This is a genomic window from Mycobacterium shinjukuense (assembly GCF_010730055.1).
GTDB lineage: Bacteria > Actinomycetota > Actinomycetes > Mycobacteriales > Mycobacteriaceae > Mycobacterium > Mycobacterium shinjukuense.
In genome coordinates this window covers 4197240-4427925 of sequence record NZ_AP022575.1, presented here as the reverse complement: position 1 = coordinate 4427925, position 230686 = coordinate 4197240, and the positions used below count along the sequence as shown (strand labels likewise).

The 230686-nt window shown below is 67.7% G+C and carries 209 protein-coding genes, 5 tRNA genes and 15 pseudogenes (1 of these 229 running past the window's edge); 103 read left to right on the top strand and 126 right to left on the bottom strand.

The genetic code is table 11. From position 1 onward, the window contains the following. Positions 1–390: 390 nt before the first annotated feature. Positions 391–687 (bottom strand): type II toxin-antitoxin system PemK/MazF family toxin, encoded by a 297-nt coding sequence (locus tag G6N20_RS20095; protein ID WP_372516274.1) that lies wholly within the window; start codon positions 685–687, stop codon positions 391–393. 10 nt (positions 688–697) lie between these two features. Further along, entirely contained in the window at positions 698–928 is a 231-nt protein-coding gene (locus G6N20_RS20090; RefSeq protein ID WP_083048061.1) for a hypothetical protein, read from the bottom strand. A 398-nt stretch (positions 929–1326) separates the two neighbouring features. Between G6N20_RS20090 and G6N20_RS20085 the strand changes: the two genes are divergently transcribed. The 4 genes and pseudogenes from G6N20_RS20085 to G6N20_RS20070 all read left to right on the top strand — a co-directional run. Then, positions 1327–2004, top strand: coding sequence for a hypothetical protein (locus G6N20_RS20085; protein ID WP_142272016.1), 678 nt, complete (start codon positions 1327–1329; stop codon positions 2002–2004). Positions 2005–2237: 233 nt separating this feature from the next. Next, complete coding sequence (locus G6N20_RS20080; protein ID WP_169715455.1) at positions 2238–2513, top strand: type II toxin-antitoxin system TacA family antitoxin; 276 nt, start codon at positions 2238–2240, stop codon at positions 2511–2513. Between the two features lie 3 nt (positions 2514–2516). Beyond that, positions 2517–3047, top strand: coding sequence for a GNAT family N-acetyltransferase (locus G6N20_RS20075; RefSeq protein ID WP_083048065.1), 531 nt, complete (start codon positions 2517–2519; stop codon positions 3045–3047). A 149-nt stretch (positions 3048–3196) separates the two neighbouring features. After that, positions 3197–3394 (top strand): annotated as a pseudogene (locus G6N20_RS20070) (site-specific integrase); the annotation flags it as partial. 35 nt (positions 3395–3429) lie between these two features. Here G6N20_RS20070 and G6N20_RS20065 read toward each other — a convergent pair. From G6N20_RS20065 to G6N20_RS20055, 3 genes are all read right to left on the bottom strand, one after another. Beyond that, positions 3430–3503: transfer RNA gene (locus G6N20_RS20065), tRNA-Phe, on the bottom strand. Positions 3504–3529: 26 nt separating this feature from the next. Beyond that, positions 3530–3606: transfer RNA gene (locus tag G6N20_RS20060), tRNA-Asp, on the bottom strand. 37 nt (positions 3607–3643) lie between these two features. After that, positions 3644–3717, bottom strand: a tRNA-Glu gene (locus G6N20_RS20055). 120 nt (positions 3718–3837) lie between these two features. Between G6N20_RS20055 and G6N20_RS20050 the strand changes: the two genes are divergently transcribed. Together G6N20_RS20050 and G6N20_RS20045 are read left to right on the top strand one after the other, a co-directional pair. Continuing rightward, positions 3838–3910, top strand: a tRNA-Lys gene (locus G6N20_RS20050). A gap of 103 nt (positions 3911–4013) precedes the next feature. Then, entirely contained in the window at positions 4014–4829 is an 816-nt protein-coding gene (locus G6N20_RS20045; protein WP_083048067.1) for a TIGR04255 family protein, read from the top strand. A 42-nt stretch (positions 4830–4871) separates the two neighbouring features. Here the strand turns inward: G6N20_RS20045 and G6N20_RS20040 are convergent, their stop codons facing one another. After that, positions 4872–5777, bottom strand: a complete 906-nt coding sequence (locus G6N20_RS20040; RefSeq protein ID WP_083048069.1) for a class I SAM-dependent methyltransferase — start codon at positions 5775–5777, stop codon at positions 4872–4874. 132 nt (positions 5778–5909) lie between these two features. Here G6N20_RS20040 and G6N20_RS20035 point away from each other — a divergent pair, with 132 nt between their 5' ends. After that, positions 5910–6281, top strand: coding sequence for an ArsR/SmtB family transcription factor (locus G6N20_RS20035; RefSeq protein WP_083048071.1), 372 nt, complete (start codon positions 5910–5912; stop codon positions 6279–6281). A 44-nt stretch (positions 6282–6325) separates the two neighbouring features. Further along, positions 6326–6529 carry a zinc transporter Slc39a7 gene (locus G6N20_RS20030; protein ID WP_083048150.1) on the top strand — a complete coding sequence of 68 codons (204 nt, stop codon included), beginning with the start codon at positions 6326–6328 and terminating at the stop codon, positions 6527–6529. Positions 6530–6560: 31 nt separating this feature from the next. Here the strand turns inward: G6N20_RS20030 and G6N20_RS21580 are convergent. Next, positions 6561–6793 (bottom strand): annotated as a pseudogene (locus tag G6N20_RS21580) (oxygenase MpaB family protein); the annotation flags it as partial. A 293-nt stretch (positions 6794–7086) separates the two neighbouring features. Here G6N20_RS21580 and G6N20_RS20020 point away from each other — a divergent pair. From G6N20_RS20020 to phoU, 5 genes are all read left to right on the top strand, one after another. Then, complete coding sequence (locus G6N20_RS20020; RefSeq protein ID WP_142272017.1) at positions 7087–7728, top strand: TetR/AcrR family transcriptional regulator; 642 nt, start codon at positions 7087–7089, stop codon at positions 7726–7728. Between the two features lie 146 nt (positions 7729–7874). Beyond that, positions 7875–8891, top strand: a complete 1017-nt coding sequence (locus G6N20_RS20015; RefSeq protein ID WP_083048073.1) for an acyl-ACP desaturase — start codon at positions 7875–7877, stop codon at positions 8889–8891. 54 nt (positions 8892–8945) lie between these two features. Next, a complete protein-coding gene (gene dusB / locus G6N20_RS20010; RefSeq protein WP_232065550.1) occupies positions 8946–10082 on the top strand; it encodes a tRNA dihydrouridine synthase DusB in 1137 nt (378 codons plus the stop codon). 164 nt (positions 10083–10246) lie between these two features. Continuing rightward, complete coding sequence (locus G6N20_RS20005) at positions 10247–12307, top strand: LCP family protein (protein WP_083048077.1); 2061 nt, start codon at positions 10247–10249, stop codon at positions 12305–12307. 56 nt (positions 12308–12363) lie between these two features. After that, positions 12364–13035 (top strand): phosphate signaling complex protein PhoU, encoded by a 672-nt coding sequence (phoU, locus tag G6N20_RS20000; protein WP_083048079.1) that lies wholly within the window; start codon positions 12364–12366, stop codon positions 13033–13035. Between the two features lie 12 nt (positions 13036–13047). Here the strand turns inward: phoU and pstB are convergent, their stop codons facing one another. From pstB to G6N20_RS19980, 4 genes and pseudogenes are all read right to left on the bottom strand, one after another. Continuing rightward, positions 13048–13824: a phosphate ABC transporter ATP-binding protein PstB gene (gene pstB / locus G6N20_RS19995; protein WP_083048081.1), complete on the bottom strand. Its 777-nt coding sequence runs from the start codon at positions 13822–13824 to the stop codon at positions 13048–13050. 13 nt (positions 13825–13837) lie between these two features. Then, a pseudogene (locus G6N20_RS19990) lies at positions 13838–14245 on the bottom strand (PstA family ABC transporter permease); the annotation flags it as partial. A gap of 325 nt (positions 14246–14570) precedes the next feature. Then, positions 14571–15527 (bottom strand): mycothiol synthase, encoded by a 957-nt coding sequence (gene mshD, locus G6N20_RS19985; protein WP_083048083.1) that lies wholly within the window; start codon positions 15525–15527, stop codon positions 14571–14573. Further along, positions 15524–16291 (bottom strand): winged helix-turn-helix transcriptional regulator, encoded by a 768-nt coding sequence (locus G6N20_RS19980; protein WP_142272021.1) that lies wholly within the window; start codon positions 16289–16291, stop codon positions 15524–15526. Before G6N20_RS19980 ends, mshD begins: the two co-directional genes overlap by 4 nt. Before the next feature lie 217 nt (positions 16292–16508). Between G6N20_RS19980 and lmeA the strand changes: the two genes are divergently transcribed. From lmeA to G6N20_RS19950, 7 genes are all read left to right on the top strand, one after another. Beyond that, a complete protein-coding gene (gene lmeA, locus G6N20_RS19975) occupies positions 16509–17321 on the top strand; it encodes a mannan chain length control protein LmeA (RefSeq protein ID WP_083048085.1) in 813 nt (270 codons plus the stop codon). A 34-nt stretch (positions 17322–17355) separates the two neighbouring features. Then, complete coding sequence (locus G6N20_RS22350) at positions 17356–17469, top strand: Ms5788A family Cys-rich leader peptide (RefSeq protein WP_372516277.1); 114 nt, start codon at positions 17356–17358, stop codon at positions 17467–17469. Between the two features lie 265 nt (positions 17470–17734). Continuing rightward, positions 17735–18568, top strand: coding sequence for a sulfurtransferase (locus tag G6N20_RS19970; RefSeq protein WP_083048087.1), 834 nt, complete (start codon positions 17735–17737; stop codon positions 18566–18568). Position 18569: 1 nt separating this feature from the next. Further along, positions 18570–18872: a DUF1416 domain-containing protein gene (locus G6N20_RS19965; protein WP_083048089.1), complete on the top strand. Its 303-nt coding sequence runs from the start codon at positions 18570–18572 to the stop codon at positions 18870–18872. 150 nt (positions 18873–19022) lie between these two features. Then, a complete protein-coding gene (locus tag G6N20_RS19960; RefSeq protein ID WP_083048091.1) occupies positions 19023–19691 on the top strand; it encodes an FABP family protein in 669 nt (222 codons plus the stop codon). Between the two features lie 127 nt (positions 19692–19818). Continuing rightward, positions 19819–22188, top strand: a complete 2370-nt coding sequence (locus G6N20_RS19955; RefSeq protein WP_083048093.1) for a hypothetical protein — start codon at positions 19819–19821, stop codon at positions 22186–22188. Between the two features lie 237 nt (positions 22189–22425). Then, positions 22426–23931: a sensor domain-containing protein gene (locus G6N20_RS19950; protein ID WP_083048095.1), complete on the top strand. Its 1506-nt coding sequence runs from the start codon at positions 22426–22428 to the stop codon at positions 23929–23931. Positions 23932–24190: 259 nt separating this feature from the next. Here the strand turns inward: G6N20_RS19950 and G6N20_RS19945 are convergent, their stop codons facing one another. Beyond that, a complete protein-coding gene (locus tag G6N20_RS19945) occupies positions 24191–25060 on the bottom strand; it encodes an aminodeoxychorismate lyase (protein ID WP_142272022.1) in 870 nt (289 codons plus the stop codon). Positions 25061–25273: 213 nt separating this feature from the next. On the opposite strand from G6N20_RS19945, the gene ygfZ reads away from it, so the two are divergent. Both ygfZ and G6N20_RS19935 read left to right on the top strand, forming a co-directional pair. Continuing rightward, entirely contained in the window at positions 25274–26377 is a 1104-nt protein-coding gene (gene ygfZ / locus G6N20_RS19940) for a CAF17-like 4Fe-4S cluster assembly/insertion protein YgfZ (RefSeq protein WP_083048102.1), read from the top strand. A 157-nt stretch (positions 26378–26534) separates the two neighbouring features. After that, positions 26535–26723, top strand: a complete 189-nt coding sequence (locus tag G6N20_RS19935; RefSeq protein WP_083048104.1) for a DUF3073 domain-containing protein — start codon at positions 26535–26537, stop codon at positions 26721–26723. Between the two features lie 48 nt (positions 26724–26771). Here the strand turns inward: G6N20_RS19935 and purM are convergent, their stop codons facing one another. From purM to G6N20_RS19920, 3 genes are all read right to left on the bottom strand, one after another. After that, a complete protein-coding gene (purM, locus tag G6N20_RS19930; protein WP_083048158.1) occupies positions 26772–27860 on the bottom strand; it encodes a phosphoribosylformylglycinamidine cyclo-ligase in 1089 nt (362 codons plus the stop codon). A gap of 96 nt (positions 27861–27956) precedes the next feature. Beyond that, complete coding sequence (purF, locus tag G6N20_RS19925) at positions 27957–29483, bottom strand: amidophosphoribosyltransferase (RefSeq protein WP_083048160.1); 1527 nt, start codon at positions 29481–29483, stop codon at positions 27957–27959. 149 nt (positions 29484–29632) lie between these two features. After that, on the bottom strand, positions 29633–30022 hold the full coding sequence (locus G6N20_RS19920; RefSeq protein ID WP_083048106.1) for a sterol carrier family protein: 390 nt from the start codon (positions 30020–30022) through the stop codon (positions 29633–29635). A gap of 19 nt (positions 30023–30041) precedes the next feature. On the opposite strand from G6N20_RS19920, the gene G6N20_RS19915 reads away from it, so the two are divergent. Both G6N20_RS19915 and G6N20_RS19910 read left to right on the top strand, forming a co-directional pair. After that, entirely contained in the window at positions 30042–31247 is a 1206-nt protein-coding gene (locus tag G6N20_RS19915) for an MCE family protein (protein ID WP_083048108.1), read from the top strand. A 263-nt stretch (positions 31248–31510) separates the two neighbouring features. Continuing rightward, positions 31511–33109 carry a stealth family protein gene (locus G6N20_RS19910; protein WP_083048110.1) on the top strand — a complete coding sequence of 533 codons (1599 nt, stop codon included), beginning with the start codon at positions 31511–31513 and terminating at the stop codon, positions 33107–33109. On the opposite strand, the gene G6N20_RS19905 is transcribed toward G6N20_RS19910, so the two are convergent. Genes G6N20_RS19905 through purL form a run of 3 tightly spaced genes read right to left on the bottom strand, consistent with a single transcriptional unit; the run spans position 33054 to position 36986 of the window. Then, positions 33054–34010: a phosphodiesterase gene (locus G6N20_RS19905; RefSeq protein ID WP_083048111.1), complete on the bottom strand. Its 957-nt coding sequence runs from the start codon at positions 34008–34010 to the stop codon at positions 33054–33056. The genes G6N20_RS19910 and G6N20_RS19905 overlap by 56 nt on opposite strands. Further along, the gene (locus tag G6N20_RS19900) at positions 33997–34713 is read right to left on the bottom strand and encodes an Rv0804 family intramembrane glutamic endopeptidase (RefSeq protein WP_163663162.1); all 717 of its coding nucleotides are present in this window, start codon (positions 34711–34713) and stop codon (positions 33997–33999) included. The genes G6N20_RS19905 and G6N20_RS19900 overlap by 14 nt, the downstream gene beginning before the upstream one ends. Beyond that, positions 34710–36986: a phosphoribosylformylglycinamidine synthase subunit PurL gene (purL, locus tag G6N20_RS19895; protein ID WP_142272023.1), complete on the bottom strand. Its 2277-nt coding sequence runs from the start codon at positions 36984–36986 to the stop codon at positions 34710–34712. The genes G6N20_RS19900 and purL overlap by 4 nt, the downstream gene beginning before the upstream one ends. Positions 36987–37076: 90 nt before the next feature. Here purL and G6N20_RS19890 point away from each other — a divergent pair, with 90 nt between their 5' ends. Then, complete coding sequence (locus G6N20_RS19890; RefSeq protein ID WP_083048117.1) at positions 37077–37721, top strand: acetyl-/succinyl-CoA transferase; 645 nt, start codon at positions 37077–37079, stop codon at positions 37719–37721. A gap of 73 nt (positions 37722–37794) precedes the next feature. Here G6N20_RS19890 and G6N20_RS19885 read toward each other — a convergent pair whose 3' ends face one another. Beyond that, positions 37795–38142, bottom strand: a complete 348-nt coding sequence (locus G6N20_RS19885; RefSeq protein WP_083048119.1) for a VOC family protein — start codon at positions 38140–38142, stop codon at positions 37795–37797. 11 nt (positions 38143–38153) lie between these two features. After that, complete coding sequence (locus G6N20_RS19880) at positions 38154–39425, bottom strand: M18 family aminopeptidase (protein WP_083048121.1); 1272 nt, start codon at positions 39423–39425, stop codon at positions 38154–38156. A gap of 42 nt (positions 39426–39467) precedes the next feature. On the opposite strand from G6N20_RS19880, the gene G6N20_RS19875 reads away from it, so the two are divergent. Together G6N20_RS19875 and G6N20_RS19870 are read left to right on the top strand one after the other, a co-directional pair. Continuing rightward, positions 39468–40490: a Dyp-type peroxidase gene (locus G6N20_RS19875; protein ID WP_142272019.1), complete on the top strand. Its 1023-nt coding sequence runs from the start codon at positions 39468–39470 to the stop codon at positions 40488–40490. Then, positions 40487–41284, top strand: a complete 798-nt coding sequence (locus G6N20_RS19870; RefSeq protein WP_083048125.1) for a family 1 encapsulin nanocompartment shell protein — start codon at positions 40487–40489, stop codon at positions 41282–41284. The genes G6N20_RS19875 and G6N20_RS19870 overlap by 4 nt, the downstream gene beginning before the upstream one ends. Before the next feature lie 29 nt (positions 41285–41313). On the opposite strand, the gene G6N20_RS19865 is transcribed toward G6N20_RS19870, so the two are convergent. Both G6N20_RS19865 and G6N20_RS22485 read right to left on the bottom strand, forming a co-directional pair. Then, a complete protein-coding gene (locus tag G6N20_RS19865) occupies positions 41314–42600 on the bottom strand; it encodes an autotransporter outer membrane beta-barrel domain-containing protein (RefSeq protein ID WP_456320134.1) in 1287 nt (428 codons plus the stop codon). A gap of 83 nt (positions 42601–42683) precedes the next feature. Beyond that, positions 42684–43194: pseudogene (locus G6N20_RS22485) on the bottom strand (PPE family protein); the annotation flags it as partial. Between the two features lie 192 nt (positions 43195–43386). On the opposite strand from G6N20_RS22485, the gene G6N20_RS19860 reads away from it, so the two are divergent. Together G6N20_RS19860 and G6N20_RS19855 are read left to right on the top strand one after the other, a co-directional pair. Further along, positions 43387–44850: a dihydrolipoyl dehydrogenase family protein gene (locus tag G6N20_RS19860; RefSeq protein WP_083048129.1), complete on the top strand. Its 1464-nt coding sequence runs from the start codon at positions 43387–43389 to the stop codon at positions 44848–44850. 168 nt (positions 44851–45018) lie between these two features. Beyond that, positions 45019–45459 carry a hypothetical protein gene (locus G6N20_RS19855; protein WP_083048132.1) on the top strand — a complete coding sequence of 147 codons (441 nt, stop codon included), beginning with the start codon at positions 45019–45021 and terminating at the stop codon, positions 45457–45459. Positions 45460–45549: 90 nt separating this feature from the next. On the opposite strand, the gene purQ is transcribed toward G6N20_RS19855, so the two are convergent. The 3 genes from purQ to G6N20_RS19840 form a co-directional block, all read right to left on the bottom strand. Next, positions 45550–46224, bottom strand: a complete 675-nt coding sequence (gene purQ, locus G6N20_RS19850; RefSeq protein WP_083048135.1) for a phosphoribosylformylglycinamidine synthase subunit PurQ — start codon at positions 46222–46224, stop codon at positions 45550–45552. Then, a complete protein-coding gene (purS, locus tag G6N20_RS19845; protein ID WP_083048138.1) occupies positions 46221–46460 on the bottom strand; it encodes a phosphoribosylformylglycinamidine synthase subunit PurS in 240 nt (79 codons plus the stop codon). Before purS ends, purQ begins: the two co-directional genes overlap by 4 nt. A gap of 211 nt (positions 46461–46671) precedes the next feature. Then, positions 46672–47400, bottom strand: a complete 729-nt coding sequence (locus G6N20_RS19840; RefSeq protein ID WP_179961495.1) for an ATPase — start codon at positions 47398–47400, stop codon at positions 46672–46674. On the opposite strand from G6N20_RS19840, the gene G6N20_RS19835 reads away from it, so the two are divergent. Beyond that, on the top strand, positions 47377–48015 hold the full coding sequence (locus G6N20_RS19835) for an MBL fold metallo-hydrolase (protein WP_083048140.1): 639 nt from the start codon (positions 47377–47379) through the stop codon (positions 48013–48015). The two genes, G6N20_RS19840 and G6N20_RS19835, sit on opposite strands and share 24 nt — an antisense overlap. 78 nt (positions 48016–48093) lie before the next feature. On the opposite strand, the gene G6N20_RS19830 is transcribed toward G6N20_RS19835, so the two are convergent. From G6N20_RS19830 to purB, 5 genes are all read right to left on the bottom strand, one after another. Further along, the gene (locus G6N20_RS19830) at positions 48094–48798 is read right to left on the bottom strand and encodes a DUF2334 domain-containing protein (protein WP_083050766.1); all 705 of its coding nucleotides are present in this window, start codon (positions 48796–48798) and stop codon (positions 48094–48096) included. Positions 48799–48950: 152 nt separating this feature from the next. Beyond that, a complete protein-coding gene (locus G6N20_RS19825) occupies positions 48951–51134 on the bottom strand; it encodes a S9 family peptidase (RefSeq protein ID WP_083050769.1) in 2184 nt (727 codons plus the stop codon). Beyond that, a complete protein-coding gene (locus G6N20_RS19820) occupies positions 51131–52024 on the bottom strand; it encodes a phosphoribosylaminoimidazolesuccinocarboxamide synthase (RefSeq protein ID WP_083050823.1) in 894 nt (297 codons plus the stop codon). The genes G6N20_RS19825 and G6N20_RS19820 overlap by 4 nt, the downstream gene beginning before the upstream one ends. Positions 52025–52058: 34 nt before the next feature. Further along, positions 52059–53309, bottom strand: a complete 1251-nt coding sequence (locus G6N20_RS19815) for a cytochrome P450 (protein WP_083050771.1) — start codon at positions 53307–53309, stop codon at positions 52059–52061. Between the two features lie 3 nt (positions 53310–53312). Then, a complete protein-coding gene (purB, locus tag G6N20_RS19810; RefSeq protein ID WP_083050774.1) occupies positions 53313–54731 on the bottom strand; it encodes an adenylosuccinate lyase in 1419 nt (472 codons plus the stop codon). A 223-nt stretch (positions 54732–54954) separates the two neighbouring features. Here purB and G6N20_RS19805 point away from each other — a divergent pair. Next, a pseudogene (locus G6N20_RS19805) lies at positions 54955–55731 on the top strand (DUF429 domain-containing protein); the annotation flags it as partial. Here the strand turns inward: G6N20_RS19805 and G6N20_RS19800 are convergent. Beyond that, entirely contained in the window at positions 55717–56340 is a 624-nt protein-coding gene (locus G6N20_RS19800) for a TetR/AcrR family transcriptional regulator (protein ID WP_142272146.1), read from the bottom strand. The pseudogene G6N20_RS19805 and the gene G6N20_RS19800 overlap by 15 nt on opposite strands. Before the next feature lie 55 nt (positions 56341–56395). Here G6N20_RS19800 and G6N20_RS19795 point away from each other — a divergent pair, with 55 nt between their 5' ends. From G6N20_RS19795 to G6N20_RS19785, 3 genes are all read left to right on the top strand, one after another. Continuing rightward, positions 56396–57307, top strand: a complete 912-nt coding sequence (locus G6N20_RS19795) for an alpha/beta hydrolase (RefSeq protein ID WP_083050777.1) — start codon at positions 56396–56398, stop codon at positions 57305–57307. A gap of 88 nt (positions 57308–57395) precedes the next feature. Next, positions 57396–58943 carry a gamma-glutamyltransferase family protein gene (locus tag G6N20_RS19790; protein WP_083050779.1) on the top strand — a complete coding sequence of 516 codons (1548 nt, stop codon included), beginning with the start codon at positions 57396–57398 and terminating at the stop codon, positions 58941–58943. Positions 58944–59210: 267 nt separating this feature from the next. Continuing rightward, positions 59211–60812, top strand: coding sequence for a serine/threonine-protein kinase (locus G6N20_RS19785; RefSeq protein ID WP_083050829.1), 1602 nt, complete (start codon positions 59211–59213; stop codon positions 60810–60812). Positions 60813–60849: 37 nt separating this feature from the next. Here the strand turns inward: G6N20_RS19785 and purD are convergent, their stop codons facing one another. Genes purD through G6N20_RS19760 form a run of 5 tightly spaced genes read right to left on the bottom strand, consistent with a single transcriptional unit; the run spans position 60850 to position 65693 of the window. Beyond that, on the bottom strand, positions 60850–62118 hold the full coding sequence (gene purD / locus G6N20_RS19780; RefSeq protein ID WP_083050832.1) for a phosphoribosylamine--glycine ligase: 1269 nt from the start codon (positions 62116–62118) through the stop codon (positions 60850–60852). An 11-nt stretch (positions 62119–62129) separates the two neighbouring features. After that, positions 62130–62561, bottom strand: a complete 432-nt coding sequence (locus tag G6N20_RS19775; protein WP_083050782.1) for a carboxymuconolactone decarboxylase family protein — start codon at positions 62559–62561, stop codon at positions 62130–62132. A 17-nt stretch (positions 62562–62578) separates the two neighbouring features. After that, the gene (locus G6N20_RS19770; protein WP_083050785.1) at positions 62579–63457 is read right to left on the bottom strand and encodes an NAD(P)-dependent oxidoreductase; all 879 of its coding nucleotides are present in this window, start codon (positions 63455–63457) and stop codon (positions 62579–62581) included. Then, positions 63454–64200 (bottom strand): SDR family oxidoreductase, encoded by a 747-nt coding sequence (locus tag G6N20_RS19765; RefSeq protein WP_083050787.1) that lies wholly within the window; start codon positions 64198–64200, stop codon positions 63454–63456. Before G6N20_RS19765 ends, G6N20_RS19770 begins: the two co-directional genes overlap by 4 nt. 23 nt (positions 64201–64223) lie before the next feature. Continuing rightward, positions 64224–65693: an aldehyde dehydrogenase gene (locus tag G6N20_RS19760; protein WP_083050790.1), complete on the bottom strand. Its 1470-nt coding sequence runs from the start codon at positions 65691–65693 to the stop codon at positions 64224–64226. 209 nt (positions 65694–65902) lie between these two features. Between G6N20_RS19760 and G6N20_RS19755 the strand changes: the two genes are divergently transcribed. From G6N20_RS19755 to G6N20_RS19710, 10 genes and pseudogenes are all read left to right on the top strand, one after another. Then, entirely contained in the window at positions 65903–66481 is a 579-nt protein-coding gene (locus G6N20_RS19755) for a TetR/AcrR family transcriptional regulator (protein ID WP_083050793.1), read from the top strand. After that, entirely contained in the window at positions 66478–67695 is a 1218-nt protein-coding gene (locus tag G6N20_RS19750) for a cytochrome P450 (RefSeq protein ID WP_083050795.1), read from the top strand. The genes G6N20_RS19755 and G6N20_RS19750 overlap by 4 nt, the downstream gene beginning before the upstream one ends. After that, positions 67696–68517: pseudogene (locus G6N20_RS19745) on the top strand (SDR family oxidoreductase); the annotation flags it as partial. Between the two features lie 62 nt (positions 68518–68579). Further along, complete coding sequence (locus G6N20_RS19740; protein WP_083050801.1) at positions 68580–69941, top strand: cytochrome P450; 1362 nt, start codon at positions 68580–68582, stop codon at positions 69939–69941. 2 nt (positions 69942–69943) lie between these two features. Continuing rightward, positions 69944–70150, top strand: a complete 207-nt coding sequence (locus G6N20_RS19735) for a ferredoxin (RefSeq protein WP_083050803.1) — start codon at positions 69944–69946, stop codon at positions 70148–70150. A gap of 1 nt (position 70151) precedes the next feature. After that, positions 70152–70709, top strand: coding sequence for a Cif family virulence factor (locus tag G6N20_RS19730; RefSeq protein ID WP_083050806.1), 558 nt, complete (start codon positions 70152–70154; stop codon positions 70707–70709). Positions 70710–70858: 149 nt separating this feature from the next. After that, positions 70859–71986, top strand: coding sequence for an NDMA-dependent alcohol dehydrogenase (locus G6N20_RS19725; protein ID WP_083050808.1), 1128 nt, complete (start codon positions 70859–70861; stop codon positions 71984–71986). A gap of 19 nt (positions 71987–72005) precedes the next feature. Next, positions 72006–74060 carry an oxidoreductase gene (locus G6N20_RS19720; protein WP_142272147.1) on the top strand — a complete coding sequence of 685 codons (2055 nt, stop codon included), beginning with the start codon at positions 72006–72008 and terminating at the stop codon, positions 74058–74060. A 17-nt stretch (positions 74061–74077) separates the two neighbouring features. After that, positions 74078–74497 carry a nuclear transport factor 2 family protein gene (locus G6N20_RS19715; protein ID WP_083050811.1) on the top strand — a complete coding sequence of 140 codons (420 nt, stop codon included), beginning with the start codon at positions 74078–74080 and terminating at the stop codon, positions 74495–74497. 69 nt (positions 74498–74566) lie between these two features. After that, entirely contained in the window at positions 74567–74971 is a 405-nt protein-coding gene (locus tag G6N20_RS19710) for an HIT family protein (RefSeq protein ID WP_083050813.1), read from the top strand. A 7-nt stretch (positions 74972–74978) separates the two neighbouring features. Here the strand turns inward: G6N20_RS19710 and G6N20_RS19705 are convergent, their stop codons facing one another. After that, complete coding sequence (locus tag G6N20_RS19705; protein WP_083050816.1) at positions 74979–76409, bottom strand: sensor histidine kinase; 1431 nt, start codon at positions 76407–76409, stop codon at positions 74979–74981. 26 nt (positions 76410–76435) lie between these two features. Beyond that, entirely contained in the window at positions 76436–77158 is a 723-nt protein-coding gene (phoP, locus tag G6N20_RS19700; protein ID WP_083050818.1) for a two-component system response regulator PhoP, read from the bottom strand. Between the two features lie 161 nt (positions 77159–77319). Between phoP and G6N20_RS19695 the strand changes: the two genes are divergently transcribed. After that, positions 77320–78057: a hypothetical protein gene (locus tag G6N20_RS19695; RefSeq protein ID WP_083050837.1), complete on the top strand. Its 738-nt coding sequence runs from the start codon at positions 77320–77322 to the stop codon at positions 78055–78057. Between the two features lie 80 nt (positions 78058–78137). Then, positions 78138–78212: transfer RNA gene (locus G6N20_RS19690), tRNA-Thr, on the top strand. Here the strand turns inward: G6N20_RS19690 and G6N20_RS21575 are convergent. From G6N20_RS21575 to G6N20_RS19680, 4 genes are all read right to left on the bottom strand, one after another. Then, positions 78186–78479 (bottom strand): tyrosine-type recombinase/integrase, encoded by a 294-nt coding sequence (locus G6N20_RS21575; protein WP_232065549.1) that lies wholly within the window; start codon positions 78477–78479, stop codon positions 78186–78188. The two genes, G6N20_RS19690 and G6N20_RS21575, sit on opposite strands and share 27 nt — an antisense overlap. Positions 78480–78630: 151 nt before the next feature. Next, positions 78631–78987 (bottom strand): site-specific integrase, encoded by a 357-nt coding sequence (locus G6N20_RS21570; protein ID WP_170300382.1) that lies wholly within the window; start codon positions 78985–78987, stop codon positions 78631–78633. A 156-nt stretch (positions 78988–79143) separates the two neighbouring features. Next, positions 79144–79377, bottom strand: a complete 234-nt coding sequence (locus tag G6N20_RS21565; RefSeq protein WP_232065384.1) for an Arm DNA-binding domain-containing protein — start codon at positions 79375–79377, stop codon at positions 79144–79146. Continuing rightward, on the bottom strand, positions 79349–79807 hold the full coding sequence (locus G6N20_RS19680; RefSeq protein ID WP_083050820.1) for a helix-turn-helix domain-containing protein: 459 nt from the start codon (positions 79805–79807) through the stop codon (positions 79349–79351). Before G6N20_RS19680 ends, G6N20_RS21565 begins: the two co-directional genes overlap by 29 nt. Before the next feature lie 343 nt (positions 79808–80150). Between G6N20_RS19680 and G6N20_RS19675 the strand changes: the two genes are divergently transcribed. Beyond that, entirely contained in the window at positions 80151–80711 is a 561-nt protein-coding gene (locus G6N20_RS19675) for a Fic/DOC family N-terminal domain-containing protein (RefSeq protein ID WP_232065383.1), read from the top strand. Here G6N20_RS19675 and G6N20_RS19670 read toward each other — a convergent pair. Continuing rightward, a protein-coding gene (locus G6N20_RS19670; RefSeq protein ID WP_408632552.1) for an IS3 family transposase occupies positions 80698–82136 on the bottom strand; the annotation gives its coding sequence in 2 pieces (ribosomal slippage) (positions 80698–81842 and positions 81842–82136; 1440 coding nt in all). The two genes, G6N20_RS19675 and G6N20_RS19670, sit on opposite strands and share 14 nt — an antisense overlap. 152 nt (positions 82137–82288) lie before the next feature. Here G6N20_RS19670 and G6N20_RS19665 point away from each other — a divergent pair. Continuing rightward, on the top strand, positions 82289–82888 hold the full coding sequence (locus G6N20_RS19665) for a Fic family protein (RefSeq protein ID WP_232065382.1): 600 nt from the start codon (positions 82289–82291) through the stop codon (positions 82886–82888). A gap of 293 nt (positions 82889–83181) precedes the next feature. Continuing rightward, positions 83182–83937: a hypothetical protein gene (locus tag G6N20_RS19660; protein ID WP_142272044.1), complete on the top strand. Its 756-nt coding sequence runs from the start codon at positions 83182–83184 to the stop codon at positions 83935–83937. Between the two features lie 127 nt (positions 83938–84064). On the opposite strand, the gene G6N20_RS19655 is transcribed toward G6N20_RS19660, so the two are convergent. The 5 genes and pseudogenes from G6N20_RS19655 to G6N20_RS19640 all read right to left on the bottom strand — a co-directional run bounded on the left by G6N20_RS19655 (position 84065) and on the right by G6N20_RS19640 (position 88519). Beyond that, positions 84065–84679 carry a thiaminase II/PqqC family protein gene (locus tag G6N20_RS19655; protein ID WP_083048592.1) on the bottom strand — a complete coding sequence of 205 codons (615 nt, stop codon included), beginning with the start codon at positions 84677–84679 and terminating at the stop codon, positions 84065–84067. Continuing rightward, positions 84676–85305, bottom strand: coding sequence for a TenA family protein (locus G6N20_RS19650; RefSeq protein ID WP_083048510.1), 630 nt, complete (start codon positions 85303–85305; stop codon positions 84676–84678). The genes G6N20_RS19655 and G6N20_RS19650 overlap by 4 nt, the downstream gene beginning before the upstream one ends. Before the next feature lie 181 nt (positions 85306–85486). Beyond that, a pseudogene (locus G6N20_RS21560) lies at positions 85487–85937 on the bottom strand (IS1380 family transposase); the annotation flags it as partial. Between the two features lie 297 nt (positions 85938–86234). Further along, the gene (locus G6N20_RS19645; RefSeq protein WP_083048514.1) at positions 86235–87599 is read right to left on the bottom strand and encodes an HNH endonuclease signature motif containing protein; all 1365 of its coding nucleotides are present in this window, start codon (positions 87597–87599) and stop codon (positions 86235–86237) included. Between the two features lie 653 nt (positions 87600–88252). Next, complete coding sequence (locus G6N20_RS19640; protein WP_083048516.1) at positions 88253–88519, bottom strand: hypothetical protein; 267 nt, start codon at positions 88517–88519, stop codon at positions 88253–88255. Between the two features lie 746 nt (positions 88520–89265). Between G6N20_RS19640 and G6N20_RS19635 the strand changes: the two genes are divergently transcribed. After that, the gene (locus G6N20_RS19635) at positions 89266–90111 is read left to right on the top strand and encodes an SPFH domain-containing protein (RefSeq protein ID WP_142272048.1); all 846 of its coding nucleotides are present in this window, start codon (positions 89266–89268) and stop codon (positions 90109–90111) included. A 97-nt stretch (positions 90112–90208) separates the two neighbouring features. Here the strand turns inward: G6N20_RS19635 and G6N20_RS19630 are convergent, their stop codons facing one another. Then, a complete protein-coding gene (locus tag G6N20_RS19630; RefSeq protein ID WP_083048523.1) occupies positions 90209–92035 on the bottom strand; it encodes a PE domain-containing protein in 1827 nt (608 codons plus the stop codon). 126 nt (positions 92036–92161) lie between these two features. Next, complete coding sequence (locus G6N20_RS19625; RefSeq protein WP_083048594.1) at positions 92162–92767, bottom strand: TetR/AcrR family transcriptional regulator; 606 nt, start codon at positions 92765–92767, stop codon at positions 92162–92164. Positions 92768–92889: 122 nt separating this feature from the next. Here G6N20_RS19625 and G6N20_RS19620 point away from each other — a divergent pair, with 122 nt between their 5' ends. Then, a complete protein-coding gene (locus G6N20_RS19620; protein ID WP_083048525.1) occupies positions 92890–93825 on the top strand; it encodes a metal-dependent hydrolase in 936 nt (311 codons plus the stop codon). Further along, positions 93818–94996, top strand: coding sequence for a hypothetical protein (locus G6N20_RS19615; protein WP_083048527.1), 1179 nt, complete (start codon positions 93818–93820; stop codon positions 94994–94996). The genes G6N20_RS19620 and G6N20_RS19615 overlap by 8 nt, the downstream gene beginning before the upstream one ends. A gap of 3 nt (positions 94997–94999) precedes the next feature. Here G6N20_RS19615 and G6N20_RS19610 read toward each other — a convergent pair whose 3' ends face one another. Beyond that, the gene (locus G6N20_RS19610; RefSeq protein ID WP_179961494.1) at positions 95000–95875 is read right to left on the bottom strand and encodes an alpha/beta fold hydrolase; all 876 of its coding nucleotides are present in this window, start codon (positions 95873–95875) and stop codon (positions 95000–95002) included. Between the two features lie 366 nt (positions 95876–96241). Here G6N20_RS19610 and G6N20_RS19605 point away from each other — a divergent pair, with 366 nt between their 5' ends. Together G6N20_RS19605 and G6N20_RS19600 are read left to right on the top strand one after the other, a co-directional pair. Beyond that, positions 96242–96526: a hypothetical protein gene (locus G6N20_RS19605; RefSeq protein ID WP_083048529.1), complete on the top strand. Its 285-nt coding sequence runs from the start codon at positions 96242–96244 to the stop codon at positions 96524–96526. Positions 96527–96567: 41 nt separating this feature from the next. Beyond that, complete coding sequence (locus tag G6N20_RS19600; RefSeq protein ID WP_142272045.1) at positions 96568–99696, top strand: patatin-like protein; 3129 nt, start codon at positions 96568–96570, stop codon at positions 99694–99696. Positions 99697–99708: 12 nt separating this feature from the next. On the opposite strand, the gene G6N20_RS19595 is transcribed toward G6N20_RS19600, so the two are convergent. Together G6N20_RS19595 and G6N20_RS19590 are read right to left on the bottom strand one after the other, a co-directional pair. Beyond that, positions 99709–100386: a GAP family protein gene (locus G6N20_RS19595; protein WP_276004486.1), complete on the bottom strand. Its 678-nt coding sequence runs from the start codon at positions 100384–100386 to the stop codon at positions 99709–99711. Between the two features lie 202 nt (positions 100387–100588). Further along, positions 100589–100999, bottom strand: a pseudogene (locus G6N20_RS19590) (FAD-dependent oxidoreductase); the annotation flags it as partial. Positions 101000–101369: 370 nt separating this feature from the next. Between G6N20_RS19590 and G6N20_RS19585 the strand changes: the two are divergent. Next, positions 101370–102102 (top strand): annotated as a pseudogene (locus G6N20_RS19585) (hemerythrin domain-containing protein). Positions 102103–102213: 111 nt separating this feature from the next. Here the strand turns inward: G6N20_RS19585 and G6N20_RS19580 are convergent. Both G6N20_RS19580 and G6N20_RS19575 read right to left on the bottom strand, forming a co-directional pair. After that, positions 102214–102957, bottom strand: a complete 744-nt coding sequence (locus G6N20_RS19580) for a DUF2510 domain-containing protein (protein WP_083048535.1) — start codon at positions 102955–102957, stop codon at positions 102214–102216. Positions 102958–103010: 53 nt separating this feature from the next. Beyond that, the gene (locus G6N20_RS19575; RefSeq protein WP_083048537.1) at positions 103011–103682 is read right to left on the bottom strand and encodes an LppP/LprE family lipoprotein; all 672 of its coding nucleotides are present in this window, start codon (positions 103680–103682) and stop codon (positions 103011–103013) included. 243 nt (positions 103683–103925) lie between these two features. On the opposite strand from G6N20_RS19575, the gene G6N20_RS19570 reads away from it, so the two are divergent. Next, positions 103926–105476: an LCP family protein gene (locus G6N20_RS19570; protein WP_083048539.1), complete on the top strand. Its 1551-nt coding sequence runs from the start codon at positions 103926–103928 to the stop codon at positions 105474–105476. A 45-nt stretch (positions 105477–105521) separates the two neighbouring features. On the opposite strand, the gene G6N20_RS19565 is transcribed toward G6N20_RS19570, so the two are convergent. The 5 genes from G6N20_RS19565 to G6N20_RS19545 form a co-directional block, all read right to left on the bottom strand. Next, entirely contained in the window at positions 105522–105926 is a 405-nt protein-coding gene (locus G6N20_RS19565) for a hypothetical protein (protein ID WP_083048541.1), read from the bottom strand. 101 nt (positions 105927–106027) lie between these two features. Further along, complete coding sequence (locus G6N20_RS19560) at positions 106028–106477, bottom strand: type II toxin-antitoxin system VapC family toxin (RefSeq protein ID WP_083048543.1); 450 nt, start codon at positions 106475–106477, stop codon at positions 106028–106030. Between the two features lie 4 nt (positions 106478–106481). Further along, positions 106482–106745 (bottom strand): type II toxin-antitoxin system Phd/YefM family antitoxin, encoded by a 264-nt coding sequence (locus G6N20_RS19555; RefSeq protein WP_232065381.1) that lies wholly within the window; start codon positions 106743–106745, stop codon positions 106482–106484. Between the two features lie 85 nt (positions 106746–106830). Further along, entirely contained in the window at positions 106831–107664 is an 834-nt protein-coding gene (locus G6N20_RS19550; protein WP_083048545.1) for an SDR family oxidoreductase, read from the bottom strand. A gap of 108 nt (positions 107665–107772) precedes the next feature. Then, positions 107773–108714 (bottom strand): enoyl-CoA hydratase, encoded by a 942-nt coding sequence (locus G6N20_RS19545; RefSeq protein WP_083048546.1) that lies wholly within the window; start codon positions 108712–108714, stop codon positions 107773–107775. A gap of 174 nt (positions 108715–108888) precedes the next feature. Between G6N20_RS19545 and G6N20_RS19540 the strand changes: the two genes are divergently transcribed. Further along, positions 108889–109332, top strand: a complete 444-nt coding sequence (locus G6N20_RS19540) for a DoxX family protein (protein ID WP_083048604.1) — start codon at positions 108889–108891, stop codon at positions 109330–109332. Here G6N20_RS19540 and G6N20_RS19535 read toward each other — a convergent pair. After that, on the bottom strand, positions 109304–110497 hold the full coding sequence (locus tag G6N20_RS19535) for an APC family permease (RefSeq protein ID WP_232065548.1): 1194 nt from the start codon (positions 110495–110497) through the stop codon (positions 109304–109306). The genes G6N20_RS19540 and G6N20_RS19535 overlap by 29 nt on opposite strands. Before the next feature lie 348 nt (positions 110498–110845). Here G6N20_RS19535 and G6N20_RS19530 point away from each other — a divergent pair, with 348 nt between their 5' ends. The 4 genes from G6N20_RS19530 (at position 110846) to G6N20_RS19515 (ending at position 113536) form a co-directional block, all read left to right on the top strand. Next, on the top strand, positions 110846–111148 hold the full coding sequence (locus tag G6N20_RS19530; RefSeq protein WP_083048550.1) for a PadR family transcriptional regulator: 303 nt from the start codon (positions 110846–110848) through the stop codon (positions 111146–111148). Positions 111149–111229: 81 nt separating this feature from the next. Further along, a complete protein-coding gene (locus tag G6N20_RS19525) occupies positions 111230–111391 on the top strand; it encodes a hypothetical protein (RefSeq protein ID WP_142272046.1) in 162 nt (53 codons plus the stop codon). Beyond that, the gene (locus G6N20_RS19520) at positions 111392–112870 is read left to right on the top strand and encodes an alpha,alpha-trehalose-phosphate synthase (UDP-forming) (RefSeq protein WP_083048552.1); all 1479 of its coding nucleotides are present in this window, start codon (positions 111392–111394) and stop codon (positions 112868–112870) included. An 87-nt stretch (positions 112871–112957) separates the two neighbouring features. After that, positions 112958–113536 carry a hypothetical protein gene (locus G6N20_RS19515; protein ID WP_083048554.1) on the top strand — a complete coding sequence of 193 codons (579 nt, stop codon included), beginning with the start codon at positions 112958–112960 and terminating at the stop codon, positions 113534–113536. On the opposite strand, the gene G6N20_RS19510 is transcribed toward G6N20_RS19515, so the two are convergent. From G6N20_RS19510 to G6N20_RS19455, 12 genes are all read right to left on the bottom strand, one after another. Beyond that, a complete protein-coding gene (locus tag G6N20_RS19510) occupies positions 113533–114024 on the bottom strand; it encodes a YfgM family protein (RefSeq protein ID WP_083048556.1) in 492 nt (163 codons plus the stop codon). The two genes, G6N20_RS19515 and G6N20_RS19510, sit on opposite strands and share 4 nt — an antisense overlap. Further along, complete coding sequence (locus G6N20_RS19505; RefSeq protein ID WP_083048559.1) at positions 114024–114755, bottom strand: mammalian cell entry protein; 732 nt, start codon at positions 114753–114755, stop codon at positions 114024–114026. Before G6N20_RS19505 ends, G6N20_RS19510 begins: the two co-directional genes overlap by 1 nt. After that, entirely contained in the window at positions 114752–116437 is a 1686-nt protein-coding gene (locus G6N20_RS19500) for a virulence factor Mce family protein (protein WP_083048561.1), read from the bottom strand. The genes G6N20_RS19505 and G6N20_RS19500 overlap by 4 nt, the downstream gene beginning before the upstream one ends. 10 nt (positions 116438–116447) lie before the next feature. Next, entirely contained in the window at positions 116448–117602 is a 1155-nt protein-coding gene (locus G6N20_RS19495) for a virulence factor Mce family protein (RefSeq protein WP_083048563.1), read from the bottom strand. After that, complete coding sequence (locus G6N20_RS19490) at positions 117599–119014, bottom strand: virulence factor Mce family protein (RefSeq protein ID WP_083048565.1); 1416 nt, start codon at positions 119012–119014, stop codon at positions 117599–117601. The genes G6N20_RS19495 and G6N20_RS19490 overlap by 4 nt, the downstream gene beginning before the upstream one ends. After that, complete coding sequence (locus tag G6N20_RS19485; RefSeq protein WP_083048567.1) at positions 119011–120072, bottom strand: virulence factor Mce family protein; 1062 nt, start codon at positions 120070–120072, stop codon at positions 119011–119013. The genes G6N20_RS19490 and G6N20_RS19485 overlap by 4 nt, the downstream gene beginning before the upstream one ends. Continuing rightward, positions 120062–121114 (bottom strand): virulence factor Mce family protein, encoded by a 1053-nt coding sequence (locus G6N20_RS19480; protein ID WP_083048569.1) that lies wholly within the window; start codon positions 121112–121114, stop codon positions 120062–120064. Before G6N20_RS19480 ends, G6N20_RS19485 begins: the two co-directional genes overlap by 11 nt. After that, a complete protein-coding gene (locus tag G6N20_RS19475) occupies positions 121114–122316 on the bottom strand; it encodes an MCE family protein (RefSeq protein ID WP_083048571.1) in 1203 nt (400 codons plus the stop codon). Before G6N20_RS19475 ends, G6N20_RS19480 begins: the two co-directional genes overlap by 1 nt. Positions 122317–122324: 8 nt before the next feature. Then, positions 122325–123167 carry an MlaE family ABC transporter permease gene (locus G6N20_RS19470; protein ID WP_083048573.1) on the bottom strand — a complete coding sequence of 281 codons (843 nt, stop codon included), beginning with the start codon at positions 123165–123167 and terminating at the stop codon, positions 122325–122327. 48 nt (positions 123168–123215) lie between these two features. Continuing rightward, complete coding sequence (locus G6N20_RS19465; RefSeq protein WP_083048575.1) at positions 123216–123980, bottom strand: MlaE family ABC transporter permease; 765 nt, start codon at positions 123978–123980, stop codon at positions 123216–123218. A gap of 237 nt (positions 123981–124217) precedes the next feature. After that, complete coding sequence (locus G6N20_RS19460; RefSeq protein ID WP_083048577.1) at positions 124218–125132, bottom strand: 3-oxoacyl-ACP reductase; 915 nt, start codon at positions 125130–125132, stop codon at positions 124218–124220. Positions 125133–125155: 23 nt separating this feature from the next. After that, positions 125156–125347 (bottom strand): ferredoxin, encoded by a 192-nt coding sequence (locus G6N20_RS19455; RefSeq protein ID WP_083048579.1) that lies wholly within the window; start codon positions 125345–125347, stop codon positions 125156–125158. Positions 125348–125498: 151 nt separating this feature from the next. On the opposite strand from G6N20_RS19455, the gene G6N20_RS19450 reads away from it, so the two are divergent. The 4 genes from G6N20_RS19450 (at position 125499) to G6N20_RS19435 (ending at position 133691) form a co-directional block, all read left to right on the top strand. Then, positions 125499–126680: an acyl-CoA dehydrogenase gene (locus tag G6N20_RS19450; RefSeq protein ID WP_083048581.1), complete on the top strand. Its 1182-nt coding sequence runs from the start codon at positions 125499–125501 to the stop codon at positions 126678–126680. A 23-nt stretch (positions 126681–126703) separates the two neighbouring features. Then, a complete protein-coding gene (locus tag G6N20_RS19445; RefSeq protein WP_083048583.1) occupies positions 126704–127801 on the top strand; it encodes an acyl-CoA dehydrogenase family protein in 1098 nt (365 codons plus the stop codon). A 13-nt stretch (positions 127802–127814) separates the two neighbouring features. After that, positions 127815–129323 carry a long-chain-fatty-acid--CoA ligase FadD17 gene (gene fadD17 / locus G6N20_RS19440; RefSeq protein WP_083048606.1) on the top strand — a complete coding sequence of 503 codons (1509 nt, stop codon included), beginning with the start codon at positions 127815–127817 and terminating at the stop codon, positions 129321–129323. 168 nt (positions 129324–129491) lie between these two features. Beyond that, positions 129492–133691, top strand: coding sequence for a PE family protein (locus tag G6N20_RS19435; RefSeq protein WP_163663143.1), 4200 nt, complete (start codon positions 129492–129494; stop codon positions 133689–133691). A gap of 118 nt (positions 133692–133809) precedes the next feature. Here G6N20_RS19435 and G6N20_RS19430 read toward each other — a convergent pair whose 3' ends face one another. Both G6N20_RS19430 and G6N20_RS19425 read right to left on the bottom strand, forming a co-directional pair. After that, positions 133810–135354, bottom strand: coding sequence for an acetolactate synthase large subunit (locus G6N20_RS19430; RefSeq protein WP_083048588.1), 1545 nt, complete (start codon positions 135352–135354; stop codon positions 133810–133812). Continuing rightward, positions 135351–136187 carry an amidohydrolase family protein gene (locus G6N20_RS19425; protein ID WP_083048590.1) on the bottom strand — a complete coding sequence of 279 codons (837 nt, stop codon included), beginning with the start codon at positions 136185–136187 and terminating at the stop codon, positions 135351–135353. Before G6N20_RS19425 ends, G6N20_RS19430 begins: the two co-directional genes overlap by 4 nt. Positions 136188–136678: 491 nt before the next feature. Between G6N20_RS19425 and G6N20_RS22480 the strand changes: the two are divergent. From G6N20_RS22480 to G6N20_RS22330, 5 genes and pseudogenes are all read left to right on the top strand, one after another. Next, positions 136679–138877 (top strand): annotated as a pseudogene (locus G6N20_RS22480) (PE family protein); the annotation flags it as partial. 442 nt (positions 138878–139319) lie between these two features. Further along, positions 139320–140403: pseudogene (locus G6N20_RS22475) on the top strand (PE family protein); the annotation flags it as partial. Between the two features lie 793 nt (positions 140404–141196). Beyond that, positions 141197–141541, top strand: a complete 345-nt coding sequence (locus G6N20_RS22340) for a hypothetical protein (RefSeq protein WP_163663141.1) — start codon at positions 141197–141199, stop codon at positions 141539–141541. Next, positions 141522–142106, top strand: coding sequence for a hypothetical protein (locus G6N20_RS22335; protein ID WP_163663138.1), 585 nt, complete (start codon positions 141522–141524; stop codon positions 142104–142106). The genes G6N20_RS22340 and G6N20_RS22335 overlap by 20 nt, the downstream gene beginning before the upstream one ends. 25 nt (positions 142107–142131) lie before the next feature. Then, a complete protein-coding gene (locus G6N20_RS22330) occupies positions 142132–144321 on the top strand; it encodes a hypothetical protein (RefSeq protein ID WP_179961491.1) in 2190 nt (729 codons plus the stop codon). A 41-nt stretch (positions 144322–144362) separates the two neighbouring features. Here G6N20_RS22330 and G6N20_RS19400 read toward each other — a convergent pair whose 3' ends face one another. Next, positions 144363–146003 carry an acyl-CoA synthetase gene (locus tag G6N20_RS19400; RefSeq protein WP_083047157.1) on the bottom strand — a complete coding sequence of 547 codons (1641 nt, stop codon included), beginning with the start codon at positions 146001–146003 and terminating at the stop codon, positions 144363–144365. A 142-nt stretch (positions 146004–146145) separates the two neighbouring features. On the opposite strand from G6N20_RS19400, the gene G6N20_RS19395 reads away from it, so the two are divergent. Together G6N20_RS19395 and G6N20_RS19390 are read left to right on the top strand one after the other, a co-directional pair. After that, positions 146146–146880, top strand: a complete 735-nt coding sequence (locus tag G6N20_RS19395; RefSeq protein ID WP_232065547.1) for a crotonase/enoyl-CoA hydratase family protein — start codon at positions 146146–146148, stop codon at positions 146878–146880. Positions 146881–146977: 97 nt separating this feature from the next. Then, entirely contained in the window at positions 146978–147817 is an 840-nt protein-coding gene (locus tag G6N20_RS19390) for a type IV toxin-antitoxin system AbiEi family antitoxin (protein WP_083047161.1), read from the top strand. A 38-nt stretch (positions 147818–147855) separates the two neighbouring features. Here G6N20_RS19390 and G6N20_RS19385 read toward each other — a convergent pair whose 3' ends face one another. After that, the gene (locus G6N20_RS19385; protein WP_142271970.1) at positions 147856–149058 is read right to left on the bottom strand and encodes a cytochrome P450; all 1203 of its coding nucleotides are present in this window, start codon (positions 149056–149058) and stop codon (positions 147856–147858) included. Between the two features lie 28 nt (positions 149059–149086). Here G6N20_RS19385 and G6N20_RS19380 point away from each other — a divergent pair, with 28 nt between their 5' ends. Beyond that, entirely contained in the window at positions 149087–149806 is a 720-nt protein-coding gene (locus G6N20_RS19380) for an acetoacetate decarboxylase family protein (protein WP_083047165.1), read from the top strand. 219 nt (positions 149807–150025) lie between these two features. On the opposite strand, the gene G6N20_RS19375 is transcribed toward G6N20_RS19380, so the two are convergent. Then, positions 150026–151057, bottom strand: a complete 1032-nt coding sequence (locus G6N20_RS19375) for an LLM class F420-dependent oxidoreductase (RefSeq protein ID WP_083047167.1) — start codon at positions 151055–151057, stop codon at positions 150026–150028. Between the two features lie 46 nt (positions 151058–151103). Between G6N20_RS19375 and G6N20_RS19370 the strand changes: the two genes are divergently transcribed. Genes G6N20_RS19370 through G6N20_RS19355 form a run of 4 tightly spaced genes read left to right on the top strand, consistent with a single transcriptional unit; the run spans position 151104 to position 155224 of the window. Beyond that, entirely contained in the window at positions 151104–152096 is a 993-nt protein-coding gene (locus G6N20_RS19370) for a Zn-ribbon domain-containing OB-fold protein (protein WP_083047169.1), read from the top strand. A gap of 13 nt (positions 152097–152109) precedes the next feature. After that, complete coding sequence (locus tag G6N20_RS19365) at positions 152110–153174, top strand: thiolase domain-containing protein (RefSeq protein ID WP_083047171.1); 1065 nt, start codon at positions 152110–152112, stop codon at positions 153172–153174. Then, the gene (locus G6N20_RS19360; protein WP_083047173.1) at positions 153174–154358 is read left to right on the top strand and encodes a thiolase domain-containing protein; all 1185 of its coding nucleotides are present in this window, start codon (positions 153174–153176) and stop codon (positions 154356–154358) included. Before G6N20_RS19365 ends, G6N20_RS19360 begins: the two co-directional genes overlap by 1 nt. Beyond that, on the top strand, positions 154355–155224 hold the full coding sequence (locus G6N20_RS19355) for a TIGR03619 family F420-dependent LLM class oxidoreductase (protein WP_083047175.1): 870 nt from the start codon (positions 154355–154357) through the stop codon (positions 155222–155224). The genes G6N20_RS19360 and G6N20_RS19355 overlap by 4 nt, the downstream gene beginning before the upstream one ends. An 82-nt stretch (positions 155225–155306) precedes the next feature. Here G6N20_RS19355 and G6N20_RS19350 read toward each other — a convergent pair whose 3' ends face one another. Continuing rightward, complete coding sequence (locus G6N20_RS19350) at positions 155307–155831, bottom strand: gamma carbonic anhydrase family protein (RefSeq protein WP_083047177.1); 525 nt, start codon at positions 155829–155831, stop codon at positions 155307–155309. 114 nt (positions 155832–155945) lie between these two features. Between G6N20_RS19350 and kshA the strand changes: the two genes are divergently transcribed. Together kshA and G6N20_RS19340 are read left to right on the top strand one after the other, a co-directional pair. Next, the gene (gene kshA, locus G6N20_RS19345) at positions 155946–157106 is read left to right on the top strand and encodes a 3-ketosteroid-9-alpha-hydroxylase subunit KshA (RefSeq protein ID WP_083047179.1); all 1161 of its coding nucleotides are present in this window, start codon (positions 155946–155948) and stop codon (positions 157104–157106) included. Positions 157107–157111: 5 nt separating this feature from the next. Further along, positions 157112–157561, top strand: coding sequence for a hypothetical protein (locus G6N20_RS19340; protein WP_083047181.1), 450 nt, complete (start codon positions 157112–157114; stop codon positions 157559–157561). Positions 157562–157572: 11 nt separating this feature from the next. On the opposite strand, the gene G6N20_RS19335 is transcribed toward G6N20_RS19340, so the two are convergent. From G6N20_RS19335 to G6N20_RS19300, 9 genes and pseudogenes are all read right to left on the bottom strand, one after another. Then, the gene (locus G6N20_RS19335; RefSeq protein ID WP_408632569.1) at positions 157573–158997 is read right to left on the bottom strand and encodes a beta strand repeat-containing protein; all 1425 of its coding nucleotides are present in this window, start codon (positions 158995–158997) and stop codon (positions 157573–157575) included. Beyond that, positions 158986–159519, bottom strand: a pseudogene (locus tag G6N20_RS22325) (PPE family protein); the annotation flags it as partial. The gene G6N20_RS19335 and the pseudogene G6N20_RS22325, both read right to left, overlap by 12 nt. A gap of 86 nt (positions 159520–159605) precedes the next feature. Beyond that, on the bottom strand, positions 159606–160760 hold the full coding sequence (locus G6N20_RS19330) for a sulfotransferase family protein (protein ID WP_083047185.1): 1155 nt from the start codon (positions 160758–160760) through the stop codon (positions 159606–159608). Continuing rightward, positions 160760–161542: an SDR family oxidoreductase gene (locus G6N20_RS19325; protein ID WP_083047187.1), complete on the bottom strand. Its 783-nt coding sequence runs from the start codon at positions 161540–161542 to the stop codon at positions 160760–160762. The genes G6N20_RS19330 and G6N20_RS19325 overlap by 1 nt, the downstream gene beginning before the upstream one ends. A gap of 2 nt (positions 161543–161544) precedes the next feature. Next, positions 161545–162684 (bottom strand): hypothetical protein, encoded by a 1140-nt coding sequence (locus G6N20_RS19320; RefSeq protein WP_083047190.1) that lies wholly within the window; start codon positions 162682–162684, stop codon positions 161545–161547. Between the two features lie 140 nt (positions 162685–162824). Further along, positions 162825–164573, bottom strand: a complete 1749-nt coding sequence (locus G6N20_RS19315; protein ID WP_083047192.1) for a PPE family protein — start codon at positions 164571–164573, stop codon at positions 162825–162827. Between the two features lie 98 nt (positions 164574–164671). Then, complete coding sequence (gene dmpG / locus G6N20_RS19310) at positions 164672–165712, bottom strand: 4-hydroxy-2-oxovalerate aldolase (RefSeq protein WP_083047194.1); 1041 nt, start codon at positions 165710–165712, stop codon at positions 164672–164674. Continuing rightward, the gene (locus tag G6N20_RS19305) at positions 165709–166620 is read right to left on the bottom strand and encodes an acetaldehyde dehydrogenase (acetylating) (protein WP_083047301.1); all 912 of its coding nucleotides are present in this window, start codon (positions 166618–166620) and stop codon (positions 165709–165711) included. Before G6N20_RS19305 ends, dmpG begins: the two co-directional genes overlap by 4 nt. Positions 166621–166654: 34 nt before the next feature. Continuing rightward, the gene (locus tag G6N20_RS19300; RefSeq protein WP_083047196.1) at positions 166655–167440 is read right to left on the bottom strand and encodes a 2-keto-4-pentenoate hydratase; all 786 of its coding nucleotides are present in this window, start codon (positions 167438–167440) and stop codon (positions 166655–166657) included. 82 nt (positions 167441–167522) lie between these two features. Between G6N20_RS19300 and kstD the strand changes: the two genes are divergently transcribed. Genes kstD through G6N20_RS19280 form a run of 4 tightly spaced genes read left to right on the top strand, consistent with a single transcriptional unit; the run spans position 167523 to position 170823 of the window. Next, complete coding sequence (gene kstD / locus G6N20_RS19295) at positions 167523–169214, top strand: 3-oxosteroid 1-dehydrogenase (protein ID WP_083047303.1); 1692 nt, start codon at positions 167523–167525, stop codon at positions 169212–169214. A 1-nt stretch (position 169215) separates the two neighbouring features. Further along, positions 169216–170079 carry a MaoC/PaaZ C-terminal domain-containing protein gene (locus G6N20_RS19290; protein ID WP_083047197.1) on the top strand — a complete coding sequence of 288 codons (864 nt, stop codon included), beginning with the start codon at positions 169216–169218 and terminating at the stop codon, positions 170077–170079. A gap of 13 nt (positions 170080–170092) precedes the next feature. Continuing rightward, entirely contained in the window at positions 170093–170395 is a 303-nt protein-coding gene (locus G6N20_RS19285; RefSeq protein ID WP_232065380.1) for a ribbon-helix-helix domain-containing protein, read from the top strand. Further along, positions 170392–170823 (top strand): type II toxin-antitoxin system VapC family toxin, encoded by a 432-nt coding sequence (locus G6N20_RS19280; protein WP_083047199.1) that lies wholly within the window; start codon positions 170392–170394, stop codon positions 170821–170823. Before G6N20_RS19285 ends, G6N20_RS19280 begins: the two co-directional genes overlap by 4 nt. A 15-nt stretch (positions 170824–170838) precedes the next feature. Here G6N20_RS19280 and G6N20_RS19275 read toward each other — a convergent pair whose 3' ends face one another. Genes G6N20_RS19275 through G6N20_RS19250 form a run of 6 tightly spaced genes read right to left on the bottom strand, consistent with a single transcriptional unit; the run spans position 170839 to position 176803 of the window. Then, entirely contained in the window at positions 170839–172008 is a 1170-nt protein-coding gene (locus G6N20_RS19275; RefSeq protein ID WP_083047201.1) for a lipid-transfer protein, read from the bottom strand. Further along, positions 172008–172409, bottom strand: coding sequence for a MaoC family dehydratase (locus G6N20_RS19270; RefSeq protein ID WP_083047307.1), 402 nt, complete (start codon positions 172407–172409; stop codon positions 172008–172010). Before G6N20_RS19270 ends, G6N20_RS19275 begins: the two co-directional genes overlap by 1 nt. Beyond that, entirely contained in the window at positions 172406–173350 is a 945-nt protein-coding gene (locus G6N20_RS19265; protein WP_083047203.1) for a bifunctional MaoC family dehydratase N-terminal/OB-fold nucleic acid binding domain-containing protein, read from the bottom strand. The genes G6N20_RS19270 and G6N20_RS19265 overlap by 4 nt, the downstream gene beginning before the upstream one ends. Continuing rightward, positions 173347–174510 carry an acyl-CoA dehydrogenase FadE29 gene (gene fadE29 / locus G6N20_RS19260; protein WP_083047205.1) on the bottom strand — a complete coding sequence of 388 codons (1164 nt, stop codon included), beginning with the start codon at positions 174508–174510 and terminating at the stop codon, positions 173347–173349. The genes G6N20_RS19265 and fadE29 overlap by 4 nt, the downstream gene beginning before the upstream one ends. Then, positions 174495–175526, bottom strand: coding sequence for an acyl-CoA dehydrogenase family protein (locus tag G6N20_RS19255; RefSeq protein WP_083047207.1), 1032 nt, complete (start codon positions 175524–175526; stop codon positions 174495–174497). Before G6N20_RS19255 ends, fadE29 begins: the two co-directional genes overlap by 16 nt. Further along, positions 175526–176803, bottom strand: a complete 1278-nt coding sequence (locus G6N20_RS19250) for a cytochrome P450 (protein ID WP_083047209.1) — start codon at positions 176801–176803, stop codon at positions 175526–175528. The genes G6N20_RS19255 and G6N20_RS19250 overlap by 1 nt, the downstream gene beginning before the upstream one ends. Before the next feature lie 160 nt (positions 176804–176963). On the opposite strand from G6N20_RS19250, the pseudogene G6N20_RS19245 reads away from it, so the two are divergent. Both G6N20_RS19245 and ddn read left to right on the top strand, forming a co-directional pair. Continuing rightward, positions 176964–178111: pseudogene (locus G6N20_RS19245) on the top strand (steroid 3-ketoacyl-CoA thiolase). A 456-nt stretch (positions 178112–178567) separates the two neighbouring features. Beyond that, positions 178568–179023 carry a deazaflavin-dependent nitroreductase Ddn gene (ddn, locus tag G6N20_RS19240; RefSeq protein ID WP_083047309.1) on the top strand — a complete coding sequence of 152 codons (456 nt, stop codon included), beginning with the start codon at positions 178568–178570 and terminating at the stop codon, positions 179021–179023. Positions 179024–179111: 88 nt separating this feature from the next. On the opposite strand, the gene G6N20_RS19235 is transcribed toward ddn, so the two are convergent. Both G6N20_RS19235 and G6N20_RS19230 read right to left on the bottom strand, forming a co-directional pair. After that, a complete protein-coding gene (locus tag G6N20_RS19235; protein WP_083047213.1) occupies positions 179112–180017 on the bottom strand; it encodes an SDR family oxidoreductase in 906 nt (301 codons plus the stop codon). A gap of 20 nt (positions 180018–180037) precedes the next feature. After that, positions 180038–180814 (bottom strand): SDR family oxidoreductase, encoded by a 777-nt coding sequence (locus tag G6N20_RS19230; RefSeq protein WP_232065379.1) that lies wholly within the window; start codon positions 180812–180814, stop codon positions 180038–180040. Between the two features lie 67 nt (positions 180815–180881). On the opposite strand from G6N20_RS19230, the gene echA20 reads away from it, so the two are divergent. From echA20 to G6N20_RS19205, 5 genes are all read left to right on the top strand, one after another. Further along, entirely contained in the window at positions 180882–181625 is a 744-nt protein-coding gene (gene echA20, locus G6N20_RS19225) for a (7aS)-7a-methyl-1,5-dioxo-2,3,5,6,7,7a-hexahydro-1H-indene-carboxyl-CoA hydrolase (RefSeq protein WP_083047217.1), read from the top strand. Continuing rightward, a complete protein-coding gene (gene ipdA, locus G6N20_RS19220) occupies positions 181622–182503 on the top strand; it encodes a cholesterol ring-cleaving hydrolase subunit IpdA (RefSeq protein ID WP_083047219.1) in 882 nt (293 codons plus the stop codon). The genes echA20 and ipdA overlap by 4 nt, the downstream gene beginning before the upstream one ends. A 2-nt stretch (positions 182504–182505) precedes the next feature. Beyond that, a complete protein-coding gene (gene ipdB / locus G6N20_RS19215) occupies positions 182506–183249 on the top strand; it encodes a cholesterol ring-cleaving hydrolase subunit IpdB (RefSeq protein ID WP_083047221.1) in 744 nt (247 codons plus the stop codon). A gap of 97 nt (positions 183250–183346) precedes the next feature. Continuing rightward, complete coding sequence (gene ipdC / locus G6N20_RS19210) at positions 183347–184414, top strand: (3aS,4S,5R,7aS)-5-hydroxy-7a-methyl-1-oxo-octahydro-1H-indene-4-carboxyl-CoA dehydrogenase (RefSeq protein ID WP_083047223.1); 1068 nt, start codon at positions 183347–183349, stop codon at positions 184412–184414. A gap of 30 nt (positions 184415–184444) precedes the next feature. Continuing rightward, complete coding sequence (locus G6N20_RS19205; protein WP_083047225.1) at positions 184445–186466, top strand: fatty acid desaturase; 2022 nt, start codon at positions 184445–184447, stop codon at positions 186464–186466. Positions 186467–186536: 70 nt separating this feature from the next. Here the strand turns inward: G6N20_RS19205 and G6N20_RS19200 are convergent, their stop codons facing one another. The 5 genes from G6N20_RS19200 to kstR2 form a co-directional block, all read right to left on the bottom strand. Next, entirely contained in the window at positions 186537–187406 is an 870-nt protein-coding gene (locus G6N20_RS19200; RefSeq protein WP_083047227.1) for a DUF559 domain-containing protein, read from the bottom strand. A gap of 111 nt (positions 187407–187517) precedes the next feature. Continuing rightward, positions 187518–187931 carry a PIN domain nuclease gene (locus G6N20_RS19195; RefSeq protein WP_083047229.1) on the bottom strand — a complete coding sequence of 138 codons (414 nt, stop codon included), beginning with the start codon at positions 187929–187931 and terminating at the stop codon, positions 187518–187520. Next, on the bottom strand, positions 187922–188116 hold the full coding sequence (locus G6N20_RS19190) for a hypothetical protein (RefSeq protein ID WP_083047231.1): 195 nt from the start codon (positions 188114–188116) through the stop codon (positions 187922–187924). The genes G6N20_RS19195 and G6N20_RS19190 overlap by 10 nt, the downstream gene beginning before the upstream one ends. Positions 188117–188171: 55 nt before the next feature. Then, a complete protein-coding gene (gene fadA6, locus G6N20_RS19185) occupies positions 188172–189332 on the bottom strand; it encodes a steroid 3-ketoacyl-CoA thiolase FadA6 (RefSeq protein ID WP_083047233.1) in 1161 nt (386 codons plus the stop codon). 80 nt (positions 189333–189412) lie between these two features. After that, positions 189413–190015, bottom strand: a complete 603-nt coding sequence (gene kstR2 / locus G6N20_RS19180) for a TetR family transcriptional regulator KstR2 (protein WP_083047235.1) — start codon at positions 190013–190015, stop codon at positions 189413–189415. A gap of 325 nt (positions 190016–190340) precedes the next feature. Between kstR2 and G6N20_RS19175 the strand changes: the two genes are divergently transcribed. Together G6N20_RS19175 and G6N20_RS19170 are read left to right on the top strand one after the other, a co-directional pair. After that, complete coding sequence (locus tag G6N20_RS19175) at positions 190341–191996, top strand: PPE family protein (RefSeq protein WP_083047237.1); 1656 nt, start codon at positions 190341–190343, stop codon at positions 191994–191996. Between the two features lie 220 nt (positions 191997–192216). Then, positions 192217–193862 (top strand): annotated as a pseudogene (locus tag G6N20_RS19170) (PPE domain-containing protein). A gap of 31 nt (positions 193863–193893) precedes the next feature. Here G6N20_RS19170 and ipdF read toward each other — a convergent pair. Both ipdF and ipdE1 read right to left on the bottom strand, forming a co-directional pair. Then, positions 193894–194682 (bottom strand): (5R,7aS)-5-hydroxy-7a-methyl-1-oxo-2,3,5,6,7,7a-hexahydro-1H-indene-carboxyl-CoA reductase, encoded by a 789-nt coding sequence (gene ipdF / locus G6N20_RS19165; protein WP_083047239.1) that lies wholly within the window; start codon positions 194680–194682, stop codon positions 193894–193896. After that, entirely contained in the window at positions 194679–195827 is a 1149-nt protein-coding gene (ipdE1, locus tag G6N20_RS19160; RefSeq protein ID WP_083047241.1) for an acyl-CoA dehydrogenase IpdE1, read from the bottom strand. Before ipdE1 ends, ipdF begins: the two co-directional genes overlap by 4 nt. Positions 195828–195874: 47 nt before the next feature. Between ipdE1 and fadD3 the strand changes: the two genes are divergently transcribed. The 5 genes from fadD3 to G6N20_RS19135 are packed head-to-tail and all read left to right on the top strand — an operon-like array spanning position 195875 to position 201610. Next, positions 195875–197404: a 3-((3aS,4S,7aS)-7a-methyl-1,5-dioxo-octahydro-1H-inden-4-yl)propanoate--CoA ligase FadD3 gene (fadD3, locus tag G6N20_RS19155; RefSeq protein WP_083047243.1), complete on the top strand. Its 1530-nt coding sequence runs from the start codon at positions 195875–195877 to the stop codon at positions 197402–197404. Continuing rightward, on the top strand, positions 197405–198538 hold the full coding sequence (locus G6N20_RS19150; RefSeq protein WP_083047245.1) for an acyl-CoA dehydrogenase family protein: 1134 nt from the start codon (positions 197405–197407) through the stop codon (positions 198536–198538). It begins immediately after the preceding gene. Continuing rightward, positions 198535–199497: an acyl-CoA dehydrogenase family protein gene (locus tag G6N20_RS19145; RefSeq protein WP_142271972.1), complete on the top strand. Its 963-nt coding sequence runs from the start codon at positions 198535–198537 to the stop codon at positions 199495–199497. The genes G6N20_RS19150 and G6N20_RS19145 overlap by 4 nt, the downstream gene beginning before the upstream one ends. Continuing rightward, a complete protein-coding gene (gene ipdE2 / locus G6N20_RS19140) occupies positions 199497–200447 on the top strand; it encodes an acyl-CoA dehydrogenase IpdE2 (RefSeq protein WP_083047249.1) in 951 nt (316 codons plus the stop codon). The genes G6N20_RS19145 and ipdE2 overlap by 1 nt, the downstream gene beginning before the upstream one ends. Continuing rightward, on the top strand, positions 200444–201610 hold the full coding sequence (locus tag G6N20_RS19135) for a pyridoxal phosphate-dependent aminotransferase (RefSeq protein ID WP_083047251.1): 1167 nt from the start codon (positions 200444–200446) through the stop codon (positions 201608–201610). Before ipdE2 ends, G6N20_RS19135 begins: the two co-directional genes overlap by 4 nt. Here G6N20_RS19135 and G6N20_RS19130 read toward each other — a convergent pair. The 11 genes and pseudogenes from G6N20_RS19130 to G6N20_RS19080 form a co-directional block, all read right to left on the bottom strand. Beyond that, complete coding sequence (locus tag G6N20_RS19130) at positions 201575–202426, bottom strand: arylamine N-acetyltransferase family protein (RefSeq protein ID WP_083047254.1); 852 nt, start codon at positions 202424–202426, stop codon at positions 201575–201577. The genes G6N20_RS19135 and G6N20_RS19130 overlap by 36 nt on opposite strands. Before the next feature lie 425 nt (positions 202427–202851). After that, a pseudogene (locus tag G6N20_RS21550) lies at positions 202852–203227 on the bottom strand (DUF222 domain-containing protein); the annotation flags it as partial. Between the two features lie 578 nt (positions 203228–203805). Further along, positions 203806–204462 carry a hypothetical protein gene (locus G6N20_RS19120; protein WP_083047257.1) on the bottom strand — a complete coding sequence of 219 codons (657 nt, stop codon included), beginning with the start codon at positions 204460–204462 and terminating at the stop codon, positions 203806–203808. 10 nt (positions 204463–204472) lie between these two features. Continuing rightward, entirely contained in the window at positions 204473–205444 is a 972-nt protein-coding gene (locus G6N20_RS19115; protein ID WP_083047259.1) for an MlaD family protein, read from the bottom strand. Continuing rightward, positions 205441–206493: an MlaD family protein gene (locus G6N20_RS19110; protein ID WP_142271973.1), complete on the bottom strand. Its 1053-nt coding sequence runs from the start codon at positions 206491–206493 to the stop codon at positions 205441–205443. The genes G6N20_RS19115 and G6N20_RS19110 overlap by 4 nt, the downstream gene beginning before the upstream one ends. Next, positions 206490–207626, bottom strand: coding sequence for an MlaD family protein (locus G6N20_RS19105; protein ID WP_083047263.1), 1137 nt, complete (start codon positions 207624–207626; stop codon positions 206490–206492). Before G6N20_RS19105 ends, G6N20_RS19110 begins: the two co-directional genes overlap by 4 nt. Position 207627: 1 nt before the next feature. Then, positions 207628–208641, bottom strand: coding sequence for an MlaD family protein (locus G6N20_RS19100; protein ID WP_232065378.1), 1014 nt, complete (start codon positions 208639–208641; stop codon positions 207628–207630). Then, complete coding sequence (locus G6N20_RS19095) at positions 208632–209642, bottom strand: MlaD family protein (RefSeq protein ID WP_083047267.1); 1011 nt, start codon at positions 209640–209642, stop codon at positions 208632–208634. The genes G6N20_RS19100 and G6N20_RS19095 overlap by 10 nt, the downstream gene beginning before the upstream one ends. Further along, complete coding sequence (locus G6N20_RS19090; RefSeq protein WP_083047269.1) at positions 209639–210604, bottom strand: MlaD family protein; 966 nt, start codon at positions 210602–210604, stop codon at positions 209639–209641. The genes G6N20_RS19095 and G6N20_RS19090 overlap by 4 nt, the downstream gene beginning before the upstream one ends. A 3-nt stretch (positions 210605–210607) precedes the next feature. Then, complete coding sequence (locus G6N20_RS19085) at positions 210608–211474, bottom strand: ABC transporter permease (RefSeq protein WP_083047272.1); 867 nt, start codon at positions 211472–211474, stop codon at positions 210608–210610. Beyond that, complete coding sequence (locus G6N20_RS19080) at positions 211474–212292, bottom strand: MlaE family ABC transporter permease (protein ID WP_232065546.1); 819 nt, start codon at positions 212290–212292, stop codon at positions 211474–211476. Before G6N20_RS19080 ends, G6N20_RS19085 begins: the two co-directional genes overlap by 1 nt. A 423-nt stretch (positions 212293–212715) precedes the next feature. On the opposite strand from G6N20_RS19080, the gene G6N20_RS19075 reads away from it, so the two are divergent. Continuing rightward, the gene (locus tag G6N20_RS19075; RefSeq protein ID WP_083047276.1) at positions 212716–214437 is read left to right on the top strand and encodes a GMC oxidoreductase; all 1722 of its coding nucleotides are present in this window, start codon (positions 212716–212718) and stop codon (positions 214435–214437) included. A 37-nt stretch (positions 214438–214474) separates the two neighbouring features. On the opposite strand, the gene G6N20_RS19070 is transcribed toward G6N20_RS19075, so the two are convergent. The 5 genes from G6N20_RS19070 to hsaA form a co-directional block, all read right to left on the bottom strand. Then, positions 214475–215083 carry a hypothetical protein gene (locus G6N20_RS19070; protein ID WP_083047278.1) on the bottom strand — a complete coding sequence of 203 codons (609 nt, stop codon included), beginning with the start codon at positions 215081–215083 and terminating at the stop codon, positions 214475–214477. 379 nt (positions 215084–215462) lie between these two features. Beyond that, positions 215463–216026 (bottom strand): 3-hydroxy-9,10-secoandrosta-1,3,5(10)-triene-9,17-dione monooxygenase reductase subunit, encoded by a 564-nt coding sequence (gene hsaB / locus G6N20_RS19065; RefSeq protein ID WP_083047280.1) that lies wholly within the window; start codon positions 216024–216026, stop codon positions 215463–215465. A 2-nt stretch (positions 216027–216028) separates the two neighbouring features. Further along, positions 216029–216931, bottom strand: coding sequence for an iron-dependent extradiol dioxygenase HsaC (gene hsaC, locus G6N20_RS19060; RefSeq protein ID WP_083047282.1), 903 nt, complete (start codon positions 216929–216931; stop codon positions 216029–216031). Continuing rightward, entirely contained in the window at positions 216928–217809 is an 882-nt protein-coding gene (gene hsaD / locus G6N20_RS19055; RefSeq protein WP_083047284.1) for a 4,5:9,10-diseco-3-hydroxy-5,9,17-trioxoandrosta-1(10),2-diene-4-oate hydrolase, read from the bottom strand. Before hsaD ends, hsaC begins: the two co-directional genes overlap by 4 nt. A 12-nt stretch (positions 217810–217821) precedes the next feature. Further along, positions 217822–219006, bottom strand: coding sequence for a 3-hydroxy-9,10-secoandrosta-1,3,5(10)-triene-9,17-dione monooxygenase oxygenase subunit (hsaA, locus tag G6N20_RS19050; protein ID WP_083047286.1), 1185 nt, complete (start codon positions 219004–219006; stop codon positions 217822–217824). Between the two features lie 161 nt (positions 219007–219167). Between hsaA and G6N20_RS19045 the strand changes: the two genes are divergently transcribed. Beyond that, the gene (locus G6N20_RS19045) at positions 219168–220244 is read left to right on the top strand and encodes a ferredoxin--NADP reductase (RefSeq protein ID WP_083047311.1); all 1077 of its coding nucleotides are present in this window, start codon (positions 219168–219170) and stop codon (positions 220242–220244) included. A gap of 45 nt (positions 220245–220289) precedes the next feature. Beyond that, a complete protein-coding gene (locus G6N20_RS19040; RefSeq protein WP_083047288.1) occupies positions 220290–220820 on the top strand; it encodes a hypothetical protein in 531 nt (176 codons plus the stop codon). A gap of 97 nt (positions 220821–220917) precedes the next feature. Here the strand turns inward: G6N20_RS19040 and G6N20_RS19035 are convergent, their stop codons facing one another. Further along, positions 220918–223050 (bottom strand): acyl-CoA dehydrogenase, encoded by a 2133-nt coding sequence (locus G6N20_RS19035; protein ID WP_083047290.1) that lies wholly within the window; start codon positions 223048–223050, stop codon positions 220918–220920. A gap of 281 nt (positions 223051–223331) precedes the next feature. Between G6N20_RS19035 and kstR the strand changes: the two genes are divergently transcribed. After that, complete coding sequence (kstR, locus tag G6N20_RS19030) at positions 223332–223934, top strand: cholesterol catabolism transcriptional regulator KstR (protein ID WP_142271974.1); 603 nt, start codon at positions 223332–223334, stop codon at positions 223932–223934. Positions 223935–224105: 171 nt separating this feature from the next. Here the strand turns inward: kstR and G6N20_RS19025 are convergent, their stop codons facing one another. Then, entirely contained in the window at positions 224106–225185 is a 1080-nt protein-coding gene (locus G6N20_RS19025; RefSeq protein WP_083047295.1) for a LacI family DNA-binding transcriptional regulator, read from the bottom strand. A 178-nt stretch (positions 225186–225363) separates the two neighbouring features. Here G6N20_RS19025 and G6N20_RS19020 point away from each other — a divergent pair, with 178 nt between their 5' ends. Together G6N20_RS19020 and G6N20_RS19015 are read left to right on the top strand one after the other, a co-directional pair. After that, entirely contained in the window at positions 225364–226077 is a 714-nt protein-coding gene (locus tag G6N20_RS19020; RefSeq protein WP_372516420.1) for a sensor domain-containing protein, read from the top strand. 25 nt (positions 226078–226102) lie between these two features. Then, a complete protein-coding gene (locus tag G6N20_RS19015; protein ID WP_083047299.1) occupies positions 226103–227023 on the top strand; it encodes an MBL fold metallo-hydrolase in 921 nt (306 codons plus the stop codon). 65 nt (positions 227024–227088) lie between these two features. Here the strand turns inward: G6N20_RS19015 and rlmB are convergent, their stop codons facing one another. The 5 genes in view from rlmB to carD are tightly spaced (at most 60 nt apart) and all read right to left on the bottom strand, a layout consistent with a single transcriptional unit that may run on beyond the window. Then, positions 227089–228021: a 23S rRNA (guanosine(2251)-2'-O)-methyltransferase RlmB gene (rlmB, locus tag G6N20_RS19010; RefSeq protein WP_083050586.1), complete on the bottom strand. Its 933-nt coding sequence runs from the start codon at positions 228019–228021 to the stop codon at positions 227089–227091. Further along, positions 228011–229438 (bottom strand): cysteine--tRNA ligase, encoded by a 1428-nt coding sequence (gene cysS / locus G6N20_RS19005; RefSeq protein WP_083050500.1) that lies wholly within the window; start codon positions 229436–229438, stop codon positions 228011–228013. The genes rlmB and cysS overlap by 11 nt, the downstream gene beginning before the upstream one ends. A gap of 60 nt (positions 229439–229498) precedes the next feature. Beyond that, positions 229499–229978, bottom strand: a complete 480-nt coding sequence (ispF, locus tag G6N20_RS19000) for a 2-C-methyl-D-erythritol 2,4-cyclodiphosphate synthase (RefSeq protein WP_083050503.1) — start codon at positions 229976–229978, stop codon at positions 229499–229501. Then, a complete protein-coding gene (gene ispD, locus G6N20_RS18995; RefSeq protein ID WP_083050506.1) occupies positions 229975–230658 on the bottom strand; it encodes a 2-C-methyl-D-erythritol 4-phosphate cytidylyltransferase in 684 nt (227 codons plus the stop codon). The genes ispF and ispD overlap by 4 nt, the downstream gene beginning before the upstream one ends. A 17-nt stretch (positions 230659–230675) precedes the next feature. Next, positions 230676–230686 carry the final stretch of an RNA polymerase-binding transcription factor CarD gene (gene carD, locus G6N20_RS18990; protein ID WP_003419482.1) on the bottom strand. It continues 478 nt past the right edge of the window, so only the last 11 of its 489 coding nucleotides appear in the window; the start codon falls outside the window, past its right edge; it ends in the stop codon at positions 230676–230678.

Here is a 230686-nt window from a genome sequence, read left to right as displayed (position 1 = left end):
CGCACCGGGTCTGCCAGCAGCCGCGCCACGCGGGGCGCCCTGGTTCCGGCCCCCGACGAACTGACCGGAAAAGGCCCAAGTGTTCGGGTGGACGCACGAGGGCGACACCGCGGTGCTGGTGTACTTCACCCTATCGGCGCACGAAGTCGTTGCCGCCGACCTGGCGACGAGCGGACAGCGCGATGGGTTGGCCAGATTTTGGCCCCATCAGAATCGGATACCGATTCGGCTGACATCCGCAACTGTCGGTCACCGCGCGCCGCACAGTTGAGCGGCGCAGCGGTCGGCGAGCATGCACTCGACCCGGTGCCGGTTCAACACTGCCACGGTGCCAATCGGCGACATCGTCGATCACTCGACATCGAGGCCAGCCACCCATTCAGGTAGATGTCAGTCGAGAGCAAGCACGGCTCGAAGGGCGGCGTCGACTGATTGCATTTCGACGCTGTTGAGTCGGCCTACGAACTCTCCGAGGCGACGCGTTGGATCAACGACGGTGAGCTGCTCCACAATCACGCGGGTCTTGACACCGTTGATTTCAATCTCCGGTCGAAACGAAGCTGCGCGTCGGCCGGTCGAGGTTGGCGCGATGATCCACGTCGATAGCGGCAGATCGTCGGACTGCACGACGACGGCGTAGCGGGACCCCGCCTGCTCATGACCACGGACGTCGTTGGGTGCCTTCAAGTGATACAGGTCACCACGCACGGATGGCGTCCATCTCGGCCGCCAGCTCACGGGAGGCCGCGACGTCGTCGGGGTCATTACGCAGTTCTTCCGCCTCGGCCCGCAGCCGTGCCCGGCGGTGAGCACGTTCGGCGTCCAGAATCGCCGCACGAGCAGCCTCCGAACGCGACTGGCCCTCGCTGGTCAGAGCTGCCAGCGCTCGTTCCACTTCAGGGTCAGTGCGAATCGTAAGCGTTCCCATAGCACAGATCGTAGTACATTACGCAGTAGCCTTGGGTGACGATTGGCCGGGCGTCGCTGTCACGACGGGCCGGCGCCGACCTCAAGCTGCTGGTCAGTTTTCACCTGCCGCCAGGGGGTCAAATTTCAGATTCCGTCGACACACGCCGCCGCCGGACACGGCGCCGAAACTGTCTTGACCCGCTCAGGGGAAAGCAACAACTCGATCTGCACCAACGCACGGCTCCAGATTTGCAGCGATCTGCTCCCTCCAGTATGACAAGCAGTCGTCCCCGACGGTGCGGAGAAGCGTTCGCGCGCAAGCGAGTTGTTGCTATTTGTCCCTCAATTAGATTGCCTAAAAGGGTAATCAAGGTTGTGCTAGTATGCCCCGGATACACTATTAGTTATGATTAGGCAATGGCTCCACTCGAACAATGCGCGCACGCCAGTCCGACGTGTAATGAAGCAATCAGACCGGCAGTATTCACGCCAGACAAGTGGCTCGGCATCAAGCCGCCGGCTGGTCATCTGTACGACGGCTTGACATACCTGCTACAGGCCGCGCAGGAGTGGCAAGTGCAGTGCCTCCTCGGTGTCGGCCTCGGTGGCTACCAGCCTCAGGTTTACGCGATGGACTCTGTATTCCTACGCGCCCGTTCGTTGTTCGAGTTCTTTCTCGGCCGCAGCAAGACCCATTGTCATGCGGGCTGCCTGTTCGGGCTTAAGCAGCCGCTGAGTTATCCGGCCTATAATGACCGGACCAGCTCAAGTCCCACATGGGAGTGCGTGCTGCACATCGGCTCCCTACACATCAAGGCCAGGGAGGATGCCCCGCGACTCATCGGTTTGGACGGTACTCCGAAAGATCTCAACGAAATGCCGGTTGACTTTGCTAAGGGCATCTTAAAAGTGTGGAGTGATTTTGAGGCAGCGCTCAAAGCCGTAGACGGGCTGCAGCACAACATGGCCGTGAAATGCCGAGAACAAGCGATCGCCGACTCACATGCCGTTGTCGATAGCGTCCAGCAGCGCGCGGATAAGTACGCCGAGTCGTACACGCCCAATCACATACTAACGAAGGTCTTTAGCGTCTAGCTGAGCGCGCCAGGCTGCACAAGACGTTGACAGCTCGCCGCGGAAGGCTTTGGCGAGGACGGCTTTGGAGCTGCGGTCGATTCGTGTCGAGGCAGCGTTAATCGCCGTCGCAAGCCGGCTGGCTTTACCGAGTAATTGCGTTGGAGCGTCGAACAATCTCATCCTGCTCAGCGATTGGTGGGAGCGGAAGCGATTGGTTGACATAGCTGGACGTGTACTGCCATTGTGAGTACATGACCATTCGTGACGATCGGCTGCAGGTGCGCATCGACGCTGCCGCGAAGCGGCGGTTGGAGGATGCTGCCGATGAGGTGCATTTGAGTGTGTCGGCGTTTGTGCTGCAAGCCGCTCAAGAGCGCGCAGAACAGGTGCTGGCGGAGCGCGAGCTGGTGCGGTTGTCACCGCGCGCGGCGGAAGTCTTCTCCGAAGCGTTGTCGAGGCCGGCGGAGGTGAACAAGCAGCTGCTGGACACGTTGCAGCGGCCGACGAAGTTCGGCTGGCTCGACTGACTGGTGGAGTTCCATCGGCCCTGTCTGCTCGACGTCCACCAACATCGCCGTGATGAGTTCGACTGTGGCGATGCGTCGCTCAATGACTGGTTGCAGCGGTATGCGGGGCAGAACCGTCGCCGAGATACTGCAGCGACGTGGGTAGTCGCAGATGATCAGAGCCGGGTAGCGGCCTATGCGTGTGTGTCGATGACGAGCATTGACCGCTCGGCCGCGCCCCAACGGCTCGCCAAAGGCGCTCCGGCGCGTGTTCCGGGGCTGCTAATCGGTCGACTCGGCGTTGATCAGCGGGCTGACGGCCACGGTCTGGGGACCGCGCTGGTGCACTGCATCCTGCGCAAGGCGGTAGAGATCAACGTGATGGCCGCCTGCCGTGCCGTGGTCGTCAATGCATTGAACCCTGGGGCGGTTCGATGGTGGCAGCGCTTTGGGTTCGTCCCGTTCGACCCCAACGATGAAAGCAATCTCGACCTATATCTGCTAACTGGCGTCATCGAACGGACGCTGGCAGAGGCTAGCGACCGACTCGGGTGACCTGCGCTGCGGTCATGGACACGCATGGCTGGCGGAATTTTCAATCACCACGGTGTGGGATAGAAGTTCACGTCGCTCCGTTGTCGCCGCCGGCGCGTTCGCAACGTTAGAGATACTCGCGATCGCCAATGTGGATATTGAAGGTGCGCATGGCCCGGGCCTCAGGCGCCGACCTCCGCTATGTCCAGAAAACGATGGGCCACTCCACACCGACCGTCACCGCGAACATCTACAGCGATCTCTACGCCGACGAACTCGACCACGTAGCCACCAACCTCGACCGGCTCCACGACGTCGCCAAAAGCAAGGCGAACGGACAGGAACCGGACAAGACCGACAATCCATAGAGTGCAGGAACCGTCTCCGCGCAGGTCAAACCGGGTGGCCAGGGGCGGGATCGAACCGCCGACCTTCCGCTTTTCAGGCGGACGCTCATGCCGACTGAGCTACCTGGCCGGAGGGCAGCGTGTGCCTGGCCGTACTGGCGACCCTGACGGGACTCGAACCCGCGACCTCCGCCGTGACAGGGCGGCGCGCTAACCGACTGCGCCACAGGGCCTGGCCATATTGTCTGCTCCGCACCACCGCGTCGCAGGTACCCCCTACGGGATTCGAACCCGCGTTACCGCCTTGAAAGGGCGGCGTCCTAGGCCGTCTAGACGAAGGGGGCCAGAACCGAATCTCTCCGGGGCACTCGCAACTCACCGTTGGGAGCCCCGCCAGCTTAGGTCACCCCAGGCCCAATCCTCAAACGAGCTCCCTCGTAAACGCAGTATCCTGAGTCTTCGCGGCCCCTATAGCTCAGTTGGTAGAGCTACGGACTTTTAATCCGCAGGTCCCAGGTTCGAGTCCTGGTGGGGGCACCCGGCGGGGCATCACCTGTCGGCGGTGCCACGCACGGCACCCGCACGGCGCCCGGTTGGGCGGCGTTTCGGCGACCGAACCGCTTGGCTATGCTCAGCGGCTATGCTGCCCGAGACAAATCAGAATGGGGTCCAACCCAACGCACCGGTCGCTCTGGTGACCATGGAAATCCGTCACCCGGCAACGGATTCTCTCACCGAGTCAGCGAGCCGGGAACTCAAACACCTGCTCATCGATCACTTGCCGATCGAACGCCAGGCGCAGGACGTCAGTTGGGGGATGACGGCCCCGGGCGCGGCGCCAACCCCGATCGCGGATCGCTTCGTCCGTTTCACCAACCGCGATAACACCGTTGCCGCGTCCCTGAAAAACCAGGCGATCGTCGTCGAAACCACCGCCTACAGCAGCTTTGAGACGTTCACCGACATCGTGTTGCGGGTGGTGGACGCGCGCGCACAGGTTTCGTCGATTGTCGGGTTGGAGCGCATCGGTCTGCGGTATGTCCTCGAAATCCGAGTGCCGGCCGGTGTCGATGGCCGTGTCGACTGGCGCAACTGGATCGACGAGCAGTTGCTCGGGCCCCAGCGCTTCGCCCCGGGTGGCCTGTTCCTGACCGAGTGGCAGGGGGCCGTGGTCTACCGCGAGGCCCAGCCCGGCAAATCGCTCGTCGTGCGCTATGGGCCGGGCGTTGGGCAGGCGCTCGATCCGAATTACCACCTGCGCCGGGTCACCCCGGCCCAGACCGGACCTTTCTTCCTGATGGATATCGACAGCTTCTGGACTCCGCCCAGCGGTTCCATTCCCGAATACAACAGGGACGCGCTGGTGTCGACCTTCCAGGATCTGTACGGTCCGGCTCGGGTGGTGTTCCAGGAGATGATCACCAACCGCCTCAAAGACGAGCTGCTTCGCCAATAGGCCGGCCGGCCCTCGGGCCGCCGGCGCCGAGCCGCTTGAGTGTTAGCCGGTGAGCACCGCGCTGCAATAGGTCAGATCGGCGAAGGCGGCCGCCAGGTCGTCGTCGGGATAGCCAAAGCCGTTCTCCTCGTGCAACTCCTTGACCGTGCGTGACGAGGTCCGCCAGCCGGCGCGGGCCAGGTAGTCGACGATGTGGCTGCGCTGTCCGTGGTAAACCAGATCGTTGAAATCGATGTCAAACCCGAGTTCCCGCATCCGGTCGTGATGCGAGCGCCACCGCTCATCCTGGAAAATCGCCGTGTCCGGCACGAATTCGAAGGCCAGCCGACTGCCGGGGGCGCTCAGCGCGGTGATGTTGTCGAACAGCGCGTCCTGGGCCACGTCGGGCAGGTAGACCAGCAAGCCCTCCGCGCTCCACACCGTGCGAGCCTTCGGGTCGAATCCGGCCGCCTGCAGCGCCACGGCCCAATCGTCGCGCAGGTCGACCGCGACGGTCCGCCGCTCGGCGGTCGGCTCGGCGCCAAGACCGCGCAACGTCGAGGTCTTGAACTCGATCACCTCCGGCATATCCGCCTCGTAGACGACGGTGCCCGCCGGCCAGGGCAGGCGGTAGGCCCGCGCGTCCAGGCCCGAGGCGAGGATGACCACTTGGCCGATGCCACTGCCCGTGGCATCGAGGAAGAACCGGTCGAAGAACCGGGTCCGGCAGGCCATTCCCCGAGCCATTCGCGCCGGATCGAACTCGGAGTCCTGCTCGACGGGAATCTGCCCGTCCAGCAGCCGGATATAGACCTCCATCCCGACCGCGCGCACCAGCGGCGCCGCGAACGGGTCGTCGATCAACGCATATTCCGGGCTGGCCGCCAGCGCCCGCTGCGCGGCGACCATGGTTGCCGTCGCCCCGACACTCGTCGCCAGGTCCCAGCGGTCACGATCGGTGCGCGCCATCCTGCTCCCCCATCTCCGAGAAAAGATATACAAACAATATAGATAGCCTAGTTACTGTTGCGCGCCCGGGCTTGACCGCCCCTTCGCGCCGGCCTTGACACCGCCCCGCCCCAGTTGTTCTATTATCTGCGTATGCATGCAGATAATAGATATTATCGGTTGCCCGACGATCAGGTCGGTCTAGTTGTCGAGGTGTTCCGCATGCTGGCCGACGCCACCCGGGTGCAGGTGTTGTGGTCGCTGGCAAATGGCGAGATGTCGGTCAGCGAGCTCGCCGGGCACGTCGGCAAGCCGGCGCCGTCGGTTTCCCAACACCTCGCCAAGCTGCGGATGGCGCGGCTGGTGCGCACCCGCCGAGACGGAACGACGATCTTCTACAGCCTGGAAAACGACCATGTGCGCCAACTGGTCATCGACGCCGTCTTCAACGCCGAGCACGCCGGCCCCGGGGTCCCCCGTCATCACCGTGCCGACGCCGGCTTGCAGTCAGTTTCCGAAGCGTGAACGAACCCGCAAGAACCGCAACATGTTTCAAGGAGATGATACCGATGATCGAGGACCACACTCACGATGGGCCGCATACCCACGAGCACCGGCACGGCGACCTGACGCACAGTCACGCACACACCACCCACGAGCACGAGCACGTCGAGCACGTGCACGCGCATTCCCACGACGACGGCACCGAGCACACCCATCCGCACGTGCATCAGGCCGGCCTGGAAGACGTTCACAGCCACGCCCACAACTGACCGTTCAACACCCCGCGGGCACACCCTCCGGTCAGATCGTCGGGCGGTAGTGCATCGGGTTGTCGCGCTCGTCCAGCGGTGGCAGATCGCGCCCGCACGATATCGCCGAAGCGCCGATGCTGCCACTCGGGCCAGCAGCTTCCGTTGCAGGGCTCACAGCCCGTCCGGAAGCCGTTGGGCGAATGGAGGTTTGGCCAGATCGGTCAGATCGAGCACGGCGCGCGCGGCAACGTTGTTTTCCAGTAGATGGCGACACATGTGGTCCACCGCCACGTCAGGGAATCCGGGCCAAGGGGCACCGGCGGCGCGTCGTATCCCAGCGGTGCCACCGGACAGCCGCCGGCCACCAGGTGGGATGCTTTCGGGTCGGCGGGACCTTCGGGTCCGGCGACGCAGGAGGCTACCTCGCCGGCGGTGACCGGGACGATCCGCACGCCGGTGCTGGTCAGCGAGCGGCAAGCAGACGTATCTTGAGTCACTGTGATTTCGTCCGATGCGTTCGGTGGAGTTTCCAATTTTGACTACGCGCGTTGTCAGACTGAAGCTTAGGAGCCTATGTGCAGACCGGTCAAAGACGGGCCCGCTGGGTCGGCCTCCCCATCGAGCATCGCAACGCCATGCGCCGCGACAACCTCATCGCCGCTGGTGTGGAGCTACTCGGCGGGGAAGGTGGGCCGGCCCTGACCGTGCGCGCGGTGTGTCGCCGTGCCGGCCTGACCGAACGCTACTTCTATGAAAGCTTCGCCGACCGGGAGCAGTTCGTTCGCGCGGTCTACGACGACGTCTGCACGCGAGCCATGGCGGCCCTGACGTCGGCCACAACTCCCCGAGAGGCCGTCGAACGATTCGTCGAACTGATGGTCGACGACCCGGTGCGCGGGCGCGTGTTGTTGCTCGCGCCGGCGGGGGAGCCGGTGCTGACCCGATCCGGGGCGGAATGGATGCCCAGCTTCATCGAGCTACTCCAACGCAAGCTGTCTCGGATTCCCGATCCGGTGCTGCAGAAACTGGTCGCGACCAGTTTGATCGGCGCGCTCACCGGTCTGTTCACCGCCTACCTGAATGGGCAGTTGGGCGCTACCCGCAATCAATTCATCGACTACTGCGTCGACATGCTGCTCAGCACGGCCGCCAGCTATGTGCCCCACCGTGAGCTGGTCGAGGCCGAGCCCGCGGTCCCAATCCGGCCGCGGGACTGACGCGGGCCGGTCCCGGCGCCGAGGTCGCGTGACGGCCGCTCGAAGGCCGGCCGAGCCGCGGCATGTCACATTCGGGCAATCTTGATGCTACTGTCAGGCACAGATATATTGAGTGCAACCCACAGACACAGATAACTGGAGGGGCCATGTCGGCCGAGCTGACCGATCTACAGCTGTTACACGAACTTGAACCGGTCGTTGAGGACAAACTCAATCGGCACCTTGGCATGCACAAGAACTGGAACCCGCACGACTACATCCCGTGGTCGGACGGCAAGAACTTCTACGCCCTGGGCGGCCAGGATTGGGACCCCGAGCAGAGCCGGCTCTCCGACGTCGCGCAGGTCGCGATGGTGCAGAACCTGGTCACCGAGGACAACCTGCCGTCATATCACCGCGAGATCGCGATGAACTTCGGCATGGACGGCGCTTGGGGCCAATGGGTCAACCGCTGGACCGCCGAGGAGAACCGGCACGGCATCGCGCTGCGTGACTACCTGGTCGTCACGCGTGCGGTCGACCCCGTCGAGCTGGAAAAGCTGCGCCTGGAGGTGGTCAACCGCGGCTTCAGCCCGGGACAGAACCACCAGGGGAACTATTTCGCCGAGCGCCTGACCGACTCGGTCATCTATGTCACCTTCCAGGAGCTGGCGACCCGGGTTTCGCACCGCAACACCGGTAAGGCCTGCGAGGAAACCGTCGCCGACCAACTGATGGCCAAGATTTCGGCCGACGAGAACCTGCACATGATCTTCTACCGCGACGTCAGCGAGGCCGCGTTTGACATCGCGCCCAACCAAGCGATGCACTCGCTGCACAAGGTGCTGCGCCACTTCAAGATGCCCGGCTTCCTGGTGCCCGAGTTCCGCCGCAAGGCGGTGATCATCGCCGTCGGCGGCGTGTACGACATCCGCATCCATCTCGACGAGGTGGTCAAGCCGGTGCTGAAGAAGTGGCGCATCTTCGAGCGCGAGGATTTCACCGGCGAGGCCGCCTGGATGCGCGATGACCTCGGCGTGCTGATGGAAGAGCTGGAAGCGGAATGCGACAAGTTCGAGGAGTCCAAGCGGCGCTACCTGGAGCGTCAGGCCCGCGTGGCTGAGAAGATGACCGCCCGCAAGGTGCTCACCACCAAGGGCACGTTGAGGATGAGCGGGCGGTAGTGGCCGTTGCGCATCGGTCCGATCGAGCTGGCCAGCCCGGTGGTGCTGGCTCCGATGGCCGGGGTGACCAACGTCGCGTTCCGCACGCTGTGTCGCGAGTTCGGTTCGATGCACGGCGACCCGCTGCGCCCGCCGCCCTTGCCATCGCAACCAGAGCAGTCCAGGGTCGGCACGGTCAGCGGGCTGTACGTCTGCGAGATGGTGACCGCCCGTGCGCTCGTCGAGCGCCACCCGGTCACCATGCATATGACGACGTTCGCTGCCGACGAGTCACCGCGTTCGCTGCAGCTCTACACCGTCGACCCGGACACCACCTACGCCGCGGTCCGCATGGTCGCCGACGAGGGTTTGGCCGATCACATCGACATGAACTTCGGCTGTCCGGTGCCCAAGGTGACCAAGCGTGGCGGCGGGGCGGCGCTGCCGTTCAAGCGGCGCCTGTTCGGCCAGATCGTGGCGGCCGCCGTGCGCGCCACCGAGGGCACCGACATACCGGTGACGGTCAAGTTCCGCATCGGCATCGACGATGCCCACCACACACACCTGGATGCCGGCCGCATCGCCGAAGCCGAAGGCGCCGCCGCCGTCGCGCTGCACGCCCGGACGGCGGCACAACGCTACTCGGGCACCGCCGATTGGCAGCAGATCGCCCTGCTCAAGCAGCATGTCCGGACGATTCCGGTGTTGGGCAACGGCGACATCTACGACGCCAGCGATGCGCTGGCCATGATGGCGACCACCGGATGCGACGGCGTCGTCATCGGCCGTGGCTGCTTGGGCAGGCCATGGCTGTTTGCCGAGTTGTCGGCCGCGTTCACCGGCCGCCCGGCGCCCACCCCGCCCACCCTGGGCGAGGTCGCCGACGTTGTCCGTCGTCACGGTGCCCTGCTGACCGCCCACTTCGGTGAAGACAAAGGCATGCGCGACATCCGCAAGCACGTCGCCTGGTATCTGCATGGCTTCCCGGCCGGATCCGATGTGCGACGGGCATTGGCCCTGGTCAAGACCGTCGACGAACTTGACCGCCTGCTGGACCGGCTGGACGGCAGTGTCCCGTTTCCCAGCGCCGCCAACGGTCCCCGGGGTCGGCAAGGTTCACCCGCCCGGGTGGCCCTGCCCGACGGCTGGCTAAGCGACCCGGATGACTGCCGGGTGCCCGACGGGGCGGACGTCATGCACTCGGGCGGGTGAGTGACGGTGGCTGAACCGAGACACACGTGAAATCGCGTCTGCGCCGACAAGTCAGTACCATGTGAGCCTTGCTGGAGTTGCGCGGCGCTCGTCACGGCAGCGCTGCGCTGGCGCGCGCACGGACACCGCTGACGTCCGCAGACACATTCGGAGGCCGGTAGGACATGAGTGACGGCGACCGGGGCGCCGCGCCTGACCACCGGCACATGCCCGGTGCCCGCGGTGATGATGAGTCGATCAGCCCACACCCGCGGCGAACGCCAGGCGCCGCGCCGGACACCGAAACGACGATGCACCAGGCATCCGAGAAACCCGCCACGCACGCCAACACCGGAGCTCACACCGATGGGGCGGTCAGCGTCGCCGAGCTGATCGCCAAACTCGGCGCCCACCTTCCTGACCGCCCATCCCATCACCACGCCGCGGCGGACCCCGAACCAGACCCCGAGGCTGCGCAGGATCCCGACGATCAGCTGGACACCCAAGTCATCGCCACCCCCGCCTACCCCATCGGGCTGCTCTCGGAGATTCCCGACCTCACGGCGGCCAACTACCCGTCTGGCCGATCGGCCTCCGAACACCCCGCCAACCGGCCGACCACTTCGCGGGCACGGCGAACGCGGGCCGGCAAGACCCGCAAGCCGAAACCGACATCCCGCCGACGGCCGGTGTTGCTGGCGGGGCGCTCGCTGGCGGCGCTGTTCGCCGTGCTGACGCTGGTGGTGACCGGCGGCGCTTGGCAGTGGAGCGCGTCGAAGAACAATCGGCTGAACACCGTGAGCGCGCTCGATCCGGAATCGGGCGACATCGTCGACCCGAACGCACAGTACGGCGACGAGAACTTCTTGATCGTCGGGATGGACTCACGCGCCGGGCCCAATGCCAACATCGGCGCGGGCGACACCGAGGACGCCGGCGGCGCCCGATCGGACACCGTGATGTTGGTCAACATTCCGGCGAGCCGCAAACGGGTGGTCGCGGTGTCGTTCCCCCGCGACCTGGCAATCAACCCCATCCAGTGCGAGGCCTGGAACCCCGAGACCGGCAAGTACGGACCCATCTACGACCAGAAGACCGGAAAAATGGGTGCCCGAATGGTCTACACGGAGACCAAGCTGAACTCCGCGTTCTCCTTCGGCGGTCCCAAGTGCCTGGTGAAGGTCATTCAGAAACTGTCGGGTTTGAGCATCAGCCGGTTCATCGCCATTGACTTCGTCGGTTTCGCGCGGATGGTCGAAGCCCTCGGCGGTGTCGAGGTGTGCAGCACCACACCGCTGCGGGACTACGAACTCGGCACGGTGTTGGATCACGCCGGACGTCAGGTCATCGACGGGCCGACCGCGCTGAACTATGTGCGAGCCCGCCAGATCACCACCGAAAGCAACGGTGACTACGGCCGGATCAAACGCCAGCAGCTGTTCCTGTCGTCGCTGCTTCGTTCGTTGATCTCGGACGACACGTTGTTGAACCCCAACAAGCTCAACAACGTGGTCAACATTTTCATCGGCAACAGCTACGTCGACAACGTCAAGACCAAAGACCTCGTCGAGCTGGGTCGATCGCTGCAGCACATCGCGGCCGGGCACGTCACGTTCGTCACGGTGCCGACCGGCGTGACCGATCAAAACGGCGACGAGCCCCCGCGCACATCCGACATGAAAGCGCTGTTCGCGGCCATCATCAACGACGACCCGCTGCCGCTGGAAAACGATAACAACGCCCAGCGTCTGGGGGGCTCGCCGACCTCGGGGCCGACCACCGCGCCCACCACGAAGACGCCCCAACCGAGCCCTGCCGGCGAGGCTCGGCGCGAGCAGATGACCACGACCTCACCCGAAGAGATCACCGTGCAGGTCTCCAACGGAACCACCACGCCCGGCCTGGCCAGCGCCGCCGCCAACCAGCTCAAGCGCAACGGCTTCAACGTCATGACGCCCGACGACTACCCGAGTTCGCTGAAGACCACCACGGTGTTCTTCTCACCAGGCAACGAGCAGGCCGCCGCCACCGTGGCCGCGGTGTTTGCCAATTCCAGGATCGAGCGGGTCGCCGGGATCGGCCAGGTGGTTCAAGTGGTGCTCGGCCCGGACTTCCGCTCGGTGGCCGCTCCCCCGCCGAGCGGCTCCTCGGTCAGCGTTCAGATCAGCCGCGGTTCCAGCACCCCGCCCACCAAGCTGCCGGAGGACCTGACGGTCACCAACGCCGCCGACACCACCTGCGAGTAGCGGCTTTGACGTCGCGCTTCGCGGCGTTTCCCCCGTCAAGAACGTACGCTTGATCCATGCGGACCGCTTACCATGAGCAGCTCGCGGAATTATCCGAGCGGCTCGGGGAAATGTGCGGGCTGGCGGGGATCGCCATGGAGCGGGCGACCCAAGCCTTGTTGCAGGCCGACCTGGTGCTGGCCGAACAGGTGATCTCCGACCATGAAAAGATCGCCGCGCTGAGCGCCCGGGCCGAGGAGAGCGCCTTCGTGCTGCTGGCTTTGCAGGCACCGGTGGCCGGCGACCTCCGGGCCATCGTCAGCGCCATCCAGATGGTGGCTGACATCGACCGGATGGGCGCGCTGGCCCTGCACGTCGCCAAGATCGCCCGCCGCCGCCATCCCCAGCATGCGTTGCCCGAAGAGGTCAAGGGATACTTCGCCGAAATGGGCAGGGTCGCAGTCGAATTGGGCAACAGTGCGCAAGAGGTGGTGTTGTCGCCGGACCCGGAGAAAGCCGCGCGGATCCGCGAAGAAGACGACGCCATGGACGATCTGCACCGGCACCTGTTCACCGTGCTGATGGACCGTGAGTGGAAGCACGGTGTGGCCGCGGCCGTCGACGTGACGTTGCTGGGCCGGTTCTACGAACGTTTCGCCGACCATGCCGTCGAGGTGGCCCGGCGCGTCATCTTCCAGGCGACCGGCAGGTTTCCCGAGGACGACGCGTCCTCGGCCAGCTCGCGTTAGCCGCGCCCGCGGTCAGCCAAAGCGGCCGGAAATGTAGTCCTCCGTGGCCTTCCGGCTCGGGTTGGAGAAGATCTTCTCGGTGTCGTCGATCTCCACCAGCCGGCCCGGCTTACCGACCGCCTCCAGGTTGAAGAACGCCGTCTGGTCGCTGACCCGGGCCGCCTGCTGCATGTTGTGGGTGACGATGACGATGGTGTAGTTCTGCTTCAATTCACTGATCAGGTCTTCGATAGCCATCGTGGAGATAGGATCCAGCGCCGAGCAGGGCTCGTCCATCAGCAGCACGTCGGGTTGCACCGCGATGGCCCGGGCGATACACAATCGCTGCTGCTGCCCGCCGGACAATCCACCGCCGGGCCTGTCCAGCCTGTCCTTGACCTCGTCCCAGAGGTTGGCGCCGCGCAGTGAGTATTCGGCGGTGTCGTCGAGCACCTTGCGGCTGCGGATACCTTGCAGCTTCAACCCGGCCACCACGTTGTCGCGGATCGACATCGCCGGGAACGGGTTGGGACGCTGGAACACCATCCCGATCGCCCGCCGCACCCCGACCGGGTCGACCCCGGGGCCGTAGATGTTTTCGTCGTCGAGCAGCACGGTGCCCTCGACCCGAGCGCCGGGAATCACCTCATGCATCCGGTTGAGGGTGCGCAGCACGGTCGTCTTGCCGCAGCCCGACGGGCCGATGAACGCGGTGACGCTGCGGGGCAGAACCGACAGCGACACATCGGCCACCGCGTGAAACGACCCGTAATACAGGTTGACGTCCTTGAGGTCCAACCGCTTGGCCACTTACCGCTCCTGCCTACGACGTCTTGGGGGCGACGATCTTTGCGACCGCCCTGGCCCCGATGTTGATGATCGCGATCACCAAGATCAGGGTCAGCGCGGCCCCCCACAGCCGATCTGTGGGAACCGGGTTGGTGCCCGCGCCCGCCGCCGTCTGGTCATACATCATGCCGGGAAGCGACTCCATGAACCGGTCGAACAAGTCGTAGTTCGTGGACCGCGAGTAACCAACCAGGATCAGCAGCGGGGCCGCCTCGCCCAGCACCCTGGCCGCGGCCAGCAAGCACCCGGTGGTGATGCCGGACAGCCCGGTGGGGATCACGATCCGGGCGATAGTCTTCCACTTCGGCGCCCCGAGCGCATAACTGGGCTCACGCAGGTTCGCCGGAACGACCCGCAGCATCTCCTCGGTCGATCGCACGATACCGGCAGCGTCAGCAACACCCGTCGCGTTGTAGGACACGTTCTTGCCCGGACACCATCGGCCCCACGCCTGGTCGAACAATGCGATCGCGTTCTGTTGGGCGGTCGAGCCCTCGGCCGTCAGCACGCTTTCGCCGCCACACACCCGGTCGCCCTGGGGCGCCCCGGTGAACGCTGTCGAGCCGCCGCGGTGCTCAACGCGCCCACAGGCCGACAAACCCCAGCGCGAGCGTCATCGCCGCCGCAGACGCCTTGACCGCCGTGTCGAGTCTCACCGCTGCCGCTTCCCGAACGGACGCTCGGAAAGTATGCTCCCCACCCACCCTTTAGGCATAGGACGCGGAACGATCGATTGCGACCGGTGCATAAGCCGTGTCGATGCTGTACGTCGTGAAACCCAGGCTCTGGTATGTCCGCACCGCGGCCAGGTTGTCCGACTCCACGTAGAGCAGCACGGTGGGTTCGGCGCAGGCCGCCAGCCGGCGCGCCAACCAGGCCAGACCGATCGACGTCAACGCCGTGCCCAGGCCGCGGCCCTGCGCCGACGGGTCGACACCCAAGACGTAGACCTCGCCCAGGCCCGGGTGGTCGGGGTGCACCTTGGTCCAGTGGAAGCCCAGCAGCCGGTCGGCCTCGTCGGTGGTCGACTCGGCTGAGGAGTCGGCAAAAGCCAGGAACAGGCCCGCGGGGTCGAACCACGGTTCGCGTTGCCGCTCAGCCAGCTGGATCACGCTCCACCCGCCCTGTTCTGGATGTTGGGCGAACGCGGCGTTGTTGACCCGCAGTAGCTCAGCGTCATCTGATGGGCCCGCGTAGCTGCGGATCCGCACCCCGTCCGGGATGGTTGCTTCGGGGATGTCGCGCAGCGGGCGTCGCATCTGGATCAACTCGCGGACGGGGACCAGACCCAACGCGGCGGCGGTCACTCGGGCGGGCTGCAGTGTGCCGTGCGCCCAGAACTGGTTATGTCCAGCGGTCCTGGCCAACGCCGCCCGGGCCAGCGCAGCGCCGATGCCGCGACGACGGGCCCGCGGGTGCACCACCAACTCCGCCATCGCGCCGCCGCCGTCGCGCGGTGGGCCGAGATGGAGATACCCGACGACGGCGTTGCCCGATCGCGAATCGAGCACCAGCAAATGCTCGCCGCGAGCGTGCCCCAATTCCCGCAGCACCTGTTCTCCGACGGGTGCCACGCCGTCGAATCCGGTTGCCGCCGTGACGAGTTCACGTACTCCGCGCTGCTCGTCAGCGGTCAGCGCGGAACGCCAGGCGGGCGAGGTCACTGGCTGCGTAACGGGTCGACCAGCGGCTCTTGGACACCGTCGCGATCGGTCTCGAGTTCTTCGTTGTCCGGGTCGGCGGCCGGCGCCCGGCCGCGCGCGGGGCGAACGGCCTTATAACCCACGTTGCGTACCGTTCCGATCAGCGCTTCGTGCTCCGGGCCAAGTTTGGCCCGCAGCCGCCGCACGTGCACATCGACGGTCCGGGTGCCACCGAAGAAGTCATAGCCCCAGACCTCGTGCAGCAACTGCGCGCGAGTGAACACCCGACCAGCGTGCTGGGCCAGATACTTCAGCAGCTCGAACTCCTTGTAGGTGAGGTCCAGCGGGCGGCCACGCAGTCGGGCGGTGTAGGTGCCTTCGTCGATCACCAGCTCGCCCAGGCTCACCTTGCCCACGCTTTCCTGGTCGGCCAGACCGCCACGCCGGCCAACCACCAGCCGCAATCGGGCGTCGATCTCGGCCGGGCCGGTAGTCGGCAGCAGGATCTCGTCCAATCCCCAGTCAGCGCTGACGGCTACCAGCCCGCCCTCGCTGACCACGGCCACTACCGGGGCGGACCGGCCCGCCGTGCTCAGCAGCCGGCACAAGCCGCGCGCGGACGACAGGTCGTTGCGCGCGTCGACCAGCACGGCATCCGCGTGTCCGGCCTCGAGCAGCGAGGACGCCTCCGGCGGCGCCGTCCGCACGGTATGAGGAAGCAGCGACAGCGACGGTAGGACCGGGTCGGGATACAGCTCCGAGGTCAACAGCAATAACTCCAACAAGCCCCTCCAGCGTCGTGGGAAAGGCATCTCCCAAGTTCATCGAGTCAGGTGACGTCAGTGGCCAGCTCAACTAACGATAACGTGCCACCTGGCCCCGCGCTGCTGCTCGGCTCAACGCCCAGCAGCAGCACAATCCCGCCCCACGCTGCGACGAGGCGTTTCGGGACGAAACGCCAAGGAGCAGCACAATCAGGCCAACGCTGCGATAAGCCACAATATGCGGATGCGTAAGGTGCTGGTCGGCGCGCTGGCGGCGGTGATCGTCGGCGCCGTCATTGTGGTCGCCGCCGTCGGCCTCGACTTCGGAGCCAGCATCTACGCCGAATACCGGCTGTCGACCAATGTGCGGAAGGCGGCCAATCTGGGATCGGATCCGTTCGTCGCCATCCTGGGTTTCCCGTTCATCCCGCAGGCGATGCGCGACCACTACGACGAACTGGAGATCAAGGCCTACGCCGTGGAGCACGCCACGGTCGGCAAGGCAACCCTCGAGGCCACCATGCACTCGATCGACCTGACCAACTCGTCCTGGCTGATCGGGCCCGACGCGAAGCTCCCGGTCGGCAAGCTGGAGAGCCGGATCATCATCGACTCCCTGCACCTGGGCCGCTACCTGGGGATTAGCGACCTGATGGTCGAGGCGCCGCCTCAGGAGAGCAATGACGCCACCGGCGGCACCACCGAGTCCGGGATATCCGGAAGCCATGGGCTGGTGTTCAGCGGCACCCCGAAAACCGCCAACTTCGAGCACCGGGTCAGCCTCGCGGTCGACCTGTCCATCGCCCCCGACGATCCAACGACCTTGCTGATCACCCCCACCGGCGTGCTGACCGGCCCGGAGACCGCCGACCAACCCGTTCCGGATGACAAGCGGGACGCGGTGCTGCGCGCCTTCACCGGCCGGCTGCCCAACCAGAAGCTGCCGTTCGCGGTGGCGCCCAACACCGTGGGCGCACGCGGCTCGGACGTCATCATCGAAGGCATCGCCTACGCGGTGACGATCTCGCTCGACGGGTTCAAGCAATCGTGACCGGCCCCCGGCCGCGACTGTTGGATTGATCACCATGTCATTGGGTAAGCTGGCCGACGTGCCACCCCGCAGGGAGCCACTGCTCACCCAGCGCCGCGCAGTCGATCTGTGCCGCGTCGCGGGCTGTTGCTGTCGCTGTAGCTGCTGAGTCGCCGCGCCCATCCGCGCAGCGCTCGGAGCGGCCCCGGAGCCCCTACCGTGGCGTGCCCCACCGATTACGCACACCAGGCGTCCCAAGGAGTGATCCGTGTCAAGCAGCAACACCGCCGCCGGTGATGACGTCCGGAACGCGGCGTGCGGCATCCGCGTCGGCTGTCGGCCCCACCCGCTGGTGGCTCACCTGAGACGCCGCCCCCCGCCCCGGACAACGCCGACCACCCGATGCATCACGAGAAATCGAAAGGATCCCCGCCATGGCACGCTCCGACGTCCTGGTCTCCGCCGACTGGGCTGAGCGCAATCTGGACGCCGCCCACGTCGTCTTCGTCGAAGTGGACGAGGACACCAGCGCATACGACCGCGGACACATCGCCGGCGCTGTCAAGCTGGACTGGCGCACCGACTTACAGGACCCCGTCAAACGCGACTTCGTCGACGCGGCGCAATTCTCCAAGCTGCTGAGCGACCGCGGCATCGGCAACGACGACACCGTGATCCTCTACGGCGGTAACAACAACTGGTTCGCCGCCTACGCCTACTGGTACTTCAAGCTGTACGGGCACGAGAAGGTCAAGCTGCTCGACAGCGGGCGCAAGAAGTGGGAACTCGACGGTCGCCCGCTTTCCACCGACACCGTCACGCGGCCCGCGAGCTCCTACACCGCGGCCCCGCCGGACAACTCGATCCGGGCGTTCCGGGACGAGGTGATCGCGGCCATCGGCGTCAAGAACCTGGTCGACGTGCGGTCCCCGGACGAGTTCTCCGGCAAGATCCTGGCCCCGGCCCACCTGCCACAGGAGCAAAGCCAGCGTCCCGGGCACATTCCCGGCGCCATCAACGTGCCGTGGAGCAAGGCCGCCAACGAGGACGGCACCTTCAAGTCCGACGAGGAGTTGGCCAAGCTGTACGCCGATGCCGGTCTGGATGGCACGAAGGAAACGATTGCCTACTGCCGAATCGGGGAGCGCTCGTCGCACACCTGGTTCGTGTTGCAGGAACTGCTTGGACACAAAAACGTCAAGAACTACGACGGCAGTTGGACAGAATACGGCTCCCTGGTGGGTGCCCCGATCGAGTTGGGAAGCTGACATGTGCTCTGGACCACAGCAAGGACTGACGTTGCCCGCCAGCGTCGACCTGGAGAAGGAAACGGTGATCACCGGGCGCGTGGTGGACCGTGACGGCCACGCGGTGGGCGGCGCGTTCGTGCGCCTGCTGGACTCGTCCGACGAGTTCACCGCGGAAGTCGTCGCGTCGGCAACCGGTAACTTCCGGTTCTTCGCGGCGCCGGGATCGTGGACGGTGCGCGCATTGTCGCCGGTCGGCAACGGCGACGCGGTGGTTTCTCCGTCGGGCGCGGGCATCCACGAGGTGGACGTCAAGATCGCCTGACGGACCGGCCAGCCAGGTTCCCCACAGCCCCGCGGTGACGAATAGACTCGTCACCGTGGTGCTGTTCTTCGAGATCATGCTGGTCTTGGCGACGGTGGTCATCTCCTGGTTCGCGCTGTATGCGCTGTATCGGCTGATCACCGACGAGTCGTGACCTCCGCCGACGGCCCGCACGGCCCGGGTGATGCCGCGGGCGCCGGCGATCGTGCCGTCGCCGCCGCGGCCGAACGGGCCAAGCTGACCGCGACGCGAAACATCCCCGCCTTCGACGATTTGCCGGTTCCCGCCGACACGGCCAACCTGCGGGAGGGCGCCAACCTCCACGACGCGCTGTTGGCGCTGCTGCCGCTGGTCGGTGTCTGGCGCGGGGAAGGCGAAGGCCGTGGACCCGATGGCGACTACCGTTTCGGCCAGCAGATCGTGGTCTCGCACGACGGCGGGGACTACCTGAATTGGGAAGCCCGCTCCTGGCGGCTCACCGACGCGGGGGACTACCAGGAGCCGGCCCTACGCGAAACCGGCTACTGGCGATTCGTCAGCGATCCCGACGACCCCAGCGAGTCGCAGGCGATCGAGCTGCTGTTGGCGCATTCGGCCGGTTACATCGAATTGTTTTACGGCCGGCCGCGGACCCAGTCGTCGTGGGAGCTGGTCACCGATGCGCTGGCCCGCAGCCGATCCGGTGTGCTGGTCGGCGGCGCCAAGCGGCTCTACGGCATCGTCGAGGGCGGCGACCTGGCCTATGTCGAGGAACGGGTGGACGCCGACGGGGGGTTGGTGCCGCATCTGTCGGCGCGACTGTCCCGGTTCGTCGGGTAACGGCCACCCGGGTTGGGCCGCGACGGGAAGCGTCGACGCCGCTCTCGTGTTGCGCTCGGCCGCCGGTTCCGCGTGTACTGGTCGACGTTGAAGCATCCCTGCGGGACGCCTAGCGGGAGGTCGGTGGATGCGCAGCGCGGGACCGCCCTGGCTCATGGCGCGGTGGGTCGTCTCCGCCGTCGGCCTGGTGTTGATCGGTTACCTGGCCGTGGTGGCGCTGCGGCCCGCCATCCTCGATGCGCTGCCGGCGTGGCTTGGGTGGTTCGGCCGGCCGGGATCGATGGCGACGATCGCGATCGTGGTGTCCGTGCTGGTTGCCGCGTGTGTACTGACGTTTCGGGCGGACGGCAGCCACCGGTTGGTGGGTGTTTCCTTCACCGTCATCGCCGTCCTTATCAGCATGAGCGCCGTGTTGGGCCTCAGTTCGTATTGGAGCTGTCACGACGCCGACCACCCGGCCGTCTTCACGCCGTTGATGTGGACGGCTCAGCTGGTCAAAGGCGGCATTGGCGATACCTCGCTGAGTGGGCGAAGCTGTCCCAACCCCACTCCGGTCGGTCTGGAGCTGGCGAGGCTGGCGACTTTGTCGGCGATCTTCACCGGTCTGGGCGGTGTCATTGTCGGCGTGTTCCGCTCTCAGGTGGACCGGCTGCGGGCCAACCTCGCCGACTCGGTCACCGCCATCGTGGGTGTCGACGATGACACCCAATCGATGATCAGCGGGGTCGCGCGCACATTGGACCGCCGCAGCACATTGGTAGTGATCACCAACGCCGGCGACGATCGTGTGCAACAGGTCCGTAGGCAAGGCGCCCGGGTTGTGTTGGTGGACTTCAACACTCCGTCGACCCTGGTGTCGCTACGGCTATGGCGTCATCTCAGTCGGCTCTATCTGATGTCGCCCGATCCGGCGACCAACCTGATGTGGCTGGACCTGATCAGTCGTCGGCTAGCCGAGGTCGGCACCCGGCAGCGGTTGCCCCTCATCGTGCGCATCGATGACCCGTGGCTGGCCGAGGCGTGGCGTGCCCAGCAATTCGGTGGATCCGATACCCGATGGGCGGCCGACGTGGTTGGCAAATACGAGGTGACCGCCGGGCGACTGCTCGACAGCATCATCGCGACCACCACGATAAGACGCGTATTCGTCTGCGGCACTTCGCAATTGACCCTGGCGCTGTGCGCCGACCTGACCCGTCGCACCTTGGAACGCGACTTCTACTCGGCGCCTGGAGAGCCCCCGCTGCCGACGCTCACCCTGGTCGAAAGAAACGCTGACGAGTACCTGAAGGATCACGAGTTTTATCGGCGGCAAGCCGGATTCGTCTCGGATGGGCCGACGATCGACGCAGTGACGGAGGCGCCCACGATACCGACCCTGCTGCGTCTGATCGGCGAGGACGACCCGGCAACCACCGCGGTGATTCTGGTCGACACCGACGCGTCGACGACGGGAACCAGGCTGGCCGCGCGCTTCCCGGCGATGCCGGTGTACGCCTGGGATCGCAACGCCCGAGGCGGCGAGGACTCAGCACAGGTGGTCGGCCTGCTGCAGACCTACAGCCTGGCGCTGGACACCCGCGAGGGCCAGGTCCAGGATGCGTGGGAGCGGGCCGCGCGACTGATCCACGAGCGTTATGTCGCGACGATCGACCCGAATTCACCGCGGGGCCCCGCGGCGGTGCCGTGGAGCGAGCTCGACGAGTTTTACCGCGGGTCTAATCGACGTCAGGTGCGCAATGCGTTGTGGATGGTTGAGCAGATCGCCGGGCATACCTGGAACACCTGGGGCAGCCCCCCGGCGCAGCTGTCTGGGTGCGACATGGTCGACTTGCCACCGCTGCAACAGCTCGCTCTCATGGGCTTCGATCAGTTCCCTGCGCTGCGGATGGCACGAGCGGAACACGAAGACTGGTGTCGCTATTACCGTCGCAACGGCTGGAGATATGGCACGCCTCGAGACGACTCGCGCCGGATCCACGACAAGCTGGTCGACTGGTCCGTGGTGGAAAGCAACCCGGATCTGCTCAATGCCGCGGTTCGCAGTTTGGCGGCCACGCTGTGGAGCCTGCGCCAACTCGGCTATCGGTCACGCCCGCTGTGGCGATCCTTCACCAGGGTGGGCACGGTCACCGCCGAACAGCGAAGCACTCCGTGGACGTGGAAGTCAGACTCCGGACACGCCATGCAGGCCAGCGCCGGTGACTGGGCGGTGCAGTCGGACGGCAAAACCTGGTCGGTGCGCGACGACATCTTCCGGGAAACCTACGAGCCGGCCGGCGACGGGCGTTGGCGCCGAAAGGGTTGGGTACAAGCCCGGCCGGCCCACCCCGGTGAGACGGTCAACACCCTCGAGGGCCCCACGATAGCCGCGGACGGCGACTGGGTCGTGCGCGGCGTCGACGGCGAACAATGGCCGGTCCCCGCTGACGAGTTCGCACGCCGCTACGTCGAATGTCATCCGGTGCGACAGGCGCACGTCGGCGACGGCGGTTAGCCCGCCCCGCGTCACCGCCACAAGGGGGCTTTGCTGTCGACCGAATCAGCGTGATTCGATGTCCACTCCGCACGCCCAACACTGGTACGGTATCGGCGCGTCGTCGGGTGTCGGTGTGGGCTCGGCCGCGGATAGGCCCCATCGCAGCTCGATTGCTGAGGGTCGCGCCGTAAGCTAGCGTCGCATCACGGATTCGCCGTGTGAGCCCCCCGTGCCTGGTGTTGAGGAGAGACCGCTATGGCCGTGTTCATCAGCTACTCGAGCCGGGACAGGTCGTCGCTCGACGCCCTGACGACCGCGCTCAAGCGCGCTCAACAGCAGGTCTGGTTCGACCAGGAACTCGGTGGCGGCGACGCCTGGTGGAACGCGATCCTGGAGCAGATCCGATCCTGTGAGGTTTTCGTCGTCGCACTGTCGAACAACTGGCTGCAGTCCAAGCCCAGTCAGGCCGAGTTGCGCTACGCGCAGGCGCTCAACCGGCCGATCCTGCCCGTCCGGGTGGGGCCGGTTGACAGCGTTCGGGTCAATCCCGTCGCCACCCTGCAGATCATCGACTACCAGAACCCGACCGTTGATGCCGGCATTCAATTGGTCACCGCGATCCACGCGTTGCGTGCGAAGACCCAGCCGTTGCCCTCGCCGCTACCCGACGAGCCACCGGTGCCGTTCGGTTACATCACCCGCCTGGGCAATACCCTCGCCGAAAAGGAATTAAGCCCCCAGCAGCAGCTTCAATTGCTGGTCGAGCTGCGAGCCGGACTCGATGAGGACGGCGACGATCCCAGCGCCCGAAGCGATATCGCCCAACTTCTGCGCATGCTGCGGCTGCGGCACGACGTCACCTACCGCACCCGAAGCGAAATCGACAACGTGCTGGCCGGGATCGAGGCCGAACCGGATTCGTCGGCGGGCCCATCGGCGACACCCGACGCCACGACGCAACCGCACCCGCCGGATGCAGGCACCGGGCCCGCAACCCCGCCGCAGCCGTCGGCGCGGCAACGCGCCGCTCAAGTCGACGCGGGCGGGCAATCGCGCAAGCGGTTGATGGTCATCGGCGGGCTCGCCGCGGCCGCCGTCGTCGCGATCGTGCTGGTCGTGGTGCTGGCTATGCAGGGGCCGAGTCGCAAGCCGACCGCCGCACCGGTGCCACCGGCGTCGCCGAAAGCGGTGCCGCAGACGCAAGCACGCGCCGAGTCCACTCTGGTCGGTGCCGCCGACGTCGGCACCATCTTGGGCGACCCCACCATGGTGTCCTCCGCGCACGCCGACCAGTTGCGCACCCAGCAGGGAACCTTGTCGAACCCGGACTGCCTGGGGACCTTCGAGCCGCTACAGGAGAGCGTGTACCAGCCCTTCGGCCCCACCGAGGTGCACAGCGAGGTGATCCACACCGCCGGCAATGACCCGGTTCACCGGGTGGTTGAAGCCACGGCGGCGTTCCCGTCGGCCGAAAAAGCTCGCGCATTCGTCGAGGCGTCCGCGGAAACGTGGCGGGCTTGCGCCAATCAGACCGTCACGTTCACCACCTCGAGCAAGTCAACCGACTGGACCGTCGGTGCCGTCACCGGGGACGCCCCGAAGATCATGCAGGTGCGCACGCTGGCCGGCGGCGGCAAGGCCTGCCAGCATGCGCTGACCGCGGCGTCGGATCTGGTGATCGACGTCCTAGCGTGCGGACCCGACATCACCGACGGTGCGGGCCGGATCGCCGAACAAATCGCCACCAGGGCCACGAAATAACGAGGGGACGACAGCCGCCCGTGGGTGTGTCCATGGAACGGCCCCCGAGCGCATTCTCGGTTGGACAGACCGAAGGCTCGGGGGCCGGGTGGCTGCGGGGAATTCGCCAGCGCGGTTGTCGCTGACTCTTCCGAGCCAACGCTGCTAGCGCGCAGCCACCTCACATGTCCATGACGCTATCAATTTCGCGGACCACCTCCTTTCCTGTGTACGCCGAAAACTACCGGTACTTACCGCTGCCCACAACAGATTTAGCGGTTCAGCGATCACTGACGATTGCGGCATCGATCAGTTGGGCGAACGCCGCGGCGATCGGGTGAGTTGGCAGGCGCCGACCGTTTAGGGTGTGCACACGCGCGGCCAGCGTCATGCTCGACACCAGCCAAATGCCTTGAGCGTCAAGGAGATCGGTAATCCGCAGCGCGCGATAGTCGCAGTCGTAGCCCTGATCACGGGCGACCTCGAAGAGCGCCTGCTGGGTGGTGCCCCGCAGGATCGGGTACCACGGCGGCGGGGTCAGCAAGCAGGGGTTACCGTCGGCGCGATCCTCGGCGGTGGCGATCACCACCGTCGAGCGTGGGCCTTCCAGGATGTAGCCGTCGGAGCTGACGAAGATGACGTCACCGGCGCCTTGGCGGGCGGCATGGCGCAGGACGGCCATGTTCACCGCATAGGACAGGGTCTTGGCGCCGGCCATCAGCCAGGGCATCGCCTCGGCCCCGGTGGCCGGCAATCCTCGATCCAGCGTGATCGCCGCTACGCCATCGCGGCGCGCCGCGGCCACCCGCTCGGGGAGCGGATTGATCATCACGTAGGCTGTCGGCGCCGAGCCGCCCTCCCGACCTCGGCTATAGATCAGCCGGAGCGCGCCCTCGTCATCGGTTCCCGTCGCCCACTGCCGCGTTGCCGCATCGATCGCGCGCCGCCAGCTGGCGAGGTCTGGTTCGGGAAGGTCCATCATTCTCGCCGACTGGGTCAGCCGCTGCAGGTGTGCCTCAACCAAACATGCCCTGCCGTCGCGTACCAGCAGCGTCTCGAAGACGCCGTCGCCGCGTACCGCCGCAAGGTCATCGGCGGTTAGCAGGGGCTTCCCCGGCTCCAGCATCTCGCCGTCGAGCGTGATCACCACACCCGTCTGCCCAGCCATGCCCCAGCAGCCTAAATGGCGATCGCAAGCGCGGCAGCGCCGGGCGCAGCGGGTCGCCATCATTGGGCCCCGACGATCGCAAGCGCGGCAGCGCCGGGCGCAGCGGGTCACCATCATTGGGCCCCGACGATCGCAAGCGCGGCAGCGCCGGGCGCAGCGGGTCGCCATCGCACGCCAGATCCGTAGAGTTGTTGTGTGCCCGCAGTTCCTGCCCCCGATCCCGGACCCGATGCGGGCTCGATCTGGCATTACGGCGATCCGCTGGGCGAGCAACGTGCTGCCGAGACCGACGCCGTGCTGGTGGACCGCTCTCACCGCGCCGTGCTCACGCTGACCGGCGGCGACCGGCAGACCTGGCTGCACAGCATCTCCACCCAGCACGTCAGCGACCTACCCGAGGGCGCCAGCACGCAAAACCTCAGCCTCGACAGCCAGGGCCGGGTGGAGGACCACTGGCTGCAGACCGAGCTGGGAGGCGCGACCTACCTCGATACCGAACCCTGGCGGGGCGCCCCGCTGCTGGACTACCTGCGCAAGATGGTGTTCTGGTCGGACGTGACCCCCAGCGCCGCGGACATGGCGGTGCTGTCGCTGCTGGGTCCGCGGTTGGCTGACCAGCCGTTGCTCGGTGCGCTGGGTCTGCAGGCACTGCCCGCCGAGACGTTCGCGGTGGCACTGGCCGGCGGCGGCTTTGTGCGCCGGATGCGCAGCGCTCGCGCTGACCACATCGAACTGGACCTGCTGGTGCCGCGCGCCGACTCGGCTGGCTGGCACCAGCGCCTGAGGCAGGCCGGTGTGCGGCCGGCCGGTGTGTGGACCTACGAAGCCCACCGGGTGGCGGCCCGGCGTCCGCGGCTCGGCGTTGACACCGACGAACGCACCATTCCTCATGAAGTCGGTTGGATCGGCGGTCCCGGTGACGGTGCCGTCCACCTGGACAAAGGCTGCTACCGCGGGCAAGAGACCGTCGCGCGAGTGCACAACCTGGGTAAACCGCCGCGGATGCTGGTGTTGTTACACCTCGACGGCTCCGCGGATCGACCGGGCACGGGTGATCCGGTGCTGGCCGGGGGTCGCACCGTGGGGCGACTCGGAACGGTGGTCGAGCACGTCGACCTGGGACCGGTCGCGCTGGCCTTGCTCAAGCGGGGACTGCCGCCCGACGCCGAATTGCTGACCGGGGCGGACGGCGACGTCGCGGCGGCGATCGACGTCGAATCGCTGCCGCCGCCCGACGAACTGGGCGCCGGACGGCTGGCCGTCCAACGGTTCCGAGGTCAGACCCGGGACTTCCGGTGACCGCCGCGGCGCTCTGCGCCCGGATGCACATGGCGGCAGGGCAGGGCCACGCCCACCCGCGCGGCACGGTAAACTGTCGGCAGGACAATAACGACACCAAGAGATCGGAGCCGCCTACTCGTTAGGCCGCTCCGTTATTTCGCGAGGGGGTTCCCCCATGGGCCGCGGCCGGGCTAAGGCAAAGCAGACCAAGGTTGCTCGAGAACTGAAATACAGCTCCCCGCAGACCGACTTTCAGCGGCTTCAGCGCGAGCTGTCAGGGACGCGCACTGATGAGGCCGACCGGTTAGACGACGACCGATTGGCCCACGACCCTTGGGACGACGAGGACGACTGGCGCCGCTAGAGCTCAGCGCTTTTCTTCCACCCGGCCCGTGCCGGGTGGCTCCGGCTCCTAGAACCGCGGGTGCTGCCCGACGAGTTTGGCGCGCGGGCCTTCCTTGCCGCCTTTGCAGACGGTCCCCAACACCCAACAGTTCAGATGTCGTGCGGTCAACACGGCCAGCGCGCGGTCGGTGTCTTCGGGAGCGACGACAGCGACCATCCCGACGCCCATGTTGAACGTCTTTTCCATCTCGGCCCGGGAGACCCGACCGCGCTGGGCGATCATGGCGAACACCGGGGCGGGCGTCCACGTGCCACGGTCCACCTCTGCGACCAGCCCATGCGGAATGACACGCGCCAAGTTGCCGGCCAGCCCGCCGCCGGTGACATGGCAAAACGTGCGAACATGGGTCTCGGCGGCCAGTGCCAGACAGTCCTTGGCGTAGATCCGGGTGGGCTCGAGCAGCTCTTCGCCCAGGGTACGGCCGAACTCCTCGACGTAACCGGCCAGGTTCATCCGGTCGATCTCGAGCAGCACGGTGCGAGCGAGGGAGTATCCGTTGGAGTGCAGACCGGATGACCCCAGCGCGATGATGACATCGCCGGGTTTAACGCGGTCGGGCCCCAGCACGTTGTCGGCGTCGACCACGCCGACCGCGGTGGCCGAGATGTCGTAGTGGTCGGGTTCCATCAAGCCGGGATGTTCGGCGGTCTCGCCACCCAGCAGCGCGCAGCCCGCTCGGACGCAGCCTTCGGCGATACCGCTGACGATCGCGCTCACCCGTTCCGGCACCGTCCTGCCGACCGCGATGTAGTCCTGCAGGAACAGCGGCTCTGCGCCGCACACCACCACGTCGTCGACCACCATCGCGACCAGGTCGAGGCCGACGGTGTCATGCTTGTCCATGGCCTGAGCGACCGCCAGCTTGGTGCCGACGCCGTCGGTGGAGGCCGCCAGCAGTGGTTCGCGGTAGCCGCCGCGCAGGCCGAACAACCCGGCGAAGCCGCCCAGCCCTCCGCGCACCTCGGGTCGACTGGCCTTGGTTGCCAGCGGCTTGAACAATTCGACGGCGCGGTCACCGGCTTCGATGTCCACCCCGGCCGATGCGTAGGTGATGCCTTGGTTGCCTCGTCCGAAACCTTGTGCGGGATCCGTCATCGCGATAAAGGCTACCGGGCCGCGCGCACCGCCGGTATCGGTAATGGGTGCGGTCATGCCGACCGCTTACGGGCGGTGGTGCCCGCGGCGGCGGCGTCAGCGCCCGACGGGGAGGTCATCGGTCGCCAGATCGCCCAGCCCGGCGCCGCGGGCCGCGCTGGCGAGCATGTGCTCGATGACGTTTTTGCCTAGCGCGGTCTCGCTGGGCAGCTCGATCGGGTATTTGCCGTCGAAGCACGCCGTGCACAGCCGCGACGCGGGCTGCTCGCTGGCGGCGATCAGACCCCGCAGCGAGAGGTACCCCAGCGTGTCGGCGTTGATGGCATGCCGAACCGCTTCCAGCATCTCCCCTTCGTCTTCGACGGCGTTGGCGATCAACTCGGCCGGCGACGGGAAGTCGATGCCGTAGAAACAGGGCCACTTGACCGGGGGTGAGGCGATGCGCACGTGCACTTCCACCGCGCCGGCCTCGCGCAGCATGCGCACCAGCGCGCGCTGGGTGTTGCCCCGCACGATCGAGTCGTCGACGACGATGAGCCGTTTGCCGCGGATCACCTCTTTGAGCGGGTTCAGCTTCAGCCGGATCCCGAGCTGACGGATGGTCTGTGACGGCTGAATAAAGGTGCGCCCGACGTAGGCGTTCTTCATCAGGCCCTGCCCGTACGGGATGCCGGACTCTTGCGCGTATCCCACCGCGGCCGGGGTGCCCGATTCCGGAACGCCGATCACCAGATCCGCGTCAACCGGGCATTCGCGGGCCAGTCGGCGTCCGATCTCCAGCCGGGTGGCGTGCACGGACCGGCCGGCGATCGTGCTGTCCGGTCGCGCCAAGTAGACGTATTCGAACACGCAGCCCTTCGGCGTGGGATTGGCGAACCGGGTGGACCGCACCCCGTCGGCGTCGATCGCAAGCAATTCACCGGGTTCGATGTCCCGGACGAACGAGGCGCCGACGATGTCCAGCGCCGCCGTTTCCGAGGCCACCACCCAGCCGCGATCCAGCCGTCCGAGCGACAGCGGCCGCACCCCATACGGATCGCGGCACGCATACAGCGTGTTCTCGTCCATAAACGTCAGGCAGAACGCTCCGCGCACGGTTGGCAGCAGGTCCAGCGCCGCCTGCTCCAGGCTGGCATCGGCCGCGCCGTGGGCCAGCAATGCGCCTAGGATGTCGGAGTCCGTCGTCGCCGGGGCCGGGCAGCGTCTGGCGATCAATCCGGCGTCCCGGGCACGCGCGGCAAGGGCAGCGGTGTTGACCAGGTTTCCGTTGTGCCCCAACGCGACCCCGGTGCCGGCGGCGGTGTTGCGGAACACCGGCTGGGCGTTCTCCCAGGTGGTGTCCCCGGTGGTGGAGTAGCGGCAGTGTCCGATGGCGACGTGGCCCGGCATGGCCGCCAAGGTCTGCTCGTCGAACACCTGGCTGACCAGGCCAAGGTCTTTGAAGACCAGCACCTGGGACCCATCGGCGACGGCGATCCCGGCTGCCTCTTGGCCGCGATGCTGCAACGCGTACAGGCCGTAGTAGGTGAGTTTGGCGACATCCTCACCCGGGGCCCAGACTCCGAATACACCACACTCTTCCCGGGGGGGGCTGGGGTCCTGCTCGGGCTGCTGGCGGGTCACGGTTTGGCGGCTCCCTGGGGCGCGGTTGGTGACGTATCCGAAGTCTACGGCGACCACCGGCCCGCCGCCGAATCAAGGCTCGCGTGTTGGCTGCCCCGGGGCCAACCACCGACGGCGTTGACCACCCACGTGGCTCGGCCCGCCAACTTTCAGCCGACGCTGACCAGCGGCAGCCAGCCTTCGATGTCACCGGCCCGGGAACCCGACAGGGTCAGCGCGCCGGTGGCTTTCGCGTCGGACACCGTCAGCATGCCGGTCGCCAACAACAACCAGGTTCGCGGGTCGGTCTGCACCACGTTGGGCGGGTTGCCGCGGGTATGCCTGGGCCCGGATACACACTGGACCGCGACGAACGGCGGGATCCGTACCTCGACGCTGGCGCCCGGAGCCACCGCGGCAAGGGTGCGCGCGGTGAGCCGAACGGCCCTGCCCAAGGTGTCCCGGTCGGGTGCCGGACGGGTGTCGTCTCGCAACCAATCCGCGAGCGCCAATACGGCGTGCCGAGTCTTTGCCGGGTTGGTGCTATCGCGGGCGACCATAGCTTAGGGTCTCAGAATCATGGATCCGCGGAGCCGGCCACCATTCAAAACCATCGGCCTGGTGGCATTGGTGGTGTTGGGGCTCACCGGTGCGATGTTGTACGGGCAATTCCGTGGGATGTTCATTCCGAAGACGACATTGACGATGATTGCTCCGCGGGCCGGCTTGGTGACCGATCTGGGCGCCAAGGTCACCATGAACGGGGTGCAGATCGGCCGGGTGTCCAGCATCTCCGAGGTTACTCGGGACGGCGTGCCGGCGGCCAAGCTGGTGCTGGATGTGGATCCGAAGTACATCAGCCAGATCCCGGCCAATGTGGCGGCCCAGATCAAGGCGACCACGGTCTTCGGAAACAAATACGTGGCGCTGGCTTCACCAAAAGATCCCGCTCCACAGCACATCACACCAGCCATGGTGATCGATGCGACGGCGGTAACCACAGAATTCAACACGCTGTTCCAGACGCTGACCGCGATCACCCAGAAGGTGGATCCGGTCAAGCTCAACCTGACGCTGAGCGCGGCCGCTGAGGCCCTCAGCGGGTGGGGTGACAAGATCGGCGCCGCGCTGATCGACGGCAACACCATCCTCGATGACCTGAACCCGCAGATGCCGCAGGTCCGCTCCGACATCGCGCGGTTGGCGGCCCTGGGCGATATCTACGCCGACGCCTCCTCGGACCTGTTCGCTGCCCTCGACCGGGCGGTGACCACGGCGCGGACGCTACACCAGCACCGGAGCGATCTGGATGCGGCGTTGCTGGCGGCGGCCGGCTTCGGCGTCACCGGGGCCGACGTGTTCGGGCGCGGCGGGCCGTACCTGGTGCGCGGGGCCGCCGATCTGGTTCCCACCGGCCAGCTCTTAGACGAGTACAGTCCCGAAATCGTCTGCGCCATCCGCAACTACAACGAAGCAGCGCCCAGGATCCGCACGGCACTGGGGTTCAACGGCTACGCGCTGGGGGCAAACTCGGCCGGCTCCATCTCGGGCGCACCAAATCCGTACATCTATCCGGAAAACCTGCCCCGGATCAACGCGCGGGGGGGACCCGGCGGGCGACCGGGATGCTGGGCAAAGATCACCCGCGACCTGTGGCCGGCGCCGTATCTGGTGATGGACGTCGGCGCCAGCCTGGCGCCATACAATCACTTCGAACTTGGTTCACCGCTGATCGTCGAACACGTGTGGGGCCGCCAGCTCGGTGACAACACGATCAACCCCTAGCATGGTGTCGGCCGGACACCGGATCGCAAGAGACAGCCCACGACACCACGGCTCCTGCGGGCCTTCGCCGCTGCGGCTGTGCTGACCGTCGCCAGGTGTGGCGGCATCTGGTGACCATGCACAGCGCCGCGGATGCCGGCGGACCGTTAAAGCTGCTGTCCTGCAAGAGGTGTCGCCGCAACCGCATGGTCCCCGCCATGCGCCCACGCCGGAAATGTGACATCCTCGGTGCCGTAGTCACTTCTCTCTAAGGCGGTGATCCGATGCCCAAGACCATTTCGCGTGACGGCGCTCGGCCCGTCCAGCGCGCCCTGGCTCCCATCATTGTCACCCGGCGAGGCAAGATTGCCCGCCTGGAGTCCAGCCTGACCCCACAGGAGGCGCAGATCGAGGATCTGGTCTTCGTGCGAAAGACGTTGAACCGGGCAGATATTCCCTTCCTGTTGATCCGCGACCACAAGAACCGGCCGGTGCTCGCTATTGACATCCAGCTGCGCCCCGCCGTCGAGCGCGCCCTGGCCGCCGCGTGTCTTACCGAACCGATGTACGCCAAGACGATGGACCAGAAGGGAATCTCTCCCGTCCTGATGGCCAACGGGCGGCTATCGTCGTCGGCCGACCCCCGTATCGTCCGGTTGTACCGGCGCCGGATTGCACCGGGCGGATTTCGGTATGGTCCGGCATTCGGCGTGGAACTCCAATTCTGGGTTTACGAAGAGACCGTGATCCGCTGTCCGGTGGAAAACTCGCTGACCCGTAAACTGCTGCCGAAGAATGAGGTAGTACCGACCACCGTCAAGTTGTACGGCTACAAATGGCCGACGCTGGAGGGGATGTTCACGCCGCACGCCAGCGACGTGACGTTCGACATTGATCTGGTGTTCTCCTGGGTCGACGGCAGCGACCCGGAGTTCCGGGCGCGGCGCGCGGCACAAATGTCCCACTACGTGGTGGGCGAGGGTGACGATGCGGACGCGCGAATCCGCCAGATCGACGAATTGAAATACGCGCTGCGGTCGGTGAACATGTTCGCCCCATGGATCCGGCGCATCTTCATCGCGACAGATTCAACCCCACCGCGGTGGCTGGCCGAGCATCCCAAAATCACCATCGTGCGCGCCGCGGAACACTTTTCGGATCGCGCCGCCTTGCCCACCTATAACTCGCATGCGGTGGAGAGCCAGCTGCACCATATTCCGGGGCTCAGCGAGCACTTTCTGTACTCCAATGACGACATGTTTTTCGGTCGGCCGGTCAAGCCCAGCATGTTCTTCTCCTCGGGTGGTGTGACCCGGTTCATCGAGGCCAAGACCCGAATCGGGCTCGGGGCAAACGATGCCACCCGCAGTGGTCACGAGAACGCGGCCCGGGTGAACCGGCAGCTCCTTTACGAGCGGTTCGGCCATCTGATTACCCGCCATCTGGAGCACACCGCCGTCCCGTTGCGCAAGAGCGTGCTGGTCGAGATGGAGCGGGAATTTCCTGAGGAATTCGCGCGGACCCAGGCCAGCGCATTTCGGTCCGGCACCGACATTTCGGTGACCAACTCGCTGTACCACTACTATGCGCTGATGACCGGCCGCGCCGTGCAGCAGGAGAAAGCCAGGGTCTTGTACGTGGACACCACCAGCTATGCGGGCCTGGACTTGCTGCCGGAATTGCGCAAGCGACGCAAGTACGACTTCTTCTGCCTCAATGACGGCAGTTTTCCCGAAGTCGGCGCCGCCGAGCGAGCGGAGCGGGTCGTCAGTTTCCTGGAGCGGTATTTCCCGATACCCGCGCCGTGGGAGAAGGTGGCGGCGGATATCAGCCAGCAGGACTTTGCCGAACCGATGGCGTCAGCACCATCGGAAGGTCGGTGAACAGCGAATCGCGCCGCGACGGTTCGATGAACATTCCGCTTTCGGCGATGCGACGTTTCGCCTGCGTGGGAGAGACAAAGGTGCCCACGGTTTGTCCGGTACCCAGCGGAATAACCGAGTGCACGACGGTGTCCTGGTAGACGTGCACCACATTGCAGCCCTGGGCACCGTCTCGGCCGCGGGTTCCGCCGACGGCGACGGTCAGGTCTTGGGTGTAGCAGGTGGCGGATGCCACCGACACCGGAATGCCGACGAATGTGGCGTTGGTCGAGTAATGCAGGTGCCCGGCCAGAATGGATCGGACGTCGCTGCCCTCGAGTACCCGGCCTAGCGCGGCTTGGTCGCGAAGTTCCACCGTCACGGCCAGGTCCAAGACGCTGGGAATGGGTGGATGGTGCACCGCCAAGATGGTGCCGTGCGGGGCCGGGATTGCCAATTCGTGGGCAAGCCATCTCAATTGAAGGGTGCTGAGTTCGCCGTGATGATGTCCCGGCACCGAGGTGTCCACGGTGATGATCCGCAGGCCGTCAATCATGTAGACCCGGTCCAGCGGTGCCATCGACGGCGCCTCGTCGAGCAGGAATCGGCGCAGGGCGGCCCGGTTGTCGTGGTTGCCCATCACCCAGATGAGTTCGGCGCCCAGCTCGGCGGCAAAGGGTTCGACCACGCCGCGCAGTTTGCGATACGCCGCCGGCTCACCGGCGTCGGCCAAGTCACCGGTGAAAACGATGGCATCCGGGCGCACCCCGGAATGTTTCAGCTGGTTGAGTAGATCACCCAGCCTGCCGTCGGCGTCCACCACGCCGTAGAGGGGGTCATCCCCCCCGTTGAGATGCGTGTCGCTGATGTGTAGCAGAACGTATTCCGGCCGCGGATGCTCCGCGGCCCTAAGTCTGTCCACCTGAGGTGTCAACCCTCTCGGTCGAGTGATCGCCGTGTGATGGCGCCGAGGTTCGAGTATAGCCGCTCCGCCGGGCACCGCTCGGATCGTGCGGCCGGTGTCGCTGGATGGTCAGCGCCGCGACCGCACCGGCCTCGTTGACGGCCAGGTGCGCCAGCAATGGCGCCGCCAGGCTTTCGGACCGGTCGGCCAGCCAGCCGAAAAGCCAGCCTGCAACGCCGGTCACCAGCACCGTTGCCGCCAGCGGCGCGCCGGTCTCGCGCGCGTCCGGAACGTGGGACAGGCCGAAGGCGCCGGCCTGTAGCAAACGTCCACCGGCCGGACCGAAGGCCCCGGAACCGGCGGTGGCCAGCGCCGCGCGGAACGCGGCCTCCTCCGCCCACACCGTGCCGACGGGTATGTGCAGCACCAGCCAGCCCGACACCGACGTCGGCCGGGCGTGCGCCGACATCGACAGCCGCACGGCTGGCAGCGAGGTGGCGGCCGCCACCGCCGTCGTCGCCACCACCGCGGCCGCCGAGCCCAGCCGCAACCCCGCCCACAGCCGCGGCGGACACAGACCCAACGGCGCACGGGTCACCAGCACCAGAGCGCCAGCCAGACCGGCCTGCAGCGGCACCCGCCACCGGGCACGCAGCCGAGCACCGACAAAGCTCCACCCGATCAGGGCGGCGGCCAACGACAGCGCCCGCAGCCGACTCATCCAAACAGCCGCGGCAGCACCGCCTCCGACGTCGCGCGCAGCTCGGCCAGCGACACCGTGAACAGGCCCTGCACCTCGACCGCGTCCGCAGCCTGGTCGACGACCCCGATGCGCACCGCCGGCAACCCACGCGCCTGGCACATCGCGCGGAACCGGCTCTCCTCGGTGCGCGGCACGGCGACCAGCACCCGGCCCGCGGACTCAGAAAACAGCATGACAAACGGGTCGGCGCCGTCGGGCAGCACGATGCGGCAACCGGTTTCACCCGCCAGCGCGGATTCGACGATGGTTTGGGCCAGCCCGCCTTCGGACAGGTCGTGTGCGGCGGAGACCAGCCCGTCGCGGGACGCCGAGCACAACACGTCGGCCAGCAGCTTCTCCCGGGCCAGGTCGACCGCGGGCGGCCACCCCCCCAGATGGTCGGCGGTCACCTGCGCCCAGACGGAGCCGTCGAACTCGTCGCGGGTGTCGCCCAGCAGCATCAGGGTTTCGCCGGGTTCACTGCCGAAAGCGGTGGGGATGCGCCGGGCGACGTCATCGATCACACCGAGCACCCCGACCACCGGGGTGGGCATGATCGCCGTCGACCCCGTTTGGTTGTAGAAGCTGACGTTGCCACCGGTGACCGGAATGCCCAGGGCGGCACAGCCATCGGCGAGACCTCGGACCGCCTGCGCGAACTGCCACATCACCCCGGGATCCTCGGGGGATCCGAAGTTGAGGCAATTGGTCACCGCGACCGGGGTGGCGCCGGTGACGGCGACGTTGCGGTAGGCCTCGGCCAGGGCGAGTTGGGCGCCGGTGTAGGGATCCAGCAGCGTGTATCGTCCCGACGCATCGGTCGACACGGCGATGCCGCGGCCGGTGGTCTCGTCGACGCGCAGCATGCCGCCGTCGGCGTGTTCGGCGAGCACCGTGTTGCCGCGCACGTACCGGTCGTATTGCTCGGTGATGAACTTGCGGCTGCACAGATGTGGGCTGCCCAGCAGCGCAAGCAAGGTCGCGCGCAGCTGGTCGCCGGTGGCCGGCCGGGGCAGCCGGGCCGAGGCGTCGGCGTTCAGGGAGTCCTGGGTTGCGGGGCGGGCGACCGGACGATGGTAGACCGGGCCTTCGTGGGCCACGGTGCGCGGCGGCACGTCGACGACGGTGTGGCCACACCAGGTGATCCGCAACCGGTCGCCGTCGGTGACCTCGCCGATCACGGTGGCCAGCACCTCCCACTTGCGGCACACCGCCATAAACGCGTCCACGTTCTCCGGCGCGACCACCGCGCACATCCGCTCCTGCGACTCGCTGCATAACACCTCGGCGGGCGTCATCTCTTTGGCCCGCAGCGGGACGGTGTCGAGCTGGATGGCCATTCCGCCGTCCCCGGCAGCTGCCAATTCCGATGTGGCGCACGCTAGTCCGGCCCCACCCAGATCCTGGATGCCGATCACCAATCCGCCCGCGTAGAGCTCCAGGCAGCATTCGATGAGCACCTTCTCCATGAACGGGTCGCCCACCTGCACCGAGGGCAGTTTCTTGCGGGCGGCACCCTCGGCATCGGCGGCGTCGAAGGTGTCCGACGCCAGCACCGACACCCCGCCGATGCCGTCGAGACCGGTGCGCGCGCCGAACAGGACGATCTTGTTCCCAACGCCCGAGGCGAACGCCAAATGGAGGTCCTCCTGGCGTAAGACGCCGACACACATCGCGTTGACCAACGGGTTGCCGGCATAGCAGGCGTCGAAGACGGTCTCGCCGCCAATGTTGGGTAAGCCCAGCGAGTTGCCGTAGCCGCCGATGCCCCGGACCACACCGTCGAGCAGCCGGCGGGTATCGGGGGCGTCGGCGGCGCCGAAGCGCAGCTGGTCCAGCACGGCCACCGGCCGCGCACCCATGGCCATGATGTCGCGGACGATGCCCCCGACGCCGGTGGCCGCACCTTGGTAGGGCTCGACGTAGGACGGGTGGTTGTGCGATTCCACCTTGAACGTGACGGCCCAGCCGTCGCCGATGTCGACCACGCCGGCGTTTTCGCCGATCCCGGCCAGCATGCCGGCGCGCATCTCGTCGGTGGTGGTCTCCCCGAAGTAGCGCAGGTGCACCTTGGACGATTTGTAGGAGCAGTGCTCGCTCCACATCACCGAATACATGGCCAGCTCGGTGTCGGTGGGCCGGCGCCCCAGGATGTCGCGGATCCGCTGGTACTCGTCATCTTTGAGGCCCAGCTCGTGAAAGGGTTGCGGGTGGTCGGGGGTGGCGGCGGCGTGTTCGACGGTGTCAATCACATGGGTGCGCCCGGACGTCATTGGAGACAGTGTAGGGTCCCCACGAAAAATCGAGCTGACTGGTCACAACGCGGTCCCGATAATGAGGCCATGTCTCGTCACTGGCCGCTGTTTGACCTGCGCATCACCACGCCGCGGACGCAGCTGCGGCTGCCCACCGAGGAGTTGTGCGACCAGCTGATCGACACCATTCTCGACGGAATCCACGACCCCGAGCGGATGCCGTTTGCGGTTCCGTGGACGCGAGCGCCGCGGGCCGATCTACCGTTTAACACCCTCTCGCACCTCTGGCAGGAACTGGCACGCTTCCAACAGGACGACTGGGCGCTGCCATTCGCAGTCGTCATCGGCGGCCGGGCCGTCGGCGTTCAGGCCTTATCCGCCAAAGACTTCCCCATCGCGCGTCAGGTTGCGTCCGGTTCATGGCTCGGATTGGGTTACCAACGCCGTGGCTATGGCACCGAGATGCGCGCGGCCGCACTGCATTTCGCGTTCACCGAGCTGGGAGCGGAAGTCGCCACCTCAGCGTCTTTTGTCGATAACCCGGCCTCGATCGCGGTTTCCCGCCGCAACGGTTACCGAGACAACGGCGTGGAGCAGGTGGCACGCGAGGGAGTCATGGTGGAGCAGTTGCGTTTCCGGCTGACCCGCGACGATTGGCAGCGGCATCGCAGCGTCGAGGTGCGGGTGGACGGGTTCGACCGCTGCCGAGGGCTTTTCGGCCTTGCCTGCTGATCCCTCGCCGAACGTGAACTCACGGCGCGATTTTCGCAATATTCTCGCCATGAGTTCACGTTCGGCGAAGTGGTTACTGACTCGCCACGCAGAAGACGTTGCCCTCGGGGTCGGCCAGCACCACCCAGCGGAAGGTGTCGCCCATCTGGTGCCGTTCCACCTCGTTGGCACCGGCAGCGGTCAGCCGCGACACCTCGGCATCCACATCCTCAGTAGTGAAATCGAGGTGCACGCGGTTCTTTCCGGGCGACGGGTCGGGCACCTTCTGGAATCCCAGCCGGGGCCCCGCGGGTCGGGTCACCGCGATGAATTCGCCGGGCAGCAGTTCGTGGGTCTTACCGCCGAACTGCTCGGCCCACCAGCCGGCCAGCTTCGCGGGGTCGGCGCAGTCGAAGGTGACCATCTCTACGGTGAGTGCCATAACGCTAGACCCTATGCCCGCGGCGCAAGGAACGCACCCAGCGCCGCCGCATAGGCGGCCACGTCGTGGGCGCCCATCAGTTCACGCGCGGAGTGCATGGCAAGCTGGGCGGCGCCGACGTCGACGGTGGGGATGCCGGTCCGGGCCGAGGCCAACGGTCCGATCGTCGATCCGCACGGCAGGTCGGCGCGGTGTTCGTAACGCTGCACCGGCACGCCGGCCTGCTGGCAGGCCAGCGCGAACGCCGCGGCGGTGCGCCCGTCGGTGGCGTAGCGCAGATTCGGGTGCACCTTGACCACCGGTCCGGCGTTGACCTCGATGAGGTGACCGGGCTCGTGACGCTCGGGGTAGTTGGGGTGGGTCGCGTGCGCCATGTCGGCCGAGGCCAGCAGCGAGGCCGGCAGCCGCCGCAGGAAGTCCTCCCGGCTGCCGCCGGCGGCCAGCACGATGCGTTCCAGGACGCCTGCCAGCAGGTTGGACTGGGCGCCGTGGTCGGAGGCCGAGCCGACCTCCTCGTGGTCGAAGATCACCAGCACCGGCACGACACCGCGCGGCGCCGAGTCCCCGTCCCAGGCCAGCAACGCCTCCATCCCCGCATAGCAGCTGGCTAGATTGTCCAGACGCGGGGCGCTCAGCAGGCTGGAGTCGGCGCCGATCACCGCCGACGGGGTCAGGTCATGGGTCATCAGGTCGGCGGCCAACACATCGGCTTCGGCTACCCCGGCGCGCTCGGCGACATACCTCAGAAAGGACCCCGGCTGATCGCCCACACCGAAGACCGCATTGACATGTCGTTGTGGATCCAACGTGACGGACTTGCGGTCCTCGGCCAGGTGGATGGCCAGCTGCGGCACCCGCAGAATCGGATCGTCTATCCGGACCAGCCGGTGGGCTAGCCCGGCGTGGTCTCGCACCGTTAAGCGCCCGCTGATGCCCAGATCACGGTCCAGCCAGGAGTTCAGCCACGCGCCCCCGTACGGCTGCAGCGCGACCACCTGCCAGCCGGCGACCAGCAGATCCGGATGCTGTTTGACCCGGAGATTGGGGCTGTCGGTGTGCGCGCCGACGATCCGGAACGGTCCCGCCGGCCCGTCGCAGTTCCAGGCCACCAGCGACGCGGCCCGCACGATGAAGTAGCGGCCGGGCTGGTCCGGCCAGCGGTCCGCCTCGCCGAGCTCGGTGTAGCCGGCAGCGCGCAGCCGTCGGGCCACCGTGGCGCAGACGTGAAACGGGGAGGGGGACGCGTCGATGAATTCGCACAGGCCAAGGGCGGTGGCCACCATGCACCCATGTTTAGCACCCGCGATCGTGGGGACGTTAGGGTCGTGCCTGTGTCCGCCGTTTCGCCGCAGCCGATCCTGGCGCCCTTGACGCCGGCCGCCATCTTCCTCGTCGCCACCATCAACGACGGTGGCGAGGCGATCGTGCACGACGCGTTGCCGGGTCTGTCGGGATTGGTGCGCGCGATCGGCTTTCGCGATCCGGCGAAACACCTGTCGGTGGTGGCCTCGATCGGATCGGGCGCCTGGGACCGCTTGTTCGCCGGACCACGGCCCGCCGAGCTGCATCCGTTCATCGAGCTGACGGGCCCGCGGCAGGTCGCCCCGGCCACGCCGGGCGACCTGTTGTTCCACATCCGCGCCGAGACGATGGACGTCTGCTTCGAGCTGGCCGGCCGCATCGTCAAGTCGATGGCCGGGGCGGTGACCGTGGTCGACGAGGTGCACGGCTTCCGGTTCTTCGACAACCGTGATCTGCTGGGCTTTGTCGACGGCACCGAGAACCCCGGCGGGCCGGCGGCCGCGCACGCCACCACGATCGGTGACGAGGATCCCGACTTTGCGGGCGCGTGCTACGTGCACGTGCAGAAGTACCTGCACGACATGGCGGCGTGGGAATCGCTGACGGTGACCGAACAGGAACGGGTGATCGGCCGCACCAAGCTGGACGACATCGAACTCGACGACGACGCCAAACCGTCCAACTCACACATCGCGCTCAACGTGATCACCGACGCTGAGGGCTCCGAGCTGAAAATCGTGCGGCACAACATGCCGTTCGGCGAGGTCGGCAAGGGCGAATACGGCACGTACTTCATCGGCTACTCGCGGACACCGCGGGTCACCGAACACATGCTGCGCAACATGTTTCTGGGCGACCCGCCGGGCAACACCGACCGGGTGCTGGATTTTTCCACCGCGGTCACCGGCGGGCTGTTCTTCACCCCCACAATCGACTTCCTCGACGATCCACCGCCGCTGCCCGGCCCACAGATGTCGCCTGCCGCTAGTCCTGCCTCCGGCGACGGATCACTGGGGATCGGCAGCCTGAAAGGAACATCTCGATGAACAACCTCTACCGCGAGCTGGCACCGGTCACCGAAGCCGCCTGGGCGGAAATCGAGGTGGAGGCGGCGCGGACGTTCAAGCGGCATATCGCCGGACGGCGGGTGGTCGACGTCAGCGACCCCGGCGGTCCGGTCACCGCGGCCGTCAGCACCGGCCGGCTGATCGACGTCGCGGCGCCCACCGAGGGCGTCATAGCCCACCTGCGGGCAAGCAAACCCCTTGTCCGACTGCGGGTTCCGTTCACCCTGTCGCGAGGCGAGATCGACGACGTCGAGCGCGGGTCACAGGACTCCGACTGGGACCCGGTCAAGGAGGCCGCCAAGAAGCTCGCCTTCGTCGAGGATCGCACCATCTTCGAGGGTTACGCTGCCGCGTCGATCGAGGGCATCCGCAGCGCCAGCTCGAACCCGCCGCTGACGTTGCCCGACGATCCGCGGGAAATCCCCGATGTCATCTCCCAGGCGCTGTCCGAGCTGAGGTTGGCCGGTGTCGACGGCCCGTACTCGGTGCTGTTGTCGGCCGACGTCTACACCAAGGTCAGCGAGACCTCCGATCACGGATATCCCATCCGCGAGCACTTGAACCGGCTGGTCGACGGGGACATCATCTGGGCGCCGGCCATCGACGGCGCTTTCGTGTTGACCACCCGGGGCGGCGACTTCGACCTGCGATTGGGCACCGACGTCTCGATCGGCTACCTCAGCCACGACGCCGACACGGTGCAGCTGTATCTGCAGGAGACGCTGACGTTCCTGTGCTACACCGCCGAGGCGTCGGTCGCGCTTGGCCCGTAACCACGCAGCGCGGCCTCCGGCCGGTGGGCTCACCGGTGGAAGAAGCCCGAGTGCCCGCTGACACTGGTCGCGAAGTCGCTGACGTTTCCGACGCCCGAGTTGCGGATGCCGGTGTTGAAGAAGCCCGAGTTCTGGAAGCCCACACCGTTGTTGAGGTTGTTGAAGAAACCAGAACCTCGCTCGCTGGTGTTCCAGACGCCCGAGCCGCCGAAGCCCGCGTTGTTGAAGCCCGAACTGTCCGGCCCCAGGTTGCGCGCGCCCGAGGTGTTGTCGCCGGCGTTGGTCAAGCCAGAGGCATTGTTGCCCTGGTTGAAGAATCCCGAGCTGCCGATGCCCAGGTTTCCGAAGCCCGAGCTGGGGCCCGGACCGTCAACCGTGCTGCCGATCGCGGTGTTCAGGTTGCCGGAGTTGAACAGGCCGGTGTTGACGTCGCCAGAGTTGCCGAAGCCGGTGTTGGTGGAGCCGGCGTTGAAGGAGCCGGTGTTGCCGTGACCCGAGTTGAAGAAGCCGGTGTTGCCGCGACCCGAGTTGCCCAGGCCGGAATTCAATTCGGCCGAGTTGAAGAAGCCCGTGGTATACCTGCCGGAGTTGAACGCACCCGTGGTTTCGCTGGACGTGTTGCCGAAGCCGGTGGCCTGTAGCCCGGTGTTCCAGAAGCCGGTGCTGGTGCCGCCCGTGCCCTGGAAGCCGGTGTTGTTCGTCCCGGAGAGCTCGAAGCCCGTGTTGGCAAAGCCGGAATTGAAGATGCCGACGTTGCCGGTACCGGAGTTGAAGAAGCCGACGTTGCCGGTGCCCGAATTGCCGAAGCCGATGTTGCCAGCACCGGTGTTGAGGCCGCCGATGCCGATCTGGTTGTTGCCCGCCAGCCCGATGCCGAAGTTTGCGTTGCCCGTGTTGCCGAAGCCGATATTGCCGTTGCCGGTGTTGCCGAAACCCCAGTTGGCGTCGCCGGTGTTCCCCGAACCCCGGTTGAAGCTGCCGGTGTTGCCGCCGCCGATGTTGAAGTTACCGTCCGTGTTGGTCGGGCCCACGTTTCCGAATCCGACGTTTCCGTGACCCTTGTTCCCGCCGCCGACATTCCCCGTCCCGTTGTTGCCGAAGCCCACGTTCTGGCTGCCGCTGTTGCCGCCGCCCACGTTGCCGGTGCCGGAGTTGCCGCCGCCCACGTTCATGTCGCCGTGATTACCGCTGCCCAGGTTGGAATTGCCGGTGTTGCCGCTGCCCAGATTGGAATTGCCGGTGTTGCCGCTGCCCACGTTGGAGCTGCCGAGATTGCCGTTGCCGACGTTGGCGTCGCCGTGATTTCCGTTGCCCAGGTTGTTGTCGCCGATGTTGCCGACGCCGGCGTTCTGCGGGCCCGAGATCCCGAGCAGGTTGTGCAGCGACTGCTGCCAGGGCGCCAGCTGCGCGGCCGCGGCCGAGGCGCCGGCGTGGTAGCCGGCCATCGCTGCCACGTCCTGGGCCCACATCTGTTCGTAGTGGCCCTCGGCGGCCGCGATCGCCGGGGCGTTTTGCCCGAACAGATTCGACATCACCAGCGCCACGAGCTGGGAACGGTTGGCCGCCACCGCTATCGGCTGGACCATCGCCGCTTGCGCCGCCTCGAACGCCCCGACGGCCGCCAGCGCCTGCCCGGCCGCCGCCGCGGCCCGGGCGGCCGCCGCGCGTAGCCAGCCGGCGTAGGGTGCGGCAGCGGCCAGCATCGCCGCCGAAGCCGGACCCTGCCAGGATTGGGTCGGCCCAACCGTTAGCCCCGATGTCACCGAACCGAACCAGGACGCCGCCGAACCCAGCTCCTCGGCCAACCCCTGCCAGGCCATCGCCGCCTGCAGTAACGGCCGCGGGCCCGCGCCGGTGAAGATCAGCGCCGAATTGACCTCCGGTGGCAGTACCGCGAAGTTTGCAGGCATCCCGACTCCTCGACGTGCCCCCACCACGGCAACCACTGGCGCGGTGGCTGCACCCAACCTAGCCCCACCGGGCACCGGACCGTGGGCAAATCGGCAATGGCCTTGTCCCCGCGATGATTTAGCGCACCCTGGGCCGCGGCGCCGACGGCAGGGTAGCGTCACCGTCAACTCCGACGAAAGGATCTCCCGACCATGGCAGCAGACCAACGGCAACGGCCCTACGACGTCGTGGTGCTCGGCGCCGGGCCGGTGGGCCAAAACGCCGCGGATCGCGTCCGCGCCGCGGGACTGTCGGTTGCGGTGGTGGAACGCGAACTCGTCGGCGGCGAGTGCGCGTATTGGGCGTGTGTGCCCAGCAAGGCGTTGCTGCGCCCGGTCATCGCCGTCTCGGATGCCCGTCGGGTCGACGGCGCGCGCGCAGCGGTCCGCGGGTCGATCGACGCCGCCGGCGTTTTCGGCCGCCGCAGCCGCTACGTGAGCGGCTGGGACGACGGCGGCCAGGCCGACTGGCTCGATGGCATCGGCGCGACGCTGATCCGCGGCCACGGACGGTTGGCCGGTCCGCGACGCGTCGCCGTGGCCGCACCCGACGGCCAACAGGTGGTGCTGACGGCTCGGCATGCCGTCGTCGTCTGCACCGGAAGCCGGCCGGCACTGCCGGACTTGCCTGGCATCGACGAAGCGCGGCCGTGGACCAATCGCCAAGCCACCGAGAGCGATTCGGTGCCGGCGCGACTGGCGATCGTCGGCGCCGGCGGGGTCGGCGTGGAAATGGCCACGGCCTGGCAAGGATTGGGCTCCTCGGTGACCCTGCTGGCCCGGGGGCCTCGGCTGCTGCCCCGAATGGAACCCTTCGTGGGCGACTACCTCGCCCGCGGGCTCGCCGACGCGGGCGTTGACGTGCGGTTGGGTGCATCGGTGCGCGCGCTCCGCCGGCCCCACCCGGACGCCCGGGTGGTCCTCGAGCTGGACGACGGCTCCGCGTTGTCCGTCGACGAGGTGTTGTTCGCCACCGGGAGAGCTCCCCGCACCGACGACATCGGCCTGCAGACAATAGGACTGACGCCGGGCAGCTGGCTCGACGTCGACGACACCTGCCGAGTGCGGGCCATCGACGAGGGTTGGCTTTATGCGGCCGGTGACGTCAACCACCGCGCGCTGCTGACCCATCAGGGCAAGTACCAGGCCCGCATCGCGGGTGCGGCCATCGGCGCGCGCGCGGCGGGACGGCCGCTGGACACTTCGCCGTGGGGCGCGCATGCGACCACCGCCGATCATCACGCGGTACCGCAGGCCTTCTTCACCGACCCCGAGGCCGCCGCGGTGGGGCTGACTGCCGAGCAGGCCGTCGCGTCCGGTCACCGGATCAAGGCCATCGACGTCGAAGTCGGCGATGTCGTCATGGGGGCCAGACTCTTTGCCGACGGGTACGCGGGTCGGGCACGGATGGTGGTCGATGTGGATCGAGGTCATCTGCTGGGCCTGACGATGGTCGGCCCGGGTGCCACCGAACTGCTGCACGCCGCCACCATCGCCGTCGCCGGCCAGGTCCCAGTGCATCGATTGTGGCACGCCGTGCCGTGCTTCCCGACAATCAGTGAGCTGTGGCTGAGACTTCTTGAGGCCTACCGGGATTCGTTTTTCACGGTGGTCTAGCTCTCTAGCGTCAGCGGTGGCGTGCAACCGGGTCCATCGCGTCGAGACGGTCGCCGGCATGCACAGTGCCCCCGCAGCCCGCTCACTCAGCGAAATCTCAACAGACTCTTGGACACCGCATCGCTGAGCGCAAAGCATCCGCATAGCCGCCGGGGTCATCATCGACCCATGACGATCGAGCCGCTGGGCACCGACCTGATCGAGCGCTACCTGCGCGCCCGTGGGCGCCGGTATTTCCGCGGCCACCAGGACAGCGAATTCTTCTTCGTCGCTGACACTCGCCCTCGTCGGCTGCACGTCCATCTAGAGATCAATCCCGCCCAAGTGTTAGCCATCCGGGCGACTCCCGCATGCTATTTCCCGGCCACCGCATGTGCCGCGTTGACCGGGCTGGTCGACGCCTGGAACGGACAGAACCGCGAAGTCATGGCGATCGTGCACGGTTCCGCCGATCCGCACCGCATCGGCGTGGCCGCGCACGCATACCGAAGGTTCGGAACGCATGTCTGTTTCGACGATTTCGCTGGTCGCGTCGACCGCGCCATCGGTGCCGCGATCGAGCTGTTCGCCGAGTTGACCGTCCAACCGGTGCTGCCAGACGCCGGATGAGTCACCACCGTGGCCGGTTTTCGACCAATTACGCAGGGCCGCTGACACTTCCGTGAGATCTGCGGTCACCAATGCGGCGTTCGGCTAACCTCAGACGGCCTGAACTGCGTCCAGCGCAGAATAGAACAGACCCAGCCCGTCATCGGAAGGACCTGTCAACGCTTCGATGGCATGTTCGGGGTGCGGCATCAGTCCGACGACACGACCGTCGGCTGAGCTGATGCCGGCGATGTCATGCAGCGAGCCGTTGACGTTGTCGTGGTAGCGGAACACCACCCGGCCGTCGCCTTCGAGTTCGTCGAGCACCTTTTGCGGTGCGACATAACGGCCCTCCCCGGACTTCAACGGCACCAGCAGGTCGGCGCCGGGCTCGAAACGCGATGTCCACACCGTCGACGTCGAAACCACGCGCAACCACACGTCGCGGCAGACAAAGTGCAACCCCACGTTGCGGGTCAGGGCGCCAGGCAGCAGCCCGGCCTCGCACAGCACCTGAAACCCGTTGCAAATCCCTAACACCGGCATGCCCCTGGCCGCGGCCGCGACCACCTCCCCCATCACCGGGGCGAATCTGGCGATCGCACCCGCCCGCAGGTAGTCGCCGTAGGAAAACCCGCCCGGCACCACCACGGCATCAACACCCTTGAGGTCGGCGTCGGCATGCCACAGGCTGACCGCCTCGGCGCCCACGCGCCGCACCGCGCGCGCGGCGTCCACGTCATCAAGCGTCCCGGGAAAGGTGATGACGCCGATCCGCGCCGTCACAGTGGCTCCCGGCTTATGGTCCAATCCTCGATCACCGTGTTCGCCAGCAGTGATTCCGCGATCTCGGCGAGCGTGGAATCATCGACCGTATCGTCGACCTCCAGCTCAAATCTCTTGCCCTGACGAACGTCTGAGACTCCGGGGTGTCCTAGTCGCGCCAGCGCACCGGCAATCGCCTGACCTTGCGGGTCGAGGATCTCCGCCTTGGGCATCACATGGACGACCACCCTGGCCACTGGCGCTCCTCTCCGATCGGCGTACTCCGCCCGGCGACGGCGAGCACCGGTAGGGCGCGACTAAGGAGCCGGGCAAAGGGTCCGCGCCAACTTTACCGGCGACGGCGGGCGCGCCGCGTTACCGGGACACCCAGCCGCCGACCCGGGCGGCGCCCGCTGCCGTCAGCTTCGGCTGTACCACCGTGTCTGGACGGGTTGACTTCCCCACCGTTTAGGGACACGAGCTGATGTAGGCCTCACACAACGGCGCGGTCATTGCGTCCAGCACCGCGGAGTCGGAAATCACCGGCCAGGGCACCTGTGGCGGCCCGGTGGACCACAGCGTCAGTTCGCTAATCGTGCTGCTCGACACGTGCGCGATCAGGTAGGTGTGCATGATGACCGGCCCGCTGATCACCGCGGCCATCCGGGTCGGTTCGTCGTCGGTGATCGACGGGGACTGCGCGGGGGACCCCAACTGGCAAGCGCGCACCGCGGCGACCGCGGCACCGAACACCGCCGCCGCGATCGCGCCACCGCGGGCCGTGTCCCCCCGCCAGTGCAGCACCTGAGCCTGCAACTGCCATTGGCCCTCGGGTTGGGCCACCGTCGCCCGACTGGCCACCGCAGCGTTGCGGGTGTCCCCCGGGAACGTCGGTGTGGCGCACACGTGCTCGAATCGGAACCGCGGTGTCGTCCCGGTGAGCGCTACCGCCGCGCCGGCCAGCGCCGGCCATCGGTACACCGAATCCAGCGGCACCGCTCGTCGATCGATCCACGCGGTGCCGGGGATCTGGTCACACACCGGCGGGCAGGTTTCCGGCTCGCCCGGCGCGGGTGTCGCCACCGTCACCGCGGCCACCAGATAGCCGGCGACCATCATGGTCGCCAGCATCATCCGCAGCTGTACGGCCCGCATCAGGGCACAATCGTAGACATGCAATTGACGCATTTCGGTCATTCCTGCCTACTCGCGCAGTTCGGCGAAACCAGCTTGCTCTTTGATCCCGGTAACTTTTCGCACGGATTCGAGGGCATTACCGGGTTGTCGGCGATTCTGATCACCCACCAGCACCCGGACCACGCCGACCCCACGCGGCTGCCGGCGCTCCGGGAAGCCAACCCCGATGCCCTGCTGTATGCCGACCCGCAAACCGCCGCCCAGTTGGGCGCGCCGTGGCGGGCGGTCCGGGTCGGCGATGAGTTGACGGTCGGCGAGCTGACCATCCGCGGTGTCGGCGGCAGGCATGCCGTGATACACCCGGAAATCCCTGTGATCGACAACATCTCGTATCTGGTGGGCGACAATGACCATCCGGCTCGACTGATGCATCCCGGCGACGCGTTGTTCGTTCCGGGAGAGCCGGTGGACGTGCTGGCCGCGCCGGCGGCCGCCCCATGGATGAAGATCGCCGAGGCCATCAACTATCTGCGTGCGGTGGCACCCAAGCGTGCGGTCCCCATCCACCAGGGGATCATCGCCGCGGACGCCAAAGGCATCTACTACAGCCGGCTCAGCGAGATGAGCACCACCGACTTCCAGGTCTTACCCGAGGAAAGCGCGGTCACCTTCTAGTGGCGAGCAGACGCAGAATCGCCCTTTTTGCTGGCAAAAAGGGCGATTCTGCGTCTGCTCGGCACACCGCGGCCGTCCCTACGCGGCGTCGAGGACTGCCCTATCCGGACTCCAGCGGTACACCATCGGCGTGCATCCGTGCAGCAATGCCAGGTCGACGGCATCCAGCATGGCCTGTAGCGGGCCGGGTTTGGGCAGGTGCCGGCCGGCCACCGCGACCCGCACCACACCGCCCCGCCGGGCGATGCGCTCGGCGGACATCACGACCATCCGGCACCACCACGGCTCCGCCAGAAATCCTTCCCCGATTCCCAGCACACGGGCCCGCACGGTGGTGTTTCGAACCAGGTCGGTAACCCCGTGGAAATCCGCTAGCAGCCGAAAGCCATTGCGCGGCAACGCTTTGACCACACCCGGTGACACCAGCCAGCCCGGTGCTGCGAACAGCCGAGTGCGCAGCCCGAGGTGCTCGAGCACCCGGTCAGCAGCCATGAGCCGTAGATTCGCCTCGTGTGCAGGCAGCGTGGCGAATTCGGAGCGCCGCCGCTTGGTGGCCGCCGCGTCGTAGCCGTGAAGTACCACGGCGTCACCGCCGGAACGCCGCGCGGTCAACCACTCGACGGTGCGCGGGTCACGGTCGAGCCGGTAGTCACCGCGCAGCCGCGGGGCCACCAACAGCGACACCGGCACCGAGCGGGCGTCCATTTGCCCGCAGAATGCGTCGACGTCGGCCAGGGAGTGCTCGCTTATCCCCGAGACCGAAACGACCAGTTTTCCAGACACGCTAGTAGTCTGCCGATCCCAGGTTTCGGGACGGTGAAGGACATGCAGAGCCCCGCTGAACAGCGCTGCCGGTCACCATCACCGGCGTGTGGCCGCTTCTTGGTGCCCCAGGCCAATTGCTTCCGGGCATCCGGGTGGCAGCGGCGGTGTGCCTATCGGGGCGATTGGTGCTGATGCTGGCGATGTTCCCGGGCAATATCTACCCCGCGCGAATGCCCTACCCGCCCAAGTCCGTTGTCGCCATTGGCGGTAGCGAGCACCCAGGCGTACTGGAATGCGGTTTCCTTCCAACGCTCGTAGCGGCCACTGATCCCACCATGACCGGCATGCATCTGGGTCTTCAACAGCACCGGCCTGCCGTCGGTCTTGGTGTGCCGCAATGCTGCGACCCACTTGGCCGGCTCCACGTAGTACACCCTGGTGTCGTTCAGCGAGGTCATCGCCAAGATGGCCGGGTAGCCCCTGGCCGCGATGTTCTCATACGGCGAATACGACTTCATGTAGGCGTAGACATCGCCATCGCTGCGCGGATTTCCCCACTCGTCCCACTCGGTGACGGTCAGCGGCAACGACGGGTCCAAGATAGTGGTCAGTGGGTCGACGAACGGCACCTGCGCAAGGATTCCGGCGAACAGGTCCGGTGCCATGTTGGCCACCGCACCCATCAGCAGACCACCCGCGCTGCCACCCAAAGCCACCAACTGCTGTGGCCGGGTCAGCCCCGTCGTCACCAGATGTCTTGCCACCGTGATGAAGTCGGTGAAGGTGTTCTTCTTGTCCAGCAGCTTGCCGCGCTCGTACCACAGCCGACCCAGCTCGCCGCCGCCACGAACGTGGGCAACGACGAACACCATCCCGCGATCCAGCAGTGACAGCCGAGCAATAGAAAACCGTGGGTCCTCGCAGTTCTCGTAAGCACCGTAGCCGTAAATGAGTGCTGGAGCGGGCAATTCGACACCGGCGCGGTGCACGATCGAGACCGGGATTCGGGTGCCGTCGTCCGCACATGCCCAATCGCGGCGTTCCACATAGTCCTCGCGGCGGTAGCCGCCCAGCACCGGCTGCTCTTTCAGCAACGTGCGCTCGCCGGTGACCAGATCGATGTCGTAGACCCGCATCGGGGTGACGAAAGACCCCGCGCCAACCCGCAGTTTGGGCGAATCCCAGTTGGGATTGGGCCCCAGGCCGGTCGCCATCAGCTCGGAGTCGAAGGTGATCTCCTCGGGCTCGCCGTAACCGCCGTCGGACCCGATCGGCCATAGCTGAACCCGGGGCAGCGCCTCGCGCCGGTAGCTGACCACCAGATGGCCGGCGAACGCATCGACACCGTCGAGCCGGACGAAGTCGCGGTGGCCGATCAGGGTGCGTTGCCGCGTCGGGTCTCCGACCGGGGCTTCCACCAAGGTGAAGTTCACCGCACCGTCGTTGTGCAGGATCAGGAACCGGTCCTGGCCCCCGATCACGGCGTGCTCCACCGAGTACTCGACACCCTCACGACGCGGCAGCACAACGGCGAACCGCGCATTCGGGTCGGCCGCGTCCGCGTAACGGACCTCCGAGGTGATGGACGAGCCCGCAGCGATCAGCACGAAGGCGTTGCTGCGGGTGCGACCCACCGCGAGCCAGAACCGCTCATCGGCTTCGTGGTAGACCTGTTCGGACGGTTCGCCAGAGCCCAGCCGGTACCGCCATACCGTGTCCGGCCGCCAGGCGTCATCCACGGTGACGTAGTAGACGGTGCGATTGTCTGCGGCCCAGGTTGCTCCCGCCCCAATGCCGGCAATCTCGTCGGGATATTGCTGCCCGCTACGTAAATCCTTGAACCGCAGCGTATAACGTTCATCACCGACGAGGTCAACGGAATACGCCAGCAGGTTGCCATCCAAGCTGACGCTGGCCGCGCCGAGCGCGAAGAAGTCGTGACCCTCGGCCTCGGCGTTCTCGTCGAGCAGGAGCTGCTCGCCGGGTATTTCGGTGTCCTCATCGAATGTCGGCGGGCTCCAGTCGTCGGGATCGGTTATCGGGCAACGGCAATGGACACCGTATTGTTTTCCCTCGAAGGTGCGGGCGTAATACCACCAGCCGCCACGCCGGGTCGGCACCGACAGGTCGGTTTCCTTGGTACGCGCCTTGATTTCGTCGAAGATCCGTTGCCGCAACGGCTGGAGGTGAGCGGTGATCCGGTCGGCGTAGTCGTTCTCGGCCTCCAGGTGGGCGATCACCTCGGGGTTTTCCTTGTCCCGCAACCATTCGTAGGGATCGACAAACACGTCGCCGTGGTACTCGCGCCGCGTCTCCACCCGCTTGGCCACCGGCGGCACTGGCTGGTCCGTCATGCGCCGGGGCCGATCCAGTCGGCGAAGCGCCGCCCCGAAATCCGTTCGTAGGCACTGATATAACGGTCACGGGTAGCCTCGATGACGTCGCCGGGGAGCGGCGGTGGAGGTTGGTCACCGTCGCGGTCCCAGCCCGACTCGGCGCTGAGAAGCCAGTTGCGGACGAATTGCTTGTCGAAGCTGGTCTGAGCCGCGCCCACCCGGTATTCATCGGCCGGCCAGTATCGCGACGAGTCCGGTGTGAAGATCTCGTCGGCCAGCACCAGGTTGCCGTCGCGGTCGGTGCCGAATTCGAACTTGGTGTCGGCGATGATGATTCCCCTCGCCAGCGCGTGATCGGCGGCCTGCAGGTAGATCTGCAGGGTACGCTCGCGCAGCTGGCTGGCCCGCGCCACACCCACCATCTCGATCACCCGGTCAAACGAGATGTTCTCATCGTGGTTGCCCAGTGCGGCCTTCGTCGCCGGGGTAAACAGTGGGGTGGCGAACTTGGACGCCTCGACCAGACCCGGCGGCAACGCGATTCCGCAGACCTTCCCGGTCGCCTGGTAGTCCAGCAGCCCCGAGCCGGTCAGGTAGCCGCGGGCCACACACTCCACCGGAAGCATCTGCAGCCGCCGCACCACCAGCGCGCGGCCCAACACCTCGTTGGGGATGCGTGGGTCGTCCGGCGGCCCTGCCAGGTGGTTGGCGGCGTCGACGAAGCCGAAGAAGAACACGCTCATCGCGGTCAGGATGCGGCCCTTGTCCGGGATCGTACTGTCCAGGACGTAGTCGTAGGCCGAGATCCGATCGGTGGCCACCAGCAGCAGGTGGTCGTCATCGACGCGATACAGCTCACGGACCTTGCCGCTGGCCAGATGCGGGTAGTCAGACAATGCGGGACGCACCATCCGGCCAGCCTAATGGGTAGCGCCGCGCAAGCTAGGCCTCGCGCAGGTCCACGACCAGGTGCCGGATGCCGGTATGGCGGTTGCTCCGCGTCCATTCGACCGGCTCCACCACCCGCACGCCGCCAAAGCGCGACAGCAGCTCCTCGTAGAGCACCCGCAGCTCCAGCCGGGCCAGGTTGGCGCCCAGGCAATAGTGCACTCCCTGACCAAAACCCAGGTGTGGGTTGGGTTTGCGGGCGATGTCGAACTCGTCGGCGTGGTCGAACACCAGGGCATCCCGGTTGGCCGAGCCCTCCCACACCAGCACCTTCTGGCCCGGTTCGATCCGCTGAGCGCCCAGGGTGACCGCTCGTGTGGCGGTGCGCCGCTTGGACGGTGACGGCGACGTCCACCGCACGATTTCTTCGATCGCCGTCGGCAATAATGCGGAATCGGCTCGCAGCCTGCGCAATTGGTCCGGATGTTGGGAAAGGGCCAGCAGCCCGCCGGCGATGGCGTTGCGGGTGGTCTCGGCGCCCGCGCTGAAGAGCAGATGGAAGAACAGGTACAACTCGGCGTCGGACAGGGCGGGCGCGTCGGGATCGTCGATGGTGGCGTTGGCGACAATGGACAGCATGTCGTCGCCCGGCTCAGCCCGTTTGCCGGCGATCAACGCCATCCCGTAGGTGTACAACCGCGATCCGGCGTCCTCGACATTCAGCTTCGGCATGGACGCGCTGCGCGAACCGCGGAAGTCGAATCCCGGTTCCACCGCTTCGACCAACCAATGCCGATCGTCCTCCGGAACGCCCAGCAGGATGCAGATCATCTGCATGGGCAGTTCCGCCGCAACCTCGACCACGAAATCGAAGGCCACACCGGGCCGGATAGCGTCGAGCAGCCGGCGGGCGCGGCCGCGCAGGTCGTCTTCGACCCGCCGGATCATCCGCGGGGTCAGGCCGGAGCTGACCAGGCGTCGAATGCGCGAATGCCGCGGATCATCCATCATGTTGAGCACCTGACCGGCGATCGGCAGATCCTGCAGCACGGTGCCGCCGAACGGCCGATCCCCGCCGGTGACCGACGAGTAGGTCACCGGGTCACGCAGCACCTCAAGGGTTTCGGCATGGGTGGCCACCGACCAGAAGCCCTCGCCGTCGGGGGTGTGTTCGGTGGGCTGATGCCAGAACACCGGCGCCACCCGGCGGTGGATGGCAAACAGCTCGTGCGGGAAACCGTTGGCAAAGTTGTCCAGATCGGTCAGATCGATTTCTGGAAGCGCAACCGACTCAGCGACGCCCATGACCTACAGAATCGCACCCGGGGTGTACTTGGCCGCATCCGGGTAGCGACCCACCAGCGTATCCACCATCGCGGCCACCTCGTCGACCTGGTCGCCGGCGGCCCCGGTGAAGGCCGTCTTATCGGCCAGCGCGGCGTCCAGCGCTTCCCGGCCCAACGGCAGCCGTGGATCGGCGGCCAGCCGGTCCAGCAGGTCGGGCTCGGCGCCGTGCTCCCGCATGGCCAGCGCCGTCGCCACCGCGTGCTCGGAGATCACGTGGTGCGCGGCCTCGCGGCCCATGCCGGCACGCACCGCCGCGATCAACACCTTGGTGGTCGCCAAGAACGGCAGGTAGCGATCCAGCTCACGCTGGATCACCGCCGGGTAGGCGCCGAACTCGTCAACCACCGTCAGCACCGTCTCGATCTGCCCGTCGACGGCAAAGAAGCTGTCCGGCAACGCAACCCGGCGCACCACCGAGCAGCACACGTCACCCTCGTTCCACTGCGCGCCCGCCAATTCGGCGACCATGGAGGCATAGCCGCGTAACACGATTTGCAGCCCGTTGATCCGCTCGCAGCTGCGGGTGTTCATCTTGTGCGGCATCGCCGACGAGCCAACCTGGCCGGGCGCGAAACCCTCGGTGACCAGCTCGTGGCCGGCCATCAGCCGGATCGTGTGGGCCAGCGATGACGGGCCCGCGCCCAGCTGCACCAAAGCGGAGACCACATCGTGGTCCAGCGAACGCGGATACACCTGCCCGACACTGGTCAAAATCGTTGTGAAACCAAGGAAGTCGGCTACCCGTCGCTCGAGTTCGGCCAGCTTGGCGGCATCGCCGCCGAGCAGGTCGAGCATGTCCTGCGCGGTGCCCATCGGGCCCTTGATGCCACGCAGTGGGTAGCGGTCGATCAGCGTCCGCACCCGGTGCAACGCGATCAGCGTTTCCTGTGCCGCCGAGGCGAACCGCTTGCCCAATGTGGTCGCCTGCGCGGCGACGTTGTGGCTGCGCCCGGCCATCACCAGGTCGCGATAGGTCACCGCACGCTCGGCCAGCCGCGCCACCACCGCCACCCCGTGGCCGAAAACCAGTTCCAGCGACCGCCGGATCTGCAGCTGCTCCACGTTCTCGGTCAGGTCGCGGCTGGTCATTCCCTTGTGCACGTGCTCATGACCGGCCAGGGCGTTGAATTCCTCGATGCGGGCCTTGACGTCGTGACGTAGCACCCGTTCGCGGGCCGCGATCGATGCCAAATCGACATCGTCGAGCACCCGCTCGTAATCGGCGATCGCCCCCGACGGCACCTCGACCCCCAACTCCGCCTGGGCCCGCAGCACAGCCAGCCACAGCCGCCGCTCCGCGACCACCTTGGCCTCCGGCGACCAGATCGAGACCATCCCCGCGCTCGCGTAGCGGGCGGCCAGCACGTTGGGAATGCTCACTTGGCCCTCACGAAGACACAGCTTACGGTCGCGGGCCCAGTGGTCGCAGTTGTCACACCAGTCCCTGCGCCGGAAGGCACCCCACGCGCCCGCCTCAGCGCGACAGCTCGGCAGCCGCCCGTGCAGTGTCGCGATGAGGGCACAACGATCATCCCCTCAAGCAGAGGCGCACGTGGCGGATGTGACACCACACCACGCCGCGGCCCCGCCATACGCTAGGCCGATGCACTTCGCCGGGGTGGACCTCGCCTGGGCCGGCCGCAATCCGACCGGTGTTGCGGCCGTCGACGCGGACGGGCGTCTGCTGCGGGCCGGTGCCGTTCGCGACGACGCCTCCGTGCTGGCGGCGCTGCGGCCGTATGTGAACGGCGATTGCCTGGTCGGCTTCGACGCGCCGCTCGTCGTCACCAACCCAACCGGCCAGCGGCCGGCCGAGGCCGCGCTCAATCGTGACTTTGCCAAGTTCGAGGCCGGCGCGCACCCGGCCAATACCGGGAAACCCGAATTCGCCGAGGGTCCGCGTGCCGCGCGGTTGGCTCGCGCGCTGGGGCTGGAGATGGACCCGTCCTCGGGGGCCGCGCGGCGGGCCATCGAGGTCTACCCGCACTCGGCGACGGTCGCGCTGTTTCGGCTGCCCCGCACGCTGAAGTACAAGGCCAAGCCCGGCCGCGACGTCGATCGGCTCAGGTCGGAGCTGCTGCGGCTGATGGACGGTGTCGAGGGGCTGGCGCACGCCGCGGTGCCGCTGCGGGTGGCCGGTCACCCCGATTGGTCGCAGCTGCGCCGGCAGGTCCGCACCGCGCGGCGCAAGAGCGAGCTGCGCCGCGCCGAGGACCCGGTGGACGCCGTCGTCTGCGCCTACGTGGCGTTGTACGCCACACGATGCCCCGGCGGCGTCACCATCTACGGGGACGTCGCCACCGGCTACATCGTGACGCCGGCGCTGCCCGCAGACCTTGCCCCGGCGTCTCGTGGCCGGCGCGCGTCAGATCCGCACCGGGCGCTGGTCGACGGGCGCCAGCACGTCGATGAGGTCGACCACGGTCGCCAGCGCGGCCGCACGCGGATCACGGCCTTCGACCAGCGCGGAGACCACCGAACCATCGACCGCGCAGATCAGGGTGCACACCAGTTCGATGGGCACCGACCGCCCTGACCTTTCAATGGCTTCGGCGACCGCTTCGGCGCGCTGGCGCAGGTTGCGGCGCATGCTCTCGCGCAACGCGGGCAGCCGGGTACCGGCGATATGACGCTCGTAACGCGATATCAGCTGCTCGGTCAGCCCGGGTCCGGATACGTCCCCCACGAGCAGGTCAACCAGCACATCGGCGGTGGTTTCGGGCCCTCGGCGCCGCCGGGACAGGGCGTTGACCCGGGCCTGTAGCTGCGCCATCTCGATCATCCCGATGTGATCGACCGCGCGGGCGATCAAATCGTCGAGCGACGAAAAGTAGTAGGTGGTAGACGCCAACGGCAGGCCGGCGCGCCGAGCAACCGCCCGGTGGCGCACCGCTTCGAACCCGCCCTCACCAAGCAGCTCGGCGGCCGCGCTCACCAACGCATACCGCCGACGTTCTCCTTTTGGAGTAACAGCTGCCGTCACGCCCACCCATGCTGCCAGTCAAAGTGGTACCGCATTGCCATTTTGCTCAAACGTTCATGGCATGATGGCCGCCATGCCAGACCTGAGCCGCCGCGCCGTGCTCGGCATCGGTGCCGGCGCCGCAGTGGGCGCGGTCGGCGCTTATGCCCTGGACATGCTGCTTCGGCCGCGCACCTGCCATGCCACCCCGGCACCGGCGATTGGCACAAACGTTCCATTGGCGCCGGCACGGCCGCTCGATCCGCCCCCGCCCGCTCAGGCGGCGCCGACGATGGTGACCGGCTCGTTCGTGTCGGCGGCGCGCGGGGGGATCGCGACCAACTGGGCGATCGCGCGCCCACCGGGCCAGACCAAGCCACTGCGACCGGTGATCGCGCTGCACGGAAAGGGCAGCGACGCGGCCAGCGTGATGGCCGGCGGCGTCGAACAGGGCCTCGCACAGGCCGTCAACGCCGGGTTGCCGCCGTTCGCGGTGGTCGCCGTCGACGGCGGCGGCAGCTATTGGCACCGGCGGGCCTCCGGCGAGGACAGCGGGGCCATGGTGTTGCGCGAGCTGATCCCCTTGCTCGACGGCGAGGGTCTGGACATCTCGCGGGTGGCGTTTTTGGGCTGGTCGATGGGCGGCTACGGCGCATTGCTGCTGGGTGGCCGGCTCGGACCGGCGCGCACCGCGGCGATCTGTGCGGTGAGCCCGGCGTTGTGGCTGTCCTCCGGAGCGGCCGCGCCGGGCGCATTCGACGGCGCCGACGACTTCGCGGCGAACTCGGTGTTCGGGATGCCCGCGCTGGCGTCCATCCCGATCCGGGTGGACTGCGGCGACAGCGACCCGTTCTCCGCCGCGACCAAACAGTTCATCGCGCAGTTGCCCAACCCGCCCGCGGGTGGCTTCTCGCCCGGCGGGCACAACGGCGCGTTCTGGAGCTCGCAACTGCCCGCCGAGCTGACCTGGATGGCGCCGCTGCTGACCACCTGAGCCGGCGCTGAGCCCGTCGCAACGGGCGTGCGACGATCCGACGGTGACCACAGCCTTCGATTGGAGCTTCCCCTACACGTGGCCGCGAATGCCCGTCCTGGCGGCGAACGCTGTCTGCACGTCACAACCACTGGCCGCCCAGGCGGGTCTTCGCATGATCACCGACGGCGGGAACGCGGTCGATGCGGCCATCGCCACGGCCATCACGCTGACGCTGGTGGAGCCGGTGTCCAACGGAATCGGCTCGGATGCCTTCGCCATCGTCTGGGACGGCAAGCGACTGCACGGCCTGAACGCATCGGGCCGTTCGCCGGCGGCGTGGACGCCGGAATACTTCGGCGGCCCAGGCGTTTCCGGCGTTCCGCCGCTCGGCTGGAACTCGGTGACCGTGCCCGGCGCGGTGTCGGCCTGGGCCGAGCTGCATGCCAGGTTTGGCAGGCTTTCGTTCGAACGGCTCTTCGCACCCGCTATCTCCTATGGCCGCAACGGCTTTCCGGTCTCACCGACGGTCGCCGAGCAATGGGCCGCGCAGGTGCCGGTATTCGCCGACCAGCCCGGGTTCGCCGAGGCGTTCATGCCCGGCGGGCGCGCGCCAAAGCCCGGTGAGTTGTTCCGATTTCCCGACCATGCGGCCACCCTCGAACAGATCGCCGCAACCAACGGCGAGGCGCTGTACCGGGGCGAGCTGGCGGCCACACTCGAGGCGCACGCGGTGGCCAACGCCGGCGCCATGCGGGTCAGCGACCTGGCCGCCCACCGGGCGGAGTGGGTCGGCACGATCAACACCACCTACCGGGGTCACACCGTCCACGAGATACCGCCCAACGGCCAGGGCATCGTCGCCCTGATCGCCCTGGGTATCCTCGACCAGTTTGACATGTCCTCGTGGCCAGTCGATTCCGCCGACAGCGTGCATCTGCAGATCGAAGCGCTCAAGCTGGCCTTCGCCGACGCGCAGGCCTTTGTAGGCGACATCGACCACATGCGGGTGGCGCCGGAGCACCTCCTTGACCGGGAGTACCTGAAGCAACGGGCCGGATTGATCGACCGCAAGCGGGCGCGACCCGCATCCGCCGGAACCCCGAAGGGGGACACCGTGTATCTGACCGCCGCGGACGCTTCCGGATTGATGGTGTCGATGATCCAGTCGAACTATATGGGGTTCGGTTCCGGCGTCGTGGTGCCGGGCACCGGAATCGCACTGCATAACCGCGGCTCGGATTTTACTGTGGCGCCGGGTCATCCGAATTGCGTCGGACCTGCCAAACGTCCCTATCACACCATCATTCCGGGCTTCGTGAGCAAAGACGGCGCGCCGGTGATGAGCTTCGGGGTGATGGGCGGCCCGATGCAACCCCAGGGGCACGTGCAGCTGGTCGTACGCATCGCCGACTACGGCCAGAACCCGCAGGCGGCCTGCGACGGCCCCCGATTCCGCTGGGTGCAAGGCCTGCAGGTCAGCTGCGAGAAGGGCTTTCCGCCGTCGACCCTCGACGACCTTCACCGGCGTGGACACCACCTGGTCACCGTGGACGACTACAGCCAGTTCGGCAGCTGCCAGGCGATCTGGTGTCTCGACGACGGGTACTTCGCAGCCAGCGACCCCCGCCGGGATGGTCAGGCCGCAGCTTTCTGAACCCGCGCTTCGTGGATGGCACGGCACCTCCCCCCATGGGTGGGCGCGGCCAGTCAGGGCCTGGCGGGGCGGCCGCGATCACAACCTACCCAACGACACCGTGATCTGGACCTGCCAGCAGACGTTGCCCTTCAGCCACCAGACAGATCAGAGGTTAAGCATAGGTTACGAATTAGTGAACTATGAGTAGTCCATTGGTTAATTTCGGGTGTACACTGATTGGCTGGCGTTGAGGCTCTGCTGGGCATCGCTGTATTGGACGGTGCGATGGTTGGGTTGGCTGATCGAGGCCCCGGCATCGGGTTGAACGCCGGCGAGGTGTTTGCCGGGTACACGATTGTCCGGTTGCTGGGATCCGGGGGAATGGGTGAGGTCTACCTCGCCCAGCATCCACGGTTGCCCCGCCGCGAAGCGCTCAAGATATTGAGCAATGACGTATCTGCTGACGATGACTATCGCCGGCGATTCATCAGAGAGGCGAACGTAGCGGCTGCGCTGTGGCATCCGAACATCGTGCGCGTCAATGACCGAGGCGAGTTCAACGGACAGCTATGGATCTCGATGGACTTCGTCGACGGGGCCGACGCAGCGAGCCTGCTGCGAGACCACTATCCAGTTGGTATGCCGGCAGATCGGGTGGCCACGATAATCACTGCGATCGCCAGCGCACTCGACTATGCGCATCAACACCATGGTCTATTGCACCGCGATGTCAGCCCCGCGAATATCCTGCTCACCGACCCGGGCGATGACGACCAGAGAATCCTATTGGGCGACTTCGGAATCGCCCGCACCGTCGGTGACACCGCTGGCCTGACCGCGACAAACATGACCATCGGCACGTTTCCCTACGCCGCACCTGAACAGCTAACGGATGAACCAATGGACGGACGCGCCGATCAGTACGCTCTAGCGGCCACCGCCTACCATCTGCTGACCGGGTCAACACTGTTCCCGCACACCAACCCAGCCGTGGTCATCAGCCGCCACCTGAGCGCGCCACCGCCAGCACTGGCGAAGACCCGCCCCATGCTCGCGACCTTTGATCCGGTGCTCGCGGTGGCTCTTGCGAAGGATCCCACCGATCGATTCGCCCGGTGCACTGATTTCGCCCATGCGTTCGCGAGGGCCGCCCATTCCAGCGGCCACCCGAAGCCTTCGGCTTCGACCATGCCTATTCCGTTGACGGCCAGGTCCCCGAAGAAGACGGTTGTGCCCTCGGTCATGGCTGACGCCGACAAACAGCAGCGACGCGGTCGATGGCGGATTTTCACGGCAGCATCAACGATGATCGCGCTCACCGCTGTCGGCGCCAGTGGCTACGCGATCAACAGTGGCAACACCGCCGCCGAGCAGCGCCCACCCGTTGCATCCCCGACTTTGGCGCAGCCTCGACGGGCGGTTGAGCACGCACCACCGCCCGCGCCGCCATCACAGCCAATGGCACCCGCCCCGAAGGACATCCCGCCACCGGCAGCCTCAGCTGTGGCGGAGCCGCCACGGGCGGCGGGGGATGCGCCACTACCCGCACCACCCTCGCGGCAATCGGCACCAGCCCCGAAGAGCCCGCCGCCACCGGCGTTCCCAACTCCCGCGTCCATTCAGGCCGCACCGGCCCCGCAGGGACCGACACCCAGCCCCGACCAGGTCTTCCTCGGTCTGGTGTCACAGATTCCCGGTGTCACCGTCACCGACCCCGCGACTGCTGCCGCCAGTGGCCGTGCCGTGTGCGCAGACCTTCAGAACGGGGGGAACCCCCATGATCACGCCGCCGCGACCGTAAACAACAACACCGGATTAACGCCCGCACAGGCAACCGCCAGCGTCAACGCGGCAATCACCGCCTTCTGCCCGCACCATCTGCGATAGAAATAGGCGCTTGCGCCACGCATGGTGGCCTCGGTAGCTAAACGCTGATTTTTCCCTCTGCGGCACGCAAGCCGATATCACTGCGGAAATGACTGCCCGCTAACCGAATTGAACTGAGGATGTGGTATGCGTGCGCCCGCGCCGCGGATAGGTCCGCGCCGGTGCCGACCACCGACAATACCCGGCCGCCCGAGGAAATGATCGCGCCGTCGTCACGCCGGGTGGTCCCGGCGTGCAGCACCCCCTGGGCTTCGGCGCCGACGACAACGTCTCCGACCCGCGGTCGCCCGGGATAGTTTTCGGCGGCCAACACCACCGTCACGGCGGTGCCAGCCCGCCAGCGCAGTTCGCCGAAGTCGGCCAACTTCCCGGTGCCGGCCGCGTGCAGTAGCTGACCAAGGGGTGAATCCAGCAGGGCCAGGACCGCCTGTGTCTCCGGATCTCCGAAGCGGCAGTTGAATTCGACCACGGCCGGTCCGTGCCCGGTGATCGCCAGGCCGGCATACAGCAGTCCGCAAAACGGGCTGCCCCGCCGAACCAGTTCGGCCGCAACGGGTTCGACGATCTGGCTGACCACCTCCCGGTAGACGCTATCGGGCAGCCACGGCAGCGGCGCATAGGCGCCCATGCCGCCGGTGTTGGGTCCGGTGTCACCCTCGCCGACCCGCTTGAAGTCCTGAGCGGGCAGCAGCGGCACCACGGTTCGACCGTCGACCACGCAGAACAGCGACACCTCGGGGCCGTCGAGAAAGGACTCCAACAGCACCGGATGCCCGGCCTCGAGCAGGCTGGCGGCATGTGCGCGCGCGGCTTCTCGGTCCGGTGTCACCACCACGCCCTTGCCGGCGGCCAGACGATCGTCTTTCACCACCCAGGCCGGGTCACCCGCGGGCGGCCCGAACCGATCCAGCGCGGCGTCCAAATGCGCTGGGTTGTCCACGATTTCACTCGCGGCGGTGCGCACCCCGGCCGCCGCCATCACCTCCTTGGCGAATGCCTTGGAACCCTCGATGCGAGCCGCATCCTTACTGGGCCCAAAACATGCGATGCCGGCCGCGCGCACGGCGTCGGCCACTCCGAGCACCAACGGCAGCTCGGGGCCGATGACCACCAGGTCGGCCCGCACCGCGCGGGCTAAGGCGACGACCTCGTCGCCGGAGGTGATGTCGACGTGGTGCTGTTCGGCCAGCCGGGCGGTGCCGGCGTTCCCGGGAGCGATGACGAGTCCGGTGACCTGCGGGTCTTTGGACAGCGCCAGCAGCAGCGCATGTTCACGGGCACCGGAACCGATCACCAGGACGCGCACGACACGACACACTATCCGGACTCGCCGGCCTCCTTCGCCAGCACCTCGGCGACGTTGGCTTTGGCGTCGGCCGCCAACCCGTTCTTGGCCGCTTGCTTGCGTTTGGCCGCTACCCGCTCGATCGCGCTGTTGAGCCGGGAGCCCAGCGGGAAGCCGACGTAGTGGGTGATGAACACGGCGAGTTCACGCAGTTCGTCCAGGGTGAGTTCGTCGTTGTGCAGCACGGCGTTGACCTGGACCTCCAGCAGGTCCGTCTGGCCCTGCGCGGTCAGCACCGCAATCACCGCCATCCGGCGATCGCGCATGGATAGCCCCTCCCGGGTCCAGATCCTGCCGAAGAGGTGATCGACGGTCAGGGCAAAGTACTCACCCGGCATGTCGGGCATGTCCCAGGCATAGACCTGGTTCATCTTGTCCAGCCCCTTGCGGCGCAATTCGTCCATCGGATATCTCCTCGTGTCTACCGGGACTCGTCAGTGTGCGGCACGCCCAGGCCGATCGCCAACCGCCGCAACGCCAGCCGGGCCAGCGGCAGGTCGACCGAGACCGCGTCGCCCAACGCCAGCGCCAGGCTCAGATCTTTCTCCCCCAGCTCACGGGTGTGCCGCAACACCGGATGCAACGGATCGTCGGGTTGTATCGGTGCCGTCGTCGTCCGGAACATGATCGCCCCCGGACCACCGGTGAGGGCGTCGGTGTGGCGCACCACCTTGGCCAGCGCCCGCAGGCTCAGGCCACTGGCCTCGGCCAATTTCTCCGCCTCGGCGGCGGCCGCGTAGGACACAAAGGTCAGCATGTTGCGCGCGAGCTTCATCCTGGTGCCCGCCCCCGGCTCGCCGGCGTGGATCACCAGGGACGCCCACCGCCGGAACGGCCCGGTGATCCGCTCGAACGTCTCCTCGTCCGCGCCGACCATGGTGGCCAACTCCCCCTGGGCGGCCGCCGCGGCGCCGCCGCTGACCGGCGCATCCGCGATGTGGATTCCCCGCGGCCGCAGCTCATTAGCCAATTCCACGGCGGTGGTGTCACTGATCGTGGAGTGGATCGCGATGACGGTGCCGGGCTTGGCGTGGGCCGCCAGCCCGTCGGGCCCGTTGATCACCTCGCGCACCTGCGCGTCGTCGAACACGGTGACGCTGATGATGTCGGCTGCGGCGACGTCGGCCAACGTCGCCGCGGCGGTGGCGCCGCCGTCGACAAACGGGGTCATCGCCTCGGCGCGCACGTCGAAGACCGTCAGCCCCCCGGGCCAGCCGAGCAGCCGTTTGGCCATCGGCGCGCCCTGGTTGCCCAGCCCGATGTAGCCCAGGCGCGGTGCGCGGGTGTCGGCGGCGGTCATGACCGGATGATCTGTCCGCCATCGACATTGAAGATCTGCCCAGTGATCCAGGAGGCCTGGTCGCTGAGCAGGAACAGGCACATGCCCACCAGGTCCTCGGGCGTGCCCATCCTGGCCAGCGGAATGGTTTGCACCATGTGCTTGACAATCTCACCGGGTGCGACGGTTCGGGTGGCTTCGGTGTCGATCGGCCCGGGCGCGATCGCGTTGATCCGGATCTTCATGCCGCCCAGTTCGCGGGCAAGCTGCTGCGTCAGACCGTTGATGCCGACCTTGGCCAGCCCGTAGAAGTTGGAATACAGCCACGCCGCCGTCGATGACTGGTTGACGATCGCGCCGCCTCCCCGGCTGGCCATGTGCCGGTACACCGCGCGGGTGCACACCAGTGCCCCGTCGTGATTGACGCTCATGAACCTCTTGTAGTAGTCCCACGGCACGGTCAGCAGCAGGTCGAGTTTCATGCCGCCGTAGATCGCGGCGTTGTTGACCAGGTAGTCGATGCCGCCGAATTCACCAACGGCCTTGTCGGCCATGGCCTTCGCCGACTCCTCGTCGGAAACGTCAACGGCCACTCCGATTGCCGCGCCACCGTCGGCGACGATTTGTTTGGCCACTTCCGCGGCACCGTCGGCGTCGATGTCGGCGACGACGACCGAGGCACCTTCGCGGGCCAGGGCGGCGGCGTAGGCCTGCCCGATGCCCCGGGCGGCTCCGGTGACGATGGCCACCTTGTTGTCGAACATGGCTTCCTTCCTGCGCTGCGCGGTCAGCCCGCTGCGGTCGCAATGAGCTTGGCTTCCAGGTACTCCTCGAATCCGAGCAGCCCCATCTCCCGGCCGATGCCGGACTGTTTGTAGCCGCCGAAGGGTGCGTCCGCGGAGTACCAGACACCACCGTTGACGTTGACCGTGCCCACCCGTAACCGCGCCGCCACCCCGGCGGCCCGCTCGGGATCGGCGCCAAACACGGTGCCCGACAAGCCGTATGGCGAGTCGTTGGCGATGCGCACCGCGTCGTCGTCGCCGTCGTGGGCGATCACCGTGAGCACTGGGCCGAAGATCTCCTCCCGGGCCGGCCGGGCGTCGTTGTCCAGGCCCGCGATCACGGTGGGCTCGATGAAAAAACCGACCGACCTATCCGCCGGCCGGCCGCCGCCGCACGCGAAGCTGCCGCCTTCGGCGATCGCCAGATCGAGGTAGCCCTGCACCCGGTCTCGCTGCCGCGCCGAAATCAGTGGTCCGCAAACGGTTCCGGGGTCGTTGGGATCGCCGGGCTTGATCGCGGACATGGTGGCCGCCGCGATCGCGACGGCCTCGTCATAGCGGGCCCGCGGCACCAGCAGCCGGGTGGTGATCGCGCACCCCTGCCCGGCGTGCATGCATGCCGAGAACGCCGAAATGCCGCCGGCCGCACCCAGGTCGGCGTCGTCGAGCACGACGAACGCCGACTTGCCGCCCAGCTCCAGGAAGACCTTCTTGATGGTGGTGGCGGCGTCGGCCATCACGCTGCGGCCGGTGGCCGTCGATCCGGTGAACGACATCATGTCCACCCGTGGATCTTTGGCCAATAGCGCTCCCAGGCCGTGGTCGCTGGAGGTGACGATGTTGACGACGCCGGGCGGAAAGTCGGTGTGCTCGGCGATGATTGGCCCGAGCACGGCCGCGCACCACGGCGTGTCGGGTGCCGGCTTGAGCACGACGGTGTTGCCCGCGGCCAGCGCGAGACCCAGCTTGGCGAGGTTGATCTGGTGCGGGAAGTTCCACGGGGTGATGGCGCCGACGACGCCGACGGCCTCGCGTGCCAGCGTGCGCCGGGTGGGGATGCCCAGCGGCGACGCCCGGCCGAGATCCTGGTTCCACACATAGGATTCGGCGGTGTCGGCCGCGAACGCCAGGTCGTTGACCGGGCCTTCCAGCTGGGCGCTGGCGGTGAGCATCCGCGGCGCGCCGACCTCGGCGATGGTGATCTCGCGGAGTTCCTCGAGGTGTTGTCGCAGCGCGTCACGCAGCTGGCGCACGCACCGCACCCGCAGCTCGGTGTTGCGCGACCAGTCGGTGTCGTCGAACGCGCGCCGCGCGGCGTCGATGGCGCGGCCCATGTCCTCGGCATCGGCGTCGGCGGCCACACCCAGCACTTCCTCGGTGGCCGGGTCGATCGTCGGGAAGGTGCCGGCACCACCTTCGGTCAGCTTGCCGTCGATGAACAGGGCGCTAACGCCGTCGGCCAACAGGGCCATCTCGTGCTCCCGCCTATCCGCCACATCAGATGGACACTTGTCCGATAGGACCTGCTCGCACGATAGCCGTCGGGCCGTTCGCCGTGCAAGGTCCGATCCCGGCCCGGCTCGATCGATTGCGACAATACGCCTCTGTACTGGGCATTTGGCGGCCGGGCTTGCCTCGCATCGCAACCCTCGGCTAACCTGGACATGTGTCCAGTCAAGTGATGGCGCCGGTCGCACGCAACCGGCGCCAGCAGGAGACCTTCGGCAAGCTGCTGGCGGCCGGCATGGAAACCCTGCGGACCCTGGGGGCAAGCTCCTATGCCGACCTGACCGTGCGGATGGTGGCGGCGCGCGCCCAGGTGGCGCCCGCCACCGCCTACACCTATTTCTCGTCGAAGAACCACCTGATCGCGGAGGTCTACCTCGACCTGGTCCGGCGGGTGCCGTACTTCACCGACGTCAACGACCCCATGTCCACCCGGGTGCACCAGGCGTTGCGGCATCTGGCGTTGGTGGTCGCCGACGAACCCGAGATCGGCGCCGCGTCGACGGCGGCGTTGCTCGGCGGCGGCGCCGACCCCGCGGTGTGCGCCGCGCGGGACCGGATCGGGGCGGAAATACATCGCCGCATCGTGTCGGCGATCGGGCCGGGCGCCAACCCCAACACGGTATCCGCCCTGGAGATGGCCTTCTTCGGTGCGCTGGTCCAGGCCGGCAGCGGCGCGTTCACCTACCACGAGATGGCTGACCGGCTCGCCGACGTGGTGAGCCTCATCCTGGCGGGAGTCGACACGACATGACCGTGCAGGTCCCCGTCCAGGGCGATCCGGAACTGGTCCTGGATCCCTACGACTACGACTTCCATGAAGATCCGTACCCGTACTACCGGCGGCTGCGCGACGAGGCCCCACTGTACCGCAACGAGCAGCTGAATTTCTGGGCGGTGTCGCGGCACTCCGACGTGTTGCAAGGTTTCCGCAACAGCACCTCGTTGTCGAATGTGTATGGGGTGTCGCTGGATCCGTCGTCGCGCACTTCCGAGGCCTATCGGGTGATGTCGATGCTGGCCATGGACGACCCCGAACACTTGCGGATGCGCACCTTGGTGTCCAAGGGGTTCACCCCACGACGGATCCGGGAACTCGAGCCGCAGGTAATGAAATTGGCCCGCACTCATCTGGATTCGGCCCTGCAGCATGACACGTTCGATTTCGTGGCCGAATTCGCCGGCAAGCTACCGATGGACGTGATCTCGGAGCTGATGGGCGTTCCCGCCGCTGACCGGGCCCGCCTGCGGGCGCTGGCCGACGGCGTGCTGCATCGCGAGGACGGCGTGGCCGACGTGCCCCGCTCGGCGATGCAGGCGTCGATCGAGCTGATGGCCTACTACGCGGAGCTCATCGGGCAGTTCCGTAAGCATCCCGCGGACAATCTGACGTCGGCGTTGCTGGCGGCCGATATTGACGGCGACCAGCTCACCGACGACGAGATCATGGCGTTTCTGTTCCTGATGGTGATCGCCGGCAACGAGACCACCACCAAGCTGCTGGCCAACGCCGTTTATTGGGGTGCCCGCAATCCCGACCAGCTCGCCGGGGTGTTCGCCGACCACTCTCGGATTCCGTTGTGGGTGGAGGAGACTCTGCGCTACGACACGTCCAGCCAGATTCTGGCCCGCACCGTCTCACACGATCTCACGCTGTACGACACCACCCTGTGCCCGGGTGAGGTGTTGTTGCTGCTGCCAGGATCGGCCAACCGCGACGACAGGGTGTTCGACGACCCCGACGACTACCGCATCGGCCGTGAAATCGGTTCGAAACTGGTCAGTTTCGGTAGTGGCGCACACTTCTGCCTGGGCGCGCATCTGGCCCGAATGGAAGCTCGCGTGGCGCTGGGCGAGCTGTTGGGCCGGATTCGCGGCTACCAGGTGGACGAAGACAACGCGGTGCGCGTCCATTCCAGCAATGTGCGCGGCTTTGCCCAGCTGCCGGTCACCGTAGAGGCCAGGTAGATGCCCCGCTTCGAGCCTCATCCGGCCCGGCGTCCCGCGATCGTCGCGGGTGCGTCGTCCGGCATCGGCGCGGCCACCGCCACCGAGCTGGCCGGCCGGGGATTCCCGGTTGCGCTGGGGGCCAGACGCGTGGACAAGTTGGCCGAAGTGGTGCACAAGATCCGCGCCGACGGTGGCGAGGCGGTGGCCTTCCCGCTCGATGTCACCGATGCGGTGTCGGTGAAAGCGTTTGTGGCACAATCCATCGACGCACTGGGCGAGATCGAGTTGCTGGTGTCCGGTGCGGGGGACATGCTCCCGGGACGGCTGCACGAGATCAGCACCGACGCCTTCCTCGAGCAGGTCCAGATACATCTGATCGGCGCCAACCGGCTGGCCACCGCGGTGCTGCCGGACATGGTGGCGCGCCGGCGCGGCGATGTCATCTTCGTCGGGTCGGATGTGGCCCTGCGCCAACGGCCACACATGGGCGCTTACGGCGCGGCCAAGGCCGGGCTGGTGGCCATGGTGACCAATCTGCAGATGGAGCTCGAGGGCACCGGTGTTCGCGCGTCGATCATCCATCCGGGGCCCACGCTGACCGGGATGGGCTGGCAGCTGTCCGCCGAACAAGTCGGCCCAATGCTGCAGGACTGGGCGAAGTGGGGTCAGGCCCGGCACAGCTACTTCCTGCGCCCCACAGACGTCGCCCGCGCCATCGCGTTTGTCGCCGAAACCCCGCGCGGCTCAATCGTGGTGAACATGGAAGTCCAGCCCGAGGCGCCGCTGGCGGACGCGCCCGAAATTCGTCAGAGGCTTTCACTGGGTGAGGCGACGATGCCGGACGAAACGCCTGGGGAAGGAGCCGAGCAATCCAGCCCACGCGATGAGGGGATGCCCGACCAATGAGTGTTGTTGCCGTTCCACGAGTTTCCGGTGGGCAAGGCAAACACGGCCACCTCGAGGAATTCCGCGCCGATCCGATCGGGCTGATGCGGCGCACCCGCGACGAATGCGGTGACGTCGGCACCTTCCAACTGGCCGGCAAGCACGTGGTGTTGCTCTCGGGCGCACAGGCCAACGAGTTCTTCTTCCGCGCCGGCGACGACGAGCTGGACCAGGCCGAGGCCTACCCGTTCATGACGCCGATCTTCGGCAAGGGCGTGGTGTTTGACGCCAGCCCGGAGCGGCGCAAGGAGATGCTGCACAACGCCGCGCTGCGCGGCGAGCATATGAAGGGCCACGCCGTCACCATCGAGGACCAGGTCCGGCGGATGATCGCCGACTGGGGCCAAGCCGGCGAGATCGACCTGCTGGATTTCTTCGCCGAGTTGACCATCTACACCTCCTCGGCGTGCCTGATCGGCAAGAAGTTCCGCGACCAACTCGACGGGCGATTCGCCAGGCTCTACCACGAGCTGGAGCGCGGCACCGACCCGCTGGCCTACGTCGACCCCTACCTGCCGATCGAGAGCTTCCGCCGCCGCGACCAGGCCCGCAAGGGATTGGTCGCGCTGGTCGGAGGCATCATGAACAACCGGATCGCCAACCCCCCGGCGGACAAGCACGAGCGGGACATGCTCGACGTGCTCATCACCGTCACCGATGACCACGGCAATCCTCGGTTCTCGGCCGACGAGATCACCGGCATGTTCATCTCGATGATGTTCGCCGGACACCACACCAGCTCGGGCACCGCGTCGTGGACCCTGATCGAGTTGCTGCGCCACCCCGCCGAATACGACGCGGTGATCAACGAGCTCGACGCGCTCTACGCCGACGGTCAGCCGGTGAGTTTCCACGCGCTGCGCCAGATTCCGCGGCTGGAGAACGTGCTGAAGGAGACGCTGCGGCTGCACCCGCCGCTGATCATCCTGATGCGGGTCGCCAAGCGTGAGTTCCAGCTGCAAGGCCATCCGATCCATGTGGGCGATTTGGTGGCGGCCTCACCGGCGATCTCCAACCGGATCCCCGAGGATTTCCCCGACCCCGACGAGTTCCTGCCGCAACGCTATGCGGAGCCCCGCCAAGAGGATCTGGTCAACCGCTGGACGTGGATTCCGTTCGGCGCCGGCCGGCATCGGTGCGTGGGCGCGGCGTTCGCCACCATGCAGATCAAGGCGATCTTCTCGGTGCTGTTGCGCGAGTACGCGTTTGCGATGGCGCAACCGCCGGACAGCTACCGCAACGATCATTCCAAGATGGTGGTGCAGCTGGCCCAGCCGGCCCGGGTGCGCTACCGCAAGAGGACCAAGACGGGACGGTAACGATGGGTTACCGGGTGCAGGTCGACCTGGATTTGTGCCAGGGACATGCGATGTGCGAGCTGGAGGCGCCCGACTATTTCCGGGTGCCCAAACGCGGCCAGGTGGACATCATCGATGCCGAGCCGCCCCCGCACGCCCGCCGGCAGATCGAGCAGGCCGTGCGGGCCTGCCCCACGCGAGCGTTGTCCATCCGAGAAACAGGAGATTGACGTGACCGCATTCCCCCGCTCGGAGCTGGAAGACGTGGTGCGGCGCTGGTTGCAAGCCAACCAGGACGCCGAGCGGAGCGGGGATTGGACGGTGCTCGCCGACTTCTATACCGACGATGCCACCTACGGCTGGAACATCGGGCCCACGCAGGACGTGATGTGCGTCGGGATCGACGAGATCCGTGACATCGCGCTCGGCCAGGAGATGGCGGGCCTGCAGGGCTGGCGTTACCCGTACCAGCGGGTCGTCATCGACGACAAGATCGGCGAGGTGGTCGGGTTCTGGAAGCAGGTCGCCACCGACGCCGACGGCACCCAGTGGGAGGTGTACGGCATCGGCGGCAGCTGGTTTCGCTACGCCGGCGGCGGGAAATGGAGCTGGCAGCGCGACTTCTTCGACTTCGGCCACGTGTCGGCGCTTTACCAGGAGTTGATCAAGGCCGGCAAGCTGTCGGCGGGCATGCGCAACCGCATCGAACGCGGCTTCGCAAGGGGCGCATCCGGCGAGGCGATACCGGGCTACTACCCGCTCGGCAAGGCCCCGGTCCCGCTCTGGTGAGGCGCCCGCAACCAGCCAACCAAGCATTTGTTTTGTTGGACGCGCTATGCTGACGCGACAGGGAGTGTCGGTGGCATTCGTCACCACCGCTGCCGGACGGAGTCGGGCAGCTCAGCTCAATTCAACGGTGAAATGGGGTCCGATCCAACGTGAAGACAAAAGGCGCTCTGATCTGGGAGTTCAACCAGCCGTGGTCGGTGGAGGAGATCGACATCGGTGACCCCGTCAAGGACGAGGTCAAGATTCAGATGGAAGCGGCGGGCATGTGCAACTCCGACCACAAGCTCGTGACCGGTGGGATTCCGATGGCGGGCTTTCCCGTCCTGGGCGGACACGAGGGTGCCGGCATCGTCACCGAGGTTGGACCCGGAGTGGAAGACATCGTTCCCGGCGACCACGTCGTGTTGTCGTTCATTCCATCCTGTGGGCGGTGTCCGTCATGTGAGGCCGGGATGCGCAACCTGTGCGACCTGGGGGCAGGGCTGCTGGCCGGCGCGGCGGTCAGCGACGGCACATTCCGCATCCAGGCCCGCGGCCAAAACGTCTACCCGATGACGTTGCTGGGCACCTTCTCGCCGTACATGGTGGTGCACAAGACCTCGGTGGTGAAGATCGATCCGTCGATCCCGTTCGAGGTCGCCTGCCTGGTCGGCTGCGGGGTGACCACCGGCTATGGTTCGGCCACCCGCTCCGCGGACATCCGGCCGGGTCAAGACGTCGCGATCATCGGCGTCGGCGGGGTCGGGATGGCGGCCCTGCAGGGCGCGGTCGCCGCCGGCGCCCGCTACATCTTCGTCATCGAGCCGGTCGAGTGGAAGCGAGACCAGGCGCTCAAGTTCGGCGCCACCCATGTCTACCCCGACATCGAAGCGGCAACGATGGGCATGGGGCAAGTCACCGAAGGCCGAATGGCCAAGAAGGTGATCGTCACGGTCGGCGATCTCAAGGGCAAAGATATCGACAGCTACCTGACGCTTACCGCCAAGAACGGAACCTGCGTCGTGACGGCGATTGGCAGCATGCTCGACACCCAAGTGACGCTGAACCTGTTCATGCTGTCCATGCTGCAGAAGAACCTGCAGGGAACCATCTTCGGCGGCGGCAACCCGCGTCATGACATTCCGCAGTTGTTGTCGATGTACAAGGCGGGCAAGCTCAACCTGGACGACATGATCACCCGTCAATACCGGCTGGAACAGATCAACGACGGCTACCAGGACATGCTGGACGGCAAGAACATTCGCGGCGTGATCCGCTACACGGACGCCGACCGGTAGCCTGGCGCGTGGTCCGTCGGTGGCCCGCTTTCCCCATCTGTTGGCGCCGGGACGAATCGGCGCCATGACGGTGCGCAACCGGGTGGTCATGTCTCCCATGGAGACGATGTATGGCACCAGAGACGGGCTGCCCTCGCAACGCACGCGGGACTACTTCGCCGCCCGAGCCGAGGGCGGCGTCGGGCTGATCACGTTGGGCGCCACCGGAGTCGACCATCATCACCCCGAAACACCCGGTGGCCTGCAGCTGGCCACCGACGCCGCGGTGGACGCGCACCGGGCGCTGGTGGACGTGGTGCACGCGCACGGTGCCAAGATCCAGCCCCAGCTGGTGCACGCCGGACCCGACGGCCTGGGACCGGAGATGTTCGGCGTGCCGTCGCTGGGGCCGTCGGTGATCCCGTCGTACCTGACCGGGCGTCCGTCGGCGGAGATCAGCACGCGGCAGCTGGCCGAGGTGTTCGACCTGTTCAGGGCCGCGGCGCGGCGGGCCGCCGAGGCCGGCTACGACGGCATCGAGCTCCATGCCGCACACGGCTACATGCTGCTGGGCTCTTTCCTTGCCCCGCAACGCAATCGACGTACCGACGACTACCGGGGCGACTCGGCGCGCGGCCGGATCCGAGCGGTGCTGCAGGCGCTGGCCGCGATTCGGTCCGAGATCGGTGACGCGCTGCCCATCACGCTGCGCATCTCCGGCTACGAACGCGTGGCCGGGGGCCGGCCCATCTACGAAACCGCCCGGGTGGCACCCGACCTCGTCGCCGCCGGGGTGGATGCATTCCACGTCAGCGGCGGCGTCATCGATCGGCTGGTGACCGCCATGGTCAACGGCGCCGACGACGGCGACGAGCTCAACGTCGGCGCCGCGGCGGCGGTCAAACAGGTGGTCGACGTGCCGGTGATCGCCGTGGGACGCATCCACGACCCCGCCAGGGCCGAACGGATCCTGGCCGACGGGCGCGCCGACTTCATCGCCATGGGCCGTCCGCTGCTGGCCGACCCGGATCTGCCGGACAAACTGGCCTCCGGCCAGTCGCACCGCATTCGCCGGTGCATCTCGTGTGAAAACTGCATCGACGCCATGGAACAACGCCTCTCGGTGGATTGCGCCGTCAATCCCCGCACCGGCAAGGAGCGTGAACTGGCGGCACCTCGCGCGGTGCGCGCCAAGCGCGTGGTGGTGGTCGGCGGCGGCCCGGCCGGGCTGGAGGCCGCCCGGGTGGCCGCCGAACGCGGCCACCGCGTCACGCTTTTCGAACGCGCCGGCCAACTGGGCGGCGCACTGCGCTGGGCGTGCCTGCTGCATCCCGAAAACCAGCCGTTCCTGCGGTACCTGCGCGACGAGATCCGACTCAGCCCGGTGAACGTCGAACTGGGCCACCCCGTTTCGTCCGGTGAGGTGATCGCAATGCGGCCCGACGCGGTGGTGGTGGCCACCGGCGGCCACGTCGCGGTGCCCACGATCCCGGGCGCAGACCTGCCACACGTGCATACCGGGCCGGGGTTGTGCGACTTGCTGGACGGGCACGCCGAATCCAGCGATCCGGCCTGGCAGCGACTGTGCGCTGGGCTGCTGGCCGGCTGGCGACAGCGGTTGGTGCGTCCCGCCGCGGTGCGGCTGGCCACCCGCGCCTGGATGCCGGTGGGCCGGCGCGTCGTCATCATCGGTGGTGACCTGGTGGCCATCGAACTCGCCGAGTTCCTGGCCGGCCGGGGCCGGCTGGTGTCCATCCTCGAGCCGGGCAAGGACATCGCCCCGGAGGTGGGCAACAAGCGCAAGACCGAGCACATGGACCGGCTCGACCGGTTGGGCGTCACCGTCCACGTCCGTGCGGCCGTAGACCGGATCAACAGGGAGGCTGTGGTTTTCACCCCGGCCGGCGGAAGCACCCGCGACCTGGCCTGCGACAGTGTGGTGATCGCCGGATCCGTCGAGCCCGACACCGCCCTGTTCGACTCCCTGGTTGCCGCCATGCCCGACGCCGAGGTGCATGCCGCCGGCGACTGCAGCGGCCTCGGCTTGATCCGCAGGGCCACCGAGGACGGCGCCCGCGCCGCGTGCGCCATTTGACAACAGGAGGAATAGCGATGACCCAAACCGCCCACACCCCGGCGCTGAGCGCGTCGCAGGCGTCCTGGCGATGCGTGCAAGCCCACGACCGCGACGGTTGGTTGGCGCTGATGGCCGACGACGTCGTCATCGAAGACCCGATCGGCAAGGCGGTCACCAACCCGGATGGTGCGGGCATCAGGGGCAAGGAGGCCGTCGGCGCCTTCTACGACGCCAACATCGCGCCCAATCAGCTGACCGTCACATGCCAGGAGAGCTTTCCGTCGAGTTCGCCCAACGAGATCGCCCACATCTTGGTGCTGGACAGCACGTTTGAGGGGGGTTTCACCAGTTCGGTCCGCGGGGTGTTCACCTACCGGGTCAACGACGACGGCCTGATCACCAACCTGCGCGGTTACTGGAACCTGGAGATGATGACGTTCGGCAAACAGCAGTGAACCAGGTCGGCCGAGGTGCCCGATTTCGGCCCACCCTGGCAGCGGTTTCGGCGACCATATGCTTGGCCCATGGCGTCGATCTTCACCAAGATCATCAACCGGGAACTGCCCGGCCGGTTCGTCTACGAGGACGACGACGTCGTTGCGTTCCTGACGATTGAACCCATGACCAAGGGGCACACGCTGGTGGTGCCGCGGGCCGAAATCGATCAGTGGCAGAACGTGGATCCCGAGGTGTTCGGCCGCGTCATGTCGGTGAGCCAGCTGATCGGCAAGGCGGTATGCAAGGCGTTCAGAACCGAGCGCGCCGGGGTGATCATCGCCGGGCTCGAGGTTCCCCACCTGCATGTCCACGTGTTCCCCACGCGCAGCCTGAGCGACTTCGGCTTCGCCAACGTCGACCGCAACCCGTCCCCGGAATCGTTGGACGATGCGCAGGCCAGGATCAAGGCGGCACTGGCCCAGCTGACGTAGCGCGCGGTCAACTGACCGGGGCGGCCACCTCACTGACACGCGGCATCCTGACCTGGAAGCAGCAACCCTTACCGAGCTCGGTCGTCACCGTGACGACGCCGCCGTGGGCTTTGACCAACGAGTCCACGATCGACAGCCCCAGCCCGGTTCCGCCGCTGGCACGTGCCCGTGACGAGTCGGTGCGATAGAACCGCTCGAACACCCGCTGCGCATCCTGCGGGCTCATGCCAGGACCCTTGTCGGCGACCTCGAGCACCGCGTCGTCGCCCACGGTGCCGACCCGGACGGTGATGTCCGCGCTGTCCGGGGTGTGCTGTAACGCGTTGGCGACGAGGTTGCTCAGCACCTGCCGCAACCGGGGTTCATCCCCGAACACCTCCGGGGTGCCGGGGCCGTCGAGAACTTCCAGGGCGATGGTGCGATTGCGGTCGATCGCCCGCGCGTCGTGCACCGCGTCAGTGGCCAGCGACAGCAAGTCCACCCGGGTCCTTTCCAGCGGACGGTGCGCGTCCAGCCGGGCCAGCATCAGCAGGTCGTCCACCAGCAGGCCCATCCGGCTGGCTTCGCTTTCGATGCGCGACAACAGCATCGCCACATCGCGCGCGGCGCCCTGGCGATACAGCTCGGCGAACCCGCGAATGGTGGTCAGCGGGGTGCGCAGTTCATGGCTGGCGTCGGTGATGAACCGTCGCATCCGCTCTTCGGAACCGCGGGCCGTCTCGGCCGACGCCTCCGAGGACGCCACAGCCTGTTGAATTTGGGCCAGCATTCCGTTGAGCGCCAACGAGAGTCGGCCCACCTCGGTGCGGGGATCGCGTTCGGTAACCCGGCGATCCAGCTGGCCGGCGGCGATCGCCGCCGCGGTCTCTTCCACCTCGGCCAGCGGCCGCAGACTTCGGTGCACCACCAGGTAGCCGGCGATGCCGACCACGACCAACACCGCGACCCCGATGCCGACCTGCAGCCAGACCAAGGACCGAACGGTGTGTTCGAGGTCGGTCAGATCGATGGCGACGGTGGTGATCCCGCCCTGCGCCGGCCGGACCGTCACGGCGCGCCACTCGATGTCGGCGCCGCGGACCGACGGCAGCGTCACCGGGTTGGGGCCCACGTCGTTGTCGGCGGGCAGCGCCGGCTCGGCATTGCGGTCGTTGATGGCGGTCACGGTCTGGCCGGCGGGGCTGATGCCGCGCACGTAGAACTTCGACGGTGGCCGGGCGGGGTCGGGGCCCTCCAGGTTGGGCGCATGCTTCCAGGGGGCCTGCGCCCAGGTGCGGGCGGCGTCCAGCAGGGTGGAGTCGATCCGGCTGATCAGGCTGTGCCGCAGGATCGAGGTGACCGCCACACCCGAAACCACCAGGCCGCCCAGCACCAACACCAGGGTCGCGGCGACCAGCCCTACCCGTAGCGGCACCCCGCGTGGACGGTGTTCGGCCATGCTTGGCTACCCGGTCGATCTCGGGCTCAACGCGGCTCCCGCAGCACGTAGCCCACCCCGCGCAGGGTGTGCAGCAACCGCTTCTCCCCGGTGTCGATCTTGCGCCGCAGGTACGACACGTAGGACTCGACGACGTTGACGTCGCCGCCGAAGTCATAGCGCCAGACGTGGTCGAGGATCTTCGGCTTGCTCAGCACCGTGCCCGCGTTGATCACGAAGTACCGCAACAACGTAAATTCGGTGGGCGACAGGGACACCGGCTGCCCGGCCTTCCACACCTCGTGGGTCTCCTCGTCAAGCTCGATGTCGGCGAATTTCAGGCGGACGTTGCGAGGCTGGGCGCTGCCCTTGCCCGCGCGCCGCAGAATGACCCGCAGCCGGGCGACCACCTCCTCCAGGCTGAACGGCTTGGTCACATAGTCGTCGCCACCCAAGGTCAGGCCCGCGATCTTGTCCTGCAGCGAGTCCCGGGCGGTCAGGAACAACGCCGGCGCGTCGATCCCGTCGGCACGCAGCCGTCGCAGCACCCCGAAGCCGTCCATGCCCGGCATCATCACATCGAGGATGATGGCGTCCGGCTTCGCTTCCCGGGCCTTGTCCAGCGCCTGGGTACCGTTGGTCGCGGTATGCACCTCGAATCCCTGGAATTTCAGGCTCACCGAGAGCAGTTCAACGATGTTGGCCTCGTCGTCGACGACGAGCACACGAGCCTCCGGCGTCGCGGCTTCGCCTGGGGTTACGGCTGTCATGAGGCCAATTTCCTCACACCGTGGTTGAACGCTTCCTTAACGGTCATTGAGTACTTCCTGAAAGCTCGTTGCCAGCAGTCTGCTAACAGTCTGCCAAAAATCCTCGGATCAGCTTGGACCTACGCGCGGTCAACACCCTGCGGCGTGAATACACTCGCATGATGAGTCTCGGCACAACACTCGTCGGCATCGCGACCTTGCCCGCACGCGTCGGGCTCTCCGCGGCCGAATCCGGCTTGAACATGGCCGGCGCGGCGGTGGGCATGGCCAAGCGAGCGCTGGGTGATACCGCCGGCGGCAGCGGGTCCACCACGATGGCCAACATGCTGGGGATCGACGACGCGATCGCGCGGGCCAACCGGCTGGCCCGGCTGTTGGACGAGGATATGCCGCTGGGCCGCGCCATCGCCCCCGATGGGCCGATGGACCGACTGCTGCGCCCCGGCGGGTTGGTCGACCTGCTGACCGCGCCCGGAGGCCTGCTGGATCGGCTGACCGCGGAGGGCGGCGGGCTGCAGCGTGCCCTGCAGCCGGGCGGGTTGGCCGATCAGTTGCTCGCCGAGGACGGCCTGATTGAACGGGTGCTGGCCGAGGATGGGCTGGCCGACCGCTTGCTCGCCGAGGATGGTTTGATCGACAAGCTGACATCGAAGGACGGCCCCCTGGAGCAGCTCGCCGACGTGGCCGACACGCTGGCCCGGCTGGCGCCGGGGATGGAGGCGCTCGAGCCCGCCATCGCTACCCTGCAAGACGCCGTCATCGCGCTCACCCTGGTGGTCAACCCGCTGAGCAACATCGCCGAGCGCATCCCGCTGCCCGGGCGCCGTCCCCCGCGCCGGTCGTCGTCGCGGTCGGTGCGCTCGCAGCGCGTGGTCGACAGCGAGCGCGAGCAGACATAAAATCGCCCATTTCTGCCGGGAAATGGGCGATTCCACGTCTGCTCGCCGCTACCGGTTAGGCTGGCATCCTGCTAGTTCCGGCCTCCTTAGCTCAGTGGTAGAGCACTCGCCTTGTAAGCGAGCGGTCGTCAGTTCAATCCTGACAGGAGGCTCCATTGCTGCACAGCGATATGCGCTGTTAAACGTCTTTTTTTATGTTTGCTAAATGGCCTCGCTCGGCTGCCGTGCCCACATTTTGCCCACAGTTTCATGCAATCTAATCTCTCGGCAACTGCAGTGAGGTCATCGTCGAAAAGATCCGCATACACGTCCAAGGTCATGGCCGCCGACGCATGCCCCAGCATCCGCTGAACCACCTTCACATTGGCGCCGGACGAGATCGCCAGGGACGCCGCGGTGTGCCGTAACGCGTGCGCGGTGATCCGCGGGAACGTCTTGTCTACCTTCCGGCAGCGGTCGACCGCCTCGGACAGCCACGAGTCATGCGACGACGGCGGGCCCAGGTAGCCGCTCGACCGCGCCGGCTACAGCAGCTCGTCACGCTCCTTGCCCGCACACGACTTGGCCAACTCATCAACCACGAACCAGGCCAGCGTGATCGTGCGGTGCTTCCCGGACTTCAGTGCTGCCCACGCTGACCGCGTTCTCGTGCAGCACAATCCTTCGTTTGAGGAAATCCACATCCCTGACCCGCAGCGCCGCGGCCTCACCCCATCGCAGGCTGGCAGTGCCAAGCAGCAGAACCAGCGACCGGTACCGGCCGGCCGCCACAGCCAGCGCGTGGAGCTGGCCGGCGGTCAGGTAGACATTCTTGCGCCTAGCACTCACCTGGAGTTTGACGCCGCGCGCCGGGTTCGCCGCCAGCCGCCGATCCCGGACCGCGTCATCCAAGATCCGCGCCAACACCGAGTACTCCGTCTGCACAATCACCGGGCCACGCTTGCCGGCCAGCTCCGAAACCCACGCCTGCACATCAGTGTGAGCAATGTCAGCAACTCGCACCCGCCCCCACCGGGGCTCCATGCACACGCCAAGCACTGTCGTAACTGCCGAATCCGGACGGCTTCATGTGACCCCGTTGACGTTTCAACCACCCAGGCCCGAGTTCCCTCGCAGTGATCTTGCCGAGTTCCGGTGCGACGTACTCCCCCCGGAGTTTGTCAACCTCGTTCTCCGCTGCCACGCCTCTGCGTCACGCTTCGTCTTGAAACCCCGCTTGTCCGTCTGCCGCCGGTCAGGCGTCCTGTACCGAACCCGATAACGGGTTGCACCAGAAGATGTTTCGTACTTCTCAATCGTCGCCACGAGATGAGCCCGCATCATCGGGGAGGCCACGAGAGCGCTCAAGAATCTTGTCGATGAACAGGCTCTCGCGCTGCTGAAGCCATGCGGGCCAGGCCCTGCTGATGAATTCGATGTCTGGCATGCCTGGCAAGGGGCGGTCGGCGCGCACCAGGTCCCAGACGTACACCACGTCTACCGGGCCAGAAAGCCCGGTCACCTCGACATACCGGCGTTGATCGTCAGCGACAGCCCCGTTCCAACCGGTATCGGGGATCATCAGCGTGACCGGCGAAACACCAAGTGCCACAGCGACAGCCATGAGGCCATCAGGTGTTACCCGGCGCTCACCAGACTCGATGCGTCGTATGCCAACCGTATTGATAGACCAGGCGGCTTTCTCTTGAAGCAGCCCCGACAGCTGCATGTAGTTCGTGGCCCCGCGTAGCCGCTTCACGTTCTCAGCCACCGCGCGCGCTGTTGCCGCGGCGGACCTTTTCAAGGATGGACTCGGTGGTGGCTGTCCGTTTGAAGGGCTTGGGGTTCTAAGTAGCCGGCGAAAACCGGGATGCACACGGGGCTGAGCGGCGCTCGAAAGCAGTTCATCGACCTTTGGCCGCGGGTAGGCCCGTAGCACCGGGCGAGTCGAGGGGGTTCCCAGGTAACCGAGGTCTAAAAGGGAGATGGCGAAAGCTATACCCGTCCCAGATTTGTTATAGTTTTTTATCTAAAGCTATAATTGATTCTGGCCGGGTGAGCGAGCCTTTAACAGATGCGAGCCTTATTAAACAAACTAGCCGAAAGGTATATTCATGCAGGTAGCGGACTTCGAACAGTCGCCGGTCGGCCACCTCGTTCCCATATCGGGCCATGATGCATACCTCAACCGCGACTACAGCCACTCCGCGTTCGTCCCAGCACCGCTACCGGCCCACATTGAACTCTCTATGAAGGCCCACAAGCTCGCCGACGAGGCGAGTATGTCGCTCGGCCGTCTCGATTTCGCCGTCAAGCGCCTCCCCGACCCAGGGCTCCTCGTTCGCCCGGCGCTCCGGCGAGAGGCCCAGAGCACCTCTGCGCTAGAAGGTACCTACGCGACGCTCGAGGAGGTGCTCGAAGCGGACTACGTCGATGAGGCCAACCGGAGCGCCGAAGTACGAGAGGTCATGAATTACGTGCGCGCTGCGGAACAGGCCCTCGAACTGATTCGAGTCAAACCCATCTGCCTGAATGTGATAGCAACTCTTCAGGCCACGCTGGTGGATGGCACCCGAGGCGACAGCTGGGACAAGGGCCGGCTGCGAGAGTCGCACGTCTACATTGGTGAGCGGAACATGTCAAGGCCGGTGAGACAGTTTCTTACGCGGATTTGATGAGTGCTTCGGGGGTTGGTTGGTTGATCCAGGCAACGGTAGGCAGTTTCGGTGGGGTGGGCCGCTGGTGCCGGAATCTGGCGGGGTTGGCGGCGTAGGCGGCGTCCAGCGTGGCGGCGCGTTGGGCCTGGATCTCGGTGGCGGTGCCGTAGTGCACCGACGCGGCCGTGTGCAGGCCGACCCCGGAATGGCGATGCACGTGGTTGTAGTAGTCGAAGAACACGGTACAGAAGGCGCGGGCGTCTTCGATGGAGCCGAACCGGCCGGGGAAAGCGGGGCAGTATTTGAGGGTCTTGAAGTTGGCCTCCGAGTAGGGGTTGTCGTTGGACACGTGCGGGCGGGAGTGGCTGCGGTCCACGCCCAGGTCAACCAGCAGCTGGGCGACCGGCTTGGAGGTCATCGAGGTGCCCCGGTCGGCGTGCAGGGTCAGCTGGCCGGGTTCGATGTCGTGGGTGGCCAGCGCGGCGTCGATGAACTCCTTGGCGAGTTCGCCGGTTTCGGTGGCGGTGACGGTCCAGCCGACCACAAAGCGGGAGTAGATGTCGATGATCACGTACAGCTGGTAGTAGATACCGCGTTGTGGCCCTTGCAGTTTGGTGATGTCCCAGGACCACACTTGGTTCGGTGCGGTGGCGATCAGCTCGGGTTTCTTCTTCGCCGGGTGGGTGCGTTGGCGGCGCCGCTCGCGGTTCTCCCCGGCGATCGCCAGCAGCCGGTACATCGTGCGGATCGAGCACAAGTAGATGCCGTCGTCGAGCAGCCGCGCCCATACCTGCGCCGGCGCCAGGTCGCAGTACTCGGGCGAGCGCAGCACCGACAGCACGTGTTGGCGTTCGGCCTCGGATAACTTGTTCGCCGGTTCCGGTCGCGGCGGCGCAGCTGGGCGGGGTGTGGGATTGCGGCGGCGGTACACGGTGGCCCGCGACGCGCCGAGCAGCGCACATGCCCGCTTCGTGCTGGTCGCCGCCGCCAGATTGGGCAGGTGCTCGTCGATCACGGCTTGGACTTCGGATCGGAGTCTGCGCTCTCGGAGAGCATCTCCAAGAGCGCGTGCGCTTTTCCCGTGATCTCCAAGGCCAACTTGGTGCGTTCCAGCTCGGCTTCGAGCAGCTCGTTGCGCCGCCGCAGCTTCTCCAACTCGATCTGTTCGGCCGTGCGTTTCGGTTTCTTCCCTCTGGGCGCCAGGCCTTTCCGGGCGCCGGCGTCGCGGGCCTTGCGCCATTCGGCGATGTGCGAGCTGTACAGGCCCTCTCGCCGCAGCAACGCGCCGCGCCGCTCCGAGCCAGCCGGTAACGCGTCGTACTCGTCGAGAATGCGGGCCTTGTACTCGGCGGTGAACGTGCGCCGCCGTGCCCGGGCGCCCGGATCCCGCGTGCCCTCCACCACGCCAGTATCGGCGCGACTGTCCAAAGATGCGATCGTCATAGTCACGTGGAATAGTGATCCTGTCTCGCCCCGTAGCGATGATCGGCTACTGCTGCTGTCTCACCTAACCCTGGCACACAGGGGAGCGCTCAAAGGGTATTGAGGCGTCAAGGTTCGTGCCTCCACCTCACGGAGATCTACTGATACAGGGCATGGCGGATTGGGAGAAGTGGATTCATGCCGACGACGACTACCCGCTGCTTGTCAAGATTGCAATGGCGCACTACCAGTTCGAAGCCTTGCACCCGTTCTCCGACGGGAACGGGAGATTGGGCCGACTCATCGTGACCCTCCAGCTAGTCACCGAGGGGGCGCTGACCTACCCGCTCCTGAATCTCTCGCCATGGCTGGAGCAGCGAAAGGACGAGTACAAGGATCTCTTGCTTGGCATCAGCTCGACGGGGGATTTCGACTCTTGGATCAGGTTTTTCTGTGAAGCTGTCCGTCACCAAGCTGAAGATGGGGTTTCCAGAATCGAGGAGCTGCTGGCGTTTCAATCGGGACTCCGACAGCAGCTAGCGAATGTGAAGGCTCGTGGCGTCGTCTATTCAGTTGCCGACAGCCTCCTGGGTTACCCCATCATCACCATTCCGCTGGTCGCAGAACGGCATGACGTCACGTATCCCCCTGCAAAGAAGGCGATCATGACCTTGGTCGAACTCGGGGCGTTGCGAGAGATGAGGACAGCGTTTGCCTATGGCGCGAAGGGGTTCATCTGTGACCCTGTAATGCGGGTCTTGAACCGGCCGTAGCCCTGGCTCGGCGACGCGCCCAACGTGATCGGGTTGCCGCGCTGGGTGATCACAATGTCGCGGGTCTTGAGCAACCGACCGCAAGCGAACCAGGCAATGAGCAATATCAGTTAGTGGGGCATCAGCGGTGTTGGCCGTAATTGCTTGATGGCGCATGATCTCGATGAACCCATCGGTGTTGCGGAGTTCCACACCCAACGCAACCCAACACGACCTGTGCCAGCAATCTAGGCCGTCGACTGATCCGCCTGTGTTGACTCATTTTGTCCTACATAGTGTGCCAGACTCGGTATGTGGAGACCGGCATTCAGCAACAGCACCTTTACGAAGCGTGCAAGCCAAGCGCCACGTTGTTAATGCGCATGAGTGATTGGGTCAACCGAAAGAGGGGGAGGCAGATGGTGCAATGGGGTGTCCATACACCCGAAATGGATCCCGCACAACTGAAGTCCTACCTGGAGGAGGACCTGGCCAACGAACTTCGTTGGGTATTGCGGGCCGCGACTGAATGGCACGCGCAGCATCACATGAATCTAGGTATTGACGGCTACAGTGTGCAGGTTTATGCGATGGATTCCGTATTTCTGCACTCACGCGCTCTTTTCGAGTTCTTCACGCGCAAGACTAACGACCACAATTACGGCTACGATGCTTACCGGCTTACCAGCAAAATCTCATCGCGCCTGTACGAAAGACATTGGTCGCCCAAATTACACGCGCGGCTAATGCACGCGCAGGATCGCTCAAAGTCGGCGGACGTGAACAGGTTTGATCGCAAAGAACGTAAAGAGCACATCAAGAACATGCCCGCGGACTTTGCAATGGAGATAGTCCGAATGTGGCATGATTTCGCATCGGAACTTCAGCGCCTCGGTGATGAAGACATGAAGGGCATGGGCGTTCGCGCGGGTGAACTTTTGGATGAAGCTATAGATGATGCCCAAAAGGTGCGCACGAATGAAGTCACTCAATGTCACATTGCGAAACGTAAAAAGGAGCAGAAGCTACCTGCGGGCTTCACGATTGATCCGATTCCATGGCCGGTGTAGAACGCTTCCCTGCTCGTACCGAATCGAACCGCCATTGCAGATAGACTCGAAAACCGTTCTGGCATATGGGGTTCCGTAACTGTCTGGCGGGTTGTTTTCCGCCACCTGAGCTGGACTCCGTTCGGATCTAACCCAACATCGCCATGTCCCAGAAGCCTTGCTCGTAGTGGGCCACCCACAAGAAGGCGTCCTCGGCCTCTCGCGCCTGCTCGCCGACGGCGGTCTCGAGCTGACGATCAACGGAAGTCTGGAGATCGCCCACGTAGGACCGGAAGCCCGCGGTGGTCCATCTGTTCACGAACTCCCGGTAGGGCTGAGCACCTGGGCGGGCGCCTTCCCAGCTCTGCAGGTACGTGCGTTCGAGCGCCCAGATCGCGGTGATCTGGGCCGGATAGCCGCAGTAGGTCAATGCCAACAGGAAGTCGCAGTAGGCCCGAGTCACCGGATGCATAGAGGAGTCCAGGACAACGCCGCGCCGCGCCGCCATCTCCTCAAACCAGCCGAGCTCCCCAACGGTGGCGACCACGCCCCCCGCGAGCAGGCCGACGTCGGCCAAGGGGGCAGCGGCCGCGATGCGGGCCTGGGCGCGCACCAGGACCTGTGCGAACAGGTAGTCCTGGGCCAGCCAACGGTCGAAGGCGTCCTCGGGCAGCGATCCGTCCCGCACGCCCACAAGGAACGGGTGAACCGTGGCCGCCTGCCACGCGGCCATGTGACGGCTCACCAACGCATCCGCAGTCATGGCCGCTCCCATCGGCTGGCAGCGTCGAAGAAGCGCAATTCAAGTTCCATCGCTTGGTGATACAGGACGGCCAGGCGGTCGTGATCCCCCCCGTAGCGGTCGAGTAGCACCTCGAGACGGCGTGCCAGGGCCTCGAACTGCGCGCTCGAGTACGTCATCACCCACTCGCGATATGCACTCTCGGGCTTGGTCTGAGCGGCCAGCTGCTGGCCAAGGTAGGCGTAAAGCCGCATGCACGGCGTCGTCGCCGCCGCAATGTGGCCAACCGGCTCGAGCGCAGCGACCGCCAACAAGAAGTTGGTGTACGCCGAGGTGGCCGGGTCTGCCGCTTGCTGAAGGTCGACGTCCCAGCGCGTCGCGTAACCCTGGTGCAAGCGGAGCTCGTCGGCGGCGGCGTTAAGCAGCTCCCAGAATGCGATCAGACCGTATTGGTCCGGGCTCTTCGCCAGAGCCAAGGCGTAGGCGCGGCAGAACGCGTCGAGGAAGGCGGCGTCCTGTCCCACGTAGTAGGCGAACGTGGCTCGGGCCAACTCTCCCGACGCGATGCCCTGGACGAACGGGTGCTCCAACGCGGCCTCAACCAGGACTCGGTTCCGGTGCCATAACGAGTCGGAAAGCGATGCCACGAGCCAAGCCTAAGGCTGAATCCGTGGACGGTGATTTCGTCTTGCCGTCGGCGCTAGTGCCCAGGCCTGAGGCCGGTTGTGGCGCGGCATGTGTGATCCGCTGGCCGGTACCAGCTTTCCTTTGGGGTTCCTCGGGTCGGGCCTGGGATGGCGGGGTGGACAGGGCTTGGCCGATGCGGTAAGGCGGCAGATAACTGATGACGTTGTGCCACAGGGCTTTCCACCCAGTTCGCTGGGGCCAGTGGATGAGCAGGTGCAGTATTGATGTGCGGGCCGAGGCCGCGAAGCGGGCCGGGATGTTGACCAGGTCGCGGCGCAGGGTGGACCAGCGGGCCACGGCGAGGTGGCCACCGACTCAGGGTCCCGGCGGCGCGCGGCAGGGTATGAGCGATCACCGTGCAGGCCAGCCAGGCGCAGTCGGCCGCGACCTGCCCGACGGGATAATGTGCCAGTGGGCCGTCGATCGAATCGGCGCAGGCGGTTTCGATGATGGCGTGGCGGCGGTGGGTGGGTGATATCGGACTGGTGACCGGCAGCTCGGAGTTGGTGACAAACGGGTGATAGCGCCACACCGCAAACAACCCATCCGGGTAGCGGGCGTCTTTGACCCGGCGCACCACCAGCCGCACGGTCAGGGTGCGGTGCCGGCCCAGCCGCAGGGTGTTGGGGGTTCGGCGACCTGGGAATCGCCACCCGAGCCGACGGCAGATCCCCGTGCTGGTCGATCGATTCCGAAAGACCGTTCTGCGCAGCCAGTTCCAGCACCGGCACCAACCCGGCCGCCGACAGCAGATTCCGCTCGTCAAACACCGCCGATCTGGTGGTCAACGTATTCCCTGGCCGCATCGCAAGCGCCTTCTCGGAGGCTGGACAACTGCGATCTCAGCACTCGTATTGTCGCAGGCCGCCGGCCCGGCCACGGATGGAGGCTACGGGCCGTCGTCGTCCTCGTCGTCCCCATCGCGCAGCAGCTTTTCGGGGTGGAAGTAGCGGTTGATGCGGGGTTGGCCGCGGTCCAGGTGGCGCGGCGGTAGCCACTCGGTCTCGCCGCGGGTGTTGGTGCGGGTGCTCCAACCCCCGGGTTGCAGCATGCGGTGGTGGGCGCCGCAGGCAAACGTCAACGCGTTGACGTCGGTGGTGCGGCACTGGGCATACGGGGTCACATGATGAACCTCGCAGTAATACCCGCCCACCGCGCAGCCCGGTGCGCTGCACCCACGCTCGTTGGCGTACAAGACTATTCGCTGCGCCGGGGAGGCCAGGCGCTTGCTGTGATAGAGCGCCAGCGCCTTGCCGTGATCGAAGATCGTCAGATAGTGCCGGGCGTGGCGGGCCAGCCGGATCACATCACTCATCGGCAGCAGGCTGCCCCCGCCGGTGAGCCCGGTGCCGGCGGCGGCCTCCAAGTCGGCCAGCGTGGTCGTGACGATGATGGAGGCCGGCAACCCGTTGTGTTGGCCCAGCTTGCCGGAGGCCAGCAGCGCGCGCAGCCCGGCGTTGAGCCCATCGTGGTGGCGTTGGGCCGTGCTGCGGGTGTCGGAGTCGATGGCCTGCTGGCTGGGTGTGCCGTCCACGCACGGGGTTTCGTCGGCGGGGTTGCACATGCCGGGGGCGGCCAGCTTGGCCAACACCGCCTCCACGGTGGCCCGGGCTTCCGGGGTGAGCCAGCCGCGCAGCGCCGACATGCCATCGGCCTGTTGTTTGCCCAGGGTGATGCCGCGCCGCCGGGCCCGGTCCTCGTCGCTGTAATTCCCGTCGGGGTTCAGACAATCGGCGAGTTTGTCGGCCAGCCCGGCCAGTTGTTCGGGGCGAAACTGGGTGCCTTCCTTGGCCAGCTTGGCCTCGGCGCAGTCGCGGGTGGGCGCATCGACCCAGCCGGGCAGCTGGTGGGAGAACCGGCGGATCACCCCGATCTGGCCGCCGCCCAGCCGCCCGGCGCGTTGGGCGGCCGCGCTGGCCGCCAACACCGGCGCCAGCGGCTCGCCGGTCAGTGCGCGCCGCGGCCCCAAATCGGCGGCCTCGGCGATGCGGCGGGTGGCCTCGGCGCGGCTGATCAGCGTCCACTCGGCGATCGCGTGGGAGAGTTTGCCGCCCAACTCCTCGGCGCTGGCCGAGCGGGCCAGTTGGTTGATCAGTGGATGCTCGACGGCGGGCAGCCGCCGGCGTACCCGCTCGACCCGCTCTAGCAACACCAGCCGCTCATGGGTGCTCAACGCCTCAAAATCCAACCCCAGCACGGCATCCACGCCGGCATCGAGGGTGTCGAACGCCGCGGTGATCGCCTCCCGATCCATACGCCCAAACTATCGGAGGGCACCGACAAGACACCCCGCCGACAAACCAGAGAAACCAGAGTGACACAAGAGATTTCACGCCGACCGGTGTGGAATTAACCAGCCGCGACACCGGCCGGCCGATCGTTGGGCGTGGCGCGGCGGGGCCCGGCGGCGCGCGCCGGTCGGTACCGACTTTCCGTGAGCTTCCTCGGCCCGGCCCGGGATGGTGGGCGGGACAGGGCCTGTCAGTGGGGTCAGGCGGCAGCGCGGGGTAGGCGGCTGCCGGCGACGTTGTCCACCGGGCTGTCCATCCGGTTCTGCGGGGCCAGTGGACCGGCAGGCGCAGCATCGGCGGCGGGCCGATACCGGCACCAGCTGGCGCCACCTGCCACGGCGCGGCGACCGCCGCCGAGGGTGCCGTGGCGCGCCGCCGGTCATGCGCGATCACCGCGGCGGCGGACAACTCGGAGTTTGCGACAAACCGGTGATCTCGCCATGCCGGAAGCAGCCCCTCGGGGTAGCGCGCATCGTCATCCCGGTGCACCACCAACCGCATTGTGGCGCGCGCGAGCCCGGCCGTTGGCGTTGACCAACGCCAATCTCTCACTGCTGCAATGCATTCCAATGAGCGGACGATCTATCCAGGAAATCGCGCAGGGATCGCGCCGGGATCACGCCGGCTTCGCGGTGCGCACAGGCCCGCGCTGCTCGTCGGTGGCGGGCAGCCTCGTCGCCGGATGCTCGACGAGTGCGATGACACGGCTGGACATAAATCGTGCGGTCCGCACCGGCACACCCGACCGGGTCACCTCACTGACCTCTACGACTCCACGGCGAGTCGCGATCTCGACCCGGCGCCCGGCGCGAGTCGCGGTCACCTCATATACCCGCGAATCGGTTCCGGCGTCGATGACGATCTCGACCCAATCACCCTTCACATCTCCACAATGCGCGCGTTTGACACCGATTGCGAATGTCCGTCGCGCAAGGCTGGCAAGCGTCACGTGGTTCCGGACGCGTCGACCACGGCCAGGCCCCGGAAGGTGTCGACGTCTTGTTCGGTTTGCCGCCGATATTCGCCGAGGCCAGCATCGTACGCCGGGAACTCGAGCGATTTCCGCGATCGCGCAGTGAAGGCCGCCGACAACCGCTTTGTCGCGGCGTTGAGGAGCTCCAGCGCCGCGATCGACTGCGCGGAAGGATCGTGACGCGGTCCGTGTGCGCGGTGACGATCGCGCACACCGTGGCGGTTGTATGCCGTCGAGCGCCCGGACGTGACGTGTAGGCCATGACCGGGCGCCGGCCGAGCTCAGCGTCGCCCCAAAGTATCCGGGCAACGCCGCTCGCGCGTTGCAAGGCCGAGTGGGATCCTCCTGCTGGACGCATCCGCCGCGATCGGCTGAGAGGCCAAGCGTCGCCTGGAAGCGCCAATCGGCGCCCGCCGGGGAGGCCGTTAGCCTCACATCGTCCGCTATCAGGCTGGGCCGCCTGCCGGGGTTCCGCCGAGCTCGTTGAGGCGCGTCATCGCCGGTGCCACAATCGAGGTATGGACCAGGCCTAATGGGCCCGAGGATGGTCGGGTATGGCGGGTCGGCCCTCGGATCACTGGCAAGGAGAGTCGGCGCACGCCAACGGGTTCCATGACGAGGCTCGGCGGAATGTGGAGACGACGATGGTCGAATTGATGGTGGCCGGGCTGGGTAGCGCGGCTGTGCTGCTGTTGTTGTTGGCGACAAACCTTCGCGTCATCAAGCAATTCGAACGAGGCGTCGTTTTCCGATTCGGACGGGTCCAGGCGGCCGCTCGGGGACCCGGGCTGACGATGCTGGTTCCGGTCGCCGATCGCCTTGAAAAAGTGAACATGCAGATCATCACGATGCCGGTGCCCGCCCAGGACGGGATCACCCGCGACAACGTCACCGTCCGCGTGGATGCCGTCATCTACTTCAAGGTGGCCGATCCGGTGCGCGCGGTGGTCGACGTCCAGGACTATAAGTCCGCGATCGGGCAGGTCGCTCAGACGTCGCTGCGTTCGATCATCGGCAAGAGCAATCTGGACGACTTGCTCTCCAACCGGGAGCATCTCAACCAGGGCCTGGAGTTGATGATCGACAGCCCGGCTCTGGGTTGGGGCATCCACATCGACCGCGTGGAGATCAAGGATGTGACGCTGCCGGACTCGATGAAGCGGTCGATCGCGCGCCAGGCGGAGGCGGAGCGGGAACGGCGGGCGCGGGTGATCACCGCCGACGGTGAACTGCAGGCGTCCCAGAAACTGGCCTCCGCGGCGCAAGTCATGAGCGAGCACCCGGCAGCGCTTCAGCTCCGGCTGCTGGAAACCGTCGTCGAGGTTGCCGCCGAGAAGAACTCGACACTGGTGCTGCCGTTCCCGGTGGAGCTGCTGCGGTTTTTGGAAAGCTCGTCCGCCCGCGAGCCGGGGGCCATGGAAAACGATGAGGCGGCGAAGCTCGCCCCGCCACCGATTCCCGACGACGCCCGGGGACTCGAAATCGACTCCCGCACCGCCTAGTTTCGCGCCGCTTCATCCGCGGCTCACGCGCACCGCGGTGGGGGAGATCGGCGGGGCCACCTTCGGGTTGGCCCGCTGGCTGACCCCCGGCGAGGTGTCAGCACGATCGGGGGAGCAGGTTGGGCAGGCCGCTCGGCAGGCCAGCCAGACCGGCGCCGCACACCGCGTCGACCACGTCCTCGGTCACCGCGACGGGAAAGTTGACCGCCGCCGCGCCGACCTCGTCGACACCGTCGCGCATCGCGGTCACGATCGTGGCCGGATCACCGGTGAGCAGCGCCTGCCAGATGTCGTAGGCCGCGAATTGCGGCGCCGTGATCAGGTCGCGCACGTCGACAAAGAGCGCCGTTGGCAACGACGCGGGTGCCACGGGTATGCCTTCCCAACTGACCAGCGTCCAACCACCCTGGGGATCGCCCTGCACCACGACGGTGCCGGTGTTGGACAGCGGATGGGTGAGCATGAGCAGAAGATCGGGGTTGTCGACGTTCATCATCGTCCCGACGGCGATCGTGAATGCGCTTGAGTACGCGACCGCGGTGATCTTGCCGTCCGCGGCCACCACCGGGTTCGCCAGGGCACCGTCGTACATCGTGTGAACCGCCCCGTCAAAGGCACGGTCGAAAACGATCCCGTTGATGTCGGTGGAGCCCGGGGCCAGCATGGGCACCAGGGGAAATCCGAGCGTCCACGCGATCGGGCCGACCAGATAAAGCAGTCCCGCGGGGCTGATCTGCGGCAGGCCATCGAAGACGCCGGCATTGATCTCGTTGAGCCCGGGCAATGCCTGCGTGTTCATCCCCAACAGGGCGGCCAACGGCGCGGCGGTCTGCTGCGTCCTGATCAGCTGCGACGTGAAAATCCCGGCGTAGGGGCCCTGCGGCGCAAGGACGTTGGCGATGGCCTGCGCCTGCTGCTGGCCCAGCGCGGTGAGCGGAACCCCGGGCACTGCCGTGTCGATCCAGCCCGCCGCGTTGGCCGCCGTCTGCCCGTGCCGCACGAAGTCGATGACGATCGTCTGCCCGCTGCCGCCGGTCGCGACCATGGCCGCGGCGCCGTCACCGACGAACCAGCCGCCACGACCGACCGCCCCGCCGACGCCGCTCGTGCCCAGCGGACTGGCCCCACCGGCCCCGCCCAAACCGCCGTTGCCGAACAGCAACGCTTGGCCGCCCGCCCCGCCGGGGCCGCCGACGAGGCCCACGCCGGTGACCGCACCGCCGGCGCCGCCCAGGCCGCCGTTGCCCATCAACCAGCCGCCGGTGCCGCCCATGCCGCCCGCCCCGCCGGCAAAACCGGCGCCACCGACGCCGCCGTCGCCGATCAACCCGGCGCCGCCGCCATGACCGCCGGCCACCGGTTCGGTGCCGCCGGTGGGGCTATAGCCGGCCCCGCCGTCACCGAACAGCAACCCGCCGGCACCGCCATGCGGGCTCGCCGCGGTTCCGGCGGCACCGTTGCCGATCAGATCGCGCCCGAACAGCATGTTGGTGGGCGCGTTGACGATCGGGTCGAGCGCCTCGCCCAACGGGCTGTGCATCCATGCTTGGCCGGCGGTGTGCACCGGGCCATAAACCAACGTCTGAAAACCGTTGGCACCGAACGAACCCGGATGTGCGGCCGCCGCCTGCAACGATGTGGCGACAGTCGCCTCGGTGGCCAGATACGATGCCGCCGACGCGCGCAAGGCGCGCACAAACCGCTGGTGATACGCCGCCGCCCGGGCCGCCGCCGCCTGATAGTCCCGAGCGTGCGCGCCGAACAGCGCCGCGATGGCCACCGACACCTCATCGGCGGCCGCCGCCGCCACCTCGGTCGTCGGTACGGCCGCGGCCAGGTTGCCCGCACTCACCGCCGAACCGATCTGGGCTACTTCGGCCGCGACCGTCTCCACCATGTCGGTCGCCACGAGCATAAATGACATCCGCTCCCCCGGTGATATCGCGTACTACACATCATGGGGGCCAGCGCGGGAAAAAGTCGCGAATCGATACAAATGGAGCGGGCAGCCAAGGCGTGCCCGGGCGGCCCCGCACATGGGCGCCTCTGGTCAGCGTGGTTGCGCAAGGATGGCGCCGCCCAGCCAGCGTTTGATGAAGCGGCGCAACTCTTCTCGCGTTCGGGTGGGCTCGTTGGGGGCGACGAAGAACGACAGCATCGTGCGCAGGGTGAACTCGACGAGTTCGCGCTGGGCCCCTTCGTCGTATCCGTAGTGTGCCCAGTCGACGTCGAAACGGCCGATCATCCTCATTCCGAAGGCCTGCGCTTCGTCGGATGTGATGTTGCCCGAGTGCGCAGCCGCGTGGGGCGCCGACAGCAGCAGGCCGAGATGCGGCGTGCGGGCGACGTCCTCCAACGTGAACAGCACGCCTTCGGTCATGGCCTCCGCCGGATCGGTGATGCCGCGGACGGCGTCGGTAAGCCGGTCGAGGAAGGCGTCCACCGAGGCGATCGCCGCCGCATGCATGAGCGCGTCGGCGGTCGGGAAGTAGCGGTACACCGTCTGCCTGATGACCCCCAGCGACGAGGCGACGTCGGCGATGCTGACATCCGATCCGGTCTCGGCGATCAGTTTCACCGCCGTCGCCACGATGCGCTGGGATGCTTCCTCATCGGTGCCGGGGGGACGCCCGTCCCATCCGCGCCTACGTGCCACGGTGCGCATCCTCGGCCGGCGACATGCCCGCAGGATATCGCCCTGGTGCATTGACGGCCCGCGAATGTAATCATACACTTAACAGCCAACATGTATGATCACAGACTGCGGGGGTGCGACCGATGACGGATCTTCAGGTGCGCAAGATGCGGTTCGCGTTCGCGGACTATGACGTTCCGTTCCTGTGGAACGAAAAGAACCCCGCGTTCTCGAGCATGGCCAACGCGGTGTCGTTCCTGGCGATCGCGTTCGAGAAGATGATCGGCGCCATGATCCCCGAGGCCATGCCGCTGATCACCGATCCGGCCGTGGCCGAGGAAGCTCAAGCGTTCGTGCGGCAGGAAGGCCAGCACTCCATGGCCCACCGCCAGCACGCGAAGGGACTGATCAAGAGCTATCCGGCGCTCAAGGACACCCTCGACGCGGTGATCGCCGCCTTCGACGAGCTGACCGCCAACGAGCCGCTGCGGTACCGGCTCGCCTACACCGCCGACCTCGAGGCGACCTTCACGCCGGTGTTCAAACTGATGCTCGACAACGATGACACGCTGTTCGCGCCGGGCGACGACCGGGTGGCCTCGCTGTTTTTGTGGCACTTCGTCGAGGAGGTCGAGCATCGCAGCTCGGCGTTGATCATCTACGACGAGGTCGTCGGCGACCCCTGGTATCGCATGCGGGTGGCACCGTCGGTGTTCAAACACGTCTGGTCGGTGCTGCGGATGGCCGCCGAAGGCTTCAACAAGCACGTTCCGCTGGCCGAACGCCAGGTCGACGCCATGTCGACCTTTGGCATGTACCGGCGGAAAACCGCTCTGCTGCAGCGTCTTCGGGTCAGCCGCGTCGCCAACCACGGACCGTTCGGGAACGCATTCGGCCACCTGCCGCTGCGCGAGAAGCTGATCGCGGTATCGGGGATCGTGCGCAGCCAACTGCCCAACCACGATCCCGCACGGGAGAACCTGCCCGCGCTGGCCGAGGAATGGTTTGCCCGCTACGACGACGGCTACGACGTCACCAATTGGTACACCGCGGCCACCAAGCAGAACGTCGATGCCTGAGCTGTGCTCACCGACATTCGCTGAACTCGCCGCACGGCTGGGGTTTTCGTGCGACACGGCCGGGGGCCTCGTCGAGTTCCGCAACCCGTTCGGCTTGCAGAACTGGACGCTGCCGGTGCTGGAGATCACCGTGGTCGCGGGCGCGGTGCTGACCCTGGCCTACGCGATCATCCGCTGGCGTCGGCACGACGACCCGACCAACCTCGTGCTGTGGTTCGGTGCCATCGCCTATCTGCTCATCATCGAACCTCCGCTGTACTTTCCGGCGGCGTTCGGCATCAGCGAGCACGTCGACACGATGTTCGCCCACAACGTATTCACCGTCGAATTCCTGTGGGGCCGGCTACCGCTCTACATCGTCGCGATCTACCCGACGATGGCGACGGTGGCGTTCGAGATCGTCCGCATTCTTGGGGTTTTCCGACGCCACGGTGTCCTGTCCGGGGCGATCTGCGTCGGGTTCGTCCACCACGCGTTCTACGAGATCTTCGACCACCTCGGGCCGCAACTGCGGTGGTGGGAGTGGACGCTAGACCATCCACTGAACAAGCCGTTCTTCGATTCGGTGCCGCTGCCCAGCGTCGTGGTGTTCGCCGCGTTGTGGCCCATATCCCTGGCGTTTTTCGTCCAGCTCGTCGTCGGCCGGCGGGTGGACGAGGGCGGGAGTTTCACGGGTGCGCAGGTGCTGTGGCGCACCCTCGCCGTCGGAGTGCTGGCCTCGATCGGCACCGTGGTGCTGCCGCTGCCCGCCACAGTTGGCGGCATCATCTCCGGCAGCACCACGGTGGCGGGCTTCCTCTACGCGGTCGAACTCGTCGTCGTCTCCGTCGTGGCGATAGCGCTGCTCGTCGGCCAGTGGCGCCGTCTTCGCCGCGCCAAAGCCGTTGCCGCCGTGGGCTATTCCAACCCACTTATCCTGGGCTACGCCGCGGTGTATCTCGCGGTCATGACGGTCCTCTGGTTGGCGGCATTACCCGCATACTTCAGCGCCGCCGGCGGCGTCACTCCCAGCGGCGACCCCACCGGCAGCCTGTGGTATACCATCGGCTGCCTCGTTATGGCGGGCTTGTGCATCGCCGCAGCCGGCACCGCCACGCCACGTCGGCCGCTGGAAACCGGCGTCCAGCCGCCTCACCAGCCCAACCCCGCTCGGGAGCCCCACCAGGTTTGACGGTCACGCGTTCGAGCTATGCCGGGCAAGGAAATCCAGCACGGCCCCGGCGAAGACATCGTTGCGATCGCCGGCGACCATGTGTCCGGCGCCGCGCACATCGGTGAACTCGACCTGCGGGAAGCGGGTAAGAAATTCGTCGGCGCGCTGCTGGCTGACCAGATCGCTCATCTGGCCGCGAATGAGCAGCATGGGCACGCCGTGTCGCAGGATCGCGGCGACGGCCGCATGCATGCGGTCGGGATCGGTGACCTCGACGGGGGGCAAGGCCGCCGCGCCGCTGATGAACTGCGGATCCCAGTGCCAGTACCAGCGATCACCGCGGCGGCGCAGGTTGGTGGTCAGGCCGTCCAGATCGGTGGGCCGGGGCCGATGCGGGTTGTACTCGGCGATCGCGTCGGCGACCTCCTCCAGTGAACCGAACCCGGATTCCACCCGGTCGACCATGAAGGCGTGGATCCGGTCCGCCCCGGCCTGCTCCATGTTCGGCACGATGTCGACCAACACCACCGCGCTGGCGATGCCCGGCGAAAGCTCCCCCGCCAGCAGCATCGCGGTGAACCCACCCAGGGAGGCTCCCACCAGCACCGGTCGCGGAGGCAGGCTGCGCAGCACCTCCTCGACGTCGGCGGCAAAGCTGACCACGCGATAGTCACCCTCGCTTGACCAGTCGGATTCTCCATGACCCCGCAGGTCGACCGTGACGGCCTGCCACCCGCGGGCGGCCACGGCGGCCGCCGCCCGGCCCCACGAGCGTCGGGTCTGCCCGCCGCCGTGCAGGAACACCACGGCACGCGCACCGGGATCGCCCAGGCGGTCAGCGACGATGCGCACACCGCCCGCCCCCCGGATCACGAACGGTTCGGGGTCGGTCGCCATTCACGCGATCCTATGACCGTTACTCGTGGGGAGTTGGCCGTTGTTGGCCATTACCGGGGTAACGGTTGCCCGACCCGGTAGTCGCGTTCTTGCCCGGTTGGGTGCGCGGGATTTGGTTCCCCGTGTCCCGGTCTGGGTGGCATATCCTTTCACCGCTTTGGCCTTTCGACGCGCCTTCCGTTCGTCGACAGTCAGGGTGTCTGTGGTGGGGGCGGCCAGCCGCCTGCGCCAAAGAGTCCGCGTCGGTGCGGGGCTTCCCGAGCCTCAACAATGCCGAGTTCCTGCGGGGTGCGCCGACGGGATGACCAGCCAGGTCAACGCCGGCATCGCGCACTGAGACCCGGCGGGAGCGCATACGATGCCTGGGTGGCCACCCTAGAAGATCTCGAAGGCGCCCTAGAAAACCTCCGAACCCGGGTCACGGCCGTGGAGACATCGCAGACCGACTACCCGGCGATGGCCTCAGCGATCAAGGCCGTCGGGGAAACTCAACAATTGCTCGCCGACGTGCTGCGAGGATTCGGCACCGGATTGAGAGACACCGCCGATGACTCCAACCAACGCATCCGCTCACTGGAAGCATCCGCCGCCCAGATCACAGCGTCCGTCGGCGAGATCAAGACCCTCCTCGCCCAAGCGCTCACCCGCTGACCGACGCGCGGGCCGCACCTCGCTACGGATGGGGAAACGCCATGGCATTCGACAGGCCGTCACCGGTGACGGAGTTGACGCAGGAACTCCGGTTCGCCGCGACCATGACCGGCGGCGTCAGTCTGGCGATCTGGATGGCCGGGGTTGCGCGAGAAATCAACCTGCTCGCGCAGGCGTCGCAGTGGCGCAGGGCGGGCGGACCGTTGCCCACCGACAACCGACTCACCAGGGAGGCCACGGCTTCCCTGCGCCGCTACGCCCAGCTCATCGACTTGCTCGACATGGTCGTCGACGTCGACATCCTGTCGGGAACGAGCGCGGGTGGCATCAACGCGGCCCTGCTTGCCAGGTCGCGAGTCTCCGGGTGTGACCTGGGCGGGCTACGAGACCTTTGGCTCGACCTGGGCGCGCTGACCGAGCTGCTGCGAGACCCGCGCGACGAGCACACCCCGTCCCTGTTGTACGGCGACGAGCGGATGTTCGCTAGGTTGGCCGAGCAGATCCCCAAACTCGAGACCGGGCCGTTTCCGCCCGCGGCGTTTCCGGAGGCTGCGCGCACGCCGTCCACCACGCTATACATCACCACGACCCTGCTCGCCGGCGAGACAGGCAGGTTCACCGACTCGTTCGGCACGCTCGTTCAAGACGTTGATCGGCGTGGCCTGTTCACCTTCACCGAGACCGACCTCGCCAACACCGACACGATCCCGGCCTTGGCGTTGGCGGCCCGCAGCTCCGCGTCGTTCCCCATCGCCTTCGAGCCGGCCTTCCTGCCCTTTAGGGAGGGCACCCCCGCCAAGGGTGGCGTGCCGGCTCGGCCGCCGATGGCGCCGTTCAGCAACATCACCCGCCCCCACTGGGTGGCCGATGGCGGCCTGCTGGACAACCGGCCGATCGACGTCGTGCTGCGGCGCATCTTCGACCGTCCCGCCCGACGACCGGTGCGCCGGGTGCTGCTCTTTGTCGTTCCCTCCTCCGGACCGACACCGGACCCGGTGGCCGAGCCGCCGGTGGCCACCGTCGACGAGCCGCTCGGGCTGGTCGACGGGCTGCTCAAGGACCTGGCTGCGGTCACCACCCAGTCCATCGCGGCCAGCCTGCGGGCGATCCGCGCCCATCAGGACCGCATGGCGGCTCGCACCGACACCAAACTGCGCCTGGCCGAGCTCGCCGCGGCGCTACCCGACGGCACGCGGCTGCTCACCCCGGCGCTGCTGGCCGACTACCGGACGCGTGAGGCCACCAACCATGCGAATACCCTCACCACCGCCCTGCTGCGCCAGCTCAGCACGTGGCCGCCGGAATCGGCCGGGTCAACAGACAGTGTGCCGAAGGGCTGGGAATCCGGCGTCGCCGTCGGGGGTGACGCCGAGCAGGTGTGCCGACGGCAGGTCATCGAGTCGATCCTGAGTCGCTGGTCGCAACCGGCCGAGCGTGCGCTGCCCGACGGTCCGGCCGACTTTGCGCGGTATGGCCAACCGGCCTACGACCTCGCCAAGGGTTGCGCGCTCGCCGTCGTCCAGGCGGCATACCAGCTGGCCAAGTCCGAAGCCGACCTCGGCGCCTTGGCCGAACTCACCCGAGGAATTCACGCGGCCTGCCCACCTCCGTCACCGGTCGATCTGGGTGAGCTGGTGCGCACGGTGTGCGGCAACGAGGCGATCCGGCGAGGGTCGCTCGCCAACGCCGCCCGCCTGCTCGCCGCGGACTATCTGCACCAGGCCAGGGTGCGGGAGCAATCGTGGATCGCGCTGGGCGAGGCCCTGGTCGACGGCTACCCACTATTGACTCGACTCGCCGGTGCGGCCGCCTCCGCCTTTGGCGCACAGCAGGATTCGCTGCTCGCGCACGATCACGTCGCGGCCGGCCAGCTCACCACCTACCTCGACTATCTGGGGTCACCAGCCGACTCGCGCGACCCGGCGACCATGGCCGCCAAGCTGTTCGATCTGGCCGTCACCCAGCGGGCGATGCTGCCGTCGGAGGCAGACGTCGAGCAGTCGGTGGAGCTCGTGCAGGTCAGCGCCGACACCCGCACCCTGCTTGCGCCCGACTGGCGAACCGCCCAGCAGAAGCTCACCGGCATGCAGTTGCACCATTTCGGCGCCTTCTACAAACGCTCATGGCGAGCCAACGACTGGATGTGGGGCCGGCTGGATGGATCCGGTTGGCTGGTGCACGTCCTGCTGGACCCGCGGCGGGTGCGGTGGATCGTTGCCGCCCGCGGCGGCGAACGCCAGGTCGTGGCCAACAAGCGGGAAAGCGGGGCGCAGTGGTTCCTGCGGCAACTCAAGGCACTTGGGGCACCGGACCTTCCGAGTTCCGGCCAACTTGTGACCGAACAGGTGCTGCTTCACGAGCTTGCGTTCTTGGACGACCCGGCCATGGCGATACCCCCCAGCATTCCCCAGACGTCGCTGTGGCTGGCGCAAGCGTGGCAGCGATGCGTCCTCGACGAGGAATTGGACGTGCTGGCCAACACCGTGATCGACCCACAGCCGGGACAACGGCCGGACTGGAGCCCGGCAAGTTCGCGAACCTGGGCCCAGAAGGTGTTGGCCGCCGGCGCAGGGGACGCCAAATATGCTCTGTTGAAAGAGAATCCGGTCGCCAGCGAAACATTCGCCACCGACAAGGGGTCGCCGCTGATGGCGCAGACGGTCGCCAAGGTTGCCGCGACCGCGACCGGGGCGGCCGGATCCGTCCGGCAGCTGCCCAGCGTCGTCAGGCCGGCCCTGGTCACGTTGCGAACACTGACGCTCGGCGGATATCAAGTGGTGTCGTGGACCAAAGGCATTGCCCGGTCGACCATCATCGCCGGCGCGGTGCTGTTGGTGCTCGGCGTCGCCGCCGCGATTCAGTCGGCAACCGTGGCGGGAGTGACCGGGCTGGTCATGGCCGCAACGGGTAGTTACCTCATCGTGCTGGGCACCTGGCAGCTATCCAGCCGGCTACTGTTCGCGCTGTTGTCGGTGACCCTTGTCGGCGCGGTGCTGTCGCTGGCCACGCCCGTCGTGCGGGACTGGCTGTTCGGCGACGAGCAGAATCCCGGCCTGGTCGGTGCCCATGCCTATTGGCTGGGCGCGCAGTGGTGGCACCCGCTGATCGTGGTGGGAGCGATCGCGCTGGGCGTCACCGTGATCGCGGCCGCCATGCCGGGGCGACGGTGACGGAGCACGCAGTCACAGTGCGGTAATTCCGTTGTAGAGCACCATCAAACCCAGCAGGACCAAGACGACCGCGACCATCGCCGCGTGATTCTTTTCCATCCAGTCTTTGAGCCGGTCCAGCGTGTCGCCGAGGCGATCCCCGCCGGCCACGTAGGCCACGATGGGCAGGGCCGCCGTTGACGCGGAGACGACGACGAAGCCGGCGGCGCACACCGACTTGCCCGCGATCGCGAGCCCGCTGGTGCCGATGGCCACCCCCGCCGCCAGGCAAATGATGAAGACCTCGGGTCGTACCACCGCCAGCGCCGTCCCGGTAATTCCCGCGCGCCGCGGGGTGATGGTGGCAAACGAGCGCATCCACTTCGGTGTCTCGCTGCGGCCGTGGCGGGTCAACCACCGGTAAACGCCGAACGCGACCAGCGCCGAGCCGAGCACCACGCGAAGCCAGGACGCCCAGGCCGGGGGCGCCTTGTGCAGCCCGCCAAACATGCCGGAGCCCCCGACGAAAACCGCGGTCAGCGCGGCCAGCCCCAGCAGCCAGCCGCCCAGGAAAGCAAGTCCGGTCGGCCGCGGGCGAGACGCGTGCAAGACCAGCACCGCCGGGATGATCGACAACGGCGAGACCGCGATGACCAGGGCGAGCGGAATCAGACCGGCCAGCACCGTGGCCCAATTTGCTGTCACGGGCAGCTATCTTCGCATTGCCATCGGCGCGCTGACCTGGCCGGGCCAGTCCGCTGGCAGGAGAACCGGGGCCTGTCCCCTCGGCGTATTCGTGGCGCCGATCGTCCGGGACGGCGAATCCGGCCGGCGAACTGCTCGGTGAATGTGAATCGCGCGACGCGACACGCCGACAGGGCGTCGCCAGATTCACAGTCGCGGTGTGGCGTTGTCATGCGGGCAACAACCGGTGCGGGTCGAACATGGCGATGGCGTGGTCGGTGGCCCGATCGATGGCCAGCTCGGCAAGGATTTCGCCGATCACCGGAACGAATTTGAAGCCATGCCCGGAGAACCCGCAGGCCACCAGGACGTTGGCGCACCGCGGGTGGCGCCCGATGACGAAGTGCCGGTCGGGTGAGTTGGCATACATGCACGTCGCCGCCCGCAGGCAAGCGCCCGCCAGCGCCGGCAGCAACGTGCCGACCCGCGCGGTCACGTCACCGACCTCCTGGGCATGCACCACCCGGTCGATGGTGTCCGGGGTGCAGCGGACTCCCGCGCAGACCTGACCGACTTTCACCCCACCGCCGGGCCCGTCGATCGCCGGAAACCCGTATATCTGTGTGCCCGAGGCGTTCTCGGGGCGGCCAGGTGGTAGGCCACGGCACTTCCCATCCCGCCCAAACCAACCACGACAACGTCGTAACCCGTTGCGGCGCTCTTCATCCCGACTTACTGCCAAGAAATGGTGATGCTAGCTCGCCGGGCAGCGACGATCGGGTACTGCCGCTGTCTCACCCAACCCTGACACACGGGAGACCTCGCGCGCTCCAGCGACCATGTCGTCATCGATCGCATCATCGCATCAGCCGATCGCTGCCACCAGGATCTCGCGGAGGACCACGCACATATCGAGATCAGATATCGGGCGGCGACATCCGGCGCCTAGGCTTTTCAGTGGGCGCCCCTGGCGATCCACCGATCCGGTCGAGGACACAGCGACGAAAGGCGTGAACCGTGACAGAGCAACTGCCAGCCGTGGGCCGGCGCACCCTTCTTGGGATCTCGGCATCCGCGGCCGGCGCGATCGTCCTAGCGGCGTGCGACAGGACGCGGCCGAAACCGAGCTCGGGCGGGCCCGGAACCCCCGCCGAAGAGGAAGTGCCGGTCACGGCACCCGAGGACCTGATGCGCGAGCATGGCGTACTCAAACGCGTCCTGCTGATCTATCAAGAAGGGATCCGTCGTCTGCAGGCCGGTGAGCCAAGTCCGGCGGAGGCGCTCAACGCGGCAGCGGAGGTTGTTCGCAGCTTCATCGAGGACTACCACGCACGCCTGGAAGAACGGTACGTCTTCGCCAAGCTGGAGCAGGCAGGCAAACTCACCGACCTTACGGGCGTTCTGCGCACCCAGCACCAGCGCGGCCGGGTGCTCACCGACCGGGTGCTTGCCGCCACCGCGGCGGCCGCCGCGTCGGCTCAGCCCGCGCGAGATGCCCTGGCGCAAGACATGTCGGCGTTCGTCCGGATGTATGAGCCCCACGAGGCGCGCGAAGACACCGTAGTCTTCCCGGCGCTGCGCGACGTGATGCCCGCCGCGGAGTTTCGCGACATGGCCGAGATCTTCGAAGACGAGGAGCACCGGAGGTTCGGCCAGGACGGCTTTCACGTGGTGGTCGACAAGGTCGCCGATATCGAAAAAAGCCTCGGCATCTACGACCTGAGCACGTTCACCGCCACCTGACTCGGCGGAGCAAGCCCCAGCGCCCGGCGGTAAGGGACCATCGCCTGGCTGACGTGGCGTCGGCGGTGTATGGCCGCCGATGTCTCGGACGCGCCGGCATTGCCCACAGGGCTAGCGGCAGACCTGCGTCGCGAACTGCACCGTGGTGATCGAGGGCGTGTTGAACCGGGACTCGACGGTGAGTTCGGGCACCACCTCTTGATTGTCGATCCCCAGCCGCTTCAGGTCGAGATAGACCTGGATGGTGTCCGGGGCGGTCCTGCGGGCATTGGTGTCGCGGTCGGGCCGCATCGATGCTTCACCGCCGCTCGCCCCCGGCGCGCTGGTGATGGAAAGGTCATCGGTGTCGTCTTCCGGCCCGAGTTCGACGAACTTCTTGCCGTTGTTGGCGACGCTGTAGGTCAGGACATAGCCGACGAACCCCGACGTGTGCGAACCCGTCGGCGACTGCGGCAACGGTTGGGCGAAACGAATCACCAGCTCCAGCACGCTGCTTCGAGGATGGTTGACCTCGACGGCGGCCACGGTGATGCCACCCGGCGGCCTTGGCCCGTCCTGGGTCCGGCAGCCGAGCTGCTTCGGCAACCGCGCCCAATCGTCGTGCGGCGACGGTGTCCAGGCAGCGAACCCCACCGCGGCCAGGGTCAACAGCACCGCGATGAGCAGCGTCAACCGCAGCCCCACCGGCATTGCCGACCAGCGCCGACGCGCGCCATCGGCGATGGCCGACCACGGCGATCGCGGCGCCGAACGGCCCGGCCGGCAATGCGTGGTCCAGCGCTCGCCATCCCAATAGCGTTGTCCCCCAGAACCGCCGGGATCGACATACCATCCCGCCGGCGGCGAAGTCGGCACCGTTACGCTCCATTCAGCATCGGGGACAAGGTCATACGGTTCGACAACCCAGGCTACGGCGGCGAATCCACAAGCTCCGGCGGCCGATCGAGCATCTGCACACGGTCGCCCTCCCACCGAAACCCGACGGTCGTCAGGATGCCGTCCTCGCAGGCGTCACAGCTCTGCCGCGTCCGGTAGGTCAACACCACAATGTTGTTGGTGGAGGCCGGCCCCTCCACATGGGTGAAGGGGTACGCCTTGGGCGTCGCGGTCCCCACGAACGTCCCGCGGTGAAACATCAGCGCCTGGTCGGGCGAACTGCGCGTGGCGTCCTGCACCGTCAGCACCACCGCGGACAACTCAGCGCACGGATTGTAGTTACTCGACTCCGGCGTGCTGTTCCACGGCTTACCGGTCTTGCTGTCGGGCGGGAGCTTGGCCAGGGCCGCCGCGATCGCGGTCGCTTCGTCGGGTCCGCACGGGCCCGGGCCGGTGGCGGTGGAAGCCGGGGCCGCCGAGGTCGGCGGGGACGACGCCGTCGTCACCGGCGCGTGGTTCGCACCCGGGCGCCGGTTGTTGCCGACGAACGTGACGATCGCCACGATGCACACCAGCGTCACCAGCACGGCCAGCAGCCAGAGGGTGCGGCCGGACGGGCTTTCGGCCGTCGGCGGGGTGGTGTCGACATCGTCGGACGGCTCACCGGCCGGCGGAGGCCAGCCGGGATCCACCTCGTGCGACACTGTGCCTCCCCATCCCGATAGCCCCCGCGAACGTGGCGAATTGTAGCCAGAACGTGCTGGTAGCCGAAACACGCCGACGCCGCCGCTGGGCCGACACCGACGGTGAGCCTGCCCACATCGGGCGTTCTGGGGTGTTGGGTCCACAGCAAGCTACCTCATACTAGACGTCATGCAGCAAGCGACATCACCGCAAACCGCTGGCCGGGTGCCGGCTGGTTCGGTGGTGCTGGGTCGGGGCTTGTGATGGCGCGCGCGGCGGGCACCCCTCGTCATCGTGCCGTCCGTCAGCCATCTCGGTTCCGCAGGCGGCTGGCGCGCAGCTTGATGTCACTGGTATCGGCGGTGGCGCTGCTGGGGACCGGAACGGGGTACTGGGTGGCCCACGGTGCCCTGGGCGGCCTCACCATTTCGCAGGCGCTGACCGCGCAGGATCCGCGATCCACCGGCAACACCATGAACATCCTGCTGATCGGGCTGGACTCGCGCAAAGACCAAGAAGGCAACGACCTGCCCCAGTCGATCCTGAACCAGCTGCATGCCGGCGATTCCGACCAGGGTGGGTACAACACCAACACCCTGATCCTGGTGCACGTCGGCGCCGACGGCAGAGTCGTCGCCTTCTCGATTCCTCGCGACGATTGGGTGCCCTTCAACGGCGTTCCCGGATACACCCACATCAAGATCAAAGAGGCGTACGGGCTCACCAAGCAGTACGTCGCGCAGCAGCTCGCCGATCAGGGTGTGAGCTCCCAAAGAGAACTGGAGACCCGGGGCCGCGAGGCCGGACGGGCCGCGACGCTGCGCGCGGTGCGCAGCCTCACCGGCCTTCCGATCGACTACTTCGCCGAGATCAACCTGGCCGGGTTCTACGACTTGGCCCAGACCCTGGGCGGCGTCGAGGTGTGCTTGAACCACGCCGTCTACGACTCCTACTCCGGTGCCGACTTCCCGGCCGGGCGCCAGCGGTTGAACGCGTCGCAAGCGCTGGCGTTCGTCCGGCAACGCCATGGCCTGGACAACGGGGACCTGGACCGAACTCACCGGCAGCAGGCGTTCCTGGCGTCGGTCATGCGGGAACTGCAGGCCTCGGGCACCTTCACCAATCTGGACCGACTGGACAGCCTGATGGCCGTGGCCCGCAAGGACGTCGTGTTGTCGGCCGGGTGGGACGAGGACCTGTTCCGCCGGATGGGCGGCTTGGCGGGCGGCCCGGCAGAAAACCGGGTCGAGTTTCGCACGCTGCCAGTGGTGCGCTACGACAACATCGACGGCCAGGACGTCAACATCATCGACGCGGCCGCGATCAAGGCCGAGATAGCCGCGGCCCTCGGCACGGCCCCGCCGGCGACCCCGACCAGCACCGCCACCAAGCCCAACCCCGCCACCGTCGTCGACGTGATCAACACCGGGAGCATCAGTGGTATGGCCACCCGGGTGTCCAACGCGCTGCGAAAGCAGGGCTACACCGCGGGTGAGGTCCGCGACCACGCATACGGCGATCCGACCGACACCACGATCGCCTACGGTGCCGGCGCGGAGACCGACGCCCGCAACGCGGCGACCCTGCTTGGCCTCGACGCCCCCGGCCGACCGGATCCGAGCATCGCGCCCGGGCACATCCGCGTCACCGTCGACACCAACTTCTCGCTGCCCACGCCCGACGAGACCCAACCGACCGCGACCACGACAACGTCCACCTATCCGCTGTACAACGGCGGCGGCACCAGCACGACCTACCCGACGCCTGATCAGGGCAAGCCCATCGACGGCGGCGGCGTTCCCTGCGTGAATTAGTACGTTGACCTAGCCGTTGGCCTGGCCGAGCGCCGGCGTCAGCGGTCATGGGTTGGCCCGCGGCAGCGTTTTCCGCCGGCGCTTGGCCCCCGGGTAATGGTCATACAGGATCGTCTCGAGCGCCTCTTCCCTGGACCGGTCGGGTTCCCCGGGGCCGGTGTCGGAATGCAGCACCCGCTCGTCTCGCACCAGTTCGCGGTCGACCAGGCTGTCATCGTCGAAAAACTCGACCGCATGGGGATGGTGAACCCCCGCCTGGCCAGTGACCGCCGGCCGGGCCGGCCCGTCCGGGCCGGGGCGCCGTCGGGCCCAGGCGTCGGCGACCATCAGCAGCAGCCCGACGACGCACGTTCCGATCGAGAGGTAGATCACGAACGCCCGGTCGGTGATGACACCGACCAGCAGCGCGGTGATGGCGATCACGGCTACGGCCGACGCCCCGATCAGCATCGCTCATTCCTTCCACGGGGTGCTACCAAGGTAGTGCGTTACGGCGACAACTTCTATGCCTTGCCGCCCATTGGTGCATCCGTTGGTGGGCCGCACGCGCATCACGGTGCGTCTGTTGGCTGACGTGGCCGCCTCGGCACCACTTCCACAGCGGCCTCTTGCGCTGCGGTGCGGAGCCGCTGGTCCCACACGGCGAACACGGTGCCGTCGACCCCGATTGCAAGGACGCTGGCAAGGTGGACCGCATCGGCGCCACCCAGCGCATGCGCTGTGGCTAAATGCCCGGCGCGGTGGGCGACATCCCGGGTCAGCTCTACCGCCCGGGTGGCTGCCCAGTACTCTTCCCACATGGCCAGGGCGAGGCGTTGCTCGTCAGCGCCCATGCGCCGGGCACGGCCGGCAGCCGCCAGCGCCGCACGCACCTCCGGGTACGCCAAGCGAGACGAGACCGCGGCGTCGCAGCCATCCCATAGCGCCGCGGCGATGTCGCTGTCATCCTCCTCGACCAGGAGTTTGACGAACGCGCTGCTGTCGAAGTAAACGATCGGCACAGGGTCAGCGGCGTTGTTCACTCACCAGCTCAGAGACCGACCCGCGAGCACGCACCCGTGGTGCCCCTCGAGCCGTGGGCCGAACCGCCGAGCGCGGTCGACTCACCACACCCTGCCGGGTCAGCTGCTCTAGCAGTGGCGCGCTGTCCACGGCCACCAACCGAACTACCGGTGTTCCCCGGTCGGTGACGATGACCTCATCGCCGGCACGGACCCGCTCGATCCAGGTCGCAAGCTCGGCCCGCAACACACTCACCGCCACCTCCATGAGAAAAATGTACAACAGAAGGACAATAATTTGTACGTCGGGACGGGAGGCCGTGTTCACGGTCGTTGCTGTCCGCGGGGAGGCTTCAGACCACGCCGCGCAGCCCGTCGGCTCCGAACGCCGGTTCCAGCATCGCGGAGAAGTCAGGGCCGCGCCGCAAGATGTGGCCACCGTCGACGTTGATGACCTGTCCGGTGATCCAACCGGCGGCGTCGCTGAGCAAGAACATAGCCAGGTTGGCGACGTCCTCGACCTCACCCACCCGCGGCAATGGCGTGCAGAGTCGGTAGTCCGCGCTCAGCTCCGGCGATTCGGTCACCGCAGCGACCAATTCGGTGCGGATCAGGCCCGGACGGATGCTGTTGACCCGCACCCACGACGGGCCGAGTTCGTCGGCGGCCAGCTTCATCAGGTGGTCAACGGCGGCCTTGGTGACCCCGTAGGCGCCGAACCAGCGATGGGTGTTGCTGGCCGCGATCGACGAGATCCCGACGAACGACCCACCGCCACCGCGCACCAACTCCCGGGCGGAGTGCTTGAGCACGTACATGGTGCCGTTGACGTTGAGGTCGACCGTGCGCCGCCAGGCCGCCGAGTTGAGCTGGGTGACGGGTCCGATGGTCTCCGAGCCGCCCGCGGAGTGCACCACCCCGTGTAGCCGGCCGTGCCACGCCGTGACGGCGTCCACCGCACGCAGGGTCTGGTCCTCATCGGTGATGTCGGCGGGCTGGTAGCGAATCGCGCCGCCGTGGCCCTTGACAGCTTCGAGTTCTTTGACCGCTGCCGCCAGTTTGTCGGCGTTGCGTCCGACGATCATGACCGCTGCCCCCGCTGCGACCAGGCCGGCCGCCACCCCCTTGCCGATCCCGCTGCCGCCGCCGGTGACCAGATACGTCCGCCCTTGGAAAGAAAGCTGCATGTGAGCCCCTCTTAACGTGCGCCGAACGCCGAACGTGAAATCACGGCGCGATTTCGGCCGATTTTCCGCCCTGAGTTCACGTTCGACGTTTGCTGTTGGCTGTTTGCGCTACGGCGTATCACGGCGGGCCACCTTCGCCGGTTTGGGGGTGCGCCAATCCTCGACATCGGGCGGCAGGCCGAGCGGATACCTGTTCTCGTTATGGGCGGCCCAATGCGCGTGTCCCAGCTCGTGAACGTGAAACGCGTGCCGCAGCGCCTCGGTGAATCCCATCGCGTCCGAGGCGGCGTTGACCGAGTCTTTGATCAGCAGTGCGGCCATCGTGGGCCGCTCGGCGATCCGGCGGGCAAACTCCAAGGTCTTGTCCGCCAGCTCGTCGAGCGGGAACACCTTGGACACCATGCCCAGCCGGTAAGCCTCGTCGGCGTCCAGCGAATCGCCGGTCAACAGCAACTCTTTGGCCTTACGCGGACCGAATTCCCAAGGGTGCGCGTAATATTCGACACCTGGCATACCCAGGCGTACCGCGACCACGTCGCTGAACCTGGCATTGTCGGCCGCGACGATCAGGTCGCACGCCCAGATCAGCATCAGCCCCGCGGAGATCGCATTGCCCTGCACCTGGGCGATGGTGATCTTGCGCAGATCGCGCCAGCGGCAGGTGCTTTGGAAGAAGAAGTGCCACTCCTGCAGATACGTCTTCTCGATGCCCGCGCCCCGGGTGCCGCCGTGCGAACGAAAGGTCGGATGCTGCGCGGGCCCGGGTTTGCGCTCCAACAACGCCGCATCCGAGCCCAGGTCGTGACCGGCGGAGAAATTCTTGCCGCGCGCCGCCAGAATCACCACGCGAACGGTGTCGTCGGCCTCGGCGCGACAAAATGCCTCATCGAGCTGGACCAGCAGGGTGCGGTTCTGCGCGTTGTGGGTCTCGGGCCGGTTGAGCCAGATCCGCGCGATCCGCCCCTCGTCGAGGGGCTCGTACTCCACCAGCTCTTTCGGACTAGCGCTGTCCGCCTTAGAACCGGCTTGCCTGCCGGCTTGTTCCGTCATTCCGCCCACCTACCTTGTCATGGCTGTTCACAGACTACGGCCAGTGGGCCAATGGGACGGACCTCCCGCGGCGGTGCGCGCCACCTGCCGTACACTCCCGGAAACGATCGAAAAACGATATCGGTGTTCGGGTTGGCGGCGACAGATTCAGCGCGACGCGCATGGCGGCGACTGCTGCACGCCGAGGGGCCGCCCGCAATCATCTGCATTCGGCTGCTGGTGGGCTTGGTGTTTCTCAGCGAGGGAATCCAGAAGTTCCTCTACCCGCATCGGCTGGGGCCGGGGCGCTTCGAACGGATCGGAATCCCCGCCCCCGCGTTCTTCGCCAACCTCGACGGGGTGGTCGAGATCGTTTGCGGCACCTTGGTCCTGCTCGGGTTGTTGACCCGCTTCGCGGCCGTTCCGCTGCTCATCGACATCCTCGGCGCGATCGTGCTGACCAAGCTCCGAGAGCTGCAGCCCGGCGGATTTCTCGGGGTGGAGGGCTTCTGGGGGATGGCCCACGACGCGCGGACCGACCTATCGATGCTGCTGGGATTGATCTTCCTGCTGTGGATGGGCCCCGGCCGTTGGTCCCTGGATGCGCGACTCACCCAGCGCCGCGTCGAGCGCGGGTGAGCCCGCGACGCAGCGCGTAGATCGCCGCCCCGATGGCCACCACCGCCCCGCCGGACAGCACCGACGACATCGGCAGGGTCGCGGCCAGGACCAGACAGCCAAGCAGCCCCACCAGGGGGATGACCCGTGGCGGGCGGTTTTCCGCGGGGGTCAGCGTCCAGGCGGCGGCGTTGGCGACCGCGTAGTAGAGCAGCACCCCGAAGGAGGAGAACCCGATCGCCGAGCGCACGTCGGTGGTGGCGGCTGCGACGGCGACGATCAGGCCGAGCGCGACCTCGGCGCGATGGGGCACCGCGAAGCGGGGGTGCACCGCAGCCAGCGGGTGCGGCAGATGGCGGTCACGGGCCATCGCCAGCACGGTGCGTGACACCCCCAAGATCATCGCCAGCAACGAGCCGAGCGCGGCGACCGCGGCGCCCGCCCGCACCACGGGTTCCAGCCAGCGGACGCCAGCGACCGTCACCACCTGGGACAACGGCGCCGTGGCGTGGGCAAGGAGGTGCGGCCCCAGCACGGCCAGCGCGGCGACCGCCACGGCGCCGTAGACGATCAGGGTGATGGCCAACGCCAGCGGGATCGCGCGCGGGATGGTGCGCGCCGGGTCGCGCACCTCCTCGCCGAGGGTCGCGATGCGCGCGTACCCAGCGAAGGCGAAGAACAACAAACCCGCCGCCTGCAGCACCCCGGCGATCCCGATCTCGCCGCCCAGCGTCAGTCGCGCCGCATCGGCATGCCCGGACACGAAGGCCGCCGCCACCACGGCGCCCAGCACGGCGAGAACGATGACCACGATGATCCGGGTGAGCCAGGCCGACTTGTGGACGCCGCCGTAGTTGACCGCGGTCAACGCGATCACCGCGGCGACCGCGACGGCATGGGCGTGGCCCGGCCAGGCGTAGCCGCCCACCGTCAGCGCCATCGCCGCGCACGAGGCGGTCTTGCCGACGACGAAACACCAGCCCGCAAGATATCCCCAGAATTCGCCGAGCCGCTCGCGCCCATACACATATGAGCCGCCGGAGGTCGGATACCGGGCGGCCAGGCGCGCCGAGGACGTCGCATTGCAGTAGGCGATCACCGCGGCCACCGCCAGCCCGACGAGCAGCCCCGACCCCGCCGCGCGGGCCGCCGGCGCGAGCGCCGCGAAAATCCCGGCACCGATCATCGCGCCCAACCCGACCACGACCGCATCGCCGACCCCGAGGCGTCGCCGCAGATCCCCGGCCTCGGCCGCGGCCGCCGGTAGCTGGTCGGCCACCCGACCTCCTCTCGGATAACGACGCTGATGGATCACGCCGCGATGGCGCGGCATCGGCGCTCTCGCGCCACGGTACGCGACACATCGGCCTCCGATATCGCGGACGGAGTATCGCCGCCCGACTCACGACCGCAACGCGGCTACCGCCGCGAGCCCGTCGCCGTCGGCAAGGGAGCTCCACCGGTGTGGCCTCCGCTCGTCGTAGAATCGCAACCCGATATCGGTGACGTCAGCGCGCGGAAGTGGTGTTGACCCATGCGGGAGTTTCGGCGCGCGGCGGTCCGGCTGCACATCCTGTACCACGCCGCGGCCGCCGAGGTGCATGGCGCCTGGCTGACCGAGGAGCTCAGCCGTCATGGCTACCGGGTCAGCCCGGGCACGTTGTATCCGACCCTGCACCGGCTGGAGGCCGACGGTCTGCTGGTGTCCCGGCAGCAGGTCGTCGACGGCCGCACGCGCCGCGTCTACCGGGCAACCCCGGCGGGCCGGACGGCGCTGAACGAGGATCGACGGGCGCTTCGGGAGCTGGCCCGGGAAGTTCTCGGCGACCAAAGCTGACCGCATCCCCCCGGGTGCCCCCTCACCCGGGCCCCGGCGGACGCCCGCCGACGCACCCCGGCCGTGGCTTACAGTTGGGTAATGCCTACCAAATCTGACCAAGATATCGGTGATGTGGAACCCCTGGCCGACAGCACCGCCGGCCAGGCCAGGCGGGTCGTCGCGGCGTACGCGAACGACGCCGACGAGTGCCGCATCTTCTTGTCCATGCTCGGTATTGGGCCGGCGAAACCCGAGAGCTAAATGCCTTCCCAGGGAGGCCACGCCTTGGAGGACACGAGTTCGCAGACCTCCGGGGACTCCGATTTCGTGGTGGTCGCCAACCGGCTGCCGGTCGATCTGGAGCGACTTCCCGACGGCACCACGAGCTGGAAGCGCAGCCCCGGGGGCCTGGTCACCGCCCTCGAGCCGCTGCTGCGCCGACGACGCGGGGCCTGGGTCGGCTGGCCCGGCTCGGTCGACGGCGACGAGACGCCCATCGTGCAAGAGGGCTTGCGACTGCAACCGGTGCGGTTGTCCGCGGACGACGTGGCCGAGTACTACGAGGGATTCTCCAATGCCACGCTGTGGCCGCTGTACCACGACGTCGTGGTCAAGCCGACCTATCACCGGGAATGGTGGGAACGCTATGTCGACGTCAATCGCCGGTTCGCCGAAGCCACGTCAGGTGCGGCCGCTGACGGCGGAACCGTGTGGGTGCAGGACTACCAGCTACAGCTGGTGCCGCAGATGCTGCGCACCATGCGACCCGATCTGACCATCGGTTTCTTTCTGCACATCCCGTTTCCGCCGATCGAGCTGTTCATGCAGCTACCGTGGCGCACCGAGATCATCGAAGGCCTGCTCGGGGCCGACCTGGTGGGCTTCCACCTGGCCGGCGGCGCCCAGAATTTCCTGTTCCTGTCCCGACGCCTGGCCGGCGCCAACACCTCGCGCGGCGCGGTCGGGGTGCGCTCACGCTTCGGTGAGGTGCAGCTGCCATCCCGCGCCGTCCGGGTGGGCGCCTTCCCTATCTCCATCGACTCCGGCGCGCTTGACCAGGCGGCCCGCGACCGCGCCGTCCGGCGCCGGGCCCGGGAGATTCGCGCCGAGCTCGGCAACCCCCGCAAGGTTTTGCTCGGCGTCGACCGACTCGACTACACCAAGGGCATCGACGTCCGGCTGAACGCCTTCGCCGAGCTGCTCGCCGAGGGCCGAGCCAAGCGCGACGACACCGTGCTGGTCCAGCTGGCCACGCCCAGCCGCGAACGCGTCGAGGGCTACCGGATGCTGCGCAACGACATCGAGCGCCAGGTCGGCCACATCAACGGCGAGTACGGCGAGGTCGGCCACCCGGTGGTGCACTACCTGCACCGTCCCGTGCCCCGCGACGAACTCATCGCGTTCTTCGTGGCCGCCGACGTCATGCTGGTTACCCCGCTGCGCGACGGGATGAACCTGGTGGCCAAGGAGTACATCGCCTGCCGCAGCGACTTGGGCGGGGCCCTGGTGCTGTCCGAATTCACCGGGGCCGCCGCCGAACTCCGCCAGGCCTATCTGTGCAACCCGCACGACCTGGAGGGGGTCAAGGATGTGATCGAGGCGGCGCTGCACCAGTCCGTCGAGGAAGGCCGGCGCCGGATGCGGGCGCTGCGCCGCCAGGTGCTCACTCACGACGTGGACCGCTGGGCACGGTCGTTCCTCGACGCGCTTGCCGAGGCGCACCCGAAGGGTTCCGGTTAACCGTTGCCGCCAACCGGGCAGACCATGGTGTTGCCGCCCGAACGCTGTGATACTCAATGCAGCGCCTCAGCGTGAAGGGAGAACGGCGTGCACATCCGTCGCGGGCTGGCCGCGGGCGCGGCGATCGCCGTGGCCGTGGCATCCGGAATTGCATTGGAGTCAGGCCAACCGGCGCGCGCGGTCGCACCCCCGCCGGACGGCAACTACGCCTTCAACCAGGCCGGCGTCTCCGGGGTTACCTGGACGATCACGGCGCTGTGCGATCAACCATCCGGAACCCGCAACATGAACGACTACTCCGACCCGGTCACCTGGGCGTTCCAATGTGCGCTGAACATCGTCAGCACCACACCTCGACAGCTCAGCCGCCAGGACAAGCTGCAGAATTTCAGCGGCCGGGCCCGGCTGTCCAGCGTCCTGTGGACCTTCCAGGTGACTCAGCCCGAGGGCGTGCTATGCCCGGACGGCAGCACCGCGCCGTCCACCGAAACCTACGCGTTCGACGACACCACGCTCACCGGGACGCATACCACCCTGCACGGCGCCGTCTGTGGTCTGCAGCCGCAGATGAGCAAGCAACCCTTCTCGCTGCAGCTGGTCGGGCCCCCGCCCAGCCCGGTCGAACGTTACCCGTTGTACTGCAACAACATTGCGATGTGCTACTAGATCGGTGTGATGTAGGCGATCAGCCACTTGCCGTGGATCCGTTGGAAGTCCACCCGCAGTCGGCTGCCGTCGTACAGCGGCTGCCGTGTCTTGTCGGTCACCGTGCGGTTCAGGTAGACCATCACCGACGCCGAATTGCGGGTGGCGGCCATGACGCCCACACCGACGACGTTGGCCTGCACCACCACCTCACGTTTCTTGGCCTCCGGAATGATCTGCGCATTGGCACTCTTCTGGAACTCCTGGCGATAGTCGGGCGTCAGCAGCGGATACGCCTCGCTGAGACTGCGTTCGACGGTCTGGTAGTCGTAGCCGAAGACCTGGGGGATCGCCCGCGCGGCCAGCTGGGGCAACACCGCCCGCGCCGCCTGTTCGCCCCGGGTCTGCACCCGGTCCCAGTAGAACCAGCCGGCCAGCGCGGACAGCCCCACCACCACGGCCACCAGCAGGCAGCCGGCGACCGACAGCAGCCACCGCCGCCACCCCATCAATTGCCCCCGTCGGGGTACTTCAGGTCGTAGCCGGTCATCCGTCCCGATTCGTCCTCGTGCACGATGACCCGCAGCCGGTACGGCATGGACGGCTTGTTGACGCCGTCGATGTCGGCGACCGTCACCCGCACCGACACCAACACCGACGCGTTGTCGCTGATCTCGTCGATACCTTCCAGGGCGGCACCGTTGACGACGGCCTCCGAGGTCGCATGGGTGGCGCGGAAGAGGCCCTTGAGGTTGTCGACGTTGTTGTTGGCGCTGAGCATGCCGCGCAGCGGCCCGCTGGTCCCGTTGACGAACCGGTTGACGGACTCGTCGACGGTGTCCGGTGTGTAGCTGAACATGTTGACCACCATCTGCGTGGCGGTGTCGACGAACCGCTGCTGGCGGGCCCGCTCGGCGTCCGCCTCCCGGTGTGCTACCACCAGCCGCTGAACACAGACGGCCAGCGCGGCCAGCACCAGCAGACCGGCGGTCAGCGAAACCCACGCCACCAGGGCCCGATGAGGCGGCCGCCGTGGCGGCGGCCGAACGGTGGTGACCGACATGGCCGACCCGGCTGTGCGCGCGGACCGGGCTGGGGCGTCGGGCTGGACGGCGGCCCTGACCGTCGCGACACCCGCCGCGCCACCGCTCGACCCTTCCTTCGCGGGGCCGGCCGCACGGGTCGCCCGCCGCCGCACGCGGTGCGGCGTCGACTGCCGTTCGGTGTCGGCGCAGTTCACAACCGCGGCTTCGGAGCAAGCATGAGGTCCACCCAATTCTCGGCGCTGGATGCGCCGCTGATACCAGGCGCGAAGATACCAGTGCCACCCGCCGGGTCCGGGAAGGCTCCGGTGATGTGGTCATAGATGGTGTACGCCGGTCCGCTGGCCTGCGGTTGCGGGCCGGGCGCCGGACCGGTGCCTTCCGGTGGTGGCGGCGGCGCGATGGTCGCCGGGTACGGAACCTGGGGCGGTTCCGGCGGGTATCCCGGCGGCATCCACGATGTGAACGGCGGGGGCGGCCCATTGTCATTGGGCGGCGGCGCGGGCTGGGCCGGCTGATGCGGCGCCGGCCCCGGACCCGGTGTCACACCCGGCGGGGGCGGCCCGACAATCGGAGTGCCCGGGTCCGGATCCGCGCCTGGGGGAACGAACGGGAACTTGTTGGGCGGCAGAATGTTTCGCCCATCCGTTACCGGTGTGCCATATGGGATAGGCGGACCCCGCCACGGGTTGGTGCCGATCGGCACATAGCCACGCGGGTCGCGACAGAGCTGCACCGTCGGGGCCCGCTTGCCGGGGAATTCCTGGCACGGGTAGTTGCGGGCGCCGCGCACGGTGCTGGGGTCGTTCTGCGCCGTCTTGCAGTACATGTCCTTGGGGATCTCGCGCAGCGTCTCGTCGGCCGGCGAGCGGATCAGCGGCGGGGGTAGGAAGCCGGTATTGCACGGCGGCGGGTCGTTGAGGTCGATCTTGAAGTCCAGCTTGGCCCCTTCGTCCTGGGGCACCCCGCCCGCCGAGGTGATGATCGCCGCGAACAGCGCCGGCAGAACCACCAGCAATTGTTCGATCGACCTGTGGTAGATCACACCCACCCGGCCCAGGTTGGCCAGGCTGGCCGCCAACGCCGGGAACGAGGGGCGGATGCCGGAAAAGGCGGTGCTGGCTTCGTCGATCGCATCCGGGGCGGTGGCCAACGTGTCGCGCAGCCGTGGGTCGGCCCGACGGACCTCGGAGGTAAATCGCGCCAGGCCGTCGGCGACTGACTTGATGTCCTCACCGGCGCGGATCTGCGCCTGCAGGAACGGACCGGCCTGATCGATCAACTGCGAAACCTGCGGGTAGTTGGCGTTGGCCTCATCCACCAGCAACCGGGCCGATTCGACCAGCCGGGCCAGTTCCGGGCCGGAGCCATTGGTCGCGGCGAACGCCTCGCGCAAGAGATCCTGCAGCCGGGTGTTGCTGATGCTAGCGACCAGCTTCTCGGCCTCAAGCAGCAGGCCCGCCACCTCCTGGCCGATTCGGGTGTTTTCCCGATCGATCCGGGAACCGTTGCGCAACTTGGTCGACGACGCCCTTTCGGGCGGCACCAGGTCGACGTACTGCTCGCCGATGGCCGAAACGCTGCGCACGGTGGCGATCACGTTCGACGGAATGGCCGTCCCGCTGTTCAGCCGCATTTCCGCGGTGACGCCATGAGGATTGAGCCGCACCGACTCCACCCGCCCCACCGCGACCCCGCGGTAGGTGACGTTGGCGTTCTTGTACAGACCGCCACCGGCGACGAAATCGGCGCTCACGCCGTAGGTTCCGAGCCCGAACGTGGCGGGCAGGCGCAGATAAAAGATCGCCATCACGGTCACGGTGATCACGGTGATCACCGCGAAGATGGAGAGCTGAACCTTGGTGAGTCGGTCGATCATCTGCGGACCCCTACCGTCCTGACGCCGTGCCGGGCGGAATCGTGAACGGGTCCGCGGCTTGCCCAGACAGGTTGGCCAATTCGCCGATCAAAAAGTCCGGCGGGTTGATGATTTCGGCCATGTGCGCCATGTTCGGGTCGAAATAGGACGTGGTGAAGAACGTCTCACCGATCCGGCGCAAAGTCAGGTCGAACGTGGTGAACACGTTGAGGTAGTCGCCCCGCACCGCCTGCTTGATGCCGAAGTTGGGGAACGGGAACGTCAACAACAGCTGCAACGAGGTGACGAAATCCTTGCGGTCGTCGTTGAGGGCCTTGGCGACCGAATACAAGCCCTTGAGGTCCTCGGCGAAATCCACCTTGGTCTTAGCGAGCACGTTCGAGGTGACCATCGCCAGCCGCTTGAGCGCGGCGAACGCGTCCACGATACGGTCCCGGTTCTTGTTCAGCACCCGAACCGCTTCCGGAAGAGTGTCCAGTGCCCGGCCCAGGCTGTCCTTCTCGCGCGCCAAAATCGCCGAGAATCGGTTCAGCCCCTCCAACGCGTTGACGATGTCGTCGACCTGACGGTTTAGCCCCGCCGTCAACTCCGCAAGCCTGGGAACCAGGTCGACGAATTGGGCCTGCCGGCCCGCCACCGCTTGGTAGGCCTCGTCGATGATCTCTTCCAACGCACCGACATTGCCCTTGTTGACCACGACCCCGGTGGCCGAGAACACCTCCTCGGTGGTGGGCGCCCGGCTGGTGTTGGACTCGGCGATGCGCGCCCCGTCGACCAGCCTGCCCTTCGGGGGTCGATCGGTGGGTGCGGCCAGCTCGACATGCATCGAGCCCAGCAGCGACGTCTGGGAAACCTTCGCGACCGCGTTGGCCGGCAGCACCACATTCTTGTCCAGGTCCAGCCGCACCGCGGCATAAAACGATCCGTCGGGCCGCTGCACGGCCTCGATGCCGGCCACACTGCCGACGGTGACGTCGTCGACCATGACCGGCGAGTTCTGCGGCAGCGTCGCCACGTCGGCCAGTTCGACGATGACCGAGTACGCACCTTCACCGTGCCCGGCGGTGCCGGGCAGCGGCAACGAGTTCAGCCCGCCATACTGGCAGCCCACCAGCAGCACGCTGCCCGCCGCGACCGCCCCGCCGCGCAACCAGATTCGCTTCATCCGCCACCCACCTGCTCGGCCGGCAACGCGGGCGCCGGGGTGGGTGCCGGACTCGGCAACGCGGGCGCCGGGTCGGTGCTCGCGGCGGCCGGGGCCGGGCCGGGGGGCGGGCCGTAGCCCGGGATTTGCGGGACCAGCAGGCTCTGCAGATCCGTCTGGTTCGCCGTCACCGGCGCTGGTGCCGACCCGTGAGCCGGTATCCAGGTCAGCTCCGGAACAGGTGTCTCCGACTTGGCCTGGGTGGCCGGGGTGTCGTAGATGATCTGACCCTTGTACGCCGTGATCGTGTTGAGCGGGTGGAACATGATCGGCGGGTAGTTCATGGTGAGCCGGCGCAACACCGGCCCCAGCCGCTCACGACAAAGCTCGGCCCGCCGGTAGTAGTCGGGCGCCGAGGTCCCGGCGGCGGTGTCGAAGGAACCACCGCAGATGAATTGCACGGGATTGGCGAAGTTGGGTATCGACAACAGACCGTTCAGGGTGCCCTGCGCGGGGTCATAGATGTTGTAGAAGTTGGCGATCCCCGGGCCCGCCACGTGCAGCACCTGTTCAAGGTTCTCGCTCTGGTCACTCAACGTCTGGGCGAAGTCGTCGAGCTGGTTGACCGTCTCGATCAACGTCGAGTTGTTCTCGTGCAAAAACCCTCGGATATCCGACAACGCCTGGTTGAGCGTGCCCAAGGTGTGGTCCAGGTTGCGCGAACTGTCGGCGAGCACCTGCGACACCGCGGCCACGTGCCCGGCGAACTGCACGATCTGCTCGTTGCTCTCGGCTAGCGCGTCCACCAGGATCTGCAGGTTCTTCACCGTGCCGAACAGGTCGCTGCGCGAATCCCCCAGCCGCCCGGCGACCTGCGCAAGCTCGCGCAGGGCGGTGCGGAACGAGTCGCCATTGCCGTCCAGGGTTTCCGCGGCCTGGTTGATCGCATCGCCCAGCGGCCCGTGCATCTCCCCCACCGCCGGGCTCAGGTCGGCGGACAGTTGGGTCAGCGCCTCCTTCACCTCGTCCCACTCCACCGGCACGGCCGTGCGATCCAGCTGGATGCTGGCACCGTCGGGCAGCACCGCCCCCCCGGTGTACGCCGGGGTGAGTTGGATGAACCGGGCCGCCACCAGATTCGGCGCCATGATCACGGCCTGCGCGTCCAGGGGCACCTTGACGTCCTTGGATACCGACATGGTGATCTTGACGTCGGACGGGCGCGGTTGGATCGTGTCGACCCGGCCCACCGGCACCCCCAGGACGCGGACGTCATCACCGGGATAAAGCCCGACGGCGGAGGTGAAGTAGCCCACGATGGTGCGGGTGTTGCCGGTGGCCGTCGCTACGTACACGCCCCCCGCCAGCGCCGCGACCAGCGCGATCGCGGTGACGTAGCGCAGCCCGCGGCTGCCGGCGATCCGCCTGATCATGGCGACTTGGGCCTGATGATCCAGCGTTCCTGGATGAACCCGCGCAGGTAGTCGGCGAGGCTGTCCGGCAGCTTGCCGGGCTGGAAGACCAGGTCGAACACGGAAGCCACCAACGGACCCGGCAGCACACTGTAGACGTTGACGTTGAATCCGGGTCCCGAGCCAACCACCTCACCCAGCGTGGTCGCGTAGGTGGGCAGCCTCTTGAGGGCCTCGGTGATGTAGTCGCGGCGCTCGTTGAGGTTGGCCAGCACCACGTTGAGCTTGCTCAGCGCCGGGCCGAACTCCTTACGGTTGTCGGCGACAAAGCCGGAAATCTGTGCCGCGACATCGTCGATCCCGGAGATCAGCGCGCTCAGCGCGGCACGCCGCGCATCCAACGCGGCAAACAGTTGGTTACCGTCGTCGACCAGCTTGTCGACCTGTGCGGCGCGTTGGGCCAGCACCGCGGTCACCGACTTGGCGTGCGACAGCAGGCCTTGCAGCGCCTCGTCGCGACGATTCAGGGCGCGCGACAACGACGTCAACCCGTCCAAGGCGCCACGCAACTGCGGGGTGACGTCATGCAGGGCACCGACAAACACGGCCAGGGCGTGCTCGAACTGCGGCTTGTCCAGGTCGTTCGCGTTGCGCCCCAAATCCTGCAGCACCCCGTTGAGCGTGTAGGGCGTGGTGGTCCGGCTCAGCGGGATGGTGGTCGCCTGGCCGCTGCCGGCCGGACTCACCGCGACGGAGCGCTCGCCAAGGATGGTGTCGGTGCGGATCGCGGCCAACGATTGGTCGCCGATGACGATGTGCCGGTCCACGCTGAAGCTGACCTTGGCGCTGTCTCCGGCCAGGCTTACCGCCGACACCGTGCCCACCTTGATACCCGAGACGTAAACGTTGTTGCCGGGCGTGAGGCCACCGGCGTCGGTGAAATACGCGTCGTAGGTTTTACCCTGCGGCCAAAACGGCAATCCGCTGTAGCCGAACGCGATCAGGACCACGCAGACCACCAACACCAGGCCGAAAACGCCGGTACGCAACGGGTCACGGTCGTGCTTGCTACTTGGCAAAAGCGCACCTCCCCTTGCTGGGATCCGGCTGGCCACCGATCGGCAGCAGGATATCGCTGCCGGCCGGTCCGTTGATCTTGATCGTCACCGTGCAGAAGTAGATGTTGAAGAACGCCCCGTAGGCGCCGAGCGCGGCCAACCGCAGATAGTCCTCGCCGAGCTGCTCGACGTCGTTGTTGATCTCGGCTTTCCGATCGTCCAGCTCGGTGGCCAGCGGGCGGGCGTTTTCCAGGATGCCCTGCAACGGCCGGCGCGAATTTCTCAGCAGCTCAGTGAGATCCGTCGTCGTCGAAGCCAGCGGTCCGATGGCGCCCGCGATCGAATCCCGGTTGTTGGCCAGGCCGCTGATCAGCTGCTGCAACTGATCAATGCTGGCGGAAAATTGCGCGCTCTTGGCGTCGACGGTGCCCAGCACCGTGTTGAGGTTGGTGATCACCTCGCCGATGAGCTGGTCGCGTTTGCCCAGCGCCGACGAGAACGCGCTGGTGTTGGCCACCACGTCCGCCAACGCACCACCCTGGCCCTGCAGCAATTCGATGATGGCACCGGTGATGGTGTTGATCTTGTCCGCGTCAAAGCCTTTGAGCACCGGCTTGAGCCAACCCAGCAGCGCATCGAGATCCAGGGCGGGCTGGGTGTGCGCGATGTTGATGGTGCTCCCCGGCGGCAGCTTCCGCAGTTCGCCCGGCCCCGACGTGATCTCTAGGAACCGGTCACCGACCAGGTTTTCGTACCGGATCACCGCGCGTGTCGACGAGTACACCGTGTAGCTGCGGTCGACCGCGAACGCCACGTCGACGCTGTGGTCGGGGTTGAGCTTGACCGCCTTCACCGAACCCACCGGCACCCCAGCGATGCGGACCTTCTGGCCCGCCTTCAGCCGCGAGGCGTCGGTGAAGGTTGCGTGGTAGACGTTGGTGGGCCCGAACCGGAAGTCCCCGAAAACCACCACCAGTGCCGCCGCCACCAGCAACATGGCCACCGCGAAGACGCTGACCTTGACCAGCATTGACCGGTGCGACGGCACGCCCGAGCCCGCCATCAGAAGTCGTCCCGTTCCGCGAAGGCGCCGTTGAAGAGGAACTGCAGCGTCGAGGGCGCGTCCACCTGCAGTTCGGTGAACGGCTGGTAGGGAATGTTGGCGTTGTCGGTGACCAGGAACGGCGCGCGGTAAAACGACCCGCCGGTCTGCTTGGTCGGGATATCGGGCAGCCCGCGGCAATTAGGCCCGCCGGAGGCGTTGACGATCGGCAAGCTCTCCGGATAGGTGTACGACGGCGCACCCAGCACGAAGCTCGACGACGTGAACAGGCCGGCCTTGCGGACACCGATCAACGGGGCGAACTCCCGGACGCCGCGCGCGATACCGCGGAACAGGCAGCCGAATTCCGGGGAGTAGTCGGCGGCCACCTTGAGCGGGGCGCGCAGCCGGTTGATGGCATCGATGAAGTTCTGCTCGGCCGGCGCCAACGTCTCATAGGCGTTGTTGGCCAGGCCGATCGTGGCCAACAGCGTGGCGTTGAGGTTGTTCTGTTGGTCGACGACCGTCTTGTTGATCGTCGGCAGGTTGCTGAACACCGTGTTCAGGTCGGCGGCGGCGGCGGCGTAGATGTCAGTCACGATCCCAGCCTTGCGGAAGTCCTCCTGCAAGGCGGGCAGCTTCGGGTTGGCTTGGCGCGTCAGCGTATTCAGCCCCGACAGCAACGCGCCCACGTCATCGCCGTGGCCGCGCAGGCCCTCGGAAAACGCGCTCAACGTCCCGTTCGTTTCGACCGGGTCAATCTTGTGCAGCAGGTCGATGAGCGACTGGAACAGCGTGTTGACTTCCAGCTGCACCGCCGACACCTCAACCCGAGCGCCCGGACGCAGCGGGGTCGGCGACGGCGCTGCGGGCGCAAGGAATTCCACCGACTTGGCGCCGAAGAGGGTGTTGCCCGCGATGCGCACCTTCGCGTTGGAAGGGATGAAACCCAGCTCGCCGCTGTTGATGGCCAGCTTCAGCCGCGCTTGGTCGCCGCTGTAGCTGATGTCCTTGACCGTACCGACCTGCACCCCGCGGTACTTGACCTTGGCGCCCCGTTCCATCACCAGCCCGGCCCTCGGCGACGAGACCGTGACGGTGTCGGTGGATGTGAACGCGGCGGTGTAGGCCAGGTACGTCAGCGTCACCGCGGCCGCCAGCAATCCGGCCAGCACCGCCGCCGCCAGCCGCACCGCGGTGCGTCGTGATCGGCCTGCTGACATCGTCGTCCCTACCCGGAGAGGTTGAAGTTACCGGACGCGCCGTACACGGCTAGCGAGATGAACAGGGTAATGACCACGACGACGATCAGGGAAGTCCGCACCGCCTGACCGACGGCGACACCCACGCCCACCGAACCGCCGGTGGCGTTGTAGCCGTAGTAGGTGTGCACCAGCATCACCGCGATGGACATCACGATGGCCTGGGCGAACGACCACAACAGGTCGGATGGGATGAGGAAGGTGTTGAAGTAGTGGTCGTAGAGGCCCGCGGACTGCCCGTTGATGAACACGGTGGTGAAGCGGGCCGCGAAAAACGCGGCGAGCACCGACAGCGAATACAGCGGAATGATGGTGACCAGGCCGGCGATCAGCCGGGTCGACACCAGGTACGACACCGAGTGCACCGCCATGCACTCGACGGCGTCGATCTCCTCGGAGACCCGCATGGCGCCCAACTGCGCGGTGGCCCCGGCGCCGATGGTGGCCGCCAGGGCGATGCCGGCGATGACCGGCGCGACCACACGGACATTCAGGAAGGCCGACAGGAATCCGGTCAGCGCCTCGATACCGATGTCGCCCAGCGACGAATAACCCTGCACGGCGATCACCCCACCGGATGCCAGCGTCAGGAAGGCCGCGACCCCGACCGTGCCGCCGATCATGACCAGCGCGCCCGCGCCCAGCGTCATCTCGGCAACCAGCCGGATGGTCTCCTTGCGATACCGGGTGATGGCGTTGGGGACGTAGCGCACGGTTTCGCCGAAAAACAGCGCCTGCTCCCCGAAATTGTCGACCGGCCCCTGCAGCCGCGACATGAATCGGCGAAAGCGGATAGTGGCGTCGTAGCTCATCGCATACTCACCATCGCCCGCTCGCCATCGCGTGTTACCGGCATCTGCTCACTTCGCCGAGATTCGCACGCCGATGGCGGTCATCACCACATTGATGACGAAAAGGCAGATGAACGCGTAGACGACGGTTTCGTTGACGGCATTGCCGACGCCCTTGGGCCCACCCTTAACGGTCAGACCGCGGTAACAGCCCACCAACCCGGCCATCACCCCGAACAGCAGCGCCTTGACTTCGGCAAGCACCAGCTCGCGCAGCCCGGTCAGCACGGTCAACCCGTTGACGAACGCACCGGGATTGACCCCTTGCAGAAAGACGGAGAACACGTAGCCGCCGGATAGCCCGATGGCGCACACCAAGCCGTTGAGCAACAACGCCACCAACGTGGACGCCAGCACCCTGGGCACCACGAGCCGTTGGATCGGATCGATGCCCAGCACCCGCATGGCGTCGATCTCCTCCCGGATGGTGCGCGCGCCCAGGTCGGCGCAGATCGCGGTGGCACCGGCGCCGGCCACCACCAGCACGGTGACCACCGGGCCCAACTGGGTGATGGTGCCGAACGCGGTTCCGGCGCCGGACAGGTCGGCGGCCCCGATTTCGCGCAGCAGGATGTTGAGCGTGAACGCGACCAGCACCGTGAATGGGATGGAGACCAGCAGCGTCGGGACCAACGACACGCGGGCCACCATCCAGGTCTGATCCAGGAACTCACGGAACTGAAACGGTCGACGGAAAATGCCGCGCAAGGTGTCCATCGACATCTCGAAGAACCCACCGACGGCCCGGGCCGGAACCGCAAGTTGTTGGATCAACCTGGTCCCCCCGTCTGTTGCTGGCGGCGAAGTCTGTGAATCCTCTGTACGCGTCCCGGGTTTACCCGCTGCTCGGTGTGGGCCGGCTCATATTAACCCAGAATGACTTCACCATGTCAATGAACCCTGTTTCCCGGTCAACCGCAGCAATTTCGCTGGTTAAGCCCCATGCAGTGAGGCCATTCTGACACGTGTTCTAGCTACCGCCGAGCCGCCCGGGAAAGTTCCCGATACCCCTCACTGAACCATCAGCCCGGTCGCCGAAAAGCCAACCTCGCGATCCCGCCCAGCAAAGTAGTCCCGCAACGTGGCGCTCAGCTGGGCGGGCTCCCACGCCGAGCCGTCGGCGGTGAACCGATGCTCCAGGCATGGGGCCGAGACCAACATCACCTGCGGGCCGTAGACGATGAACAGCTGGCCGTTGACGTCCGCGGCCGCCGGGGAGGCCAGGAACTGCACCAGGGTCACCACGTGCTCCGGCGACAACGGGTCGACCAGACCGTCGTCGGGAGCGTCGCCGAAGACCTCGGCCGTCATCGCGGTGCGAGCCCGCGGGCAGATCACGTTGGCGCACACCCCGTAGCGGCCCAGCGCCCGCGCCGCCGACAGGGTGAGCGCGGTGATGCCGGCCTTGGCGGCGGCGTAGTTGGCCTGTCCCACCGGGCCGACCAGGCCCGCCTCCGACGAGGTGTTGACCAGCCGGCCGTAGACGACGCCGTCGCTGGCTTGCTTAGCCTTGGCGCGCCAGTAGGTCGCCGCGTTGCGGGTGAGCAGGAAATGGCCGCGCAGATGCACGGCGATCACCTGGTCCCAGTCCTCGTCGGTCATGTTGAACAGCATCCGGTCGCGGGTGATGCCCGCGTTGTTCACCACGATGTCCAGCCCGCCCAGCCCGTCGGCGGTGGCGACCAGTTCGTCAGCCGTTGCCCGTTGGCTGATGTCGCCCGCCACCGCGACCGCCTTGCCGCCGGTGGTTGCGGCGACCTCGTCGACCACGTCGGAGGCGTCCAGGGCGGTCGCGATGTCGTTGACGACGACGGTGGCGCCCATCCGGGCCAGACCGATGGCTTCGGCGCGGCCCAGTCCGGCGGCCGCCCCGGTGACCACCGCCACCTTTCCGGAGAGCTCGGCCGCGTTCGCGTCGCTAATCAATTATGAATACCTCTAGTTTCGGTTCAGTCCTCGCGCAGTAGGGCTGCGCGCGGACATTCAACGATCGCCTGCTCGGCCAGCTCCTCCTGCTCAGCGGGGATCGGATCGAGCTTCACGACGGCGTAGTCCTCGTCGTCCAGGTCGAAGATATCCGGCGCAATCCCCAAGCACACCGCATTACCTTCACACCGGTCACGGTCCACAATTACTCGCACGGCACTCTCCTTAGGCCTGGGCTGGGGCTTTGTTGATCAGTATCTAGCACCACCATAGGCCTGCGTACTGTCTAACGATACGGTCGCTGGATTCCAAGACTAGAACGTGTTACAACCGGGAAGAGCACCGGGTACAGCAAAGGCGGCTGGAATGCGCATCGGTTACACCCCCGAACAGGAGGAGCTGCGGCGCGAGCTGCGGTCCTACTTCACCCGGCTGATGACGCCGGAACGCCGCGAGGCACTCAGCTCGGTGCAGGGCGAATACGGCAAGGGCAACGTGTACCGCGAAACGGTCGCCCAGATGGGCCGCGACGGTTGGCTCGCCCTGGGCTGGCCCAAGGAGTACGGCGGCCAGGACCGCTCCGCGATGGACCAGCTGATCTTCACCGACGAGGCGGCCATCGCCGGTGCGCCGGTGCCGTTCCTGACGATCAACAGCGTGGCGCCCACGATCATGGCCTACGGCACCGATGAGCAGAAGAAGTTCTTCCTGCCCCGGATCGCCGCCGGGGAGCTGCACTTCTCCATCGGCTACTCCGAGCCAGGCGCCGGCACCGACCTGGCCAACCTGCGCACCACCGCGGTGCGCGACGGCGACGATTACGTGATCAACGGCCAGAAGATGTGGACCAGCCTGATCCAGTACGCCGACTATGTGTGGCTGGCGGTGCGCACCAACCCCGACGCCAAAAAACACCGCGGCATCTCGGTGCTGATCGTGCCGACCACCGCGCAGGGCTTCTCCTGGACCCCGGTGCACACCATGGCCGGCCCCGACACTAGCGCCACCTACTACTCCGACGTGCGGGTGCCGGTGACCAACCTGGTCGGCGAGGAGAACGCCGGCTGGAAGCTGGTGACCAACCAGCTCAACCATGAGCGGGTCGCGCTGGTGTCGCCGGCGCCGATCTTCTTGTGCCTGCGCGAGGTCCGCGAGTGGGCGCAAAACACCAAGGACGATGGCGGCGCCCGGCTCATCGACGCGGAATGGGTGCAGCTCAACCTGGCTCGGGTACACGCCAAGGCCGAGGTGCTCAAGCTGATCAACTGGGAGCTGGCGTCATCGCCCGGCGCGGCCCCCTCACCGGCCGATGCGTCGGCCGCCAAGGTGTTCGGCACCGAGCTGGCCACCGAGGCGTACCGGCTGTTGATGGAGGTGCTGGGCACCGCGGCCACGCTGCGTCAGGATTCGCCGGGCGCGTTGCTGCGCGGGCGGGTCGAGCGGATGCACCGGGCCTGCCTGATCCTGACCTTCGGGGGCGGCACCAACGAAGTGCAGCGCGACATCATCGGCATGGTCGCGCTGGGCCTGCCGCGAGCCAACCGCTGAGCCGTACCGGAGAGGACTTAGGCATGGATTTCTCGACGACCGAAGCCGCGCTTGACCTGGGCGGTCTGGTCGACACCATCGTGGACGCGGTGTGCACCCCGGAGCATCAGCGCGAGCTGGACAAGCTCGAGCACAGGTTCGACCGGACGCTGTGGCGCACGCTGATCGACGCCGACATCCTCTCCAGCGCGGCGGCGTCGGCGCTGGGCGGCGAGGGTTTCGGGGTGCTCGAGCAGGTGGCGGTGCTGGTGGCGCTGGGTCACCAACTGGCCGCGGTGCCGTACCTGGAGTCGATCGTGCTGGCCTGCGGCGCGCTGGCCCGGTTCGGCTCCGAGGAATTGCAGCGGGGCTGGGGCGTGCCGGCGGTCGGCGGCGAGAAGATCCTCACCGTCGCGCTGCACGGCGAAATGGGTGAGGGACCGGTGCAGGCCGCCGGTGTCGGTGACGGCCACCGGCTCACCGGCACGCGCACCCTGGTCGGCTACGCGCCGGTGGCCGACGCCTTCCTAGTTCCTGCCGAAACAGATTCCGGCACCGCGGTTTTCCTTGTCTCTCGGGACGATCCCGGGGTTTCGGTGACCGCGCTGCACACCACCGGCCTGGGCTGCGTCGGGCGCCTCGCGCTGGAGGACGTTGCGGTCGACGGGGCGCGGCGGGTTGGCGGGGATGACACCGTGGTTTGGCTCTGCAGGCTTGCGACCCTGGGCCGCAGCGCTTTTCAGCTCGGGGTGCTGGAGCGCGGCCTGCGGTTGACCGCCGAATATGCGCGCACGCGTGAGCAGTTCGACCGGCCCATCGGCAGCTTCCAGGCGGTGGGGCAACGGCTGGCCGACGGCTACATCGACGTCAAGGGGTTGCGGCTGACGCTCACCCAGGCGGCCTGGAAGGTGTCGCAGGATATCCCCGCCGACATCGACGTGGCCACCGCGGCGTTTTGGGCCGCCGACGCCGGGCACCGGGTGGCGCACACCATCGTGCACGTGCACGGTGGCGTCGGCGTCGACACCGATCATCCGGTGCACCGGTACTTCCTGGCCGCCAAGGAGATCGAGTTCGAGCTGGGCGGCGCCACCCGTCAGCTCCGCCACATCGGCCGGGAACTGGCGGAGACACCCGCCTGACGTCGTGGCAACCATGCCGCCGTCCGACCCCACCGTCACCGACCTTCTGTCGCCGCTAGCCGAAATCGGCTACCGGGGTGTCTATTTCGAGGACTCGTTTACCAGTTGGCGGGCCCACCTCCGGGACGGCGCCGCCACCGCCGCCGCGCTGCGGGACCGGCTCGACCCGAGGCGCCCGCCACACGTCGGCGTCCTGCTGCAGAACACGCCCGTCTTCTCGGCCGTGCTGGTGGCCGCCGGGTTGTCGGGGATCGTTCCGGTCGGCCTCAACCCGGTGCGCCGGGGGGCGGCGCTGGTTCGCGACATCCAGCACGCCGATTGCCAGCTTGTGCTCGCCGACTCGGCATCGGCCGGCGCACTGGACGGCATCGAGTTCGTGAATGTCGATTCCAGTGACTGGGCCGATGAGCTTGCGGCGCACCGGAATGCGGAGCCGCGGTTTCAATCCGCCTCGCCGGCAGACCTTTTCATGCTGATCTACACCTCGGGGACCAGCGGCGATCCGAAGGCGGTCAGGTGCAGCCACGGCAAGGTCGCGGTCGCTGGGGTGACGATGACGCAGCGATTTGGCCTTGGCCGCGATGACGTCTGCTACGTGTCGATGCCGTTGTTCCATTCCAACGCGGTCCTGGTCGGCTGGGCGGTGGCGGTGGCGTGCCAGGGTTCGATGGCGTTGCGGCGCAAGTTCTCTGCGTCCCAGTTCCTGGTGGACGTCCGCCGCTACGGCGCCACCTACGCCAACTACGTGGGCAAGCCGTTGTCGTATGTGCTGGCCACCCCCGAGCGCGCCGACGACGCCGACAACCCGCTGCGGGCGGTCTACGGCAACGAAGGGGTGCCCGGCGACATCGAACGTTTCGCCCGCAGGTTCGGTTGTGTGGTGCAGGACGGGTTCGGCTCCACCGAAGGCGGAGTGGCGATCACCCGCACACCCGACACTCCGGCGGGCGCGCTGGGCCCGCTGCCGGAGGGGATCCAGATCCTCGACCCCGATACCGGCCGGCCGTGCCCGGCCGGGGTGGTCGGCGAGCTGGTGAACACCGCCGGGCCGGGCCGCTTCGAGGGCTATTACCACGACGACGCCGCCGAGGCCGAGCGGATGGCGGGCGGCGTCTACCACAGCGGCGATCTCGCCTACCGCGACGAGGCCGGCTACGCCTATTTCGCCGGCCGGCTCGGCGACTGGATGCGGGTGGACGGCGAGAACCTGGGCACGGCACCCATCGAGCGGGTACTGACGCGTTGCCCAGGCGTCGCCGAGGTCGCCGTCTATCCGGTGCCCGATCCGGTGGTGGGCGACCGGGTGATGGCCGCGTTGGTGTTGGCGCCCGGCGCCGCGTTCGATGCCGGCACGTTTCGGGCGTTCCTGGCCGCGCAGCCCGACCTGGGGCCCAAGCAGTGGCCGTCGCATGTCCGGGTGAGCGCGCAGCTGCCCCGCACCATGACCTTCAAGGTGCTCAAGCGGCAGTTAGCTGCCGAGGGTGTGGATTGCGACGATCCGGTGTGGCGGATCGCTCGGTAGCCGCGGCGTGCCGGCGGGCCTCACGGTTGCCCACAGCAGCGGATACATCCAGGTATGCGGCCGAAGCGCTGTGTCAGCGACCCGCACCGCGATACGATCCGGTCCTACCGATTGCATGCCTGCTGCCCGGTCGATCCCGGGTTAGCCGGAGCTGGGGCGAGGTGCCGGATGTCGCTTTTGCTTGTCTCGCCGGAGATGGTCGCGGCGGTAGCAGCCGATGTCAGCAAGATCGGCGCCTCGCTTGCCGCCGGCAACGCGGCGGCGCTCGCCCCGACGACGACGGTTGCGGCCGCGGCCGGCGACGAGGTGTCGGCGGCCATCGCCGCGCTGTTCTCCCAGCACGGCCGCGGCTATCAGGCGCTGGCCGGACAGGCGGCGGCGTTTCATAACCAGTTCGTGCAGGCCCTCAACGCCGGCGCGGCGTCCTATGCCGCCGCCGAGGCGGCCAACGTCTCGCCGCTGCAGTTGGCCACGGCCGCGGCGCATGACCCCGTCCAGGCGTTGACCGGCCGCCCGCTGATCGGCAACGGCGCCAACGCGACGACGCCCGGCGGCAATGGCGGCGACGGCGGGTGGTTGTTCGGCAGCGGCGGCAACGGCGCGGCCGGCACCGCGCTGGGCCAGCCCGGCGGCAATGGCGGCTCGGCCGGGCTGTGGGGCAACGGCGGCGCGGGCGGCGCCGGCGGTCCCGGCGGCGCCAGGGGCGGTGACGGCGGTAACGGTGGGTTGCTGTTCGGCGGCGGCGGCGCGGGCGGCATCGGCGGACCGGGTGCGGCCGGCGGAGGGATGGGCGGCACCGGCGGCAACGGCGGGGCCGGCGCGCTGCTGATCGGCGGCGGTGGTGTCGGCGGCGCCGGGGGCATCGGCGGTTCCGGCGGCGGCACCGGCGGCACCGGCGGCAACGGCGGGGCCGGCGCACTGCTGGTCGGCCCCGGCGGCGCCGGGGGTCCCGGCGGGATCGGTGCCCCGGGGACGGGCGGCGGCGGCGCCGGCAACGGTGGCACCGGCGGCAACGGCGGGCCCGGCGGGTGGATCACCAACGGCGGCGACGGCGGCGTCGGCGGCCAGGGCGGCGACGGCGCGGCCGGCGCCAACGCCGTCGTCGCCGGTGGCACCGGCGGCAACGGCGGCACCGGCGGCAACGGCGGCACCGGCGGCGTCGGAGGTGCCGGCCCGGTGCTGTTCGGCCACGGCGGCGCCGGCGGCCAAGGCGGCCAGGGCGGCACCGGCGGCATGGGCGGCACCGGAGGCAACGGCACGACCGTCATCGCCGCCGGCACCGGCGGCGACGGCGGCAACGGCGGCGCCGCCGGCCCCGGTGGGGTCGGCGGCGCCCGTGGAGCGCTGAGCAGTGCCGGCGTGCCCGGCGGCGTCGGTGCCGGCGGCACCGGCGGCACCGGAGGCACCGGCGGCAACGGCGCAAACGGCCCGGTGGCCGTCGGCTTGGGCGCCAACGGCAATCCCGGTTTCGCCGGCGGCAAGGGCGGCCAGGGCGGTACCGGCGGGGCCGCGGTGGCGGGTGGGGTCGCCGGTAACGGCGGGTTGGGCGGCACCGGCGGTCTGGGCGGCAACGGCAGCGACGGCAACGACGCCGGCGGGGCCGGCAACCCCGGCGGTAACGGCGGCAAGGGCGGCGACGGCGGACAGCCCGGCAGCGGCGGCGCGGCCGGTCCCGGCGTCGGCGGCAAGGCGGGCAGCGTGGGCGCCGGCGGCAACGGCGGCAACGGCGGCAACGGCGGCAACGGCAGCACGGGAGCCGCCGGCTCCGACGCCCCATTCATCAATGGCGTCCCCGGAAACGGCAACCCCGGTGGCGCGGGCGGCGACGGCGGCGCCGGCGGCGCCGCGGGTGGACCGGGCGGCACCGGCGGCAAGGGCGGCAACGGCGGCAGCGGCGCCGCCGGCGGCAACGGCGGGAACGCCTTCTCCGCCAGCAACAACTTCCCGATTAACGGTGGCAAGGGCGGGGCCGGCGGCGCCGGCGGCACGCCCGGCGCCGGAGGGGCCGCCAACGGCGGTACGGCGGGCACCCTGGGCATCGGCGGCGACGGCGGCGACGGCGGCAACGGCGGCAACGGCAGCGGCGGCGACGGCGGCGCCAACCAAGCCAATGGCCTGCCCGGCGGCAACGGCGTCGCCGGCGGCGCCGGCGGCGACGGCGGCGACGGCGGGGCCCCCGGCGCCAACGGCGGCAAGGGCGGCAGCGGCGGCAACGGCGGCACCGGTGGCACCGGCGGCAAAGGCGGCAACGGCGGCAATGGCGTACCCGGCACCGGCACCGCCCCCGTCGGCGGCACCGGCGGCAACGGCGGCAACGGCGCCAATGGCGGCGCCGGCGGCGCCGGCGGCAACGCCGGCGGCCCCGGCGGCAGCGGCGGTGACGGCGGCATGGGCGGCAAGGGCGGCAGCGGCGGCCTTGCCGGCCAGGGCGGCGCAGGCTTCAGTGTCCCCGACCCGGGCGTCACGATCGCGCCGGACGGCGGCACCGGCGGCACCGGCGGCAATGGCGGCAGCGGCGGCAATGGCGGCAACGGCGGCGCCGCCGCCGCGGGCGGCACCGCCGGCATCGGCGGCAACGGCGGCCAGGGCGGCGACGCCGGCAAGGGCGGCGCCGGCGGCAACGGCGCTACGGGCAGCAACGATGCGGGCCCGGGCAATGGCGGCGCGGGCGGCAACGGCGGCAACGCCGGCGCGGGAGGCCAGGGCGGCACCGGCGGGGCCGGCCTGATCGGCACGCCGGCCGGCACCGGCGGCACCGGCGGCAACGGCGGCAACGCCGGCGCCGGCGGCAAGGGCGGATTCGGCGCCGCCGGCGGACAAATTCTTGGCGGATCCGCCGGCAACGGCGGCAACGGCGGCGACGCCGGCCTCGCCGGCAGCGGCGGCACCGGCGGCACCGGCGGCACGGGCAGCCTCAGCGGCGGCAACGGCGGTACCGGTGGCAACGGCGGCAAGGGCGCCGACGGCGGCGACGGCGCCGACGGCGCCGACGGCGCGCAAACCGTCTCGCCGTTCTTCGGCATCACAGCCAACGGCGGGTCCGGCGGGGCCGGCGGCGACGGAAGCAACGGCGGCCAGCCCGGCTCCGGCGGGACTCCCGGCGGCACGGGTAGCTTCGGCGCCGCGGGCAAGGGCGGCGACGGCGGCAACGGCGGGGCCGGCGGCGCCGGAGGCAAGGGCGCCGACGGTTTCAACAGCGTCATCTTGCCGAACTCGACCGCCGCAACCGGGATGCCCAACCCAGGCGACCCGGGCGGAACCGGGGCCGATGGCGTCAGCAACCCATCGATTGGCCTCATCCAGCAGGGCGGAACGGGTGGCGCCGGCAGCACCGCCACCAACCCCACCGACGGCGGCACCGCCACCGCCGGAAATGGCGGCAATGGCGGCAAAGGCGGGCTAGCCGCGCCCGGCGGAACGGGCGGCGATGGCGGGGCCGCAACAGCAGGCGGTAAAGGTGGTACGGCCAACGGCGGAAACGGCGGCAGCGGCGGCGCCGGCGGGGAGTTTGGGGCCGGCGGCAAGGGCGGCGCCGGCGGCGCCGCCACAGCAAGTGGAGAGTTCGGCGTGGCCAATGGCGGGGACGGCGGCAACGGCGGCGACGCCACCAACGGCACCGTCACCGTTGAAGGCAATCCGGTGGCCGCCGGCAACGGCGCCGCCGGCGGAGCCGGTGGCGATGGTGGAATCGCTATGGCAACCGACACTGTTGCCGGCGGAACGGCCACCGGCGGCAACGGCGGCAACGGCGGCAACGGCGGCCTGGCCGCGGTCAACGCCGGCAACGGCGGGGCCGGCGGCGCCGGCGGTAATGCCGGCGGCGGCGGCGCCAACGGCGGCAACGGCGGCATCGGCGGGGCTGGCGGGGCCGGCGGCGCCGGCGGTAATGGCGCCGGCGGTGGAGCCGGCGGCAATGGCGGCAACGGCGGCACCGCCACCGGACTCGTCTCGACGACCGACGGCAACGGCGGCAACGGCGGCAACGGCGGGGCCGGCGCGTTCGGCGGCGCGGGCGGCTCTGGAGGCGCCGGCGGCGGCGGCGGTACCGCCGGATCCGGCGGCGGCAAAGCCGGTAATGGTGGTGCCGGCGGCGCCGGCGGGGACGGCGGCACCGGAGGCACCGGAGGCGACGGCGGCGCCGGCGGATCCGGCACGATGGCCGGCAGCGCCGGGGCCGGCGCCACCGGCGGCAACAGCGGGACAGGCGGCCAGGGCGGCACCGGCGGGCCGGCCGGCAACGGCAAACTCGGCGGCGCGGGCGGACCCGGCTCGAGCAATGCGGGCAACGCCGGCGTCGGCAGCACCGGCGGCACCGGCGGTTCCGGAGTCGGCACCGGTGGCACGGCCGGCGCTGGCGGTGTCGCTTAAGGTTGACCCGCGGTCCCCTGACCACTGCCGGGCGGCTGCCAGCCGGTAATGGCACCCGCCCCCACCGCCCTGCCGGCGCGCGCCCCCGCCGGCCGCGCAGTCCGGAAGCCGAGTGCTACTACCCCAGAAGCGACGGCACCACCGCGTCGATCAGGTGCGGTCCGGGTTCGGCGACGGCCGCCCGCAAAGCGTCGGCGAGTTCTTCGCAGCTGGTGGCGCGCCGCGCAGGAACACCCATGCCCTCGGCCATCTGCACGAAATCCATTGTGGGACGGGAGATATCAAGCAGATCCTGTGCCTTGGGCCCGGGCGCGGATCCGGCGCCGACCCGCTGCAGCTCGATCCGCAGAATGTCGTAGGCGCCGTTGTTGTAGATGACGGTGGTGACATCGAGGTTTTCCCGCGCCTGGGTCCACAACCCGGAAATGGTGTACATCGCCGAGCCGTCGGATTCCAGGCACAGCACCGGGCGGTCGGGGGCGGCGACCGCGGCGCCCACCGCGGTCGGAATGCCGTAACCGATCGCGCCGCCGGTCAACGTCAACCAGTCATGCGCCGGCGCCCCGGCGGTCGCGGCCGGCAGGAACACGCTCGAGGTGTTGGACTCGTCGACGACAATGGCCCGTTCGGGCAGCAGCGCGCCGATGACGTCAGCCGCCGACGCCGACGTCAGCGCACCCGTTGGCAGCTGCGGACGGCAGGGGGCCGCCACCGGCGCGCTCGTCCCGGGCGCCAGCTCGTCGGCCAACGCTGCCAGCGCGTCGGCCGCGCCGCTGGCCCCGGCGAGCACGTGCACCTCACACCCGGCCGGCACCAGGTCGCTGGGCATGCCCGGGTAGGCGAAAAACGACACCGGCGACTTGGCGCCGGCCAGCACCAGGTGCTTGGCACCGTCGAGCTGCGCGGTGGCGGCCTCGGCGAAATAACCGAGCCGTTCGACGGCGGGGACGCCGGCGCCGCGCTCCAGCCGCGTCGGGAACGTCTCACACAACCAGCGGGCCCCGGTCGCTTCGGCGATCCGCGCGGCCGCGGTCAGCCCCCGCGCGCGGGTGGCGTCCCCACCGATCAGGATCATGGTGGGTTCGCCCGACCGCAGCACCGTGGCCGCGGTGCTCACGTCGACCGCCGCCCGGGGCGCCGACGCCGGCACCGCGGCCGGCTGGGCGCCGTCAGACCAGGACGCGTCCGCCGGCAGGATCAGCGTCGAGATCTGCTGACCCGACCGGCTCGCCGCGATCGCCTCGGCGCAGTCCGCCCCCACGTCGGCCGCCGCCCCCGTCCGGCGCAGCCATCCCGAAACCGTGCCGGCCAGCGCATCGATGTCGGATTCCAACGGGGCGTCGTACTGCTTGTGATAGGTAGCGTGGTCGCCGACGACCACCACCATCGGCACCCCCGCGCGGCGCGCGTTGTGCAGGTTGGCCAGGCCATTGCCCAGCCCGGGACCCAGGTGCAGCAGCACCGCCGCCGGACGGTCCGCGATGCGGGCATAGCCGTCGGCCGCGCCGGTGGCCACACCTTCGAAAAGCGTTAGCACACCACGCATCTGGGCGACGGTGTCCAACGCCGCCACGAAATGCATCTCCGAGGTCCCCGGGTTGGCGAAGCACACGTCGACACCGCCGTCGACCAGGGTGTTGATCAGGGCCTGAGCACCGTTCACGTCCGCACCTTTCCTTGTGGGTCCAGCCTGAATACTCGCACGGCGTTACCGTGCAGAAAGTCGCGACGAGCCTCCTCGCTGAGCCCCAGTTCGTCAAGACCGGCCAGGGCGTGCGAATGCGCGATCATCGGGTAATTGGTGCCGAATAGCACCTTGCGCTGGCCCGTCCCGGTTTTCAGGAACCGCACCAGCTCCTGGGGCAGCCGTTTGATGGTGTAGGCCGAGGTGTCGATGTAGACGTTCTCGTGCTTGCGGGCCACCGCGATCATCTCCTCGGTCCACGGATAGCCGACGTGACCGCACACGATCACCAGCTCCGGAAAGTCCAGGGCCACCTGGTCGATGTAGGGAATCGGGCGTCCGGTCTCCGAGGGCCGCAGCGGGCCGGTGTGACCGACCTGGGTGCAAAACGGCACCGCGGACTGCACACACTCGGCGAACAGCGGGTAGTAGCGGCGGTCGGTGGGCGGGGCGTTCCACAACCAGGGCACCACCCGCAGGCCGACGAACCCGTCACCGACCCGTCGCCGCAGCTCGCGCACCGCCGCCATCGGATGGTCCAGGTCCACCGTGGCCAGACCGGCAAAACGGTTGGGGTGCAACCGGATCCATTCCGCGACCTCATCGTTGGACACCAGATCCTGGCCACCCGGACCGCGCCACGCGCTGAGCAACCCGAACTCGACGTCGGCGGCGTCCATCGCGGCGATGGTCGCCTCGATCGGGATGTCGGCGTCGGGTAGCGACCCGCCCGTCCAGCGCCGCAGCGAAGCCAACATCTCGCAGCGCAGGAAGCGCTGCGTCGGGTGCTGCATCCACACGTCGATCGTCATCGCGCTTTGACTGTAGACGCCCGACCGCCAATAGCCGCGCGGCCGGCGATCACTCCCGGGGTGGCGGCCACCTGACCTGTCCTTGCCGGGTCGGCCTTGAGCGACCCGGACTCGACGTCGGCGACGTCCGCCGCAGCGACGGTCGCCGCGATCGGGATGTCACCATCCGGACAGCGTCCCGCCCGTCCGTCACCCAGGCGCGGCCACCCTATCGCTATGCTGCCGCGTCGGGCTGTATCTACAGCTCGGCCGTCAGCGCGCAGTGACCGTCGACACCCGTGATACCTGCCGACCTTGTGCCCGCACGGTTCGGTGGCGACAGCCGCCCGGCAAGCCGCGGGATTCCTGCCCTGCGCCGAAGTCAACCGTTAAATGTCCGCGAAACGAAGGCGCATGGCGCGGGCGACGAATACCATCCGACACGGGCAACGCTGGCGTCAATATTGGCCCGGGGTCGTAGTGCTGCGCCGAGATGGTTTGGGAGCTACCGCATGTACGTATGGATTTCGCCGGAGTGGATGTCAGCGGCCGCGGGTGACGTGGCCGGCGTGGGATCGGCGGTGACCGCCGCTAACGCGGCGGCCGCTAGCGCGACGACCCAGCTATCGGCCGCCGCGGCCGATGAGGTGTCGGGACAGATTGCGGCGCTATTTTCCGGCCATGGTGTGGAGTACCAGGCCGTCAGTGCCCAGGTGGCGGTGTATCACGAGCAGTTCGTACAGACGTTGCGGGCGGGGTTGGGCTCGTATGTGTGGACCGAGCTCACCAACGCCGAGCAGAACGCGCTGAACGTCATCAACACGCCCACCCAGGTGCTGCTGGGGCGTCCGCTGATCGGTGATGGGGCCAACGCCACGACGCCAGGCGGGGCCGGTGGGGCCGGTGGGTTGTTGTTCGGCAATGGCGGCAACGGCGCACCCGGGGTGGCACCGGGCCAAGCCGGTGGGGCCGGCGGGCCTGCCGGGTTGTGGGGCAACGGTGGCATCGGCGGGGCGGGTGGGCCCGGTGCGCCGGGCGGGGCTGGCGGTCATGGCGGGTGGCTCTTGGGGGTCGGTGGTACCGGTGGGGCCGGCGGGGTCGGAGGGGGCACGGGTGGTGCTGGCGGCGACGGCGGGTTCTTGTGGGGTGGCGGTGGCCGAGGCGGGGTGGGTGGCTCGGGCGGGGGTACCGGCGGCGCGGGCGGCCGCGCGGAGTGGCTGTTCGGCGCGGCCGGAGATGGTGGCGACGGCGGGCCCGGTGCCGATGCCACCGTGGCCGGCGATGCCGGTGGCGCGGGTGGCAATGGTGGGCCTGGTGGCGCGGGTGGGCTGTTTGCCCGCGGCGGGTCCGGCGGCAACGGCGGAGCCGGTGGGGCAGGTGCGACCGGGACCACCGGCGGCCCGGTGGGCGGTACCGGTGGCGCCGGCGGGCCCGGCGGCAATGGCGGGACGGGGCCGTGGGGCGTTGTTCTTCGGACCCGGCGGGCATGGGGGCCTCGGGGGAGGTGGTGGCCTCGGCGCGGTCGGCGGTGCCGGCGCCGATGGTGCCACGGCCGGCCTGGGCGGTATCGGCGGGGCCGGCGGCACCGGCGGCGCCGGCGGCGCCGCAGGCCAAGGTGGTGCTGGGGGTGCAGGGCAGTTCTTCAGTTGGAACGGCGCGGCCGGTGTAGCGGGTGTGGGTGGCAGCGGCGGTGCCGGTGGAGCCGGTGGCGACGGCGTGGCCGGCGCCGACGCCGCACCCGGCAGCGGCGCCACCGGCGGGGCCGGGTTCGCCGGCGGCGCCGGCGGCCAAGGCGGCGCCGGCGGCAACCCGGTGCCGGGGCACCAACGGCTCCGGCGGGGCCGGCGGGTCGGCGGCACCGGCGGCGGGCCGGCGGTCTGGCGCGGACAACCCACCGGGTGGGCTTTACCGGTGACGGCGGCCAAGGCGGCGACGCCGGCGCGGGCGGGCCGGCGGCGCCGCGGGTGCGGGCGGGTCCGGCGGCACCGCCGGCGCCACCGGCAACGCCGGCATCGGCGGTGACGGCGGAGTCGGCGGCAAAGGCGGCGCCGGCGGCAACGGCGCCGACGCCGCACCGGCAGCGGCGCCACCGGCGGGCCGGGTTCGGCGGCGCCGGCGGCAAGGCGGCGCCGGCGGCAACCCGGTGCCGGGGCACCAACGGCTCCGGCGGGGCCGGCGGGGTCGGCGGCACCGGCGGGGCCGGCGGGGCCGGCGGCTCCGGCGCGGACAACCCCACCGGGGTGGGCTTTACCGGCGGCGCCGGCGGCACCGGCGGCGACGCCGGCGCGGGCGGGGCCGGCGGCGCCGCGGGCGCGGGCGGGTCCGGCGGCACCGCCGGCGCCACCGGCAACGCCGGCATCGGCGGTGACGGCGGAGTCGGCGGCAAAGGCGGCACCGGCGGCAACGGCGCCGACGCCGCACCCGGCAGCGGCGCCACCGGCGGGGCCGGGTTCGCCGGCGGCGCCGGCGGCCAAGGCGGCGCCGGCGGCAACTCCGGTGCCGGGGGCACCAACGGCTCCGGCGGGGCCGGCGGGGTCGGCGGCACCGGCGGCCGGCGGGGCCGGCGGTCTGGCGCGGACAACCCCACCGGGGTGGGCTTTACCGGCGGTGACGGCGGCCAAGGCGGCGACGCCGGCGCGGGCGGGGCCGGCGGCGCCGCGGGCGCCGGCGGGTCCGGCGGCACCGCCGGCGCCACCGGCAACGCCGGCATCGGCGGTGACGGCGGAGTCGGCGGCAAAGGCGGCGCCGGCGGCAACGGCGCCGACGCCGCACCCGGCAGCGGCGCCACCGGCGGCCGGGTTCGCCGGCGGCGCCGGCGGCCAAGGCGGCGCCGGCGGCAACTCCGGTGCCGGGGGCACCAACGGCTCCGGCGGGGCCGGCGGGGTCGGCGGCACCGGCGGGTCGGCGGGGCCGGCGGCTCCGGCGCAGACAACCCCACCGGGGTGGGCTTTACCGGCGGTGACGGCGGCCAAGGCGGCGACGCCGGCGCGGGCGGGGCCGGCGGCGCCGCGGGCGCCGGCGGGTCGGCACCGCCGGCGCCACCGGCAACGCCGGCATCGGCGGTGACGGCGGAGTCGGCGGCAAAGGCGGCGCCGGCGGCAACGGCGCCGACGCCGCACCCGGCAGCGGCGCCACCGGCGGGCCGGGTTCGCCGGCGGCGCCGGCGGCAAGGCGGCGCCGGCGGCAACCCGGTGCCGGGGCACCAACGGCTCGGCGGGGCCGGTGGGGTCGGCGGCACCGGCGGGGCCGGCGGGGCCGGCGGCTCCGGCGCGGACAACCCCACCGGGGTGGGCTTTACCGGCGGTGACGGCGGCCAAGGCGGCGACGCCGGCGCGGGCGGGCCGGCGGCGCGGGCGCCGGCGGGTCCGGCGGCACCGCCGGCGCCACCGGCAACGCCGGCATCGGCGGTGACGGCGGAGTCGGCGGCAAAGGCGGCGCCGGCGGCAACGGCGCCGACGCCGCACCCGGCAGCGGCGCCACCGGCGGGCGGGTTCGCCGGCGGCGCCGGCGGCAAGGCGGCGCCGGCGGCAACCCGGTGCCGGGGCACCAACGGCTCCGGCGGGGCCGGCGGGTCGGCGGCACCGGCGGCCGGCGGGGCCGGCGGTCCGGCGTAGACAACCCACCGGGTGGGCTTTACCGGCGGTGACGGCGGCCAAGGCGGCGACGCCGGCGCGGGCGGGGCCGGCGGCGCCGCGGGCGCCGGCGGGTCGGCACCGCCGGCGCCACCGGCAACGCCGGCATCGGCGGTGACGGCGGAGTCGGCGGCAAAGGCGGCGCCGGCGGCAACGGCGCCGACGCCGCACCCGGCAGCGGGGCCACCGGCGGGGCCGGGTTCGCCGGCGGCGCCGGCGGCCAAGGCGGCGCCGGCGGCAACTCCGGTGCCGGGGGCACCAACGGCTCCGGCGGGGCCGGTGGGGTCGGCGGCACCGGCGGGGCCGGCGGGGCCGGCGGCTCCGGCGTAGACAACCCCACCGGGGTGGGCTTTACCGGCGGTGACGGCGGCAAAGGCGGCGACGCCGGCGCGGGCGGGGCCGGCGGCGCCGCGGGCGCCGGCGGGTCCGGCGGCACCGCCGGCGCCACCGGCAACGCCGGCATCGGCGGTGACGGCGGAGTCGGCGGCAAAGGCGGCGCCGGCGGCAACGGCGCCGACGCCGCACCCGGCAGCGGCGCCACCGGCGGGGCCGGGTTCGCCGGCGGCGCCGGCGGCCAAGGCGGCGCCGGCGGCAACTCCGGTGCCGGGGGCACCAACGGCTCCGGCGGGGCCGGCGGGGTCGGCGGCACCGGCGGGGCCGGCGGGGCCGGCGGCTCCGGCGTAGACAACCCCACCGGGGTGGGCTTTACCGGCGGTGACGGCGGCCAAGGCGGCGACGCCGGCGCGGGCGGCGGCGCCGCGGGCGCCGGCGGGTCGGGCGGCACCGCCGGCGCCACCGGCAACGCCGGCATCGGCGGTGACGGCGGAGTCGGCGGCAAAGGCGGCGCCGGCGGCAACGGCGCCGACGCCGCACCGGCAGCGGCGCCACCGGCGGGCCGGTTCGCCGGCGGCGCCGGCGGCCAAGGCGGCGGCGGCAACCCGGTGCCGGGGGCACCAACGGCTCCGGCGGGGCCGGCGGGGTCGGCGGCACCGGCGGGGCCGGCGGGGCCGGCGGCTCCGGCGCGGACAACCCCACCGGGGTGGGCTTTACCGGCGGTGACGGCGGCCAAGGCGGCGACGCCGGCGCGGGCGGGGCCGGCGGCGCCGCGGGCGCCGGCGGGTCGGGCGGCACCGCCGGCGCCACCGGCAACGCCGGCGTCGGCGGCACCGGCGGAGTCGGCGGCAAAGGCGGCGCCGGCGGCAACGGCGCCGACGCCGCACCCGGCAGCGGCGCCACCGGCGGGCCGGGTTCGCCGGCGGCGCCGGCGGCAAGGCGGCGCCGGCGGCAACCCGGTGCCGGGGCACCAACGGCTCGGCGGGGCCGGCGGGTCGGCGGCACCGGCGGGCCGGCGGGGCCGGCGGTCCGGCGCAACAACCCACCGGGTGGGCTTTACCGGCGGTGACGGCGGCCAAGGCGGCGACGCCGGCGCGGGCGGGCCGGCGCGCCGCGGGCGCCGGCGGGTCCGGCGGCACCGCCGGCGCCACCGGCAACGCCGGCATCGGCGGTGACGGCGGAGTCGGCGGCAAAGGCGGCACCGGCGGCAACGGCGCCGACGCCGCACCCGGCAGCGGCGCCACCGGCGGGGCCGGGTTCGCCGGCGGCGCCGGCGGCCAAGGCGGCGCCGGCGGCAACTCCGGTGCCGGGGGCACCAACGGCTCCGGCGGGGCCGGCGGGTCGGCACCGGCGGCCGGCGGGCCGGCGGTCTGGCGCAGACAACCACCGGGTGGGCTTTACCGGCGGTGACGGCGGCGGCGGCGACGCCGGCGCGCGGCCGGCCGCCGCGGGCGCCGGCGGGTCCGGCGGCACCGCCGGCGCCACCGGCAACGCCGGCATCGGCGGTGACGGCGGCGTCGGCGGCAAAGGCGGCACCGGCGGCAACGGCGCCGACGCCGCACCCGGCAGCGGCGCCACCGGCGGGCCGGGTTCGCCGGCGGCGCCGGCAAGGCGGCGCCGGCGGCAACCCGGTGCCGGGGCACCAACGGCTCCGGCGGGTCGGCGGGTCGGCGGCACCGGCGGGCCGGCGGGGCCGGCGGCTCCGGCACGCTGGCCGGCAGCGTGGGCGGCACCGGCGGCACCGGCGGCCAAGGCGGCGACGCCGGCGCGGGCGGCGCCGCCGGGACAGGTGGCAGCGGTGGCACGGCGGGCGCCGCGGGCACAGGCGGCACCGGCGGTAAGGGCGGTACCGGCGGGTTGGCAGTCCCGGCGCGACGGGTGCTCCCGGCAGCACGGGCGGAACCGGATTTGCTGGCGGCGACGGCGGTCAAGGCGGCGCCGGCGGTTCGGCCGGGCCCGGCGGCACCGCCGGTAACGGCGGTGTCGGTGGTACCGGCGGTATGGGCGGAACTGGCGGCACCGGTGGTGCCGGTAACCCGCACGGCGGCAAAGGCGGGACCGGCGGGGACGGCGGCGCCGCAGGTGCGGGCGGGGCGGCCGGCGCCGGTAGCGGCGGCAGTGCGGGTGCCGCCGGTATCGGCGGACAAGGCGGCACCGGAGGCGATGGCGGCATCGGCGCCGCCGGCACCGCCGGCGCGCCGGGCAGCGGCGCCAACGGCGGCAACGGTGGTAACGGCGGTGACGGTGGAACCGGCGGCAACGGCGGGGCCGCCAACGGCGGAACCGCTGGTGCTGGAGGCGCGGGCGGAAACGGCGCCAAGGGCGGTGACGGGGCAAACGGCGCCACCAACAGCGCCGCCGGGGGCGCCGGCGGCAACGGCGGCGACGGCGGCAAAGGTGGCGCCGCCGGTGCCGGCGGCTCCGGCGCCACCCCCGGCGCCAACGGTGTGGCCGGTGACGGCGGCAAAGGCGGCGACGGCGCACCCGGCACTACCGGCGCCGCCGGCGCGACCGGCCCCGGAAGCGGCGGCGACGGCGGCAACGGCGGCCAAGGCGGCAACGGCGGCGCTGGTGGGGCCGGCGGCGATGGCATCGGCGGTGTCGGCGGCGGCGACGGCGGCGACGGCGGCAATGGCGGCGACGGCGGCGACGGCGGCTCCGGTGGAAACGCGGGCGGCAGCGGCAACAACGGCGGCAACGGCGGTAACGGCGGTAAAGGCGGCAACGCCGGTGCTGGGGGTGCCGCCGGTAGCGGTGGCGGCATGGCGGGCGCCAACGGAACCGGCGGCGACGGCGGCGATGGCGGTGCCGCCGGCACCGCCACGGCGGGCAGCAACGGCGGTGCCGGTACCGGCGCAAGCGGCGGCACCGGCGGCAACGGCGGTAAGGGCGGGGCCGGTGGCGCTGGCGGCGACGGCATCGGTGGAGTCGGCGGCGGTGCGGGCGGCAACGGTGCCAATGGCGCCGCCGGCGGCGCGGGCGGCAATGGCGGCAGCGGAGCCGTTGCCGCTATCACCGGCGGCACCGGCGGCAGCGGCGGGAAAGGCGGGACCGGCGGTGACGGTGGTGCCGCGGGCGCCGGCGGTGCCGGCGGCGGCGCCAACGGCACCGCCGGCAACGGCGGCCAAGGCGGCGCCGGAGGCAACGGCGGCGCCGGTGGAGCCTCATCAACGGCAAACGGCGGCAACGGCGGCAGCGGCGGCAAGGGCGGTGACGGGGGCACCGGCGGGGCCGGCGGCGCCGGCGTCGGTGGGGTCGGCGGCGGCAACGGCGGCCAGGGCGGCGACGCCGGAGACGGTGGTGCCGGCGCCAACGCCAATAACCGTACGCCCGGCGGCAGCCCCGCCATCGGCGGCCAAGGCGGGGCCGCGGGCACCGGCGGCCAAGGCGGCCAGGGCGGCGCCGGCGGCGGCGACGGCGGCAAGGGCGGCCAGGGCGGCGACGGCGGCGCCGGTGGCAACGGCGGAAACCGTACCTCCGGCGGCGGCAGCGGAGCGGGTGGCAACGGCGGCGCCGCCGGCGCCGGCGGCAAGGGTGGCGACGGCGGCAGCGGTGGTGGCGACGGCGGCACCGGCGGCAACGCCGGCACCGGCGGCACCGGCGGCAACGGGGGCAACCGCACTGCCGGCAACGGCAACGGATCCATCGGCGGCACCGGCGGCGCCGGTAACAATGGCGGTCAAGGCGGCGCCGGCGACAGTGCCGGCGGCAACGGCGGCGATGGCGGCTCCGGAGGCGTCGCCGGCACCGGCGGCAAGGGCGGCAACGGCAGCGGCACAGGTGCCGGCGGCAAAGGCGGCAACGGCGGCACTGCCGGTATGGGCGGTGCCGGCGGAACCGGTGGCACCGGCGCCGTCGGCGGTGATGGCGGCACCGGCGGCGTCGGCGGCACCGGCGGGATCGGCGGCAACGGCGGCTCCAACGGTGTCGGCGGCGCCGGCGGCAACGGCACCGTCGGCGGCAAGGGCGGCAACGGCGGCAACGGCGGCCTGCTGGGCGGCACCGGAGGCACCGGCGGCACCGGCGGGGACGGCGGCAAAGGCGGCGCCGGCGATGCCGGCGCAAACCCCGGCTCCAACGGCACAACCGGAGGCCCCGGCGGCACCGGCTCTGGACCCAGCGGGGGAACCGGCGGCACCGGCGGCACCGCCGGCACCGCCGGCACCGGCGGTGCCGGCGGCCCCAACTGATCGCGCGAGGCCAGCGGCGCGGCGAGGGTGCCCGCAGCCTCTCAAGCGGTCACATGGCTGGCATGGACGTCATCGGCCGGGCGCGCCTCGGTCTGCTCCTTGGCCCAGCGGTAGTCCGGCTTCCCGGCGGGTGAGCGCTTCACCTCGTCGACGAACCAAAGGCTGCGCGGCACTTTGTATCCCGCGATCTCCGAGCGCACGAAACCGTCCAGCTCGGCCAGCGACGGCCGGCACCCGGGCCGGGGCTGCACCACGGCCGCCACCTGCTGGCCGTAACGCGGATCGGGCACGCCGACCACCAGCGCGTCGAACACGTCGGGATGACCCTTCAACGCGGCTTCAACCTCCTCGGGGTAGATCTTTTCGCCGCCGCTGTTGATCGACACCGAGCCCCGGCCCAGCATGGTGACCGTGCCGTCCGCCTCGACCCGCGCATAGTCGCCCGGAATGGCGTAGCGCACACCGTTAATCGTCCGGAATGTCTCGGCGGTCTTCTTCTCGTCCTTGTAGTACCCGACGGGAATGTTGCCCTTCTTGGCCAGGACGCCGCGCACACCCGATCCGGGTTTCACCTCGTTGCCGTCCTCGTCGAGCACGACGGTGCGGTGATCGATGGTCACCCGCGGGCCGCCGGTGTGCGCCTGGCCGGTGGTGACGATGCTGGTACCGCCAAACCCGGTCTCCGACGCGCCAATTGAGTCCGTGATGACCCGATTCGGCAGCAGCTCAAGGAGTTTCTCCTTGATGCTGGGCGAGAACAAGGCCGCGGTGCTGGCCAACAAATACAACGACGACAGGTCGTAGTCGTTGTCCTTGACCAGCGCGTCGAGCAGTGGGCGCGCCATCGCGTCGCCGGTGAAGAACAGCAGATTCACCTTGTGTTCATGCACCGTGCGCCACACCGCGTCGGCGTTGAATTCCGGTGCCAGCACGATGGTTTGGCCCGAAAAGAGCGCCATCCAGGTGGCCGACTGGGTGGCGCCGTGGATCATCGGCGGAATCGGATAGCGGATCATCGGCGGATTCGCGGCGGCCGCCTTGGCCAGGTCGTATTCGTCCTTGACGAATTCGCCTGTGGCGAAGTCGGTTCCGCCGAACAGCACGCGGTAGATGTCCTCGTGGCGCCACATCACGCCCTTCGGGAAACCGGTGGTGCCGCCGGTGTAGAGCAGGTAGATGGCGTCGGCACTGCGTTCGCCGAAGTCCCGCTCGGGAGAGCCCTGGGCGATCGCGGAGTAGAACTCGACGCCGCCGTAGCGCCGATAGTCCTCGTCGCTGCCGTCCTCGACAACCAGGACCGTCTGGACGTTGGGCGTGTCCGGCAGCACGTTGGCGACCCGGTCGGAGTATCGGCGTTCGTGGACCAGCGCGACCATGTCGGAGTTGTCGAACAGGTAGCGCAGCTCCCCCTCGACGTAGCGGAAGTTGACGTTCACCGCGATGGCACCGGCCTTCACGATGCCCAGCATCGCGATCACGATCTCGATGCGGTTTCGGCAGTAGAGGCCGATCTTGTCGTCCCGCTGCACACCCTGAGCGATCAGGTAGTGCGCAAAGCGGTTGGCCTTCTCTTCCAGTTGGGCGTAGGTCAGCCGCTCATCACCGCAGATGAGCGCTACCCGGTCAGGCACAGCGTCGATGGCGTGCTCAGCGAGATCGGCAATGTTCAGGGCCACGGCCACCAAATTAGAACGTGTTACATTTCTTGACAAGCTCACACCCGACGTCCAGCGAGAGGCGAAACCCGTGACCGGAACGCCAGCAAACGAGGAGTCCGAACCGCACGCGCTGCTGGAACAGCGTGGGCACACCCTCGTCGTGACCATGAACCGACCGGCCGCCCGCAACGCGCTGAGCAGCGAAATGATGCGGATCATGGTTCAGGCCTGGGACCGCGTCGACAACGATCCCGACATTCGCTGCTGCATCCTGACCGGGGCCGGTGGCTACTTCTGTGCCGGCATGGACCTCAAGGCGGCCACCAAGAAGCCGCCGGGCGACTCGTTCCAGGACGGCAGCTACGACCCGTCACGCATCGACGCCCTGCTCAAAGGCCGACGGCTCACGAAACCCTTGATCGCCGCCGTCGAGGGCCCCGCGATCGCCGGCGGCACCGAGATCCTGCAGGGCACCGACATCCGGGTCGCCGGCGAGAGCGCCAGGTTCGGCATCTCCGAGGCCAAGTGGAGCCTCTACCCGATGGGCGGCTCGGCCGTGCGGCTGGTGCGCCAGATCCCGTACACGCTGGCCTGCGACCTGCTGTTGACCGGACGCCATATCACCGCCGCCGAAGCCAAGGAGATCGGTCTCATCGGCTACGTCGTGCCCGACGGGCAGGCGCTGGCCAAAGCGCTCGAAATCGCAGACGCCATATCGGCTAACGGCCCCCTGGCCGTTCAGGCGATCCTGCGGTCGATCCGCGAAACCGAAGGGATGCCCGAAAACGAGGCGTTCAAGATCGACACCCAGATCGGCATCAAGGTCTTCCTGTCCGACGACGCCAAGGAGGGCCCGAAGGCGTTCGCCGAGAAGCGCACGCCCAACTTCCAGAACCGCTGATCCCGCCGAACGTGAACTGAGGGCGGGATTTTTGCCGAAATCCCGCCCTCAGTTCACGTTGGGCGCCGATGTCAGTGGACGACGGCACACTGCGGTCGTGGTCGAACCGTTCCTTGGCAGCGAAGCGATCGCCTCCGGCGCACTGACGCGGCATCGGCTGCGAAGCCGATACGTCGCGATCCATCCCGACGTCTACGTCTCCCCTGGCACCGACCTGACCGCGAGGCGGAGCGCTTGCGCCGCTTGGCTGTGGTCTCGGCGGCGCGGCGTGATCGCCGGACAATCGGCGTCGGCGATGCACGGCGCGAAGTGGGTCGACCCACGCAGCGCGGCCGTGCTGCTCTACGAACACCGTCGTCCGCCGGTCGGCATTCGCACCTGGTCGGACCGAGTCGCCGACGACGAGATCCAACTGATCGACGGCATGAACACGACCACGCCGGCACGCACCGCCCTCGACCTCGCCTGCCGCTATCCCGTCGGCAAGGCCGTTGCGGCTATCGACGCGCTCGCCCGCGCGACAGATCTCAAGCTGGCCGAAGCCGAAATGCTCGCCGATCTCTATCCGGGACGCCGCAACATCAGGCGTGCCAGACGCGCCTTAACGCTCGTCGATCCCGGAGCGGAGTCGCCCCGCGAAACCTGGCTGCGGCTGCTGCTGATCGACGCGGGGTTTCCGCGGCCGCAGACCCAGATCCCGGTTTATGACGAATACGGTCAGCTGGTCGCCGTCGTTGACATGGGTTGGGAGGACATCAAAGTCGGAGTGGACTACGAGGGCGACCAACATCGGACCGACCGCAGGATATTCAACAAGGACATCAGGCGTGCCGAAGCATTGACCGAGCTCGGGTGGATCGACGTACGGGTGACGGTCGAGGACACGCCGGGCGGCATCATCGGCCGGGTTTCAGCGGCCTGGCAGCGCCGAACGTGAACTCAGGGCGGAAATCGGGCCGGATTTCCGCCCTGAGTTCACGTTCGGCGCACCGGCGCCGTCGGGGTGAACACCACCGGCATCGACTCCAGACCGCTGACGAAGTTCGCCGGCCGCAACGGCAGCTCCGCGTCAGCGGAGCCTAACCGCAGGTCCGGCAGCCGCTGCAGCACGCGCGCCGTCATCAACGACAGCTCCAAGCGGGCCAGCTGATTGCCCAGGCAGAAATGGGTTCCGAACCCGAATGCCAAGTGGTTGTTCGGGTTTCGCTGAATATCAAACGTCTCAGGATCGGAGAACACCGCTTCGTCGAAGTTCGCCGACTCGAACAGCAGCATCATCTTTTCGCCCGCGCGCAAAGCCGTGCCGTGAAACTCGGTGTCAGCGGTCAACACCCGGCACATGTTCTTCACCGGCGAAGTCCACCGCAGCATCTCCTCAACCGCACCAACCAGCGACGACGGATCGCGCCGCAGCAGGTCCCACTGGTCGCGGTTGCGCAGCAGCTGCTCGGTACCCCCGCTCAACGTGTGCCGGGTGGTCTCGTCTCCGCCGATCAGGATCAGCAGCGTCTCCATGACCAACTCGTCGTCGCTCAACCGTTCCCCGTCGACCTCCGAACCAACCAGCACGCTGACCAAGTCGTCGGTGGGCTCGGCACGGCGCGCGGCGATAGTGGCCCGGGTGAACTCGTTGTAGGCCGCGAACGCGTCCATGGTGACTTGGAAATCCTCTTGGGACACATGTGAACTCAGAAACGTCACCAGATCGTCGGACCATCGCAGAAACATGTCCCGCTGCTCCGGGCGCACCCCGAGCATGTCACCGATCACGGCCATCGGCAGCGGCGCGGCCAGGTCCCGCACGAAGTCGCACTCGCCGCGTTCGCACACCGCGTCGATCAGCGTGTCGCACAACGCCGCGATCGACGCCTCCCTGTCCTTCACCCGCTTGCGGGTAAAGCCGGCGTTAACGAGCTTGCGCCGCAACAGATGTGCGGGATCGTCCATGTCGATCATCATCGGCATGGCGGGCTGGTCGGGCCGGATGCCGCCGGCGTTGGAGAACAGCTCGGGCTGTCGTTCGGCGTCGATCACCGCCTGGTACGTCGACGCCGCGGCCAGCCCGTTGCGGTCCCGGAACACCGGCTGGTGGGCCCGCATCCAGCGGTACGCCGCGCGCGCCGCACGGCTGGCGTAGAAGGTGCCGTCGGCCAAGTCGATGTCGGGAGCTTCAGCCATGGCAATCCTCCGAACTACAGTGAGCGTCATGCCCGTCTCGCAGCACACCATCGCCGGCACGGTGCTCACCATGCCGGTGCGCATCCGCACGGCAAACCTGCATTCCGCGATGTTCTCGGTCTCGGCCGCAGCCGCACAACGCCTCATCGAGTACAGCGGGCTGCGGGTGTGCGAACACCTGCCCGGCAGGGCGATCGTGATGCAGATGCTGGTGCGTTATGTCGACGGGGACCTGGGGCAATACCACGAATACGGCACCGCGGTCATGGTGAACCCGCCCGGGACCCGAGTCCGCGGGCCCAAAGCCCTCACCCAAGCCGCCGCGTTCATCCATCACCTGCCGGTGGATCAGCAGTTCACCCTCGAGGCCGGCCGCACCATCTGGGGCTTCCCGAAGATCATGGCGGACTTCACCGTCGCAGAGGGCCGCAAGTTCGGGTTCGACGTCAGCGCCGGCGGGCGGCTGATCGCCGCGATGGAGTTCCGTCCCGGTCTGCCGGTGCCCTCGTTGAGGTCGCACGAGTCGCACGTGTTGAAAACCTACTCCCACCGAGATGGCGTCACCCGGGAGATCCCCTGGGAGATGCGGGTATCGGGCATGCGGGCACGACCGGGGGGCGCCCGGATACGGCTGGGCGACCATCCCTACGCCCACGAACTGGCCTCGCTGGGCCTGCCCAAGCGAGCCCTGGCGTCACAGTCGGCCGCCAATGTGGAGATGACCTTCGGCGACGCTCGGGTGATCTGAGCCACGGGGTCAAAGCGCCGGACGTGATGACCGGATCGCGATACCGCCGGCAACCCCGGCACCGGCCGCGCCGCCGGCAACCCCGGCACCGGCCGCGCCGCCGGCAACCCCGGCGCCGCCGGCACCAACGGCAACCCCGTCCCGCCCGGCTAGCCGGCCACAGCGCTTGCCGGGTAGCACCCTCGTGTCGGACCCCGGCGCGCCGTGACCAGCGCACCGTTAGATCAGCGCAGCAAGATCTCGGACCTGCTCAACGCTGCGCGCCGACACCACCATCATGGTGACGCCGGCGGCCTCCCAGGCCGCGATCTGCTTGCGCACGTGGTCGCGGTCACCGACGATCACGGCGTCGTCGACCAGCTCGTCCGGGATCACCGCGGCGGCCTGGTCCTTGTGCCCCGACCGGAACAGCGTGGTGACCTCGTCGACCACCTCCGCATACCCCATCCGGCGATAGACGTCGGCGTGGAAGTTGGTGTCCTCGGCGCCCATGCCGCCCATGTAGAGCGCCAGGTACGGCTTGATCCCGGCGAACGCCGCCACCCGGTCCTCGGTGACGACGATCTGCGCGGTCGCGCAGATCTCAAAGTCCTCGCGGCTGCGCCGCGCTCCGGGCCGGGCGAACCCCTCATCCAGCCACGCGTTGTACATGCCGGCCATCCGCGGTGAATAAAAGATGGGCAGCCACCCGTCGCAGATCTCGGCGGCCAGCGCGACGTTCTTGGGCCCCTCGGCGCCCAGCATGATCGGGATGTCGGCGCGCAGCGGATGAGTAATGGATTTCAAAGCCTTGCCCAGGCCGGTCGTCCCGGAACCCGTCAGCGGCAACGGGTAGTGTGGGCCGTCGCTGGTCACCGGCCGCTCGCGGGCCCACACCTGGCGGACGATGTCGATGTATTCCCGGGTGCGGGCCAGCGGCTTGGGAAACGGCTGACCGTACCACCCCTCGACCACCTGGGGGCCGGACACGCCGAGCCCCAGAATGTGCCGGCCACCGGACAGGTGATCCAAAGTCAACGCGGCCATCGCGCATGCCGTCGGGGTGCGCGCCGACAACTGAACCACCGACGTGCCCAGCCGCACCCGCCGCGTCGACGAGCCCCACCAGGCCAGCGGTGTGTACGCGTCCGATCCCCACGCCTCGGCGGTGAAGACGGCGTCGAACCCGGCGTCTTCGGCCGCGGCGACAAGCTCCCCGGCGTTCTCCGGCGGCTGGGCGCCCCAGTACCCCAGCTGTAGACCCAGCTTCATCCCTGCCTCCTTGAAACGATTCTTAGAACCTGTTCTACTCGAAGCCGTGACAGCCAGTTCGAGCGGACCAACCCTGATCGATCACCCCGAGCCGCCCCTCTCCGCGCCGTTGACGTTGTCCTTCGACTACACCCGTTCGGTGGGTCCCACGCTTGGCCAGTTCTTCACCGCGCTGCGCGAACGGCGCATTGTGGGCGTACGCGGGTCGGATGGCCGGGTCCATGTGCCACCGGCGGAGTACGACCCGATTACCTGTGAACCGCTGCACGAGATGGTACCGGTGTCGGATGTCGGCACCGTCGCCTCCTGGGCCTGGCAGCCGGCGCCGCTGGAAGGCCAACCGTTGGATCGCCCGTTCGCCTGGGCGCTGATCAAGCTCGACGGCGCCGACACCGCGCTGCTGCACGCGGTGGATGCCGGCACCCCCGAGGCGATCACGTCCGGCGCCCGGGTGCACGCCCACTGGGCCGACGAACCGGTCGGCGCCATCACCGACATCGCCTACTTCGCGCTCGGCGAGCGGGCCGAGTCGGTGCCGACGCCGCCCGCCGACCGGGAACCGGTCAGCATGATCGTCACGCCCATCGAGCTGACCATTCAACACTCCGCCTCCCACGAGGAGAGCGCCTACCTGCGGGCCCTTGCCGAGGGAAAACTCTTGGGCGCCAGAACCGGAAAGACCGGCAAGGTCTACTTCCCACCGCATGGCGCCGACCCGGCAACCGGTCAACCCACCACCGAGTTCGTCGAGCTGCCGAACAAGGGCACGGTCACGACGTTCGCGGTCATCAACATCCCGTTCATGGGCCAGCGCATCAAGCCGCCCTATGTCGCGGCCTACGTGTTGCTCGACGGCGCTGATATCCCGTTCCTGCACCTGGTTTCCGACGTCGACGCGCATCAGGTCCGGATGGGCATGCGTGTCGAGGCGGTGTGGAAACCACGCGAGCAGTGGGGATTCGGCATCGACAACATCGAATACTTCCGGCCCACCGGGGAACCCGACGCCGACTACGATACCTACCAACACCACCTGTGAAGGCTCAATACACATGAACGATCGCAAGGTCGCGGTGGTCGGTTTTGCCCACGCCCCCCATGTGCGCCGCACCGACGGCACCACCAACGGTGTCGAGATGTTGATGCCGTGCTTCGCCCAACTCTATAAAGACCTGAACATCACCAAGGCCGACATCGGCTTCTGGTGTTCCGGCTCTTCGGATTACCTTGCCGGGCGGGCGTTTTCCTTCATCTCGGCGATCGACTCGATCGGCGCCGTGCCGCCGATCAACGAGTCGCACGTGGAGATGGACGCCGCGTGGGCCCTATACGAGGCCTACATCAAGCTGCTGACCGGCGAGGTGGACACCGCGCTGGTGTACGGCTTCGGCAAGTCCTCTGCGGGCACACTACGTCGTGTCTTGTCGCGGCAGACCGACCCCTACACGGTTGCGCCGCTGTGGCCGGACTCGGTGTCGATCGCCGGATTGCAGGCCCGCATGGGGCTCGACTCCGGCAAGTGGAACGAATTGCAAATGGCGCGTGTGGCATTCGATTCCTTTTCCAACGCACGTCGGGTGGACTCGGTGGAGCCGCCGATCACCATCGACGACTTGCTCGACCGGCCGTTTTTCGCCGACCCGCTGCGCCGACATGACATCGCGCCGATCACTGACGGCGCCGCGGCCATCGTGCTGGCCGTCGACGGCCGCGCCCGCGAACTGCGGGAAAGCCCAGCCTGGATCACTGGAATCGAGCACCGCATCGAATCGCCGGCCCTGGGGGTGCGCGACCTCACCGAGTCGCCCTCGACCGCGGCGGCGGCCAGGGCGGCCAGCGGCGGAAACACCAGCAACCTCGACGTCGCCGAGATTCATGCGCCGTTCACCCACCAACACCTGATTCTCGCCGACGCCATCCGGATTCCGGGGGCCACCAAAACCAATCCGTCCGGCGGCGCGCTGGCGGCCAACCCGATGTTTGTCGCCGGCTTGGAGCGTATCGGCTTCGCCGCACAACATATCTGGGACGGGTCGGCGCGACGTGTGCTGGCGCACGCCACCAGCGGGCCGGCGCTACAGCAGAACTTGGTCGCGGTCATGGAAGGGGACGACTAGTGGCCGGACAGCTCGCCGCGGTGTTGGGCACCGGGCAGACTAGGTATGTCGCCAAGCGCCATGATGTTTCGATGAACGGCCTGGTGCGCGAGGCCATCGACCGTGCGCTGGACGATTCAGGGTCCACCTTCGACGACATCGACGCCGTCGTGGTGGGCAAGGCACCCGACTTCTTCGAGGGCGTCATGATGCCCGAGTTGTTCATGGCCGACGCCCTGGGGGCCACCGGCAAGCCGCTGATCCGGGTGCACACAGCGGGTTCAGTCGGCGGCTCCACGGCTGTGGTAGCCGCCAGCCTGGTCCAGTCGGGCAAGCACCGTCGAGTGCTGGCGATGGCCTGGGAGAAGCAGTCGGAATCCAATGCCATGTGGGCGCTGTCGATTCCGGTTCCCTTCATCAAGCCGGTCGGCGCCGGCGCCGGCGGCTACTTCGCTCCGCACGTGCGGGCCTACATCCGCCGATCCGGGGCGCCGGCGCACATCGGCGCACTGGTGGCCGTCAAGGACCGGCTCAACGGGGCCCGTAACCCGCTCGCGCATCTGCAGCAGCCCGACATCACCGTCGAGAAGGTGATGGCCTCACCCATGCTGTGGGATCCGATCCGCTACGACGAGACCTGCCCATCGTCGGACGGCGCCTGCGCCGTCGTCATCGGCAACGAAGAGGTCGCCGATCAGCGGCTGGCGCACGGACATCCGGTGGCCTGGATTCACGCCACCGCGCTGCGCACCGAGCCGCTGGCCTACGCCGGCCGCGACCAGGTCAACCCGCGGGCCGGCCGCGACGCCGCGGCGGCGCTGTGGACGGCGGCGGGCATCGCCAGCCCGATCGATGAGATTGACGCCGCCGAGATCTACGTGCCGTTCTCCTGGTTCGAGCCAATGTGGTTGGAAAACCTCGGGTTTGCCCCCGAAGGCGAGGGCTGGAAGCTCACCGAAGCGGGCGAGACCGCGATCGGCGGACGGTTGCCGGTGAACCCGTCCGGCGGTGTGCTGTGCTCAAACCCGATCGGCGCGTCCGGCCTTATTCGGTTCGCCGAGGCGGCGATCCAGGTGATGGGCAAGGCCGGGGATCATCAGGTTCCCAATGCACGGAAGGCCCTGGGGCACGCCTACGGTGGTGGCTCGCAATACTTCTCCATGTGGGTGGTCGGCAGCGACAAGCCCAAGGAAGTGGTCGGATGAAATACACCTGCAGCATCGCGATGTGCCCGCTGGACCAGCTGATCAGCCTCGCCAAGACAGCCGAGGACGTCGGGTTCGACTCGATCGCATTGCCCGATTCGCTGTTTTTCATGGAGAAGGCGGCCGCGGACTATCCGTACACCCCCGACGGGTCGCGGATGTGGGACGAGAACACGCCCTGGGTGGACCCGTTGATCGCCGCCGCCGCGATGGGTGCCGTCACCTCGACGCTGCGGTTTTACACCAGCGTGCTCAAGCTCGGCTCCCGCAATCCGCTGCTGCTGGCACGCCAGGTCGGCTCGGTGGCCAACCTGACCAACAACCGATTCGGCTTTGGCGTCGGGATCGGCTGGGCGCCAGAGGAATTCACATGGTGCGGGGCGCCTTACCAGCGCCGCGGCGCGCGGGTCGACGAGATGATCGAGGTGATCAAGCTGGTGCTGGGCGGCGGCATGGTGGAGTTTCACGGCGAGTTCTTCGATTTCGACCGGCTGCAGATGAGCCCGGCGCCCAGCCAGCCGGTGCCGTTTTACATCGGCGGTCACACCGAGGCGGCGCTGCGGCGAGCGGCCCGGGTGGGCGATGGCTGGGCCAGCGCGATGATGACCGCCGCGCAGCTGGCCGAAACCATCGGTAAATTGCGCACCTTGCGCGCCGAATACGGCCGCGCCGACCAACCGTTTGAGGTCCAGGCGGTCTGCGTCGACAAGTTCGGGGTGGACGGTCACCGCGAGCTCGCCGACATTGGGGTCACCGACAACATCGTGGTGCCGTGGATTCTGGACGGCCTGGGGTTTGACGCGCCGCTAGACGAGAAGCAAGACTCGTTGAAACGCTTCGCCGACACCTACATCCACGCGGGCTGACCAGGCGCCACCCTCCCGCTGACTGTGAAATCCGCGACGCGACACGCCGATTCGACGTCGTAGGATGCACGCTCGGCGACGGCTACGCGGGCTGTAGGCCGGCCAGGTGCCGCTGCGCCAGGTCGCGATAGGCCTGCGGGTTGAGGTTGACCCACATTTCCGCGCCGGTTCCTTCGATCGGACCCTTCACCTTGGCCGGCGCCCCGGTCACCAGCATCCCGGCCGGGATCTGGGTGCCGGCCACCACCAATGCGCCCGCCGCCACCATGCAGCGAGCCCCGATCACCGCGCCGTCGAGCACCGTGGCGTGGTTGGCGATCAGCGCCTCGGCCCCCACGTGGACCCCGTGGATGACACACAGATGCGCCACCGTCGCCCCGGGGCCGATGTCGACCGGGATGCCCGGCGGCGCGTGCAACACCGCGCCGTCCTGCACGTTGGCGCCCTCGCGCAGCACGATCGGCGCGTAGTCACCGCGTAGCACGGCGTTGAACCACACCGACGCCCCCGCTTCGACGGTGACGTCACCGATCAGGGTGGCGGTCGGGGCCACAAAGGCGGTGGGGTCGATCTTGGGCGTTCGGCCCTCGAAAGCAAACAACGGCATTGTCTACATATACCGCAGCGTGCATATACCGTGGCCAGGCTCGCCGTCGTTGCGCCCATCTACCCAAAAACTGTAACGTGTTCTAGTTAGGGCTGACGATCTGGAGGTGACAGGGTGAGTACCGACACGAGCGCCGTCGGCGTCCGGGAGATCGATGCCGGCGCGTTGCCCACCAGATATGCGCGCGGCTGGCACTGCCTGGGGGTGGCCGAGGAGTTTCTGGACGGGAAGCCGCACGGCGTGCAGGCATTCGGCACCAAGCTGGTGGTGTTCGCCGACTCGCACGGGGACCTGAAGGTGCTGGACGGCTACTGCCGGCACATGGGCGGCGACCTATCCATGGGCACCATCAAGGGCGACGAGGTGGCCTGCCCGTTCCACGATTGGCGATGGGGCGGCGACGGCCGCTGCAAGTTGGTCCCCTATGCCAAGCGCACACCCCGAATGGCGCGCACCCGCTCCTGGGCCACCGATGTGCGCGGCGGCCTGCTGTTTGTCTGGCACGACCACGAGGGCAACCCGCCGGACCCGGCCGTCAGGATCCCCGAGATTCCCGAGGCGTTCAGCGACGAATGGACCGATTGGCGGTGGAACCGCATCCTCATCGAAGGGTCCAACTGCCGTGACATCATCGACAACGTGACCGATATGGCGCATTTCTTCTACATCCATTTCGGTTTGCCGACCTACTTCAAGAACGTCTTTGAGGGCCACATCGCCTCGCAGTATCTGCACAACGTCGGCCGGCCCGACGTCGACGATCTGGGCTCCGCATACGGCGAAGCGCACCTGGATTCGGAGGCGTCTTACTTCGGTCCGTCGTTCATGATCAACTGGCTGCACAACAGATACGGCAACTACAAGGCGGAGTCGATCCTGATCAACTGCCACTACCCGGTGACCCAGAATTCGTTCGTGCTGCAGTGGGGTGTCATCGTCGAAAAGCCCAAGGGCATGAGCGAAGAGATGACCGACAAGCTGTCTCGAGTGTTCACCGAAGGGGTTAGCAAGGGCTTCCTGCAGGACGTCGAGATCTGGAAGCACAAGACCCGGATCGACAACCCGCTGCTGGTCGAGGAAGACGGCGCCGTCTACCAGATGCGCCGCTGGTATGAGCAGTTTTATGTCGATGTCGCCGACATCAAACCGGAGATGGTGGAGCGCTTCGAGATCGAGGTGGACACCACGCGGGCCAACGAATTCTGGAACGCCGAAGTCGAAAAGAACCTCAAGGCAAGGGAAGTTCCCGACGACGTGCCAGCCCAGCAACGCTGACCGACATGAACCCGTCGGATCACCCGGTCCCCGACGTCGATCGGCTAGCCCGGTCGATGGTGTCGTTGCACGGTGACCATCACGATCATGAAGATCGGCACCGCCCCGACGGTGACTCAGTTCCCGGGCCCTGGTCGAAGTCCGGGGATTTCACCAACGACCCGCAACGCGCCGCGGCGGTCCGGGCAGCCAGCCGCGCCGACCGCGACCGTTATCTCACGGCGGGGCTGCAGCCGGTGGATTGCCGCTTTTGCCACGTCACCGTGATGGTCAAGCGGCTCGGGCCGGGTCATACTGCGGTGCAATGGAATACCGAAGCATCGCGGCGCTGTGCGTACTTCACCGAGGTGCGGGCCGCCGGCGGGGATAGCGCCCGCACCCGGGCCTGCCCTCGGCTGACCGACAGCATCGAACACGCGGTGGCCGAAGGCTACCTGGACGCCATGCCCAGTTGAGTCCAGCCGGCTCAGGGCCAACCCGGGTTCACGTTGAAGAAGCCCGACTTGTTCATGCCCCCCATGTTGAAGGCACCCGAGTTGAACATGCCCGAGTTGAAGATGCCCGAGCCGAGGACCAGGCCGCTGTTTTGGATGCCTGCGCTGCTGTTGCCTCCGGTGTTGAACAACCCGACGAGATTGCCAGTCACCCCCGAATTGTTCCCAAAGCCCGCATTGAAGAAGCCGAAGTTGCGGATGCCGGAGACTCCGTTGCCCCCGACGTTGGCGTTCGAGAAGCCCGAGTTGCCGTTATTCGCACCCGGGTTGCCCGTGTTGAAGAAGCCAGAGTTGTTCGTCCCCGTGTTGCCGAAGCCCGAGTTCGGGCCCGGTTGGTTGGTCGTGCTGCCAAAGCCCGTGTTGAGGTTGCCCGAGTCGAAGGCGCCGGTGTTGAGGTTGCCAGAGTTCCCCCAGCCGGTGTTGGACCTGCCGCCGTTGAAGTCACCCGTGTTGAAGGCACCGCCATTGAAAAAGCCGGTGTTGATACCGCCGGAGTTGAACGCGCCAAAGCTCGACTGGCCCGAGTTACCAATGCCGAAGTCAAACTGGTTCGAGTTGAAGAGCCCGAAGTCTTGGTTGCCCGAGTTGAACAAGCCGGTGTCTCGCGCGCCCGAGTTGAACAAGCCGGTGTTGATCGCGCCCGAGTTCCCGATGCCGGTGTGGATGTTGCCGGTGTTGGCGACGCCGAAGTTGTGGAACCCGGAGTTCCCGATGCCGATGTTGCCGTCGCCGGAGTTGAAGAAGCCGATGTTTCCGTTGCCGGAGTTGAACAACCCGATGTTCCCGTTGCCCGAGTTGAGCAGCCCGGCCAGGTTGACGCCCATCTGATTGTCGCCGGTAAGACCGATGCCGACGTTGTTGTTGCCGGTGTTGCCGAAGCCGATGTTTCCGACGCCGGTGTTCGCCGCGCCCTGGTTGTTGGTGCCCGCATTGCCGACACCGACGTTGCCGTTCCCGGCGTTGCCGAAGCCCATGTTGTTGCTGCCCGCCGCGATCCCGGGGAAGTTGGAGATGCCCGAGTTCCCAAAACCGACGTTGTTGTTGCCAAAGTTTCCGGCCCCGATGTTCGAGTCGCCGAGGTTGCCGGCGCCCCAGTTGAAGCTGCCGCGGTTGCCCGCGCCCACATTGCCTTGGGCGCCATTGGCGAGGGCGGTGGAGTTGCCAAAGCCGATGTTATTGCTGCCGAAGTTTCCGAAGCCGATGTTGCCCTGACTCGGATTCGCCGGGTTGCCTCGGTTTCCACTGCCAAAGTTGTTGTTGGAGAAGCTGTTTCCGCTGCCAATGTTGCCGCTGCCGACGTTGCCTATGCCAAAGTTGCCGTCACCGATGTTGCCGCTGCCCAGGTTGAGGCTGCCGATGTTGCCGATGCCCAAATTGACACCTGCCAGGCCCGGCACGGCTTGCAGCAGCTGCTGCCACGGCGTCAAAGCCGCGGCCGCCGCTGAGGCCCCCGAGTAATAGCTGAACATCGCGGCCACATCCGCGGCCCACATCTCCTCATAGAGGGCCTCGGCGGCCGCGATTGCCGGCGCGTTTTGCCCCAGCACATTCGACATCACCAACTGCACAAACGCGTTGCGGTTGGCCGCCACCACCAGTGGATGCACCGTCGCGGCCCGCGCGGCCTCAAACACACCGGCCACCGCCCGCGCCTGACCCGCCGCCCCGTGGGCGTGCGCCGCCGCCGCGCTTAACCACCCCGCATACGGCGCCGCCGCGGCCGCCATCGCCTCCGCCGCCGCCCCCTGCCACACCTGACCCGCCAAACCCGAGGTCACCGACCCGAAGGAGGCCGCCGCCGACCCCAACTCATCGGCCAGCCCCTGCCAGGCCACCGACGCCTGCAACATCGGCGCCGACCCCGCACCGACAAACATCCGCACGGAATTGATCTCCGGCGGCAACACCGAAAAGTTCATCACACACCGTCCCTCCCAGCGGGCCTTCGGCAACGTTTACCACGTCGGTGCCCACGATGTAGCAAATCGACAAAACCCGCCGACCGTTACAGCCCGGCGAACCGCTCCTTGACCACTTCGGCGGTCAGCCCGTAGTCGGCCAGCGAATAGGTATGCTTCGGTGCCCGCGCGCCGGTGCGGCTCTCGGCGTGCGCAGCCGCCATGGCCTGACGCGCCTCGTCGGTGAGCGTCAGGCCGAAGTGCCGGTAGATGTCGGCCACCGTCCCGATCGGATCGGCGACCAGATCCCGATAGTCGACGTCGTAGAACTGGGCCGGATCGTATTTGGCCCGTGCGGTATTGAACCGTGCCAGGCCGCGCGACCAGGTGTCCATGGCGTCGGCACCGATCTGGGCGCCGACGAAGGTCGTCGACCATCCGTGTGTGGTGTGCTGGGCCAGCGAGCACATCGAGGCCATGATCGTCTCCACCGGCCGATGCGTCTGAATCACCAGCGCGTCGGGATAGGTCGCCATCAGCGCGTCCAGCGCGAACAGATGGCTGGGGTTCTTCAGCACCCACCGCTTGCCGGCGTCGTTGAGCCCGATCAACTGAAGGTTTTTGCGGTGCCGCCGGTATGACGGCGTCCAGTCCTGGCGCGACAGCCACTCCGCGTAGCTGGGCACATGGGCCAACGTCTCATACGACACCGAGTGCAGCGACTGCCGCAGCAGCTGCCAGCATTCCTCCAGCTCATAGGCGGCCATGAAATGCAGGCCGGTGTATGCGGGATTCTCCGCGTGGTGCCGGGTGAACTGCTCATCGAGTCTGCGGTACAACGGGTTTGACTCCCAGGTCTCCCGAGGGGGACGCGGCTGCGGAAATTCGGCCAGCCACATGTGCAGGCCCTGATGCGCCGGGTCGGCGCCCAGTAGCCGGTGCAACGCGGTGGTGCCGGTGCGCACCAGGCCGGTGACGAAGATCGGCCGTTCGATCACGACGTCGGCGTGCTGCGGATATTGCTTCCAGGCGGCCTGAGACAGCAGCCGCGCCACCAGCGCACCGCGCAAAAAGAACCGGTTCATCTTGCTGCCCAACACGGTAAGCCCGGCTTCCCGCCGATAGGAATCCAACAGCACCGCCAGCGCTTCGCGGTAGTTGTCGTCGTCGTTGCCGAAATCATCGAGGCCCACCAGCTTGGTGGCCGACGCGTGCAGTTCGTCGACGCTGGCTACATCTTTCCGATCGGGGCGCCGGCTCATCAGCTGTGGTACTCCCCGCAGTTGACATCCAGCGTCTGCCCGGTGATGCCGCTGGACAGGTCGCTGGCCAGGAAGAGAATCGCCGATGCCACCTCGTCCTCGGTGGGCAGTCGCTTGAGGTCGGATTTAGCCGCCGTGGCTTGGTAGATCTGATCCACCGTTGTGCCGTATTTACCGGCCTGATGCTCGAAGTAGCCTTTTAGCGTGTCACCCCAGATATAGCCGGGTGCAACGGAATTGACGCGAATCCCGTGCTCGCCCAGTTCGGTGGCCAGCGACTGTGACATGGCCAGCAGCACGGACTTGGCCATCTTGTAGGCGCCGTATTTCGGCTGCGAGTGCCGGATCACCATGGAGTTGACGTTGACGATCGCGCCGTGAGACTCCGCGAGCGCGGGCGTAAAGGCCTGGATGAGTCGCAGCGCCCCCAACGCGCTGAGCTCGATCGCGTCCCGGATGTGCTGAAATGCAGTGTTGGCCAACGGTTTCATCGATGGTACCCGAAACGCGTTGTTGATCAGCACATCGGCCCTGCCGTACGCCGCCAGGGTGGCCTGCACAAGGTTGCTGACATCGTCGTCGTCGGTGATGTCGGTGCGCACCGCAACCGCCCGCCGGCCGGAGTCGATGATCTGCTTGGCGACGTCGTCGAGGCGCTCGGCGGTGCGGGCCGCCAGCACCAGATCCGCGCCGTCGCGCGCACATCGGTGCGCCAGTGTGGTGCCCAGCCCCGGTCCGACGCCACTGATGACGACCACCTTGCGCTTGAGCATCCCGGACATCGTCACCCCAGCATCCTGGCCGCAATCTGCTGCTGGCGCAAAGCGATTCGCGCGCGCCAATCCTCATCGGAGATCTTGTTGCGCTGAAAATACGGCAGTGCGGCCGGGATCGTGTCGAAGTCGACCAGTTCGACGGTGGGCCCGTCGGCCTCGGACAGCTCACGGGATACCCGCTGCCAGCGAAACTGCAGGAAGCCGCGCCGATGGCCCAGTGTTTCCACCCAGTTGGCCACACCCGGGTTCCGATCGGCGACCACGATGCGCACCATGCCGTCCGGATCCGCTTGGGCCTGGGTGTTATTCAGCGATGTCTGATGGTTGATGTAGTCCAGCGAGATGTACCACCTGCTGCCCAGCTGGAATCCCAGGTAGGGGGCATCACTGACGGGCACCGTGATCACCAGCGCCTGGTCCGGCCGCAACTCGAAATGACCGGCCGACGAGTACTGGGTTGCCAGGCCCCCCGGAGTCAGCCGAGGCGCCACCATGGTGTTGACCGGGATGTTGAGATAAAACCACTGCGGAAACCGCAGCCACGTCTTCACCCGGTTCACCAGTTGCTTTGCGGCTGCGGCATAACGCTTTTCGATGGTCTCACGGGTCAACGGCCCTGGCGCGGTGCCCGCGGTGTCCAGCCTGGCGATGGTCACCGTGCCACGCTGTTGCGACCAGTCACCGTACACCTCGCGGATCACCAGTTGGCCGGGACTGGTCGGCCGCAGCCGCCACTCGAAACTGCCGTCGGCGGCGATGTCGAGTTCCCGGTCGTCAAACGCGGCCTGGCTGACGGGCACCTGGTCGTCGGTGTATTCGCCACCGAGCAACTGAAAACTCAGGTCGGTGGTGGTACCGCGCCTGCCGCTGACCACGTAGTCCCGGTCGGCCTGCACCCGGGTGCCGAAGTAGAGGGTGTCGGGGTTGTCCAGGCCCATCTTGGTGAACGGCCCGGTTCCCGACAGTAAGAAAGGGTGGTCACGTTCGTAGTCGAAGGCCAGGTGCAGGCAACCGGCGATGCAGCCGGCCAGGTACTGCAGCCCTTCCAGCAGGTCGGCTTCGGTCTCGATGTGCGGCGCGGCGGCCACCAATCGCTCGGCCTCGGCGATCGCCTCGGTGAACGGGCCAGAAACGGGACCAGCGAACACGCTCTCGACGCTAGAACGTGTTCCTGTTTTGCGTCAATGGCGAACAACCGCACGCGTGGCGTTCATGGCGATTGAAGACGAAGCCCGCTCACCTCACACCCTGCCGGCCGGTCGTACGGCACCGGCGGCCGCAGCGGACCTCAGTTCCCGAAGCCGGACCGATTGTCCGTCTGGTTAAAGCCGCCCGAGTTGTTGATACCCGAGTTGAAGAATCCGGAGTTTAAGACGCCCGAGTTTGCGATACCCACCGTTTGGGTGCCGGTGTTTCCGAAACCCGCCGCGATGACGGTGCCGACCGCGTTTTGCAGGCCCGAGTTGTTGCTGCCCCCATTCTGGAACCCCGAGCTGCCAACGCCCGTGTTGAAAAAGCCCGAGTTGTTCGTGCCGGCGTTGCCGAAACCCGAGTTCGGGCCGGGGCCGGTGCCGACGGCGCCGAACCCGGTGTTGAGCGAACCCGCGTTGAAGGCGCCGGTGTTAGTGACGCCCGAGTTTGACCAGCCGGTATTTCTGACGCCGGCGTTGAAATCACCGGTATTGCCTTGTCCGGAGTTGAAGTTGCCCGTGTTGGTGCTGCCCGCGTTGAAGCTGCCCGCATTCAACTGGCCCGAGTTCCCGAAGCCGAGGTTTATTGCGCCGCCGTTTCCGAAACCGGTATTCACGCCCCCGGCGTTTCCCATGCCCGTGTTGAGCGAACCCGAGTTCCCGAAGCCGCTGTTATGGCCCGCCACGAACGGGCCCACGGTGGCCCCCGAGTTTCCGATGCCCACATTCGCGTCGCTGGAGTTGCTGATACCCAGGTTGCCGTTGCCGGAGTTGAAGAAACCGACGTTGTTGGTGCCCGAGTTGAACAAGCCGATGTTTCCGCTGCCCGAGTTCAGCCCACCGAAGCCCACCTGGTTGTTGCCGGTGAGCCCGAAGCCGATGTTGCCGTTGCCGGTGTTGCCGAAACCGATGTTGCCAATGCCGTTGTTGCCGAAGCCCCAGTTGCTGCTGCCTGTGTTCCCGGCGCCGATGTTGCCGCTGCCGGCGTTTCCGGTGCCGACGTTGTTGTTGCCGGTATTCCCGAAACCGACGTTGGCGTTGCCGGTATTGCCGCTGCCCAGGTTGCTGTTGCCGAGGTTCCCGTTGCCGACGTTCCCGCTGCCTGGAAGTCCCGCCCTCCCGTTGCCGCTGCCGAAGTTGCCGCTGCCGAAGTTGCCGCCGCCCACGTTGGAGTTGCCGATGTTGCCGCTGCCCAGGTTCGCGTCACCCCGGTTCCCGCTACCCAGGTTCGTGTTGCCGATGTTGCCGTTGCCGGTGTTCAGGTCGCCGGTGTTGCCGCCGCCCAGGTTGGCGTTGCCGATATTGCCGATACCCAGGTTCGGCAGCTGCTGCAGCGCCTGCTGAAAGGGCACCAACTGCTCGGCCGCCGCCGAGGCCCCGGAGTGGTAGCCCACCATCGCGGCCACATCCGCGGCCCACATCTGTTCGTAGGCGCCCTCAACGGCCGCAATCAGCGGCGCGTTCAGCCCGAACCAATTCGACATCACCAACTGCGCAAACGCACTGCGGTTGGCCGCCACCACCAAAGGGTGCACCGTCGCCGCCCGTGCCGCCTCAAACGCGCTGGCCACCGCTTTGGCCTGGGCCGCCGCCCCCGCGGCCCGGGCCGCCGCAGCGCTCAACCATCCCGCATACGGTGCCGCCGCCGCCGCCATCGCCGCCGCCGCCGGCCCCTGCCACGCCTGACTTGCCAAGCCCGAGGTCACCGACGCAAACGAATCCGCCGCGGACCCCAACTCTGCGGCCAGCCCGTCCCAGGCCGCCGCCGCCGCCAACATCGGCGCCGAACCTGCACCCGTGAACATCCGCAACGAATTAAGCTCCGGCGGCAATACCGCATAGTTCATGACCCCGTCCCTTCCCGACCTGACAATCAGTCAAAACCGTAGGACAAACCGGGTCGGACCATCTGCGTTTCCGTGAAATCCGCGAACCAGCGGTGTCGTCAATGAGTTACGGCCGCACCGCTATCCAGCTCGCGTTTGATTTCCAGGGCGATGTCGATGAGCTGGTCTTCCTGCCCGCCGATGAGCTTGCGCTGACCGGCCCGGTGCAACAACGCCGACGCCGGCACACCGTAGCGCTCGGCCTGGCGAACGGCGTGCTTGAGGAAGCTGGAGTACACCCCGGAATACCCCATGATCAACGCGTTGCGGTCAAGCAGACATTCGGCCGGCATCGCCGGGCGCACCACGTCCTCGGCGGCGTCGGCGATGTCGAAGAAATCAATGCCGGTCTTGACGCCGATCTTGTCGAACACCCCGATCAGCGCCTCGACCGGCGCGTTGCCCGCTCCGGCGCCGAAACGCCGGCAGGACCCGTCGATCTGCTTGGCACCCGCGCGCACCGCCGCCACCGAATTGGCCACCCCGAGTCCGAGGTTTTCGTGCCCATGAAAACCCACCTGGGCGTCCTCGCCGAGTTCGGCGACCAGCGCCGACACCCGGTCGGCCACACCGTCGAGCACCAGAGCACCGGCCGAGTCGACGACGTAGACGCATTGGCACCCGGCGTCGGCCATGATGCGGGCCTGCGCGGCCAGCTTCTCCGGTGTAATGGTGTGAGCCATCATCAAAAACCCGACGGTTTCTAACCCCAACTCGCGGGCCAGGCCGAAATGCTGAATCGACACGTCGGCCTCGGTGCAATGGGTAGCGATCCGGCAAATGGACCCGCCATTGTCCTGCGCCTCTTTGATGTCGTCCTTGGTGCCCACCCCGGGCAGCATCAAAAACGCGACCCTGGCCTCTTTGGCGGTCAGCGCGGCCAGCTTGATCAGTTCCTGCTCGGGGGTCTTGGAAAAGCCGTAGTTGAACGACGAGCCACCGAGGCCGTCGCCGTGCGTCACCTCGATCACCGGCACCCCCGCCGCGTCCAGGGCGGCCACGATCGCGGCGACCTCGTCCTTGGTGAACTGGTGGCGTTTGTGGTGTGACCCATCCCGCAGCGAGGTGTCCGTGATGCGGACGTCCCACATATCGGTCATCGCGCTCCTCCTACAACCAGCGTCTCCTTGGCGATCTCCTCGCCCACCTTGGTGGCCGCCGCGGTCATGATGTCCAGGTTGCCCGCATAGGGCGGCAGGTAATCCCCGGCGCCCTCAACCTCGACGAACGTGGTGACCAGCGCCTGCCCGCCCGAGTTGATCGACGGCTCGTCGAACTGCGGTTCGTTGAGCAGCCGGTATCCAGGCACGTAGGTCTGCACCTCTTTGACGACGTCGTGGATGGAGGCGGCGATCGCGTCGCGGTCGGCGTCCTCGGGGATGGCGCAGAAGATGGTGTCGCGCATGATCATCGGCGGCTCGGCCGGGTTCAAGATGATGATCGCCTTGCCGCGCGCGGCCCCGCCGATGGTCTGCACACCGCGCGCCGTGGTCTTGGTGAACTCGTCGATGTTGGCCCGTGTGCCCGGCCCCGCCGACACCGAGGCCACCGACGCGACGATCTCGGCGTAGGGCACCTCGACGACCCGAGACACCGCGTAGACGATCGGTATGGTCGCCTGTCCGCCGCAGGTGATCATGTTCACGTTCGGAGCGTCCAGGTGCTCGCGCAGGTTGGCCGGGGGGATCACCGCCGGGCCCACCGCGGCCGGCGTCAGGTCGACGGCCCGGATCCCGGCCTCGGCGTACTTCGGCGCCGCCGCCTTGTGCACATAGGCGCTGGTGGCCTCGAACACCAGGTCGGGTTTCTCGGGCTGCGCCAGCAGCCAGTCCACCCCCTCGTGGGTGGTTTCCAATCCCAGCTTGGCCGCGCGCGCCAAGCCCTCGCTGTCCGGGTCGATCCCCACCATCCAGCGTGGTTCCAGCCAATCCGACCGCAGCAGCTTGTAGAGCAGATCGGTGCTGATATTTCCGGACCCGACAATGGCCACAGTTGCCTTAGACGGCATGTTCACAACTCCTGATATTCAAGCCAATTCGACACTATTCGAAAGTCAACCGCACGGACCCCAGTCCGTCGAACGTGGCGACGAACTCGTCGCCGGCACGCACCTCGACCGCAAACGTGCACGATCCGGGTAGCACGATGTCACCGGCCTTCAGCCGCACCCCGAAACTTTCGACCTTGCGGGCCAACCAGGCCACCGCGGTGGCCGGATTGCCCAACACCGCGTCGCTGCGGCCCTCGGCGACCACCTCACCGTTGCGGGTCAGCACCGCGTCGATCGCCGTGATGTCGACATCGCCCGGCGCCACCCGCGTCGTGCCCAGCACGAAGCCCGCCGCCGAGGCATTGTCGGCAATGGTGTCGCAGATCTTGATCTGCCAATCCTTGATCCTGGTGTCGATCAGCTCGATGGCAGGCACCAGGGCCTCGGTAGCCGCCAGCACGTCGTCCTCGCCGCAGCCTGCTCCCGGCAGGTCGGCGGCCAGGATGAAGCCCACCTCGACCTCGACCCGCGGAGACAGGTACCGGGACGCCTTGACCGGGGTGTCTTCGAACACCTGCATGTCGTCCAGCAGATGCCCATAGTCTGGTTCGGCCACGCCCATCATCTGCTGCATGATCGGCGACGACAGCCCGACCTTGTGACCCACCACGCGGGCACCTTCGGCCACCCGCTGCCGGATGTTGATCAATTGGATCTCGTAGGCGTCGACGACGTCGATATCGGGGTGAGCGGCGGTCAGTTGACCGATCGGCTCACGGCTGCGTTCGGCTTGGGCCAAGTCCGCGGCCAGCTGCTGACGGGTCGCAACAGTGAGCATTGCCGAAGTCCCCTCGTCGTTCCGGGATCATGGTGACCGGGCCGGTAGCGGCTAGCCCGGGCAATTCTATAACGTGTTCTACATGACAGCACAGGGCTACGACGTCGTCGTGGTCGGGAGCGGCGGCGCCGGCATGGTCGCTGCCCTTACCGCCGCACACCAAGGTCTTTCGACAGTAGTCGTCGAGAAGGCGCCGCACTACGGCGGCTCCACCGCCCGCTCGGGCGGCGGCGTCTGGATCCCCAACAACGAGGTCCTCCAGCGCGCCGGGGTGCGCGACACCCCCGAGGCGGCGCGCACCTATCTGCACGGCATCGTCGACCCCTCGACCAGCGGCGTCGAGCCCGAGCGCATCGACGCCTACCTCGACCGCGGGCCCGAAATGCTGTCGTTCGTGCTGAAGCACACGCCGCTGAAGATGTGCTGGGTGCCGGGTTATTCCGACTACTACCCGGAGGCGCCCGGCGGCCGCGCCGGCGGCCGTTCGATCGAGCCCAAGCCGTTCAACGCCCGCAAGCTCGGTCCCGACGAGGCCGGGCTGGAACCACCTTATGGCAAGGTTCCACTCAATGTGGTCGTGATGCAACAAGATTACGTGCGCCTGAATCAGCTCAGGCGGCACCCGCGGGGTGTGCTGCGCAGCCTGAGGGTCGGCGCCCGCACGATGTGGGCAAAGGCAACCGGCAAAAACCTGGTCGGAATGGGCCGAGCCCTGATCGGCCCGCTGCGGATCGGGCTGCAGCGGGCCGGTGTCCCGGTGCTGCTGAACACCGCGCTCACCGACCTCTACGTCGAGGACGGCGTCGTGCGCGGGGTCTATGTCCGTGACACCAACGTCTCGGAATCGGTTGAACCGCACCTGATCCGGGCCAGACGAGGCGTAATCCTCGCCTGCGGCGGATTCGAACACAACGAGCAGATGCGGGTGAAATACCAGCGCGCCCCGATCACCACCGAGTGGACCGTGGGCGCGGTGGCCAATACCGGTGACGGCATCATCGCCAGCGAAAAGCTGGGCGCCGCGCTGGATCTGATGGAGGATGCCTGGTGGGGCCCGACGGTGCCGCTGGTGGGCGCGCCGTGGTTCGCGCTGTCCGAGCGCAATTCGCCGGGGTCAATCATCGTCAACATGTCGGGCAGGCGTTTCATGAACGAATCGATGCCCTACGTCGAAGCCTGCCACCGCATGTACGGCGGAGAACACGGCCAGGGCCCCGGGCCGGGCGAAAACATTCCGGCATGGCTGGTGTTCGACCAGCGATATCGAGAGCGCTACATCTTCGCGGGACTACAACCAGGGCAACGCATTCCGCGCAAATGGATGGAATCTGGCGTAATCGTCCAGGCCGACACACTTGAGGAGCTGGCCGCCAAGGCTGGCCTGCCGGCCGACGAATTCGACTCGACTGTGAAGCGGTTCAACATGTTTGCTCGTTCAGGCGTTGACGAGGACTACCACCGCGGCGAAAGCGCCTACGACAGGTACTACGGCGACCCGACCAACAAGCCCAATCCCAACCTCGGCGAGATCAGTCACCCGCCGTACTATGCCGCCAAAATGGTGCCCGGCGACCTGGGCACCAAGGGCGGCATCCGCACCGACATCCACGGCCGCGCGCTGCGCGACGACGGGAGCATCATCGAAGGCCTGTATGCCGCAGGCAATGTCAGTGCCCCGGTGATGGGCCACACCTATCCCGGGCCGGGCGGCACCATTGGGCCGGCAATGACGTTCGGATACCTGGCCGCATTGCACATCGCGGGACAAGCCTAAGATGCCCATCGACATCGACGTCGCGCTGTCCGCGGAGCTAGATCCCGTCGAATTCTCCTGGTCCAGCACCGACGTTCAGCTCTACCACCTGGGTTTGGGCGCCGGTGCCGATCCAGTGGATCCTCGCGAGCTGCGCTACCTGGCCGACGACACGCCGCAGGTGCTGCCGACGTTCGGCAACGTGGCCGCCACCTTTCACGCCACCGAGCCGCCGACGGTGCGGTTTCCCGGCATCGACATCGAGCTGAGCAAGGTGTTGCACGCCAGCGAGCGGGTGGAAGCGCCCGCGCCGCTGCCCCCGTCGGGCGTGGGCCGTTCGGTCACCCGGTTCACCGACATCTGGGACAAGGGCAAGGCCGCGGTGATCTGCAGCGAGACCACGGTGACCGCACCCGACGGCGCGCTGCTGTGGACGCAGCGGCGATCGATATTCGCCCGCGGCGAGGGCGGATTCGGCGGCGAGCGTGGCCCGTCGGGTAGGGACGCGGCGCCGGACCGCGCACCCGATCTTGAGATCGCCATGCCGCTGTTGCCGCAGCAGGCGCTGCTGTACCGGCTCTGCGGCGACCGCAACCCGCTGCATTCCGACCCCGAATTCGCCGCCGCCGCCGGCTTTCCCCGCCCGATCCTGCACGGCCTGTGCACCTACGGCATGACCTGCAAGGCCATCGTCGATGCGGTGCTGGACGGGGACGCCACGGCCGTGGCCGCCTACGGCGCACGCTTTGCCGGCGTGGCCTTCCCCGGCGAAACGCTCACGGTCAACATGTGGCACGGCGACGGTCGCGTGCTGGCCAGCGTTGTCGCGCCGGCGCGCGACAACGCCACCGTGCTCAGCGGCGTCGAGCTGATCGCGGTAACGTAGGCATCATGACAGCATGCTCTATGCTGCCATGATTGCACACCACCGCTATGATTGCACCATGAGAACCACCGTGACGCTGGACCCCGATGTTGTCGCGGCGCTGCGGCGCACAGCCCGCGAGCGGGGAACGTCCTTCAAAGCCGTGTTGAACGATGCGGTGCGGCGCGGCTTAAGTGGCGAGCCCACCGGGCGGCGCTACCACACGCCGAGTCGCGACCTGGGACTGCGGGCGGGATTCGACATCGACAAGGCGTTGGCATTGGCCGCGGCGGACGAAGACGCAGAGGTCTTGCGCAAGCTTGCGCTTCGCAAATGAGACTGCTCGATCTCAATATCCTCATCTATGCGATCGACGAGTCGTCACCCCGTCATGGGGCGGCACGCGGTTGGCTTGAAGAAACCTTGTCCGGTTCGGCAACCGTCGCTTTCCCGTGGCACGTCCTCGTCGGATTCGTCCGGCTATCGACGCGCGCGACGGTGTTTGAGCGGCCGTTGACGGTCGACGAGTCCTTCGACATCGTTGACGGATGGCTGGAGCAACCGTGTGTAACGGTCGTCCATCCGACGGATCGCCACGCGGTCGTCCTGCGCGGGCTGCTCGCTCCGTTTGGTACGGCGGGAAATCTAACCAGCGATGCCCATCTGGCGGCCTTGTCGCTCGAGCACGGCGCCGAACTGTGTTCCACCGATATCGATTTCAGCCGATTCTCTGGGGTGCGCTGGGTCGATCCGCTACAAACGTAGCCGCAATCCCTGACCCTAACCCAAGATCAGCCCCGAGGTGGGCACCCCCGTCCCCGCGGTGACCAGCACGTGTTCGACGCCGGGCACCGGGTTCACCGAGGTGCCGCGCAACTGCCGCACCCCCTCGGCGATGCCGTTCATGCCGTGGATGTAGGCCTCCCCGAGTTGACCGCCATGCGTGTTGATCGGCAGCCGCCCGCCTACCTCGATCGCGCCGTCGGCGATGAAGTCCTTGGCCTCGCCCCGGCCGCAAAATCCCAACTCCTCCAACTGAATCAGGGTGAACGGGGTGAAATGGTCGTACAACACCGCGGTCTGGATGTCGGTCGGCGTCAACCCCGACTGCGCCCACAGCTGCCGACCCACCAGACCCATCTCCGGCAGCCCCAGCTCCGGCCGGTAGTAGCTGGCCATCGTGTACTGGTCGGGGCTCGACCCCTGCGCCGCCGCCTCGATGATCACCGGCCGCTGTTTCAGGTCACGCCCGCGCGCAGCCGAGGTCACCACGATCGCGACCGCGCCGTCCGTCTCCTGGCAACAGTCCAGCAGTCGCAACGGCTCGGCGATCCACCGCGAATTCTGGTGGTCCTCAATGGTTATCGGCTTGCCGTAGAAGTACGCCATGGGGTTGTTGGCGGCGTGCTTGCGGTCGGCCACCGACACCGCGCCAAAGTCCCGGCTGGTCGCGCCGGACAGGTGCATGTACCGCCTGGCGATCATGGCGACCTGCGCCGCCGGGGTCGAAAGCCCGTGCGGATACGAGAACGAATTGTCGACAGCTGTTGAATCAGCCTGAGCGTCGGCACTTCCGGCCAGCCGCGCCTGCACCTGACCGAACCGCATCCCGGAGCGCTCGTTGAATGCCCGATACGCCACCACCACGTCGGCGGCCCCGGTGGCCACGGCCATCGCCGCATGCTGGACGGTCGCGCAGGCGGCGCCGCCGCCGTAGTGGATCTTGGAGAAGAACGTCAGCTCGCCGATGCCGGTGGCACGTGCGACGGCGATTTCGGTGTTGGTGTCCATCGTGAACGTGGTCAACCCGTCGACGTCGGTCGGGCTCAAGCCGGCGTCGTCGAGCGCGTCCAGCACCGCCTCCGCCGCCAGCCGCAGCTCGCTGCGGCCGGAGTCCTTGGAGAAATCGGTGGCGCCTATGCCGACGATGGCGGCTCGGCCCGAAAACACTAGGCTCCCCCGATCGTCAGCGTCACCGTCGCGATGACGTGGTCACCAAGGCTGTTGCGGCCCAACACCTTTACCGTGATCAACCCATCGTCGACCGCGGTCACCTCGCCGGAGAAGGTCACCGTGTCGTAGGCATACCACGGTACCCCCAACCGAAGCCCAATCGACTTGATCAGCGCCGACGGCCCGGCCCAGTCGGTGACGTAGCGCTGCACCAAGCCGGTATCGGTGAGGATGTTGACGAAAATGTCCTTCGACCCCTGGGCCTGCGCCTTGTCCCGATCATGGTGGACGTCCTGGAAGTCGCGCGTGGCCAACGCCGTCGAAACGATAAACGTGGGGTCACCATACAGCTGGAGCTCGGGCAGCGTGGTGCCCACTTCCACAACAGGGTTACTCATGCGTCCGGCTCCCACGCGTACAGACTCCACTCCGGGCCGGCCTTCCCGGCCGGAAAGTCGATATAGGTTGCGCGAACCGGCATTCCGATCTCCACCTGGGCTGGATCGACGTTGCGCAGCTCGCCCAGCATGCGCACACCTTCTTCGAGTTCAACCAACGCGACGACGAACGGCAGCGAGCGGCCCGGCACTTTCGGCGCATGATGGACGACGAAACTGAACACCGTGCCGCGACCGCTGGACACCACATACTCGATCTGTGCCGATTTGTCCTGCCACACAACCGGTACCGGCGGATGCCGCAGGCTGCCGTCGGCAAGCCGTTGGATCCGCAACTCATGCGCCCGGACACCCCCCCAGAAGAAGGCGGTGTCCCGCGACCAGACTGGGCGCATCATGGCGTCGGGGTCCAGATCCGCCGGCACCGAGCCAGCAGATCCCGCCGGCTTGAATTTCAGGATGCGCCAATTCATCTCGGCTACATCCTCGTCCCCGACCTGCCACAAGATGTGTTGGTTGATGAACCAGCCCTCACCAAGCGCGGTCTGCTTGGGTCCCACCACGTCACCGAGCTCGGCGGTGATGCTGACGTGCTCGCCGGGCCGCAGATAGCGGTGGTAGATCTGCTCGCAGTTGGTGGCGACCACACCGACATAACCGGCATCGTCGAACAACCGGATGATGGGCGGCAGCGGGTCGTCCTCCGCCCGGACGCCACCCAGGCCGATCATCGTCCACACCTGAATCATCGCCGGTGGCGCCACGATTCCGGGATGGCCGGCGGCGCGCGCCGCCGCATCGTCGCAATAGATGGGGTTGCGATCGCCGATGGCCTCCACCCAGTTGTTGATCATCGGCTGGTTCACCGGGTCGCGGCCCAACCGCGGCTTGCTGGGTCCGGCCGCCTTGATCTGCGCGACCCCCTCCCGGATATCGCTCATCGCGGCACCCGGGGGACCTTGAGACCCGACGCGGCGATCATCTCACGCATGACTTCGTTCACTCCCCCACCGAATGTGATCACCAGGTTGCGCTTGGTCTGCACGTCCAGCCAGCGCAGCAGCTCGGCGGTGTCCGGCTCGGCGGGATTGCCGTACCTGCCGACGATCTCCTCGGCGAGCCGCCCGACGTACTGAACCCGCTCGGTGCCAAACACTTTCGTTGCCGCGGCGTCGGCGACGTTGATGTGCTCGCCGGCGGCGGCCACTTGCCAATTGAGCAACTCGTTGATTCGCCAGATGGAACGGATCTCGCCCAGGGCGCGCTGGACGTCGTGGTGGTCGATCGGGGTCACCCCGTCACCACCCGGCTGGCACGCCCACGCGTGCACCCTGTCGTAGATGGCGGCGAACCGGCCCGCCGGGCCCAACATGACCCGTTCGTTGTTGAGCTGGGTGGTGATCAGCCGCCAGCCGTCGTTCTCCTTGCCGACCAGCATGTCGACCGACACCCGCACGTCGTTGTAATACGTGGCATTGGTGTGGTGGGCACCATCGGACAAAATGATCGGAGTCCAGGAGTAACCGGGGTCCTTGGTGTCGACGATCAGAATCGAAATGCCCTTGTGTTTTACGGCGTGCGGGTCGGTGCGGCAGGCCAGCCAGATGTAGTCGGCATCATGTGCGCCGGTGGTGAAGACCTTCTGACCGTTGACGATGTAATGGTCGCCGTCACGAACCGCGGTGGTGCGCAACGACGCCAGATCGGTCCCCGCCTCGGGCTCGGTGTAGCCGATCGCGAAGTGGACCTCACCGGCCAGGATCGCCGGCAGGAACTTCTTCTTCTGCATCTCGCTGCCGTACGCCTGCAGGGTGGGACCCACCGTCTGCAGCGTCACGGCGGGCAGCGGCACATCGGCTCGATGAGCCTCGTTGACAAAGATCTGCTGCTCGATCGGCCCGAAGCCCAAGCCGCCAAACTCTTTTGGCCACCCCACCCCCAGCTTGCCGTCACGACCCATCCGGCGGATCACCGCGCGGTAGGCCGGGCCGTGCCGGTCCTTCTCCATCTCCGTGCGCTCGTCGAACGAGATCAGATCCGAAAAGTATTCCCGTATCTCGGCCTGCAGCTGCCGCTGCTCGGGGGTCAGGTCGATGAACATCGCGCTCCCAGGAGCTCAAGACGCAGCGAAGGCCCGCCCAGCAGCCGGGTCAGGTCTTTGATCGTGGAGTAGTACCGGTGCATCGGATAGCTGACGTCCATCCCCATGCCACCATGCAGGTGATGGCAGATCTGCATCGCCGGCGGCGCCTGTGACGTCAGCCAGTACCCGAGGACGTCCAGGTCTTGGCTGGTTTGCGGGTCGGCTTCGCGACCATCGGCCAGTCGCCAAATAACCGACTTGGCCACCAAATCGATAGTGCGCGAAGCGATATAAACCTCGGCCAGCTGGGCCGCCACCGTCTGGAAGGTCGACAAGGGTTTACCGAACTGCCTGCGGTTGGCCACGTAGTCGGCGGTGAGCCGCAGCGCCCCGGCCACCAGCCCGTCGGCGTAAGCGCCGATCACCGCCAGCGCCAGCCGGTTGACCCGATGCGCCGCCGCACCCACCAGCACGTCGGAATCGGCAACCGCGACGTCGTCGAAGGTCACCACGTACTCGTCGGAGCCGTTCGACGTCGGTGTGCGCACCAGTCGCACACCGCTGGCCTTCGGCGATACCACCACGACCGCCTCGGCGGTGGTCACGATCAGCCAATCCGCTTGTTCGGCATACCCGACACCGAGCTTGGTGCCCGACAGTCGACCGTGGTGGTAGGCGGTCGACGGCCGGTCCGGCAACGCCACCCCGGGCTCGTTGAGCGCCGCGGTCAGCACCGCGCCCTTGGAGACCCCGGCGAGGTAACGGTCCTGCTGCTCGTCGGTTGCCAGATCGAGCAACGGCACCACGCCAAGTCCCAGCGTGGCCAGGGCCGGTGTGACGGCACCGTGGCGACCAACCTCCGTGAGCAGCGTCGCCACCTCGGGCAGGCCCACACCGTCGCCTCCCAGCCGCTCCGGCACGGGCAGTGCCGTCACACCCCCGTCCACCAGAGCCGCCCAGGAGTTATCCCGCTGCAGCACCGACGTGACCACATCGGCAACAGCCTGTTGTTCGGCGCTGAGATCGAAATCCATCACCGAGCGACCGGGCAGCGGGCACCGACTTGCGCGGGATTGCCGCCGGTGTAGTCGACCTGCCAATGCTTGATGCCGTTGAGCCAACCCGACCGCAGTCGCTCGGGCGCCGAGATCGGCTTCAGATTCGGCATGTGGTCGGCCACCGCGTTGAAGATCAGGTTGATGGTCATCCGGGCCAGGTTGGCGCCGATGCAGTAATGCGCGCCGGTGCCGCCGAACCCGACGTGCGGGTTGGGGTTCCGCATGATGTTGAACGTGAACGGATCCCCGAAAACCTCTTCGTCGAAGTTGGCCGACCGGTAAAACAGCAGGACCCGTTGGCCCTTCTTGATTTGCACGCCGGACAGCTCGTAGTCTTCCAGGGCGGTGCGCTGGAAACAGGTGACCGGGGTGGCCCAGCGGACGATCTCGTCGGCGGCGGTCTCGGGACGCTCGTTCTTGTACAGCTCCCACTGATCGGGGTGGTCGGCGAATGCCATCATGCCCTGCGTGATCGAGTTTCGGGTGGTCTCGTTGCCTGCCACCGCGAGCATCACCACGAAGAAGCCGAACTCGTCGTCGGAGAGCTTCTCACCGTCGATGTCGGCTTGGATCAGCTTTGTGACGATGTCGTCGCCGGGATTCTTGGCCCGTTCTTCGGCCATCTTCATCGCATAGCCGATCAGCTCGGCCGACGACATCTTCGGGTCGATGTGGGCGTACTCCGGATCCTCGGTGCCGGTCATCTCGTTCGACCAGTGGAACAGCTTGCCGCGGTCCTCCTGCGGCACACCGAGCAAACCCGCGATCGCCTGCAACGGCAGCTCGCAGGACACCTGCTCGACGAAGTCGCCGGAACCAGCGGCCGCCGCCTCCCGGGCAATCGTCTGCGCACGCTCGTCGAGCTCGGCACGCAGCCGTCCGATGGCCCGCGGCGTGAAACCGCGGGAGATGATCTTGCGCAGCCGGGTGTGGTGTGGCGCGTCCATGTTGAGCATGACGTTGCGCTGAACTTCGATGTCCTCGCGGGCGATGTCGTTGTTGAACCGCGGGATCGCGCCGTTTTGCCAGCTGGAGAACACATCGCTGCGCAGCGACACCTCCTTGACGTCCTTCAGTTTGGTCACCGCCCAGAAGCCGCCGTCGTGGAAGCCGCCGCCCTTGCCGGTGGCCTGGGCGTTCCACCAGATCGGCGCTTTGGCTCTCAGCTCGGCGAATTCCTCGACCGGCAGCCGTTCGGCGTAGATGTCGGGGTCGGTGAAATCGAACCCGGGAGGAAGGTTGGGGCTGGGCACGCTGCTACTCCTTACTGCAGTCCTCGCTGACTGGGGAATTCCCCGACACTAGTTCTCCTAGTGACTCAATGATGCCAGTAAAACATGCCTTCACCGCAGATAAAAGCACTCCGAGCATCCTCGCTTGTCAGAGTAATGAAACGTGTTCTAGCCTGGCCCCATGGGTAACCCGGTCATCGTTGAAGCCACCCGCAGCCCCATCGGCAAACGCAACGGATGGCTGTCGGGGCTGCACGCCACCGAGTTGTTGGGCGCGGTGCAAAAGGCACTGGTCGACAAGGCCGGCATCCAGTCCGGCTTCCAAGCCGGTGACGTCGAACAGGTCATCGGCGGTTGCGTGACCCAGTTCGGCGAGCAGTCCAACAACATCAGCCGGGTGGCATGGCTGACGGCGGGGTTGCCCGAGCACGTCGGTGCCACCACCGTCGACTGTCAGTGCGGCAGCGGCCAGCAGGCCAACCATCTGGTTGCCGGGTTGATCGCGATCGGCGCCATCGACATTGGCATCGCCTGCGGCATCGAGGCGATGAGCCGTGTCGGGCTGGGCGCCAACGCCGGGCCGGACCGCTCGCTGATCCGCGCGCAGTCGTGGGACATCGACCTGCCAAACCAGTTCGAGGCCGCCGAGCGGATCGCCAAGCGGCGCGGCATCACCCGCGAGGACGTGGACGTCTTCGGGCTCGAGTCGCAGCGACGCGCGCAGCGGGCCTGGGACGAGGGCCGCTTTGACCGCGAAATCTCGCCGATCGAGGCGCCGGTGCTCGACGAGCAGAATCAGCCCACCGGCGAACGGCACCTGGTCTCCCGGGACCAGGGCCTGCGCGAGACCACCCTGGAGGGGCTGGGTCAGCTGAAACCGGTGCTCGAGGGCGGCGTTCACACCGCGGGCACGTCCTCGCAGATCTCCGACGGCGCGGCAGCGGTGTTGTGGATGGACGAAGCCGTGGCCGGATCGTCGCCCAGGCACTCGTCGGCGCCGAGCCCTACTACCACCTGGACGGCCCGGTGCAGTCCACGGCGAAGGTGCTGGAGAAGGCCGGCATGAAGATCGGCGACATCGACATCGTCGAGATCAACGAGGCGTTCGCGTCCGTGGTGCTGTCCTGGGCGCGGGTACACCAGCCCGACATGGACCGGGTCAACGTCAACGGTGGCGCGATCGCGCTGGGGCATCCGGTGGGCTGCACCGGCAGCCGGTTAGTCACCACCGCCCTCCACGAACTCGAGCGCACCGACCAGAACACCGCGCTGATCACCATGTGTGCGGGTGGCGCCCTGTCCACCGGCACCATCATCGAGCGCATCTGACCTTGGTGTGGCCCTGGTCCGGCCCTGGTCCGGGCTCGGTCCGGCCCCACCGGGCACGCGCGTCCCGGCAGTCACACCGGTACCGACGCCCGGCCATGACTTGCTCCCGCAAAGCGATGTCAGATGCGGATCACGGATCCGGCCACTCAATTCGCGGCGTGGTGATATCGCATGCGCCATCAGCCTTGAGAAGGCACTATCACCTCCCGCAGGGACTCAAGTGGCTCCTGTGGCTCTGGCGATCCCAGCCCGGCGACGATGCAGCCCGCGAAGCGGGGTGAGGAGGAGCCGGGCAATTCAGCCCCAGCCCGGCGACGATGCAGCCCGCGAAGCGGGGTGAGGAGGAGCCGGGCAATTCAGCCCCAGCCCGGCGACGATGCAGCCCGCGAAGCGGGGTGAGGAGGAGCCGGGCAATTCACCCCAGCCCGGCGACGATGCAGCCCTATGATCACTGTCATGCCGAAATCACCGCCACGGTTTCTGAATTCGCCGCTCAGCGATTTCCTCATCAAGTGGATGTCACGTGTCAATACCTGGATGTACCGCCGCAACGACGGGGAGGGTCTGGGAGGCACCTTCCAGAAAATTCCGGTCGCCCTGCTGACCACCACGGGCCGCAAGACCGGCGAGCCGCGGGTCAACCCGCTGTATTTTCTGCGCGACGGAGACCGGGTCATCGTCGCGGCCTCCAAGGGCGGCGCCGCGAGGAACCCGATGTGGTACCTCAACCTCAAGACCAACCCCAAGGTTCAGGTGCAGATCAAAAAGGAAGTGCTGGACCTTACCGCGCGGGACGCGACCGACGAGGAGCGCGCCAAGTACTGGCCGCAGTTGGTCACGATGTACCCAAGCTACGAGGACTACCAATCCTGGACCGACCGCACAATCCCGATCGTCGTCTGCGAACCCTGACCGATCCCAACTTCGCCGAACGTGAAGCCACGGCGAAAAATCGGCTGAAATCTCGCCCTGAGTTCACGCTCGGCGCGGATTGTTAGGTTTAGGCCCCGTAAACGGGAACCGGCGGCCGCGACTTGGCCAGCAGACCGGAGACGACGGGCCCCAACTCAGCGGGATCCCATTTCGCACCCTTGTCGATCTGCGGGCCATGAGCCCAGCCCTCGGCGACCCGGATGACGCCACCTTCGACCTCGAAGACCCGGCCGGTGACATCACGGGATTCGGTGCTGCCCAACCAGACGACCAAGGGCGAGACGTTCTCGGGGGCCATCGCGTCGAATCCCTCGTCAGGCTTGGCCATCATTTCGGCGAAGACGGTCTCGGTCATGCGGGTGCGCGCCGCCGGTGCGATCGCGTTGACGGTCACACCATAGCGGCCCATTTCCGCGGCGCCGACCAGGGTCAGCGCCGCAATGCCGGCCTTCGCCGCCGAATAGTTGCCCTGCCCCACGCTGCCCTGCAGGCCCGCACCCGAACTGGTGTTGATGATCCGTGCGTCAACGGTCTTGCCCGCTTTCGACAGCCCGCGCCAATACGAGGCGGCGTGGCGCATGGTGGCGAAATGGCCCTTGAGGTGCACGGCGATGACGGCGTCGAACTCCTCCTCGCTGGTGTTGGCAATCATCCGGTCGCGCACGATGCCGGCGTTGTTCACCAGGACGTCCACCCGGCCGAACGTCTGCACGGCGGCCTGAATCAGGTTGGCCGCCTGGTCCCAGTTCGAGATGTCGGATCCGTCGGCGACGGCTTCGCCACCTGCCGCGGTGATCTCATCGACCACGCCCTGCGCCGCGCTGCCGCCGCTTGCCGGTGACCCGTCCAGCCCCACACCGATGTCGTTGACCACCACGCGCGCACCCTCCGCGGCGAACGCCAGGGCGTGCGCGCGGCCAATGCCGCCGCCCGCCCCGGTAATGATGACCACCCGCCCGTCAACCAAGCCCATACCCATCGCTCCTTTGCTTGCTACTTGTTCGCGCTTGAGGCGGCTAGATACGGCGGCGGCTCGCCGCCGCCGTGCACCTCTAGCGTGGCCCCGCTGATATACGAGGCCACATCGGAAGCCAGAAACGCTGCGGCCCAACCAACGTCGGCGGGTCGTGCTAGCCGGCCTAACGGCACGCTGGCGGCGACTCGGGCAATCGACTCGGCGTCACCGTAGAACAGTTCGGACTGTTCGGTCGCCACCATGCCGACCACCAGCGCGTTAACCCGGATCTTGGGGGCCCATTCCACCGCCAATGTGGCGGTGAGGTTTTCCAAGCCCGCCTTGGCCGCGCCGTAGGCGCCGGTACCCGGGGTGGGACGGCGGCCGCTCACGCTGCACACGTTGACGATCGATCCACCATTACGCTGGTCTTGCATCAACGCATTGGCGTGCTGCGAAACCAACAGCGGCGCAAGCAGATTGAGTTCGATGATCTTACGGTGAAAGTTCGGCGTGCCGTTCGCCGCCAACACGTACGGGGATCCACCCGCGTTGTTGACCAGCACATCGAGGCGGCCGTGCCGCTCCCGGATCGCAGCCATCAACCGCTGGACCGCTTGCTCGTCGCGAACGTCGCAGCAATGGAACTCATAAGGCAAGCCCGCCACGGTCCGCCGCGCACAGGTGATGACCGTCGCACCCTGCTCGGCGAACACCGAACTGATGCCGGCGCCCACGCCGCGAACACCACCGGTCACCAAGACCACCCGCCCGGCCAGCCCCAGATTGATGCCGTCGGCTGGAGGTCGGGTCACTGTGCTAGCGTACCAAGCAAGTGCTTGCTTAGGTAAAACTCCCACAGGAAGCGGCCCAGGAATTTCGATGACCATCACGTCAACCGCCCCCGAACCGGGCATCGTCGCGGTCACCGTCGACTACCCCCCCGTCAACGCCATCCCGTCGAAAGGATGGTTCGAACTCGCCGATGCCGTGACGGGCGCCGGCGAAGACCCCGACACCCGCGTGGTGATCCTGCGGGCCGAGGGCCGCGGCTTCAATGCCGGGGTGGACATCAAGGAGATGCAACGGACCAAGGGATTCACCGCGCTGATCGATGCCAACCGCGGCTGTTTTGCCGCGTTCCGCGCGGTGTACGAGTGCGCGGTGCCGGTGATCGCGGCGGTGAACGGATTCTGTGTCGGCGGTGGCATCGGCCTGGTTGGCAACTCCGATGTGATCGTGGCTTCCGACGACGCCACCTTCGGGTTACCCGAGGTGGAACGCGGCGCGCTCGGTGCGGCCACCCACCTGTCGCGGCTGGTGCCGCAACACATGATGCGACGCATGTTTTTCACCGCGGCCACCGTGGACGCCGCGACGCTGCATCACTTCGGCTCGGTGCACGAGGTGGTGTCCCGCGATCGTCTGGACGAAGCCGCGCTGCGGGTGGCCCGCGACATCGCCGCCAAGGACACCCGGGTCATCCGTGCCGCCAAGGAGGCGCTGAACTTCATCGACGTGCAACGGGTCAACGCGAGTTACCGGATGGAGCAGGGCTTTACGTTCGAGCTCAACCTCGCCGGGGTCGCCGACGAGCACCGCGACGCCTTTGTGAAGAAGTCATGAGCGGCGCCGACAAGCGCACCACCCTCGACGACGCCGTGGCGCAGCTGCGCAGCGGCATGACCATCGGCCTCGCCGGCTGGGGATCGCGCCGCAAACCCATGGCCTTCGTGCGGGCCATCCTGCGCTCGGACGTCACCGACCTGACGCTGGTCACGTACGGGGGGCCCGACCTGGGGTTGCTGTGCTCGGCGGGCAAGGTCAAGCGGGTCTACTACGGGTTCGTGTCGCTGGACTCGCCGCCGTTCTACGATCCGTGGTTCGCCAAGGCGCGTACCAGCGGCGCCATCGAGGCCCGGGAAATGGACGAGGGCATGCTGCGCTGCGGTCTGCAGGCGGCGGCACAGCGGCTGCCGTTCCTGCCCATCCGCGCCGGGCTGGGCAGCTCGGTGCCGGACTTCTGGGAGGGCGAGCTGCAGACCGTCACCAGCCCGTATCCGACGAACGGTCGCTACGAGACGCTGATCGCCATGCCCGCACTGCGCCTCGATGCTGCCTTCGCGCACCTCAATCTCGGTGACGGCCACGGCAATGCCGCATACACCGGCATCGACCCCTACTTCGACGATCTCTTCCTGATGGCCGCCGCAAAACGCTTCCTCTCGGTGGAGCGCATCGTTTCGACCGAGGAGTTGGTCCAAGCCGTGCCGCCGCAGGCGCTGCTGGTGAACCGGATGATGGTCGACGGTGTGGTGGAGGCACCCGGTGGTGCTCACTTCACCACCGCCGCACCGGATTACGGACGCGACGAGAAATTTCAGCGGCACTACGTCGAGGCCGCCGCGACCGAGGACGGCTGGCGGCGGTTCGCGCGGACCTACCTGTCCGGCACCGAGGACGACTACCAGGCCGCCGTGCGCGCCTTCGGGGAGGAGGCATGACCATGTGTACCCGAGCCGAGGTGTGCGCGGTCGCCTGCGCCGAGTTGTTCCGCGGCGCCGGCGAAATCCTGGTCAGCCCGATGACGACCATGGCCGCCATCGGAGCCCGGCTGGCCCGGCTGACGTTCTCGCCGGACATCCTGCTGACCGACGGCGAGGCTCGGCTGCTGGCCGACGCCCCGGCATTGGGTAACACGGGAGCCGTCGAGGGCTGGATGCCGTTTGGCCGGGTGTTCGAGACGCTGGCCTGGGGACGCCGCCACGTGGTGATGGGCGCCAATCAGGTTGACCGCTATGGCAATCAGAACATCTCGGCATTCGGACCGCTGCAGCAGCCGACCCGGCAGATGTTCGGCGTCCGCGGCTCGCCGGGCAACACCATCAACCACGCGACCAGCTACTGGGTCGGCAACCACTCCACGCGGGTCTTTGTGAACGCCGTCGACATCGTCTCGGGCATCGGGTACGACAAGGTCGACCCCAACAATCCGGCGTTTCGGTTCGTCAACATCCATCGGGTGGTGACCAACCTCGGCGTGTTCGACTTCGGCGGACCCGACCACACCATGCGGGCGGTATCCCTGCACCCCGGCGTGTCACCCGGCGAGGTCCGCGAGGCCACCTCCTTCGAGGTGCACGGCCTCGGCCAGGCGGATGAAACCCGGCCGCCGACCGACGACGAGCTGCGGCTGATCCGCGAGATAATCGATCCGAAGTCATTGCGGGACAGGGAGATACGATCATGATTATTCCGCCTCCTCTCCCCCGCAAGCGGGAGGTGCCCCCGCATCGCTTCGTCCCCCGCAAGCGGGTGGTACCCCCACTGCATTGTCGGCGGTGGCTATGAGGCTGCGCACGCCGCTGACCGAGCTGGTCGGCGTCGAGCACCCGGTGGTGCAAACCGGGATGGGCTGGGTGGCCGGCGCCCGGCTGGTGACGGCCACCGCCAACGCCGGCGGGCTGGGCATCCTGGCGTCGGCCACCATGACCCTGGACGAATTGGCGACGGCGATCACAAAGGTCAAGGCCGCGACCGACAAACCGTTCGGTGTGAACCTCCGCGCCGACGCCGCCGACGCGGGCGACCGCGTCGAGCTGATGATCCACGAGGGCGTGCGGGTTGCCTCGTTCGCGCTGGCACCCAAGCCGGAATTGATCGCCCGGCTGAAAGAAGCTGGCGTGGTGGTCATTCCGTCGATCGGCGCGGCCAAACATGCCCGTAAGGTCGCGAGCTGGGGCGCCGACGCGATGATCGTGCAGGGTGGAGAGGGCGGCGGCCACACCGGGCCCGTCGCCACCACTCTGCTGTTGCCGTCGGTGCTGGACGCCGTCCAGGGCAGCGGCATCCCGGTGATCGCCGCCGGTGGTTTCTTCGACGGGCGCGGCCTGGCCGCCGCGTTGTGCTACGGCGCGGCCGGGGTGGCCATGGGCACCCGCTTTCTGCTCACCTCGGATTCCACCGTGCCCGACGCGGTCAAACGGCGCTACCTGGAGGCCGGCCCGGACGGCACCGTGGTCACCACCCGGGTCGACGGCATGCCGCACCGGGTGCTGCGCACCGAGCTGGTGCAGAAGCTGGAAAGCAGCTCGCGCGCACGAGGTTTCGCCGCGGCGGTGCGCAACGCCGCCAAGTTCAAGCGGATGTCGCAGATGACCTGGCGGTCGATGATCCGCGATGGCCTGGCCATGCGGCACGGCAGGGAGTTGACCTGGTCCCAGGTGGTGATGGCGGCGAACACCCCGATGTTGCTCAAGGCCGGCTTGGTCGACGGCAACACCGAGGCGGGTGTGCTGGCATCGGGCCAGGTGGCTGGCATTCTCGAGGATCTACCGTCGTGCGCCGAACTGATCGAATCGATCGTTCACGATGCGATCGAACACCTGCGGGCGGCCGCAGCGCTGGTGGAGTAGTTGACGCGTGTCGACTACGCTATCCCAGCTATGTCTGCCATCGATGCGATAGACCATGCGGCTCCCGAGGCCCCGGTGCACCATGCGCTGCCCGATCCGGGTGAGTCGGTACCCAGGCTCGCGCTGCCCACCGTGGGGATCTTCCTGGCCGCGTTGACGGCATTCGCGCTGTCGACCACCGGGTACGTCCAGGGTTGGGTACCGTTCTGGGTGACGATCCCGGTCAACGCCGCGGTCACGTTCGTCATGTTCACCGCTGTGCATGACGCGTCGCACTACTCGATCAGCTCCACCCGATGGGTGAATGGCCTATTCGGGCGGCTGGCGTTCCTGTTCGTCGGCCCGGTGGTCGCCTTCCCGGCCTTTGGGTACATCCACATCCAGCACCACCGTCATTCCAACGACGACGACCAGGATCCGGACACCTTCGCCTCGCACGGCTCGCTGTGGGTGCTGCCGCTGCGCTGGTCGATGGTGGAGTACTTCTACATCAAGTACTACCTTCGCCGCGCCCGTAGCCGGCCGGTGGCCGAGGTCGCCGAGACCCTGGTGATGCTCACGCTGAGCCTGACCGGCCTGACCGTTGCCATCGTCACCGGACACTTCTGGACGCTCGCCGTTGTCTTCCTGATCCCGCAACGCATCGGCCTCACCGTGCTGGCCTGGTGGTTTGACTGGCTCCCCCACCATGGGCTGGAGGACACCCAGCGCAGCAACCGCTACCGCGCGACCCGCAACCGGGTGGGCGCGGAGTGGCTGTTCACCCCGGTGCTGCTGTCGCAGAACTACCACTTGGTGCACCACCTGCACCCGTCGGTGCCGTTCTATCGGTACCTGCGGACCTGGCGGCGCAACGAGGAGGCTTACTTGGAGCGCGACGCCGCGATCTCCACGGTCTTCGGCCAGCAACTGAATCCGGACGAGTACCGGCAGTGGAAGGAGCTCAACGGCAGGCTCGCAAAGCTGCTGCCGGTGCGGATGCCGGCTCGCTCCAGCTCACCGCACGCGGTGCTGCACCGCATCCCGGTCGCCTCGGTGGACCCGATCACCGCCGATGCCACCCTGGTGACATTCGCGGTGCCGGAAGCACTGCGGGACGCCTTCCGTTTCGAGCCGGGCCAGCATGTGACGGTGCGCACCGACCTGGGCGGCGAAGGCATCCGTCGCAACTACTCGATCTGCGCCCCGGCCACCCGCGCCCAGTTGCGCATCGCCGTCAAACACATTCCCGGCGGGGCATTTTCGACCTTCGTGGCCAACGAGCTCAAGGCCGGCGACGTGCTCGAGCTGATGACGCCGACCGGCCGGTTCGGCACCCCGTTGGATCCGTTGCACCGCAAGCACTACGTGGGCCTGGTGGCCGGCAGCGGGATCACCCCGGTGCTATCCATCTTGGCGACCACGCTGGAGATCGAGACCGAGAGCCGGTTCACGCTGATCTATGGCAACCGCACCAAGGAATCGACGATGTTTCGAGCCGAACTCGATCGTCTGGAGTCGCGCTATGCCGACCGGCTGGAGATCCTGCACGTGCTCTCCAGCGAGCCGTTGCACACCCCGGAGCTGCGCGGGCGCATCGACCGCGACAAGCTCACCACCTGGCTGACCACCAGCCTGCAGCCGGCCGGGGTGGACGAATGGTTCATCTGCGGCCCGCTCGCCATGACCACCACGGTGCGCGACACCTTGATCGAGTACGGCGTGGACACCGAGCGTATTCACCTGGAGTTGTTCTACGGATTCGACACTCCCGCGGCGACCCATCGTTCCTATGAGGGGGCGACCGTCACCTTCACCCTCTCCGGGCAGCAGGCGACATTCGATCTGGTGCCGGGCGATTCGATTCTGGAAGGGGCGCTGCAGCTGCGCAGCGATGCGCCCTACGCCTGCATGGGCGGCGCGTGCGGCACCTGCCGAGCCAAACTGATCGAGGGCAACGTCGAGATGGACCATAACTTCGCGTTAGGTCGGGCAGAGCTGGACGCTGGCTACATCCTGACCTGCCAGTCACACCCGACAACACCGTTCGTGGCGGTGGATTACGACGCTTGATCCCGTTCGCCGAATGTGAATCCTGCGACGCGACACGCCGGTTCGGCGTCGTGTGGTTCACTCTCGGCGCTCATGGGCGCCATCCCGCCGCACGCATCGCGGCATCGACGCGGCCGACGAACGTGCCCTGCCGGTACCGGAGCAGCTCGCTGCTGACCCTGATGATCGTCCAGCCCAGATCGTGCAAAGCGCTGGACCGCTCGATGTCCCGGGCCCGTTGCGCCGGGTCTGTCCAATGCTGCGGCCCGTCATACTCGACACCGACACGCAGTTGCCCGTAGCCCATATCGATGCGGGCGACGAAGTCCCCGTAGTCGTCGAACACTCTGATCTGCGTTTGCGGTTTCGGCAGGCCGGCATCGATCAACACCAATCGGGTCCACGTCTCCTGCGGGGATTCCGCGCCCCCGTCGACCAGCGGCAGCACCGCCCGAAGCCGGACCAGGCCGCGCGCACCGGGATGTTCGGCGATGACGGCCTGCACGTCGGTGATCTTGACGTCGGTCGCGTTCGCCAACGCGTCCAGCCGCTGGACCGCCTGCAGCCGCGAGGGTGTGCGCCGCCCGATGTCGAAGGCGGTGCGCGCCGGGCTGGTTACCCCGACACCGTCAACCGCTGCCATCTCGTGCGGCGCCAACCGATCCGTGTGTACGACGATTCGCGGCGGAGGCTTTCGATTGGCGTGCACCAACTCGGCGTCGAGCGCCGGGTTCACCCACTTCGCGCCGAGGAGCGCCGCCGCCGAATTGCCGGCGACGACGGCGCGCCGCCGCGACCACAACCACGCCGCCTGGGCACGCTGGCGCGCCGTCAGCTCGATACCAGCCGGGACGAAAACGCCCGGGTAGACCGGCTCGTAGAGCTGTCTCATCGCCCGCTCCGGAAGAGCCTTTGCGGCCAACGCCTCCGCCCCCAGAAAGGGCCAAGCCGGTTCGCTCATGGGCGAATGCTGACATCACCCACCGACAGCTTCGTTGACACCCCGCCGACAGTGAATCTCACGACGCGACACGCCGATGACCCGTCGTCAGATTCCCACTCGGCGCGCAGGTCACTCCACCGTGCCGCGGGGCACGACCCACTGGCAGCGCTGGCCGGTCACCGACGCGATCAGATCAAAGTCGGCGTCGTAGTGCAGGACAGCGACGCCGAGTTCCTCGGCTGCCGCCGCGATCAACAGGTCGGGGATCTTGCGGCCTCGCTGACCGCGCTGAGCGAGGAGGCGCTGCACTTGAAGAGCGCGACGCTGGTGCGCTGGGGTCGAATCCACGAGCTCAAACGCGTCGAGCGCTCCCACAAGCCGATCCCATTCTTCGGCGTTGCGGGCTAAGTACCCGACTTCGAGGTCGCAGATGCTGGCGCGCGCCAGCTCACCCGCGGTCGCCAACGGCTCAACCACCTGCCGCACCTCGGAGCGGCCGAGCCGCTTGACCACGCTGGTGTCGAGCAGAAACCTCAGCGCCACGCTTCAGCACGATCGTCGAGGCAGGCATCGGACAAGATGTCCAAGGACGCGGCCACTCGCTGCCTTCGTCGCGACGTTGCTCGGCGGAGCGCCTCATTCACCGTGTCTTTGATCGTGGTCGTGCCGAGCTCGGCGCGAGCCGCGGCAAGGGTGTCCTCATCGAGATCGACCAAATGTTTCGCCACAACAGGAAGTATATACGAAGGGTCGACGCGTATATCCAAACGATCGACGCTAAAGCTATAGCCGCTCGATGATGGTGACGTTGGCGGTGCCGCCGCCCTCGCACATGGCCTGCAGCCCGTAGCGGCCACCGACGCGCTCCAGCTCATTGAGCATGGTGGCGAACAGCTTGGCGCCGGTCGCGCCCAGCGGATGCCCCAGCGCGATCGCGCCGCCGTTGGGGTTGACCTTCGCCGGGTCGGCCTTGATTTCCTTGAGCCAGGCCATAACTACCGGCGCGAACGCCTCGTTGATCTCGACGGTGTCGATGTCGTCAATGGCAAGCCCGGTCTTTTCCAACGCGTATCGGGTGGCGGGGATGGGCCCGGTGAGCATGAACACCGGGTCGGCGGCGCGCGCACTGATGTGGTGGATGCGGGCGCGGGGGGTGAGTCCGTGGTCTTTGACGGCCCGCTCGGAGGCCAACAGCACGGCGCTGGCGCCGTCGGAAATTTGACTGGCCATCGCCGCCGTCAGCCGGCCACCGTCGACCAGTGGCTTCAAGCCGGCCATCTTCTCCAGCGACGACTCCCGCGGGCCCTCGTCGACCTGAAATGGTCCGGATTCGGTTTCCACAGTGAGGATTTCGTTCTCGAAGTGGCCGGCGCGGATCGCCGCGAACGCGCGTTCATGGCTGGCCAACGAGTACCGCTCCATCTCTTCACGGGACAGGTTCCACTTCTCGGCGATCAGCTCCGAGCCACGGAACTGTGAAATCTCCTGGTCGCCATAGCGGTGCAGCCATTGCCGGGATTCGTTGGTCGGTGAGCTGAACCCGAACTGTTCGCCGACGGTCATCGCCGACGAGATCGGGATCTGGCTCATGTTCTGCACGCCACCGGCCACGATGATATCCGCCGTGCCGGACATGATCGCTTGCGCGCCAAAGGAAATCGCCTGCTGGCTGGAACCGCACTGCCGGTCCACGGTGACCCCGGGGACCTCTTCGGGATAGCCGGCGGCCAGCCACGACAGTCGGGCGATGTTGCCCGCCTGCCCGCCGATGGCGTCGACACAACCGGCGATCACGTCGTCGACCGCGGCGGGGTCGATGTCGGTCCGGTCGAGCAGCCCGCGCCACGCCAGGGCACCCAGGTCGACGGGATGGATACCGGCCAGTGCGCCGCCCCGCTTGCCAACCGCGGTCCGCACAGCGTCGATGACGTACGCCTCTGTCATCAGTGCCGCTCCTCCTCATCGCTTCGTCCCCCGCAAGCGGGCGGTGCCCCCACTGCATCGTCGCCGACACCGGGCATCTTTCAGACTCCTTCTCTGGTGATCCCGCCAAGCACGATGGTGAGGTACTGCTGGCCCACCTGCTCGGCGGAGAGTGGCCCGCCGGGTCGATACCAGCGCACCGACACCCAGGTGGTGTCACGGATGAACCGGTAGACCAGGTCGACGTCGAGGTCGGGCCGGAAGTAGCCTTCCTCGATGCCCTGGTTGAGCACGTCGACCCACATCTTGCGCTGCTGTTTGTTGAGGTCCTCGATGTAGCAGAACCGGGGTTGCGACGCCAGCCGTTGGGCTTCGTCTTGGTAGATGACGACCTGCGCGTGCCGATGCTCGATCGCCTCGAAGGACGCCATGAACAGGCCTTTGAGCCGCTCCAGCGGATTGGCCGTGCCGTCCACGATCTCGCGGTAGCGACCGAAGAGCCAGTCGAGAAACCCGCGCAGCAGCTCGTCGACCATCTCCTCCTTGGAGGCGAAATGGTGATACAGGCTGCCGGACAGGATGCCCGCGCCGTCGGCGATGTCACGCACGGTGGTCGCGCGTAGTCCGCGCTCGGCGAACATCGCCGCGGCAAGCTCGAGCAGCTCGTCCCGCCGGCTGTTAGTCTGACCGGTCGCTCGGTCCATCCGAACAGACTATCAACCAAGCGCTTGCTCGGCCACCTCACGGTGTCGCCATCGCGCCGCTCGATAGCCGATCGGCTATCGAGTTGGTTCCCGGGAGCTGACGTGGCGGGGGGCGGTGGGTGTTCATGGTGGGGCAGTTCGGGATCATTTCGCCCGCTCCTCTTTGGCCTCGCCGGGCCATGTCCGTTATCCGCTTGGCGAATACTGCGTAACACTGCAGCGAAAATGCGCATTGTCATCGGCGGGGTTGCCTTAGCATGTTCGACGTCGCGGACTGGATCGATCGCCGCGCGTGAGGGTCGACAAACCGAGTAGGAGGTTAGCCATGGCCAATTTCGCGGTGTTGCCGCCGGAGATTAATTCGCTGCGGATGTACCTCGGCGCCGGTTCGGCGCCGATGCTGCAAGCGGCGGCGGCCTGGGACGGGCTGGCCGCGGAGCTGGGCTCGGCGGCGTCGTCGTTCTCGTCGGTGACCTCGGGGCTGACCGGGCAGGCGTGGCAGGGTCCGGCGGCGGCGGCGATGACCGCCGCGGCGGCCCCGTATGCGGGGTTTTTGAGCGCGGCGGCCGCCCAGGCGTCGGGTGCGGCCGGGCAGGCCAAGGCGGTGGCCGGCGTGTTTGAGGCCGCCAAGGCCGCGATCGTGCCACCGGCGGTGGTGGCCGCCAACCGCGAGGCGTTCGTGCAGTTGATCCGGTCGAATTGGTTGGGGCTCAACGCGCCGGCGATCGCGGCCGTCGAGGGCCTGTATGAGCAGATGTGGGCCGCCGATGTGGCCGCGATGACCGGCTATCACGCCGGGGCGTCCTCGGCGGCCGCGCAGCTGATCCCGATACCGGCCAGCCTGCAGCAGTTCCTCAACACCCTGCCCAACCTGGGCCTGGGCAACAAGGGCAACGCCAACCTCGGCGGCGGCAACACCGGCAACGGCAACGTCGGCGACGGCAACCTCGGCAGCTCCAACCTGGGCGGTGGCAACTTCGGCAACGGCAACATCGGCAGCGGCAACTTCGGCAACGACAACTTCGGCAGCGGAAATGTGGGCTCCGGCAACATCGGCTTCGGCAACAACAAGGGTGTCGTCGCAACGGGCGGCCAGAACGTGGGCATGGGGAACTTCGGCATCAACAACATGGGCTTCGGCAACACCGGCGACGCCAACACCGGCGGCGGCAACACCGGCAACGGCAACATCGGTGGCGGCAACACCGGCAACAACAATGTCGGTTTCGGCAACACCGGCAACAACAACATCGGGATCGGGCTCACCGGCGACAATCAGGTGGGCATCAACCTGGCCGGGCTGCTGAACTCCGGCAGCGGCAATATCGGCATCGGCAACTCGGGCAGCGGCAATATCGGCTTCTTCAACTCCGGCAACGGCAACATCGGCATCTTCAACACCGGCGCCAACACCCTTACACCTGCGCCAGCCGACCTCAACAACATCGGCTTCGGGAACTCGGGCATCGCCAACGTCGGCTTGGGGAACACGAACACGTTCAACACCGGCTTCGGGAACGCGGGCGGCCTAAACACCGGTTTCGGGAACGCCGGCGTGCTCAACACCGGCTTCGGGAACGCGGGCAACTACAACACGGGCTTCTGGAATTCAGCCAGCATAAACACCGGCAGCGGGAATTCGGGCAACATCAACACGGGCTGGTGGAATTCGGGCAACACCAACACCGGCTTTGGGGCCACCACCAACACCGGGCTGCCGAGGTCGGGTTTTGGCAACGCCGGCACCAACGCCTCGGGCTTATTCAACACGCCAAACGGCCCGGGAGCTGGCACCGTCTCGGGCTTCTTCAACACCGCCAGCGGCGGCGGCAGCACAAACGGCCAGATCTCGGGCATTGGAAACATCGGCGTCCGGGGCAGCATCTATGCCGTGTCTGACAGTGGCCTGAACTCGGGCTTGTTCAACATAGGCAGCAATTTGTCGGGCATATTCAGCCTTGACCGGCTCTTGTACAACTGACCGGTAGCCGCGCCGACGAGCATGGGGGGCAGTTCGGGATCGCTTGGCCCGCCCGTCCTGACCTCACTGGGCCGCGCTGGCTATTCGGTTGGCGAAAAGGGCCCAGCATTTGGTGAAAGCACAAATCGTCATCCCCGGCGTCGTCATAACATGTTCGACGTCGCGGACTGGGATTGATCACCCTCGGGCGGCGGCGGTGCCAGCGGATAGGAGGTCCATCATGGCTAACTTTTCGGTGTTGCCACCGGAGATCAATTCGTTGCGGATGTACCTGGGTGCCGGGTCGGCGCCCATGCTGAGCGCGGCGGCGGCCTGGGACGGGCTGGCCGCTGAATTGGGAACCGCCGCGTCGTCGTTTTCCTCGGTGACCACGGGGCTGGCCAGTCAGGCGTGGCAGGGCCCGGCGGCCGCGGCGATGACGGCCGCGGCGGCCCTGTATGCGGGCTTTTTGAGCACGGCGGCCGCCCACGCCCAGGGGGTGGCCGGGCAGGCCAAGGCGGTGGCGGCGTGTTCGAGGCCGCAAAAGCCGCGATCGTGCCCCCGCTAGTGGTGGCGGCCAACCGCGAGGCGTTTGTGCAGCTGATCCGGTCGAATTGGCTGGGGCTCAACGCCCCGGCCATCGCGGCCATCGAGGGCCTGTATGAGCAGATGTGGGCCGCCGATGTGGCCGCGATGTGCGGCTACCACGCCGGGGCGTCCTCGGCCGCGGCGCACTTGCCGTTGCCGGCGGCCCTGCAGCAGTTCCTCAACACCCTGCCCAACTTGGGCCTCGGCAACCAGGGCAACGCCAACGTGGGCGGCGGCAACACCGGCAGCGGCAACGTCGGCGACGGCAACAGGGGCAGCGCCAACCTGGGTGGCGGCAACATCGGCGACCGAAACATCGGTAGCGGCAACTTCGGCAGCGACAACTTCGGCAGCGGAAACCGCGGCGCCGGAAACATCGGCTTCGGCAACGGGGGCTCTCTTGTACCGCCGAGCAACAACAACGTGGGCATGGGTAACAGGGGCAACAACAACATGGGCTTCGGCAACACCGGCAACGCCAACACCGGCGGCGGCAACACCGGCAACGGCAACATCGGTGGCGGAAACACCGGCAACTTCAATTTCGGCTTCGGCAACACCGGCGACAACAACATCGGCATCGGGCTGACCGGCAACAATCAGCGGGGCATCAACCTGGCCGGGCTGCTGAACTCGGGCAGCGGCAACATCGGCTTGGGCAACTCCGGCACCAACAACATCGGCTTCTTCAACTCCGGCAGCGGCAACGCCGGCGTCTTCAACAGCGGCACCAATACCCTGGTGCCCGGCGACCTCAACAACCTCGGCTTCGGGAACTCCGGCATCGGCAACATCGGCTTCGGGAACGCGGGCAGGTTAAACACTGGCTTCGGGAATGCAGACACCCTAAACACCGGCTTCGGGAACGCGGGCAGTGTCAACACCGGCTTCGGGAACGCGGGCAACTTCAACACGGGCTTCGACAACTCAGGCACTCTAAACACCGGCAATGGGAATTCGGGCAGCATCAACACGGGCTTGTGGAATTCGGGCAACACCAACACGGGCTTCGGCATCATCACCAATAGCGGCCTGACCAGCTCGGGCTTTGGAAACACCGGCACCAACGTCTCGGGCTTCTTCAACACTCCTAGCGGTCCCGGCGCCGTCATTGTCTCGGGCTTCTTCAACACGGCCAGCGGCGGCAGTGGCATAAACGGCCAGACCTCGGGCATCGGAAACATCGGCGTCCCAGGCACCCCCTTCGTCCCCACCCAGAGCGGTACGAACTCGGGTCTGTTCAACATAGGCACCGCTGTATCGGGCATCTTTAGCCTCAGTCGGCTATGGCACAACTGATAGGCGGCCCGCCGCAGCGCAACCGATTCGCTCACGGATGCTGGCTGGATACCGAAATCACCTCGCCAGTAAGGTAACTGGAGTAGTCGCTGGCCAGAAACGCGATGGTGGCCGCCACTTCCCAGGGTTCGGCGGCCCGCCCGAACGCCTCACCGGCGGCCAGCCGATCCAGCAGCTCCGCCGAGGTGGTCTTGTCCAGGAACTTGTGCCGGGCGATGCTGGGCGAGACCGCATTGATGCGAACCCCGTACTCGGCGGCTTCCATTGCGCTGCACCGGGTTAACGCCATCACCCCGGCCTTGGCGGCCGCATAGTGCGACTGGGAGTGCTGGGCTCGCCAGCCCAGCACGCTGGCGTTGTTGACAATCACACCGCCGTGCGGCGCGTCCCGGAAGTAGCGCAGCGCGGCCCGGGTGGCCCGGAACACCGACGTCAGGCTCACATCCAGGACGCGGTCCCACTGGTCGTCGGTCATGTCGACCACCGGCGTCTGCCCGCCCAGCCCGGCGTTGTTGACCAGCACGTCCAGGCGGCCCATCCGGGCGGTGGTCGCCGCGATCAGGGCGTCGACCTGGGCGGTGGACGTCACGTCGCACGCCACGCTTTCCACCCGGCCCAGCCCCAGCGCGGACAGCTCGGCGGCGGTCTCGGTCAGCCGTCGCTCGTGGTGGTCGGAGATCACCACGTCGGCACCCTCGACCAGGGCTCGTCGCGCGGTGGCCGATCCGATGCCGGTGCCCGCCGCCGCGGTGACGACGACGACCTTGCCGTCCAGAAGTCCGTGTCCGGCAATCTCTTTGGGCGCTACGGACAGGTTCATCCCTTGGCCTCCCGGGGCAGGCCGAGCACCCGCTCGGCGATGATGTTGCGCTGGATCTCGTTGGACCCGCCGTAGATGGTGTCGGCGCGGGTGAACAGATACAGCCGCTGCCATTCGTCGAACTCGCCGTCGGGCATGGTCATTGCGGGCTTGCCAATCACGTCCATCGCCAGCTCACCCAGATCGCGATGCCAGTTGGCCCACAACAACTTCGACACGTTGTCCTGGCCGGGCTGCTCGGTGTCCATGGTGGCCAGGGCATAGGAACGCATGGCCCGCAGCCCGGTCCACGCCCGGGTCAGCCGCTCCCGGACGAACGGGTCATCCGCGGCGCCGGTGCGCCGCGCGAGCTCGGCCAGCTTGGAAAGCTCACGGGCATAGACGATCTGCTGCCCCAGCGTGGAGACGCCGCGCTCGAAGGTCAGCGTCGCCATCGCGACCCGCCAGCCGTCGCCCGGTGCGCCGACCACCATGTCGGCGTCGGTGCGGGCGTCGTCGAAGAACACCTCGTTGAACTCCGCGGTGCCGGTGATCTGGACGATCGGCCGGATCTGCACGCCGGGCTGGTCCAGCGGCACCAGCAGATACGACAGGCCGGCGTGCCGTTTGGAGCCCTTCTCGGTGCGCGCGACCACAAAGCACCACTGCGACAGGTGCGCCAGCGAGGTCCACACCTTCTGGCCGTTGATCACCCACTGGTCACCGTCGAGTTCGGCGGTGGTCGACACGCTCGCCAGGTCGCTGCCGGCGCCGGGCTCCGAATATCCCTGACACCACAGCTCGGTGACGTCGCGGATGCGCGGCAGAAAGCGCTGCTGCTGCTTCGGCGTTCCGAACCCGATCAGCGTGGGCCCCAACAGCTCCTCGCCGAAGTGGTTGACCTTGTCCGGCGCGTCGGCCCGGGCGTACTCCTCGTAGAACGCCACCCGGTGCGCGGTCGACAGCCCACGCCCGCCGTGCTCGACCGGCCAGCCCAGGCAGGTCAGCCCCGCGGCGGCCAGATGCTGGTTCCATGCCCGGCGTTCTTCGAAGGCTTCGTGTTCGCGTCCCGGCCCGCCGAGGCCCTTGAGCGCGGCGAATTCGCCGACCAGGTTGTCGGCCAGCCAACCGCGGACCTCCGCCCGGAACTCCTCGACGTCCTGCATGCCCTGTAGGCTAACCTACCAAGCACTTGCTTTGTTAGGAGCGTCCGTTGATTAACGATCTGCGCACCGTGCCCGCGGCGCTGGATCGTCTCGTGCGCCAGCTACCCGACCACACGGCGTTGATCACCGACGACCGCAACTTCACGTCGACCGAGTTGCGCGACGAGGTGTACCGGGCGGCGGCCGCGCTGGTCACCCTCGGCGTGAAACCCGGAGACCGGGTGGCCATCTGGTCGCCGAACACCTGGCATTGGGTGGTGGCCTGTCTGGCGATCCAGCACGCCGGCGCCGCCATGGTGCCGCTGAACACCCGCTACACCGCAGAGGAAGCCGCCGACATCCTGGCCCGAACCGCTGCGCCGGTGCTGTTCGCGGCGGGCCGGTTCCTGGGCGCCGACCGAGCGACCGGCCTGGACCGCGACGCGCTGCCCGCGCTGCGGCGCATCGTGCGGGTTCCGATCGAAGCGGACGACGGGACCTGGGACGACTTCATCACCCTGGGCGCCGATCCCGTGGCCCTCGAGGCGGCACACGCCCGCGCCGCCGCCGTGGCACCCGAGGACGTCAGCGACATCCTGTTCACCTCCGGAACCACCGGCCGCAGCAAAGGCGTGCTATGCGCGCACCGGCAATCACTGTCGGCCTCGGCATCCTGGGCCGCCAACGGCAAGATCACCAGCGACGACCGCTACCTGTGCATCAACCCGTTCTTCCATAACTTCGGCTACAAGGCCGGGATCCTGGCCTGCCTGCAAACCGGCGCGACGCTGATCCCGCAGCTGACCTTCGATCCGCTGCGCACGCTGCAGGCGATCGAGCACCACCGCATCACCGTGCTGCCCGGACCGCCCACCATCTACCAGAGCCTGCTCGACCACCCGGCCCGCAACGACTATGACCTAAGCTCGCTGCGGTTCGCGGTAACCGGTGCGGCCACGGTACCGGTGGTGCTGGTGGAACGCATGCAGTCCGAGCTGGACATCGACATCGTGCTGACCGCTTACGGGCTGACCGAGGCCAACGGCATGGGCACGATGTGCCGCCCCGACGACGACGCGGTGACGGTGGCGACCACCTGCGGTCGTCCGTTCGCCGATTTCGAGCTGCGCATTGGTGACGACGGGGAAGTCCTGCTGCGCGGGCCGAACGTCATGCTGGGCTATCTCGACGACCCTCAGGCGACGGCCGCGGCTATCGATGCCGACGGCTGGCTGCACACCGGCGATATCGGCGCGGTGGACGAGGCGGGCAACCTGCGGATCACCGACCGCCTCAAGGACATGTACATCTGCGGCGGATTCAACGTCTATCCCGCCGAGGTCGAGCAGGTGCTGGCCCGGATGGACGGGGTGGCCGACGCCGCCGTGATCGGCGTTCCCGACCAGCGCCTCGGCGAGGTCGGCCGGGCGTTCGTGGTCACCCGACCCGGTGCGCATCTGAACGAAGAGTCGGTAATCGGCTACACGCGTGAGCATTTGGCGAATTTCAAGGCACCGCGGTCGGTGCGGTTCGTCGATGCGTTGCCACGCAATGCCGGCGGTAAGGTCGTCAAACCACAGTTGCGGGAGTTGGCCTGAATGGATCTGAATTTCGACGAGCAGACCCTGATCTTCCAGGCCGAAGTGCGCGAGTTCCTCGCTGCCAATGCCGCGTCGATCCCGACGAAGTCTTACGATAATGCGGAAGGCTTTGCGCAACATCGTCATTGGGACCGGGTGCTGTTTGACGCCGGGCTGTCGGTGATCACCTGGCCGAAGCGCTACGGCGGCCGCGACGCGCCGCTGCTGCATTGGGTGGTGTTCGAGGAGGAGTACTTCCGCGCCGGCGCCCCGGGGCGGGCGAGCGCCAACGGCACCTCGATGCTGGCGCCGACCCTGTTCGCCCACGGCACCGCCGAACAGCTCGACCGCATCTTGCCGAAAATGGCCAGCGGCGAGCAGATCTGGGCGCAGGCCTGGTCAGAGCCCGAATCCGGCAGCGATCTGGCGTCGCTGCGCTCCACCGCGACCAAGACGGCGGGCGGTTGGCTGCTCAACGGGCAGAAGATCTGGAGTTCGCGGGCGCCGTTCGCCGACATGGCATTCGGCCTGTTCCGCTCCGACCCCACGGCCGAAAGGCACCGCGGCCTGACGTACTTCATGTTCGACCTGAAAGCCAAGGGCGTCACGGTGCGCCCGATCGCCCAACTAGGCGGTGACACCGGCTTCGGTGAAATCTTTCTCGACGACGTGTTCGTACCCGACGAAGACGTCATCGGCGCCCCGAACGACGGATGGCGCGCGGCCATGAGCACATCGAGCAACGAGCGCGGCATGTCGCTGCGCAGCCCGGGCCGCTTTCTGGCCGCCGCCGAACGGCTGGTGCAACTGTGGAAGGACGGCGGCTCACCCCCGGAGTTCGCCGACCGGGTCGCCGACGCCTGGATCAAGGCGCAGGCCTACCGGCTGCACACCTTCGGCACGGTGACCAGGCTGGCCCGCGGCGGCGAGCTGGGCGCGGAATCCTCGGTGACCAAGGTGTTCTGGTCCGACCTGGACGTGGACCTGCATCAGACCGCCCTCGACATCCGCGGCGCCGACGGGGAGCTGGCCGGCCCCTGGACCGACGGCCTGCTGTTCGCCCTCGGAGGCCCGATCTACGCCGGCACCAACGAAATCCAGCGCAACATCATTTCGGAACGGCTGCTGGGCCTGCCACGAGAGAAGAAGTGACCGTGGAATTTGCACTCGACGACCAGCAGCGCGACTTCGCGGCCAGCATCGACGCGGCGCTGGGCGCCGCGGACCTGCCCGGCGCGGTCCGCGCCTGGTCGGCCGGCGATGTCGCGCCTGGTCGCAAGGTGTGGGCGCAGCTGGCCAACCTGGGCGTCACCGCGCTGGCCGTGCCGGAAAGGTTCGACGGCCTGGAGGCCCACCCGGTCGATCTGGTGGTGGCGCTGGAACGTCTCGGGCGCTGGTGTGTGCCCGGCCCGGTTGCCGAATCGATCGCCGTGGCACCGGTTTTGCTCGCCAGTGACGATCAGGCCGATCGCAGCGCCGGGCTGGCGTCCGGTGAGCTGATCGTGACGGTCGCCATGCCCCCCCAGGTTCCGCGTGCGGTCGACGCCGATACCGCGGGGCTGGTGCTGCTCGCGAGCGATGGCAGCGTCACCGAAGGGACACCCGGTGAGTGCCACCAGTCCGTCGACCCCAGCCGACGGCTGTACGAGGTGACGGCATCCGGCCAGGCCTGGCGGGCGAACGTGGTACGGGCCTACGAGTTCGGAGCATTGGCCACCGCGGCCCAATTGGTGGGTGCCGCCGAGGCGCTGCTGGACGCGGCCGTCGATTACGCCAAGCAGCGGAGTCAGTTCGGGCGGGTCATCGGCTCGTATCAGGCGATCAAACACAAGCTCGCCGATGTGCACATCGCGATCGAGCTGGCCCGGCCCCTGGTGTATGGCGCGGCCTTGTCGTTGGAGCCGGGTGACGTCAGCGCCGCCAAGGTGGCCGCGGGTGAGGCTGCTCTGCTGGCCGCGCGGTCGGCGTTGCAGACCCACGGCGCAATCGGATTCACCCAGGAGCACGACCTGTCGTTGTGGCTGCTGCGGGTGCAGGCGCTACGCTCGGCCTGGGGTACGCCGGCCGCGCACCGCAGGCGGGTGCTGGAGGCGCTGGAGGAGCGGTGCTGATGACCCAAGAACGGGAGATGCTGCGGCAGACCGTCGCCGCCCTGGTCACCAAACACGCAACCCCGGCGGCGGTGCGCGCGGCAATGGAATCCGATCGTGGCTACGACGAGTCACTATGGCAACTCTTGTGCGAGCAGGTCGGCGCCGTGGCCCTGGTGGTACCCGAGGAGTTGGGCGGCGCTGGCGGCGAACTGGCCGATGCGGCAACGGTTTTGCAGGAGCTGGGGCGGGCGCTGGTGCCCTCTCCCCTGCTGGGCACCACGTTGGCGGAGCTGGCGCTGCTGGCCGCACCCGAGCCGGACGTTCAGACGCTGGCAGCTCTTGCCGAGGGTAGCTCGATCGGTGCGCTGGTATTCGATCCCGACTACGTGGTCAACGGCGACATCGCCGACGTCGTCGTCGCCGCATCCGGCGGCCAGCTAAGCAGGTGGACCCGATTCAGCGCACGGCCGGTGGCCACCATGGACCCCACCCGCAGGCTGGCCCGCGTGCAACCCGAAGATTGCGTGCCCGTCGGCCCCGACCCCGGCCTCGCCGACACCGCGGCGATCCTGCTGGCGGCCGAGCAGATCGGCGCCGCCGAACGCTGTCTGGAATTGACCGTCGAATACACCAAGAGCCGAGTGCAATTCGGCCGTCCGATCGGCAGCTTCCAGGCCCTCAAGCATCGGATGGCCGATCTGTATGTCGCGATCGCCGCGGCCCGCGCCGTCGTCGCCGACGCATGCAACCAACCCTCGCCCACCAACGCCGCCACCGCGCGCCTGGCCGCCACCGAGGCGTTGAGTAGGGTGGCGGCCGAGGGCATTCAGCTGCACGGCGGCATCGCCATCACCTGGGAACACGACATGCATCTGTATTTCAAACGCGCACATGGCAGCGCGCAACTGCTCGGCTCTCCGCGAGAACTGCTGCGCCAACTAGAAGCAGAGGTGCTCCCGACGCCGTGAATGACCGTGTGGCCCTGCGCGCCGGCATCCCACCGTTTTATGTGATGGATGTCTGGCTGGCGGCCGCGGAGCGCCAGCGCACCCACGGCGACCTGGTGAACCTGTCGGCCGGCCAGCCCAGTGCGGGCGCCCCGGAACCGGTACGTGCGGCCGCGGCCGCCGCATTGCATCTCAACCAACTGGGATACACCGTGGCGCTGGGCATTCCCGAGCTGCGCGCGGCGATCGCCGCGGATTACCAACGCCGGCACGGCATCGACGTCGACCTGGACGCGGTGGTCATCACCACGGGTTCCTCGGGTGGCTTTTTGCTCGCCTTTCTGGCCTGCTTCGACGTGGGCGACCGGGTCGCCATGGCCAGTCCCGGCTACCCGTGCTACCGGAATATCCTGTCGGCGCTGGGATGTGAGGTCGTGGAGATTCCGTGCGGGCCGCAGACCCGGTTCCAGCCCACGGTGCAGATGCTGGCCGAAATCCACCCGCCGCTGCACGGTGTCATCGTCGCCAGCCCGGCCAACCCGACCGGAACGGTCATCCCCCCTAGAGAACTGGCGGAGATCGCGTCCTGGTGTGACGCTGCCGGTGTACGGCTGATCAGCGATGAGGTCTACCACGGCCTGGTGTACGCGGGGGCTCCGCAGACCAGCTGCGCGTGGCAGACGTCGCGAAACGCGGTGGTAGTCAACAGTTTTTCCAAATATTTTGCGATGACCGGTTGGCGGTTGGGCTGGCTGCTGGTGCCCACCGTGCTGCGCCGCGCGGTGGACTGCCTGACCGGCAACTTCACCATCTGCCCGCCGGCGCTGTCGCAGATCGCCGCGGTGTCCGCATTCACCCCGGAGGCGACGGCCGAGGCCGAGGGCAACCTGGCGCACTACGCGGTCAACCGCTCGCTGTTGCTGGACGGTCTGCGCGCAGTCGGCATCGACCGGCTGGCGCCCACCGACGGCGCGTTCTACGTCTACGCCGACGTCTCCGATTTTACCGCCGACTCCCTGGCATTCTGCTCAAAGCTGCTGGCCGACACCGGTGTTGCCATCGCGCCGGGCATCGATTTCGACACCGAACGCGGCAGTTCGTACGTCCGGATGTCTTTTGCCGGACCGACCAGCGACGTCGAAGAAGCCTTACGGCGCATCGGTTCCTGGTTGCCGGGCCAATAGCTCGTCGATGCGAGCTTCAAGCACGCCCCGCTCGCCGACGTCGGCCACGTTGATGCTGAACCGCTCACTGAGGGCGTCGACAACCGCCGCCGCGTCATCAAGTCGGATCTTCTCGGTCCCGTCGGCCCGGTGGATAGCGAGGTAGCGGCCAGCCAAGTTCCACCGGGCGTCGGCGGTGACGATCGCGGCGGTCAGGCCGGTGACGAAGTGCGATGCCGGGTGGGTGGAGACGTACCAGCTGCCCACTATCAGATCGATCTGCGGTCGGTTCTGCGTGGTGAACGCATACAGGGTCTGCCATTGGTCACGGATCATGGCCTGCAGCACCAACCCGTCGCCGCGGTCCTTGAGTCGATACGGTTCGTGTGACGTCTGCTGGACACTGCCGGTTTCCAAGCGGATCGGCGAGGTGGGCGTCTGGCCGCCGAAGCCGACGTCGACGAGATACGACCCGGCCGAGCCGGGGAATGTTACCCCCAGCACCGTGTGCGTCTGCGCCGGTACGGGCGCAACCGGCGGAAGCATCCAGAAGACTCGGCCGGAGAATCGGCGTACCCGATAACCGAGTTCGGCCAACACGTATCCCATCAACCCGTTGTGCTCGTAGCAGTAGCCACCTCGACGCCGGTGCACCAGCTTGTCGGCCAGCGCATCTGGACTCAGGTCGTCGACCGGCACGCCCATCAACGGATCCAGGTTCTCGAACGGAATCGCCCGAGTGTGAGCGGTCACCAGATCCCGCAGCACATCCAGGGTTGGCTCGGTAGCGCCGCGATAGTTGATGCGGCCGAAGTACGCGTTCAGATCCAGTGCCATGAAGCCATTCTGACCGGACTACCGTGTCGACAGGGGTAGCAACATCTCCAACGCGCCGCCGAGCGGCGCGACCAAGCCGCACACGCTCACGCCGAAAGCCGCCAAGGAGTGCCGGGCCGCTGCTCGCGAGCCGCGGTCACAACGTCTGACTGTGCACGTGTGCATAGGTTGCAGTGCTGGGGCCAGATGTGCGTGAGCTGGCCGGCGGTGCAGTTGCTGTCAGGCACACCGGTAACGCCGGCGCGGTCCGACCGCTCACGGGGGGCGGTAGCCACTCGGTCTCGCCGCGGGCGTTGGTGCGGGTGCTCCAACCCCCGGGTTGCAGCATGCGGTGCTGGGCGCCGCAGGCAAACGTCAACGCGTTCACATCGGTGGTGCGGCACTGGGCATACGGGGTCCCCGCAAGCGGGAGGTGCCCCCAGCCCGGCGCCCAGCTTGCCGGCGCGTTGGGCGGCCGCGCTGGCCGCCAACACCGGCGCCAGCGGCTGGCCGGTCAGTGCGCGCCGCGGCCCCAAATCGGCGGCCTCACCGATGCGGCGGGCGGCCTCGGCGCGGCTGATCAGCGTCCACTCGGCGATCGCATGCGCCAGTTTGCCGCCCAACTCCTCGGCGCTGGCCCGAGCGGGCCAGCTGGTTGATCAGCGGATGCTCGGCGGCGGGCAACCGGCGGCGTACCCGCTCCACCCGTTCCAGCAACACCATCCGCTCATGGGTGGTCAACGCCTCACAATCCAACCCCAGCACGGCATCCACGCCGGCATCGAGGGTGTCGAACGCCGCGGTGATCGCCTGCCGATCCATACGCCCAGACTATCGGAGGGCACCGACAAGACACCCCGCCCAGAGACCACTGAAACCAGAGTGACACAAGAGATTTCAGAAGTTACGAAGTGTCGCTCAACCGGATTAAACTCGGCGCGCCTGCGTGTTTCAGCGACGCTGCAGCACGCAAAGCCCACGACGAACAAACCGTCGCGTGACGTAGCGGCGATCGCGTCCACCACCCTTCCGTTGCCCGTTTGGCACCCACCCTCGGCTGACGCGCGGGCCGGGTGTTTTATTCGTGTCGAATATGGGCACCCGGTGGCGAGAAGGTGCCAATTGCGCCACACACCGATCAACGGACCCCATGAGCGGCGCCGATTGGCCCGGGATGGCCCGCCCCCTCAACGGGCCATCCCGGGTGCCTTCCGGAGATGTTGAGTTACTGGACGGCATCGCTGAGGCCGACCGGCACCGGTTGGCGGTGTACAGCCGCCTGCCGAGGCGGGTTTCGCCGTTGCTGGGCGGCACCATGTCGATCGCGCCATGCTCGAAGCGTCGCGCATGCCCTAACACATTGCCGGATACCGCACGCGCCAAACATCGACGCTGGCGGCCTACCGCCCTGGTTCTGGTACCGAGCTGGGCGCCGGGCCCTGATCCGTGTTGGGACCGTGACTGCCGGTCTTTGGCCCGATATCGGAGACCTGCCAACCGTCGCCAACCTTGTTGACCGTGACCTGCAGCAGGATCAGCGACACCCGCGGCTTCGGGTTCTGCAGGTTGCGGGTGGTCTGCGCGGCCGCCACCACCACCTGGTATACCTGACCGGGCTGGGCGACGGCATCGGTGGCGAGCACTTCGCCCGACGAGGAGACCTGCGCCTGCACCATGATGCCCTTGAGGAGATCGGTGGCGTTGACGTACTTGTCCTTGAGCGCCTGTGATACCCCGCTCTCCACCGAACGGAAGAAGGCGTCCGGATCCTCGAAGCTGTAGGTCAGCGACTTCAGCGCATATTCCTTGGCCAGCCCGGCCGCCGCGTCACGATCGGATTCGGCCCGGCGCAGGGCCGCCAGCTCATCGACCACGCCGCCGTACTTCAGCAAGCCGAACACCCCGGCGCCGATCACCGCCGCCGCCACCACCACCGATACCCACCACCATGGCCGCCGAATAAGGCGCCGCAGCTTGGATAACCCGTTGGGCCGGTCCACAACGACAGGGTCATTCTCGTCCGCGTCCGTCGCGACGTCGGCGGTGTCGATGCTCATGCTCGATTCCTCACTGTTGGTGCCATTCCGGCACGTTCACCTGCACACGTAGTCCACCGGCGTCGTTGAAGGTCGACTCCCAATAATCCAGCCAGTGCCCGGCGTCGACCATGAATCCGCGCAGCGGCGCGGTCGCCGGCTCCAGCACCGCCGCGAAGGTGCTCAGCGGACCGGACAACATGTCGGCATACTCGCCGAGGTTGGCGACCAGCGTGGGGATCGGCCCACCCGGGGCAAAGGCTCCGTCACCGGCGGCGCGGGTGTACTCATCGGTATCGCGGACCAGCCCGGTCAACGCCAAGACCGTGCCCGGCAGCAGGTTTCCGGCCTCGCCGAGCACCGCCCCGGCGTGCAGTTCGTCCAGATCGGTAGTCAGCGTCGCAACATTGCCGAACAGGGTCGCGAGCAGTTGCCTACGCTCCCACTCCATTTTGGCGACCAACCCGGCCGTGGTGGCCAACGAGTCCAGGGCGTCGTCGTTGCCGGCCAACGCCTGCGAGACGTTGCTGACGACGGTGCGCACGTACGTCGGATTGATCGCCGCCAGTAGCGCATTGGCCCTAGCCAACAGGTCGCTGACGGTCACGGCGCGCGCGACGCGATCGGCCGGGATCACCGCGCCGTCGCTGAAGTATGGCGGCACAACGCGTTTCGGCTTGAAGTCAATGTACTGCTCGCCAACCAGCGACAGGTTTTGGATGCTGACCACACTGTCCACGGGCACCGGATGGGCCCGGTCGAGTTCGATCGACACTTGCAGCCCGGTCGGGGTGGTTCGGATGCCGGTCACCCGGCCCACCCGGATCCCCCGCATGGTCACCTGCGACGTGGGCATTAGTCCGCCCGAGTTGTCCAGCAAGAGGGTCAGGCGGGTGGCCTTTTCGGTCGGATCCAGGTGCAGCACCGACAACGACAAATAGACCACGCCGAGCATCGTGGTGATCACCAGGATCACCACAGTGGTTGCGGCGTTGAACTTCACGGCAACATCCCCATCGTCCGCATCGCCGAAATAGCCTGGTCGGCCCTGTCTGCGGGATCCACGCCAGGGTTGTCCCGCGGCGGGTGAACCTCGGAGACAATGAATTTCGGCCCACCATTGCCGAAGAATCCGATGAGCTTGTCGCGAATCAGCCCGACCAGCTTGTCGGCAATCACCGGCACGGTGGTGTCAGCCGTCGCCACCGATCCGACCAGCGGTGTGATGTAGGAGAGCATCTGGATGAAGTCGGGGGCGTTGGGCACCAGCAACTCTCCGCCGCTGCGCCCCAGGTCTTGAACATCGACGAGAAGCTGGATGATGTCGGGGAGCACACCCGTCATCGCCTCGATCTTGCCCGGGCCGTCGGTGATCAACCGGTCGAGGACAGCGGTGTTGGCGATCAGGCCCCTGCTGACGTCCTCCGTGCTGGACAGGATGTCGTCGATGGTGTCTTGGTTGGCCGCCAGGTCGTGCAGGATCCCGGCCAGCTTTCCGCGGATGCGGTCCTGCTCGGCCGGATCTTTCGGGAACGCCTTGTTGAAGTTGATCACCGCTTCCTGCAAGGTGTTCAGCGCGCCGCCGGACACCAGGTTGGACACCCCGCGCAAGATGTCCTCGACGTTGTCGGCCGGCACGGTGTTGCGCAGCGGGATGGTGTCGCCGTCACGCAGCGACGCCGGTTCCGGGTCGTCGGGTGGCAGTAGCGCGATGTAGATGTCGCCCAGCACGGTCGCCTGACGCAGCTCGGCACGCGTGTTCCGGGGCAGCTTGACGCTGTTGGCTAGATCGATGTAGGCGACCGCGGTACTGCCGACCAGTTGGACCCGGTCCAGGACACCAACCCGCACGCCGCCGAAGTCCACCTTGGCCCTGGCGGGCAGGTTCAACACGCTGGAGAATTCGACCTTGATGGTGTACTTGTCGCCCGGGACATAGGAACCGGGCACCGGCAACCGGGTCGGGTCGAGCGAACACGCCCCTAGACATGCCACCGTCAGGCTGACAATCAGGGCGCCCGGTAGCGCGCCGAGTTTCGATCGTCGGGTCACGGCAACGCGGCCCCCAGGATGAGATCGGTCAGACCCAACGTGACCGGGTCGGAGGCGGCGCCGCGCGTCGCGCATGCCGCCTGGCTACCGGGAGTGTTGCGCTGCCGCAGCACGCTACAGAAGGCCTCGGCCTGCGACGGCGAAATCGTCACCTGCGGCGGGAGATACGTGACGTTGTGCGTGCCCCAGGCCGGCTGGTATATCGAGGCGAGCCAGTTGGTCACCGGCGACAAGCCATTGATGGCGCCCACGATGTTCGGGGTGTAGGCGTTGAGGATGTCCCTGATCCAGGGGATCAGTTTGTCGGTGACGTTGTGATAAACCCGGGGCGCGAACCGATTCAACGCCTCGACCAGGATCGGCAGAGCGTGCGCGAGATGGTGCAGCGCCGACCCGAAGCCGTCGGCCAGGCCCTCGATCATCAGAAGGCTCTCGGGCAGGGTCCGCACGACGGTGGCCACGGTGTCCCAGTGCTGCAACAACGTCGTGGTGAGCATCTCGCCGTTCTCAATGAGCTGGCGGTAGTCGGCGTCCGCCTGGTAGGGGTCGCCGATGACGGCGACCAGCGCGCGCAGTGTCTGATTGAGCTCCGGGCCGGTGCCCTCCAACGAGCGGCTGGCCGCCCGGAGGCTGTCGTTGATGGCCTGCGCGCCCGGCGCATCCGAAGGATCCTGTCCCGGGCCGGATCCCAACACGGCGTTGGCGAGTTTGTCGACGGCAGTGAACGTTTCGCTGACACCGATGGGAGTCTTGGTTCGTTCCAGCGAGATGCACCGGGCGCCGGTGAACTTTGGGCCGCCGGCGTAGGGCTTGGTGAGCTCGACATGGCGGTCGCTCACGATCGACTGGGAGTAGGTGACGGCCCCGACATCGGCCGGCAGGTCGAGGTCCTTGGACACGGTGAAGTCGATCTGGACGTGATCGGGTTTGTTGGTGACCGCGGTCACCGAGCCCACCTCGATGCCCAGCAGCTGGACCTTGTTGCCCGGGTAAATCCCGACGCCGTCGGTGAATTCGGCGCACATCGGCTTGGTGTCGGTGAATCTCGGCGGCACGATCATGGCGCCGATCACAGCAACGGCGGTGATTGCGGCGGCCGCCGTCAAGGCGACCCGGGCACGTTTCCTCGTCATCTCAGCAGCGCCTCATGATGTGCGGCAGACAGAGGTCTTGTCCGGGTACCATCCGGCGGCTCTGGTCCAGGACGACGCCGTTTCCGCTGAGCATCGGCCCCACGATGCGCAGGATCTGGTCCAGGCCCGCCGCTGCCTGGCCGATGCGATCGGGGTGGCTGACCAGGGTGTCGACGATGTCGTCCACGCCGTTGAGGGTGGGCGCGAGCTCGCGGTGGTAGAACGCCATGACGCGGTCGATGATTCGGGTCAGTTCGCCGAGCAGGGTGAAGAATTCGACGATATCAACGGATTTGGCGGTATAGCGCTGCCCGACCAGCGCGAATTGCTCGAGCAACTCGACGAAGTGTCTGCGGCCCGAGACCAAGGCTGCGGTGGCGTCGTTGATGAAGCCCAGGCCGCGATGCACGTCGCCGGTCATCGTGCCCAACACCCTGGTCAACTCGGTGGCGGAACGGACGAGGTCGCGCAGCGCGTTGGGATACTTGTCGGCGGCGTTGGCGACCTCGGCGAAGGTGTCGTGGATGACCTGGCCGTCGACCTCTTTGAGAAACGGGGTCACCTCCTGGATCATGTCGGCGCCTTCGTAGGGCGATTTGACGCGCTGCGGCGGAATCACGTTGTGGCCCAACGGCAGGTCGCCCTGGGGATCGAGGGCCAGGTAGTGGCCGCCCAGTGGGGTGAGCAGCTTGATCTCCACCGTGGATTGCGCGCCGACGGCCACCGACCGCGTGACGTCGAAGGTGATCTCGACCAGGGTCCGGTTTAGCCGGACGCCGGTGACCTTCCCGACGGGCACTCCGGCGATGCGGACCTGGTCGCCGGCGCGCAGACCGCCGGAGCTGGCGGCGTTGGCGGCATATCCGGTCTGCCCGGTCGGATTGAGATAGGCCACCCCGGTGGTGGCCAGCGCGACCACGATGGCGACGATGCCGACGACCCCGATCCGACGACTGCGGGCCGCCGCGGCCGTCTCGGAGAGTGCTCGCTGATGCCTGCCGAAGATCACTGGCACACCACCAAATCCTGGTGTGCGAAAGACACTTCGCCGATGCCCGGCAGGTGGACTTCACCGTGGGCGCAGCCGAAGCTCGGCGCGCCCTGTTGATCGTCGACGAGTGAGTCCCGCAGCCCCTGAATCAACGCGGGCACCAGCGACAGGCCGGCGATGATGGTCGGAGTCTGCGGGAACATCCGGCTGGTCAGGTCGTACAGCGGCACCGTCGATCCGTCAAAGGTGCGCTCGGCGTATTGCAGGGTGTGCACCAGGCTGCGTAGCAGCGGCAGCTCGATGTCGATCGAGGCGCGAAACTCGTCGGCCTTGGACGTGAACGTGGTCAGCAACCCGTTTAGCGTGGCGATCAGATGCAGCAGGTGCTGGGATTTGCCGCCCAGATCGACCGATAGCTCGCCGAGGTTGCGGATCAGCACGGTGATCGCGGCCTGACGGTTGACCGCGAACTTGGCGATGGCGTCGAGGTCTCGCAGCACCGGGCCGAGTCCGGTGTCGTCGCCTTGAATCAGCCGCAACAGGTGCTCGCCGAACTGGTTGAGCTGGGCCGGGTCGAGCGTGCCAAAGACTGGCCGAAATCCGTTGAACAGCTTGGTGATATCGAACGACGGGATGGTCTGTTCGACCGGAATGCTGGCCCCCGCGGCCAGCCGCTCACCGGCCGCGGCCGGCTGCACCAATTCCAGGTAGCGCTGGCCCAGCAGGTTCTGAAAGCGTACGGCGGCAACGGTATTCCGATACACCGGGTGGTCGTGGAGCGCGGTGAAGTCGACCTTGGCGGTGCGACCGTCGAGCCGGATGGCCCGCACCTTGCCCACCTGCACGCCGGAGATGCGGACGTCGTTGCCGACGTCAAGGCCCGACACGTCGGTGAAGGTCGCCGTGTACTGCGAGACCGGCCCGGTGACCGGACTGCGCAGCGCGGTGAGCACGATCACCGCGCACACCGTGGCGACCGCGGTGAACACGGTCAGCCCCAGCACCGAGCCGGACACCTTCCTCACCGACCACCGTCCAGGATGACCTCGGTGCGCATCCGTACGTCGCCGTCGACAACCGGAAAGGCGGCGGCGGTGCGGTCGATCAGGCCGGACAGCCGGCCATAGGCCGGCGCCAGGCTGCCCACCGCGAACATGGCCGGGACCTCGACGTTCATGATCGCGCCGACCAGCTGGCGAAGCCACGGGCTGTGCCGCACGGAGATCTCGCCGGCGTCGCGCAACAGCTGGCCGGTCTGGCGCATGACCAGGTTGGTGCGATCCACGCCGCCGGGCGCTACCAGCGGATCCAGCGCGTCCAGCAGCTCGGGCGCCAGCCCGAGCGCCGGCAGCGCGCCGTCGACACCGTTGAGAAACGACGCCAGCACCGACAGCGATCGAGACACCGGCATGGTCTGGGAGTCGGCGAGGATCTGGGCCAGATCGAGGCCGGCCCTGGCCGCGGGCTCGACCAGGTCGGCGTGCCGCCGCAGCACCTCGATGACGTGGTCGAACTCGGGTGTGTCCAGGATCCGGCTGAGTCGTTGGCCCTGACGCAGCAGTCCGGTGACCGAGGCCGCCTGCACGTCGGTGCGCAACATCAGGGTCTGGTTCGGGAGCAGCCGCGGACCCTTGCCCTCGCTGACCAGTTCGACGGCCGCGGTGCCGAAGACATTCGACGAGGTGAACCGGGCGACGGTGTCGGCGGTCAGCGCTTTCGCCTGTCGTGGGTCGAGCAACACCGTCATCGTCTGTCGGTTGTATCCGGTCGATTCCAGGGTCTTGACCGAGCCGATGGCCAGCCCGTGGAACTTCACCTCCGCGCCGGGCGCCAAGCCCTCGCCGATCGTGTCGGCGACCACGGTCAGCTTGAACGTGTCGTCATACTTGCCCCGGGCCGCCTGGCACAGCGTGGTGGCCACGATCGCCAGCACCGCGGCGACGATCAGGCCCCGGATTCGTAAGGCGCGTGAACTGGCTGCCCGCATGAGCTACCCCGACAGCCTTAGGCCGGAATTGTTGCCCCAAAACAGCAACGTGAGCACCATGTCGGCGACGACGATGCCGATCAGGCTGGCGCGGATCGCGCGGCCCGAGGCGTGGCCGACCCCCTCGGGGCCACCGCCGGCGTAGTAACCCTCGTAGCAATGGATGACGACGATGAGGGTGACGAAGACGATCGCCTTGACCACCGAGAACGCGATGTCCGACGGCTGGATGAACGCGTCGAAGTAGTGGTAGTAGGTGCCCGACGCTTGATGCAGCGTGACCACCAGCGCGCACGACAGATAGCTCAACGCCAGGGCCAACAGGTACAGCGGGACGATGGTGATCATCCCGGCGATGAGCCGCGGGGTCACCACGTAGGGAATGGCCGGAATGCCCTGGGCCTCCACCGCGTCGATCTCCTCCGCGATGCGCATGGCGCCGATCTCGGCGGTCATCCGGGTGCCGGCTTGGGCGCCGAAGCCGATGGCGGCGATCATCGGGGCCATCTCGCGGGTGTTCGCGTAGGCCGAGATGAACCCGGTGAGCGGCCCCATGCCGACCATGTCCAGGACGGCATACCCCTCGACGCCGACCGAGGCCCCGATCGCGGTGCCCATGAACGCCAGCACCCCGATGGTGCCGCCACCGACCACCACCGATCCGTTGCCCCAGATCATGTCGACCAAGATCGCTCCGGTGTGCCGGCGGTAGCGTGCGACGGTGCGCGGCATCGCGCCCAGCGCCTGGGCCAGGAAGGTGGCCTGGTGCCCGAGTCGCTCCAACGGCGAGCCGACCCGATAAGCCACCGCCAACAAGGCACGTAGCGGCGCCCCCAGTCCGTGCGGCAGATGCCGCGAGGGTGTCGCCATCAACCCACCTTCGCCGGCATGAACAGGGTGACGAACTCGGTGATCACCAGGTTGAGCACGAACACCGTGACCACCCCCAGGACGACGGCCGCGTTGACCCCGTCGGCAACACCGCGCGGACCCCCCTTGGCCTCCAGCCCTCGCTGGCAGGCGATCAGCGTCACGAGCACGCCGAACAGCCAGGTTTTCAGCAATGCCACCACGACATCGGCGATGGTGGCGAACGATCCGAACGAGGCGATATAGCTTCCGGGAGTGCCGGATTGGAAGCCCACATTGATGACGTAGCCCGCAGCCAGGCCCATGAAGACGATGAAGACGCACAACGGCGGCGACACCACGATGATCGCCGCCAGCCGGGGCGTGACGAGGCGTTGCACCGGGTCGATGCCCATCACGCGCAGCGCGTCGACCTCGTCGCGGATGCTGCGCGCGCCCAGGTCGGTGGTGATCGCCGCGCCGGCCGCCCCGCCCAGCAGCAAGGCGGCCACGATCGGCGCGGCCTGCCGGATGACGCCGAGGCCGCCGGCCGCACCCGAGATCGACGTCGCACCGACCTGCTGGATGACGCTACCCACCTGCACCGCGACGATGACCCCGAACGGGACGGAGATCAGCAGCGCCGGAATCGCGGTGACGCCGACGATGAACGAGGCCTGGTTGAGGGTTTCCCGCCAGGGGTGGCGTAAGCGGACCAGATCGGTGATCAGGTAGCCGGCGGACTGCGCGGCCAGTTCGAAGAATCGGCCGAGGGTCCGCAACGATTCGTCGGCCTGCCGCAGCACGCAGCGCCACGGCGTGCTGACCGCGGCGGCCAGCGACCGGGCGGAGCCGGGTCTGCGAGCAACCGGGGCTCCGTCGTCAGCCGCGCGGGCCGGCGCGTCGGCAGCAACGACCGGACTCACCGGACCCTCCCGATCGAAAGGCACCGCCGCGGCAGGGTCTTGGTAAGCGAAAACGACATGCCGTTCCCTTGATCAACTGGGCGCTTCGGAAGTTGATGAACGGATGGTATTGAGTTCGCCCACAGCGGCATCATCTGTTATGGAACAGATTCCTAACCGTTATATTTTCGTTATAATCATCTGCGGTCAATTTTTTTGACATCGAACATTTCTCATAGCCGATGTCAAACTCTTTTACACCCGTTCTTTTTCTCGCCCGATTCTTCCCTGACGAAGGCGCGGCGGTCTACGCTGCGGTACTTAATCCTTGGGTTTGCACAGACGGAGGTTGCTGTCATGGCAGAATCGGCCGCGTCTTTGGCGTCATCAACGGATGCGCTGCGCAGCGAATACGACGTCGTGATCCTCGGCTCCGGTTACGGCGGCGCCATCACCGCCGCGCGACTCGGAGTTGCCAACGCGGCCGCCGGCGGCAAGCTCGATATCGCGGTGCTGGAACGCGGCGCCGAACATCCCACCGGCACCTTCCCGGAGACCGAGAAGACCGCGCTGGCACAACTGCGGTCACCGTTGAACCCGTTGGGCCTCATCGAGATCGAACGGTTCAAGACCATCGACGTCATCCACGCCAACGGCCTCGGGGGCACCTCGCTGATCAACTTCAACGTGGCGATCGTGCCCGATCGGGAGGTGTTCTTGGCGTCCTGGCCCCGGCAGTTCCAGGACCTGGTGGAGCGGGAACGCGACGGTGTCGGCGGGCTGGCGAAATACTATGCGCGGGCGCGCCGCATGCTGGGCGCGGTGCCCTACGCGCAGCACGTGCCGTTGCGTCGGGTCGAAGCGTTCGCCCAGATCGCCAAGAACGCCGGCACCCAGATGCAGGTCCTGGACATCACCGTCAGCACCGAGGACCGAGTCACCAAGTACGGCGTGCAGCGGCGACGCTGCCCCAACCACGGCGGTGACGGCACCGGCGACAACACCGGTTCGAAAAACACCTTGATGACCAACTACCTGCCGATGGCCGCCCACTACGGCGTCCAGATGTTCTGTGGCATCGAGGCTCAGCGCATCGAGCAGACGGCCGACGGCCGGTGGCGGGTGATCGCCCGGCGCACCGGCGGGGCGGACCCCGACGCCGAGGTGGTCATCACCGCCCGCCATGTCGTGGTGTCCGCCGGCACGCTGGGCAGCAACGCGATCCTGTTGCGTTCGCGTCGGGCCGGGCTGGCGCTGTCGGCGCGGCTGGGAAAGAACTTCAGCGGCAACGGCGACAACTTCGGCATCGCCTACAACACCGACATGCGGACCGACACCCAGGCCTGGGCGACCACCGACGGGCCGCCGCGCCGCGAGCTGGCGTGCGGGCCCAGCATCACCGCGGTGATGCGGTTCGGCGCCGACCAATCCGACTTGCGCAAACGGTTCACCGTGCAGGATCTGTCGCTGCCCCGCGCGCTCATCGACAGCTTCCGGGTGGGGCTGATGGGCCTGGCCGCCACCAGCTACCGCGACTTCCGTCGGGACAAGCTGGACCGCTGGCGCCGCGACATCGCCTTCAACACCGACGGGGCGATGAACCACTCACTGGGATTCTTGATCATGCTGCACGACAACTCCGACGGCGAGCTGGTGCTGCGCAAGAACGGCTCGGTCACCATCGACTGGCCGGGGGCGCCGACGGAGCGCATGTACCGCGACGTCGACGCCATCCTGGCGCCGGCGGTGGAGGCGATCGGCGGGACCTACATAAAGAACCCGCGCTGGGACAAGCGCATCCTGGGCAAGCACCTGATCACCGCGCACCCGATGGGCGGATGCGCCACCGCCGACAATGTCGACGCCGGCGTGGTCGACCACGCCGGCCGAGTGTTCCGGCCCGACGGCGGCACCTACGACGGGCTGTATGTCTGCGACGCCTCGGTGATCCCGCGCGCGATCGGCGTGAATCCGTTTTTGACCATCTCGATGTTCGCCGAACGCACCGCCGAATTGCTGCGCGCCGAGCTGGGCCTGCCGGGCTACGACCCCGCCACCGAAGCCGACGACCGCACCTGAGCTCGGCGGCGCGCAGCCGGCCGCCCGGGCGTCGCGGCTATGTCCGCAGGGCGAAGAAGCCGAGCATCGCGTAGCGGCTTCGTGGCAGCCGGAACAGGATCTTGCCGAGGTAGGCGCCCGGCACCACCTCCACCAACTCGTCGCGGATGCTTCTGATGATCAGCCGGGGGTTGTCGTCGACGTCCGCGTAGTCGATCACCATGACCCGCACGTCCGGATCGGCCTTGCCGGCGTCGGCATAGGTCTTGAAGTCGAAGGCCAGTTTGCCGTCGGCGGCGTCCTTCATCGTGTACAGCGGCCACAGCAGTTTGGCGGGGAGCCGTGAGCTGGCGGTCATGCGGTTGTCGCCGGTGCTTGCCACCGCGTCGAACCGCTTTCCCCGCCACGGCATCCACCGGGCGGTGACCAACCGGGCGGCCGCGTCGAGGACCGGGGTCGTCGTCGTCATGACGAGGATGCCATCGGTCGGTCCGTCCAGATCGGTTGGCACGGTGCCGAGCTTGAAGATCGCGTTGAGTTGCGCCTCGGCGCCCTTGGGGTCCGACTTCGCCTGCTGCTTGAGATCGACGATCCACTGCCAGGCTTCGCCGACAGCGTCGCGCTTGCGCAGGTCAGAGACCCGAGATTCGGCAGTTTGTAGTGACATTTCGTACCTATCCGTGATCGGGACCCGCGTGCGGGTCGGTTAGTTGTTTTCTCGGTCTCAGGGAATCGCCGGGACGTCGCCCATCGCAGGTCAACTTGGCGAACAATGACCGCGATATTAACGCCGTCACAGCCGTATGGGAACTGACTTTTTGAAATCGGAGATAACGAACGATGGGAGGTCGGCAGTCAACCAATTTGACATCACATAGGAATGCCGCCGAATGTCAAATGAGTTGACAACGTGAGTGGAATCATGCCATCGGCGGCGGGACCGATAAGGGTATTGCGCACCGCGCGCCTGACCCCGCCGAGCAGACGCAAAAGCCCCCCAAACCGGGCCGTTTGGGGGGCTTTTGCGTCTGCTCGCGGGTCTCAGCCTACAGCCAGGTGTCCTGGGTGGTGGTGGTGAGAAACGCCTCCAGGTCGTCCCGCCATTGCGCCGGCGTGGTCTTCTCCGGCTCGATGCCGGTGTACTCGCCGCGGTAGAACAGCAGCGGCCGCGGCTTGATCTTCGGCACCTCCGACAGCGAATGGACCGCACCGAACACCACGAAGTGATCACCGCCGTCGTGCACCGACGCTACCGTGCAGTCGATGTAGGCCAGCGAGCCCTCGATGATCGGCGAACCCAGTTCCGAAGGGCGCCAATCGATACCGGCGAACTTGTCGGACTCCTTGGAGCCGAATCGCGCCGAGACGTCCTTCTGCTTCTCGGTCAGCACGTTGACGCAGAACCGACCGGTCGCCTCGATGGCCTGCCAGGACCGCGACACCTTGGTCGGGCAGAACAGCACCAGCGGCGGTTCCAACGACAGCGCCGCGAACGACTGGCACGCAAACCCGACGGGCGCGCCCTCGTGCATCGTGGTGATGATGGTGATGCCAGTGCAGAACTGGCCCAACACGTTGCGGAACGTGCGTGGGTCAATCTGAGCCGACATAATTAGCCGCGAGCGCCGACCGTGAAGTCGTGGCCCCACAGGCTGACCGCGGTGCTTTCCCGGGCGATCCAATCGCGATCGTCGACCTGTCTTCCCTCGCACCCGAATTCGACATCGAACCCGCCGGGTGTCTTCATGTAGAACGACAGCATCAGGTCGTTGACATGCCGGCCCAGGGTGGCCGACATGGGCACCTTGCGCCGCAACGCCCGGTCCAGGCACAGGCCCACGTCGTCGGCGTTTTCCACCTCGACCATCAGGTGCACGATGCCGCTGGGCGTCGGCATCGGCAGGAAGGCCAACGAATGGTGACGCGGATTGCAGCCGAAGAACCGCAGCCACGCCGGCGGCCCGTCGGCCGGGCGGCCCACCAGCTGCGGCGGCAACCGCATCGAGTCGCGCAGCTTGAAGCCCAGCACGTCCCGGTAGAAGTGCAGGGCCTCGGCGTCGTCGCGGGTGGTCAGCACCACGTGCCCCAGGCCCTGCTCACCGGTGACGAACCGGTGCCCGTATGGGCTGACCACCCGCCGGTGTTCCAGGGCGGCGCCGTGGAAGGCGGCCAGCGGGTTGCCCGACGGGTCGGCGAACAGGATCATCTCGTCCACTCGCCGTTCCGCCAGCTCGGCGGCGGTGGCTTCCTTGTACGGCGTGCCCTCCAGGTCGAGCCTGTTGCGGATCTCTTGCAGGCCTTCGGCATTCGCGCATTCCCAACCGGCCTCCGCGAGCCGGTCGTGCTCACCGGGCACGATCACCAGCCGGGCCGGAAAGTCGTCCATCCGCAGGTACAAGGCACCCTCGGTGGCGCCCTTGCCCTCGACCATGCCGAGGACCTTCAGGCCGTACTCCCGCCAGGCGGCCAGGTCGGTGGCCTCGATGCGCAGATAGCCCAGCGACCGGATGCTCATCTCGCACCTCCTAGGAAATCCGTGGTCAGCTTGTTGAACTCGTCGAACTTCTCCACCTGCACCCAATGTCCACATTGCCCGAACACGTGCAGCTGCGCACGCGGGATGGTCTTGAGCGCGACCAGCGCGCCGTCCAGCGGGTTGACCCGGTCCTCGCGGCCCCAGATCAACAGCACCGGCTGGCGCAGCCGATACACCTCGCGCCACATCATTCCGAGCTCGAAATCGGCCCCGGCGAACGAGTTTCCCATCGCCCGCGTCGCCGTCAGCGATTCCTCCGTGCTGGCCAGCGCGAACCGCTGGTCCACCAACTCCGGGGTGATCAGGCTCTTGTCGTACACCATGACCCGCAGGAAAGCCTCGAGGTTCTCCCGGGTGGGCGCGATGGAGAACTTCGACAGCTTCTTCACGCCCTCGGTCGGGTCGGGGGCAAACAGGTTGACACTCAAGCCTCCCGGGCCCATCAGCACCAGGCGTCCGGCCCGGTCGGGGTAGTCCAGCGCGAACCGCACCGCGGTGCCCCCGCCGAGGGAATTGCCGACCAGCGGGACCCGCCCCAGGCCCAGCCGGTCGAACAGCCCCTTCAGCGCCCTGGCAGCATAGCGGTTGAACTGGCCGTGCTCGGCGCGTTTGTCGGAGTGGCCATAGCCGGGCTGGTCGACGGCCAGCACATGAAATCGCCGCGCCAGCACCGCGATGTTGCGTGCGAAATTCGTCCAGCTCGACGCGCCGGGCCCGCCGCCGTGCAGCAGCACCACGGTCTGGTCGTTGCCCTCGCCGGCCTCGTGGTAGTGCAGCCTCAACGGTCCATCCACATCGACTTCCGCGAAGCGCGAGGTGGATTCGAACGTCAAATCCTCTGTCGCCGCTTGACTCACCGCAGTCACGCCTTAGACCATGGTGTCACCGGGAGGCAACCCGAACTCGTGGTTCCCGAAGATCACGTATGCCCGCTCGGGGTCGTTGGCGGCATGTACCCGTCCGGCATGAGCGTCGCGCCAGAACCGTTGAATGGGAGCGTCATTGGACAGTGCGGTGGCACCGGAGGCCTCGAACAGCCGGTCGATCGAGGCGATCGAGCGACCGGTCGCGCGTACCTGGTCACGACGCGCCCGGGCGCGCAGCTCGAACGGAATCTCCTTGCCGGCGGCCAACAATGCGTACTCTTCGCCGACGTTGCCGATCAACTGGCGCCACGCGGCGTCGATGTCGCTGGCCGCCTCGGCGATGCGGACCTTGGCGAACGGGTCGTCCTTGGCCTTTTCACCGGCGAACGCCGCGCGCACCCGCTTGCCCTGGTGTTCCACGTGCGCGGCGTAGGCGCCGTATGCCATGCCGACGATCGGCGCCGAGATGGTGGTGGGATGCATTGTGCCCCATGGCATTTTATAGACCGGTGCGGTGTTGGTCGCCAGCCCGCCGGCGGTGTGGTCGTTCATCGCCCGGTAGGACAGGAATCGGTGCCGGGGCACAAAGACATCCTTGACCACCAGCGTGTTGCTGCCGGTGCCGCGCAGACCGACCACGTACCACACGTCCTTGATCTCGTATTCGCTGCGCGGGATCAGGAAGCTGCCGAAGTCCACCGGCCGGCCGTCCTTGATGACCGGGCCCCCAACGAACGTCCAGGTGGCGTGGTCACATCCCGACGACCAGTTCCACGACCCGTTGACCAGGTAGCCGCCGTCGACCACGACCCCCGCACCCATCGGCGCATACGAGGACGAGACCCGCGTTCTCGGGTCCTCGCCCCAGACCTCCTCCTGGGCCCGCTGATCGAATTGCGCCAGGTGCCAGTTGTGCACGCCGACGATCGAGCTCACCCAGCCGGTGGAACCGCACGCGCTGGCCAGCCGGCGCGTTGCCTCAAAGAACAGCGTGGGATCGCATTGCAGGCCGCCCCACTGCTCGGGCTGCAGGAGGGTGAAGAAGCCGATGTCATCGAGCGCCTTGACGGTCTCGTCGGGCAGCCGGCGCAGATCCTCGGTGGCCTGAGCGCGGTCCCGAATCTCCGGCAGGAGATCATCGATGGCAGCCAAGACAGACTGCGCATCGCGCTGTTGAATGGACGTCACTTACGTTTGCCTCCTGGCGAGTGTGGACTTACCCAGAAGACTAGAACACGTTCCGATTTGTGTCGAGCAGGGTATTCCTGCGGCTGGTAGCGCTACGGATCGAGTTTTCTGTAACATGTTCTAGTTGCGGTTCCGGTTACCGCGGAAGAGAGGGCTTGGTCTTGACCGAGGCGACACCCGACGAGCCGCTCGGCGACCACGTTCTCGAACTGCAGATCGCCGAGGTCGTCGTCGAAACCGACGACGCCCGGTCGCTGGTGTTCGCGGTGCCGAGCGGGCCCAACGATCCGGTGATCCCCGCCGAGCGGCTGCGCTACGCGCCCGGTCAATTCTTGACGCTGCGCGTTCCCAGCGACCGCACCGGCTCGGTGGCCCGGTGCTACTCGCTGTGCAGCTCGCCGTTCACCGACGACGCGTTGATGGTGACCGTCAAACGAACCGCCGACGGATACGCGTCCAACTGGCTGTGCGACCACGCGCACGCGGGCATGCGCATCCACGTGCTGGCGCCGTCGGGCACCTTCGTTCCCAAAACCCTCGACGACAACTTCCTGCTGCTGGCCGCGGGCAGCGGGATCACCCCGATCATGTCGATCTGCAAGTCCGCGCTCGCCGAAGGCGGCGGGCAGGTGACGCTGATCTACGCCAACCGCGACGATCGCTCGGTGATCTTCGGCGACGCGCTGCGCGAGTTGGCCGCCAAGTATCCCGACCGGCTCACGGTGGTGCACTGGCTGGAATCGCTGCAGGGACTGCCGAGCGCGGGCGCGTTGGCCAAGCTGGCCGCCCCCTACACCGACCGGGCGACGTTCATCTGCGGGCCCGGCCCGTTCATGCAGGCAGCCCGGGACGCGCTGGCGGCGCTGAAGGTGCCCGCCGGGCGGGTGCACATCGAGGTCTTCAGGTCGCTGGACTCCGACCCGTTCGCGGCGGTCAAGATCGACGACACCGGCGACGACGCGCCGGCAACCGCGGTGGTGCAGCTCGACGGTGAAACCCACACCGTGTCGTGGCCGCGCAACGCCAAACTGCTCGACGTGTTGCTGGCCGCGGGCCTGGACGCACCGTTTTCCTGCCGCGAAGGCCACTGCGGCGCGTGTGCCTGCACGCTGCGCAGCGGCAAAGTGCACATGGACGTCAACGACGTGCTGGAACAGCAAGATCTCGACGACGGGCTAATTTTGGCCTGTCAATCTCGCCCGGAATCTGATTCGGTAGAAGTGACCTACGACGAGTAGTCGCGGCCGACGTTCACCCTCGACGTCAGCGGGAAGGGGAGCACGATGAGGCGGCTGATTCCGGGCCTTGCGATGGCCGCACTGATGGTGACGTTGCTGCCCGCCCCGCCGTCGGCGGCGGGCAGCAACACCGCCACCACCCTGTTCCCGGTCGACGAGACCACCCAGCTGGAGACCCACACCTTCGTCACTTGCCACCCGACCGGTAGCTGCGACTTCGTCGCCGGAGCGAACCTGCGCACACCGGACGGCCCCGCCGGCTTCCCACCCGGGTTGTGGGCTCGCCAAACCACCGAGATCCGTTCGTCAAATCGGCTGGCCTACTTGGACGCGCACGCCACCAGCCAGTTCGAGCGGGTGATGAAGGCGGGCGGGTCCGACGTGATTACCACGGTCTACTTCGGTGAGGGCCCGCCGGAGAAGTACCAGACCACCGGTGTCATCGACTCGACCAGTTGGTCCACCGGCCAACCGATGACCACCGTGAACGTCATCGTGTGCACGCACATGCAGGTGGTCTACCCCGGTGTCAACCTCACCTCGCCGAGCACCTGCGCGCAGACGAACTTTTCCTAGCGACGGGAACCGATGCGCTCGCGGGCCTGTTGTTAGCGCTGAAAAGTGCGAGTTGCCGGCACGCTAACTACAGCCTCGGCGAAGTGGGCGCACCGGGCTAACGCGGCAGCCCGAGCAGCCGCTCGGCGGCCACCGTGAGCAGGATCTGCTCGGTGCCGCCGGCGATCGTCAGGCACCGGGTGTTGAGGAAGTCGTACACCGCACGGTTCTCCACCAGGCCGCCGCCCTCGGACACGTCCATCAGATATTCGGCCAGCGCCTGCCGATAGCGGACCCCGATGAGTTTGCGCACGCTGGATTGCGCGCCCGGATCCTGGCCGCCCACGGCCAGCTGGGCGATGCGCTGGTCCAGCAACGCACCGACCTGGGCCAGCACGATCAACCTCGCCAGCCGGTCCTGCTGGGCCACGTCGAGATCGACCTCGGCCAGCACCGTGAGCAGCTCCTCCATCGGGTTGCCCAACGCGGTGCCGGTGGCCATCGCGACCCGCTCGTTGGCCAGCGTGGTGCGGGCCAGCCGCCAGCCGTCGTTGACCGCGCCGACCACCAGCTCGTCGGGCACGAACACGTTGTCCAGGAAGACCTCGTTGAACATCGCGTCGCCGGTGATCTCCCGTAGCGGCCGGATCTCGATTCCCGGTGATGTCATGTCCACCAGGAAGTAGGTGATGCCCTGGTGTTTCGGAGCGTCGGGATCGGTACGCGCCAGGCACACTCCCCACCGCGCCACGTGCGCCTTGGATGTCCACACCTTCTGCCCGGTGAGCCGCCAGCCGCCGTCGCAGCGCACCGCCTTGGTGCGCAGCGAGGCCAGGTCAGAACCCGCCTCCGGCTCGGAAAACAGCTGACACCAAAGGAATTCACCGCGCAGGGTGGCGGGCACGAACCGCTCGATCTGCGCGGGCGTGCCGTGTTCGAGGATGGTCGGCGCCGCCCACCAGCCGATCACCAGGTCCGGCCGCTCGACGCCGGCCGCCGCCATCTCCTGATCGATCAGCAGCTGCTCGGCGGGCGAGGCACCGCGTCCATACGGCGCGGGCCAATGGGGTGCCAGCAGCCCGGCATCGGCCAACGCCGGCTGGCGCTGTTCCGGGGGCAGCGCCGCCACGTCAGCGACGGCCGCGGCGATCTGTGGTCGCAAGCTCTCCACCTCGGACAGGTCGATGCCCAGACGACGACGCACGCCGTCGCGGGTGAGTGCCGTCACCCGGCGCAGCCAGCGCTCCGTTCCGCCGAGGAACCGGCCGATGCCGTGGGCCCGACGCAGGTACAGATGCGCGTCGTGCTCCCAGGTGCAGCCGATGCCGCCAAGCACCTGAATGCAGTCTTTGACGTTGGCCTTCGCGGTGGCAATGCCGACGCTGGCGGCCACGGCCGCCGCAAGGGAGAGCTGGCGGGGGTCGGATTCCGCGGCGGCCCGGGCCGCATCGGCGGCGGCGGCGTCGGCCTGCTCGGCGCGGCACAGCATCTCCGCGCAGAGGTGCTTGACGGCCTGGAAGCTGCCGATCGGCTTGCCGAACTGCTCCCGCACCTTGGCGTAGGCGACCGCGGTGTCCAACGCCCACCGGGTGACCCCGGCGGCCTCCGCGGCCAGCACGGTTGCGGCCAGGTCCTCGACCCGCTGGCCCGACGCGGCCAGCACGGTGACCGGTGCCGACGTCAGCACCACCGTCGCCAACGGGCGGGAAAAGTCGGTGGCCCGCAGCGGCTCGACCAGCACCCCGTCGCTGGCGGTGTCGACCAGCAGCCAAGCCCCGCCGGCCGGTAGCAGCAGCACCCCGCCGGGTGCGGCGCCCAACACCCACGGCAGGGTGCCCGATGCTCGCATGGTCTGGGCGTCGAACCGCACCTCACCGTCAAGACCTTCAAGCGCCAGCCCGGCGAAGCGTTCTCCGCGGGCTAGCGCCCCCAGCAGTTCGGGGTCGGTGACGATCAGAGTCGCCACCGCGGTGGTCGCGACCGGCCCAGGCACCAATGCCTTGGCCGCCTCCCCGACCATCGCGCATAGGTCCTCGACGCTGCCGCCGGCACCGCCGCGGTCCTCGGCAACCGCGACCCCGAACAGCCCGAGATTAGCCAGACCCGCGAACACCGGCCGCCAGGCGTCGGCGTTGCCGTGTTCCAGCTCACGGACGGCCGCCGTCGCGGCCTCCCCGGCGACCACGGTGCGCGCCCAGTCTCGCACCAACTCGCGTGCCGCGAAGTGTTCGTCGGCGACGGTCGCTACCACCGCGGTCCTCCGAATCGTCAAATTCACCTGGCTTGAGCATGCCCGGGAACCATTCATGGGCACTAGAACGTGTTCTAATAGTGCATGCGATCAACCGTCAAGTCGACCGGTATCGCGGCAGTACACGTGGTCGTCCCGGCCACGGGGAGGTGAGAAATTAAGCCACAGCACGCGTATCGTTTGCGAACGCTCGGCCCGGGAGAGGAGTTGCCCGCCAGATGTCGCCAGCGAACACCAACCCGGCCCACGCCGCTGACACCCGCCCTCGCGAGGTCGTGAACGTGGCGGTCCTGGCCGAGTCGGACCTGGGTTCGGAGGCGCAGCGGGAGCGCCGCAAGCGCATCCTGGACGCCACCATGGCCATCGCGTCGAAGGGTGGCTACGAGGCGGTGCAGATGCGCGCCGTGGCGGATCGGGCCGACGTCGCGGTTGGCACCCTGTACCGGTACTTCCCATCGAAGGTGCATCTGCTGGTTTCGGCGCTGGGCCGGGAATTCAGCCGCATCGACGCCAAGACCGACCGGTCCGCGATGACCGGCGGCACCCCGTTCCAACGGCTGAATTTCATGGTCGGCAAGCTCAACCGCGCGATGCAGCGCAATCCGCTGCTCACCGAGGCGATGACGCGTGCCTACGTCTTTGCCGACGCCTCCGCGGCCAGCGAGGTCGACCAGGTCGAGAAGTTGATCGACTCCATGTTCGCGCGCGCCATGGCCGACGGCGAGCCAACCGAGGAGCAGTACCACATCGCACGGGTGATCTCGGACGTGTGGTTATCGAACCTGCTCGCATGGCTTACCCGGCGGGCTTCGGCCACCGACGTCAGCAAGCGTCTGGACCTGGCGGTGCGCCTGCTGATCGGCGACCAAGAACGCGCCGGCTAGGTCGAATCGCCCCACTCCTCCGCACGCCGCCTCGCGGCGCGCATCGTCGCCGGGCTGGGCCGAATCGCCCCGCTCCTCCGCACGCCGCCTCGCGACGCGCATCGTCGCCGGGCTGGGCCGAATCGCCCCACTCCTCCGCACGCCGCCTCGCGGCGCGCATCGTCGCCGGGGCTAGGCCGGTGGGCCCGCGGTACGACCCCGGATCAGCTCGGTGTCCAGCAGCTCGACCACCGGCAGGCCGGACCGCGGCGGCTGCAGCACCAGCTCACCGGCCCGGCGGCCCTTCCGTAAACTCGGCTGCGCCACCGTGGTTAGGCCCCGGCTGATCGCTTCCGGCACGCCGTCGAACCCGGTGACGGTCATCTGCCCCGGCACGTAAACGCCATGTCCGCGTAGGTAATCCATGGCCGACAGGGCCAGTATGTCGGCGGTGCACAGCAGCGCGGTGATCCGCGGGTTGGCCTGAAGCGCCACCTTGGCGGCGGTCCCGCCCGACGTCGGCAGGTGCTCGTAGCTTTCCACCACCGTCAGCGCATCCGGGTCGACGCCGGCTTCGGCCATCGCCTCCCACACCCCGATGATGCGTTCCCGCTGCACGTCGAAGGTCGGCGACTTCAACCGCTCGGCGTCCACCAGGCCTTGACGCCGATCCCGACCCAGCCGCATGGTCAGCAGGCCGAGCTGGCGATGCCCCAGGCCGAGCACATAGCCGGCGAGCTCGCGCATCGCCGCGCGGTCGGCGATGCCCACCCGCGACACCCCGGCGAGGCCCTTGGGCTGGTCGACCACCACCACCGGCAGTCGGCGCTGAAGCACCACCTGCAGGTAGGGGTCGTCGTTGCACACCGAATACACCACGAAGCCGTCCACCCCGGCGCCCAGCACGGCGGCCGTGCCGTCCTCGATGCTCCGGCTGGGGCCGACGGCCACCAGCAGCAGGCCCTGGCCCAGCTGCTCGCAGGATTGCGCCACCCCCGCGACGAAGTCGCGGGCCGCCGGGTCGCTGAAGGAATAGGTCAGAGCCTCGGTCATCACCAAACCGACCGCACCGGCCTTGCGGGTGCGCAACGATCGTGCGACCGGGTCTGGTCCCGCGTAACCCATCCGCTTCGCCGTGGCAAGCACCCGCTCACGCAGCTCGGCGGAGAGCTGATCCGGTCTGTTGAACGCATTCGAGATGGTGGTGCGTGACACCTTGAGCTCCGCCGCCAACGACGCTAGGGTCGCGCGCCTGCGGGGTGTCGGACTCACGTTCGGTGAGGCTACCGCGGGTGCTGCGCTCACGTGAGCCAGCCGGGCCGGTCTCGATGTTCGTCGCGATCATGCCGGCCGTTTTCCTGGTTGCCCGCCGGCGCCCGGGGCACGGCGTTTATGCTGGTCGCACGCGGTGTCGAGGCGGTTGTGAGGGGAGTGCACGGTGCGCAAGCAGATCGCGGCGTTCGGTGTCGCTTTCGCCGCGCTGGCCGGTGCAAGCCCGCTGGTCGTCGGTTGCACCAACGTCGTCGACGGGAGCGCCGTAGCCGCCGACACGTCCGGACCGGTGAACCAGGCTCCGATCGCGGTTTCCGCGCTCGAGCGGCTGCTGCTCGACGTCGGTCAGATCAACAGCCAGCTAGGTGCGACCTCGATGAGGGTGTGGTTCAGCACCAGGGCGATGTGGGACTGGAGCCAGAACGTGGCCGACAAGAATTGCCTGGCCGTCGACGGCCCCGCGCAGGACAAGGTCTACGCCGGCACCGGGTGGACCGCCATCCGCGGACAGCGGCTCGACGACAGCGTCGACGACTCCAAGAGGCGCAAGCACTACGCCATTCAGGCGGTGGTCGCCTTCCCGACCGCGCGTGACGCCAACGCCTTCTACGACTCGTCGGTGCAGAGCTGGACTGGCTGCGCCAACCGGCGATTCGCCGACGTCGCCCAGGGGCAGCCCGACACCATCTGGACGGTGGCCGAGGTGACCAACCACAACGGCATGCTCAGCACCTCACAGGTCCAGGAAGGCGGCGACGGCTGGACCTGCCAACGAGCCCTGACGGTCCGCAACAACGTCTCCATCGACGTCGTGGCCTGCTCCTACAGCCAAACGGGTGCGGTCGCTGTCGATATCGCGAACCAGATCGCGGCCAAGGCCGCCAAGCAGTAGGCCGCCGGCAGACCATGGCCGGCTGATGCGGCTCAAACCCGGTCGTCCCGACCTTGGACGGTATTCGGACAAGTTCACCGTGCCCGCGGCGCCACCCGATTCGCCGCTGTGGGTGACCTGGATGGGCGTGGCGACGCTGCTGCTCGACGACGGGTCGTCGGCGCTGATGACCGACGGCTACTTCTCCCGCCCCGGTCTGGCGCGGGTGGCGCTTGGCAGGGTGGCGCCGTCACCGGCGCGCGTCGACGGCTGCCTGGCCCGGGCCAAGGTGTCCGCGCTGGCGGCCGTCATCCCGGTGCACACCCACATCGACCACGCGATGGACAGCGCGCTGGTCGCCGACCGCACCGGCGCACGGCTGGTCGGGGGTGAGTCGGCGGCCAACGTGGGGCGCGGATACGGGCTGCCCGAGGACCGGTTGATCGTGGCCGTGCCGGGTGAGCAGATTACATTGGGCGCCTACCACGTAACGCTGGTGCGGTCACAGCACTGCCCACCCGACCGGTTTCCCGGTGCGATCAGCGCGCCGCTGACACCGCCGGTGAAGGCGTCGGCGTACCGCTGCGGTGAGGCGTGGTCGACGCTGATCCACCACCGGCCGTCGGGGCGGCGGCTGCTGATCCAGGGCAGCGCCGGTTTCCTAACGGGCGCACTGGCCGGCCACCGCGCCGAGGTCGTCTACCTCGGCGTCGGCCAACTCGGCCTGCGGCCGCCGGAATATCTGGTGGACTACTGGACCGAGGTGGTGCGCGCGGTGGGCGCCCGCCGTGTGGTGCTGATCCACTGGGACGACTTCTTCCGCCCACTGTCAAAGCCGTTGCGGGCGTTGCCATATGCCGGCGACGACCTCGACGTGTCGATGCGCATCCTCGACCAGCTGGCCGCCGCGGACGGTGTCGCGCTGCACCTGCCGACGGTGTGGCAACGCGAGGACCCCTGGCTGTGAGCGCGAGCAGACGCAAAAGCCCCCGAATCCGGCCGGATTCGGGGGCTTTTGCGTCTGCTCGCCCACTAACTTCTGCGCTGACGGGCAATTTCGGCCAGCACCACCCCGGCGGCCACCGAGGCGTTCAGCGACTCGGTCTGACCCGACATCGGGATGGACACCACCTCGTCGCAGTGCTGCCGCACCAACCGCGACAGCCCCTTGCCTTCCGAGCCGACGACCACCACCAGCGGATCGCTGCCGTCCAGGTCGTCCAGCGCGGTGTCGCCGCCGGCATCCAACCCGACCACACGTAACCCTTGTTCGGCCCAATCCTTCAGGGTCCTGGTGAGATTGCTGGCCCGGGCCACCGGAATCCGAGCCGCCGCCCCGGCGCTGGTGCGCCAGGCCACCGCGGTCACCGACGCGGAGCGTCGTTGCGGGATCAGCACCCCATGACCCCCGAACGCGGCCACCGAGCGCACGATGGCGCCCAGGTTGCGGGGGTCGGAGATGTTGTCCAACGCGACCAGCAACGCCGGCGGTGCGTCGAGTGCGGCCGCGAGCAGCTCGTCGGGATGGGCGTAGCGGTACGGCGGCACCTGCAACGCGATGCCTTGATGCAGGTGGTTGGCGGTCATCCGGTCCAGGTCGGCGCGCGGCACCTCGAGGATCGAGATGCCCAGATCGGCTGCCCGGGACACGGATTCGGTCAGTCGCTGGTCGGCTTCGGTACCGAGCGCGACGTACAGCGCGGTGGCCGGGACGCCGGCGCGCAGACATTCCAGCACCGGGTTGCGGCCCAACACGGTCTCGGTTTCGTCAATCCGACCCCGTGCCCGCCGGCGTGGCTGCGAAGCGGCCCGCTTCGCAGCCGGATGGTGCGGCCGCAGATGCGCCGGCGGTGTGGGACCGCGGCCCTCCAACGCGCGGCGGCGCTGGCCGCCTGAGCCGACGCTTGCACCCTTCTTGGTGGCGGACTTGCGAACCGCGCCCCGGCGCCGCGAATTACCGGGCATGCGCTTGTTGCCACTTGCCGTCACCACCCAGCGACCACTGCGGCCCGTCGGCGGTGTCGGTGACCTCGATGCCGGCCTTCTTGAGTCGGTCCCTGATCTCGTCGGCCAGCGCCCAATTGCGTTGCGCGCGGGCCCGTTCCCGGTTTTCCAGCTCGGCCCGTACCAGCACGTCGACCGCGGCCAGCGCCGCCGAGGTTTCGTCGCGGGATTCCCAACGCTCGTCGAGGGGGTCGCAGCCCAGGATGCCCATCATGGCCCGGATCGCGCTGGCGCAGCACATCGCGCCGTCGTGGTCGCCGGCATCAAGGGCCCGGTTGCCTTCGGCGCGCGCGTGATGAATCTCGGCCAGCGCAATCGGAACCGAAAGGTCGTCGTCGAGCGCCGCGGCGAAGCGCGCGGTCCACTGTCCCGGAACGACGGCACCCACCCGGGTGCGCACGCGGTGCAGGAATTCCTCCACCCCGACATAGGCCTTGACCGCGTCCTGCAATGCGGTCTCGGAGAATTCCAGCATCGAGCGGTAGTGCGCGCTGCCCAGGTAGTACCGCAGTTCGGCCGGCCGGACCCGCGCCAACATCGCCGGTATCGACAACACGTTGCCCAGCGACTTGCTCATCTTCTCCCCGCCCATCGTCACCCAGCCGTTGTGCAACCAGTAGCGGGCGAACTCGTCGCCGGCGGCGCGGCTCTGCGCGATCTCGTTCTCGTGGTGCGGGAAGATCAAATCCATTCCGCCGCAATGGATGTCGAACTCTGGTCCGAGATAGTTGCGGGCCATCGCCGAGCATTCCAGGTGCCAGCCCGGACGTCCGCGGCCCCACGGCGTCGGCCAGGACGGCTCGCCCGGCTTTTCGCCCTTCCACAACGTGAAGTCGCGCTGGTCGCGTTTCCCGGGCGCCACACCCTCGCCCTGATGGACGTCGTCGATCTTGTGCCCGGACAGCTGACCGTACTCCGGGTAGCTCAGAACGTCGAAGTAGACGTCGCCGCCGCCGGTATACGCGTGGCCCTTGTCGATCAGGCGCTCGATCAGCTCGATCATCTGGGTGATGTGTCCGGTGGCGCGCGGTTCGGCCGACGGCGGCATCACGTCCAGCGCGTCGTAGGCCGCGGTGAACGCGCGCTCGTAGGTGGCCGCCCACTCCCACCACGGCCGGCCCGCCGCGGCGGCCTTGTTCAGGATCTTGTCGTCAATGTCGGTCACGTTGCGGATGAACACGACGTCGTATCCGCGCGCGAGCAGCCAGCGTCGCAGGATGTCGAAGGCCACCCCACTGCGGACGTGGCCGATGTGCGGCAGGCCCTGCACCGTGGCGCCACACAGGTAAATCGAGACCTGCCCTGGGTGCAGCGGAACGAAGTCACGCACGGCGCCGGTCGCCGTGTCATGGAGCCGCAAGCGGGCCTGCTCGGTCACGACGTGCCAGCTTACCTGGCCAATTGCGGTAACCGGCAGCCGTCACGTCCGCCCCGCGAACTACCGGATGGAAACCACCAGTGCGGTCGCGACGGCGGCCAGGCCCTCGCCTCGTCCGGTCAGCCCAAGCCCGTCGGTGGTGGTGGCCGACACCGACACCGGCGCATTCAGCAGGCGCGACAACACGGCCTGGGCCTCGTAGCGGCGCCACCCGATCTTGGGTCGGTTGCCGATCACCTGCACCGCGGCATTGCCCACCCGGTAACCATGCTCGGTGATCAGCCCGACGACGTGTCGCAGCATGTTGGCACCGCTGACGCCCTGCCAACGCGGATCGTCGACCCCGAACACGTCGCCGACATCGCCCAGCCCGGCGGCGGACAACACCGCGTCGCACAGCGCGTGCACCGCGACGTCACCGTCGGAGTGTCCGGCGCAACCGTCGGCGCTCGGGAACAACAACCCCACCAGCCAACACGGCCGTCCGGGCTCAATCGGGTGCACATCGATGCCCAAGCCGACCCGGGGCAGGCCGTTCACGCGCGCACAACCGCTTTGGCCAGCAACAAGTCCAGTCGAGTGGTGATCTTGAACGCCAGCGGGTCCCCGTCGACCACCTGAACCAGGCCGCCGACGTGCTCCACCACGGACGCGTCGTCGGTGAAATCGGCGGCGCCGGCGCGCTGATAGGCGCGCACCAGCAGGTCGGTGGCGAACCCTTGCGGGGTCTGCACCGCCCGCAGACCCGCCCGTTCCGGCGTGCCCAGAACCATCCCGTTGGCATCCACGGCCTTGATGGTGTCAGACAGCGGCAGCGCGGGCACCACGGCGGCATTCCCAGCCCGCAGCGCGTCGACGACGCGCACGATCAACTCCGGCGGGGTCAGCGCCCGGGCGGCGTCGTGCACCAGCACGAAGTCCGGTTGGCCCGGCCCGGCAAGACCCGTCAGGGCCAAGCTCACCGACTCGGTACGGTTGGCCCCGCCGGCCACCACCGTCGCCTTGCCGCCGAGGATCAGCTTGGCCTCGTCGGTGCGGTCTGGTGGTGTTGCCACCACGACACTGTCGACGACCCCGGAAGCGAGCAGACCCCCGACGGCCCGTTCCACCAGGGTCTGCCCGTCGAGTTGATAGAACGCCTTTGGCACGCCGGCGGCCAACCGTTCCCCCGACCCCGCGGCGGGGACGATCGCGACTACCGTGCTTCTTCCCCCGAGCACCGCACGCCCCGAGGTGTTCAGGAAGCGG

Coding starts and splice junctions, on each gene's coding strand:
- G6N20_RS20090 (WP_083048061.1), bottom strand. CDS start 928: ATGGGAACGCTTACGATTCGCACTGACCCTGAAGTGGAACGAGCGCTG.
- G6N20_RS20085 (WP_142272016.1), top strand. CDS start 1,327: ATGGCTCCACTCGAACAATGCGCGCACGCCAGTCCGACGTGTAATGAA.
- G6N20_RS20080 (WP_169715455.1), top strand. CDS start 2,238: ATGACCATTCGTGACGATCGGCTGCAGGTGCGCATCGACGCTGCCGCG.
- G6N20_RS20045 (WP_083048067.1), top strand. CDS start 4,014: ATGCTGCCCGAGACAAATCAGAATGGGGTCCAACCCAACGCACCGGTC.
- G6N20_RS20040 (WP_083048069.1), bottom strand. CDS start 5,777: ATGGCGCGCACCGATCGTGACCGCTGGGACCTGGCGACGAGTGTCGGG.
- G6N20_RS20035 (WP_083048071.1), top strand. CDS start 5,910: ATGCATGCAGATAATAGATATTATCGGTTGCCCGACGATCAGGTCGGT.
- G6N20_RS20030 (WP_083048150.1), top strand. CDS start 6,326: ATGATCGAGGACCACACTCACGATGGGCCGCATACCCACGAGCACCGG.
- G6N20_RS20015 (WP_083048073.1), top strand. CDS start 7,875: ATGTCGGCCGAGCTGACCGATCTACAGCTGTTACACGAACTTGAACCG.
- dusB (WP_232065550.1), top strand. CDS start 8,946: ATGGCCGGGGTGACCAACGTCGCGTTCCGCACGCTGTGTCGCGAGTTC.
- G6N20_RS20005 (WP_083048077.1), top strand. CDS start 10,247: ATGAGTGACGGCGACCGGGGCGCCGCGCCTGACCACCGGCACATGCCC.
- phoU (WP_083048079.1), top strand. CDS start 12,364: ATGCGGACCGCTTACCATGAGCAGCTCGCGGAATTATCCGAGCGGCTC.
- lmeA (WP_083048085.1), top strand. CDS start 16,509: ATGCGGATGCGTAAGGTGCTGGTCGGCGCGCTGGCGGCGGTGATCGTC.
- G6N20_RS22350 (WP_372516277.1), top strand. CDS start 17,356: ATGTCATTGGGTAAGCTGGCCGACGTGCCACCCCGCAGGGAGCCACTG.
- G6N20_RS19970 (WP_083048087.1), top strand. CDS start 17,735: ATGGCACGCTCCGACGTCCTGGTCTCCGCCGACTGGGCTGAGCGCAAT.
- G6N20_RS19965 (WP_083048089.1), top strand. CDS start 18,570: ATGTGCTCTGGACCACAGCAAGGACTGACGTTGCCCGCCAGCGTCGAC.
- G6N20_RS19955 (WP_083048093.1), top strand. CDS start 19,819: ATGCGCAGCGCGGGACCGCCCTGGCTCATGGCGCGGTGGGTCGTCTCC.
- G6N20_RS19950 (WP_083048095.1), top strand. CDS start 22,426: ATGGCCGTGTTCATCAGCTACTCGAGCCGGGACAGGTCGTCGCTCGAC.
- G6N20_RS19935 (WP_083048104.1), top strand. CDS start 26,535: ATGGGCCGCGGCCGGGCTAAGGCAAAGCAGACCAAGGTTGCTCGAGAA.
- purM (WP_083048158.1), bottom strand. CDS start 27,860: ATGACGGATCCCGCACAAGGTTTCGGACGAGGCAACCAAGGCATCACC.
- G6N20_RS19920 (WP_083048106.1), bottom strand. CDS start 30,022: ATGGTCGCCCGCGATAGCACCAACCCGGCAAAGACTCGGCACGCCGTA.
- G6N20_RS19915 (WP_083048108.1), top strand. CDS start 30,042: ATGGATCCGCGGAGCCGGCCACCATTCAAAACCATCGGCCTGGTGGCA.
- G6N20_RS19910 (WP_083048110.1), top strand. CDS start 31,511: ATGCCCAAGACCATTTCGCGTGACGGCGCTCGGCCCGTCCAGCGCGCC.
- G6N20_RS19900 (WP_163663162.1), bottom strand. CDS start 34,713: ATGAGTCGGCTGCGGGCGCTGTCGTTGGCCGCCGCCCTGATCGGGTGG.
- G6N20_RS19890 (WP_083048117.1), top strand. CDS start 37,077: ATGTCTCGTCACTGGCCGCTGTTTGACCTGCGCATCACCACGCCGCGG.
- G6N20_RS19885 (WP_083048119.1), bottom strand. CDS start 38,142: ATGGCACTCACCGTAGAGATGGTCACCTTCGACTGCGCCGACCCCGCG.
- G6N20_RS19880 (WP_083048121.1), bottom strand. CDS start 39,425: ATGGTGGCCACCGCCCTTGGCCTGTGCGAATTCATCGACGCGTCCCCC.
- G6N20_RS19870 (WP_083048125.1), top strand. CDS start 40,487: ATGAACAACCTCTACCGCGAGCTGGCACCGGTCACCGAAGCCGCCTGG.
- G6N20_RS19860 (WP_083048129.1), top strand. CDS start 43,387: ATGGCAGCAGACCAACGGCAACGGCCCTACGACGTCGTGGTGCTCGGC.
- G6N20_RS19855 (WP_083048132.1), top strand. CDS start 45,019: ATGACGATCGAGCCGCTGGGCACCGACCTGATCGAGCGCTACCTGCGC.
- G6N20_RS19835 (WP_083048140.1), top strand. CDS start 47,377: ATGCAATTGACGCATTTCGGTCATTCCTGCCTACTCGCGCAGTTCGGC.
- G6N20_RS19840 (WP_179961495.1), bottom strand. CDS start 47,400: ATGACCGAAATGCGTCAATTGCATGTCTACGATTGTGCCCTGATGCGG.
- G6N20_RS19825 (WP_083050769.1), bottom strand. CDS start 51,134: ATGACGGACCAGCCAGTGCCGCCGGTGGCCAAGCGGGTGGAGACGCGG.
- G6N20_RS19815 (WP_083050771.1), bottom strand. CDS start 53,309: ATGGGCGTCGCTGAGTCGGTTGCGCTTCCAGAAATCGATCTGACCGAT.
- G6N20_RS19795 (WP_083050777.1), top strand. CDS start 56,396: ATGATGGCCGCCATGCCAGACCTGAGCCGCCGCGCCGTGCTCGGCATC.
- G6N20_RS19790 (WP_083050779.1), top strand. CDS start 57,396: ATGCCCGTCCTGGCGGCGAACGCTGTCTGCACGTCACAACCACTGGCC.
- G6N20_RS19785 (WP_083050829.1), top strand. CDS start 59,211: ATGGTTGGGTTGGCTGATCGAGGCCCCGGCATCGGGTTGAACGCCGGC.
- G6N20_RS19775 (WP_083050782.1), bottom strand. CDS start 62,561: ATGGACGAATTGCGCCGCAAGGGGCTGGACAAGATGAACCAGGTCTAT.
- G6N20_RS19770 (WP_083050785.1), bottom strand. CDS start 63,457: ATGACCGCCGCCGACACCCGCGCACCGCGCCTGGGCTACATCGGGCTG.
- G6N20_RS19765 (WP_083050787.1), bottom strand. CDS start 64,200: ATGTTCGACAACAAGGTGGCCATCGTCACCGGAGCCGCCCGGGGCATC.
- G6N20_RS19760 (WP_083050790.1), bottom strand. CDS start 65,693: ATGGCCCTGTTGGCCGACGGCGTTAGCGCCCTGTTCATCGACGGCAAG.
- G6N20_RS19755 (WP_083050793.1), top strand. CDS start 65,903: ATGGCGCCGGTCGCACGCAACCGGCGCCAGCAGGAGACCTTCGGCAAG.
- G6N20_RS19750 (WP_083050795.1), top strand. CDS start 66,478: ATGACCGTGCAGGTCCCCGTCCAGGGCGATCCGGAACTGGTCCTGGAT.
- G6N20_RS19740 (WP_083050801.1), top strand. CDS start 68,580: ATGAGTGTTGTTGCCGTTCCACGAGTTTCCGGTGGGCAAGGCAAACAC.
- G6N20_RS19735 (WP_083050803.1), top strand. CDS start 69,944: ATGGGTTACCGGGTGCAGGTCGACCTGGATTTGTGCCAGGGACATGCG.
- G6N20_RS19715 (WP_083050811.1), top strand. CDS start 74,078: ATGACCCAAACCGCCCACACCCCGGCGCTGAGCGCGTCGCAGGCGTCC.
- G6N20_RS19710 (WP_083050813.1), top strand. CDS start 74,567: ATGGCGTCGATCTTCACCAAGATCATCAACCGGGAACTGCCCGGCCGG.
- G6N20_RS19705 (WP_083050816.1), bottom strand. CDS start 76,409: ATGGCCGAACACCGTCCACGCGGGGTGCCGCTACGGGTAGGGCTGGTC.
- phoP (WP_083050818.1), bottom strand. CDS start 77,158: ATGACAGCCGTAACCCCAGGCGAAGCCGCGACGCCGGAGGCTCGTGTG.
- G6N20_RS19695 (WP_083050837.1), top strand. CDS start 77,320: ATGAGTCTCGGCACAACACTCGTCGGCATCGCGACCTTGCCCGCACGC.
- G6N20_RS21565 (WP_232065384.1), bottom strand. CDS start 79,377: ATGCGGGCTCATCTCGTGGCGACGATTGAGAAGTACGAAACATCTTCT.
- G6N20_RS19675 (WP_232065383.1), top strand. CDS start 80,151: ATGCAGGTAGCGGACTTCGAACAGTCGCCGGTCGGCCACCTCGTTCCC.
- G6N20_RS19665 (WP_232065382.1), top strand. CDS start 82,289: ATGGCGGATTGGGAGAAGTGGATTCATGCCGACGACGACTACCCGCTG.
- G6N20_RS19655 (WP_083048592.1), bottom strand. CDS start 84,679: ATGACTGCGGATGCGTTGGTGAGCCGTCACATGGCCGCGTGGCAGGCG.
- G6N20_RS19645 (WP_083048514.1), bottom strand. CDS start 87,599: ATGGATCGGGAGGCGATCACCGCGGCGTTCGACACCCTCGATGCCGGC.
- G6N20_RS19635 (WP_142272048.1), top strand. CDS start 89,266: ATGGTGGCCGGGCTGGGTAGCGCGGCTGTGCTGCTGTTGTTGTTGGCG.
- G6N20_RS19630 (WP_083048523.1), bottom strand. CDS start 92,035: ATGTCATTTATGCTCGTGGCGACCGACATGGTGGAGACGGTCGCGGCC.
- G6N20_RS19620 (WP_083048525.1), top strand. CDS start 92,890: ATGACGGATCTTCAGGTGCGCAAGATGCGGTTCGCGTTCGCGGACTAT.
- G6N20_RS19615 (WP_083048527.1), top strand. CDS start 93,818: ATGCCTGAGCTGTGCTCACCGACATTCGCTGAACTCGCCGCACGGCTG.
- G6N20_RS19610 (WP_179961494.1), bottom strand. CDS start 95,875: ATGGCGACCGACCCCGAACCGTTCGTGATCCGGGGGGCGGGCGGTGTG.
- G6N20_RS19600 (WP_142272045.1), top strand. CDS start 96,568: ATGGCATTCGACAGGCCGTCACCGGTGACGGAGTTGACGCAGGAACTC.
- G6N20_RS19570 (WP_083048539.1), top strand. CDS start 103,926: ATGGCGCGCGCGGCGGGCACCCCTCGTCATCGTGCCGTCCGTCAGCCA.
- G6N20_RS19565 (WP_083048541.1), bottom strand. CDS start 105,926: ATGCTGATCGGGGCGTCGGCCGTAGCCGTGATCGCCATCACCGCGCTG.
- G6N20_RS19555 (WP_232065381.1), bottom strand. CDS start 106,745: ATGGAGGTGGCGGTGAGTGTGTTGCGGGCCGAGCTTGCGACCTGGATC.
- G6N20_RS19550 (WP_083048545.1), bottom strand. CDS start 107,664: ATGCAGCTTTCTTTCCAAGGGCGGACGTATCTGGTCACCGGCGGCGGC.
- G6N20_RS19545 (WP_083048546.1), bottom strand. CDS start 108,714: ATGACGGAACAAGCCGGCAGGCAAGCCGGTTCTAAGGCGGACAGCGCT.
- G6N20_RS19535 (WP_232065548.1), bottom strand. CDS start 110,497: ATGATCGGTGCCGGGATTTTCGCGGCGCTCGCGCCGGCGGCCCGCGCG.
- G6N20_RS19530 (WP_083048550.1), top strand. CDS start 110,846: ATGCGGGAGTTTCGGCGCGCGGCGGTCCGGCTGCACATCCTGTACCAC.
- G6N20_RS19525 (WP_142272046.1), top strand. CDS start 111,230: ATGCCTACCAAATCTGACCAAGATATCGGTGATGTGGAACCCCTGGCC.
- G6N20_RS19520 (WP_083048552.1), top strand. CDS start 111,392: ATGCCTTCCCAGGGAGGCCACGCCTTGGAGGACACGAGTTCGCAGACC.
- G6N20_RS19510 (WP_083048556.1), bottom strand. CDS start 114,024: ATGGGGTGGCGGCGGTGGCTGCTGTCGGTCGCCGGCTGCCTGCTGGTG.
- G6N20_RS19500 (WP_083048561.1), bottom strand. CDS start 116,437: ATGATCGACCGACTCACCAAGGTTCAGCTCTCCATCTTCGCGGTGATC.
- G6N20_RS19495 (WP_083048563.1), bottom strand. CDS start 117,602: ATGAAGCGAATCTGGTTGCGCGGCGGGGCGGTCGCGGCGGGCAGCGTG.
- G6N20_RS19490 (WP_083048565.1), bottom strand. CDS start 119,014: ATGATCAGGCGGATCGCCGGCAGCCGCGGGCTGCGCTACGTCACCGCG.
- G6N20_RS19480 (WP_083048569.1), bottom strand. CDS start 121,114: ATGGCGGGCTCGGGCGTGCCGTCGCACCGGTCAATGCTGGTCAAGGTC.
- G6N20_RS19475 (WP_083048571.1), bottom strand. CDS start 122,316: ATGTCAGCAGGCCGATCACGACGCACCGCGGTGCGGCTGGCGGCGGCG.
- G6N20_RS19470 (WP_083048573.1), bottom strand. CDS start 123,167: ATGAGCTACGACGCCACTATCCGCTTTCGCCGATTCATGTCGCGGCTG.
- G6N20_RS19450 (WP_083048581.1), top strand. CDS start 125,499: ATGCGCATCGGTTACACCCCCGAACAGGAGGAGCTGCGGCGCGAGCTG.
- G6N20_RS19445 (WP_083048583.1), top strand. CDS start 126,704: ATGGATTTCTCGACGACCGAAGCCGCGCTTGACCTGGGCGGTCTGGTC.
- fadD17 (WP_083048606.1), top strand. CDS start 127,815: ATGCCGCCGTCCGACCCCACCGTCACCGACCTTCTGTCGCCGCTAGCC.
- G6N20_RS19435 (WP_163663143.1), top strand. CDS start 129,492: ATGTCGCTTTTGCTTGTCTCGCCGGAGATGGTCGCGGCGGTAGCAGCC.
- G6N20_RS19425 (WP_083048590.1), bottom strand. CDS start 136,187: ATGACGATCGACGTGTGGATGCAGCACCCGACGCAGCGCTTCCTGCGC.
- G6N20_RS22330 (WP_179961491.1), top strand. CDS start 142,132: ATGGGCGGAACTGGCGGCACCGGTGGTGCCGGTAACCCGCACGGCGGC.
- G6N20_RS19395 (WP_232065547.1), top strand. CDS start 146,146: ATGAACCGACCGGCCGCCCGCAACGCGCTGAGCAGCGAAATGATGCGG.
- G6N20_RS19385 (WP_142271970.1), bottom strand. CDS start 149,058: ATGGCTGAAGCTCCCGACATCGACTTGGCCGACGGCACCTTCTACGCC.
- G6N20_RS19380 (WP_083047165.1), top strand. CDS start 149,087: ATGCCCGTCTCGCAGCACACCATCGCCGGCACGGTGCTCACCATGCCG.
- G6N20_RS19375 (WP_083047167.1), bottom strand. CDS start 151,057: ATGAAGCTGGGTCTACAGCTGGGGTACTGGGGCGCCCAGCCGCCGGAG.
- G6N20_RS19365 (WP_083047171.1), top strand. CDS start 152,110: ATGAACGATCGCAAGGTCGCGGTGGTCGGTTTTGCCCACGCCCCCCAT.
- G6N20_RS19355 (WP_083047175.1), top strand. CDS start 154,355: ATGAAATACACCTGCAGCATCGCGATGTGCCCGCTGGACCAGCTGATC.
- G6N20_RS19350 (WP_083047177.1), bottom strand. CDS start 155,831: ATGCCGTTGTTTGCTTTCGAGGGCCGAACGCCCAAGATCGACCCCACC.
- G6N20_RS19340 (WP_083047181.1), top strand. CDS start 157,112: ATGAACCCGTCGGATCACCCGGTCCCCGACGTCGATCGGCTAGCCCGG.
- G6N20_RS19330 (WP_083047185.1), bottom strand. CDS start 160,760: ATGAGCCGGCGCCCCGATCGGAAAGATGTAGCCAGCGTCGACGAACTG.
- G6N20_RS19325 (WP_083047187.1), bottom strand. CDS start 161,542: ATGTCCGGGATGCTCAAGCGCAAGGTGGTCGTCATCAGTGGCGTCGGA.
- G6N20_RS19315 (WP_083047192.1), bottom strand. CDS start 164,573: ATGAACTATGCGGTATTGCCGCCGGAGCTTAATTCGTTGCGGATGTTC.
- dmpG (WP_083047194.1), bottom strand. CDS start 165,712: ATGACCGATATGTGGGACGTCCGCATCACGGACACCTCGCTGCGGGAT.
- G6N20_RS19305 (WP_083047301.1), bottom strand. CDS start 166,620: ATGCCGTCTAAGGCAACTGTGGCCATTGTCGGGTCCGGAAATATCAGC.
- G6N20_RS19300 (WP_083047196.1), bottom strand. CDS start 167,440: ATGCTCACTGTTGCGACCCGTCAGCAGCTGGCCGCGGACTTGGCCCAA.
- kstD (WP_083047303.1), top strand. CDS start 167,523: ATGACAGCACAGGGCTACGACGTCGTCGTGGTCGGGAGCGGCGGCGCC.
- G6N20_RS19290 (WP_083047197.1), top strand. CDS start 169,216: ATGCCCATCGACATCGACGTCGCGCTGTCCGCGGAGCTAGATCCCGTC.
- G6N20_RS19285 (WP_232065380.1), top strand. CDS start 170,093: ATGCTCTATGCTGCCATGATTGCACACCACCGCTATGATTGCACCATG.
- G6N20_RS19280 (WP_083047199.1), top strand. CDS start 170,392: ATGAGACTGCTCGATCTCAATATCCTCATCTATGCGATCGACGAGTCG.
- G6N20_RS19270 (WP_083047307.1), bottom strand. CDS start 172,409: ATGAGTAACCCTGTTGTGGAAGTGGGCACCACGCTGCCCGAGCTCCAG.
- G6N20_RS19265 (WP_083047203.1), bottom strand. CDS start 173,350: ATGAGCGATATCCGGGAGGGGGTCGCGCAGATCAAGGCGGCCGGACCC.
- fadE29 (WP_083047205.1), bottom strand. CDS start 174,510: ATGTTCATCGACCTGACCCCCGAGCAGCGGCAGCTGCAGGCCGAGATA.
- G6N20_RS19255 (WP_083047207.1), bottom strand. CDS start 175,526: ATGGATTTCGATCTCAGCGCCGAACAACAGGCTGTTGCCGATGTGGTC.
- ddn (WP_083047309.1), top strand. CDS start 178,568: ATGCCGAAATCACCGCCACGGTTTCTGAATTCGCCGCTCAGCGATTTC.
- G6N20_RS19235 (WP_083047213.1), bottom strand. CDS start 180,017: ATGGGCTTGGTTGACGGGCGGGTGGTCATCATTACCGGGGCGGGCGGC.
- echA20 (WP_083047217.1), top strand. CDS start 180,882: ATGACCATCACGTCAACCGCCCCCGAACCGGGCATCGTCGCGGTCACC.
- ipdA (WP_083047219.1), top strand. CDS start 181,622: ATGAGCGGCGCCGACAAGCGCACCACCCTCGACGACGCCGTGGCGCAG.
- ipdB (WP_083047221.1), top strand. CDS start 182,506: ATGTGTACCCGAGCCGAGGTGTGCGCGGTCGCCTGCGCCGAGTTGTTC.
- ipdC (WP_083047223.1), top strand. CDS start 183,347: ATGAGGCTGCGCACGCCGCTGACCGAGCTGGTCGGCGTCGAGCACCCG.
- G6N20_RS19205 (WP_083047225.1), top strand. CDS start 184,445: ATGTCTGCCATCGATGCGATAGACCATGCGGCTCCCGAGGCCCCGGTG.
- G6N20_RS19200 (WP_083047227.1), bottom strand. CDS start 187,406: ATGAGCGAACCGGCTTGGCCCTTTCTGGGGGCGGAGGCGTTGGCCGCA.
- fadA6 (WP_083047233.1), bottom strand. CDS start 189,332: ATGACAGAGGCGTACGTCATCGACGCTGTGCGGACCGCGGTTGGCAAG.
- kstR2 (WP_083047235.1), bottom strand. CDS start 190,015: ATGGACCGAGCGACCGGTCAGACTAACAGCCGGCGGGACGAGCTGCTC.
- G6N20_RS19175 (WP_083047237.1), top strand. CDS start 190,341: ATGGCCAATTTCGCGGTGTTGCCGCCGGAGATTAATTCGCTGCGGATG.
- ipdF (WP_083047239.1), bottom strand. CDS start 194,682: ATGAACCTGTCCGTAGCGCCCAAAGAGATTGCCGGACACGGACTTCTG.
- ipdE1 (WP_083047241.1), bottom strand. CDS start 195,827: ATGCAGGACGTCGAGGAGTTCCGGGCGGAGGTCCGCGGTTGGCTGGCC.
- G6N20_RS19150 (WP_083047245.1), top strand. CDS start 197,405: ATGGATCTGAATTTCGACGAGCAGACCCTGATCTTCCAGGCCGAAGTG.
- ipdE2 (WP_083047249.1), top strand. CDS start 199,497: ATGACCCAAGAACGGGAGATGCTGCGGCAGACCGTCGCCGCCCTGGTC.
- G6N20_RS19130 (WP_083047254.1), bottom strand. CDS start 202,426: ATGGCACTGGATCTGAACGCGTACTTCGGCCGCATCAACTATCGCGGC.
- G6N20_RS19120 (WP_083047257.1), bottom strand. CDS start 204,462: ATGAGCATCGACACCGCCGACGTCGCGACGGACGCGGACGAGAATGAC.
- G6N20_RS19105 (WP_083047263.1), bottom strand. CDS start 207,626: ATGACGAGGAAACGTGCCCGGGTCGCCTTGACGGCGGCCGCCGCAATC.
- G6N20_RS19090 (WP_083047269.1), bottom strand. CDS start 210,604: ATGCGGGCAGCCAGTTCACGCGCCTTACGAATCCGGGGCCTGATCGTC.
- G6N20_RS19085 (WP_083047272.1), bottom strand. CDS start 211,474: ATGGCGACACCCTCGCGGCATCTGCCGCACGGACTGGGGGCGCCGCTA.
- G6N20_RS19075 (WP_083047276.1), top strand. CDS start 212,716: ATGGCAGAATCGGCCGCGTCTTTGGCGTCATCAACGGATGCGCTGCGC.
- G6N20_RS19070 (WP_083047278.1), bottom strand. CDS start 215,083: ATGTCACTACAAACTGCCGAATCTCGGGTCTCTGACCTGCGCAAGCGC.
- hsaB (WP_083047280.1), bottom strand. CDS start 216,026: ATGTCGGCTCAGATTGACCCACGCACGTTCCGCAACGTGTTGGGCCAG.
- hsaC (WP_083047282.1), bottom strand. CDS start 216,931: ATGAGCATCCGGTCGCTGGGCTATCTGCGCATCGAGGCCACCGACCTG.
- G6N20_RS19040 (WP_083047288.1), top strand. CDS start 220,290: ATGAGGCGGCTGATTCCGGGCCTTGCGATGGCCGCACTGATGGTGACG.
- G6N20_RS19015 (WP_083047299.1), top strand. CDS start 226,103: ATGCGGCTCAAACCCGGTCGTCCCGACCTTGGACGGTATTCGGACAAG.
- rlmB (WP_083050586.1), bottom strand. CDS start 228,021: ATGCCCGGTAATTCGCGGCGCCGGGGCGCGGTTCGCAAGTCCGCCACC.